This is a genomic window from Mycolicibacterium sp. 624 (genome assembly GCF_040548615.1).
In the GTDB taxonomy this organism is placed as follows: Bacteria; Actinomycetota; Actinomycetes; order Mycobacteriales; family Mycobacteriaceae; genus Mycobacterium.
On record NZ_JBEPRZ010000006.1, the window covers coordinates 229,117 to 455,223 of the forward strand.

At 66.6% G+C, this 226,107-nt stretch carries 227 protein-coding genes, 4 tRNA genes and 2 pseudogenes (2 of these 233 cut by a window edge); 114 read left to right on the forward strand and 119 right to left on the reverse strand.

Features of this window, described 5'->3' with window-relative positions; all coding sequences use genetic code 11:
* Positions 1-476, reverse strand: partial view of a DUF3558 domain-containing protein gene (locus ABIA65_RS23445; protein ID WP_241399638.1) — the 5' portion only. It extends 109 nt beyond the left edge of the window; the window shows 476 of its 585 coding nt (coding positions 1-476); it begins with the start codon at positions 474-476; its stop codon lies beyond the left edge, outside the window.
* Positions 477-606: 130 nt separating this feature from the next.
* On the opposite strand from ABIA65_RS23445, the gene pptH reads away from it, so the two are divergent.
* Genes pptH through truB form a run of 3 tightly spaced genes read left to right on the forward strand, consistent with a single transcriptional unit; the run spans position 607 to position 3,118 of the window.
* On the forward strand, positions 607-1,572 hold the full coding sequence (gene pptH / locus ABIA65_RS23450) for an ACP phosphodiesterase PptH (RefSeq protein ID WP_354525055.1): 966 nt from the start codon (positions 607-609) through the stop codon (positions 1,570-1,572).
* On the forward strand, positions 1,569-2,234 hold the full coding sequence (pptT, locus tag ABIA65_RS23455; RefSeq protein ID WP_354525056.1) for a 4'-phosphopantetheinyl transferase PptT: 666 nt from the start codon (positions 1,569-1,571) through the stop codon (positions 2,232-2,234). The genes pptH and pptT overlap by 4 nt, the downstream gene beginning before the upstream one ends.
* The gene (gene truB / locus ABIA65_RS23460) at positions 2,231-3,118 is read left to right on the forward strand and encodes a tRNA pseudouridine(55) synthase TruB (RefSeq protein WP_354525057.1); all 888 of its coding nucleotides are present in this window, start codon (positions 2,231-2,233) and stop codon (positions 3,116-3,118) included. Before pptT ends, truB begins: the two co-directional genes overlap by 4 nt.
* A gap of 24 nt (positions 3,119-3,142) precedes the next feature.
* On the opposite strand, the gene ABIA65_RS23465 is transcribed toward truB, so the two are convergent.
* Together ABIA65_RS23465 and mntR are read right to left on the reverse strand one after the other, a co-directional pair.
* On the reverse strand, positions 3,143-3,574 hold the full coding sequence (locus ABIA65_RS23465) for a type II toxin-antitoxin system Rv0910 family toxin (RefSeq protein ID WP_241399635.1): 432 nt from the start codon (positions 3,572-3,574) through the stop codon (positions 3,143-3,145).
* A 155-nt stretch (positions 3,575-3,729) separates the two neighbouring features.
* Positions 3,730-4,425, reverse strand: coding sequence for a manganese-binding transcriptional regulator MntR (gene mntR, locus ABIA65_RS23470; RefSeq protein ID WP_241399634.1), 696 nt, complete (start codon positions 4,423-4,425; stop codon positions 3,730-3,732).
* Positions 4,426-4,507: 82 nt separating this feature from the next.
* On the opposite strand from mntR, the gene ABIA65_RS23475 reads away from it, so the two are divergent.
* The 6 genes from ABIA65_RS23475 to bla all read left to right on the forward strand — a co-directional run bounded on the left by ABIA65_RS23475 (position 4,508) and on the right by bla (position 11,134).
* Positions 4,508-5,485 carry a bifunctional riboflavin kinase/FAD synthetase gene (locus tag ABIA65_RS23475; RefSeq protein ID WP_241399633.1) on the forward strand — a complete coding sequence of 326 codons (978 nt, stop codon included), beginning with the start codon at positions 4,508-4,510 and terminating at the stop codon, positions 5,483-5,485.
* 106 nt (positions 5,486-5,591) lie between these two features.
* Entirely contained in the window at positions 5,592-5,861 is a 270-nt protein-coding gene (gene rpsO / locus ABIA65_RS23480; protein ID WP_241399632.1) for a 30S ribosomal protein S15, read from the forward strand.
* Between the two features lie 20 nt (positions 5,862-5,881).
* Positions 5,882-6,370, forward strand: a complete 489-nt coding sequence (gene lppU, locus ABIA65_RS23485) for an LppU family putative lipoprotein (RefSeq protein ID WP_371747121.1) — start codon at positions 5,882-5,884, stop codon at positions 6,368-6,370.
* Between the two features lie 285 nt (positions 6,371-6,655).
* Positions 6,656-8,944, forward strand: a complete 2,289-nt coding sequence (locus ABIA65_RS23490) for a polyribonucleotide nucleotidyltransferase (RefSeq protein WP_241399630.1) — start codon at positions 6,656-6,658, stop codon at positions 8,942-8,944.
* Positions 8,922-10,223: a M16 family metallopeptidase gene (locus ABIA65_RS23495; protein WP_241399629.1), complete on the forward strand. Its 1,302-nt coding sequence runs from the start codon at positions 8,922-8,924 to the stop codon at positions 10,221-10,223. Before ABIA65_RS23490 ends, ABIA65_RS23495 begins: the two co-directional genes overlap by 23 nt.
* On the forward strand, positions 10,220-11,134 hold the full coding sequence (bla, locus tag ABIA65_RS23500; protein ID WP_354525212.1) for a class A beta-lactamase: 915 nt from the start codon (positions 10,220-10,222) through the stop codon (positions 11,132-11,134). Before ABIA65_RS23495 ends, bla begins: the two co-directional genes overlap by 4 nt.
* A 15-nt stretch (positions 11,135-11,149) precedes the next feature.
* Here bla and ABIA65_RS23505 read toward each other — a convergent pair whose 3' ends face one another.
* Together ABIA65_RS23505 and ald are read right to left on the reverse strand one after the other, a co-directional pair.
* Positions 11,150-11,716, reverse strand: a complete 567-nt coding sequence (locus ABIA65_RS23505) for a DUF4334 domain-containing protein (RefSeq protein WP_354525058.1) — start codon at positions 11,714-11,716, stop codon at positions 11,150-11,152.
* Positions 11,717-11,802: 86 nt separating this feature from the next.
* Entirely contained in the window at positions 11,803-12,918 is a 1,116-nt protein-coding gene (ald, locus tag ABIA65_RS23510) for an alanine dehydrogenase (protein WP_241399627.1), read from the reverse strand.
* Positions 12,919-13,013: 95 nt separating this feature from the next.
* Here ald and aldR point away from each other — a divergent pair, with 95 nt between their 5' ends.
* Together aldR and ABIA65_RS23520 are read left to right on the forward strand one after the other, a co-directional pair.
* Entirely contained in the window at positions 13,014-13,529 is a 516-nt protein-coding gene (aldR, locus tag ABIA65_RS23515; protein WP_241399626.1) for an HTH-type transcriptional regulator AldR, read from the forward strand.
* Between the two features lie 44 nt (positions 13,530-13,573).
* Entirely contained in the window at positions 13,574-14,446 is an 873-nt protein-coding gene (locus ABIA65_RS23520) for a hypothetical protein (RefSeq protein WP_354525059.1), read from the forward strand.
* Positions 14,447-14,462: 16 nt separating this feature from the next.
* Here the strand turns inward: ABIA65_RS23520 and ABIA65_RS23525 are convergent, their stop codons facing one another.
* Positions 14,463-15,365, reverse strand: coding sequence for an NAD-dependent epimerase/dehydratase family protein (locus tag ABIA65_RS23525; protein ID WP_241399624.1), 903 nt, complete (start codon positions 15,363-15,365; stop codon positions 14,463-14,465).
* A gap of 107 nt (positions 15,366-15,472) precedes the next feature.
* Between ABIA65_RS23525 and dapB the strand changes: the two genes are divergently transcribed.
* The 6 genes from dapB (at position 15,473) to ABIA65_RS23555 (ending at position 19,155) form a co-directional block, all read left to right on the forward strand.
* On the forward strand, positions 15,473-16,210 hold the full coding sequence (gene dapB / locus ABIA65_RS23530; RefSeq protein ID WP_354525060.1) for a 4-hydroxy-tetrahydrodipicolinate reductase: 738 nt from the start codon (positions 15,473-15,475) through the stop codon (positions 16,208-16,210).
* A gap of 47 nt (positions 16,211-16,257) precedes the next feature.
* Positions 16,258-16,677, forward strand: a complete 420-nt coding sequence (locus ABIA65_RS23535; RefSeq protein WP_241405723.1) for a tetratricopeptide repeat protein — start codon at positions 16,258-16,260, stop codon at positions 16,675-16,677.
* A complete protein-coding gene (locus ABIA65_RS23540; RefSeq protein WP_354525061.1) occupies positions 16,674-17,126 on the forward strand; it encodes a flavodoxin family protein in 453 nt (150 codons plus the stop codon). The genes ABIA65_RS23535 and ABIA65_RS23540 overlap by 4 nt, the downstream gene beginning before the upstream one ends.
* Before the next feature lie 24 nt (positions 17,127-17,150).
* A complete protein-coding gene (locus ABIA65_RS23545) occupies positions 17,151-17,555 on the forward strand; it encodes an ArsR/SmtB family transcription factor (protein WP_241399613.1) in 405 nt (134 codons plus the stop codon).
* Positions 17,552-18,592 carry a cation diffusion facilitator family transporter gene (locus tag ABIA65_RS23550; protein ID WP_241399612.1) on the forward strand — a complete coding sequence of 347 codons (1,041 nt, stop codon included), beginning with the start codon at positions 17,552-17,554 and terminating at the stop codon, positions 18,590-18,592. Before ABIA65_RS23545 ends, ABIA65_RS23550 begins: the two co-directional genes overlap by 4 nt.
* A 107-nt stretch (positions 18,593-18,699) precedes the next feature.
* Positions 18,700-19,155: a hypothetical protein gene (locus tag ABIA65_RS23555; protein ID WP_241399611.1), complete on the forward strand. Its 456-nt coding sequence runs from the start codon at positions 18,700-18,702 to the stop codon at positions 19,153-19,155.
* Here the strand turns inward: ABIA65_RS23555 and ABIA65_RS23560 are convergent.
* Together ABIA65_RS23560 and ABIA65_RS23565 are read right to left on the reverse strand one after the other, a co-directional pair.
* Positions 19,149-20,063, reverse strand: coding sequence for an HpcH/HpaI aldolase/citrate lyase family protein (locus ABIA65_RS23560; protein ID WP_241399610.1), 915 nt, complete (start codon positions 20,061-20,063; stop codon positions 19,149-19,151). The genes ABIA65_RS23555 and ABIA65_RS23560 overlap by 7 nt on opposite strands.
* A 55-nt stretch (positions 20,064-20,118) precedes the next feature.
* Positions 20,119-20,856, reverse strand: a complete 738-nt coding sequence (locus ABIA65_RS23565; RefSeq protein ID WP_354525062.1) for a dienelactone hydrolase family protein — start codon at positions 20,854-20,856, stop codon at positions 20,119-20,121.
* 88 nt (positions 20,857-20,944) lie between these two features.
* Here ABIA65_RS23565 and ABIA65_RS23570 point away from each other — a divergent pair, with 88 nt between their 5' ends.
* Genes ABIA65_RS23570 through ABIA65_RS23585 form a run of 4 tightly spaced genes read left to right on the forward strand, consistent with a single transcriptional unit; the run spans position 20,945 to position 24,547 of the window.
* The gene (locus ABIA65_RS23570; RefSeq protein WP_241399608.1) at positions 20,945-21,745 is read left to right on the forward strand and encodes a thymidylate synthase; all 801 of its coding nucleotides are present in this window, start codon (positions 20,945-20,947) and stop codon (positions 21,743-21,745) included.
* Positions 21,742-22,224: a dihydrofolate reductase gene (locus ABIA65_RS23575; RefSeq protein ID WP_241399607.1), complete on the forward strand. Its 483-nt coding sequence runs from the start codon at positions 21,742-21,744 to the stop codon at positions 22,222-22,224. The genes ABIA65_RS23570 and ABIA65_RS23575 overlap by 4 nt, the downstream gene beginning before the upstream one ends.
* Positions 22,221-23,450, forward strand: coding sequence for a winged helix-turn-helix domain-containing protein (locus ABIA65_RS23580; RefSeq protein ID WP_241399606.1), 1,230 nt, complete (start codon positions 22,221-22,223; stop codon positions 23,448-23,450). Before ABIA65_RS23575 ends, ABIA65_RS23580 begins: the two co-directional genes overlap by 4 nt.
* Positions 23,447-24,547, forward strand: coding sequence for a GGDEF domain-containing protein (locus ABIA65_RS23585; RefSeq protein ID WP_354525063.1), 1,101 nt, complete (start codon positions 23,447-23,449; stop codon positions 24,545-24,547). The genes ABIA65_RS23580 and ABIA65_RS23585 overlap by 4 nt, the downstream gene beginning before the upstream one ends.
* A gap of 9 nt (positions 24,548-24,556) precedes the next feature.
* Here the strand turns inward: ABIA65_RS23585 and ABIA65_RS23590 are convergent, their stop codons facing one another.
* A complete protein-coding gene (locus ABIA65_RS23590; RefSeq protein WP_354525064.1) occupies positions 24,557-25,093 on the reverse strand; it encodes a hypothetical protein in 537 nt (178 codons plus the stop codon).
* 62 nt (positions 25,094-25,155) lie between these two features.
* Positions 25,156-25,755, reverse strand: coding sequence for a nucleoside deaminase (locus ABIA65_RS23595; protein WP_241399602.1), 600 nt, complete (start codon positions 25,753-25,755; stop codon positions 25,156-25,158).
* 118 nt (positions 25,756-25,873) lie between these two features.
* On the opposite strand from ABIA65_RS23595, the gene ABIA65_RS23600 reads away from it, so the two are divergent.
* Positions 25,874-26,494, forward strand: a complete 621-nt coding sequence (locus tag ABIA65_RS23600) for a TetR/AcrR family transcriptional regulator (protein ID WP_241399601.1) — start codon at positions 25,874-25,876, stop codon at positions 26,492-26,494.
* A 33-nt stretch (positions 26,495-26,527) separates the two neighbouring features.
* On the opposite strand, the gene ABIA65_RS23605 is transcribed toward ABIA65_RS23600, so the two are convergent.
* The 8 genes from ABIA65_RS23605 to ABIA65_RS23640 form a co-directional block, all read right to left on the reverse strand.
* Complete coding sequence (locus ABIA65_RS23605) at positions 26,528-27,934, reverse strand: acyl-CoA synthetase (protein WP_354525065.1); 1,407 nt, start codon at positions 27,932-27,934, stop codon at positions 26,528-26,530.
* 52 nt (positions 27,935-27,986) lie between these two features.
* Positions 27,987-29,336: an SLC13 family permease gene (locus ABIA65_RS23610; protein ID WP_241399599.1), complete on the reverse strand. Its 1,350-nt coding sequence runs from the start codon at positions 29,334-29,336 to the stop codon at positions 27,987-27,989.
* A gap of 60 nt (positions 29,337-29,396) precedes the next feature.
* On the reverse strand, positions 29,397-30,194 hold the full coding sequence (locus tag ABIA65_RS23615; RefSeq protein ID WP_241399598.1) for an enoyl-CoA hydratase-related protein: 798 nt from the start codon (positions 30,192-30,194) through the stop codon (positions 29,397-29,399).
* Positions 30,187-31,413: a CaiB/BaiF CoA transferase family protein gene (locus ABIA65_RS23620; RefSeq protein WP_241399597.1), complete on the reverse strand. Its 1,227-nt coding sequence runs from the start codon at positions 31,411-31,413 to the stop codon at positions 30,187-30,189. Before ABIA65_RS23620 ends, ABIA65_RS23615 begins: the two co-directional genes overlap by 8 nt.
* A 62-nt stretch (positions 31,414-31,475) precedes the next feature.
* Positions 31,476-32,693 carry an acetyl-CoA C-acetyltransferase gene (locus tag ABIA65_RS23625; RefSeq protein ID WP_241405722.1) on the reverse strand — a complete coding sequence of 406 codons (1,218 nt, stop codon included), beginning with the start codon at positions 32,691-32,693 and terminating at the stop codon, positions 31,476-31,478.
* Positions 32,694-32,737: 44 nt separating this feature from the next.
* Complete coding sequence (locus ABIA65_RS23630) at positions 32,738-33,496, reverse strand: SDR family oxidoreductase (RefSeq protein ID WP_241399596.1); 759 nt, start codon at positions 33,494-33,496, stop codon at positions 32,738-32,740.
* The gene (locus ABIA65_RS23635; RefSeq protein WP_241399595.1) at positions 33,493-33,939 is read right to left on the reverse strand and encodes a MaoC family dehydratase; all 447 of its coding nucleotides are present in this window, start codon (positions 33,937-33,939) and stop codon (positions 33,493-33,495) included. Before ABIA65_RS23635 ends, ABIA65_RS23630 begins: the two co-directional genes overlap by 4 nt.
* Before the next feature lie 79 nt (positions 33,940-34,018).
* Positions 34,019-34,408 carry an acyl-CoA thioesterase gene (locus ABIA65_RS23640; RefSeq protein ID WP_354525066.1) on the reverse strand — a complete coding sequence of 130 codons (390 nt, stop codon included), beginning with the start codon at positions 34,406-34,408 and terminating at the stop codon, positions 34,019-34,021.
* Between the two features lie 319 nt (positions 34,409-34,727).
* On the opposite strand from ABIA65_RS23640, the gene dapA reads away from it, so the two are divergent.
* The 4 genes from dapA (at position 34,728) to ABIA65_RS23660 (ending at position 38,624) form a co-directional block, all read left to right on the forward strand.
* Complete coding sequence (gene dapA, locus ABIA65_RS23645) at positions 34,728-35,576, forward strand: 4-hydroxy-tetrahydrodipicolinate synthase (RefSeq protein ID WP_354525213.1); 849 nt, start codon at positions 34,728-34,730, stop codon at positions 35,574-35,576.
* Positions 35,573-37,261 carry a ribonuclease J gene (locus ABIA65_RS23650; protein ID WP_354525067.1) on the forward strand — a complete coding sequence of 563 codons (1,689 nt, stop codon included), beginning with the start codon at positions 35,573-35,575 and terminating at the stop codon, positions 37,259-37,261. Before dapA ends, ABIA65_RS23650 begins: the two co-directional genes overlap by 4 nt.
* A gap of 104 nt (positions 37,262-37,365) precedes the next feature.
* Entirely contained in the window at positions 37,366-38,157 is a 792-nt protein-coding gene (locus tag ABIA65_RS23655) for a GntR family transcriptional regulator (protein ID WP_354525068.1), read from the forward strand.
* Positions 38,154-38,624, forward strand: a complete 471-nt coding sequence (locus ABIA65_RS23660; protein ID WP_241399592.1) for a RidA family protein — start codon at positions 38,154-38,156, stop codon at positions 38,622-38,624. The genes ABIA65_RS23655 and ABIA65_RS23660 overlap by 4 nt, the downstream gene beginning before the upstream one ends.
* Here the strand turns inward: ABIA65_RS23660 and ABIA65_RS23665 are convergent.
* The gene (locus ABIA65_RS23665) at positions 38,599-39,225 is read right to left on the reverse strand and encodes an SRPBCC family protein (protein WP_354525069.1); all 627 of its coding nucleotides are present in this window, start codon (positions 39,223-39,225) and stop codon (positions 38,599-38,601) included. The genes ABIA65_RS23660 and ABIA65_RS23665 overlap by 26 nt on opposite strands.
* A 98-nt stretch (positions 39,226-39,323) precedes the next feature.
* Here ABIA65_RS23665 and ABIA65_RS23670 point away from each other — a divergent pair, with 98 nt between their 5' ends.
* The 13 genes from ABIA65_RS23670 (at position 39,324) to ABIA65_RS23730 (ending at position 53,645) form a co-directional block, all read left to right on the forward strand.
* Positions 39,324-40,322 (forward strand): LLM class flavin-dependent oxidoreductase, encoded by a 999-nt coding sequence (locus tag ABIA65_RS23670; RefSeq protein ID WP_354525070.1) that lies wholly within the window; start codon positions 39,324-39,326, stop codon positions 40,320-40,322.
* Positions 40,319-40,612 (forward strand): hypothetical protein, encoded by a 294-nt coding sequence (locus ABIA65_RS23675; RefSeq protein WP_354525071.1) that lies wholly within the window; start codon positions 40,319-40,321, stop codon positions 40,610-40,612. The genes ABIA65_RS23670 and ABIA65_RS23675 overlap by 4 nt, the downstream gene beginning before the upstream one ends.
* Positions 40,613-40,680: 68 nt before the next feature.
* A complete protein-coding gene (locus ABIA65_RS23680; RefSeq protein ID WP_241399588.1) occupies positions 40,681-41,676 on the forward strand; it encodes an ABC transporter substrate-binding protein in 996 nt (331 codons plus the stop codon).
* Positions 41,677-41,707: 31 nt separating this feature from the next.
* The gene (locus ABIA65_RS23685; RefSeq protein WP_241399587.1) at positions 41,708-42,511 is read left to right on the forward strand and encodes an ABC transporter ATP-binding protein; all 804 of its coding nucleotides are present in this window, start codon (positions 41,708-41,710) and stop codon (positions 42,509-42,511) included.
* Positions 42,508-43,359: an ABC transporter permease gene (locus tag ABIA65_RS23690; RefSeq protein ID WP_241399586.1), complete on the forward strand. Its 852-nt coding sequence runs from the start codon at positions 42,508-42,510 to the stop codon at positions 43,357-43,359. Before ABIA65_RS23685 ends, ABIA65_RS23690 begins: the two co-directional genes overlap by 4 nt.
* A complete protein-coding gene (locus ABIA65_RS23695; protein WP_241399585.1) occupies positions 43,356-44,147 on the forward strand; it encodes an ABC transporter permease in 792 nt (263 codons plus the stop codon). Before ABIA65_RS23690 ends, ABIA65_RS23695 begins: the two co-directional genes overlap by 4 nt.
* Before the next feature lie 74 nt (positions 44,148-44,221).
* Entirely contained in the window at positions 44,222-46,480 is a 2,259-nt protein-coding gene (locus tag ABIA65_RS23700; protein WP_354525072.1) for a xanthine dehydrogenase family protein molybdopterin-binding subunit, read from the forward strand.
* Positions 46,477-47,358, forward strand: coding sequence for an FAD binding domain-containing protein (locus tag ABIA65_RS23705; protein WP_354525073.1), 882 nt, complete (start codon positions 46,477-46,479; stop codon positions 47,356-47,358). Before ABIA65_RS23700 ends, ABIA65_RS23705 begins: the two co-directional genes overlap by 4 nt.
* The gene (locus tag ABIA65_RS23710) at positions 47,348-47,863 is read left to right on the forward strand and encodes a (2Fe-2S)-binding protein (protein WP_354525074.1); all 516 of its coding nucleotides are present in this window, start codon (positions 47,348-47,350) and stop codon (positions 47,861-47,863) included. Before ABIA65_RS23705 ends, ABIA65_RS23710 begins: the two co-directional genes overlap by 11 nt.
* Positions 47,850-48,986 (forward strand): FUSC family protein, encoded by a 1,137-nt coding sequence (locus tag ABIA65_RS23715; protein ID WP_354525075.1) that lies wholly within the window; start codon positions 47,850-47,852, stop codon positions 48,984-48,986. Before ABIA65_RS23710 ends, ABIA65_RS23715 begins: the two co-directional genes overlap by 14 nt.
* Positions 48,987-50,222, forward strand: coding sequence for an amidohydrolase family protein (locus tag ABIA65_RS23720; RefSeq protein ID WP_354525076.1), 1,236 nt, complete (start codon positions 48,987-48,989; stop codon positions 50,220-50,222).
* A 32-nt stretch (positions 50,223-50,254) separates the two neighbouring features.
* Entirely contained in the window at positions 50,255-51,448 is a 1,194-nt protein-coding gene (locus tag ABIA65_RS23725; RefSeq protein WP_354525077.1) for an acyl-CoA dehydrogenase family protein, read from the forward strand.
* A 28-nt stretch (positions 51,449-51,476) separates the two neighbouring features.
* Positions 51,477-53,645: a thiamine pyrophosphate-dependent enzyme gene (locus ABIA65_RS23730; protein WP_354525078.1), complete on the forward strand. Its 2,169-nt coding sequence runs from the start codon at positions 51,477-51,479 to the stop codon at positions 53,643-53,645.
* A 19-nt stretch (positions 53,646-53,664) separates the two neighbouring features.
* On the opposite strand, the gene ABIA65_RS23735 is transcribed toward ABIA65_RS23730, so the two are convergent.
* From ABIA65_RS23735 to ABIA65_RS23745, 3 genes are read right to left on the reverse strand one after another with little or no spacing between them, the layout of a single operon-like run.
* A complete protein-coding gene (locus tag ABIA65_RS23735; protein ID WP_241399577.1) occupies positions 53,665-54,540 on the reverse strand; it encodes an SAM-dependent methyltransferase in 876 nt (291 codons plus the stop codon).
* A 2-nt stretch (positions 54,541-54,542) separates the two neighbouring features.
* Positions 54,543-55,361 carry a mycofactocin-coupled SDR family oxidoreductase gene (locus ABIA65_RS23740; RefSeq protein WP_241399576.1) on the reverse strand — a complete coding sequence of 273 codons (819 nt, stop codon included), beginning with the start codon at positions 55,359-55,361 and terminating at the stop codon, positions 54,543-54,545.
* Positions 55,362-55,372: 11 nt separating this feature from the next.
* On the reverse strand, positions 55,373-55,687 hold the full coding sequence (locus ABIA65_RS23745) for a putative quinol monooxygenase (RefSeq protein WP_241399575.1): 315 nt from the start codon (positions 55,685-55,687) through the stop codon (positions 55,373-55,375).
* 261 nt (positions 55,688-55,948) lie between these two features.
* Here ABIA65_RS23745 and ABIA65_RS23750 point away from each other — a divergent pair, with 261 nt between their 5' ends.
* Positions 55,949-58,504, forward strand: a complete 2,556-nt coding sequence (locus ABIA65_RS23750) for an FtsK/SpoIIIE family DNA translocase (protein WP_354525079.1) — start codon at positions 55,949-55,951, stop codon at positions 58,502-58,504.
* A gap of 115 nt (positions 58,505-58,619) precedes the next feature.
* Entirely contained in the window at positions 58,620-59,462 is an 843-nt protein-coding gene (locus tag ABIA65_RS23755) for a type IV toxin-antitoxin system AbiEi family antitoxin (protein ID WP_354525080.1), read from the forward strand.
* Here ABIA65_RS23755 and ABIA65_RS23760 read toward each other — a convergent pair.
* Positions 59,459-59,947 (reverse strand): amino-acid N-acetyltransferase, encoded by a 489-nt coding sequence (locus tag ABIA65_RS23760; RefSeq protein ID WP_241405719.1) that lies wholly within the window; start codon positions 59,945-59,947, stop codon positions 59,459-59,461. The two genes, ABIA65_RS23755 and ABIA65_RS23760, sit on opposite strands and share 4 nt — an antisense overlap.
* 68 nt (positions 59,948-60,015) lie before the next feature.
* Between ABIA65_RS23760 and pgsA the strand changes: the two genes are divergently transcribed.
* The 4 genes from pgsA (at position 60,016) to pspM (ending at position 62,828) form a co-directional block, all read left to right on the forward strand.
* Complete coding sequence (gene pgsA / locus ABIA65_RS23765) at positions 60,016-60,612, forward strand: CDP-diacylglycerol--glycerol-3-phosphate 3-phosphatidyltransferase (RefSeq protein WP_241399572.1); 597 nt, start codon at positions 60,016-60,018, stop codon at positions 60,610-60,612.
* Positions 60,613-60,697: 85 nt separating this feature from the next.
* Positions 60,698-61,021: a transcriptional regulator ClgR gene (gene clgR / locus ABIA65_RS23770; RefSeq protein WP_241399571.1), complete on the forward strand. Its 324-nt coding sequence runs from the start codon at positions 60,698-60,700 to the stop codon at positions 61,019-61,021.
* Between the two features lie 167 nt (positions 61,022-61,188).
* Positions 61,189-61,998 carry a phage shock protein PspA gene (gene pspA, locus ABIA65_RS23775; RefSeq protein ID WP_241399570.1) on the forward strand — a complete coding sequence of 270 codons (810 nt, stop codon included), beginning with the start codon at positions 61,189-61,191 and terminating at the stop codon, positions 61,996-61,998.
* Between the two features lie 11 nt (positions 61,999-62,009).
* Positions 62,010-62,828 (forward strand): phage shock envelope stress response protein PspM, encoded by an 819-nt coding sequence (pspM, locus tag ABIA65_RS23780; RefSeq protein ID WP_354525081.1) that lies wholly within the window; start codon positions 62,010-62,012, stop codon positions 62,826-62,828.
* A gap of 13 nt (positions 62,829-62,841) precedes the next feature.
* Here pspM and ABIA65_RS23785 read toward each other — a convergent pair whose 3' ends face one another.
* Positions 62,842-63,279: a limonene-1,2-epoxide hydrolase family protein gene (locus ABIA65_RS23785; RefSeq protein ID WP_354525082.1), complete on the reverse strand. Its 438-nt coding sequence runs from the start codon at positions 63,277-63,279 to the stop codon at positions 62,842-62,844.
* A 41-nt stretch (positions 63,280-63,320) separates the two neighbouring features.
* Here ABIA65_RS23785 and ABIA65_RS23790 point away from each other — a divergent pair, with 41 nt between their 5' ends.
* Positions 63,321-64,493, forward strand: coding sequence for a glycosyltransferase (locus ABIA65_RS23790; protein ID WP_354525083.1), 1,173 nt, complete (start codon positions 63,321-63,323; stop codon positions 64,491-64,493).
* A 9-nt stretch (positions 64,494-64,502) separates the two neighbouring features.
* Complete coding sequence (locus tag ABIA65_RS23795) at positions 64,503-64,697, forward strand: DUF3046 domain-containing protein (protein ID WP_241399566.1); 195 nt, start codon at positions 64,503-64,505, stop codon at positions 64,695-64,697.
* A 6-nt stretch (positions 64,698-64,703) separates the two neighbouring features.
* Here the strand turns inward: ABIA65_RS23795 and ABIA65_RS23800 are convergent, their stop codons facing one another.
* The 16 genes from ABIA65_RS23800 to ABIA65_RS23870 all read right to left on the reverse strand — a co-directional run bounded on the left by ABIA65_RS23800 (position 64,704) and on the right by ABIA65_RS23870 (position 78,904).
* Positions 64,704-65,432 (reverse strand): DUF6390 family protein, encoded by a 729-nt coding sequence (locus tag ABIA65_RS23800; RefSeq protein WP_241399565.1) that lies wholly within the window; start codon positions 65,430-65,432, stop codon positions 64,704-64,706.
* A 5-nt stretch (positions 65,433-65,437) separates the two neighbouring features.
* On the reverse strand, positions 65,438-66,517 hold the full coding sequence (gene hypE, locus ABIA65_RS23805) for a hydrogenase expression/formation protein HypE (protein ID WP_354525084.1): 1,080 nt from the start codon (positions 66,515-66,517) through the stop codon (positions 65,438-65,440).
* Positions 66,510-67,610, reverse strand: coding sequence for a hydrogenase formation protein HypD (gene hypD / locus ABIA65_RS23810; RefSeq protein WP_241399563.1), 1,101 nt, complete (start codon positions 67,608-67,610; stop codon positions 66,510-66,512). Before hypD ends, hypE begins: the two co-directional genes overlap by 8 nt.
* Positions 67,607-67,912, reverse strand: coding sequence for a HypC/HybG/HupF family hydrogenase formation chaperone (locus tag ABIA65_RS23815; protein WP_241399562.1), 306 nt, complete (start codon positions 67,910-67,912; stop codon positions 67,607-67,609). The genes hypD and ABIA65_RS23815 overlap by 4 nt, the downstream gene beginning before the upstream one ends.
* 14 nt (positions 67,913-67,926) lie before the next feature.
* Positions 67,927-70,233, reverse strand: coding sequence for a carbamoyltransferase HypF (gene hypF, locus ABIA65_RS23820; protein ID WP_354525085.1), 2,307 nt, complete (start codon positions 70,231-70,233; stop codon positions 67,927-67,929).
* Positions 70,230-70,484, reverse strand: coding sequence for a HypC/HybG/HupF family hydrogenase formation chaperone (locus ABIA65_RS23825; RefSeq protein WP_241399560.1), 255 nt, complete (start codon positions 70,482-70,484; stop codon positions 70,230-70,232). The genes hypF and ABIA65_RS23825 overlap by 4 nt, the downstream gene beginning before the upstream one ends.
* A gap of 6 nt (positions 70,485-70,490) precedes the next feature.
* Positions 70,491-70,994, reverse strand: a complete 504-nt coding sequence (locus tag ABIA65_RS23830) for a hydrogenase maturation protease (protein WP_354525086.1) — start codon at positions 70,992-70,994, stop codon at positions 70,491-70,493.
* 12 nt (positions 70,995-71,006) lie between these two features.
* On the reverse strand, positions 71,007-71,129 hold the full coding sequence (locus ABIA65_RS33525; RefSeq protein WP_502919607.1) for a DUF6893 family small protein: 123 nt from the start codon (positions 71,127-71,129) through the stop codon (positions 71,007-71,009).
* Positions 71,126-72,457: a hypothetical protein gene (locus ABIA65_RS23835; RefSeq protein ID WP_354525087.1), complete on the reverse strand. Its 1,332-nt coding sequence runs from the start codon at positions 72,455-72,457 to the stop codon at positions 71,126-71,128. Before ABIA65_RS23835 ends, ABIA65_RS33525 begins: the two co-directional genes overlap by 4 nt.
* Positions 72,454-73,152 carry a DUF6084 family protein gene (locus ABIA65_RS23840; protein ID WP_354525088.1) on the reverse strand — a complete coding sequence of 233 codons (699 nt, stop codon included), beginning with the start codon at positions 73,150-73,152 and terminating at the stop codon, positions 72,454-72,456. The genes ABIA65_RS23835 and ABIA65_RS23840 overlap by 4 nt, the downstream gene beginning before the upstream one ends.
* Complete coding sequence (locus tag ABIA65_RS23845) at positions 73,149-73,805, reverse strand: DUF5947 family protein (protein WP_354525089.1); 657 nt, start codon at positions 73,803-73,805, stop codon at positions 73,149-73,151. The genes ABIA65_RS23840 and ABIA65_RS23845 overlap by 4 nt, the downstream gene beginning before the upstream one ends.
* Entirely contained in the window at positions 73,805-74,776 is a 972-nt protein-coding gene (locus ABIA65_RS23850; RefSeq protein ID WP_354525090.1) for a NifU family protein, read from the reverse strand. Before ABIA65_RS23850 ends, ABIA65_RS23845 begins: the two co-directional genes overlap by 1 nt.
* A gap of 3 nt (positions 74,777-74,779) precedes the next feature.
* Positions 74,780-76,579 carry a nickel-dependent hydrogenase large subunit gene (locus ABIA65_RS23855; protein WP_241399554.1) on the reverse strand — a complete coding sequence of 600 codons (1,800 nt, stop codon included), beginning with the start codon at positions 76,577-76,579 and terminating at the stop codon, positions 74,780-74,782.
* A 29-nt stretch (positions 76,580-76,608) separates the two neighbouring features.
* Positions 76,609-77,664, reverse strand: a complete 1,056-nt coding sequence (locus ABIA65_RS23860) for an NADH-quinone oxidoreductase subunit B family protein (protein WP_241399553.1) — start codon at positions 77,662-77,664, stop codon at positions 76,609-76,611.
* 132 nt (positions 77,665-77,796) lie between these two features.
* A complete protein-coding gene (gene hypB, locus ABIA65_RS23865; protein ID WP_354525091.1) occupies positions 77,797-78,573 on the reverse strand; it encodes a hydrogenase nickel incorporation protein HypB in 777 nt (258 codons plus the stop codon).
* A 1-nt stretch (position 78,574) separates the two neighbouring features.
* Entirely contained in the window at positions 78,575-78,904 is a 330-nt protein-coding gene (locus tag ABIA65_RS23870) for a hydrogenase maturation nickel metallochaperone HypA/HybF (RefSeq protein WP_241399551.1), read from the reverse strand.
* 235 nt (positions 78,905-79,139) lie between these two features.
* On the opposite strand from ABIA65_RS23870, the gene recA reads away from it, so the two are divergent.
* Both recA and recX read left to right on the forward strand, forming a co-directional pair.
* Positions 79,140-80,192, forward strand: coding sequence for a recombinase RecA (gene recA / locus ABIA65_RS23875; RefSeq protein ID WP_241399550.1), 1,053 nt, complete (start codon positions 79,140-79,142; stop codon positions 80,190-80,192).
* Complete coding sequence (gene recX, locus ABIA65_RS23880; RefSeq protein WP_241405718.1) at positions 80,161-80,754, forward strand: recombination regulator RecX; 594 nt, start codon at positions 80,161-80,163, stop codon at positions 80,752-80,754. Before recA ends, recX begins: the two co-directional genes overlap by 32 nt.
* A 12-nt stretch (positions 80,755-80,766) precedes the next feature.
* Here the strand turns inward: recX and ABIA65_RS23885 are convergent, their stop codons facing one another.
* Complete coding sequence (locus tag ABIA65_RS23885; RefSeq protein WP_241399549.1) at positions 80,767-81,666, reverse strand: RNA polymerase sigma-70 factor; 900 nt, start codon at positions 81,664-81,666, stop codon at positions 80,767-80,769.
* 183 nt (positions 81,667-81,849) lie between these two features.
* On the opposite strand from ABIA65_RS23885, the gene ABIA65_RS23890 reads away from it, so the two are divergent.
* Positions 81,850-82,332, forward strand: a complete 483-nt coding sequence (locus tag ABIA65_RS23890) for a carboxymuconolactone decarboxylase family protein (protein ID WP_354525092.1) — start codon at positions 81,850-81,852, stop codon at positions 82,330-82,332.
* Between the two features lie 52 nt (positions 82,333-82,384).
* Here the strand turns inward: ABIA65_RS23890 and ABIA65_RS23895 are convergent, their stop codons facing one another.
* The 4 genes from ABIA65_RS23895 to ABIA65_RS23910 are packed head-to-tail and all read right to left on the reverse strand — an operon-like array spanning position 82,385 to position 85,586.
* On the reverse strand, positions 82,385-83,263 hold the full coding sequence (locus ABIA65_RS23895) for an amino acid ABC transporter permease (RefSeq protein WP_241399547.1): 879 nt from the start codon (positions 83,261-83,263) through the stop codon (positions 82,385-82,387).
* On the reverse strand, positions 83,263-83,943 hold the full coding sequence (locus ABIA65_RS23900; protein WP_354525093.1) for an amino acid ABC transporter permease: 681 nt from the start codon (positions 83,941-83,943) through the stop codon (positions 83,263-83,265). Before ABIA65_RS23900 ends, ABIA65_RS23895 begins: the two co-directional genes overlap by 1 nt.
* 40 nt (positions 83,944-83,983) lie before the next feature.
* The gene (locus ABIA65_RS23905) at positions 83,984-84,820 is read right to left on the reverse strand and encodes a glutamate ABC transporter substrate-binding protein (RefSeq protein ID WP_241399545.1); all 837 of its coding nucleotides are present in this window, start codon (positions 84,818-84,820) and stop codon (positions 83,984-83,986) included.
* Between the two features lie 37 nt (positions 84,821-84,857).
* A complete protein-coding gene (locus tag ABIA65_RS23910; protein ID WP_354525214.1) occupies positions 84,858-85,586 on the reverse strand; it encodes an amino acid ABC transporter ATP-binding protein in 729 nt (242 codons plus the stop codon).
* Positions 85,587-85,746: 160 nt separating this feature from the next.
* On the opposite strand from ABIA65_RS23910, the gene miaB reads away from it, so the two are divergent.
* Positions 85,747-87,342, forward strand: coding sequence for a tRNA (N6-isopentenyl adenosine(37)-C2)-methylthiotransferase MiaB (gene miaB / locus ABIA65_RS23915; protein ID WP_241399544.1), 1,596 nt, complete (start codon positions 85,747-85,749; stop codon positions 87,340-87,342).
* A complete protein-coding gene (locus ABIA65_RS23920) occupies positions 87,330-87,932 on the forward strand; it encodes an Rv2732c family membrane protein (protein WP_241399543.1) in 603 nt (200 codons plus the stop codon). Before miaB ends, ABIA65_RS23920 begins: the two co-directional genes overlap by 13 nt.
* 14 nt (positions 87,933-87,946) lie before the next feature.
* Here the strand turns inward: ABIA65_RS23920 and ABIA65_RS23925 are convergent, their stop codons facing one another.
* Positions 87,947-89,266 carry a DUF349 domain-containing protein gene (locus tag ABIA65_RS23925; protein WP_354525094.1) on the reverse strand — a complete coding sequence of 440 codons (1,320 nt, stop codon included), beginning with the start codon at positions 89,264-89,266 and terminating at the stop codon, positions 87,947-87,949.
* A gap of 208 nt (positions 89,267-89,474) precedes the next feature.
* Here ABIA65_RS23925 and ABIA65_RS23930 point away from each other — a divergent pair, with 208 nt between their 5' ends.
* The 5 genes from ABIA65_RS23930 to hflX are packed head-to-tail and all read left to right on the forward strand — an operon-like array spanning position 89,475 to position 94,392.
* Positions 89,475-90,371, forward strand: coding sequence for a DMT family transporter (locus tag ABIA65_RS23930; protein WP_354525095.1), 897 nt, complete (start codon positions 89,475-89,477; stop codon positions 90,369-90,371).
* 9 nt (positions 90,372-90,380) lie between these two features.
* Complete coding sequence (locus tag ABIA65_RS23935; protein ID WP_354525096.1) at positions 90,381-91,079, forward strand: class III extradiol ring-cleavage dioxygenase family protein; 699 nt, start codon at positions 90,381-90,383, stop codon at positions 91,077-91,079.
* Positions 91,076-92,026 (forward strand): tRNA (adenosine(37)-N6)-dimethylallyltransferase MiaA, encoded by a 951-nt coding sequence (gene miaA, locus ABIA65_RS23940; protein ID WP_241399539.1) that lies wholly within the window; start codon positions 91,076-91,078, stop codon positions 92,024-92,026. Before ABIA65_RS23935 ends, miaA begins: the two co-directional genes overlap by 4 nt.
* 50 nt (positions 92,027-92,076) lie before the next feature.
* A complete protein-coding gene (gene dapF / locus ABIA65_RS23945; RefSeq protein ID WP_354525097.1) occupies positions 92,077-92,943 on the forward strand; it encodes a diaminopimelate epimerase in 867 nt (288 codons plus the stop codon).
* A gap of 51 nt (positions 92,944-92,994) precedes the next feature.
* Positions 92,995-94,392 carry a GTPase HflX gene (hflX, locus tag ABIA65_RS23950; RefSeq protein ID WP_241399537.1) on the forward strand — a complete coding sequence of 466 codons (1,398 nt, stop codon included), beginning with the start codon at positions 92,995-92,997 and terminating at the stop codon, positions 94,390-94,392.
* A 17-nt stretch (positions 94,393-94,409) separates the two neighbouring features.
* Here the strand turns inward: hflX and ABIA65_RS23955 are convergent, their stop codons facing one another.
* Both ABIA65_RS23955 and ABIA65_RS23960 read right to left on the reverse strand, forming a co-directional pair.
* On the reverse strand, positions 94,410-94,913 hold the full coding sequence (locus ABIA65_RS23955) for a hypothetical protein (RefSeq protein ID WP_354525098.1): 504 nt from the start codon (positions 94,911-94,913) through the stop codon (positions 94,410-94,412).
* Positions 94,906-97,206: a molybdopterin guanine dinucleotide-containing S/N-oxide reductase gene (locus ABIA65_RS23960; RefSeq protein WP_354525099.1), complete on the reverse strand. Its 2,301-nt coding sequence runs from the start codon at positions 97,204-97,206 to the stop codon at positions 94,906-94,908. Before ABIA65_RS23960 ends, ABIA65_RS23955 begins: the two co-directional genes overlap by 8 nt.
* A 106-nt stretch (positions 97,207-97,312) precedes the next feature.
* On the opposite strand from ABIA65_RS23960, the gene ABIA65_RS23965 reads away from it, so the two are divergent.
* Together ABIA65_RS23965 and ABIA65_RS23970 are read left to right on the forward strand one after the other, a co-directional pair.
* A complete protein-coding gene (locus ABIA65_RS23965; RefSeq protein ID WP_354525100.1) occupies positions 97,313-98,485 on the forward strand; it encodes an acyl-CoA dehydrogenase family protein in 1,173 nt (390 codons plus the stop codon).
* Between the two features lie 159 nt (positions 98,486-98,644).
* Positions 98,645-100,747, forward strand: coding sequence for an LGFP repeat-containing protein (locus ABIA65_RS23970; protein WP_354525101.1), 2,103 nt, complete (start codon positions 98,645-98,647; stop codon positions 100,745-100,747).
* 15 nt (positions 100,748-100,762) lie between these two features.
* On the opposite strand, the gene lexA is transcribed toward ABIA65_RS23970, so the two are convergent.
* On the reverse strand, positions 100,763-101,461 hold the full coding sequence (gene lexA / locus ABIA65_RS23975) for a transcriptional repressor LexA (protein WP_241399532.1): 699 nt from the start codon (positions 101,459-101,461) through the stop codon (positions 100,763-100,765).
* Between the two features lie 208 nt (positions 101,462-101,669).
* On the opposite strand from lexA, the gene ABIA65_RS23980 reads away from it, so the two are divergent.
* A complete protein-coding gene (locus ABIA65_RS23980; RefSeq protein ID WP_354525102.1) occupies positions 101,670-102,116 on the forward strand; it encodes a LysM peptidoglycan-binding domain-containing protein in 447 nt (148 codons plus the stop codon).
* A 95-nt stretch (positions 102,117-102,211) separates the two neighbouring features.
* Positions 102,212-102,676: a transcriptional regulator NrdR gene (gene nrdR, locus ABIA65_RS23985; protein ID WP_241399530.1), complete on the forward strand. Its 465-nt coding sequence runs from the start codon at positions 102,212-102,214 to the stop codon at positions 102,674-102,676.
* A 13-nt stretch (positions 102,677-102,689) separates the two neighbouring features.
* Here nrdR and ABIA65_RS23990 read toward each other — a convergent pair whose 3' ends face one another.
* Genes ABIA65_RS23990 through ABIA65_RS24000 form a run of 3 tightly spaced genes read right to left on the reverse strand, consistent with a single transcriptional unit; the run spans position 102,690 to position 105,464 of the window.
* A complete protein-coding gene (locus tag ABIA65_RS23990) occupies positions 102,690-103,388 on the reverse strand; it encodes a PhzF family protein (RefSeq protein ID WP_241399529.1) in 699 nt (232 codons plus the stop codon).
* A 48-nt stretch (positions 103,389-103,436) separates the two neighbouring features.
* Complete coding sequence (locus ABIA65_RS23995; protein WP_354525103.1) at positions 103,437-104,462, reverse strand: alpha/beta fold hydrolase; 1,026 nt, start codon at positions 104,460-104,462, stop codon at positions 103,437-103,439.
* Between the two features lie 24 nt (positions 104,463-104,486).
* Positions 104,487-105,464, reverse strand: coding sequence for a proteasome assembly chaperone family protein (locus ABIA65_RS24000; RefSeq protein WP_241399527.1), 978 nt, complete (start codon positions 105,462-105,464; stop codon positions 104,487-104,489).
* A 161-nt stretch (positions 105,465-105,625) separates the two neighbouring features.
* Here ABIA65_RS24000 and ABIA65_RS24005 point away from each other — a divergent pair, with 161 nt between their 5' ends.
* Positions 105,626-106,420, forward strand: coding sequence for a trypsin-like serine peptidase (locus ABIA65_RS24005; protein WP_354525104.1), 795 nt, complete (start codon positions 105,626-105,628; stop codon positions 106,418-106,420).
* On the opposite strand, the gene sthA is transcribed toward ABIA65_RS24005, so the two are convergent.
* From sthA to ABIA65_RS24045, 8 genes are all read right to left on the reverse strand, one after another.
* Entirely contained in the window at positions 106,417-107,832 is a 1,416-nt protein-coding gene (sthA, locus tag ABIA65_RS24010) for a Si-specific NAD(P)(+) transhydrogenase (protein ID WP_354525105.1), read from the reverse strand. The genes ABIA65_RS24005 and sthA overlap by 4 nt on opposite strands.
* Positions 107,833-107,936: 104 nt before the next feature.
* A complete protein-coding gene (gene deoC, locus ABIA65_RS24015) occupies positions 107,937-108,635 on the reverse strand; it encodes a deoxyribose-phosphate aldolase (protein ID WP_354525106.1) in 699 nt (232 codons plus the stop codon).
* 33 nt (positions 108,636-108,668) lie between these two features.
* Entirely contained in the window at positions 108,669-109,676 is a 1,008-nt protein-coding gene (locus ABIA65_RS24020) for an ABC transporter permease (protein WP_354525107.1), read from the reverse strand.
* Entirely contained in the window at positions 109,669-111,216 is a 1,548-nt protein-coding gene (locus ABIA65_RS24025) for a sugar ABC transporter ATP-binding protein (protein WP_354525108.1), read from the reverse strand. The genes ABIA65_RS24020 and ABIA65_RS24025 overlap by 8 nt, the downstream gene beginning before the upstream one ends.
* Positions 111,206-112,168, reverse strand: coding sequence for a sugar-binding transcriptional regulator (locus tag ABIA65_RS24030; RefSeq protein ID WP_354525109.1), 963 nt, complete (start codon positions 112,166-112,168; stop codon positions 111,206-111,208). The genes ABIA65_RS24025 and ABIA65_RS24030 overlap by 11 nt, the downstream gene beginning before the upstream one ends.
* Entirely contained in the window at positions 112,168-113,730 is a 1,563-nt protein-coding gene (locus ABIA65_RS24035; RefSeq protein WP_354525110.1) for an FGGY-family carbohydrate kinase, read from the reverse strand. The genes ABIA65_RS24030 and ABIA65_RS24035 overlap by 1 nt, the downstream gene beginning before the upstream one ends.
* A gap of 3 nt (positions 113,731-113,733) precedes the next feature.
* Positions 113,734-114,825 (reverse strand): galactitol-1-phosphate 5-dehydrogenase, encoded by a 1,092-nt coding sequence (locus ABIA65_RS24040; protein ID WP_241399519.1) that lies wholly within the window; start codon positions 114,823-114,825, stop codon positions 113,734-113,736.
* 49 nt (positions 114,826-114,874) lie between these two features.
* Complete coding sequence (locus ABIA65_RS24045; protein ID WP_241399518.1) at positions 114,875-115,855, reverse strand: substrate-binding domain-containing protein; 981 nt, start codon at positions 115,853-115,855, stop codon at positions 114,875-114,877.
* 210 nt (positions 115,856-116,065) lie between these two features.
* Here ABIA65_RS24045 and ABIA65_RS24050 point away from each other — a divergent pair, with 210 nt between their 5' ends.
* On the forward strand, positions 116,066-117,133 hold the full coding sequence (locus ABIA65_RS24050; RefSeq protein WP_354525111.1) for a DUF4192 domain-containing protein: 1,068 nt from the start codon (positions 116,066-116,068) through the stop codon (positions 117,131-117,133).
* Here the strand turns inward: ABIA65_RS24050 and ABIA65_RS24055 are convergent.
* The 3 genes from ABIA65_RS24055 to ABIA65_RS24065 form a co-directional block, all read right to left on the reverse strand.
* Positions 117,114-117,803, reverse strand: coding sequence for an iron-dependent transcriptional repressor DtxR (locus ABIA65_RS24055; RefSeq protein WP_241399516.1), 690 nt, complete (start codon positions 117,801-117,803; stop codon positions 117,114-117,116). The two genes, ABIA65_RS24050 and ABIA65_RS24055, sit on opposite strands and share 20 nt — an antisense overlap.
* Positions 117,804-117,923: 120 nt before the next feature.
* Positions 117,924-118,883, reverse strand: a complete 960-nt coding sequence (locus tag ABIA65_RS24060) for a sigma-70 family RNA polymerase sigma factor (protein WP_241399515.1) — start codon at positions 118,881-118,883, stop codon at positions 117,924-117,926.
* A 147-nt stretch (positions 118,884-119,030) separates the two neighbouring features.
* Entirely contained in the window at positions 119,031-119,432 is a 402-nt protein-coding gene (locus ABIA65_RS24065) for a DUF3099 domain-containing protein (RefSeq protein ID WP_241399514.1), read from the reverse strand.
* Positions 119,433-119,508: 76 nt separating this feature from the next.
* Between ABIA65_RS24065 and ABIA65_RS24070 the strand changes: the two genes are divergently transcribed.
* Positions 119,509-119,745, forward strand: a complete 237-nt coding sequence (locus ABIA65_RS24070; RefSeq protein ID WP_241399513.1) for a DUF3039 domain-containing protein — start codon at positions 119,509-119,511, stop codon at positions 119,743-119,745.
* Here the strand turns inward: ABIA65_RS24070 and ABIA65_RS24075 are convergent.
* The gene (locus tag ABIA65_RS24075) at positions 119,735-120,745 is read right to left on the reverse strand and encodes a YihY/virulence factor BrkB family protein (RefSeq protein WP_354525112.1); all 1,011 of its coding nucleotides are present in this window, start codon (positions 120,743-120,745) and stop codon (positions 119,735-119,737) included. The genes ABIA65_RS24070 and ABIA65_RS24075 overlap by 11 nt on opposite strands.
* A 63-nt stretch (positions 120,746-120,808) precedes the next feature.
* Complete coding sequence (locus ABIA65_RS24080) at positions 120,809-121,000, reverse strand: DUF7455 domain-containing protein (protein WP_241399511.1); 192 nt, start codon at positions 120,998-121,000, stop codon at positions 120,809-120,811.
* Between the two features lie 129 nt (positions 121,001-121,129).
* Between ABIA65_RS24080 and ABIA65_RS24085 the strand changes: the two genes are divergently transcribed.
* Positions 121,130-121,498 carry a DUF952 domain-containing protein gene (locus tag ABIA65_RS24085; RefSeq protein ID WP_354525113.1) on the forward strand — a complete coding sequence of 123 codons (369 nt, stop codon included), beginning with the start codon at positions 121,130-121,132 and terminating at the stop codon, positions 121,496-121,498.
* Here ABIA65_RS24085 and ABIA65_RS24090 read toward each other — a convergent pair.
* Together ABIA65_RS24090 and ABIA65_RS24095 are read right to left on the reverse strand one after the other, a co-directional pair.
* Positions 121,483-121,851, reverse strand: coding sequence for a RidA family protein (locus ABIA65_RS24090; RefSeq protein WP_354525114.1), 369 nt, complete (start codon positions 121,849-121,851; stop codon positions 121,483-121,485). The two genes, ABIA65_RS24085 and ABIA65_RS24090, sit on opposite strands and share 16 nt — an antisense overlap.
* Before the next feature lie 10 nt (positions 121,852-121,861).
* Complete coding sequence (locus ABIA65_RS24095) at positions 121,862-122,953, reverse strand: methyltransferase (RefSeq protein ID WP_354525115.1); 1,092 nt, start codon at positions 122,951-122,953, stop codon at positions 121,862-121,864.
* A 57-nt stretch (positions 122,954-123,010) separates the two neighbouring features.
* On the opposite strand from ABIA65_RS24095, the gene ABIA65_RS24100 reads away from it, so the two are divergent.
* Both ABIA65_RS24100 and ABIA65_RS24105 read left to right on the forward strand, forming a co-directional pair.
* Positions 123,011-123,793: a hypothetical protein gene (locus ABIA65_RS24100; RefSeq protein WP_241399507.1), complete on the forward strand. Its 783-nt coding sequence runs from the start codon at positions 123,011-123,013 to the stop codon at positions 123,791-123,793.
* A gap of 60 nt (positions 123,794-123,853) precedes the next feature.
* Positions 123,854-123,955: pseudogene (locus tag ABIA65_RS24105) on the forward strand (excalibur calcium-binding domain-containing protein); the annotation flags it as partial.
* Positions 123,956-124,017: 62 nt separating this feature from the next.
* Here ABIA65_RS24105 and ABIA65_RS24110 read toward each other — a convergent pair.
* Complete coding sequence (locus ABIA65_RS24110) at positions 124,018-125,388, reverse strand: RNA polymerase sigma factor (RefSeq protein WP_305853297.1); 1,371 nt, start codon at positions 125,386-125,388, stop codon at positions 124,018-124,020.
* A 412-nt stretch (positions 125,389-125,800) separates the two neighbouring features.
* Here ABIA65_RS24110 and ABIA65_RS24115 point away from each other — a divergent pair, with 412 nt between their 5' ends.
* Positions 125,801-128,560 (forward strand): helix-turn-helix transcriptional regulator, encoded by a 2,760-nt coding sequence (locus tag ABIA65_RS24115; protein ID WP_354525116.1) that lies wholly within the window; start codon positions 125,801-125,803, stop codon positions 128,558-128,560.
* Positions 128,561-128,626: 66 nt separating this feature from the next.
* Here the strand turns inward: ABIA65_RS24115 and ppgK are convergent, their stop codons facing one another.
* Positions 128,627-129,424 (reverse strand): polyphosphate--glucose phosphotransferase, encoded by a 798-nt coding sequence (gene ppgK / locus ABIA65_RS24120; protein WP_241399504.1) that lies wholly within the window; start codon positions 129,422-129,424, stop codon positions 128,627-128,629.
* 148 nt (positions 129,425-129,572) lie between these two features.
* Between ppgK and ABIA65_RS24125 the strand changes: the two genes are divergently transcribed.
* The gene (locus tag ABIA65_RS24125; protein ID WP_354525117.1) at positions 129,573-130,421 is read left to right on the forward strand and encodes an inositol monophosphatase family protein; all 849 of its coding nucleotides are present in this window, start codon (positions 129,573-129,575) and stop codon (positions 130,419-130,421) included.
* 7 nt (positions 130,422-130,428) lie between these two features.
* Here the strand turns inward: ABIA65_RS24125 and cei are convergent, their stop codons facing one another.
* The gene (gene cei / locus ABIA65_RS24130) at positions 130,429-131,079 is read right to left on the reverse strand and encodes an envelope integrity protein Cei (RefSeq protein WP_241399502.1); all 651 of its coding nucleotides are present in this window, start codon (positions 131,077-131,079) and stop codon (positions 130,429-130,431) included.
* Between the two features lie 176 nt (positions 131,080-131,255).
* Here cei and ABIA65_RS24135 point away from each other — a divergent pair, with 176 nt between their 5' ends.
* Entirely contained in the window at positions 131,256-131,558 is a 303-nt protein-coding gene (locus ABIA65_RS24135) for a DUF4193 domain-containing protein (RefSeq protein WP_241399501.1), read from the forward strand.
* A 14-nt stretch (positions 131,559-131,572) separates the two neighbouring features.
* On the opposite strand, the gene ABIA65_RS24140 is transcribed toward ABIA65_RS24135, so the two are convergent.
* The gene (locus ABIA65_RS24140) at positions 131,573-132,052 is read right to left on the reverse strand and encodes a DUF3093 domain-containing protein (RefSeq protein ID WP_241399500.1); all 480 of its coding nucleotides are present in this window, start codon (positions 132,050-132,052) and stop codon (positions 131,573-131,575) included.
* Between the two features lie 25 nt (positions 132,053-132,077).
* Here ABIA65_RS24140 and dut point away from each other — a divergent pair, with 25 nt between their 5' ends.
* Positions 132,078-132,542 carry a dUTP diphosphatase gene (gene dut, locus ABIA65_RS24145; protein ID WP_241399499.1) on the forward strand — a complete coding sequence of 155 codons (465 nt, stop codon included), beginning with the start codon at positions 132,078-132,080 and terminating at the stop codon, positions 132,540-132,542.
* Complete coding sequence (locus tag ABIA65_RS24150; protein ID WP_241399498.1) at positions 132,542-133,339, forward strand: DUF3710 domain-containing protein; 798 nt, start codon at positions 132,542-132,544, stop codon at positions 133,337-133,339. The genes dut and ABIA65_RS24150 overlap by 1 nt, the downstream gene beginning before the upstream one ends.
* A gap of 19 nt (positions 133,340-133,358) precedes the next feature.
* On the opposite strand, the gene ABIA65_RS24155 is transcribed toward ABIA65_RS24150, so the two are convergent.
* Positions 133,359-134,057, reverse strand: coding sequence for an alpha/beta hydrolase (locus tag ABIA65_RS24155; protein WP_354525118.1), 699 nt, complete (start codon positions 134,055-134,057; stop codon positions 133,359-133,361).
* A 133-nt stretch (positions 134,058-134,190) separates the two neighbouring features.
* Here ABIA65_RS24155 and ABIA65_RS24160 point away from each other — a divergent pair, with 133 nt between their 5' ends.
* The 3 genes from ABIA65_RS24160 to ABIA65_RS24170 are packed head-to-tail and all read left to right on the forward strand — an operon-like array spanning position 134,191 to position 136,776.
* Positions 134,191-134,562, forward strand: coding sequence for an OB-fold nucleic acid binding domain-containing protein (locus tag ABIA65_RS24160; protein WP_241399496.1), 372 nt, complete (start codon positions 134,191-134,193; stop codon positions 134,560-134,562).
* Positions 134,559-135,314 carry a DUF3159 domain-containing protein gene (locus tag ABIA65_RS24165; RefSeq protein ID WP_502919608.1) on the forward strand — a complete coding sequence of 252 codons (756 nt, stop codon included), beginning with the start codon at positions 134,559-134,561 and terminating at the stop codon, positions 135,312-135,314. The genes ABIA65_RS24160 and ABIA65_RS24165 overlap by 4 nt, the downstream gene beginning before the upstream one ends.
* 10 nt (positions 135,315-135,324) lie before the next feature.
* Entirely contained in the window at positions 135,325-136,776 is a 1,452-nt protein-coding gene (locus ABIA65_RS24170) for an MFS transporter (protein ID WP_354525119.1), read from the forward strand.
* A gap of 21 nt (positions 136,777-136,797) precedes the next feature.
* On the opposite strand, the gene ABIA65_RS24175 is transcribed toward ABIA65_RS24170, so the two are convergent.
* On the reverse strand, positions 136,798-137,457 hold the full coding sequence (locus ABIA65_RS24175; RefSeq protein WP_241399494.1) for a potassium channel family protein: 660 nt from the start codon (positions 137,455-137,457) through the stop codon (positions 136,798-136,800).
* 36 nt (positions 137,458-137,493) lie between these two features.
* Positions 137,494-138,168 (reverse strand): potassium channel family protein, encoded by a 675-nt coding sequence (locus tag ABIA65_RS24180; protein ID WP_241399493.1) that lies wholly within the window; start codon positions 138,166-138,168, stop codon positions 137,494-137,496.
* A 100-nt stretch (positions 138,169-138,268) separates the two neighbouring features.
* On the opposite strand from ABIA65_RS24180, the gene ABIA65_RS24185 reads away from it, so the two are divergent.
* Positions 138,269-140,269: an APC family permease gene (locus ABIA65_RS24185; RefSeq protein WP_241405714.1), complete on the forward strand. Its 2,001-nt coding sequence runs from the start codon at positions 138,269-138,271 to the stop codon at positions 140,267-140,269.
* The gene (locus tag ABIA65_RS24190) at positions 140,266-141,456 is read left to right on the forward strand and encodes a class I SAM-dependent RNA methyltransferase (RefSeq protein ID WP_354525120.1); all 1,191 of its coding nucleotides are present in this window, start codon (positions 140,266-140,268) and stop codon (positions 141,454-141,456) included. The genes ABIA65_RS24185 and ABIA65_RS24190 overlap by 4 nt, the downstream gene beginning before the upstream one ends.
* 25 nt (positions 141,457-141,481) lie before the next feature.
* Here the strand turns inward: ABIA65_RS24190 and nhaA are convergent, their stop codons facing one another.
* Positions 141,482-142,825 (reverse strand): Na+/H+ antiporter NhaA, encoded by a 1,344-nt coding sequence (gene nhaA, locus ABIA65_RS24195; protein WP_354525121.1) that lies wholly within the window; start codon positions 142,823-142,825, stop codon positions 141,482-141,484.
* Between the two features lie 313 nt (positions 142,826-143,138).
* Between nhaA and dxs the strand changes: the two genes are divergently transcribed.
* Both dxs and ABIA65_RS24205 read left to right on the forward strand, forming a co-directional pair.
* The gene (gene dxs, locus ABIA65_RS24200; protein ID WP_354525122.1) at positions 143,139-145,052 is read left to right on the forward strand and encodes a 1-deoxy-D-xylulose-5-phosphate synthase; all 1,914 of its coding nucleotides are present in this window, start codon (positions 143,139-143,141) and stop codon (positions 145,050-145,052) included.
* Positions 145,053-145,074: 22 nt separating this feature from the next.
* Positions 145,075-145,989 carry an alpha/beta fold hydrolase gene (locus tag ABIA65_RS24205; protein WP_354525123.1) on the forward strand — a complete coding sequence of 305 codons (915 nt, stop codon included), beginning with the start codon at positions 145,075-145,077 and terminating at the stop codon, positions 145,987-145,989.
* Positions 145,990-146,013: 24 nt separating this feature from the next.
* Here the strand turns inward: ABIA65_RS24205 and ABIA65_RS24210 are convergent, their stop codons facing one another.
* Both ABIA65_RS24210 and ABIA65_RS24215 read right to left on the reverse strand, forming a co-directional pair.
* Positions 146,014-147,297 (reverse strand): HRDC domain-containing protein, encoded by a 1,284-nt coding sequence (locus ABIA65_RS24210; RefSeq protein WP_354525124.1) that lies wholly within the window; start codon positions 147,295-147,297, stop codon positions 146,014-146,016.
* Position 147,298: 1 nt separating this feature from the next.
* Positions 147,299-147,880 (reverse strand): DUF3000 domain-containing protein, encoded by a 582-nt coding sequence (locus tag ABIA65_RS24215; protein WP_241399487.1) that lies wholly within the window; start codon positions 147,878-147,880, stop codon positions 147,299-147,301.
* Between the two features lie 78 nt (positions 147,881-147,958).
* Here ABIA65_RS24215 and hemE point away from each other — a divergent pair, with 78 nt between their 5' ends.
* The 3 genes from hemE to hemQ are packed head-to-tail and all read left to right on the forward strand — an operon-like array spanning position 147,959 to position 151,108.
* Positions 147,959-149,008, forward strand: a complete 1,050-nt coding sequence (hemE, locus tag ABIA65_RS24220; RefSeq protein WP_354525125.1) for a uroporphyrinogen decarboxylase — start codon at positions 147,959-147,961, stop codon at positions 149,006-149,008.
* A complete protein-coding gene (locus ABIA65_RS24225; protein ID WP_354525126.1) occupies positions 149,005-150,387 on the forward strand; it encodes a protoporphyrinogen oxidase in 1,383 nt (460 codons plus the stop codon). Before hemE ends, ABIA65_RS24225 begins: the two co-directional genes overlap by 4 nt.
* A gap of 28 nt (positions 150,388-150,415) precedes the next feature.
* Positions 150,416-151,108: a hydrogen peroxide-dependent heme synthase gene (hemQ, locus tag ABIA65_RS24230; protein WP_354525127.1), complete on the forward strand. Its 693-nt coding sequence runs from the start codon at positions 150,416-150,418 to the stop codon at positions 151,106-151,108.
* Positions 151,109-151,112: 4 nt separating this feature from the next.
* Here hemQ and msrB read toward each other — a convergent pair whose 3' ends face one another.
* The 4 genes from msrB to ABIA65_RS24250 are packed head-to-tail and all read right to left on the reverse strand — an operon-like array spanning position 151,113 to position 155,207.
* Complete coding sequence (gene msrB / locus ABIA65_RS24235) at positions 151,113-151,520, reverse strand: peptide-methionine (R)-S-oxide reductase MsrB (protein WP_354525128.1); 408 nt, start codon at positions 151,518-151,520, stop codon at positions 151,113-151,115.
* Positions 151,517-152,788, reverse strand: a complete 1,272-nt coding sequence (aftC, locus tag ABIA65_RS24240) for an arabinofuranan 3-O-arabinosyltransferase (protein WP_354525129.1) — start codon at positions 152,786-152,788, stop codon at positions 151,517-151,519. Before aftC ends, msrB begins: the two co-directional genes overlap by 4 nt.
* Positions 152,789-152,823: 35 nt before the next feature.
* On the reverse strand, positions 152,824-154,392 hold the full coding sequence (locus tag ABIA65_RS24245) for an alpha/beta hydrolase (RefSeq protein ID WP_354525130.1): 1,569 nt from the start codon (positions 154,390-154,392) through the stop codon (positions 152,824-152,826).
* Between the two features lie 23 nt (positions 154,393-154,415).
* Positions 154,416-155,207: a pyrimidine reductase family protein gene (locus ABIA65_RS24250; RefSeq protein ID WP_502919609.1), complete on the reverse strand. Its 792-nt coding sequence runs from the start codon at positions 155,205-155,207 to the stop codon at positions 154,416-154,418.
* A 34-nt stretch (positions 155,208-155,241) separates the two neighbouring features.
* On the opposite strand from ABIA65_RS24250, the gene zapE reads away from it, so the two are divergent.
* The gene (gene zapE / locus ABIA65_RS24255; RefSeq protein WP_354525131.1) at positions 155,242-156,276 is read left to right on the forward strand and encodes a cell division protein ZapE; all 1,035 of its coding nucleotides are present in this window, start codon (positions 155,242-155,244) and stop codon (positions 156,274-156,276) included.
* Between the two features lie 10 nt (positions 156,277-156,286).
* Here zapE and ABIA65_RS24260 read toward each other — a convergent pair whose 3' ends face one another.
* The 8 genes from ABIA65_RS24260 to ABIA65_RS24295 all read right to left on the reverse strand — a co-directional run bounded on the left by ABIA65_RS24260 (position 156,287) and on the right by ABIA65_RS24295 (position 160,960).
* Positions 156,287-156,826 (reverse strand): GNAT family N-acetyltransferase, encoded by a 540-nt coding sequence (locus ABIA65_RS24260; RefSeq protein ID WP_502919612.1) that lies wholly within the window; start codon positions 156,824-156,826, stop codon positions 156,287-156,289.
* Positions 156,823-157,371, reverse strand: a complete 549-nt coding sequence (locus ABIA65_RS24265) for a hypothetical protein (RefSeq protein WP_241399479.1) — start codon at positions 157,369-157,371, stop codon at positions 156,823-156,825. The genes ABIA65_RS24260 and ABIA65_RS24265 overlap by 4 nt, the downstream gene beginning before the upstream one ends.
* Before the next feature lie 86 nt (positions 157,372-157,457).
* Positions 157,458-157,880, reverse strand: a complete 423-nt coding sequence (locus ABIA65_RS24270; RefSeq protein WP_241399478.1) for a PPOX class F420-dependent oxidoreductase — start codon at positions 157,878-157,880, stop codon at positions 157,458-157,460.
* A 28-nt stretch (positions 157,881-157,908) separates the two neighbouring features.
* The gene (locus ABIA65_RS24275) at positions 157,909-158,643 is read right to left on the reverse strand and encodes a Clp protease N-terminal domain-containing protein (protein WP_241399477.1); all 735 of its coding nucleotides are present in this window, start codon (positions 158,641-158,643) and stop codon (positions 157,909-157,911) included.
* 37 nt (positions 158,644-158,680) lie between these two features.
* Entirely contained in the window at positions 158,681-159,181 is a 501-nt protein-coding gene (locus tag ABIA65_RS24280; RefSeq protein WP_354525132.1) for an SRPBCC family protein, read from the reverse strand.
* Between the two features lie 39 nt (positions 159,182-159,220).
* Positions 159,221-159,562 (reverse strand): hypothetical protein, encoded by a 342-nt coding sequence (locus ABIA65_RS24285; protein ID WP_354525133.1) that lies wholly within the window; start codon positions 159,560-159,562, stop codon positions 159,221-159,223.
* Between the two features lie 110 nt (positions 159,563-159,672).
* Positions 159,673-160,101, reverse strand: a complete 429-nt coding sequence (locus ABIA65_RS24290) for a hypothetical protein (protein ID WP_354525134.1) — start codon at positions 160,099-160,101, stop codon at positions 159,673-159,675.
* A gap of 193 nt (positions 160,102-160,294) precedes the next feature.
* Complete coding sequence (locus ABIA65_RS24295) at positions 160,295-160,960, reverse strand: TetR/AcrR family transcriptional regulator (protein WP_354525135.1); 666 nt, start codon at positions 160,958-160,960, stop codon at positions 160,295-160,297.
* 121 nt (positions 160,961-161,081) lie between these two features.
* Between ABIA65_RS24295 and ABIA65_RS24300 the strand changes: the two genes are divergently transcribed.
* Complete coding sequence (locus tag ABIA65_RS24300) at positions 161,082-162,386, forward strand: cytochrome P450 (RefSeq protein WP_354525136.1); 1,305 nt, start codon at positions 161,082-161,084, stop codon at positions 162,384-162,386.
* Positions 162,387-162,421: 35 nt separating this feature from the next.
* Entirely contained in the window at positions 162,422-162,673 is a 252-nt protein-coding gene (locus tag ABIA65_RS24305; RefSeq protein WP_354525137.1) for a hypothetical protein, read from the forward strand.
* Between the two features lie 330 nt (positions 162,674-163,003).
* On the opposite strand, the gene ABIA65_RS24310 is transcribed toward ABIA65_RS24305, so the two are convergent.
* The 8 genes from ABIA65_RS24310 to ABIA65_RS24345 form a co-directional block, all read right to left on the reverse strand.
* Positions 163,004-164,029, reverse strand: a complete 1,026-nt coding sequence (locus tag ABIA65_RS24310; protein WP_354525138.1) for an HNH endonuclease — start codon at positions 164,027-164,029, stop codon at positions 163,004-163,006.
* Positions 164,030-164,263: 234 nt separating this feature from the next.
* Positions 164,264-166,321, reverse strand: a complete 2,058-nt coding sequence (locus ABIA65_RS24315) for an ADP-ribosylglycohydrolase family protein (protein ID WP_354525139.1) — start codon at positions 166,319-166,321, stop codon at positions 164,264-164,266.
* Positions 166,318-167,022 carry a DarT ssDNA thymidine ADP-ribosyltransferase family protein gene (locus ABIA65_RS24320; RefSeq protein ID WP_354525140.1) on the reverse strand — a complete coding sequence of 235 codons (705 nt, stop codon included), beginning with the start codon at positions 167,020-167,022 and terminating at the stop codon, positions 166,318-166,320. The genes ABIA65_RS24315 and ABIA65_RS24320 overlap by 4 nt, the downstream gene beginning before the upstream one ends.
* Positions 167,019-168,422 (reverse strand): 3'-5' exonuclease, encoded by a 1,404-nt coding sequence (locus ABIA65_RS24325; protein ID WP_354525141.1) that lies wholly within the window; start codon positions 168,420-168,422, stop codon positions 167,019-167,021. Before ABIA65_RS24325 ends, ABIA65_RS24320 begins: the two co-directional genes overlap by 4 nt.
* 413 nt (positions 168,423-168,835) lie before the next feature.
* Positions 168,836-168,910, reverse strand: a tRNA-Val gene (locus ABIA65_RS24330).
* Between the two features lie 14 nt (positions 168,911-168,924).
* Positions 168,925-168,998: transfer RNA gene (locus ABIA65_RS24335), tRNA-Cys, on the reverse strand.
* Positions 168,999-169,026: 28 nt separating this feature from the next.
* A tRNA-Gly gene (locus tag ABIA65_RS24340) sits at positions 169,027-169,099 on the reverse strand.
* A gap of 109 nt (positions 169,100-169,208) precedes the next feature.
* Positions 169,209-169,721, reverse strand: a complete 513-nt coding sequence (locus ABIA65_RS24345; RefSeq protein ID WP_354525142.1) for a DUF6636 domain-containing protein — start codon at positions 169,719-169,721, stop codon at positions 169,209-169,211.
* Positions 169,722-169,859: 138 nt separating this feature from the next.
* Here ABIA65_RS24345 and ABIA65_RS24350 point away from each other — a divergent pair.
* Positions 169,860-169,934, forward strand: a tRNA-Val gene (locus tag ABIA65_RS24350).
* Positions 169,935-170,226: 292 nt separating this feature from the next.
* Positions 170,227-171,084: an SDR family oxidoreductase gene (locus tag ABIA65_RS24355; RefSeq protein ID WP_502919613.1), complete on the forward strand. Its 858-nt coding sequence runs from the start codon at positions 170,227-170,229 to the stop codon at positions 171,082-171,084.
* A gap of 149 nt (positions 171,085-171,233) precedes the next feature.
* Here ABIA65_RS24355 and ABIA65_RS24360 read toward each other — a convergent pair.
* The 6 genes and pseudogenes from ABIA65_RS24360 to ABIA65_RS24385 form a co-directional block, all read right to left on the reverse strand.
* Positions 171,234-171,569 (reverse strand): annotated as a pseudogene (locus ABIA65_RS24360) (DUF6319 family protein); the annotation flags it as partial.
* A gap of 298 nt (positions 171,570-171,867) precedes the next feature.
* Positions 171,868-172,599: a polysaccharide deacetylase family protein gene (locus tag ABIA65_RS24365; protein WP_241399451.1), complete on the reverse strand. Its 732-nt coding sequence runs from the start codon at positions 172,597-172,599 to the stop codon at positions 171,868-171,870.
* A gap of 167 nt (positions 172,600-172,766) precedes the next feature.
* Positions 172,767-173,537 carry a sulfite exporter TauE/SafE family protein gene (locus ABIA65_RS24370; protein WP_354525144.1) on the reverse strand — a complete coding sequence of 257 codons (771 nt, stop codon included), beginning with the start codon at positions 173,535-173,537 and terminating at the stop codon, positions 172,767-172,769.
* Positions 173,538-173,624: 87 nt separating this feature from the next.
* Positions 173,625-174,038, reverse strand: a complete 414-nt coding sequence (locus ABIA65_RS24375) for a DUF302 domain-containing protein (RefSeq protein WP_354525145.1) — start codon at positions 174,036-174,038, stop codon at positions 173,625-173,627.
* Positions 174,039-174,070: 32 nt separating this feature from the next.
* Positions 174,071-174,340: a metal-sensitive transcriptional regulator gene (locus ABIA65_RS24380; protein ID WP_011891882.1), complete on the reverse strand. Its 270-nt coding sequence runs from the start codon at positions 174,338-174,340 to the stop codon at positions 174,071-174,073.
* Positions 174,341-174,424: 84 nt separating this feature from the next.
* A complete protein-coding gene (locus ABIA65_RS24385) occupies positions 174,425-175,018 on the reverse strand; it encodes a rhodanese-like domain-containing protein (protein ID WP_354525146.1) in 594 nt (197 codons plus the stop codon).
* 200 nt (positions 175,019-175,218) lie between these two features.
* Between ABIA65_RS24385 and ABIA65_RS24390 the strand changes: the two genes are divergently transcribed.
* Both ABIA65_RS24390 and ABIA65_RS24395 read left to right on the forward strand, forming a co-directional pair.
* Positions 175,219-176,598, forward strand: a complete 1,380-nt coding sequence (locus tag ABIA65_RS24390) for an MBL fold metallo-hydrolase (protein ID WP_241399447.1) — start codon at positions 175,219-175,221, stop codon at positions 176,596-176,598.
* Positions 176,599-176,628: 30 nt separating this feature from the next.
* Positions 176,629-177,828, forward strand: coding sequence for an NAD(P)/FAD-dependent oxidoreductase (locus tag ABIA65_RS24395; protein WP_354525147.1), 1,200 nt, complete (start codon positions 176,629-176,631; stop codon positions 177,826-177,828).
* A gap of 36 nt (positions 177,829-177,864) precedes the next feature.
* On the opposite strand, the gene ABIA65_RS24400 is transcribed toward ABIA65_RS24395, so the two are convergent.
* From ABIA65_RS24400 to ABIA65_RS24420, 5 genes are all read right to left on the reverse strand, one after another.
* A complete protein-coding gene (locus ABIA65_RS24400; RefSeq protein ID WP_241399445.1) occupies positions 177,865-178,215 on the reverse strand; it encodes a cupin domain-containing protein in 351 nt (116 codons plus the stop codon).
* Between the two features lie 111 nt (positions 178,216-178,326).
* The gene (locus ABIA65_RS24405; RefSeq protein WP_502919614.1) at positions 178,327-179,334 is read right to left on the reverse strand and encodes a zinc-binding alcohol dehydrogenase family protein; all 1,008 of its coding nucleotides are present in this window, start codon (positions 179,332-179,334) and stop codon (positions 178,327-178,329) included.
* Between the two features lie 112 nt (positions 179,335-179,446).
* A complete protein-coding gene (locus ABIA65_RS24410; protein ID WP_354525150.1) occupies positions 179,447-180,466 on the reverse strand; it encodes an Acg family FMN-binding oxidoreductase in 1,020 nt (339 codons plus the stop codon).
* A 34-nt stretch (positions 180,467-180,500) separates the two neighbouring features.
* A complete protein-coding gene (fdxA, locus tag ABIA65_RS24415; RefSeq protein WP_354525151.1) occupies positions 180,501-180,854 on the reverse strand; it encodes a ferredoxin in 354 nt (117 codons plus the stop codon).
* Positions 180,855-180,950: 96 nt separating this feature from the next.
* Positions 180,951-181,388, reverse strand: a complete 438-nt coding sequence (locus ABIA65_RS24420) for a pyridoxamine 5'-phosphate oxidase family protein (protein ID WP_354525152.1) — start codon at positions 181,386-181,388, stop codon at positions 180,951-180,953.
* 220 nt (positions 181,389-181,608) lie between these two features.
* Between ABIA65_RS24420 and ABIA65_RS24425 the strand changes: the two genes are divergently transcribed.
* Together ABIA65_RS24425 and ABIA65_RS24430 are read left to right on the forward strand one after the other, a co-directional pair.
* Positions 181,609-182,601: an Acg family FMN-binding oxidoreductase gene (locus ABIA65_RS24425; RefSeq protein WP_241405710.1), complete on the forward strand. Its 993-nt coding sequence runs from the start codon at positions 181,609-181,611 to the stop codon at positions 182,599-182,601.
* A gap of 39 nt (positions 182,602-182,640) precedes the next feature.
* A complete protein-coding gene (locus ABIA65_RS24430; RefSeq protein ID WP_354525153.1) occupies positions 182,641-183,522 on the forward strand; it encodes a universal stress protein in 882 nt (293 codons plus the stop codon).
* Between the two features lie 10 nt (positions 183,523-183,532).
* On the opposite strand, the gene ABIA65_RS24435 is transcribed toward ABIA65_RS24430, so the two are convergent.
* The 3 genes from ABIA65_RS24435 to ABIA65_RS24445 all read right to left on the reverse strand — a co-directional run bounded on the left by ABIA65_RS24435 (position 183,533) and on the right by ABIA65_RS24445 (position 186,883).
* Positions 183,533-185,191: a GAF domain-containing sensor histidine kinase gene (locus tag ABIA65_RS24435; protein ID WP_354525154.1), complete on the reverse strand. Its 1,659-nt coding sequence runs from the start codon at positions 185,189-185,191 to the stop codon at positions 183,533-183,535.
* A gap of 53 nt (positions 185,192-185,244) precedes the next feature.
* On the reverse strand, positions 185,245-185,892 hold the full coding sequence (dosR, locus tag ABIA65_RS24440) for a hypoxia response regulator transcription factor DosR/DevR (RefSeq protein WP_241399434.1): 648 nt from the start codon (positions 185,890-185,892) through the stop codon (positions 185,245-185,247).
* 94 nt (positions 185,893-185,986) lie between these two features.
* On the reverse strand, positions 185,987-186,883 hold the full coding sequence (locus ABIA65_RS24445) for a universal stress protein (RefSeq protein ID WP_241399433.1): 897 nt from the start codon (positions 186,881-186,883) through the stop codon (positions 185,987-185,989).
* A 138-nt stretch (positions 186,884-187,021) separates the two neighbouring features.
* Between ABIA65_RS24445 and ABIA65_RS24450 the strand changes: the two genes are divergently transcribed.
* The 4 genes from ABIA65_RS24450 to ABIA65_RS24465 all read left to right on the forward strand — a co-directional run bounded on the left by ABIA65_RS24450 (position 187,022) and on the right by ABIA65_RS24465 (position 195,279).
* Positions 187,022-189,061: an MFS transporter gene (locus tag ABIA65_RS24450; protein WP_354525155.1), complete on the forward strand. Its 2,040-nt coding sequence runs from the start codon at positions 187,022-187,024 to the stop codon at positions 189,059-189,061.
* Positions 189,062-189,212: 151 nt separating this feature from the next.
* On the forward strand, positions 189,213-189,488 hold the full coding sequence (locus tag ABIA65_RS24455; RefSeq protein WP_354525156.1) for a hypothetical protein: 276 nt from the start codon (positions 189,213-189,215) through the stop codon (positions 189,486-189,488).
* A 318-nt stretch (positions 189,489-189,806) separates the two neighbouring features.
* Positions 189,807-193,340 (forward strand): carboxylic acid reductase, encoded by a 3,534-nt coding sequence (gene car / locus ABIA65_RS24460; protein WP_354525157.1) that lies wholly within the window; start codon positions 189,807-189,809, stop codon positions 193,338-193,340.
* 352 nt (positions 193,341-193,692) lie between these two features.
* Positions 193,693-195,279 carry a GAF domain-containing sensor histidine kinase gene (locus tag ABIA65_RS24465; protein WP_354525158.1) on the forward strand — a complete coding sequence of 529 codons (1,587 nt, stop codon included), beginning with the start codon at positions 193,693-193,695 and terminating at the stop codon, positions 195,277-195,279.
* A gap of 115 nt (positions 195,280-195,394) precedes the next feature.
* On the opposite strand, the gene ABIA65_RS24475 is transcribed toward ABIA65_RS24465, so the two are convergent.
* On the reverse strand, positions 195,395-195,637 hold the full coding sequence (locus tag ABIA65_RS24475; RefSeq protein ID WP_354525159.1) for a hypothetical protein: 243 nt from the start codon (positions 195,635-195,637) through the stop codon (positions 195,395-195,397).
* Complete coding sequence (locus ABIA65_RS24480; protein WP_354525160.1) at positions 195,634-196,356, reverse strand: glycosyltransferase; 723 nt, start codon at positions 196,354-196,356, stop codon at positions 195,634-195,636. Before ABIA65_RS24480 ends, ABIA65_RS24475 begins: the two co-directional genes overlap by 4 nt.
* Before the next feature lie 372 nt (positions 196,357-196,728).
* On the opposite strand from ABIA65_RS24480, the gene ABIA65_RS24485 reads away from it, so the two are divergent.
* Positions 196,729-197,022: a hypothetical protein gene (locus tag ABIA65_RS24485; protein WP_354525161.1), complete on the forward strand. Its 294-nt coding sequence runs from the start codon at positions 196,729-196,731 to the stop codon at positions 197,020-197,022.
* Positions 197,023-197,031: 9 nt separating this feature from the next.
* Here ABIA65_RS24485 and ABIA65_RS24490 read toward each other — a convergent pair whose 3' ends face one another.
* Positions 197,032-198,009 (reverse strand): FAD-dependent oxidoreductase, encoded by a 978-nt coding sequence (locus tag ABIA65_RS24490; RefSeq protein ID WP_354525162.1) that lies wholly within the window; start codon positions 198,007-198,009, stop codon positions 197,032-197,034.
* A gap of 229 nt (positions 198,010-198,238) precedes the next feature.
* Between ABIA65_RS24490 and ABIA65_RS24495 the strand changes: the two genes are divergently transcribed.
* From ABIA65_RS24495 to ABIA65_RS24510, 4 genes are read left to right on the forward strand one after another with little or no spacing between them, the layout of a single operon-like run.
* Positions 198,239-199,240 carry a methionine ABC transporter ATP-binding protein gene (locus ABIA65_RS24495; RefSeq protein ID WP_354525163.1) on the forward strand — a complete coding sequence of 334 codons (1,002 nt, stop codon included), beginning with the start codon at positions 198,239-198,241 and terminating at the stop codon, positions 199,238-199,240.
* Positions 199,237-199,920 (forward strand): methionine ABC transporter permease, encoded by a 684-nt coding sequence (locus ABIA65_RS24500; protein WP_241399422.1) that lies wholly within the window; start codon positions 199,237-199,239, stop codon positions 199,918-199,920. Before ABIA65_RS24495 ends, ABIA65_RS24500 begins: the two co-directional genes overlap by 4 nt.
* A gap of 58 nt (positions 199,921-199,978) precedes the next feature.
* The gene (locus ABIA65_RS24505; protein WP_354525164.1) at positions 199,979-200,878 is read left to right on the forward strand and encodes a MetQ/NlpA family ABC transporter substrate-binding protein; all 900 of its coding nucleotides are present in this window, start codon (positions 199,979-199,981) and stop codon (positions 200,876-200,878) included.
* A 26-nt stretch (positions 200,879-200,904) separates the two neighbouring features.
* A complete protein-coding gene (locus tag ABIA65_RS24510) occupies positions 200,905-202,314 on the forward strand; it encodes an NtaA/DmoA family FMN-dependent monooxygenase (RefSeq protein WP_354525165.1) in 1,410 nt (469 codons plus the stop codon).
* A gap of 22 nt (positions 202,315-202,336) precedes the next feature.
* Here the strand turns inward: ABIA65_RS24510 and ABIA65_RS24515 are convergent, their stop codons facing one another.
* The 3 genes from ABIA65_RS24515 to ABIA65_RS24525 all read right to left on the reverse strand — a co-directional run bounded on the left by ABIA65_RS24515 (position 202,337) and on the right by ABIA65_RS24525 (position 205,756).
* Positions 202,337-203,254 (reverse strand): NmrA family NAD(P)-binding protein, encoded by a 918-nt coding sequence (locus ABIA65_RS24515; RefSeq protein ID WP_354525166.1) that lies wholly within the window; start codon positions 203,252-203,254, stop codon positions 202,337-202,339.
* A gap of 14 nt (positions 203,255-203,268) precedes the next feature.
* On the reverse strand, positions 203,269-204,546 hold the full coding sequence (locus ABIA65_RS24520; RefSeq protein ID WP_241399418.1) for a TetR/AcrR family transcriptional regulator: 1,278 nt from the start codon (positions 204,544-204,546) through the stop codon (positions 203,269-203,271).
* 238 nt (positions 204,547-204,784) lie between these two features.
* Complete coding sequence (locus ABIA65_RS24525) at positions 204,785-205,756, reverse strand: SDR family NAD(P)-dependent oxidoreductase (protein WP_354525167.1); 972 nt, start codon at positions 205,754-205,756, stop codon at positions 204,785-204,787.
* A gap of 134 nt (positions 205,757-205,890) precedes the next feature.
* Between ABIA65_RS24525 and ABIA65_RS24530 the strand changes: the two genes are divergently transcribed.
* The 8 genes from ABIA65_RS24530 to ABIA65_RS24565 all read left to right on the forward strand — a co-directional run bounded on the left by ABIA65_RS24530 (position 205,891) and on the right by ABIA65_RS24565 (position 215,939).
* Complete coding sequence (locus ABIA65_RS24530; RefSeq protein ID WP_354525168.1) at positions 205,891-207,564, forward strand: nitric oxide reductase activation protein NorD; 1,674 nt, start codon at positions 205,891-205,893, stop codon at positions 207,562-207,564.
* Positions 207,565-207,726: 162 nt separating this feature from the next.
* Positions 207,727-208,590: a CbbQ/NirQ/NorQ/GpvN family protein gene (locus tag ABIA65_RS24535; protein ID WP_241399415.1), complete on the forward strand. Its 864-nt coding sequence runs from the start codon at positions 207,727-207,729 to the stop codon at positions 208,588-208,590.
* A gap of 44 nt (positions 208,591-208,634) precedes the next feature.
* Complete coding sequence (locus tag ABIA65_RS24540; RefSeq protein WP_354525169.1) at positions 208,635-209,750, forward strand: ABC transporter substrate-binding protein; 1,116 nt, start codon at positions 208,635-208,637, stop codon at positions 209,748-209,750.
* 1 nt (position 209,751) lies between these two features.
* Positions 209,752-210,897, forward strand: a complete 1,146-nt coding sequence (locus ABIA65_RS24545) for a spirocyclase AveC family protein (RefSeq protein ID WP_354525170.1) — start codon at positions 209,752-209,754, stop codon at positions 210,895-210,897.
* Positions 210,898-210,905: 8 nt separating this feature from the next.
* On the forward strand, positions 210,906-211,931 hold the full coding sequence (locus ABIA65_RS24550) for an SDR family oxidoreductase (RefSeq protein ID WP_354525171.1): 1,026 nt from the start codon (positions 210,906-210,908) through the stop codon (positions 211,929-211,931).
* The gene (locus ABIA65_RS24555) at positions 211,924-213,402 is read left to right on the forward strand and encodes an aldehyde dehydrogenase family protein (protein ID WP_354525172.1); all 1,479 of its coding nucleotides are present in this window, start codon (positions 211,924-211,926) and stop codon (positions 213,400-213,402) included. Before ABIA65_RS24550 ends, ABIA65_RS24555 begins: the two co-directional genes overlap by 8 nt.
* A 24-nt stretch (positions 213,403-213,426) precedes the next feature.
* Positions 213,427-214,650: a cytochrome P450 gene (locus ABIA65_RS24560; protein ID WP_241399410.1), complete on the forward strand. Its 1,224-nt coding sequence runs from the start codon at positions 213,427-213,429 to the stop codon at positions 214,648-214,650.
* Positions 214,647-215,939 carry a cytochrome P450 gene (locus tag ABIA65_RS24565; RefSeq protein ID WP_354525173.1) on the forward strand — a complete coding sequence of 431 codons (1,293 nt, stop codon included), beginning with the start codon at positions 214,647-214,649 and terminating at the stop codon, positions 215,937-215,939. Before ABIA65_RS24560 ends, ABIA65_RS24565 begins: the two co-directional genes overlap by 4 nt.
* 20 nt (positions 215,940-215,959) lie before the next feature.
* Here the strand turns inward: ABIA65_RS24565 and ABIA65_RS24570 are convergent, their stop codons facing one another.
* On the reverse strand, positions 215,960-216,613 hold the full coding sequence (locus ABIA65_RS24570; protein WP_241399408.1) for a TetR/AcrR family transcriptional regulator: 654 nt from the start codon (positions 216,611-216,613) through the stop codon (positions 215,960-215,962).
* A gap of 152 nt (positions 216,614-216,765) precedes the next feature.
* Here ABIA65_RS24570 and ABIA65_RS24575 point away from each other — a divergent pair, with 152 nt between their 5' ends.
* On the forward strand, positions 216,766-217,182 hold the full coding sequence (locus ABIA65_RS24575; RefSeq protein ID WP_241405709.1) for an MmpS family transport accessory protein: 417 nt from the start codon (positions 216,766-216,768) through the stop codon (positions 217,180-217,182).
* The gene (locus ABIA65_RS24580; protein ID WP_305853295.1) at positions 217,179-220,076 is read left to right on the forward strand and encodes an MMPL/RND family transporter; all 2,898 of its coding nucleotides are present in this window, start codon (positions 217,179-217,181) and stop codon (positions 220,074-220,076) included. The genes ABIA65_RS24575 and ABIA65_RS24580 overlap by 4 nt, the downstream gene beginning before the upstream one ends.
* On the opposite strand, the gene ABIA65_RS24585 is transcribed toward ABIA65_RS24580, so the two are convergent.
* Positions 220,063-221,478 (reverse strand): short-chain fatty acyl-CoA regulator family protein, encoded by a 1,416-nt coding sequence (locus ABIA65_RS24585; protein ID WP_354525174.1) that lies wholly within the window; start codon positions 221,476-221,478, stop codon positions 220,063-220,065. The genes ABIA65_RS24580 and ABIA65_RS24585 overlap by 14 nt on opposite strands.
* 118 nt (positions 221,479-221,596) lie before the next feature.
* Here ABIA65_RS24585 and prpD point away from each other — a divergent pair, with 118 nt between their 5' ends.
* The 4 genes in view from prpD to ABIA65_RS24605 are tightly spaced (at most 4 nt apart) and all read left to right on the forward strand, a layout consistent with a single transcriptional unit that may run on beyond the window.
* Positions 221,597-223,102, forward strand: a complete 1,506-nt coding sequence (gene prpD, locus ABIA65_RS24590) for a 2-methylcitrate dehydratase PrpD (protein WP_241399406.1) — start codon at positions 221,597-221,599, stop codon at positions 223,100-223,102.
* Positions 223,099-224,016, forward strand: a complete 918-nt coding sequence (gene prpB / locus ABIA65_RS24595; RefSeq protein WP_241399405.1) for a methylisocitrate lyase — start codon at positions 223,099-223,101, stop codon at positions 224,014-224,016. Before prpD ends, prpB begins: the two co-directional genes overlap by 4 nt.
* A complete protein-coding gene (locus ABIA65_RS24600; RefSeq protein WP_241399404.1) occupies positions 224,013-225,113 on the forward strand; it encodes a bifunctional 2-methylcitrate synthase/citrate synthase in 1,101 nt (366 codons plus the stop codon). The genes prpB and ABIA65_RS24600 overlap by 4 nt, the downstream gene beginning before the upstream one ends.
* Before the next feature lie 4 nt (positions 225,114-225,117).
* On the forward strand, positions 225,118-226,107 hold the 5' portion of the coding sequence (locus ABIA65_RS24605; RefSeq protein WP_354525175.1) for a pyruvate carboxylase. It continues 2,394 nt past the right edge of the window; only the first 990 of its 3,384 coding nucleotides appear in the window; the start codon lies at positions 225,118-225,120; the stop codon falls past the right edge of the window.

A 226,107-nucleotide genomic window follows, 5' to 3' on the forward strand; every position in this document is an offset into this window, starting at 1 on the left:
ACGCCGTAGCTGGTCTTGAAGGCGATCATGCAGGTCACCCAGAAGCGGTCATTCCAGTCAGTCGGCTTCATGATCCAGAACTGGGCGGCGCGGTGGCCCTGGATGTCGAGCTGAACCGCGTCAGGGGGCAGTGTCTGCTCGAAGGTTCGCCAGACGAACGCCTCGACCGCCATCTGGTAGTTGCCCGCGTCGTAGTGGCACCGCAGCCCGTCCTCGGGGATCGGCGGCGTGAAGCCCAGGCCGATGCGCCCGATCACGTCGAGCGGGATCTCCTTGCAGGGATCGAACGGTTTGGGGTCCACCGTCTCGATGACCGGCCACTTGATGGTCGCAGAAGCGCCGGTCAGGGGTATGGACGTGGAACGCAGATCGACCCCGTCGGCGCTGTTCGCGGCGGTCGGCTCGGTCTGCCAGACCACGGCCACCGCCGCGATCAGCGCACACATCGCTGACAGCAGACGCAGTTTGGTGGTCATTGGACTCCCTCGCGCTGGTCGGTCACTGCGGGGAGTCTACAAGTCTGTAGGCGCCGCAAGGTGAGTAAATCAGAACATGTTCTAGTTGCCCGGTGAACACGGCCGGCGAGCGCAAGTAGGCTGGGCAGTTGTGTCTGCGACGTCACGGGAACACCGTCACCCGACTCTATGGGCGATCAGCGACCTTCACATCGGGCACACGGGCAACAAACCCGTCACCGAGTCGCTGTTTCCGGCCACCCCCGACGACTGGCTGATTGTTGCCGGTGACGTCGCCGAACGCACCGATGACATCAGGTGGTCGCTGGACCTGCTGCGCAAGCGGTTCGCGAAGGTGATCTGGGTGCCGGGCAACCACGAGCTGTGGACCACCAACAAGGATCCGATGCAGATATTCGGCCGGTCCCGCTACGACTACCTGGTCAATATGTGCGACGAGATGGGCATCGTCACTCCCGAGCACCCGTTCCCGGTGTGGAACGAGGAGGGTGGACCGGCCACCATCGTGCCGATGTTCCTGCTCTACGACTACACGTTCCTGCCCGAGGGCACGGCGACGAAGGCCGAGGGGCTGGCCGTGGCCCGTGAGCGCAACATCGTCGGCACCGACGAGTTCCTGCTGTCATCCGAGCCCTATGCCACCCGTGACGCCTGGTGCCGCGACAGGGTCGCGTCCACCCGCAAGAAGCTCGAAGAGCTGGACTGGATGACCCCGACGGTCCTGGTGAACCACTTCCCGATGGTCCGCGAACCGTGTGACGCGATGTTCTACCCGGAGTTCGCGCTGTGGTGCGGCACCACCGCCACCGCCGACTGGCACACCCGATACAACGCGATCTGCTCGGTCTACGGCCATCTGCATATCCCGCGCACCACCTTTTACGACGGTGTGCGGTTCGAAGAGGTCTCGGTGGGTTACCCGCGAGAGTGGCGGCGTCGCAAGCCCTATCGGTGGATGCGTCAGATCCTGCCCGACCCGAAGTACCCGCCGGGCTACCTCAACGACTTCGGCGGGCACTTCGAGATCACGCCGGAGATGCGCGAGAACGCGCAGCGCATGCAGCAGCGCATCTCGAACCGGAGGTTCGGCCAGTGACGAGCAGGCTGCTGTCCGGTGTGCTACCCGATGCGGTCGTTGCGGCCGAGTTGTACTCCGACCCTGAGGGTCTGGTGCCACTGCCCGAGGAGGAGCCGCTCGTCGCGCGCTCGGTCGCCAAGCGGCGCAACGAGTTCGTCACCGTGCGCCACTGCGCGCGGCAGGCGCTCGCTGAGCTCGGCGTGCCGCCGGTGCCGATCCTCAAGGGGGACAAGGGTGAACCGTGCTGGCCCGACGGCATCGTCGGCAGCCTGACGCACTGTGATGGCTTCCGGGGCGCGGTGGTCGGCCGTGCGGGTGACATCCGTTCGGTCGGCATCGACGCCGAACCGCATGGCGAGCTGCCCAAGGGGGTCCTCGACGCCGTGAGCCTGCCAGTCGAACGCCATGAGCTGGCCGCGCTGCCCGCCGATCTGCATTGGGATCGAATCCTGTTCTGCGCCAAGGAGGCAACCTACAAGGCCTGGTTCCCGCTGACGCATCGCTGGCTTGGCTTCGAGGACGCCCACATCGGCTTCGACGTGGACGGCTCGGGTGCGGCGGGAACGTTTCAGTCCCGTGTCCTCATCGATCCGTCCGCGGAGTCCGGACCCCCGCTGAACACGCTGCGTGGACGCTGGTCGGTGCGTGACGGTCTGGTGCTGACGGCGATAGTGCTGTGAGCGCACCCGAACCCGGTCTGGTGATCGTCGACAAACCCGGTGGCATGACCAGCCACGACGTTGTCGGGCGGTGCAGGCGCATCTTCGGCACCCGCAAGGTCGGGCACGCGGGCACGCTGGATCCCATGGCGACAGGTGTTCTCGTCGTGGGCATCGAGCGCGCCACCAAGATCCTCGGCCTGCTCACCGCGACCGACAAGTCGTATGCGGCAACGATCAGGCTCGGTCAGACGACCTCGACGGAGGACGCCGAAGGCGAAGTGCTGCAGACGGTTCCGGCGGGTCACGTCACCGATGCGGCGATCGGTGCTGCGGTCGCCGCACTGCGCGGCGACATCGCGCAGATCCCCTCGGCGGTGAGCGCGATCAAGGTCGACGGTGAGCGGGCCTACAAGCTGGCACGCGAGGGCAGGACCGTCGAGCTGGCGGCGCGCCCCGTCCGCATTGACCGGTTCGATGTGACCGCCGTTCGACGCGCGGGTGATTTCGTCGACGTCGACGTGGACGTGGACTGCTCCTCGGGCACCTACATTCGGGCGCTGGCGCGTGACGTCGGCACGGCGGTGGGCGTCGGTGGCCACCTGACGGCACTGCGGCGCACCCGCGTCGGCCGTTTTGGCTTGGGGGAGTCACGCACGCTCGATGACCTCGCCGACGGCCCGCGGTTGAGCTACCCGCTCGACGCGGCCTGCCTGCTGGCCTTCCCACGCCGCGACCTCACCGCGCACGAGGCGGAGTCGGCGCGACACGGCAGAGCCATGGCCCCGGCGGGTATCGACGGCATCTACGCGGCGACGGCACCCGACGGTGACGTCATCGCGCTGCTGCGCGACGACGGCGCGCGCACCAAGTCGGTCGTCGTGATCCGTCCCGCCACGCTGTAGCGCGCGGGGGGGTCGCACGGGGAGTTAGACGTACAGCTCCTCGAACCTCTTGATCGAGCGCTCGATGTCACCCTTGACCGCGCGGGCGGCGGCCATGCCGATGGGCCCGAACAGCGGTGCACCGCCGAGGTCGATCTTCACGCTGAAGGTGGAACCCTCCTTGCTGGGAGTCACCTTCAGCGTCAACGCGTACTTCGTGCCGCCGACGCCGTCACCCGTGATCTCCAGCAGCGCTGGGGGATCGAACTTCTTGATGGTCCACGTGACGCGGTTGCGCATCCCCTTGGCGCCCGCCACCCCGACGATCGTCGTGCCGACCTCAAGCTCGGTGGGTAGCTCCGAGCGCCACCCCTGGTGCATGCACAGCCAGTCGCCCAACTCGGCCAGATCCGAGGCGTGGGCCCACGCCTGTTCGGGGGAGAGTGCGAGCTTGCGGGACAACTCGAGTTTCGCCATCCACGGATCGTAGGGGGTTAGGCATATGCCCAGGCGCCGACTTCTGCATCAGTGTCGTGTCCTGCCGGTGAGCGCGACGCTGATGCAGATCTCGCGGATCTGTCGTCGAAATCTGCATGAGGGTCGTCGCGCCGCTGACCTGTCAGCGTAGGGGGTTAGGCGATCACCCAGATGGCCTCGGCGGCGGGATTGCCCAGATCGACTGTGGTGGCATCCGCCCCGTCGGCGGGCTCGATGGCGACCGAGATCATTCCGGCGAAGTCGCGGCGGGCCACCACCCGCAGCCGGGAGTCCAGGCTGATACCGACGCTGTCGAAGTAGCGCAGCATCTCCGGATCGGAGTCGGATATCCGCGCGACGGTCCCCGCGTCGCCGTCGCGGCACACCGACAGCTGGCGGGCGTCGGGGGTGGGCACGCGGCCGTCCGCGGCGGGGATCGGGTCGCCGTGCGGGTCGCGGGTGGGGTGACCCAGCTTGGCGTCGATGCGCGTCAACATCAGATCGGACACCGCGTGCTCGAGGATCTCGGCCTCGTCGTGGACCTCGTCCCAGCTGTAGCCGAGTTCGTTGACCAGGAAGGTCTCCATCAGACGGTGGCGGCGGACCATCGCCAGCGCGGCCTGCCGGCCGGCATCGGTGAGCGTGACGGCACCGTACTTCTCGTGATCGACAAGGCCCTGATCGGCGAGCTTTCGGATGGACTCGGACGCCGTGCTGGCCGACACCCCGAGACGCTCGGCCAGCATCTTCGTGCTGACCTTCTCGCGGGACCACTCCTGGGCTGTCCAGATGACTTTCAGGTAGTCCTGTGCGACCGACGACAGATCGCGGGGGTTGCTTTCAGGACTCACGATTACTGAGTTTAGGCAATCATCACCTCAACGGGGGGATCCAGCGCGCCCACCGACACCATTGAGCCGTACCCTTGTCGATGTGCAGCGCTGGCGGGGGCAGGACGAGATCCCCACGGACTGGGGCAGATGCGTCGTCACCATCGGTGTGTTCGACGGAGTTCACCGTGGACACGCAGAACTCATCAACCATGCCGTGAAGGCAGGCCGAACGCGGGGTGTCCCGGCCGTGTTGATGACGTTCGATCCGCATCCGATGGAAGTGGTCTTCCCCGGAAGCCATCCCGCCCAGCTCACCACTTTGACCCGGCGTGCGGAGCTGGTCGAGGAACTGGGCGTTGATGTCTTCCTCGTCATGCCCTTCACCACCGACTTCATGAAGTTGACGCCGGAGCGCTACATCCACGAGCTGCTCGTCGAGCGACTGCACGTCGTCGAGGTCGTGGTGGGGGAGAACTTCACCTTCGGCAAGAAGGCGGCGGGTGACGTTGCGATGCTTCGCAGGGCCGGTGAGCGGTTCGGCTTCGCCGTCGAGGGCATCTCGCTGGTATCCGAGCATCACCGCGACGAGACGGTGACGTTCTCGTCGACCTACATCCGCTCGTGCGTGGACGCAGGCGACATGGCGGCGGCCACCGAGGCGCTGGGCCGCCCGCACCGGGTGGAGGGCGTCGTCGTCCGCGGCGACGGTCGCGGCCGAGTGCTCGGATTCCCCACCGCCAACGTCGCACCGCCGATGTACTCGGCGATCCCCGCTGACGGCGTGTACGCCGCCTGGTTCACCGTGCTGGGGCACGGTCCCGTGATGGGCACCGTGACGCCGGGTGAGCGCTACCAGGCCGCGGTGTCGGTCGGCACCAACCCGACGTTCTCCGGCCGCACCCGCACCGTGGAGGCGTTCGTTCTGGACGCCGAGGCCGACCTGTACGGCCAGCACGTCGCCGTGGACTTCGTGGCCAGGATCCGCGGGCAGGAGAAGTTCGATTCGGCCAAGGATCTGATCACCGCGATGGACGCCGATACCGCCAGGGCCAGGTCGATCCTGCGCGATTCCTTCTAATCGCCAGGTCGCTGTTAGACTTTCCGGCGACCCGGCACGTGCTGCAGTTCGCGGTGGCCGTGCCCTTTTCACCATCCCCTCGCGGACCGATAGATGGAGTAGTTTCGTGGCGCTCACAACCGAGCAGAAGAAGGAAATCCTGGCCTCGTACGGTCTGCATGAGACCGACACCGGTTCGCCTGAGGCGCAGGTGGCGATGCTGACCAAGCGGATCTCCGACCTGACCGAGCACCTCAAGATGCACAAGCACGACCACCACTCGCGTCGTGGGCTGCTGCTCCTCGTGGGTCGCCGTCGCCGCCTGCTCAAGTACGTGGCAAAGGTCGACGTCGCGCGCTACCGCTCGCTGATCGAGCGCCTGGGCCTGCGTCGCTGACGCAGTTGGCTCCACGACACCTGCGCACAGTCGCAGCGGCGCTCGCCGCCGCAGTGGCCGTCGCCGTTCTGCCCGGTTGTTCATCGGCTGCGGCGGCGGACATGGCTGTGGGTGATTGCCTCAAGGTCGGTGGACCCCCTGACCGGCCAGAGACCAGCAAGGTCGACTGCGGCAGCCCGGCATCGAACTTCAAGGTGGTGGCCACCGTCGACAACACCGACGGGTGTCCCGCCGACGTCGACTCCTACTACTCGACGCGCAGTTCGTTCAGCGGCTCCGGGCCCACGATCTGCATGGACATCGACTGGGTGGTCGGTGGCTGCATGAGCATCGACCCGGAGAACGCCACCGACCCGGTGCGCGTCGACTGCGATGACGCGTCGGCTTCGAATCGCCAGCGCGCCACACAGATCCTGCACGACGTGGCCAGCGCCGACCAGTGCACCAGCGGCCTGGGCTATCCGTACGACGAACGCCAGTTCACGGTGTGTGTCGAGGATGTGGCCTGAGGCGGTCGGTCTTCGACCGACACCGCGGGTCGGGCAATTGCCGCGGTGTAACATAGACGTGTTTTGGGGCGCAATGCGGCTCGAACATAGAGGTGCGACTCGCGCATGATCGCGCGACCGCTCCAGTGCGTCACGACGAGCGCCCGCTCGCATGGGCGGTCTTCGGTAGTGGCTGCCGGTGCCTGTAACCGGCCGCTTCGATCGACGGCCGTCAGGATTCCCGGGTTCTCGTACGTGATGACGCGAAACAGATGAACACGAGAATCAAAGAGGTCTGACACACGTATGTCTGCAACTGAAATCGAAGACGGCGTCTTCGAAACCACCGCCGTCATCGACAACGGGAGCTTCGGCACCCGCACCATTCGCTTCGAAACCGGACGCCTCGCCAAGCAGGCCGCCGGCTCCGTCGTCGCCTACCTGGACGACGAGACCATGCTGCTGTCGGCGACGACGGCCAGCAAGCAGCCGAAGGATCACTTCGACTTCTTCCCGCTGACGATCGACGTCGAAGAGCGCATGTACGCCGCGGGTCGCATCCCCGGCTCGTTCTTCCGTCGCGAGGGCCGCCCCTCCACCGACGCCATCCTGACCTGCCGCCTGATCGACAGGCCGCTGCGCCCCACCTTCATCTCCGGGCTGCGCAACGAGATCCAGGTCGTCGTCACCATCTTGAGCCTGGATCCCAAGGACCTGTACGACGTGCTGGCGATCAACGCCGCGTCCGCGTCGACCCAGATCTCGGGGATTCCGTTCTCCGGCCCCGTCGGCGGCGTGCGCGTCGCCCTGATCGACGGCCAGTGGGTCGCGTTCCCGACCGTCGAGCAGCTTGAGGGTGCGGTGTTCGACATGGTCGTCGCGGGCCGCAAGACCGCCGACGACGTCGCGATCATGATGGTCGAGGCCGAGGCCACCGATAACGTCATCGACCTCATCGCGGGCGGTGCCGGTGCGCCCACCGAGAGCGTCGTGGCCGAGGGCCTCGAGGCTGCCAAGCCTTTCATCGCCGCGCTGTGCGCAGCCCAGCAGGAGCTGGCCGACGCCGTCGCCAAGCCGACCGCCGACTACCCGGTCTTCCCCGAGTACCAGGACGACGTGTTCTACGCGGTGTCCTCGGTGGCCACCGACGAGCTGTCCAAGGCACTGGCGATCGCCGGTAAGGCTGACCGCGACGCTCGCACCGACGAGATCAAGGTCGAGGTGCTCGAGCGCCTGGGCGAGACCTACGCCGGGCGTGAGAAGGAGATCGGCGCGGCCTACCGCTCGCTGACCAAGAAGCTGGTTCGCCAGCGAATCCTGACCGACCACTTCCGCATCGACGGCCGTGGCGTTACCGACATCCGTGCGCTGTCGGCCGAGGTCGCCGTCATCCCGCGGGCACACGGCAGTGCGCTGTTCGAGCGCGGCGAGACCCAGATCATGGGTGTCACCACGCTGGACATGGTCAAGATGGCCCAGCAGATCGACTCGCTGGGGCCGGAGACGTCCAAGCGCTACATGCATCACTACAACTTCCCGCCGTTCTCCACCGGTGAGACGGGCCGCGTCGGCTCGCCCAAGCGGCGCGAGATCGGCCACGGCGCGCTCGCCGAGCGTGCGCTCATGCCGGTGCTGCCGAGCATCGAGGAGTTCCCGTACGCCATCCGTCAGGTCTCGGAGGCACTCAGCTCCAACGGCTCGACCTCGATGGGCTCGGTCTGCGCCTCGACGCTGTCGCTGCTCAACGCCGGTGTGCCGTTGAAGGCACCCGTCGCGGGTATCGCGATGGGCCTGGTGTCCGATGACGTCGAGCTCGAGGGCGGCGGCACCGAGCGTCGCTTCGTCACCCTGACCGACATCCTCGGAGCCGAGGACGCGTTCGGTGATATGGACTTCAAGTGCGCAGGCACCAAGGAGTTCGTCACCGCGCTGCAGCTCGACACCAAGCTCGACGGCATCCCGTCGCAGGTGCTGGCCGCCGCGCTGGCTCAGGCCAAGGACGCCCGCATCACGATTCTCGAGGTCATGGCCGAGGCCATCGACGAGCCCGACGAGATGAGCCCGTTCGCACCGCGGATCACCACGATCAAGGTGCCGATCGACAAGATCGGCGAGGTCATCGGGCCCAAGGGCAAGATGATCAACTCGATCACCGAGCAGACCGGCGCCTCGATCTCCATCGAGGACGACGGCACGGTGTTCGTCGGCGCGTCCAACGGCGAGTCGGCGCAGGCAGCGATCGATCTGATCAACGCCATCGCCAACCCGCAGCTGCCCAAGATCGGTGAGCGGTTCCTCGGAACCGTGGTCAAGACAACCGATTTCGGTGCATTCGTCTCGCTGCTGCCGGGTCGCGACGGGCTGGTGCACATCTCCAAGCTCGGCCGCGGCAAGCGCATCAACAAGGTCGAGGATGTCGTGAAGGTCGGTGACAAGCTCCGCGTGGAGATCGCCGACATCGACAACCGCGGCAAGATCTCGCTGGTCCTGGTCGCTGAAGACGAAGCTGCCGCCACCCCCACGGATGGTGCAGGCGAGGTTGAATCCTCGGATTCGGCTGCAGCGCCCGCAGATGCCGCGACCGCAACCAACTGATTCGGTACGGCGCACAACCCTCCCCGGAGGGTTGCGCGTCGTCACCGAGTTTCTCCCGTCGGTGCACTCGGCATCAGTCGGGCTGTGGGTGGGCGTCGGGTCACGCGATGAGGGACCAAGCGTGGCCGGCGCCGCCCACTTTCTCGAACACCTGCTGTTCAAGTCGACGCCGACACGTTCTGCCGTCGACATAGCGCAGTCGGTCGACGCCGTTGGCGGCGAACTGAACGCGTTCACTGCGCGCGAGCACACCTGCTACTACGCACACGTGCTCGACACCGACATCGAACTCGCGGTCGATCTGGTCGCCGACGTCGTGTTGCGCGGTCGTTGTGCGGCCGACGACGTCGAGGTCGAGCGCGACGTCGTGCTCGAGGAGATCGCCATGCGCGACGACGACCCCGAGGACACCCTGGGGGATGTCTTCCTGTCGGCGATGTTCGGCGATCATCCCGTGGGCCGGCCCGTCATCGGCAGTATCGAGTCGGTCTCGGACATGTCCCGCGCGCAGCTGCACTCGTTTCACGTGCGGCGCTACACCCCGGAACGGATGGTTCTGGCAGTGGCGGGCAATGTCGACCACGGCCACGTTGTCAGGTTGGCGCGCAAGCACTTCGGTGAGCGACTGGCCGATCACCGGGAGCCAGTGGCGCCCCGTAAGGGTGCCGGTCGCGTGCCGGGCACACCCAGCCTGCACATGGTCGGTAGGGACACCGAGCAGACCCACATGTTCCTCGGTGTCCGCACCCCCGGCAGGCACTGGAAGCACCGCTGGGCGCTGTCAGTGCTCAACGGTGCCCTCGGAGGCGGCCTGAGTTCGCGCCTGTTCCAACAGATCCGGGAGACGCGTGGCTTGGCGTACTCGGTGTACTCGACTATCGACACGTTCTCCGACGCCGGCGCACTCTCGGTCTACTCGGGCTGTCTGCCCGAACGGTTCGACGAGGTGGTGCGGGTGACCACCGACGTGCTCGAAGAGGTTGCGCGCGATGGCATCACCGAGGATGAATGCCGGATTGCCAAGGGCTCGCTGCGCGGTGGGCTGGTGCTCGGATTGGAGGACTCGGGTTCACGGATGCATCGACTGGGCCGTCTCGAGTTGAACTACGGTAGCCACCGCAGCATCCCGGAGGCTTTGGCGCAGATCGAGGCCGTCACGCTGGATGAGGTCAATCTCATTGCGCGCCAACTGCTCACCCGCCCCTACGGTGCGGCTGTCCTGGGACCGCACCGCGGTAAGCGTTCCCTTCCCCGGCAGCTGCGCACCCTGGCAAGCTGATGCAGGCGTCGCGTCGCAGCCTGCTGATCGGCGGTGGTGCGCTGGTCGCGCTCGCCGCCTGCTCGACGGAGCCGACGCCGGCGCCGACCAAGCCCACTGCGCCGCTACCTGGAATCGAGGAGCGGATCGGCGCGCTGGAGGACAAGTACGACGCCTACGCGGGGGTTTTCGCCACCGATCTGGGCTCGGGTCGCTCGGTGGCGCACCGCGCCGATGACCCCTTCGCGATGTGCTCGACGTTCAAGGCCTACGCCTCTGCGCGAGTTCTGCAGAAGGCTCAGCACGGTGAACTCAAACTCACCGATGAGGTGACGATCGAGGCTTCCGACATCCTGCCTAACTCGCCGATCACCCAGGCCCGGGTCGGCGCGAACATGACGATCGCGCAACTGTGCCAGGCGGCGCTGCAGCGTAGTGACAATGCGGCGGCTAACTGGCTGTTGCGCATCATCGGAGGCCCTTCGCGCATAACCGATTTCGCGCGCACCATTGGTGATGACGCCGCCCGGCTGGACCGCTGGGAGATCGAGTTGAACTCCGCGATCCCGGGCGATCTGCGCGACACCAGCACGCCGCGCGGACTCGGTACCGGATTTAGCAACCTACTCACCGGTGACGCGCTCGCACTGCCGCAGCGCGACCAACTCGAAGCCTGGATGCGCGCCAACGAGACCTCGAGCATGCGCGCCGGGTTGCCCCAGGGGTGGACGACCGCGGACAAGACCGGCAGCGGTGACTACGCCAGCAGCAACGACGTCGGCATCGCCTATGGGCCCGACGGCCAGCGCCTACTGCTGGCGATCATGACGCGAACCCGTACCGATGATCCCGACGCGGAGACGTTGCGGCCGATGATCGGTGAACTGGCAGCACTGCTGGTGCCCCATCTGACCCAGTCGGGTGCGAGCTAAACCCCGCGCACCGGGCTAACGCAGGCGAAGCGAGTCGTCTCGCCGCAGCACGAAGAAGTACGGACGGGTCAGGCCGCGCAGGTCCATCGCGCCGATGACCGCATCGGCCCCGGCCACACCGTCGAGTCTGCGGAAGACGTCGTTGATCGGCAGTTGGTCGTAGATCATCGTCGCCGTGTCGACGTCGCGGTAGCGCGTCGTCCGCAGCCGGGCCTTCGCCGTACGCGTCCTGAGGACAGGGGAGAGGGCGTTGACCGCCCCTCGGAGGTTCTGGTTCTTCACCGCCGGGATTCGGGTCGCCAGTCCCAGGCCACTGAACGCCAGCACGGGGTTGACTGCCCACAGTGCCCCGCGGTCCCTCGTCGGAAACAACAGTGGGTGAACGTTTTCCCCGTCGACGAACTGCTTGCCCCACCAGCCGCTGGCGGCAAGCATCCCGTCCAACGGATGATCGGTGGGCATTTCGTCACCGTGCCAGGTGCCGAGCATGAACTCCGTGCTGACGGCTGGCGACGCATCGAAGAGGTCAAGGGCGTCCGCGGTGGTGGTCGGCGCATCGGGAAGCACGTCTGCGAGGGTCATGCCCACACCGTACTTGACAGGTGTCAAAAAGGTCATCGCCCGGCCGGTGTCACGTGGACACCGACCGGGCGAGTCGGAGAGAAGACTCAGGCCAGCAGGCTCGCCGGGTCGGTGAACGGCATGTCGAGGTCGGCGGCGACCTGCTCGGACAGCAGCGCACCCTCGTGCGTCGAGAGTCCCCTTGCCAGCGCGGCGTCAGCGGCGCAGGCGGCCTTCCAGCCCTTGTCGGCGAGTTTGAGGACATACGGCAGCGTCGAGTTGGTCAGCGCATAGGTCGACGTCCGCGGCACCGCGCCCGGCATGTTGGCCACGCAGTAGAACACGGTGTCGTGCACGGCGAACGTCGGGTCGTCGTGCGTGGTGGGACGGGAGTCCTCGAAGCAGCCACCCTGGTCGATGGCGATGTCGACGAGCACGGCACCCGGCTTCATGTGCGAGACAGTCGAATTAGTGACGAGCTTGGGCGCCTTCGCGCCGGGCACCAGGACCGCGCCGATCACCAGATCGGCTTCCTTGACCGCGTCCTCCAAGTCGAGGCGCGATGAGTAGCGCGTCTCGATGCTGCCGCCGTACTCGGCGTCGATCTTGCGCAGCGTGTTGATGTTGAGGTCGAAGACGGTGACGCGGGCACCCATGCCCTTGGCGACGGCAGCGGCGTTGTCGCCGGCCATGCCGCCGCCGATCACCACGACGTTGGCGGGCGCGACGCCGGGAACGCCGCCCATGAGGACGCCGCGGCCGCCGTGCGTGCGCATCAGGTGGTAGGCGCCAACCTGTGCCGCGAGCCGACCCGCGACCTCGCTCATCGGTGCCAGCAGGGGAAGCGCGCCGTCGGCGGTCTGAACCGTCTCGTAGGCGATGGACGTGGTGCCGGACGCAATCAGGGCGTCGGTGCACGGCTTCGAGGCTGCAAGGTGAAGGTAGGTGAAGAGCGTCTGGCCCCCGCGCAGGCGGCTGTACTCGGCCTCGATGGGCTCCTTGACCTTCAGCAGCAGATCCGCCTCGGCCCACACCTCGTCGGCGCTGTTGATCAGCTGCGCACCGACACGCTTGAAGTCAGCGTCCGAGATCGCCGAACCCTCGCCCGCGCCGGACTGGATGAGTACCTCGTGACCACGGTGGGTCAGTTCGGCGACACCGGCGGGGGTGATGGCGACGCGGTACTCGTTGTTCTTGATCTCGGTCGGGATTCCGACGCGCATGATCGCTCCTTGGATTTGATGTTGAACTTCCTAAATTGTGAAGAAACATCGACCGTGTAGCAATAGGGATGATGAAACTTCGATAAACTTGTGTGATGAGTGAACAATCATCGGATCCTGTCGGCGGCGAGTCGCGTGCATCGAAGGATGTTCGACCGGCTGACCTCGATGACACCGACCGTCGCATCCTGACCGCGCTGCACTTCGACGCCCGCATGTCGAACAGCGCACTGGCCGAGGCCGTCGGCATCGCCGCCTCGACGTGTCACGGGCGGGTGCGACGGCTTCAGGACCTCGGCGTCATTCGCGGCTTCTATGCCGACATCGATCCCGCCGCGATCGGATTGTCGCTGCAGGCGATGATCTCGGTCAGCCTGCAGGCCAACGCGCGCGGCAAGATTCGCAGCTTCATCGAGAACGTGCGGCGGCGTCCGCAGGTGATGGACGTCTACTTCCTGGCCGGCGCCGAGGACTTCCTCATCCACGTGGCGGCCAGCGATACCGACGATCTGCGCGCATTCGTGGTGGAGAACCTCAACTCCGACGCCGACGTGGCGGGCACCCAAACATCCCTCATCTTCGAGCATCTGCGCGGTGCGTCACCGGTGTGACGGGGGGTTGCGGAACACTAGGCTGCGGCCATGCGAGTCGTGCGGTGAACGTCGAGAAGGACCTCGACGAAGACCTCGACACCCTCTACGGCGTGCGGCCAGAGGAGTTCACGGCGCTGCGCAAGGAGTTGGCCGCGGCGGCGCGCAAGCGTGGGGACGCCGAGGCCGCCAAGGTCATCGCCGCCGCGCGTCGGCCCACGGTGGCGGCCTGGGTGGTGAACCACTTCATCCGTTGCGACCCTGCCGCGCAACACCGGATGGCTGAGGTGGGCGATGCACTTCGGACCGCGCACGCCGAGATGAACGGCGCGCAGATCCGCGAACTGAGCAGTGGGCACAGGAGACTCGTTCACGAACTGGTGGACGGCGCGTTCGCGTCGGCTGACATCGCGGTCGTATCCGCCGCGCTCCGCGACGATGTCACCGCGACACTGCAAGCAGCAATCGCCGATGCGGAGGTGGCGGGCCGGCTGGGTCGACTCGCCAAGGCCGAGCAGTGGTCGGGTTTCGGGGATTTCGGGGTGTCCGAGTCCGTCTCGTCATCACCGCGAAATGCGCCAGCCCCCTCGCGAAAGCCGCGGCCGCAAGAACCCGACGCCGACGGGAGCAGCGAGGCGGACCTCGAGGCCGCCAGAGCGCGGTGCGACGCCGCAGCCGCCGAGGTCGAGGTGGCCAGGGCGGCCCAAGAAGGTGTGCGCCTCACCGTCACCGACAGCGAGAGGAAGGTCGCCACCGCCCGCCGTCACTACGAGGAACTGCTGGAGAAGCTGAACGCGGCCGAGCACGAGGTGAACGCGGCCGAGCACGCACTCGACGCCGCCAACCGCGCCGCGCGAACGACTGCCGACCGGGTCGAGGCGGCGACGGCCGAACTGGGCGAGGCGCAGGCGGCCGTCGTCGAACTCGGCGGGCAGTAGTCGCGGGGCAGCGGCGTCAGTCAGCCACCAGCTCGGGGTGAAACTTCGCCACCATCCGCCGGATGCCGTCACGCCAGTCGACGGTGCTCGGCCCGGCGAGGTCACGCAACAAGGTGGTGTCGGTGGGTCCGCCCCGCAGCGCCTGGTCACTGACTTCGAATATGGGTTCCCGACCGACGAGCGATCCGATGTAGTCGCACCACTCCTGCAGGCTGACGGTCTGCTCGCCGCACCAGTTGACGGTGGTCGCCGGTACCGACGCGGCCTCGAGCAGCCTCGGCAGCATCGCGATGATGTCGTCCTGGTGGATCGGGTTGTACCGGGCCGGACCACCCGGCGGCACCGGGATCGGGACGCCGGCGAGCATCATCTCCATCTGGTAGAACGGCCACCCGCCGTTGTCGCCGTACGGGACATTGAGCCGCGCGATGATCGTGGGCACGCCGAGCGCACGTGCCATCGTCCGCGCCACCACCTCACCGGCGATCTTCGAGATCGAGTACGTCGGGAACAGCGCCTTGTGGTTGTCGCCGAGCGCCGCGTTCTCGGCTCGCGGCTCGTCGTCCGGCGGGTCGTAGACGGCCGCCGAGGAGCAGTGCAGGAACGCCGTCGCGTCGGCGCAGTGCGCCATGAGCAGCCCCACCGACTCCGCATTCGCGGCCAGGTCCTTGTCCCACCTTCCGCTCTTGGCCACGGCGAGGTTGAGCACATAGTCGAAGTCGGACGGGATGCCGGAGAAGTCGCCCGCGGCCAGATTGACCGTTTCGCACCGAATTCCGGCCCGTTCCAGTTCGGCGCGCGCCGCGGAGTCGGTGAAACGGGCGATGCCCCACACCTCGTTGTCCGCGGCCAGCGCCGTGGCGAGGGGAGCAGCGACCTGCCCGGTGGGGCCTGTGATGAGGATCTTGGAGCCACGCATTCGGCTGATGCTAGGGCGGACGGCCGCGGCTCCGCGGGCAATCGGTGCGACGGGCTGGTGGGAAGGTGTGCCGAACTCCGCCCCCGCCGCCGACTAGGCTCGCAGTCATGCGAGTGGGTGTGCTGGGTGCAAAGGGCAAGGTCGGATCCACGATCGTGGACGGCGTGGAGGCCGCGGAGGAACTGACGTTCTCGGTGGGTGTCGACGCCGGTGATCCGCTGAGCAGATTCACCGAGAACAAGACGGACGTCGTCGTGGACTTCACCCACCCCAGCGTCGTCATGGACAACCTGAAGTTCCTCATCGACAACGGGATTCACGCGGTCGTGGGCACCACCGGGTTCACCGACGAGCGCATCGCCCAGATCGAGCAGTGGCTGGCGGCCAAGCCCGGGACATCGGTCCTCATCGCCCCGAACTTCGCCATCGGAGCGGTGCTGTCCATGCAGTTCGCCAGGCAGGCGGCCCGCTTCTTCGAGTCGGTCGAGGTCATCGAGCTGCATCATCCGCACAAGGCCGATGCGCCGTCGGGTACGGCGACCCGGACCGCGCGGCTGATCGCGGAGGCCCGAAAGGGGATGGCGCCCAACCCCGATGCCACCAGCACGGGACTCGAGGGCGCTCGCGGCGCGGACGTCGACGGGATTCCGGTGCACTCGGTGCGCGTGGCCGGCCTCGTCGCGCATCAGGAGGTCATCTTCGGCACGCAGGGCGAGACGTTGACGATCCGGCACGACAGCCTGGATCGCACGTCATTCGTGCCCGGCGTGCTGCTCGCGGTGCGCAACGTCGCCAAGCGGCCGGGTCTGACCATCGGCATAGAACCGCTCCTCGACCTGTCGTGAACTCCGACGGCGCGCGGGCCCTGCGCATCCAGATCCTGATCGGCTTCATGTGTCTGGCGCTCGTCGTCTACTTCGGGCTCCTCGGACGCACGGGTGTGCTCCTGATCGCCTCGGGGGAACCCGCCGCGATCGGACTCGGTGCCGCGATATTCCTCATGCCCATCGTCGGGCTGTGGGCCATGGTTGCGACCCTGCGCGCAGGGTTCACCCACCAGCGGCTCGCGCGCGAGATGCGCGATGAGGGAATGGAACTCGATGTCAGTGACTTGCCACGACGTCCGTCGGGACGGATCGAGCGACAGGCCGCCGACGCGTTGTTCGACTCGGTGCGGGCCGAACTCGAGAGCGACCCCGACAACTGGCGACGGTGGTATCGGCTGGCGCGCGCCTACGACTACGCCGGCGATCGGGGCCGGGCGCGCGAGACGATGAAGAGGGCGGTCGAGATGGAGCGCGACCGGCCGTGAAGACGCTGCTGATCGTGCACCACACGCCATCCCCGCACTGCCAGGAGATGTTCGAGGCAGTGCTGGCCGGTGCCACCGACCCCGATATCGAGGGTGTCGATGTCGTGCGGCGTCCCGCGCTCACGGTGTCACCCGTCGAGATGCTGGAGGCGGATGGCTACCTGCTTGGTTCGCCGGCCAATCTGGGGTACATGAGCGGCGCACTCAAGCATGCGTTCGACGTCTGTTACTACCCGTGCCTCGACTCGACGCGGGGACGTCCGTTCGGCCTGTACCTGCACGGTAACGAGGGCACCGAGGGGGCAGAGCGCGCGTTGGCGGGCATCACCGGCGCGCTGGGCTGGGAACAGGCTGCCCAGACGGTCGTCGTGTCGGGTAAACCCTCGAAGGCCGACCTCGAGGCGTGCTGGAATCTGGGAGCCACCGTCGCGGCGACGTTGATGGGCTGAGCCGAGCAGCGCTATTATCTGCGTATGAATGCAGATACGGGTGCTTGCACCCGGCGGCTGCCCGATGATCAAGTCGATCTGGTGGTCGAGGTGTTTCGGATGCTGGCCGATGCGACCCGCGTGCAGGTGCTGTGGGCATTGACCAGTCGGGAGCTGTCGGTCAATGACCTGGCCGCGCATATCGGCAAGCCCGCGCCGTCGGTGTCGCAGCATCTCGCGAAGCTGCGGATGGCCCGATTGGTCCGCACCCGCCGCGAGGGCACGACCATCTACTACAGCCTCGACAACGACCACATCGGGCAACTGGTCACCGATGCGGTCTTCAATGCCGAGCACGCCGGCCCTGGTGTGCCGGGTCATCACCGCAACGCCGCCGAACTCGCGGCACTGCACCCCGACACGATGAACGGCGACGGGCGCCAGTCATGACCCATGAGGCCCGGGTGGCTGCCGCAGGTCACGGGCACGACCACGACGGGGGCCATGCTGATGGCCACTCACACACTCACCGCGGTGGTTTGAGTGGCGTGGTCAAGGAGATCTTCGCGCCGCACTCCCACGACAGTGCCGACAGCGTGGACAGCGCCCTCGAGTCGTCGGCAGCCGGCATTCGCGCCGTCAAGATCAGCCTGGTGGTGCTCGGCACCACCGCCATCGCTCAGATCATCGTCGTCGTGATCTCGGGGTCGGTGGCACTGGCCGCCGACACCATTCACAACTTCTCCGACGCACTCACGGCAGTGCCGCTGTGGATCGCATTCGCCTTGGGCACGAGGGCCGCGACCCGTCGCTACACCTACGGGTTCGGTCGCGCCGAGGATCTCGCCGGACTCTTCGTCGTCGCGATGATCGCCCTGTCCGCGATCGTCGCGGGCTATGAGGCCGTCATGCGGCTGATCCATCCGCAACCGATAGCCCACCTCGGGTGGGTTGCCCTGGCAGGGCTCGTCGGCTTCATCGGCAACGAATGGGTCGCGCTCTACCGGATCCGCGTTGGGCGTCGCATCGGCTCGGCCGCCCTGGTCGCCGACGGCCTGCACGCCCGTACCGATGGTTTCACGTCGCTGGCTGTTCTTCTGAGCGCCGGAGGCGTTGCCCTGGGATTCCCTCTGGCCGACCCCATCATCGGCTTGCTGATCACCGTGGCGATCCTCGCAGTGCTGCGCAGTGCTGTGCGTGATGTGTTCCGCCGCTTGCTCGATGGTGTGGATCCGCGACTGGTCGAGATCGCCGAGGAAACGCTGGCCACCCGCCCTGGTGTCCGGTCAGTCCGCAGTGTGCGGATGCGCTGGATCGGCCATCGACTGCACGCCGATGTCGAGCTGGACGTGGACCCCGAGGTCAACTTGGCAGAGGCGCATCGCATCGCTCACGATGCCGAGCACGAGCTGACCCACGCGGTTCCCAAGCTGGCCACTGCCCTGATCCACGCGTACCCGGCACACCACGGGTCGCCGCTTCGCTGACAGGCATTGCTAGACGGGACGGCAGGGCTCGCCGCGGCCGACTGGGCGAAATGGCCGCGCTTCTTCGATACGGTCGAGTTCCGCTGGTGTACTGACGGAGGAGATTCATGCCCGGTATCGCAGAACTCGCCATGGCCGGCGCGCCGATAGCCGGGGGAGCCCTGCTCGGCATCGCCGCGGGGAACCTACGTCCACCGGACGTGCGCGGCATGATCAAGAAGGACATGGATCTGCTGGAGGGTCTGCCACCGGACCAGGTGGAACGACGTGCGGAACTCCAACGCGTGATCGACCTGCGGGTCGACGACATCATCGCGAGTGTCGACAAGAGCCGGTCGATTCGCGAGGTGGCGATGTCCTATCAGGGCAACTGGCGCGACATCGTGGTGTTCGTCTGCGGCGTCCTGTTCACGATCGTCTGGTGGAACGTTCCGCACAGTCGCTCCAACTGGCTGCTGATGTTCATCGTGATGATCATCGCGTCGGTCCTGGCCGGGCTGTACGCCAGTCGGGGAATTGCGCGGGCGCTGCGGTCACTCAAACGCCAGCGCGACGATCAGTAGTGGTAGGTGTCCGAGGGGGCGGGCACGTGATCGGGGTCGTCGCCGAACTCGGACTCGTGAATGCCGTATGCGGTCGCCAGATCCAGGATCTTGTTGGCGCGGGCGATCCGCGGCAGGTCTGACCCGTTGCGGATCTCGCCGCCGTCGCGCTGGAACTCGGCGAAGAACTCCTTGGCCCAGGTGATCTCATCCTGTGAGGGGGAGAGGCCCTCGTTGACGGTGGAGCACTGGTCGGGTGTGAGGCAGATCTTGCCTGTCATGCCGAACTCGGCGGACACCGCGGTGGCCTCGCTGAGCTTGAGCGCGCTGGACCCGACCGTCGGCCCGTCGATGGCGCTGGGCAGATGCGCGGCCTTGGCGGCGATGGTGAACCGTGACCGTGCGTAAGCCAGCGTCGCGGGGTTGTCGCCGAACCCGGTGTCCCGTCGGAAGTCGCCGATACCGAAGGCGAGCCGGAAGGTGCCCTTTGCCGACGCGATCTCGGTGATGCGCTCCAGTCCTCTTGCCGTCTCGACGAGCGCGACGATCAGCACGCCCGGCAGCCGCTTGGCGGTCTCGGTGACGTGGTCGACGGACTCGACCATCGCCAGCATGACGCCACCGACCGAGGAGCCGGCAAGCATCGCCAGGTCGTCTGCCCACCAGGGCGTGCCGAAACCGTTGACGCGGACCCAGTCGGAGTGGCCGTCGCCCAACCAGCGCGTGACGTTGTCGCGGGCGGCGGTCTTGTCCTTGGGTGCGACGGCATCCTCAATGTCGAGGACGACGATGTCGGCGCGGGAGTGCGCGGCCGGAGCGAACCGGTCGTACTGCGCGCCGTTGACCAGCAGCCAGCTACGGGCCAACACCGGGTCGATGCGGGAACCGGCTTCGCCGGGTTCGGGCGGGGTAAAGGTCTGGTCGTACACGTGCCAATGGTCGCCTACTGCGCACTAGCGAGGCAAAGCGGCGGGTCGACGCCGGCTAGCCAAGACTCGCACCGAACACCCTCTGCATCGCCTGCCAATGCCGCTCGGCGGCGGCCTCGTCGAAGGGCCCGTTGTCGGGTACGGCGAAGCCGTGTCCCGCGTCGTAGATCTCGATGGTGTGCTCGACGCCGGCGGCGGTCAGCGCCTTGTCCAACGTCTCGGCCTGCTCGGGGGTGAATGACGCGTCATCCTTGGCGCCGCCGACGTAGACCGTCGCACGGATGACGTCGGCGAGCAGGTGCGGGCTGCCTGCGTCGTCGGAGGCCAGGCCGCCGCCGTGGAACGACATCGCGGCGGCCACCCGCGCGGGTACCCGGCCCGCCACCACGAGAGACGTGCGCCCGCCCATGCAGTAACCGGTTGTGCCGAACGCGGTGCCGCTGACATCGGGTCTGCTCTGCAGGTAGTCGAAGAACGCCGCCGCGTCCGCGGCCATGATCTCGGGTGTGACCTTGGAGATCATCCCGAACAGGCGCGCGCGCTCACCGGCGTCGCTGAACACCGTCGTCATCTCGAAGGGTGCCCAACCCGGGTCGCGGTAGTAGACGTCGGGCACCAGCACCACGTAGCCGAGGTCGGCGAGTCGCTGCGCCATCTCGGTGAATGTCTGGCGCGCCCCACCGGCGTCGGGGTACATCACCACGCCCGGCCACGGGCCGTCGCCCTCGGGGGTGGCCACCGTGACGGGGCAGGATCCATCGGTTGTCGTGATGGTGTCGGTCATCGTCGGCATGGCATCCGTTCTACTCCCATGCCCTGAGGCGCGATGCGCGGACGGTGTCTGGCGACGATTCGACGGACCCTCGACGTAAGCTGATCCGGTGCCCATCCTCACGCCCTACGAGGACCTGTTACGGCTGGTACTCGAGACCGGGACGCCGAAGGCGGATCGCACCGGCACCGGTACCCGCAGTCTGTTCGGTCACCAGATCCGCTACGACCTCACCGCCGGCTTCCCGTTGCTCACCACCAAGAAGGTGCACACCAAGTCGGTGGTCTATGAACTGCTGTGGTTCCTGCGCGGTGACTCCAACATCGCCTGGCTGCATGAGCACGGCGTCACAATCTGGGACGAATGGGCCAGTGCGACAGGCGATCTCGGCCCCGTCTACGGTGTGCAGTGGCGATCCTGGCCGACACCGTCGGGCGAGCACATCGATCAGATCAGCGCATCACTGGAGCTGCTGCAGCGCGACCCCGATTCGCGGCGCAACATCGTCTCGGCGTGGAACGTCGGCGAGATCCCGCAGATGGCGCTGCCGCCGTGCCATGCGTTGTTCCAGTTCTACGTCGCCGACGGCAAGCTCTCCTGCCAGCTGTATCAGCGCAGCGCCGACCTCTTCCTCGGCGTGCCCTTCAACATCGCCAGCTATGCGCTGCTGACCCACATGATGGCTGCGCAGGCGGGGCTGGAGGTGGGCGAGTTCGTCTGGACCGGCGGCGACTGCCACATCTATGACAACCACGTGGAGCAGGTCACGCTCCAGCTCAGCCGGGATCCGCGTCCATACCCGGAACTTGTTCTCGCACCGCGTGATTCGATCTTCGACTACGTCTACGAGGACGTGGCGATCGTCAACTATGACCCGCATCCGGGGATCAAGGCTCCGGTGGCGGTGTGAGCCTTGGACTGATCTGGGCGCAGTCCACCTCCGGCATCATCGGTCGCGACAACGGCATCCCCTGGCGGCTGCCCGAGGATCAGGCGCGCTTCAAGGAACTCACCTTGGGCCACACCGTCGTCATGGGTCGGCTCACGTGGGAGTCGCTGCCGGCGAAGGTGCGGCCCCTGCCGGGACGCAGAAATGTCGTAGTGACTCGGCAAGCTGACTACGTGGCCGATGGAGCGACGGTGGTAGCCGACCTTGACGATGCACTGACCGATGAGCAGACGTGGGTGATAGGTGGCGCACAGATCTATGCGCTGGCCCTGCCCCTGGCGGCGCGATGCGATGTCACCGAGGTGGACGCAGACCTCCCACGCGAGGACGGCGACGCCATGGCTCCGGTCCTCGACGAGCAATGGGTCGGCACCCAGGGCGACTGGCTGACCAGCGCGTCGGGGGTTCGATACCGGTTCTGCAGCTACTCGCGCCGGTGAGGCTGTCGGCCGACGCGGCGCGCCGCACCGCGATCGCTGCGCAGGGTTTCGGCGATGCCAAGCCCGCCGGGGCGATCACGCGAACCCACCTGCGCAGGCTCGTCTCGCGCATCCAGGTGCTCCAGCTCGACTCGGTGTCGGTGGCGGTGCGCGCCCACTACGCGCCGATATTCAGCAGGCTCGGCCCCTATGACCGCGACGTTCTCGACCGGGCGGCATGGAGCCACAGCGCGCGCTCACCGAGGCTGCTCGTCGAGTACTGGGCCCACGAAGCGGCGCTGATGTCGGTGGACGACTGGCCGCTGCTGCGGTGGCGCATGCGGGAGTACGAGCACGGCCGGTGGGGCACTGAGATCGTCAAGAAGAACGCGAGACTGGCCGAGGACATCGTCACCGCCGTCGCCGAACTCGGCCCCGCGACCGCGGGTCAGATCGAGGCACACCTCGAGACGGAGCCGCGCGGCAGGAAGGGCCCCTGGTGGGACCGCAGCGACACCAAGTGGGTGGCTGAGGCGCTGTGGTCATCGGGCGTGCTGACCACGGCGACGCGGGTGGGTTTCGCCCGCCACTACGACCTCACCGAACGTGTGCTGCCCGCCGAAGTGGTGAACCGTGAGGTCGACGACCACGAGGCGGTCCGTGAGCTCGCGCTGCGGGCGGCGACCGCACTGGGCGTGGCCACCGAAGCCGATATCCGCGACTACTTCCGCCTGGCGGCCAAGCAGGTGAAACCCGCTATCGCGGCGCTGGTGGCGGCGGGCGAACTGGAGCCCGTCGAGGTTGACGGGTGGGGTGCTCAGGCCTACCTGCGCGCCGGTCAGGCCGTCGCGCGGCGGGACCGTGGCACCGCGCTGCTGTGCCCGTTCGACCCGCTGATCTTCTTCCGGCCGAGGGTCGAGCGGCTCTTCGACTTCCACTACCGCATCGAGATCTACACACCTGCCGCGAAGCGACGGTTCGGCTACTACGTGTGGCCGTTCCTGCTCGACGGTCGGCTGGTCGGGCGCGTCGACCTCAAGACCGAGCGCACCCGCGGCGCGCTGCACGTCGTGGGGGCCTTCACCGAACCGGGTCAGGACAGCGCTCACGTGGCGGGGGCATTGGCCGCTGAACTGCGCTCGATGGCGTCGTGGCTGGGTTGCGACGACGTCACGGTGGGCGAGCGCGGCGACCTGGCGGCCGCGCTGCGCGCGGCGCTGCGGCTCGGTAGGGTGCCAGTCTCGTGAGACGCAGTGCGGTGATGGGCTGGTGGCGGCAGGCGGATCAGTTCGACTGGTTCAGCGTTTATCTGCACGACCGCGGGCTGCAGTTGCAGTGGCGGCTGGCCACATTCGCGTTCACGGCATTGTTAGGCGCGTTGCCGCTGATGATGCTCGGCAGCCCCCTGGGACCGGACAACACCATGACAAGGAGCATCGCGATCGTCGCCGCGGTGTGTGTGTTCGGCGCCGCGTTGCTGTGGTTGATCCGGTGGCCGACTCGTCGACAGTCCTTGGTCTACAACGTCGTTTGTTCGGCGAGTACGGCCGCGACCTGTCTGGTTGTGTCCAGCCCCTATGCCGGCCTGATGGGATGCACGATATTCGCGGCGATCGGCGGGTTCCTCGCCTATTTCCACGTGATCGCCCACGTCATCGGGAACTTCGTCTTGGCGTTGGTCTGCGCCACGATCACCGCGAGCGAGCTGATCATCGACACCGGCGATGCCGCGCTGACCATCGCATCGGTCCTCACCGTCGTCGCGATCAATTTTGGAGTGCCGTTCGGAATCCACACGCTGGTGCACACTTTGCGCATCGACCTGCGGAACTCCGATCGTGATCCGCTCACCGGTCTGCTCAACCGGCGCTCGGTGTACAACGCGGTCCACGAGATCGCGGTGGCCCAGCAAGGCTCGGCGAGCGTCCGGCTCAACATCACGATGATCGACCTCGACGAGTTCAAGAAGCTCAACGACACCCGCGGGCACGCTGTCGGTGATGAGGCGCTGGCAGACGTCGGCGCCGTCCTACGGGAGAACTGCAGTGGCGATGCGGTCATGGGCCGACTCGGCGGCGAGGAGTTCGTCATCGCCGACAGTGAGCCCGCGCCCGAGCACGCCAAGACCGTCGAACGCATCCGCGCGGGGATTGCCGCGACACCATTCCAGATCACCGCCAGCCTCGGCACGTGCAGCGTGAACGTCGAACCCGGCACCGCGATGAAGCATCCGGAGTTCGTCGACCGGCTTCTCCATGTGGCGGACGCGGCGATGTACAGGTCCAAGCGGGCAGGCGGCGATCGCATCCAGTACGCGCATCTCGATCAGGTTTCCGCGGAGTGATGCGATCACTCACGCGGCCGCGTTCGCTGCACTGATCGAGCCGCCGGTCGCACCTTGGCGAAGCCGCCGCGTCAGCACCGCCGTGAGAGTCCAATGCGCGATCCATGCCACGATCGCGAGCGCCCCGCCGATGAGCCCGACGGCGCCGGGCAGCAGCGACACGATCTGCGCCGCGGCCCAACTGATTCCCAACCGCCACCACCACGTCACCGTCAGCCGCGAGGTGCGGCCGTCGGCACGCAGTGAGGCCGCGATGTCGGTCACGATCTCGAAGTCCTCGACGAAGTTGAACGGGATCGCACACATCAGCCAAATCGACCTCGGGGTGCGCGCGCGGGCCGACGCGGGTATCGCCCCAAGCAACCGCTGCAGGCTCATGACGAACAACGCGACCAGACCGAAGAAGACGGCGATGGCCGCGGACCCCCAGACGATCCCCAAACCGGCGAACTCGCCGAGGACGCCCGCGCCCCATTGAGGCGCCCACAAGGGCTGGGTGAGGAGCGCGGTAACCGGAACTGTCAGAACGATCGTCCGACCACGCACGTCTTCCTCCTCGGCATGGATCTGTCGGTGGGGTGGACCTCAAGGCTGAACGGTCGGCGCGCTCAGCTCAGCGGAATGTCGTGCTCGCCCTTGGACTCCTGGTACCGATCCGACAGCGCCTGGTAGCGCTCCCGGATGTGCTGCGCGTGCGCGCGCAACTGGCCGCGTAGCGGCTCGGGTTCGGCGTCGGCGAGCGCGGTGATCGAGTACGCCGTCCAGAACGCGTTGACTCTGCGATAGCCGCCCGGGTCGAGCCCGAACAGTTCCTTGAGGATGACCAGATCGTGCGGGATGGCGAAGGCGTCCCGAGAGTCCTCGTGGCTGTAGAAGTAGTAGAAGTTGTCGAACCCGGCCCAGGTGATGGCGGACATGCACAACGTGCAGGGCTCGTGGGTGGTGACGAACAGCAGTTCCGTGGTCGGCGGCCGGTCCGGCAGTAGGTAGAACTGGTTGAGCGTGTTGACCTCTCCGTGCAGCAGCGGGTTCACGGTCTCGTCGTTAGTGCCCGCGAGCACCAGCGACAGATCGGACTTGCGCAGGATCGCCGCGCCGAACACCTTGTTTCCCTCGGAGACTCCGCGCTCTGTGAGCGGCAGGATGTCCTGATCGATCACGTCGAGCAGGCGCGAGGCGATGGCCGGAGTCGCCATCGAAGAAGTCATGCGCAACCCTACCGCCGCCCGTGCGCCGTCCTCTGGCAGCCATCGGGCGTGGTGATGATAGACCAAGTGCCCGTTGTATGCTGACTGGACGACATAAAACAACTGTCCGGGGGTTGCCATGCCGAAGATCGTCGACCACGAACAGCGCCGCGCCGACCTCGCCGACGCGGTTCTGCGCGTGATCGCGACGCGGGGTGACACCGCGGCGGTCACCAATAAGGACGTCGCGAAGGAAGCGGGTTGTTCGACAGGCCTTCTGGCGCACTACTTCAGCAACCAGCACGACCTGTTGATCGCCGCGCTGCGGCGGGCGGCCCATTTGCAGGGGAAGATCCTGAAGAGACTCGAATCTGAGCCTGCCGCAGACGAACTGCAACGCCTGCAGCGAGTTCTGGAGAGCGTCCTACCGCTCGATGACGAACGGCTGGCGTTGAATCGCATCTTTCTCTACTTCTATGCCGAGGCGGTCGCGGACGACGTGACACGACGCGAGGTCGCCGGCTATCTCGCGAATTGGCGCCGCACGGTCCGCAGGATGGTGGTGGACGCGCAAGCGACGGGCTCCCTCCCCGAGATCGATCCCGATCAACTGGCCGTGCACCTGGTCGGACTCTCGGATGGCGTTGCGCTGCATGCCATGCTGGATCCGGAGGTGTTGGCTCTGGTCAGCATCGACCCCGGATTGGTGCCCAGATGGCTCGCGGCGACCTGGCAGCTGAACCGAACCGCCACGGCGTAACCTGGGCCGCCGGTCCGCCGTTCGTGAAGGACGCTACAGCAAGCCCTCGAGCAACACCTTCTTCTGCACCTTGCCCATCGCATTGCGCGGCAGCGCGTCTACGACGCGGATCTCCCGCGGGCGCTTGTGAACCGAAAGTACCTGTGCGACATGGTCACTGATCGCGTCGCCTGCCCTGACGTCACCGACGAGATAGGCGACGATGCGCTGGCCGAGGTCGTCATCGGGCACACCCACCACCGCTGCCTCCCTAATTCCGGGGAACGACAAGAGGGCATGCTCGACCTCGCCGGCACCGATTCGGTAGCCCCCGGACTTGATCATGTCGACGGATGCGCGCCCCACGATGCGGTGGTAGCCCGCGGGATCGACGACCGCGATGTCGCCGGTACGGAACCAACCGTCCTCGGTCATCACTGATTCGGTCTTGAGCGGAGCATTCAGGTACTCGTCGAATAGGGTCGGACCCGAGACCTCCAACTCACCCAACGTCATACCATCCGATGGCACCAACTCGCCCGACTCCGCCCGCAGCCTCGTCTGTACGCCGCGAAGCGGTTCACCGACCCAGCCTGGCCGGCGGTCACCGTCGTGGCGGGTACTCACAGTGATGATGGTCTCGGTCATGCCGTAACGCTCGATCGGCGCGGATCCGGTGAGTGCCGTGAGTTCGGTGAAGGTCGGAACGGGCAGCGGTGCGCTACCGGAGATCAGCAACCGAGCGTTGCGGAGCTGGCGCGCTGTGGACGGATCGGCGCACACACGCGACCAGACCGTGGGAACACCAAAATACAGTGACCCGTTCGCGGCGGCGTATGACTGTGGTTTGGGCCGGACCGTATGAATGAGCGGTGAACCGATACGCAGTGCTCCGATCACGCCGAGGACCAAGCCGTGCACGTGAAAGAGCGGAAGGCCATGGACCAGGGTGTCGTCTTCGCTCCACTGCCAGGCGTCAGCCAGACCGTCCAGGCTCGACGCCAAGGCACTGCGGGACAGCACAGCGCCTTTCGGTGCACCGGTGGTCCCGGATGTGTAGATGATCAGCGCCGTCCGCGACGGATCGGCCTCGGGATAGGTGGTCGATGCGCGCGCGCCGACGTCCACCGACAGCGCCGGGATCGAGACGGCGGGCGTCTCATCGCCGATCCACAGCCGTGCCCCGGAATCGGACACGATGTGGTCCAGTTCGTGGTGGCCGGCATCCGGGGGGACCGGTACCGCCACGACATCGGCGAGTAGGCAGGCGACAACGGCGACAATGGTCGACAGGTTGGGCTTGGCGTCGATCGCGGCCACCTCAGCGCCCGCGATCCGGTCCGCGAACGCCGTCGCGGATCCGATCAGATCCTCGCGGGACAGTCCGACACCGCCGACTGTCACTGCGGCAGTGTCGGAGTCGGTCGCTCCAGTGAGCGAACGAAGCAGGGGAGAGGTCACTCTGTGTGCGCTTTCTATCGTGGCCAGTTGACACTGGCGGAGGCCGGGCGTTTCAGAAGTATCCGGGGACCAGCAGCAAGCCGCACGTGACAAGCGGCCCGATGACGGCCATCGACAGCCCCCAGCGCAGCAGCATCTTGAACACCCGGGTGTGCTCCTCGGGCGGGCTGCTGGCGACCATGATCGCGCCAGACGTCGAGAACGGCGAGGCATCCACGAGTGTCGCAGAGGCCCCAATCGCGATGATCAGACCGGCTGCGGAGAGATTGCCGGTGGCCACCATCGGCAGCGCGAGCGGAATCAGCGCTGGGAACAGGGCGGTAGTCGAGGCGAACGCCGATATCACTGCGGCGATCACGCATACGGCGAATGCGGCCACCAGCGCCGAGGGGATGCTCACCGCGACGTTGCCGAGGCTGTCGACCGCGCCCATTCGCTGAAGGATGCCGACATAGGTGACGACCCCTCCGACGAGCAGAATCGTGGACCAGTCGATATCGCCGATGGCCGGACGCGTCTCCTTGGGAAAGAGGAGAGCGATGACGATCCCGAGGGATAGTGCGACGGCGCCGATGTTCACCGCGTACCCGAGGGCCGGGGCGAGGACCACCACCACGATGAGAAGCGAGAGGGCCCCCATGGTGACGCGCTGGACCGCGGTGGAAGCGGATACCGTCCCCGGGGCCGTGTCCAGCCTGGTTTGAACAGCCACCGGGGCACTGCCGGATCCGCCGATGGAATGGGTGCTGGCGTCCGTCGGTCCTGGAACCGGAGGGGTTGACGCCGGCGCGTCGCCGGGTTCAATCGTGCGGTGGCGGCGGAACAAGAACTGTGCGCCTACCTGAAGTCCCACCACGACGGCCAACACGAAGGCGAACTGGGCAAAGGGATTGAGTTCAACGCCCGCCATCTCGCCGATGTTGACCGAGAGAACGCCGTAGAGGCTGGTCGGAGCGAAACAGCCGGCAAGAGACCCGTTGATCGCCCCTAGGCCCATGACGACTGGATCCCGCCCGTTCTGCTCGGCGAGCAGCATTGCGATGGGAATGACGATCATTGCGGCAAGGGGATTGCCCAGCGCAGCGATGGCCAACGCAAGGGCGAACATGACCCATGGCAGCAGGACCTTTCTGGTTCCAGTTCGGCGAACGGCCCAGTCCACCAGCCGATCGAGCGTTCCGTTGACACGTGCGATCGCTACGAGATAGGTGATTCCCAGCAGCAGGAGCATGAGATCCACGGGAAAGCCGGCCATGACCTCCTTGGTCGACTCCGCGCCAAGGGTCAAACCGACGCCGAGTGCCACCGCCAAGGCCAGCGCGCCGATGTGCACGCCTCGGAGTGTCGCCACCGCCAGCGTGACGAGCAATATCCCAATAGAGACTAATTGGACGGTGGTCATGACGGTGCCTCTCGGTCGCGCTGGGGATTCGAGTTGTGGGTCACAGTGATCGGGATGCTTCTATCGGCCGAGCCACTGGGCGGGACGCTTCTCGAGGAACGCTGCCGCGGCTTCGCCGGCATCGCGGGACAGGTAGCTCTGCACCACGAGGTCGTCATTCGTGGCGCCGGGTTCGCGCATCCGGGCCAAGGACAGTTTTGTGTAAGAAAGGGTTAGCGGTGCCAGGCCGGCCATTTCCTCCGCGACTGTGCGGGCCATTTCCCGAAGAGCCGCATGGGAATCGGCGATTGCGCTGAGGGCACCGGTCTGTGCCAGCTCGGCAGAGTTGAACAGCTTGGCGCGCATGATCATTGTCTTCGTCGCGGGAATGCCGACGAGATCGGTCATCCGCGAGAGGTTCCGAATCCCGAGGCAGTTTCCCACCGTTCGCGCGATGGGGAAGCCGAATAGGACATCGGGCCCGGCCAGCAGGACATCGCAGCAGGAGGCGATGAGGGCACCCTGGCCGATAACCGGCCCATCGAGTATCGCCACCGCTGGGACCCGCAGCCCCTCGATCGCGGCGAGGGTATGCTCGGCGTGTTCCTCGATCTCCTGCACGGATTCCGCAGAGTCGACACCCGAGAACGTCGAGAGGTCGGCGCCAGCCATGAACGACGCTCGTGAACCGGTGGCGCCCGAGAATGTGACGATGCGGATCGTCTCGTCGGAATTCGCGACGTCACATGCGCGGACGATGGCGGCCTCCATCTCCGGTGTCGCGGCATTGAGCCGTTCCGGCCGGTTGAAGGTCACATTGAGTATCGCGCCCTCTCGCGCGGTGAGGACCGGTTGCTGAGTCGATGGGGTGTCAGTCATTTCGCATGCTGCCAGAAACCGCGATGACACCGTTGGCGGACAGTTCGGCAATGTCGGCTGGGCTGTAGCCCAGTTCGTCCAAAGCCTCGGCAGTGTTCTGTCCCAATACAGGGCCTGCGCTGTGGCGCACCGCGGGTGTCTTCGACAGCCGCATAGGCGAACCGACTTGAAGGACCTTCCCGCCACTGGAATGCTCGGACTCCCAGAAGAAGTCCCGCGCCAGCAGGTGCTCGTCGGAGAAGACCTGGCTGTAGTCGTTGATAGGCGCAGCGGGGACGCCGGCCGCATCCAGGATCTGCAGCCAATGGGCCCGTGTGTTGCCCAGTGTCCGCGCCTCGATCAACTCGATCAACTCGACGCGGTTGTCCATCCGGGCGGTGTTGGTCGCGAACCGTTCATCATCAAGCATCCACTCGAACTCGAATGCCGCGCAGAACGCCAACCAGGTCTTCGGGGTGGCCGCGCCCAGGGTGAACCAGCCATCGGCGGCCCTGATCGCCTGATAGGGGGCAGCGGTCTGATGGGCGGATCCGCGTCGCATCGGGATTTCTCCAGATGCGTTGTACCGGGCGAACTCCCAGATCGCGTACGACACTCCAGACTCGAACAGTGAGACATCGATACGCTGGCCCTCGCCAGTCTGGTGCCTATGATTGACGGCGGCTAGTACCGCGATCGCGCCGTACATCGCACACCCGATGTCGCAGACCGGCACACCCACCTTGACCGGGTCGCCGTCGGGGGTGCCAGTGACGCTCATGAGTCCCGAGCGAGCCTGCGCCATGATGTCGAGTCCGGCATTCGCAGAGAGCGGTCCGTCCTGGCCCCAGCCAGATGCGGAGAGGTAGATCAAGCCGGCATTGTGCTCTGACAGAGTCTCGTAGTCGAGTCCGAGCCGCTTCATCGCTCCGGGACGGATGTTCTCGATGACGATGTCCGCGTGCCGCGCGAGCGTCATGAAGATCTCTCGCCCGCGTTCGGATTTGAGGTCGAGCGCGATCGAGCGCTTGTTGCGGTTGAGTGTGACGAACGCCGAACTCTCGCTGACGGCTTCGTTCATTGGTGCGAACCCCCGCACCACGTCTCCGTCGTGCGGGTCTTCGATCTTGGTGACCGTTGCGCCGAGGTCGGCCAACAGGGTGCCGCAGTACGGGCCGGCGATGTAATTACCGACTTCAAGGACCTTCAGTCCCTGCAGTGCGCTTGCGTTGGGCTGCATGTTCATCTCCAATAGGTCTTCTGTGTTCTGTTGCTCAGGCGTTTTCGCCTATCGCGCTGCGGTCAGCTGAGTCGCTCGATGATCATTGCCATGCCCTGTCCGCCGCCGACGCACATCGTCTCGACTCCGAATTGCCCGTCGTGGGTTTGCAGATTGTTGATGAGCGTTGCCGTGATTCGCGCGCCTGTCATGCCGAACGGATGCCCGAGCGCGATAGCGCCGCCGGAGACGTTCAGCTTGTCCTCGTCGATCGTGAGCTCCCGAGCGGATGCCAAAACCTGAACGGCGAAGGCCTCATTAATCTCGAACAGGTCGATGTCAGCCACCGTCATCCCGGCGCGCGTCAATGCCCGCCTAGTGGACTCGATCGGGCCGAGCCCCATAATCTCCGGAGACAGTCCAGAGACGCCGGTGGCCACGATGCGCGCCAGCGGCGTGAGTCCGAGTTCCCTGGCCTTGGCGTCGGACATCACGACCAGGGCCGCGGCGCCATCGTTGAGCGGGCAGGCATTCCCGGCGGTCACGGTGCCGTCGGGTCTGAACACTGGTTTGAGGCGACTGACCGCCTCGTAGGTGGTGCCGTGACGTGGGGAGTCGTCAGTGCGGACAAGGGTTCCGTCCGGAAGTGTCACCGGGCTGATTTCGCGATCGAAAAAGCCTTGCGCTGTGGCTGATTCAGCAAGATTCTGGGAGCGAACCGCCCACTGGTCCTGGTCCTCACGTGTGATCCCGGTGATCTGAGCGACGTTCTCGGCAGTCTGCCCCATGTCGATGTAGGGGTCGGGAAGGCGGCCAGCCTCTCGGGGGTCGGTCCAGCGTTCGCCGCCTTCCGCAAGTCTCCTGCTCCGCTCCTGCGCGGTGTCGAATAGTGGATTCTGGGTGTCTGGCAGCGAGTCCGATTCACCTTTGAAGTACCGCGATATCGTCTCGACGCCGGCAGAGATGAACACCTCGCCGTCTCCCGCCACGATGGCGTTCATTGCCATTCGCGTCGTCTGGAGTGACGATGCGCAATAGCGGGTAATCGTGGTGCCGGGCAGGAAGTCGTATCCCAGTTGAATCGCCACGTTGCGACCGATATTGAACCCCTGTTCTCCACCGGGGTTCCCGCAGCCCAGCATCAGGTCGTCGATGTCGCGCGGGTCGAGCGCGGGGATTCTGTCGAGGGCGGCCTTCACGATCTGTGCGGTGAGATCGTCGGGCCGGATGTCTCTCAGCGACCCTTTCACTGCACGGCCGATCGGTGAACGGGTAGCGGAAACTATGACCGCATCAGGCATATGGGAATCCTCGTCTCGTAATCGGATAGTCATTCGGGGGACCGTTAGAGATGCTGTTCGCCGCCAGTCACGTCGAGAAGCGCGGCGGTGACGTAGGAGGCCGCGTCGGACAGTAGGAATGTGATCGCCGATGCGATCTCTGACGGTTCGCCCAGGCGTCCAAGCGCGATGGATTCCATCCATCGCGCTTTGACGTGCTCAGGTACATCACCGATCATCGGGGTGTTGATCGCACCAGGAGCGACTGCGTTGCAACGGATTCCGTACTTTGCTTGCTCGACGGCGACTGCGTTGGTCAGCCCGACGACTCCGGCCTTCGCAGCGGAGTAGTTCGTTTGGCCGAAGGCCCCGTGCCGGTTCGACGACGAGATGTTGACGATGCTTCCGCCGCCACCGGTGCGCATGGCCGGAACCACCGACTTGCACCCGAGCCAGGATCCCCTGAGGTGGACGTCGATGACAGCGCTGAATTGGTCTTCCGCCATCGACAGCATCGATTTGTCGCGGGTGATGCCCGCATTGTTGACCAGCCCGTAGATCGTTCCGAATTCGGCTACCTGCTGGCACAGAGCCGACCAGGAGTCCGCGCGGGTTACGTCGTGTTCCACGGCGCAGGCCGAGGCGCCGCGCGAATCATTGAGGTCGGCGGCCAGTGCTTTGATACTCGCGTAATCGGTGTCGGCCAGGACCACGCGCCTGCCCTCGCTGTGTAGCAGTTGGACGGTGGCCCTGCCGATGCCGGATCCGGCCCCGGTCACGACGTAGACCCTGTCGTTCTCGGACGTTGCCACGGCGGCGTTCACGCTTGCCCTCTTCCCACGAGATAGATGTCTGTTCCCTGCTGCACCGTCATGCCGTCCTGATTGGTGACCGCAACGTCGAATGTGGCGATTCCCGACCGGGGGCGAGATGAGCTGCAACGCAGGTCGGCGACGGTCTGAATGACCTTCACGGTGTCTCCGGGGTAGGTCGGCGCCGCCATTTTGCGTGTCGTTTCCAAATAGGCGTGGATCTCGAGTTCGTCCAGCTCGGGCGTGGCCAGGCCGCTCGAGACCGACAGGATGAGGAGACCGTGCGCGATACGCCCGGAGAATCCGGTGTTCTCGCGAACCCACATCTCGTCGGTGTGAAGCGGGTTGAAATCACCTGAGATACCGGCGAAGGCGACGATGTCGCTCTCCGTGATCGTTCGGCCTCGAGACACATACTTGGTGCCGATCTCGAGATCGTCAAAGAACAGCGGCATGGATTGCTTTCTGATCGAAACGTCTCCGAATGTCTGGATTCGAAGACAGGCATGGGCGATGTCGGTGAGAACGTGGCGGTCAGCTCTGCGGGTCGTGCGACCGTTCAATGCGCTGTCGCTCGTCTGACGTCAATGGACGCGGCGTGCGGGTGACGCGATCCCACAGAACGATGGTGGTCATCGCTTCGGCGATGAGTGCACCACTGGCACGGGACTTGACCGACTCGGCGAGAGTCAGGCTGGTGTTGCCCACGCGATGTACGCAGAAGGTCACTACGACGGCGTCGTCGTCTTTGCGGAGTTCCGAACGGTAATCCAACTCGACCCTAGCGATGACATACGAGTCGGGCACTTCAGGCCGTAGTGCTTCCGAAATCCATTGTGTCCGTGCCTCATCCAGCAATGTCAGCATCGCAGCGTGATACACGTGCCCTTGGTGGTCCAGATCCCTCCAGCGGAGCGGGACCACGCACTCGGATCGGGGGTCCGTCTGGTCGGTGTTGATTTCAGATCATCCTTCAGTATTTTGACTGGCCAATATGCAAAAAAATAGCGGACCGTTTCGTGCGTGTCAACCGTCACAGTCCGGCCAGGTTGTGGTCACGCCGCGAGACGCTGGTCGCACTGGACATACGTGGGAGGCGGGCCCGGTCGGCTGTCGCGTCCCACCGAACTCGATTGAGCACCGCCCGCCCTGCCAAACGTGATGGACCGAGCGGGTAACCTTGACACCCGTGACCGCCAGTGGATTCGACGTCAGCGCACGTCTGGGCACCGTGCTGACTGCCATGGTGACCCCGTTCGGCCCGGACGGCTCCCTTGATCTGGCCGTGGCCAAAAAGGTAGCCACACACCTGGTGGACGCCGGGTGTGACGGCCTGGTGGTCTCCGGCACCACAGGTGAGTCGCCCACCACCTCAGACGACGAGAAGATCGCCCTGCTCGGCACGGTGTTGGAGGCCGTCGGCGACCGCGCCCGCATCATTGCCGGGGCCGGCTCCTACGACACCGCGCACAGCGTGCACCTGGCCAAGCGGTGCGAGGCCGAGGGCGCGCACGGCCTGCTCGTGGTGACGCCCTACTACTCACGGCCGCCGCAGGCGGGCCTGATGGCGCACTTCACCGCGGTTGCCGATGCGACCGCCCTGCCCAACGTGCTCTACGACATCCCGCCGCGCTCGGCGATCCCGATCGAGTGGGACACCATTCGATCGCTGGCAGCGCACCCGAACATCGCCGCCATCAAGGACGCCAAGGGTGATCTGCACGGCAGCGCGATGATCATGGCGGAGACCGGAATCGCGTACTACTCGGGCGATGACTCGCTGAACCTGCCATGGCTGGCGATGGGTGCGACGGGCTTCATCAGCGTGTGGGGTCACTTCGCGGCGAGCCAGTTGCGGGACATGTACTCCGCCTTCAACTCCGGTGACATCGCCACCGCACGCAAGATCCACGTCACGCTTGGCCCGCTCAACAACGCCCAGCACAGACTCGGGGGCGTCACGATGAGCAAGGCGGGGCTGCGATTGCTGGGCGTCGAGGTGGGGGACCCCCGCCTGCCGCAGGTCCCGGCCACCGCGCAGCAGCTCGAGGAGTTGGCCGCCGACATGCGCGCGGCCACGGTACTCACGTGAGCAGCCCCGGCGCACCGCTGATTCCGCCGAAGCCACTGGCGCCGGGTGGCCTCCGTATCACCGCGCTCGGTGGAATCGGCGAAATCGGCCGTAACATGACCGTTTTCGAACATCTCGGCAGGCTGCTCATCATCGACTGCGGGGTGTTGTTCCCCAATCACGATGAGCCCGGCGTCGACCTGATCCTGCCCGATATCCGGCACGTGGAGGACCGGCTCGACGAGATCGAGGCCGTCGTCATCACGCATGCCCACGAGGACCACATCGGGGCCATCCCACATCTGCTCAAGCTGCGGCGCGACATCCCGATCGTCGGCTCCAAGTTCACCCTGGCGCTCATCGCCGAGAAGTGTCGCGAGCATCGGATCAAACCGGTGATGGTCGAGGTCGCCGAGGGTCAGCGCAGCACGCACGGCGTCTTCGAGTGCCAGTACTTCGCGGTGAACCACTCGATCCCCGGCTGTCTGGCGGTTGCCCTTCGCACCGGGGCGGGGACGGTCCTGGCCACCGGTGACATCAAGCTCGACCAGATGCCCCTCGACGGCAGGCCCACCGACCTGCCCGGCATGTCCCGCCTCGGCGACGACGGCGTCGACCTGTTCCTCTGCGACTCGACCAACGCCGAGCATCCGGGCGTGAGCCCGTCCGAAAGTGAGATCGGGCCCACCCTGCACCGGCTGATCCGCGGCGCCGACGGTCGGGTGATCGTGGCGTGCTTCGCGTCCAATGTCGACCGGGTGCAGCAGATCATCGACGCCGGCGTGGCGCTGGGCCGGAAGGTCTCATTCGTGGGGCGTTCGATGGTGCGCAACATGGGCATCGCGCGAGAACTCGGGTTCCTCACCGTGTCCGATGATGACGTGATCGACATCGGTGCAGCCGAGGAGATGCCGGCCGATCGGGTCGTGCTGATCACCACCGGTACCCAGGGTGAGCCGATGGCGGCCCTGTCACGCATGTCGCGCGGCGAGCACCGCAGCATCACGTTGACCGCGGGCGACCTGATCATCCTGTCGTCGTCGCTGATCCCCGGCAACGAGGAGGCCGTGTACGGGGTCATCGACTCCCTGGCCAAGATCGGCGCGCGTGTGGTCACCAATGCTCAAGCGCGCGTGCACGTCACGGGCCATGCGTACGCGGGTGAACTGATGTTCCTCTACAACGGCGTGCGGCCGAGCAGCGTCATGCCGGTGCACGGCACCTGGCGCCACCTGCGGGCCAACGCCAAGCTGGCCGTACTCAGCGGGGTGCCTGAGAAGAACGTCATGCTGGCCGAGAACGGCGTCAGCGTCGACCTTGTCAACGGCGCCGTCTCGATCGCGGGCGCGGTGCCGGTGGGCAAGATGTTCGTCGACGGTCTGGTCACCGGGGACGTCGGGGAGTCCACGCTGGGTGAACGGCTCACGCTGTCATCGGGTTTCATCGCCATCACCCTCGCCCTGCGCCGGGGTACCGGCAAGCCCGCGGGCCCGCCGCACCTGCACTCACGCGGTTTCTCCGAGGACCCCAAGGCGCTCGAACCCGCCGTGCGCAAGGTGGAGGAGGCCCTCGAGAGTCTGGCAGCCGAGAAGGTCACCGACCCGACCCGCATCGCTCAGGCCGTTCGCCGCGCCGTCGGCAAGTGGGTGGGGGAGACCTATCGCAGGCAGCCGATGATCGTGCCGACGATCCTCGAGGTCGACTGACCCCACTCCTGACCTCGCCACGGCCACGAAACGCCGAGCGAGGGGTTGACCCATCGCCATGCTGATCGCATAGAGTATCCAATATCAGCTGAAAGCGAGGGCCGATGCCACCGCGCACCGACACCAAGCGCTCGAACGCCAAGAGCGCAGCCAAGGGCACACACTCCGGTGACGCCGTCCGTGGTCAGCGATCGGACTTTGTCCGGCCAAAGACCGCGCAACAGGCCGTCGCCGAGGCGCTTCGCCATGACATCACCACGGGAAAGCTCGCGCCCGGCAGCTGGATCGTCCAGGAGAGCCTCGCCGAGCAGTTCGGCATGTCGCGCATCCCCGTGCGCGAGGCGCTCAAGACGCTGGAGGCCGAGGAGTACATCACCTACGTGCCGCACAGCGGCTACCGGGTGGCCAAGTTGAGCCTCGACGATCTGGTCGAGGTGTTCAAGCTGCGGGCGATCCTGGAGGAGGCCCTGATTCGCGATGCGATGCCGGGTGTCACCGACGCGATCGTCGACGAGATGCGCAGCTGCAATGCCGGTATGGAGGCGTCGACCGCGGCGGGTGACCTGATCGCCGTCGGTGTCGCCAACCGGCGGTTCCACTTCCTGACGTTCCAGGAGAGCGGAATGGCGCGCACCAAGCGCATCGTCACGCAACTGTGGAACACGGCCGACGCGTACCGTCCGCTCTACGCGCCGCTGCTCGACATGTCGAAGGTCGCGAGCGAGCACGTCGTGATGATCGACGCGATGGCCGACCGCGACGTCGAGCGCATGGTGGCCCTCAACCACGAACACCGTTCGCATGCCATCGAACCCATCCATCGCATCCTCGGCGCGGAAGCCGCGGAAGCCGCGGAAGCCGCGGAGGCCGCGGAGGCCGCGGAAGCGCAGCAGTGACGGCCACCGTCCGGCTCCAGGAGCTGGGCCTGGTGATCCCCGCTCCCGCGCCGCCGAAGGGCGCGTACTACCCGAGCCGCCGGTGCGGCGATCAGCTGTGGGTGTCAGGTGCCACGGCACGACGCGACGGGATGCCTGCACTGCGCGGCGTCGTCGGCGCCGACGTGACCGTAGACGTGGCTCGCGAGCAGGCGCGACTGGCCGCACTCAATCTGCTCGGTGCCATCGACGCCGCGATCGGCATCGACTCGGTGGGCGCCGTCGTCGCGTTGCGCGGGTACGTCCGTGCGGTGCCGGACTTCGACACCCACCCGGCTGTGATTGACGGAGCGTCACGTCTGTTTCTCGACGTGTTCGGCGAGGACGTCGGCGCGCATGCCCGCACGGCCATCGGGGTGGCCTCGCTGCCAGGTGGGGCGTGTGTGGAACTGGACCTGGTGGTCAGCCTCGCCGAGGCGGGCAGCTGAGACGATCCACCGACCGCCCTATCGCCAAGCCGAGCGCAACGCCGGCAAGTGCGGTGAGCGCCAACGTCATCCGGTCGGATATGGGGTAGTCCGATGCCGACGTGACCGACGCCGGGGCCACGGGTTTTCCGGTCCTGCCCGCGGGCACGGGTGTTTCGTCACCGGCGATCACGGCGTTGAGACGCGCGACGAACTGCCCGATGATCCGGTTGCTCACCTGGGTGATGACGCCCGTCCCGAACTGTGCGATGCGGCCGCTGAGTTCCAGATCGGTGGTCACGGTGACGATCGAGCGGCCCGCGTCGTCACGTGCGACCATGCGCACCGTGGCCTCGGTCGATCCGTTGCCCTTTCGGTCGCGCGCATTGCCGCGGACGACCATCTGCCTGGCCTCGTCGTCGCGACTGAGCAGAGTCGCCATGCCCGCCAACGTCATTCCCACGGGGCCGACCTTGATGGCGACGTGAGCGTGATAGTCGTTGCCGTCGACGCGGTCGAGTTCGGCACCGGGGATGCACTCGACGACCTTGGGGATGTCGGTCAGGACCGACCAGGCGACGTCCAGCGGTGCATCGACCGAGAACTCGTTGACGAGTCGCATTGTCTGCCTCCCGTTTTGTGGCTAGCGGTTGTGGAACCCGAACCCATCCACCTACGATTGGATACGATATACAACGTTAGCCTACGGAGGTTCCTCGCATGCTGAGCAAGGGTGTCGGATTGTTTCCCACCGAGCCGACGGGCGTGATGTGTGATTACGTCCGGCTGTGCGAGGACCTGGGGTACGACAATGTGTGGTTCGGTGACTCGCAGAACATCTGGCGCGAGTCCTCGACGGTGATGGGCGCTGCCGCCGTCGGCACCGAGCGGATCGTCTTCGGCACGGGCGTGACGAATGCGGTCACCCGGCATCCGTCGCTGCTGGCGTCGACGTGGGCGACGCTGGCCGAGTTCACCGGTGGTCGGGTTGCCCTCGGCATCGGGACGGGCGACTCCTCGCTGCGGACGATGGGCCTCAAGCCCCAAAAGCTGGCCGAACTGGAACAGTCGATCAACGACCTGCGCACGCTGTTCCGCGGCGAGAAGGTCGCCGAGGCCACCAGCGGCGCCGAGTATCACCTGAACTACCTGAGTGCCCCCACGGACATCCCGATCTACATCGCGGCCTCCGCGCCCAAGATCCTGGAGATGTCCGGGCGGATCGCCGACGGCGTGATCGTGTTGGTCGGTACCGCGCCCCGGTTCATCGAGGCGGCGCTGCAGACCATCGAGAAGGGCGCGGCGCAGAGCGGTCGCACGCTGGACGACCTGCACATCGTGCTGTGGACGCCGACGGCGATCGGAGATGACAGCACCGAGGCGCGCGATCTAGTCCGGGCGCACGTCTCACGCGTCGCCATCCGGCCCCTGCCGGCACGTGTGGATCCCGCGTTGGAGAAGGTCATTGACCGCATTCGCGACGAGTACAACTACTACGAGCACATGAACACCGAGGCCGCGCACGCCGATCTGGTTCCGGACGAACTCGTCGATCTGTTCGCACTGGCGGGGACCCGGGATGAGTGCGCGCAACGTCTGAAGGAGATCGAGGCGCTGGGCGTCGATCAGGTGTCGATCGTCCCGTTCGTGCGCCCCGGGCAGAGTCGCGAGGGAACGATCCGGGCCTTCGCCGAAATTGTCGATGGTTCTCGGGCATGACGGCTCCGGGCGCGGCTGATCTGGGCGGGTATCCCGCCCCGGGTAGTGCCACGCCTGGAGCTCCGCCACCATTGAAGCGCGCCTTGACGCCGGCTGACGGTGTGCCGGCGGCGTCCGTCAGTGGGGAGGCGGTCATCGAGCCGTCGGTGCCGCGAGCGCACTCGGGCGCCGCATCTGTCAGGGCGGTACCGTCGCGAGCTGGGTCGCGCCTCGTCGCGGCGGCGGCGATGTTCGGCGTGGCGGCCGGGCTGGAGATTGCCGGCGTGTTGTCGCAGTCACGGCACCGCTAAATGTTGACGTAGATCACAGCGGTTCGTATAGTGTATCCAATATTCAACGACCTGCGGAGGCTTCCCTGATGTCACGGTTCCCCAAGTTCTTCGGTGCGGTCGTCGCTGCATCGGCCCTGCTCGTCGGCGGTACGGCATGCGCCGACGAATCCGCGGGCCCGGCCGGAGGCGGCACCGACACTGACACGCTGAGCATCTCGGCGACGGGTGTGGACAGCCTGCCTTTCATGGCGATCCTGCAGGTCGGAATCGACAAGAAGTGGTTCGAGGAGGAGGGTCTGAAGGTCGACCTGTTCTCCGGTGGGGGCGGCGGCAACACGCTGCGCGTGGTCACCAGCGGTGACGCCGATATGGCCATCGCGGGGAACAGCTCAGTGCTTCTGGCTGCGCAGCAGGACAATTCGAACCTGAAGGTCATCGCGCCGTGGTTCCAGATGAACGACTTCTCCTGGATCAGTCCCCCCGGGCGCAGCATCGACGGGGCGACGCTGGGCTTCAGCTCGGCGGGATCGTCAACCGAGCTGCTGGTCAAGGGCCTCGAACGTGAACTCGGCGATGGGATCAAGTCTCAGGCCGTCGGTCAGATGGGGGACAACTGGACGGCCGCCAAGGCGAACCAGATCACCGCGGGCTGGGCGATGCAGCCGTTCATCGCCGAGAAGCAGGCGTCCGAGAACGCCGAGGTCCTGGTCGACTCACGCGAGGTTCTCGGTGACCTTCCTGCCGACCTGGTGGCCGTCAACACTTCCTACGCCGACGCGAACCCCGAGAACCTCAAGAAGTTCTTCAAGGTCGCGGACCGGCTGAACGAGTGGGTGGTGGCGAACCCCGACGAGGCCGCCACCGAAATCGCACCCCTGGTGGGGGTTTCGCCCGACGTGATGAAGGCGGCCTTCAAGAGCACCCCGGACCTCGCCAAGGGCTACTCACTGAAGGTCGACGCCGATGGGCTGAAGAACCTCTCGGAGCTGATGGTGGGCGCCGGGCAGATCGAGGCACCCGTCGACTGGGCCGCGGTGCTCGATCAGCAGTACCTGCCCGAGGACGCCCAGACGTCATTTTGATCCCACAACCACCGATCGGAGAGGTATCGCTGTGAACTCACAGGGCATCGAGATGACAGGCGTGTCAGTCGTTTTCGACACACCGGCACGCAAGGTCACCGCGGTCACCGGCATCGATCAGACCGTCCCGCATTCGAGTTTCGTGTCCATCGTCGGACCGAGCGGATGCGGTAAGTCGACGCTGCTCGCGGTGGTGTCGGGTCTGCAGAAGGCCTCCACGGGCACTGTGAGTGTGGCGGGCAGGCCCGTCACCGGCCCCGACCCCAAGATCGGGGTGGTGTTCCAGGAGGATTCGACGCTGCCGTGGCGCACCGTCGAGGAGAACGTCAGCTTCGCCATGGAGATGATCGGGGGTGTCCCCAAGGCGACTCGGCACCAACGTGCCTTGGAGACCATCCAACTCGTCGGCCTCGGTGGTTTCGAGAAGTCCTACCCCTCGATGCTCTCGGGTGGCATGCGCCAGCGCGTCGCCTTGGCCCGGACGCTTGCGGTGCAGCCCGAGGTTGTCTTGATGGACGAGCCGTTCGCCGCGCTCGATCAGCAGACGCGGCTGTTCCTCGGCGCCGAGGTGCGACAGATCTGGGCCAGCACTCAGCAGACCATCATGTTCGTCACGCACGACATCTCGGAGGCAATCCTGCTGTCCCAGCAGGTTTGGGTGATGTCCTACCGGCCCGGCACCATCATCGACGTCGTTGACATCGATCTGCCCGATGAGCGAGACGCGAGCGTTGTGTCGACTCCGCGCTTCAACGAACTGCACAACCGAATCTGGGGTTCGTTGCAGGCCGAGTCGATGCGCGGTTTCAAGCAGCAGGAGGTTGCGGCCACGTGACCACCTCCCTCTCGGAAGCCGACGTACCACCCATGGAGGCCAAGCCACCCAACAGCGCGGCGCCCGAATCGTCGGCGAAGAAGCCTCGGATCGGCAGCACGGCCTACAGCGTTATCGCCACAGTGGTGCTGGTCGGGCTGTTCGTCGTGTTCGCCGAGATCGGTTCGCGCGCAGGGTGGTGGAGCGATCACGTGATGCCCGCGCCGTCGGTGATCTTCGGCGCACTGGGCCGCCTTCTGACCGAACCCCAGTTCTGGCTCGATGCGCAGCGCACGGGTGTCGAGGTAGCGGCGTCGATAGTGCTCGGCTGTCTGTTGGGATTCGCTGCCGGCCTGCTGTTCTGGAAGGTTCCCCTGATCGGCCGGGTCTTCGAACCGTATCTGGTGTCGTTCTATGCCGTGCCGCTGGTGCTGTTCTATCCGGTGATGATCGTGCTGGTCGGTATCAACGCCATGTCGGTGATCATCCTGGCCACGATCATGGCGGCCATTCCGATGGCGCTCAACACCGCAGTCGGTCTCAACCAGATGCCGCCGGTCTACCTGAAACTCGCTCGCTCGCTGCGGGCGTCGCCGCGGCAGACGCTGTTCGCGATCGCGATCCCCGCCGCCGGTCCCTTCATCGTCGCGGGCCTGCGACTGGCCGTCGTCTACGCGCTCATCGGCACCATCGCGATGGAGTTCACCACGGCCCAGGCTGGCCTGGGCTACCGGATCCGGTATCTGTACGAGATCTTCGACAACACAGAGATGTTCGCCTACATCGTGGTCGTGCTCCTGTTGTCGTGTCTGCTCACCGTCGTTCTCGCAAGCGTCGAGCGGCTGCTGTTGCGAGGGAGGAACACATGACCGCCACAGTGCCGCAGACCACCGAGAGCCCGAAGCGTTCACCGCGGAAGTTCTCCGCACGCGCGCTGCTGAGCAACCAGTTGTTCGGCGCAACCCTGGTCGCGGTGCTCATCGTCATCGGATGGCAGGTGATGTCCGGCCTGACGTTCGTCATCCCGTCACCGCTGCAGACACTCACCGTGCTGTTCCAGAATCTGTCCGATCCGGCCTATCTGTTCGATCTGCAGGTCACCGCGCAGTCGGTGGGAATGGCGTTCGTCATCGGGACCGCCATCGGCGGGGGAACCGGCTTGCTCCTGGGGCTGTCCCGCCACCTGCGAATGATCTTCGAGCCGCTCATCATCATGCTCAACGGCATCCCGAAGATCGTGCTGTACCCGGTGCTTCTGCCGATCTTCAGCCTGTCCGGTTCCAAGGTCGTGATGGGCGTTCTGTTCGCGCTCTTCCCGGTGCTCATCAACGTCTCGACAGGTGTTCAGGAGATCCCCAAGGTCTACTGGAAGCTGGCCCGTTCGGTGCGCGCCAACGCGTGGCAGACGCTGGTGCACATCATCTTTCCGGCCATCCGCAGGCCACTGCTGACCGGAATCAGACTCGCCGTCAGCCTGGCGGTGGTCGGGGTTGTGCTGTCCGAGTTCTTCGCCACCCGAAGGGGTCTGGGACGCGTCGTGCTGCAGGCGTACAGCCACGGTGACTACCCGTCGATGGTCGCCACCATCATGCTGCTGATCACGATCTCGTTCGGTATCTCGATCGCTCTGTGGCAGTGGGAGAAACGACTCCATTGACCCGGCAGGAACGTGAGCCTGACTCCGGCCGAGGATGGATCGGGAGTTCGGTGCGGCGTCGGGAGGACGACCGCATGCTCGGCGGGAACGGACGATTCCTCGCCGATCACGCCGCGGGCGCTCACCACGTCGTCTTCGTGCGGTCCAGCCAGGCGCACGCGAGGATCACCGGGGTCGACACCACAGCGGCCGAACGCATGCCCGGTGTGCACGGTGTGTACGTCGCCGACGACCTCGGGCTGGCCGGGGCGCCGATCCCATCGCTGACCACGCCCGATCCCGACTTCACCGCGGCGACGTCGCTGGTTCTCGCCGACCAGCGCCTACCGATTCTCGCCTCCGATCTCGTGCACTACGTCGGACAGCCGATAGCGGTCGTCGTCGCGGACGACCGCTATCTGGCCGAGGATGCCGCCGAGAACGTCGAGGTGTCCTACGAAGTGCTGCCACCGGTTGTCGACGCCGAGGCGGCGCTGGAGCCGACGAGTCCCGTCCTGTTCGATCACCTGACGGGCAACGAGGCGGCCAGCCTGGAGTACTCGTTCGGAGATCCCGACGCCGCGTTCGCGACGGCGCACCACGTCGTCGAGGGCACCTATCGGATGGAGCGCCACGGCGCCGTCCCGCTCGAGTGTCGCGGAGTGCTGGCACATTTCGACATCGCCAGGCAACGGGTCGAGGTCATGACATCGACCCAGGTGCCGCACATGGTGCGCAACGCCGTGTGCGGTGTGACCGGCTGGCCGCGCGAGGACGTGAAGGTCTCGGTGCCCGACGTCGGTGGCGGCTTCGGCACGAAGGCCAACGTCTACGGCGAGGAGATCGTGCTCGCCGCGCTGGCCCGGCACACCGGTCGGCGAGTGATCTGGGTTGAGGACCGGCAGGAACATCTGGTCGCCAGCGCGCAGGCGAGGGATCAGCTACACCGAGCGCGGCTGGCGGTCGACGCCGACGGTCGAATCGTGGCCTGGGCGGACGCCTTCCTCGTCGACATCGGCGCAGGAAGCCTCTGGGTCGCGGGCATCATCGCGAACACCGCGATCCACCTGATGGGTCCATACCGGATTCCCGCCGTCCACATCAGCGGCCGCGCCGTGCTGACCAACAAGACACTCGTCGCGCAGTACCGTGGCGCCGGACGCCCCGAGGCCACGTTCGCCCTGGAGCGCAGCCTGGACGCGGCCGCGGCTGCGCTGGGGATATCCGTCGACGAGATTCGCAGGCGCAACCTGCTGACCGCCGCCGACATGCCGTATGCCCGACCGATCCCGTACCGGGACGGTGTCCCCATCGCGTATGACGGCGGTGACTACCTGGCGTGCCTCGAGTCGGTCACCCGTGCGCTACCCGCCTCGGAGGTGAACGCCTGTGCCGCTGAGCATCCCGATCACCGAATCGGGTACGGGCTGTCCTCGTACCTCGAGGCCACCGGCCGCGGCCCGCACGAGACCGCCCGGGTGCGCCTGCTGCCCAATGGCCAGTTCGAGGTGACCGCGGGCGCGGCGTCGGCGGGTCAGGGCCACGAGACGGTGTTCGCCCAGGTGGCCGCCGAGGCACTGGGAGTGTCGATCGCGCAGGTGCGTTACGTCGTCTCCGATACCGAGCGGCTGCCCGAGGGTGTCGGGACGTTCGCGAGCCGTTCGGCAATTCTCGCCGGCTCCGCCGTGCACCAGGCGTGCGGCGAGCTGATCGAACTCGCGTCGCATCGGGCCGCCGAGCTGCTGGAGGTCGCCGAAACCGACTACGCGGACGGGCGGTTCACCGCGGACGCCGATGTGATCGGCTGGGACGAGCTCGCAGCGGCCGGGCGCGTTGGCGGTGCGGACGAGGGCGGAGCCGCGCTCGACGTCACGACGGTGTACCGCGTGGAGACCGTCACCTGGACCATGGGTGTGCACGCGGTGGTCCTCGGCGTGCACCGTCGGACGGGCATAGTGAAGGTGTTGCGCTATGCGGTGTCGCATGAGGGCGGGCGCGAGATCAACCCCCGCATCGTCGAGGGACAGATCGTCGGCGGGGTGGCGCAGGGGATTGGCGGCGCGTTGTTCGAGGCGTGGCGCTACTCGGCATCCGGGGAGCCGACGTCGACCAGCTTCGCCGCCTATCACCTTCCACTGACCACCGATGTCCCCAGCGTGATCGTCCACCATCTCGAGGTCGACACCCCGGCCAACCCGATCGGTGTCCGGGGCGCGGGGGAGAGTGGCACCATCGCGGTGTACTCCGCCATCGCCAGTGCCGTCGATGACGCACTGGGCGGCGGCTATCACGTCACCACGACACCGATCGAGACCGGGAATCTCTGCCGGGCGTTGGCCGGAGCGGCCTCGTGAAACCCGCCGAGTTCACCTATCACCGACCGGATTCCGTCGGCGAAGCCCTGCGGTTGTTGGCCGATAACCCCGACGCCAAACTGCTCGCGGGCGGCCAGTCACTGCTGACACTCATGAACCTGCGGCTTGCGCGACCCACCGCGGTCATCGACATCGGCCGGCTGACCGAACTGGGCAGGATCTTCGATGACACCGAGGATCTGGTGCTCGGCGCAATGGTCACCCACCGCACCGTCGAGGTCGACCCGCTGATCGCCGCCCGCGCTCCATTGCTCGCCGATGCGGCCCGCTACATCGGGCACATCGGCATCCGTAATCGGGGCACCATCGGCGGTTCAGTCGCACATGCCGACCCCGCCGCCGAGATGCCATTGGCCACATTGGTTCTCGACGCCACCTTCCACGTCGAGTCGGCGACCAGGGGTAAGCGCCAGGTGGCCGCCGAGGAGATGTTCGTGTCGTTCTACACCAGCGCCCTGGAGCCCGACGAGATGATCACCTGGATCTCGGTGCCTGCCATCCGGCCGGATCAGGGCTGGGGGTTCGTCGAATACGCCCACCAACATGGCGATTACGGACTCGCCGGAGCGGGTTGTCTGCTGACCGTGGGACCCGACGGCACGGTGGCGGAGGTTCGCGCCGCCGTCCTCAGCGTGGCCGACCGCCCGCTGCTGTTCGTCGGTGCTGAGGCGGTGGGGCGCGAGCCGTCCGACCAGCTCTGGGAGAACCTCGCCGCGGATTGGGCGGCCCGCACGGAACCGGCCGCCGACGATGCCGACTACGCCCGCCGGTTGTGTGCGGCCGCGCTGACTGAGGCGCTGACCGATGCCACGCGACGGGTGGCCGCACGACGAGGGGAGGCCGAGGTTGTCCGCTGACACACCACCGCCGGTGACCGTCTCGGTGACGGTGAACGGAAGACTCATCAGGCGATCCGTTCCGCCGCGCCTCACGCTCGCCGACTTCCTGCGCGACGAACTCGGCCTGACCGGTACCCACTTGGGCTGCGAGCACGGGGTGTGCGGTGCGTGCTCGGTACTCGTCGAGGGACGGTCGGGGCGTGCATGCCTGACGTTGGCCGTTCAGGTCGACGGCCTGCGCGTCGACACCGTCGAGGGTCTCGACCAGTTCGAGGAGGCCGCGCGTCTTCGGCGAACCTTCTCCGAACGCGGGGGACTCCAGTGCGGATTCTGCACGCCGGGCTTCCTGGTGACCGCGACTGAATTACTACGCGACCCCGACGCCGAGAAGCCGCTGACCGCCGATTCTGTGCGTGAGGCGTTGTCCGGCAACATCTGTCGGTGCACCGGTTATCAGGCGATCGTCGCTGCCGTGCTGGATGCGGCGGCGCCGCTGGACAGTGCGGACAGTGAAGAGACCTGACGGTGTCGCGCCGGTGACGCCGCCACGGCGGCGCGCCGCCGATCTCCTCCGCCCGGTGGGCAGGAGCCGATGGGGGATGGCGGCCTGGCTCGCGCTGGGGCTTGGTGCGATTCTCGGCGTGTCCGCAGCGCTGGGACGTGCCGAATTCGGTTCGGCGGTGGCACTGGGATTCGTGTTGACCGCGGTGCCGTCCCTGCCGACGACACTGCGGTCAGCCCTGGCGATCATCGGGATTCGTGGTGTCACCGTGCTGGCCGGCGCGACCGTGGCGGTGCTCACCGCCGGCGATCCGCTCACCCTCGGCATGGCGACTGTCGCCGCCGCGGTGTGCGGCGGCCTGCTCGAGCGCGTCGGGCCGACCGCGGGACTCGCGGTCGTTCTGGTCGGCGTCGACGTGCATCGCGCAGGCCACGGTGACGCGTCGGCGGCGACGGTGCTGTGGCCGTATGCGATTGGGGTCTTGGTCGTCGCCATCGCGTGGGCGGCATGGTTCGCATGCGCTGAGGCGATTCGCGCGACCCGGCGCGAACCCCGTGCCGAGCCAACCGCAGCCGCCCGCACGTCGTGGCAGGCGCGGTGCTCCCACGCCGCCCGGGTGGGTGTCGCCGTCGGTGCCGCGGCGGTGATCGCGGCGATGCTGCCCTCCGATCTGGTCGGCGGGCACTGGCTGATCACCAGCGTGTTGCTGACGGTGCAACCCGCGGCCGTCGACACCGGAATGCGTCTGGCGCAACGGCTCTCCGGCAACGCCGTGGGGGCGTTGATCGCGGCGGTGCTACTGGGCACGCATCCCGCCGTTCCCGTCGTCGCGGTGGTCACGGTGGTGTTGTTCACCCTGGCCATGGCGCTGCGACCGGTCAACTACACGTGGTGGGCGGTGACCGGGCCGCCTGTGCTGCTGGTGATCAGCGAGTACCCGCAGCTGTTCCCGTGGTACGAGGGCGGGGTGCGGCTCGCGATGAACCTCGCGGGCGCGGTGATCGTGCTGGCGGTGGTCTTCGGGTTTCCCATGCTGGGCCGTCTTCCCGCGTTGGGCCGCATCGGATCTCGCAGAAGACCCGACGACTTCCCCGATGACGAGAATTCGGATAGTGTATACAAAATCCAAACAAGGAGTGTGTAGATGACGACCCTGCTCGTGGAGGACATCGGCCTCCTTGTGCACGGCGACCGGGCCATCGCGCCGCTCCGTGACACCACACTGGTCGTGCAGGACGGGGTGATCACCGGCATCGGGACCGACGTCGATACCCCAGACCAGGTGCTGTCCGCAGGCGGGCTGACCGTGATGCCCGGCCTGATCGACGGCCACGTCCATCCGACCTTCGGCGAATGGACACCCGCGCAGGACGCCATCGGATGGATTCACAACTATCTGCACGGCGGCACGACGTCCATGGTGTCCGCGGGTGAACTCCACATCCCTGGCTTGGCGTTCGACGCACTGACACCCGAACTCGTGCTCAGCATCGCGATCACCTCCAAGCACACCACCGGGCGGATGCGCCCCTCCGGGGTGAAGGTCAACGCGGGCACCGTCCTCCTCGTGCCCGGTATGACCGAGGAGCACTTCGACCGCGCGCACCGCGAGGGCATCGACCAGCTCAAGTTCATCTTCTACGACTGGAATCGGCTGGGGGACGGTGAGGCCCAGCGATACATGCAGTGGGCTCACGACCGCGGTATGACGGTCAAGATGCACTCCGGCGGAGTGTCCCGGTCCGGGTCGAGCCGCGTCGCGGGCGCCGACGTGGTGCTGGCTGTCAGCCCCGACATCGTCGGGCACATCTCGGGCGGCCCCATCCCGCCGCCGGACGCCGACATCGTGGCGATCATCGCGGGTCTGCCCGACACGCATGTGGAGGTGTGCAGCTCCAACAACTATCGGGCGACCACGCTGGTCGTCGACGAACTCACCCGGCGCGACGGCCTCGGCCGGCTCACGCTCGGCACCGACACCCCCGGCGGCACAGGGGTGATTCCCCGCGGAATGCTGCGCAATATCTGCTATCTGGCGTCGGTGTGCGGCGTCGACCCCGTGTCGGCCGTTGCCGCGGCCACCGGGCAGACCGCGCGGGCGCACGGCTTGAACACCGGCGTCATCGCCGAGGGGATGCCCGCCGATCTCCTGGTGCTCGGCCCCATCACCGGCTCGACCGCGACCAACGCACTCGAGTCGTTCGCCCTCGGCGACCTGCCCGGTATCGCGACCGTCCTGGTCGACGGTGTCCCGCTGGTCGCAACCCGCAGTGAGCAGACGCCACCGCCGAGCCGGTCGGTCACATGGCGCGGCGCCGAAGTGCGTCAACAGGCTGCGTGCCCGGTCCCGGTGGGGGCCCATTCGTCCGGTTGCTGCTGAGCTGTCAACATCCAACGATATTAGGAGTCAACGTGTCTCGATCTTCAGCGCAGAAGCCCGGTCCGACCAGCCCGGACGTCCTGCTACGCGTCGACAGTCTGCTCGACGACGAGGAGCGTCAGATTCGCGACGCCGTGCGGACCGTCGTGAAGAGTCGCATCGCCCCGGAGATCGCGACGTGGTACGAGAGCGGCGAACTGCCCGTCCGTGAACTTGCCGTCGAACTCGGCGAGCTCGGCGTCCTTGGCATGCACCTGCAGGGTTACGGCTGCGCGGGCACGTCGGCAGTGGCGTACGGACTGGCCTGCCTGGAACTCGAGGCCGGTGACTCCGGAATCCGGTCGCTGGTCAGCGTGCAGGGGTCGCTGGCGATGTTCGCGTTGCACGCCTTCGGCAGCGAGGAGCAGAAGCAGCAGTGGTTGCCCGAGATGGCCGCCGGGCGCAAGATCGGGTGCTTCGGGCTGACGGAGCCCGACTTCGGCTCGGACCCGGCCGGAATGCGCACGCGCGCCACCCGGTCCGGCGATGACTGGATCCTCAACGGTGCCAAGATGTGGATCACCAATGGCTCGGTGGCCGACGTCGCGATCGTGTGGGCCCGCACCGACGAGGGGATCCGCGGGTTCGCCGTCCCCACCGACACGCCCGGCTTCACCGCACACACCATCAAGTCGAAGATGTCGCTGCGCGCATCGGTGACCAGTGAACTGGTCCTCGAGGACGTCCGACTCCCCGAGAGTGCCCGGCTGCCGGGCGCCACCAGCCTGCGCGCGCCGTTGAGCTGCCTCAACGAGGCGCGCTTCGGCATCGTGTTCGGCTCGGTCGGTGCAGCCCGGGACTGCCTCGAGACCGCGCTCACCTACGCCCAGACCCGAGTCCAGTTCGACCGTCCCATCGGTGGTTTCCAGCTCACCCAGCAGAAGATCGCCGATATGACGCTCGAGTACGGCAAGGCGTTCCTGTTGGCGATGCACCTCGGCCGGGCCAAGGACACCGACGGGTTGCGCCCCGAACAGGTCAGCCTCGGCAAGCTCAACAACGTGCGGGAGGCCATCGCGATCGCCCGCACTGCTCGCACCATTCTGGGTGCCAGTGGCATCACGGGGGAGTACCCGGTGATGCGGCACGCCAACAACCTGGAGTCGGTGTTGACCTATGAGGGCACCAGCGAAATGCATACTCTGGTAATCGGGCAGGCCCTCACCGGCACCGCCGCGTTCCGCTGACCGAGTCGGGAAGGGTCAGAGAAGTAAAGTGGCCGAATCAATCGATGAGTACTTCACCGCGACGATCTCCGAGCTGACAAGCCCCGAGACCGCGGATCCCTCCGTGCTGCAAGGGCTGTCACCGCAGCGCTGCCTGGACGTGTTCGACGCGCAGCTGGGTAGCAGGCATCTGGACCTGGCGGCGCGCTGGTTGCGGTCACACGGCAAGGGCTTCTACACCATCGGCTCGTCGGGCCACGAGAGCAACGCGGCGGTCGCCGCCGCGCTGCGGCCCACCGATCCAGCGCTGTTGCACTACCGTTCAGGCGGCTTCTTCCTGGCCCGCGCGAGCCAGGTGCATGGCAGCGATCCCCTGCGCGACGTCCTGCTGGGGTTGGTTGCCGCCACCGAGGAGCCGATCTCCGGCGGCAGGCACAAGGTGTTCGGCCGCCACGACCTCAACGTCATCCCGCAGACGTCGACGATCGCCTCCCACCTACCGCGGGCGCTGGGCGTCGCGTTCTCGATCGCTCGGGCGCGCAAGTTGCGTGTCGAATGCCCCTGGCCCGCCGATGCACTCGCGGTGTGCAGCTTCGGTGACGCGTCGGCGAACCACTCCACGGCGGTCGGCGCCATCAACGCAGCGATGCACACCGCGTATCAGGGTGTGCCCGTGCCACTGCTCTTCGTCTGCGAGGACAACGGCATCGGCATCAGCGTGCGGACCCCGCAGGGTTGGATCGCGCGCACCTATGGAAACCGAGACGATCTGCGGTACTTCACCGCCGACGGCACCGATCTGCCGTCAGTCCTCGCGACCGCGGAGCTTGCCGCGGAATACGTACGGACACAACGTCGTCCCGCGTTCCTACACCTGCGCACCGTCCGGTTGATGGGACATGCCGGCTCGGACTACGAACCGGCCTACCGCAAACCCGACGAGATCACCGGTGATTTCGACCGCGACCCGGTGCTGTGCACCGCGCGGTTGCTCATCGACGCGGGAGTGCTCGACCCGCAAGAGGTGATCGAGGCCTACGAGGCCAAGCGGACCGAGATCCTGGAGATGGCCACCGAGGTCGCCGAACTCGACCAACTCGACGGCCCGCGCGCGGTGATGACTCCACTGCGCGATGCACTCGATGAGGCCGTCGGTGCCACCGAGGCCGCCGCGAAACCGGCACCCACAAAAACCCCGTCGGCGCCGATCACGGTCGCCCAGGCGATCAACCGCGCGCTGCAGGATGTGCTGGCCACCGACCCAGGGGCCGTCGTGTTCGGCGAGGACGTCGGCCGCAAGGGTGGCGTCTACGGGGTGACACGCGGGCTGCAGGCCAGGGCGGGAACGGCGCGCGTCTTCGACACACTTCTCGACGAGCAGTCCATCCTGGGGCTCGCGTTGGGCGCGGGAGTGTCAGGGCTGCTGCCCATTCCGGAGATTCAGTACCTGGCCTACCTGCACAACGCCGCCGATCAGATCCGCGGCGAGGGCGCCACGCTCCAGTTCTTCTCCAACCGGCAGTACCGCAATCCGATGGTCGTCCGAATCGCCGGCTACGGCTACCAGAAGGGATTCGGTGGGCACTTCCACAACGACAACTCCATCACCGCGATCCGGGATCTCCCAGGTGTCGTGATCGCTTCCCCCGCCCGGCCCGACGATGCCGCGGCGATGATGAGGTCGTGCGCCACCGCGGCCCGGTCGGCGGGTGTGGTCTGCCTGTTCCTCGAGCCGATCGCGCTGTACCACACCCGTGACCTGTACGACGACGGCGACGATCTCTGGCTCGCCGACGACGCCGGTGGCGTCGTGCCGATCGGCCGCGCCCGCACCTACGGGGACGGCCGTGATCTCACCATCCTCACGTTCGGCAACGGCCTGCGTATGAGTCTGCGTGTGGCGCGCAGGCTGGCGTTGCTCGACATCGCCGTGCGGGTGGTCGATCTACGGTGGCTCGCCCCACTTCCGGTGGACGACATCCTCGCCGAGGCCACGGCAACGGGCCGGGTGCTGGTGGTCGACGAGACGCGCGCCAGTGGTGGTGTCAGCGAGGGCGTGCTGACAGCGTTGATCGACCACGGATACACCGGCGGCATGGCCCGGGTCGCGAGCGATGACAGCTTCATCCCGCTCGGTGACGCCGCCCTGGCGGTGATGCTGTCCGAGGACACCATCCTCGAGGCCGCGGTCAAACTGGCACGCACCGCCGCGGTCTGATTGGCGGCACCGCCGCGAGCTAATCGACCTTCTCGGCGTACGCCGACCACTCGATCTGCGACGCCGTGAGGTGGCGGCCGGCGGGGCGTATGTAGCGGTCACGGATCTCGTCGGGGCCCAGTTGCTCCCGCAGCCGCCAGCCGTAACCGCCGAGGAACGCCGCGACGTCCTCGGGTTGCATGCCGAACTTCCAGATCTCGCGCTTGCGAACGAACTTGCGGTGGAGCGTGTCCGCGCCGTAGAGCTCGGCACCCGAGAGGAAGTCGGCTCGGACGTAGGTGAAGTCGATCCGGCTGCCCGCCGCGACTGACGACAGTTGGTCGAACGTCGCGCGCACCGCCGACTCGGTCAGGTACTGCGTGACACCCTCCCAGACGAAGAACGTGCGGCTCTCGGCGCGGTAGCCACTGCCGGCCAGTGCGCCGAGCAGATCGTCGCGTTCGAAGTCGACCGGCACCAGGTGTACCGACGGGGGTGGGGCGCCGAGAACCTTCGCCACGATGTTGTGCTTGCGCGCGATGTTGATCGGCAGGTCGACCTCGAAGACGGGGACGTCGCTGCGGCGGGCCAGCCGGTAGGCCCGGCTGTCGAGCCCGGCGCCGAGGACCACCACGGCGTCGACGTCCCCGAGTGCAGCCGTGAGATTGTCGTCGATGTAGCGCTTGCGGCAGGCGATATTGGCCCACAGTCCCGGGCCGTACCGCTCCGATGTGCCGATCACCGCTCGGCGCACGGGCGCCCAGCGTGTCGCGGCGACGACCGCCTGCAACGGTAACGGGAGGAAGGGTGCCGCCAGATCGTCGTCGACCAGCCGTCGCCGGGGTGACTCGTTCTGCTCCACCGCGGACAGGACCATCGGCCCGAAGGCTGTGCCCGCGGCGGGGTTTCGCGGCATCGCTACCTCTTGTTGACGTAGCCCGCGTCGAGCGGCAGCGTGATTCCGGTGACGTAGCGAGCGGCATCGGACACCAGCCACAGCACCGCATTGGCGATGTCCTCGGTTTCGAGGGTCTGCACCGGCAACGCGTTCCGCATATCCGGTCCCCCCTTGCTCTTCTGGGCCATGCCCTGGAGCCAACTGCGGGTGAAGTCGTTGTCGATCATCGGTGTGTCGACGCCGGCCGGGTGAATCGAGTTGACCCGGATGCTGAATGACGCAAGGTGATTGGCGTACACCCGCATCAGTCCCACGATCCCGTGCTTGGCCGCGGCGTAGGCGACCGAACCCGCCACCGGTGACGCCAGGCCAACCAGGCCCGCCACCGAGCTGGTCAGGACGATCGCTCCGCCGTTGCCCGCCTTGATCATTGGTCGCATCGCCACGTCGACGGTGTGGTAGACGCCGGTGAGATTGACGTCGAGCACGTCACCCCACGCGTCTTCGCCGTCCATCGGGGCGATGCCCGCGTTGGCGATCACGATGTCGAGGCGCCCGCCGAGTTCCTCGACGCCGGCCTTCAAAGCCTCCTTGAGCCCCGCACGGTCCCGAACATCAGCCTGCGACGCGACGATACGCGCGCCGGTCTCCTCGACGAGCTTGACTGTGGCGGCCATGTCATCCGGTGTGGCCAGGGGATAGGGCACCGAGGCGATCTGGTCACAGAGGTCGACGGCGATGATGTCGGCGCCCTCGGACGCCAGTTTGACTGCGTGCGCGCGACCCTGGCCACGGGCGGCGCCGGTGATGAAGGCGACTTTTCCGGTGAGCGATCCCATATCGGTTTCCGCTAGCTCCGCAGCTGACCCTTGGCCGGGTCCCCGGCGACCACCGGCGACAGCATCTTGATGTCCGGAGCGCCGTCGAGGTGCTCGCCGACCGCGCCGAAGAGTGCGCCAATCGCAGGTGCGGTGCTGTGCGCCTTCAGTGCCTCCTCGTCGGCCCACTGCTCCACGAAGACGAATGTCCCGTTGGCCTCGTGCAGCGAGTACAGCTCACAGCCGGGCTCGGCGTGCACCGCCTCGATGGCGTTCTTACATGCCTCCCGCACCGTGTCGACGGACTCGGGTTTGGCGGTCATGGTGGCGACAACGACGACGGGCATAGTGCTCCTCGGACTGCTCGATGAGTGATTCAGGTCACGACATTACTGCGCACACTTGCCGGTCACCTGGCCACCTCCTGGCGATTTGGGCGCGCTTTCATTCGTCCAGCGAACAAAACCGCGCCCAAACTGCCCATTCGCGGTGTCTGCGCAGGTGAGGCGCACGCTGTCTACCTGCAGCTTTCGTTGTCGGATGGTTAGCGAACTGTTACCTGTGTGGCTGATGGTGCAAATGGGTCTACTGCGACTAGGCTTACCCGCATGGCAAGTAAGACCGTCAGCCGATCTGGCACGCGAAATACCAGGTCAGGGGCGGCGTCGCGAAGCGCCAGCGCCCCGAAGCGTCCTGCGTCCCCGCGTAAGAAGGCGCCCGCTCGCAAGGCGCCCGCTCGCAAGTCGAGCGCATCGGGAGCGGGTTCCGCGGGCGCGGCCGTCGGGCGCGGTGCGCGCGCCGGTTGGTTGATGCTGGCCAAGGGGGCGGGCAGCACCGCACGATCGATCGGTCGTGCGCGTGACCTCGAACCCGGCCATCGCCGCGACGGTATCGCCCTGGCACTGCTCGGTATCGCCGTCGTCATCGCGGCCAGCTCGTGGTTCGACGCGGCCCGGCCGGTCGGCGGCTGGATCGACGTCGCCGTGCGCACTGTGATCGGCTCCGCGGTGATCCTCGTCCCGTTGCTGCTCATCGGCAGCGCGGTTGTGCTCATGCGCACCGAACCCCAGCCCGAGTCGCGCCCGAGGCTGATCCTCGGTTCCACCATGATTGCGCTCCCGGCCCTCGGGCTCTGGCATCTGTGGGCCGGCTCGCCCGCCGACCCGATTGCACGCCGCAGCGCCGCGGGCTTCACCGGCTTCGCGATCGGTGGCCCGCTGTCCGACGGTCTCACGCCGTGGATCGCCGCACCCCTGTTGTTCATGGGAGTCCTGTTCGGAGTTCTGTTGGTCACGGGCACCACGATCCGTGAGGTTCCAGAGACCGTGCGGGCGCTGTTCGCCACCGGATACCGCGACGACGATGACTACTACGAGGACGACAACGACGACGACGAGTACGACGACCGTCCGGGCGAGCAGGCCGAGGACTTCTCGGACGGCTACTACGACGAGCCCGCCGGCTACAGCGAGGATCCGGCCCCGGCGTGGACTGCCGCCGAGTCGCCCGAGCCCGCCGGAACCCCGTACGACAACTACCCACTGGCCGATGAGACCCCGACGGTCCCCGAGCCGGTTCGTCCTGCGCGACGTAAGAAGGAGCCGAAGAAGCCCGAGGCCGCGATGACCGCGGTGCTCGACCGCGTCGTCGAGGGGCCCTACGCGCTGCCGCCACTGGACCTGCTCGTCGCCGGCGACCCGCCGAAGCTGCGCACGGCCGCCAACGACAAGATGATGGACTCGATCAACTCGGTCCTGCAGCAGTTCAAGGTCGACGCCGCCGTCACGGGATGCACCCGCGGACCGACCGTCACGCGCTACGAGGTCGAACTCGGCCCCGGCGTGAAGGTTGAGAAGATCACCGCGCTGCAGCGCAACATCGCCTATGCCGTGGCCACCGAGAGCGTGCGCATGCTCGCGCCCATCCCCGGCAAGTCGGCCGTCGGCATCGAGGTGCCCAACATCGACCGCGAGATGGTTCGCCTGGCTGACGTCCTCACCGACCCGGTCACCCGCAGCGACCACCATCCGTTGGTCATCGGTCTCGGCAAGGACATCGAGGGTGATTTCATCTCGGCCAACCTGGCCAAGATGCCGCACCTGCTGGTGGCGGGTTCGACGGGCTCGGGCAAGTCGAGCTTCGTCAACTCCATGCTGGTGTCGCTGCTGACCCGGGCCACGCCGGACGAGGTCCGGATGATCCTGATCGACCCCAAGATGGTCGAGCTGACGCCGTACGAGGGCATCCCACACCTGATCACGCCGATCATCACGCAGCCGAAGAAGGCGGCGGCCGCGCTGACGTGGCTGGTCGAGGAGATGGAGCAGCGCTACCAGGACATGCAGGCGTCCCGGGTGCGGCACATCGACGTGTTCAACGAGAAGGTCCGCTCGGGTGAGATCACCACGCCGCTGGGCAGCGAGCGGGTCTACAAGCCGTACCCCTACATCCTGGCTATCGTCGACGAGCTCGCCGACCTGATGATGACCGCTCCCCGCGATGTCGAGGAGGCGATCGTCCGGATCACGCAGAAGGCGCGCGCCGCGGGTATCCACCTGGTGCTGGCCACCCAGCGCCCGTCCGTCGACGTCGTCACCGGCCTGATCAAGACCAACGTGCCCTCGCGGTTGTCCTTCGCGACGTCATCGCTGACCGACAGCCGGGTCATCCTCGACCAGCCGGGCGCCGAGAAGCTGATCGGCATGGGCGACGGGCTCTTCCTGCCGATGGGGGCCAACAAGCCGATCCGTCTGCAGGGCGCCTACATCAGCGACGAGGAGATCCACGCCGTCGTCGAGGCCACCAAGGCACAGGCCGAGCCGGAGTTCGTGGAGGGTGTCACCGCCGCCAAGCCGGCCAGTGAGCGTTCCGACGTCGATCCCGACATCGGCGACGACATGGACGTGTTCCTGCAGGCCGTCGAACTCGTCGTGTCCTCGCAGTTCGGTTCGACCTCGATGCTGCAGCGCAAGCTGCGGGTCGGGTTCGCGAAGGCCGGCCGGTTGATGGACCTGATGGAGACGCGCAACATCGTCGGGCCGTCTGAGGGGTCGAAGGCACGCGAGGTGTTGGTCAAGGCCGACGAGCTGGCGGGCACGCTGATGCTGATCCGCGGGGGTTCTGACGCTGCCGGTGGCGACGCCGACGACGAACCCGACTTCTAGCGAGTCCTCTTCTAGCTAGTCCCGCCGAACGTGACACCACTGCGAAGAATCGGTCGGATTCTCGCAGTGGCGGCACGCTCGGCGATCTGTCGGCGGTCGTAGGCACACTCCCCATATGGGGGAGCCATTCATCGGCACGGAGGCGGTCGCGGCGGGCAGGCTGACGCCCTACGCGTTGCGAAGCCGCTTCGTCGCCGTACACCGCGACGTCTACATCTCGCGTGGGGCCGAGCTGTCGGCGATATCGCGCGCCAAGGCGGCGTGGCTCTGGTCCGGCCGTGCGGGTGTCGTGGCCGGTCAGTCGGCGGCCGCGCTGCATGGTGCGAAGTGGGTCGACGCAGCGGCACCAGCCGAACTCCTGCACCCTAACCGCCGCCCGCCGCCTGGCATTCGGACGTGGTCGGACCGCGTCGAAGACGACGAAGTCCATGTCATCGGCGGTATCGCGGTGACCAACCCCGCTCGGACCGCCTTGGACATCGCCCGGCGGTACGAGGTCGATCGCGCCGTCACAGCGCTCGATGCTCTTGCCAGAGCAACGAGACTCAAATCGGCTGACGTTGAGTTGCTGGCGGAGCGGTATTGCGGCAGGCGCGGTATCCGCGCAGCCGCCACTGCTATCGATTTGATGGACCCCGGCGCAGAGTCGCCCCAGGAAACCCGGATTCGGCTACTCCTCATTCGCGCTGGCTTCCCGCGTCCGGAGACACAGATCCCGGTGTACGACGAATGGGGACAACGCGTCGCCGTGCTCGACATGGGCTGGCGCGACGCGATGGTCGGCGTGGATTACGAGGGCAGACACCACTGGAGTACCCGTCGCGATTTCGGCCGTGGGATCAGGCGCCACGACACGGTCACCGGACTGGGATGGATCGACGTCAGGGTCACGGCGGAGGACACCGACGCCAGCATCGTCGATTGGGTGCGGCAGGCGCGCGCACGCCGAAATCGCTAGAGCAGCAACAGCATCCGGGTGTTGCCCAGAATGTTGGGCTTGACGTAGGACAGGTCCAGGAACTCCGCGATGCCGATGTCGTAGGACCGGCACATCTCCTCGTAGACCTCGGCGGTGACCGGCGTTCCGGCGATCTCCTCGAAGCCGTGCCGTCCGAAGAACTCCGTCTCGAACGTCAACACGAAGATCCGCTCGAGCCGTAGCTCGCGGGCCACATCCAGAAGCGCCGCGACCACCGCGTGCCCGACACCCCTGCCGCGGACCTTGGGGTGGGCGGCGACTGTGCGCACCTCGCCGAGATCCGACCACAGCACGTGCAGCGCGCCGCAGCCCACCACCTCGTTGTCGATCTCGACCACCCAGAACTCCTGCACGGCCTCGTACAGGGTGACGAGGTTCTTCTCCAGCAGGATCTTTCCGGCATAGATGTCCACCAATTCCTTGATGGCGGGGACGTCGGAGGTCCGGGCGCGCCGAACCGACATGGGCTCGTTAAGAGGCGCTGGGCTCACAGGTGGAGAGTATCGGTAGGTGCAACGGATATTCTGTGTCGGTGCCAGGACCACCAGATACCGATCCCGTGGTTCCGCGCGTCCATGTGCTGAACGCCGCCAACGCGTTGACGGCCTTGCGAATCGTCCTCGTCCCGGTGTTCCTGGTCGCCCTGTTCGTCGGTGACGGCCATGAAACGTTCTGGCGAGTAGCGGCATTCGTCGTGTTTGCGACGGCCGTGATCACCGACAGGCTCGACGGCGAGATCGCGCGCAGCTACGGGCTGGTGACCGAGTTCGGCAAGCTGGCCGATCCGATCGCGGACAAGGCCCTCATCGGTGCCGCGTTGATCGGTCTGTCGGTGCTCGAGGTCCTGCCATGGTGGGTGACGGTGGTGATCCTCGTGCGTGAGGTCGGCGTCACGGTGCTGCGCTTCGCGGTGCTGCGTCGCGGTGTCATCCCCGCCAGTCGCGGGGGGAAACTGAAGACCCTGGTGCAGGCGGTGGCGATCGGGCTGTTCGTGCTTCCGCTCTCGGGTGCATGGCTGGCGTTGGCGTGGGTTCTGATGGGAGCTGCGATCATCCTCACCGTCGTGACGGGCGCGGACTACGTGATCTCGGCCGTCAGGCAGTCGCGCCGCCGACCCGCCATCGGGTGATCTGTCGGGTTTCGGGAACCAAATCGAGGCGCGTCTGCGTTCTTCGTGAAGTGACCGCCGAGTGACCCAGAGCAAGGAGCCCACCATGACGGCATTGCTGCGCGAAGTGATCGGTGACGTGCTGCGTCAAGCCAGGACCTCGCAGGGTCGGACCCTGCGCGAGGTGTCCGATGACGCCCGCGTCAGCCTCGGCTACCTCTCGGAGGTGGAGCGGGGACGCAAGGAGGCCTCCAGCGAGCTGCTTGGTGCGATCTGCACCGCGCTCGACGTGCCCCTGTCCCGTGTTCTGACCGACGCGGGCGAGGAGATGGAGCGCAGGGAGGGCGGACGGCTCGCGAGCGCGATCGGCAATATCGACGTCGCCACGAAGGTCGTCATCCCGCAGGCCGTCACGATGGCGGTCGCATAGGCCCTTCGGTCGCGCCACGGACCGAGAAATCGCCTGCAGGGGTGTGGTGGTCTGCGCGAAACCGATAGGTTGGCAGCTAGCGCAAACACAGGCAGGTAGCCGGCCCCCAGCGGGTGGGTACCGAAACGACACAGAGCATCGAATAGACACGAAGGCGGAACGAACTCATGGCCAATCCGTTCGTCAAGGCGTGGAAGTACCTCATGGCGCTCTTCAGCTCCAAGGTTGACGAGTACGCCGACCCCAAGGTGCAGATCCAGCAGGCGATCGAGGACGCGCAGCGCCAGCACCAGGCTCTGACCCAGCAGGCCGCACAGGTGATCGGCAACCAGCGGCAGCTGGAGATGCGACTGAACCGCCAGCTCGCCGACATCGAGAAGCTCCAGGTCAACGTGCGTCAGGCACTGACGCTGGCTGATCAGGCCACCGCTGCCGGCGACGCGACCAAGACCACCGAGTACACCAACGCCGCCGAGGCGTTCGCTGCGCAGCTGGTGACCGCCGAGCAGAGCGTCGAGGATCTCAAGAGCCTCCACGACCAGGCGCTGCAGGCCGCGGGCCAGGCGAAGAAGGCCGTCGAGCAGAACGCCATGATGCTGCAGCAGAAGATCGCCGAGCGCAGCAAGCTGCTCAGCCAGCTCGAGCAGGCCAAGATGCAGGAGCAGGTCAGCGCCTCGCTGCAGTCGATGAGCGAGTTGGCCGCCCCCGGCACCACGCCCAGCCTCGACGAGGTGCGCCAGAAGATCGAGCGACGCTACGCCAACGCGATGGGCGCTGCCGAACTCGCACAGAACTCCGTGCAGGGCCGGATGATGGAAGTGCAGCAGGCCAGCGTGCAGATGGCCGGGCACTCTCGGCTCGAGCAGATCCGCGCGTCCATGCGCGGTGAGTCGTTGTCCGCAGGCGGCACCGCCGCCCCGGCCACGCCTGCGGTGAACCCGCCCGCGGCTGCGCCGGAAAACCCACTGTCGCAGTAACTCTGAAGATCATGGCAGCGGATTACCGAAGCGGACGACACGAGGCCTGGCGCACGCTCGCGCAGCGTGGCGTCGACACCGCGGCTGAGATGTCCGATGTGCTGGCGCAGAAGTTGGGTGCTGCGGCCGACCCGAGGGCCAAGTTGCTGCGCAAGCGCAAGTGGGCGCTTCGGACGGGGCTGTTCCTCGCGTTCTCGTCCGGCTTCTGGATCGTGGTGACGGCCGTGCTGGCGTCCTGGGATACCCCGGCGTGGGCGCTTCTCATTCCGGCCCCCATCGCCGTGGGGGCGGCGTTCCTGTCGACCCTGGCGTTCCTGCGCTACCGCTGGCTCAAGCGGGCGCCGCTGCCTGCTGAGCGAAATCTGCGGCGGCTGCCGCCATGGGGGTCGGCGGCCCGTCAGCCGATGGCCGCACTGGCGTCGTCCGAACGTGGGCTGTTCTCACTGCTCGGCATCATGGAACGGGGGCACATGCTGCCCTCAGACGAGCTGAACGAGGTGGTGACGGCCGCGAACCGGACAGCCGCCACCATGACGGCCACAGCCAATGAGATCGTCTCGATGGAGAGGGCCGCGCACGCCGCGCCGCAATCACGCGCCCATCTGACGCCGACCATCGCGAGCTTCGCCGCACAGCTCGATGCCGGTAGCCGCCAGTACGGCGATATGGTGACCGCCGCGGCGCAGCTGGTGTCCGCGGCGAACTCCGGATCGATGTCGAGTTCTCCGATGTCGGCTCAACGCCAACGGTACGAACTCAGTGCCGCGACCGACCGCCTGGCCGGGTGGGCGCAGGCGTTCGACGAACTCGGACACCTGCGCGGCGCCTAGGGTCGCCGGTCCCTCACATGGACTTGCGCAGGGCGGGGACCGCGATGCCGAGGACACCCCGGACGGTCGCCTTCAGCATGTCGAGGAAGTCGAAGTAGTCCCGCCACAGCGTGATGCGGCCGTCTTCGACCTCGAACACGCCGCACACCCAGAACTGGACCCGCAGTGGGCCGAGCACAATGGCGTCGGTCCGCTCGTTCAGCACGGTGGAGCCCTCGGCGACGTTGCGATGGAACTTCACCTCGAAGCCCATCTTGCCCTCCATGCCGCGCAGCAGCTTGACCACGCGGGAGCGGCCGCGGATCGTCGGCAGTCCCACGTTCTGGTAGACCACATCATCGGCCAGGAGCGAGTCCAGGGTCTCGAAGTCCTGGGTCTGCAACGCGTACAGGAAGGTCTCGACGGTGCTCGCGTTGATCGCGCCCGTGACATCGGGTGGTTGCTGAGTCATGGCGTCAGGGTAGTGGCGCGGCCTGTGGCAGGGTAGTGCCGATGCGCATCGCGGTGGTGGCCGGGCCCGACCCCGGACATGCGTTTCCGGCGATCGCACTGTGCCTTCGCTTTCTGTCCGCCGGTGACCATCCGACGCTGTTGACCGGTAGGCAATGGCTCGACACGGCCCAATCCGCCGGCGTCGACGCGATCGAACTCGACGGCCTGGACCCAGCAGACGGTGACGATGACACCGACTCCGGTGCCAAGCTTCACCAGCGCGCCGCCCGGATGGCGGTTCTCAACGTGCCGCACATCCGCGACCTGGCACCTGACCTGGTGGTATCCGATGTCATCACAGCGTGCGGCGGTATGGCGGCCGAACTCCTCGGTCTTCCGTGGGTCGAACTGACCCCGCACCCGCTGTACCGGCCGTCGCGGGGGCTTCCGCCGCTGGGTAGCGGCCTGGCGCCAGGCGTCGGACTCAAGGGCCGTCTGCGCGACACCGTGATGCGCGCGTTGACCGCGCGGTCAATCCGGCGCGGCACGGTGGAACGGGAGGCGGCACGCGCCGGAATCGGGCTGCCCGCCGACGATCCCGGCCCCCTTCGCAGCCTCATCGCAACACTGCCCGCCTTGGAGGTGCCGCGACCCGACTGGCCGGATGAGGCCGTGGTCGTCGGTCCACTGCACTTCGAGCCGACGTCGTCGGTGCTCGAGGTCCCACCCGGCGATGGTCCGCTGGTAGTCGTCGCGCCCTCGACGGCGACCACCGGCGCCGAGGGGCTCGCGGAGGTCGCGCTCGCCGCGCTGATACCGGGGGAGACGTTGCCGACCGGCACGCGGGTCGCGGTGTCGCGGCTGGGTGGGCCTGACACCACGGTGCCCCCCTGGGCGGTCGTCGGCCTGGGCAGACAAGACGAACTGCTGACGCGCGCGGATCTGATGATCTGCGGGTCTGGCCACGGCATCGTCAGCAAGACACTGCTGGCGGGCGTGCCGCTGGTGGCCGTACCGGGTGGTGGCGACCAGTGGGAGATCGCGAATCGAGTTGTCCGACAAGGAAGTGGCCGACTGATCCGACCGTTGACCGCCGACGCCGTGGCGGCCGCTGCGGCCGACGTGCTGTCATCGCCGGGCTACCGCGAGCGCGCGCTCGCGGCCCGTGCCGGTGCCGACACGGTCGCAGATCCGGTACGGGTGTGCCATGAAGCGCTCGGCGCCTCCGCGTAGGTTGGTCGGATGCGGCTGACGGAATTCGCCGAACTGGTCAACGGACGGTTCGGTTCGGTGCGGGGGTCATCGTTGTTGGTCGACCACGTGCTGACCGCTTTGGGCGGTCGCACCGCTGCGCAGGCCATTGAGGACGGCGTCGAGCCGAGAGATGTCTGGCGGGCGCTGTGCGCGGACTTCGACGTCCCGAAGGACCAGTGGTGACCCCACTCATGTCCTCGCCACGTTGACGATGTCGAGGGCCATCTGTGTCGCGGAGGCCAGCGCCGCGGCCTGATCATCGGTTAGCGTGCCGCACACCCAGTCCCAGTGCGCCGACACCGTCGCGCCCCGCGCCGGTCTCGGCGTGAGCGACACGCCGTCCCTGCGCCATCGCACCCGGTCCTCGACGGGGTCACCGAGTGCCAGGGTGCCGTCGACGAGTGTCAGCGGCCGTGCTGCGAGCACAACGTGGTCACCCAGAACTGACTCCACGACGCCCCAGCGGATCCGGCAGTCACCCATGACCTGCACCGGTTTGACGGGGTCGCGGTCCAGGAAGCGGATCCAGGGGTAGACGGCGAGAACGTGAAAGTTGTGGTGGGCCAGGGCCTGCCCGGCCGCCAGGTCGTCGAGTATCCCGGTGACTTGCCCGGTGAAGGCGGCCCGCAACCTGCTCAGCAGAACGTCGGGGTTCACCGCGCCAAGAAGTGGACCGCCGATCCAGTACGTGCGCACCACCTCGGGATCCAGCGGGTCGGTGATAAGCGCCGCGTCGGCGATGGCGTCCAGGTAGGGCCACGCGCCGTCGAACTCCCTGGCGTGAGCGGCCAGTTCGGCGGAACTTCGGCGCAACGGATCGCCGGCGTCAGCTGGACCGCAGTAGCCGAGTTCGTTGGGCGGGAAGGCGTACCGGGCGAACTCCTCGTGGCCCACCCGCAGGCGCGCGGTCGACGTCATGGATGTCAACAGATTCGCGGAAGCTGTTCACCGATGGGCAGATCGACCACTCGGGTGCCGCCCAGGGCGGTCCGTGCGACCACGATGCCGGGGTGCTCCGCGACGCAGGTGCCGATCACCGTCGCCCTGGCGCCCAGCGGGTGCGCGTGCATGGCGGCCAGCACCCGATCGGTGTCCCCGGCCGGGACGAAGGCCAGCAGCTTGCCCTCGTTGGCGACCTGCAGCGGATCGAGTCCCAGCAGGCCGCACGCGTCGCGCACATCGGCGGGGATGGGGAATGACCGTTCGTCCAGCGCGATGCCGAGCCCGGCCGCCCTGGCGAGTTCGTTCAACGTCGCCGCCACGCCACCGCGGGTGGGGTCACGCAACACGTGGACGTCAGCGCCCGTGTCGATCATGGCGGCCACCAGCCCGTTCAGCGGTGCAGTGTCACTGGCGACCGTGGTGGCGAACTCGAGCCCCTCGCGGCAGCTCATCACGGCGACACCGTGCACACCGATGTCACCGCTGACGATCACGGCATCACCGACCGCGGCGCGCTGCGGCCGGATGTCCGCGCGGGGGTCGACCAGGCCGATACCCGCCGTGTTGACGTAGATGCCGTCGCCGTGGCCCGCGTCGACGACCTTGGTGTCACCCGTCACCAGCTTCACCCCGGCCGCGAGTGCGGCGGTGCCCAGAGCCTGTGCGACACGGGCTATGTCGTCCAGCGCCGTGCCCTCCTCCAGGATGAACGCCGTCGACAGGGCGATGGGCTGGGCACCCGCCATCGCCAGGTCGTTGACTGTCCCGTTGACGGCCAGGTCGCCGATCGTGCCGCCGGGGAACACCAGCGGCTTGACGACGAACGAGTCGGTCGAGAACGCCAGCCGCTGCGACCCGAACGTCAGCACCGCCGAGTCGCCCATGCCTGCGTCGGCGGCCGGCCCGAACGCGGGCAGGAACAGATGCTCGATCAGCTCGCCCGACATCGCGCCGCCACCACCGTGACCCATCACGATGTTCGGCGACCCGCGCAACGGTATCGGGCACACCCACTGCTCCATGTCGATGGTGGCGGGCCGGCTCGTCGTCGAGTCAGGCATGACTCACCTCGAGACGCCGGTAAAGGTAGTAGGCCGCGCACGCGCCCTCTGAGGACACCATGGTCGCCCCCAGGGGATTACGCGGTGTGCAGACGGTGCCGAACGCCGCGCACTCATGGGGTTTGATCAGGCCCTGCAGCACCTCTCCCGACCGGCAGACGGTGGACTCGGCGGTGTGGATGTCGGTGACGGCGAACCGGTGCTCGGCGTCGTAGTCGCGGTAGGCGGGCGAGAGTCGCCATCCGCTGGCCGGGATGACGCCGATACCGCGCCAGGCGCGGTCGGTCACCTCGAACACGTCGGCCAGCATGGCCTTGGCCGGGCTGTTGCCCTCCGCGCGAACGGCGCGGGGGTAGGCGTTCTCGAGCTCATGTCTGCCCGACTCGAGTTGCAACACCGTCCGTCGAATGCCCTCGAGGATGTCCAACGGCTCGAACCCGGTGACGACGATCGGCACCGAGTACTTCTCGCACAGTTCCGGATACTCGTCGGTGCCCATCACCGCGCACACGTGGCCAGCCGCGAGGAAGGCCTGCACCCGGCATGTCGGTGACTCCATGATCGCCGAGATCGCGGGCGGCACCAGGACATGTGACACCAGGAGCGAGAAGTTCTCGATGCCAAGCCGTTTGGCCTGATACACGGTCATGGCGTTCGCGGGTGCGGTGGTCTCGAAGCCGATGCCGAAGAACACCACCTGCCTGGTCGGATTGTCCCTGGCGATGGTCAGGGCATCCAGCGGGGAGTACACCACGCGGACGTCACCGCCCTCGCTCTTGATGCGAAACAGGTCCTTGTCACTGCCGGGCACACGCAGCATGTCGCCGAACGAGCAGAAGATCACATCGGGCCGCGCCGCGATCTCCATCGCCTTGTCGATCATCTCCAGCGGCGTCACGCACACCGGACACCCGGGGCCGTGGATCATCTCGATCTCGTCGGGCAGCAGTTGGTCGATGCCGTGCCGAATAATCGAATGCGTCTGTCCGCCACACACTTCCATGATCGACCAGCGGCGGGTGGTGACGGCCTTGATCTGCTCGATGAGCTTGCCCGCCAGGTCGGGATCGCTGAACTCGTCCAGGTACTTCATGATGACCTCGCTTCGTTGGGGTTCTGCACACCGGCCTGTCGTGCGGCCAGTTCGAACCCGTCGCCGAACTCCTCCTTGAGCACCCCGAGATGCTCGAACTCCGCCAGCGTTGCGATGGCTGATTCCTCGTCCAGTCGCTGGATCGCGAAACCGACGTGGACGACCACGTACTCACCGACGGCAGCGTCGGGGATGTACTGCAGGCAGACGTCCTTGCGGAGACCTCCGAAGTCCACCGTGGACATCAGCGTGCCGTCACGGTCGGCGATGCTGACGATCTTTCCCGGGACCGCTAAACACATGGTGTCCTCCGTTCCTATCCCGATGTCCCGACCAGGATCTGACCGAGCGCGATACCGCCGTCGTTTGGCGGGACGTGTCGGTGGGTCAGTACGTCGATTCCGTTGGTGCGCAGTTCGTCGACCGCCATCCGCAGCAGCAGCGCGTTCTGGAAGACCCCACCCGTCAGAGCCACGGTCGGCTTCTCGAACGCGATGGCGAGGTCGACGATCAGACGGGCGACGGCGCGGTGCAGCCGGGCACCGATGAGACCGGGCGGTGCGCCGTCGCGAACGTCGACGACGACGGCCCGGCACAGCGGTGTGGGGTCGATGATGGTGGTCGGCCCCTCGGCGTCGATACCGAAGGCGTAGCCGGTGGCACCGCAGTCGACGCCGCGGGCAAGGCCCTCGAGTTCGATGGCCGCCTGAGCCTCGTACGCGATCACCTGCCGGACACCGGCCAGCGCCGAGACCGCGTCGAAGAGGCGCCCCATGCTGGATGTCGGGGCGCAGGCCAGGCCGGTCTCCAACTGGTGGGCCAGGACGCCCCGCTCGGTCGGCGGACACGCCCGGACCGGGGCGAGGTCGGTGTCCCACGGCAGGCCCGCCGCCCAGAGGTGGGCCAGCGCCATCCGGTAGGGACGCAGGACGCTGGTGTCCCCACCGGCCAGCGGGACGTACTTGAGATGGGCCAGCCTGCGGTACTCCTTGTAGTCGGCGAGCATCACCTCACCGCCCCACACCGCACCGTCGGGGCCATATCCCGTGCCGTCGAACGCGAATCCCAGCAGCTGCCGGGTGCCGTCCAACCCGTGTTCGGCCATCACCGCGGCGATGTGGGCGTGGTGATGCTGAACGGAGCGCACCGGTCGGGCACCGGCGTTGCGGTGCGCCCACGCGGTCGAGCGGTAGCGCGGATGCGCGTCAGCGGCGAGAACAGTGGGCGCCACGCCGGTCAGGGCGCAGAGGTGGCGGGTGGCGGCGTCGAAGGCGGACAGCGTGGCGAGATCGTCCATATCGCCGATGTGCTGGCTGAGCCATGCGTATCTGCCGTCGGCGACGGCCATAGTGTTCTTCAGATCGGCGCCCACGGCGAGTGTCGGAGGCACCGACACAGGCAGCGAGACCGGCATCGGCGCATAGCCGCGAGACCGCCGGATCGGCAACTGTTGGACGTCTCGATGCTCGGCTCCGCCGAGGCGCACGACACGGACGACCGAGTCGTCACATGGCACCAGGATCGGCCTGTCGTGCAGCAGCCAACCGTCGGCGAGCGGGGCAAGGCGGCTCAGCGCGTCATCGTCGATGAAGCAGATCGGCTCGCCGCCAAGGTTTCCCGACGTCATGACCAGCGTGGCCGGCCCCGGTTCGTCATCGGGCAGCCCGAACAGCAGGATGTGCAGCGGGGCGTAGGCGAGCAGGACACCGAGGTCGGGATTGCCGGGGGCGACCGATGCGGCGATCGATGCGCCGGAACGCCGTTCGACGAGCACGATCGGGCGCTGCGGACCGGACAACACGCGTGCCGTCGCGTCGTCCAGCAAGGTGATGGTGTGCGCGGCGGCCAGGTCCGGCACCATCACCGCGAACGGCTTGTCGCCGCGGCGCTTTCGTCGCCGCAGTTCGGCGACCGCGGTCTCGTTGGTGGCGTCGCAGGCCAGGTGGTAGCCGCCGATGCCCTTGACTGCGAGGATTCCGCCGTCGCGCAGCAGGCGCCGGGCGCTGGCGAGTGCCTGCTCCCTGCGCTCGGTGTGGCCGTTGTGGTCGCGGTAGGTCAGCGTTGGTCCGCAGGCGGGGCAGCAGACCGGTTGGGCGTGGAATCGGCGGTCACCCGGGTCGGCGTACTCGCGTGCGCAGTCGGGGCACATCGGGAAGTCGGCCATCGTCGTGGTGGCGCGGTCGTAGGGCACCGAGGCGATGATCGTGAACCGGGGACCGCAGTTGGTGCAGTTGATGAACGCGTGCCGGTGGCGTCGGTCGGCCGGATCGCGTTGTTCGGCAGCGCAGTCCGCGCACATCGCGACGTCGGGGGAGACCAGGGTCCGGCCACCACCGGAACGCGACGTGTCGGCGATCTCGAATCCGGTGCCCCCCATGAGTGGGATGTCATGACACTCGACGGCCCCGATGACGGCCAGCGGCGGGGGGTGCTCGCGCAGATGCCGGGTGAACTCGTCGACGGCACGTCCGTCGCCCTCGGCTTCGATGATCGCACCGGAGCTGTCGTTGCGCACCGAGCCGGACAACCCCAGTGCCGCCGCGGTGGTGTAGACGAACGGCCGGAAGCCGACGCCTTGGACGACGCCGTGCACGCAGATCCGGGTCCGGCGGCGGGTGGTCATGGCGAATCGTCCTCCGTGGGGCCCGAACCCATCAGTTCCAGGCCCGCCATCGCGGCGTCCGCGCCCGCCTCGTCGGTCTTCTCGACGACGAAGCCCATGTGGATGATCACCCAGTCGCCGGGATTGAACGTCTCCTCGGGCAGCATGCCGATGTTGACCTTCCTGGCCTGCCCGACGACGTCGACGAGCACGAGTTGATCGCCATACCCCTCGACCATGGCGATCACCCGACCAGGAATTCCCAGACACATGGCTGTTCAGCCCTCCCTCGCGGTCACCGGTGCGCGCAGTCTCGACAACACGTCCTCGATGGCCGTGACGGCGTCGGTCACGGATGCGGCCACGGGTTCGGACAGCGCCATGCCCTCGCCGATGTCGGCCACCTCACAGCCGACGACGATCGTCCTGGGCGGCGTGCCGCCCAGCGCTCTCAGCGTGCCGATCACCGCCGCCGGATCGATGCTGTGTGCTTCGAGACCAGCTGTGGGTGTCAGGGTTTCGTGATCGGCCTCGAAGACGTGCAGCAGGCCAGGTGCACCGCGATCGGGCAGCGCGTCCACGAGCACCAACGCGTCCCAGTCCTCGAGGAGGTCATAGGCCAGGTGCATGCCCCGAATGCCGTAGTCGACCACCGTGACGGTCGCACCCGGGAAGTCAGGGTTGCACAGCGCCGACGACGCACGCCTGATCACCTCGGAGCCAAATCCGTCGTCTCCGAGGAATATGTTGCCGATGCCGGCGACCAGGATCCGTATCGTCATCCCGGGACCGGACTACATGTTCCGCATCTTCATGTATCGCTGCATGTCGGGGATCGACCGAATTCCGATCAAAACCCCTCCCACTATGGCGGCGGCGATGACACCCGTTGCGACCCAACCAACTACATCCATCATGAACTCCTATCTGGGCTGACCACTCTCGGTTCGAGCGGCTCGACTTCCTCGGGGGCGAAGTACAGGTAGCGGCCGTAGGAATCCGGCATCTCGATCTCCGGATCGTCCTCAACGATCACACCGACGTACCTCTGGCCGTCCACGTCCTCGTGCACCGACGTGACCCGGGCCGATCTCCCGGCGAAGAAGATGTCCTGGGCGTCGGCGCGCCTACTCGGCCGCAGCCGTACCCGACTACCCGCGGCAACCCGTACGCCGTCGATCAGTACGGCGTCGATGTCAGGGCGTACGGCTTTGTCGGCCAGCGGGTCCCACCAGTCCACGCCCTCTGGAATCTCGGGGATGAGTCCGGCCGGCGGGTTGCGCAGGATGCCGTGCAGTTGCTGCATATCCTGCGGCGACATCGAGTCGCAGCGATCGATGAGGGCGGCCGCCAGCGGGTCGGTGGCGCGGGCCTGCGCCTTCTCCTCGGCGGTCATCGTCATCACCCGCAGGGTCAGGATCTCGTCGATCTCGGTCGAGTCGTAGAGTGCGCCCTCGCTCTGTTCAGCGATCTCGGGATGGTCGTAGAGGATTATCGGGGAGATCAACAGCAGGTCTTTATCGCCGGGGCGCCCGGCCAGGACGGGGAAGCATCGGTGCTGAACGCACCGGGACACCGGACCCATCGCGGTCTCGGGTGGTTCGAGCAGTGAGACGAACTCGCCGCCCTCGACGTGCGCGATGATGTGCGTCCCGATAAGGGATGTGGCGACCGCGGTGTCCTTGTCGGTTGCCGCGGGTCCCGTGTTGCGGATCGTCGTCGTCACACGGAGCAGGCCCTCGTCGTGCTCGCCGGTGACACGCAGTTCGGCCCGGATCGCATGCCTCGTGCGGGTGAGGCGGCCGCCGTCGACGAGTTCGGTATCGGTGCCCGCGTTCACCGTGACGGGCAGAGTTTGCGACCGCGTGCAGTCCGCGGCGTCGAGCGGTCCGAAGGTGAGTTCGCACTCCACCGCCTCGTCCCAGGTGACCCAGGACTGCAGGCCGCTGGTCAGTTTGTCGACGGGTTCGAATCGCCCGCCGCCGGCATCACGCTCGGCGCGTCGGTGCTGAAGCTGGAGGAAGCGCACGACGAGGGTCAGCACCCCGTCCCCGTCGATCAGGAACTGCGCGGACAGGGTGTCGTCCTCGCCGAACCCCGCATCGGACGCGCCAGGTGGCCCCACCACGCCGAACTGCCAACGGGACTGGTTCTTGCTGGAGGTGGCCCGATAGGGGTAGAGCAGGTAGCCCTCGTAGAGCACCGCGTCGGCGATGGCGCGGGCCCGGTCCCAGGTGGTGCTCATCGGACCTCCTCGGCCCGCGGTGACGAGGCGCGCTGTGACAAATCCCGGGTCGCTCCGCTCCTGCCCTCCGAGGCCTCGGCCAGCAGGGCGCTCACAGCATCCTCGGAGTCCAGCATTCCGTGCGCTGACCGGTAGGCGGCGAGCGCGGTGACGGTGTCGTGTCCGAGGCGTATCCAGCCGGCGTTCGGATAGTGCAGCCGCATCAGGTCCTGCCACACCGACACCGGCATGTCGTATTTCGCCTCGCACTCCCACGGCACTCGTTGCACCGAGAAGCCGCGCTCACCCGGGGTGAAAACCGTTCCGCTGAACAGGAACAGGAGCGGGATCGTGCCGTCCCGCAGGGCGTGCAGGTACTTGGCGGCCGTCACCTCGAAGTCGTAGGTGCACTCCAGCGGCATCGACGTCTCGGTGGTGCCGGTGAAGCCCTGAACCATCGCCGTGCAGTGTTGCCACAGGAATGTGCGTTGGGTGTCCGCCCACCGCTCCCGCGGCCCGAACAGGTCGGCCAGACCGACGGCCTCGACGTCCGAGTAGCGGCGACGCAATGGCTCGATGCGCACCTGACACTGCAGCGCTATCGCCTGGATCGGTTCGGTCGAACCCGTCGCGATGCCGATGCGCGCCGTCAGCCGCGGCGTCACCGAGAACTGCTCCGCGGCAACGTCCCGCACGACGAACGTCAGATCGATCATGGCGCGGCCACCGTGCTACGAGCCCTGACGCGATCGAAGAAGTCGTCGACGAATGCGCGTACCTCCTGGCCGCCGTCGAATCCCCGCCACAGCATTCGCAGCCTGCCCACGAACTCGTAGCAGGCATCGATCGGCACGAGGTAGCACTCGGCGGCGACGTTGAGCTCGGGGTCCGCGTGTTGTCGGTCGGGGACGCGGACCAGCAGCGCCTCGACGTCGTCGGCAAGCATGGTTAGTGCGCGAGCAGCACCGCCGATGGTGCTCCAGGCGCCGAGATCCAACTCGGATTCGGTGGCGCCGGCCGGACCGGGATAGAACGCCACGGTCTTGTCCATCTCGGAGTTGTGGAAGAAGAACGCCAGCCCGACGGGTATCTGCAGCGCATCCCATGCGCGCTGGTCCAAGGTGAAGTCCGGGAACGTGAGGTATCGATTCGGTACCGCTCGATATCGCAGTTTGGCGTTCGGGTCGACGAACAACAGGTAGCAGCCGCGGCACGTGCACATCAGTTGGCGTGCCGCAACATTCACCACGTGCTGGTGCTCTTCGGCGATCGGCTCGGCGCACATCTCACACCGCTCGCCGACCGGCGGCGCGGGTCGCTTGTTGGCCCGGATCCGCGTCAGTACGTCGTACGCACCTGCCCCGGCCATCACATCACCCCGGATGCCTCGGCGTGTACCGCGACCGACAGCACGCCGTCGCGAGGCAGCAGCGGGATGGGATCGAGATGCGGTGGGAGCCCGGGGCCGCCGTCCAGGCCGGCACCGGCGTGCACGACGTCGAAGTGGGCACCGCAGCGCGGGCAGCGGATCACGGCCTCGCCGATCGGTGCGCCCATCGGGCGATGCAGCGCTGCGCCCGCCATCGACTCGTCACAGCGCCCGCATCGATCGTGGTAGGCGAAGAGATCGTCACCGACGCGGCAGGCCAGGATGGGCACGCCTGCGACCAGGAAACCGCCGACCTCACCGGGGCCGAGGTTCCCGAAGTCGGGTACCGGGTGCCAGGCGGCACCGGTGGCCTCCCTGGTGTGGACACGGCTCATCAGCGTGTCCGCAGAGATCAGACCCGACGATGCTGCCGGATCCGGTTCTGCGGTCACCACTTCGATCGTGGTGACCTCGGGCGCGGCTGCGCGGACGGCATCCTCGACGGCGAACTGCAGGGTGACCGCCGAGGACGGACAGGCCTTGCAGCTGCCCGCGAACTGCAGGCGCACCACAAGGCCGTCAGGGTCCGCGGGATCGTCGGTGACATCGCGCAGGGTGACGTCGCCGCCGTGGGAGCCCAGGTAGGGCCGCACCTTTTCCAGCGCGTCCTCGATCCGGTGTCGCACGCCGTGCGGATGCAGGCCATGCACCAGAAGGAGGCTGGCGACGAGGTCGTCGGAGGCCAACTGGCTCACCAGATCCGGGTCCGAACGGCCCGCGATCAACACGATCCGCTCGAGGGCCGCGCCGTAGAGATCGGTCAATTCGCCGGCCAGCTGCTCGGCGCGTTCACGCGCCACCGTCCCGCCGCCCGAGCTGGCGTCCAGCAGGATCTGGATGCGATCACCTGCTGTCCGCCATCGCGTGTCGTCGTCGGGTGCCTCCGGGCCTTGTCGTCCTGTCGAGGCCATGTATTACTCCCCAGTGACGGACTGGGTCGGAGAGTGCAGTTTCTCCAGCGTCTTGCCCGCACCGAGGTACATGTGCACCCCGCAGGGAAGGCACGGATCGAAGCTGCGAACCGTCCGCATGATATCGATGCCCTTGAAGTTGTCCCGATCGTTCTCCTCGAAGATCGGTTGACCCTGGACGGCGTCCTCATACGGTCCAGGGGTTCCGTAGCTGTCGCGTGGGCTCGCGTTCCACGGGGTGGGGGGATAGGGATGGTAGTTCGCGATCTTGCCGTCCCGGATCACCATGTGGTGACTGAGCACGCCGCGCACGGCCTCGGTGAAACCACATCCGATGGCCCTTTCCGGCACCGTGAACTTCTCCCACGTCTTGGTGCGGCCTGCCCTGATCTCGATCAGCGCCTGCTCGGCGAAGTGCAATGCGCACGCCGCGGCGTAGGCCTGGAAGTAGGTACGTGCCCGGTTTCGCTCGATGGTGTTGCTGCCGTGCTGCGGGATCTTCCACTCGAGCTCGACGGGACCCTTGAGCGCGGTCTTGGGCAGGTTGATCTGCACGCTGTGCCCGGTGGACACGACGTATCCATCGGCGTTGACGAGTCCGGCGAGTGCTGTGCTCCACAACCGCGCCAGCGGACCGCCACCGGTATCGAGCGCCAGATGGTCCTTGCCGTCGAACCAGCGCGGTGACATCACCCAGCTGTACTTGTCGTCGAGATCGCGCTTCTGCGGTTTGGGGTTGGTGTGCTGATTCCACGGATGGCGCCGATCGACCGGGTTGCCCAGCGGATCGGTCGTGACGAACATCTCCTGGTCGGTCCAGTCGTCGTAGTAGCTGCTGCCCAACATAATTCGGAGTCCGAGGTTGATGTCCACCAGGGAGTGGGTGACCAGCTTGCCGTCCACCACCACACCCGGCGTGACGAACATCTTGTTACCCCACATCTCCATGTCCTTGTAGGAGAAGTTGCAGTACTCCGGATCCTGGAAGGAACCCCAGCAACCGAGAAGTGTGCGTCGCAGGCCGACCTTCTCGTAACCGGGTAGCGCCTCGTAGAAGAAGTCGAAGAGATCGTCGTGCATCGGGACGACCTTCTTCATGAACTCGACGTAGCGCATCAGCCGGGTGATGTAGTCGGTCATCAGCTGAATGGTCGCCACGGTGCCCACACCGCCCGGATACAGCGTCGAGGGGTGAACGTGCCTGCCCTCCATCAGGCAGAACATCTCGCGCGTCCACCGGCTGACGACCAGTGCCTCGCGGTAGAACTCGCCGGTGAACGGGTTCAGCGCCCGCATGATGTCGGCGATGGTGCGGTAGCCGTGTGCATCGGAGTGCGGGGCCAGCGTGTTCTCGGCCTTGGCCAGCACCCCCGGGTTGGTCTCGGAGACCATCTTCTCGCAGTAGTCCACGCCGACCAGATTCTCTTGAAAGATGTTGTGGTCGAACATGTACTCGGCGGCCTCGCCCAGGTTGACGATCCACTCGCCCAGGTTGGGCGGCTTGACTCCGTAGGCCATGTTCTGCGTGTAGCACGAGCAGGTGGCGTGGTTGTCACCGCAGATCCCGCAGATCCGACTGGTGATGAAGTGCGCGTCGCGGGGATCCTTGCCCTTCATGAAGATCGAGTAGCCGCGGAAGATGGACGATGTGCTGTGGCACTCCGCCACCTCACGGTTCTCGAAGTCGATCTTGGTGTAGATGCCAAGGCTGCCAACGATGCGGGTGATCGGATCCCAGGACATGTCGACCAGCGTGCTCGGATCCTTCTTGGTGTGCTGGGGTCCCGGAACTGTGGTTGTCATGGGGTTTTGCCTTTCTGTGCGCCGCACGCCTACCAGGTGCGCTTCGCTCCGGTGGTCAGTTCCTTGCCCGGATGGCGCCACCTCGGCTCTTTGTCGAGAGTGCGCCTGGTGATCCTGCGCAGCGGACGGATCACCGATCCGTACATACCCGACGCGGTCGACGAGATCATGCCGCCGGGCGGCTCATCCATGAAGGGCATGAACTTGTCGGGGAAGCCGGGCATGGTGCACCCGATGCAGATTCCGCCGACGTTCGGGCAGCCGCCGACGCCGTTGATCCAACCCCGCTTCGGCACGTTGCACTTGACGACCGGACCCCAGCAGCCAAGCTTCACAATGCATTTCGGCGATCCGTACTCGGTCGCGAAATCGCCTTGTTCGTAGTAGCCAGCCCGGTCGCACCCCTCGTGCACGGTCATGCCGAACAGCCACTGCGGTCGCAGCGCGTCGTCGAGCGGGATCATCGGCGCCTGACCGGTGGCCATGTAGAGCAGGTAGGTCAGTGTCTCGGACAGGTTGTCGCCCTGGATGGGGCAGCCGGGCACGCAGACGATCGGGATGTCGGCCTTGCTCTTCCAGTCCCAGCCGAGGTAGTCCGGCACGCCCATCGCGCCGGTCGGGTTGCCCGCCATCGCGTGGATACCGCCGTACGTCGCGCACGTGCCGACGGCGACGATGGCGGTGGCCTTCGGCGCTAGCCGGTCAAGCCACTCACTGGTGGTGATCGGCTGATTGGTCGCGGGGTCGTTGCCGAACCCGCACCAGTACCCCTCCCTGTGCAGGTTCTCGTTGGGGATGGACCCCTCGACCACCAGTACGAACGGCTCCAACTCGCCGCGATCGGCTTTGAAGAACCATTCGAGGAAGTCGTCCGCACCGCCCGCCGGTCCGCACTCGAAATCGATGAGCGGCCAGTGCACCGCGACTTGAGGCAAGCCGGGTAGCGCTCCGAGCGCGATCTCCTCGATGCTTGGTTGGGTGGCGCCTGTCAATGCCACGGAATCGCCGTCACAGCTCAGGCCGGCGTTGATCCACAGAACGTGGATCAGTGTCTGTTCCGCTTTCTTGGCAGCTTCTGTAGGCATGCTGCAACCCCTCCGGGACCGGGCTGAGGTCCCTGCGGCGTAGGAGTCGCCCTTCGGCTCACTTACGCGTCGCTGCTTCTGGGTTTACTCGCCGCTGTTTGCCTTGTCAACGGATCCTTGTCGGATCAACCATCAGATACGCGTCGTGGCTGAGTGGGCGATCCACTGCAGCCAGGGTTCGATGCCCTGTCCCGTCGTGGCGGATACCGGCATGGTTTGCACATGGGGGTTGACAGACCTCGCGTTGGCCGCGCAGATGTCGAGGTCGAAGTGGACGTAGGGCAGCAGGTCGATCTTGTTGATCACGACCAGCGAGGCCGCCGCGAACATGTGCGGATACTTCAGCGGCTTGTCCGCACCCTCGGTGACTGAGATGACGACCACCATGGCGCGTTCGCCGAGGTCGAAAAGTGCTGGGCATACCAGGTTTCCGACGTTCTCGATGAACAGCAGTGTGCCGGGTTCGGGATCGAGTGCGTCGAGTGCGCGTCCGACCATGTCCGCGTCAAGGTGACATCCCGCGCCGGTGTTGACCTGGACGGCCCGGCATCCGGTGGCCCGGATCCGTTCGGCGTCGAGCAGCGTCTGTTGGTCACCCTCGATGACGGCCACGGGTCGTCGGTTGTCCCACTCGGCGATGGTGCGTTCCAGCAGTGTGGTCTTACCGGCACCCGGCGAACTCGTCAGGTTGAGGGCCAGGATGTCACGTTCGGCGAGCCACTGACGGTTGTGCTCCGCGAGGTGATCGTTCTTTGCCAGAACCCTGTGTTCGAGAGTGATGGTCTGTCGCTCCGCCTGGTGCGAGTGCGAGTGTGGGTGTTCGTGGGTGTGGGAATGGGGGTGCGTGTGGGTCTCGCCGGCGAGCGTGACGGTCGCCGCGTCCTCACCGCAGCCGCAGGTTGCGCACATGTCAGCTCACTTCCATCGAGAGAATTCGCAGATCCCGTCCGGTCAGCACCTCGAGATCGGCGCTGCCGCAGGGGCACAACAGAATCAGATCGGTCAGTTCGAGGTCGCCGCCGCAGCCGCGGCAGTGGGCGGTCCCGGGGCAGATGTCGAGGTCGAGGCGGGCACCGTCGGCGACGGTGCCCTCGACGGCGAGTTCGAAGCAGAACGTCATGGCATCCGGTACGACGGCGCACAGCGCCCCGACCTCCAGCTTCACGCTGTGGACGCGGCGACCGGCGGCGTGCTCGCACACCGCTTCGACAAGACTCTGCGTTAGCGCCATCTCGTGCATGTTCGCCCCAAGCTTCGAGAGCCTGATGTCCCCACGATAGGTCGACTCGCGCCGCAAGGGTTCGGAGCCGCGATATCGACAGTGGGCCATCACCGGCGTGTCCACTTGAATCGAACAGGTGTTCGTCTACTGTGGGGATCGTTCGACCGCGGGACTTGTCGGTGGCCTGATCTAGCGTCACGGCCAACTGATCGACACCGATCAACCGAACACACACAAGGACGGAGACACCACCATGGCGCAAGCCCCCGACCGCGAGAAGGCTCTCGAGCTGGCTCTCGCACAGATTGAGAAGAGTCACGGCAAGGGTTCGGTGATGCGGCTTGGTGAAGAGGTTCGCCAGCCGATCTCGGTTATCCCGACCGGGTCGATCGCCCTCGACGTGGCGCTGGGTATCGGGGGGCTGCCGCGTGGCCGAGTCGTCGAGATCTACGGACCGGAGTCCTCGGGCAAGACCACCGTCGCACTGCACGCGGTCGCCAATGCGCAGGCCGCCGGCGGCATCGCAGCGTTCATCGACGCCGAGCACGCACTGGATCCCGACTACGCCAAGAAGCTCGGCGTGGACACCGATGCGCTGCTGGTCTCACAGCCGGACACCGGTGAGCAGGCGCTTGAGATCGCCGACATGCTGATCCGTTCGGGCGCGCTGGACATCCTGGTCATCGATTCGGTGGCCGCGTTGGTTCCGCGGGCGGAGATCGAGGGCGAGATGGGCGACAGCCACGTCGGTCTGCAGGCGCGGTTGATGAGCCAGGCGCTGCGCAAGATCACCGGTGCCCTGAGCAACTCGAATACCACCGCGATCTTCATCAACCAGCTCCGCGAGAAGATCGGCGTCATGTTCGGCTCGCCCGAAACGACAACGGGTGGAAAGGCATTGAAGTTCTACGCCTCCATTCGCCTTGACGTGCGTCGTATCGAGACGCTCAAGGACGGCACCGACGCGGTGGGCAACCGCACCCGTTGCAAGATCGTCAAGAACAAGATGGCCCCGCCGTTCAAGCAGGCCGAGTTCGACATCCTCTACGGCAAGGGCATCTCCAAGGAGGGCTCGCTCATCGACATGGGTGTCGAGCATGGCTTCGTCCGCAAGTCCGGCTCCTGGTTCACCTACGAGGGTGAGCAGCTGGGACAGGGCAAGGAGAACGCCAGGAACTTCCTGCTCCAGAACCCCGACACCGCCGTCGAGATCGAGAAGAAGATCAAGGAGAAGCTCGGCATCGGAGCCGTGGTCACCGACGATGTCAGTGCTGATGAAGTCCTTCCCGCCCCCGTCGACTTCTGAGTCCAACAGGACTTCTGAGTCGAACAGGACTTCTGAGTCCAACGACCAAGGGGTCGCCCCCGTTTCGGCGGCCTCACGCGAGGAGCAGGCGCGGGCGGTCTGCCTGCGCCTGCTCACCGCGCGGGCACGCACCAGGGCCGAGTTGGCCGGACAGCTCACCAAGCGGGGTTACCCCGACGACGTGAGTGATCGGGTGCTGGGCCGGTTGGCCGTTGTCGGACTCATCGATGACGAGGACTTCGCCGAGCAGTGGGTCCGTTCTCGGCGGATGAACGCGGGAAAGGGCAAGCGCGCCTTGGCTGCCGAATTGCGCACCAAGGGTGTCGATGACGAGGTCATCGCCGCGGCGCTGGCCGATATCGATGCGGGTGCCGAGCGTCAGCGGGCCGAGGAGCTGGTCACCGACAAGTTGCGCCGGGAACGGCTCACCGACGAGGCCGACGACGTGAAGGTGATGCGGCGTCTGGTCGGGATGCTGGCCCGTCGTGGCTACGGTCAGTCGATGGCCTTCGACGTGGTCAAGGTGGCATTGGCGGCCGAGCGGGAGCGTCGGCGCGTCTAACCGGTGTCAGGCTCAACGGCGCAGAGCGGTCTCGCTGTGCAGGTAGGTGAGCTTGTGCGGGTTGCGCACGATGTAGAGCCCCGTGATGAGGCCGTCGTCGATCCGCACGGCCACGATGTCGTCGATCTCTCCGTCGAGCCGGATGAGCAGTGCCGGACCGCCGTTGATCTGCACCGGCTCGAGTGACATCTGGCCGGCGATCCTCGGGATGCCGGCAGTCAGCAGGCGCGCCACCTTGTCGGACCCCACGATGGGACGCAGCACGGCCTGCTTCACACCGCCTCCGTCGCTGAGTAGCACGACATCGGGCGCGAGGATGTCGACCAGGCCCTGCAGATCGCCTGTCTCGATGGCCCGTTGGAACGCCCCGAGTGCATCCCGGGACTCGGCCGCCGACACGATGCCGCGGGGTCGGCGGGACGCGACGTGTGATCGTGCCCGGTGGGCGATCTGACGGACCGCAGCCGGAGTCTTGTCGACGGCGTCGGCGATCTCGTCGTACTCCAGCGCGAACACGTCGCGCAGCAGGAACACCGCTCGCTCGGTCGGGGTCAGCGTCTCGAGCACCAGCAGCATCGCCATCGAGACGCTGTCGGCCAGCTCGACGTCCTCGGCCACGTCGGGTGTGGTCAGCAGCGGCTCGGGCAGCCAGGACCCGACGTAGGACTCCCTGCGACGGCTCAGCGTCCGCAACCTGCCCAGAGCCTGACGGGTGGCGATCTGGACAAGATAGGCGCGCTGATTGCGCACCTGGTCCAGATCGACGTCGACCCACCGCAGCCAGGTCTCCTGCAGGACGTCCTCGGCGTCCGACGCCGAGCCGAGCAGCTCGTAGGCGGCGGTGAAGAGCAGGTTTCGGTGAGTGAGGAACACCTCGGTGGCTGGGTCTGCGGGCGGTGGCGTGTCCGGCATGAGCGACTCCTCACTGTCCACTTCTCGTTAGTGCCGACCACATGACACCAGTCACCGTCATGTTGTGACATCAGGGTCCCCGCCGAGTGATGTGGCGCGCGTCACATTGCACGGGTGTCACGGACATCGGCTCATCGGCGTCTCATGTCCGGCACTGCAAACACGACGAGTGAGGACGACCCCATGGAACCCCGGATCAACCTGTTCACCAACGAGCTCGGCATCAAGTTCGTCAAGCGATTCGCCAACCTCGGGCAGGTGATCGAACAGTCGCCGCTGCCCAAGGCCACCCAGGAGCTGGTGAGTCTGCGCGCCAGCCAGATCAACGGCTGCGGCTGGTGCATCGACATGCACACCAAGGAGGCCGCGGCCGCCGGTGAGTCCGCGACCCGGCTCAACCTGGTCGCCGCCTGGCGCGAGTCCACTGTGTTCACCGAGGCCGAGGCGGCCGCGTTGGCGCTAGCCGAGGAGGGCACCCGGCTGGCCGACACCGGCACCGGCGTGTCCGACGAGACGTGGACCCAGGTGAACAAGCACTACGACGATGACCAGATCGTTGCCCTGGTCGCCCTGGTGGCGATGATCAATGCGGCGAACCGGCTCGCCGTGATCGTGCACCAGAAGGGTGGCTCGTACGAGGCCGGAATGCTGGCGGCGTCGCGCTAGTCGCCCAGGGAAGCCGCGCCCGGCCCAGGGGGTTTCGAGCCGAACCGCACGGCTAAACCGCCTTGGCGCCGGGCGCGCCCTCCTGTTCGACGGCCTCGATCTCGAGTGGGGCAGGCCCACGCCGGGACCGGCGCATCCGGCGTTCCAGCCGTGTCGCCAGTGCCGACAGCGCGAAGTTGAGGCTGATCATCAACAGCGCGATGACGATCAGGGCAGGGACGTAATTGCCGTACGCGGCCCCGACGACCGTGCCCTGTCGGACCATCTCGACGAACGTGATCTGGTAGCCGATGGCGGTGTCCTTGAGGACCACGACCATCTGCGATACCAGCACCGGCAGCATCGATGTGATGGCCTGCGGCAGCATGATCGACCGCATCGTCTGGCCCCAGCGCAGACCAAGGGCCGACGCGGCCTCGGACTGGCCGCGCGGCAGCGCGTTGATACCGGCGCGGACGATCTCGGCGATCACCGCGGCGTTGTACAGCGTCAGACCGGTGATGACGCCGGCCAGTGCGAGGTACTTGGACGGGAAGACGTCATACAGCGCGAACAGGAAGTACGCGAAGATCATCATGATCAGCACCGGCACCGCGCGGAAGAACTCCACGAAAATCGCGCACGCCCAACTCAGTGGTCTGTGCGTGGACAGCCGGCCGACACCGAGCAGAAGCCCAAGGATCAGCGCTAGCACGATCGACACGGCAGCGGCCGTCAGCGTGCCCTGCACACCCGGCAGCACGTAGGTGGTCCACAGGTTCGACGTGAGGAACGGCTCCCACTTGGCGCTGGTGAGTTGGCCCTTGCTCTCCAGTCGCCCGTAGACCACCCAGGCAACCAGCGCCGCGAGCACGACCGTGACCACGGTGATGAGCCGGTTGCGCACCCTGGCGCGCGGGCCGGGCGCATCGAAGAGGACTGATCCGCTCATTACCGCACCACCGCGAGTCGCTTGCCCAGCCAACCGAAGAACAAGCCGAGCGGCAGCGTCAGCACCACGAAGCCCAGCGCGAATATGGTGCCGATCGCCAGCAGCGCAGCGGTGTTCTCAATCATCTCCTTCATGAGCAGCGCGGCCTCGGCCACGCCAATCGCCGAGGCGATGGTGGTGTTCTTCGTCAACGCGATGAGGACCGATCCCAATGGGATGAGCACCGCGCGAAAGGCCTGCGGCAGCAGGATCATTCGCAGGTTCTGGCCGAACGTCAGGCCCAGCGACCTGGCGGCCTCGGCTTGACCCAGCGGCACCGTGTTCACCCCGGACCGCACCGTCTCGCACACGAACGCCGCCGTGTAGACCGTCAAGCCCAGCACCGCGAGCCGGAAGTTGCTGTCCTCGATCGAGGTCATCGACTGCGCGTCCACCAGCGTCAGGCCGAGCGTCTGGGACAGGCCGAACGAGCAGAACAGGATGATGAGGGTCAGCGGAGTGTTCCGCACCACGTTGACGTAGGCGGTGCCGAGCCACTTGAGCACCGGCACCGGTGACAGCCGCATGGCGGCCAGCACGGTACCGAGGATCAACGCACCCACGGCCGAATACACCGTCAACTGAATCGTGGTCCAGAACGCCTCGAAAATCTGGCCGCGATACTCGGAGAAGACCTCCACGTGGACTCCGCTGGCTCCCGTCAGCTCTCGTCGATGACCGTCAGTTCTTGTCGACAGTCGGGGGAGTGGGCACCGGGATTCCGGCGGGCCCGAGGTTCTTCTCGAACGCGGCCTTCCACGCGCCGTCGGCCTCCATCTTCGTGATGGCGTCGTTGATCTTGGTCTGCAGTTCGGTGTCGCCCTTCTTCAGGCCGATGCCGTAGTTCTCCTCGGAGAACGGCTCGCCGACGATCTTGAACGTGCCCGGGCTCTGGGCTGCGTAGCCGGCGAGGATGACCTCATCGGTGGTCACCGCGTCGACGGCACCGTTCTTCAGGGCCTCGACGCACGCCGAGTAGGTGTCGTACTGCTGCAGCTGCACGCCGGGGTACTCGTCCTTGATCCGCTGTGCCGGAGTAGATCCGGACACCGAGCACAGCTTCTTGTTGTTCTGCAGCGAGTCCTTGCCGGTGATGTCGGTGTTGTCCGCACGCACCAGCAGGCTCTGGCCGGTGACCAGGTACGGCCCGGCGAAGGACACCTTCTCCTTACGCGCGTCGGTGATGGAGTAGGTGGCGGCGATGAACTTGACCTGATCGTTCTGGATCAGCGTCTCCCGCTGGCTCGAGGGCGATTCCTTCCACTCGATCTGCTCCGGTGTGTAGCCCAGTTCCTTGGCCACGTAGGTGGCGACATCGACGTCGAACCCGGTCACGGTGCCATCGGGGTTCTTCAGGCCCAGACCGGGCTGGTCGAACTTGGTGCCGATGACGATCTTGCCCTCGTCGGATCCGCCTCCGCCGCCACACGCGGTGAGCGACAGGGGGAGGGCGATGGCGATCGCGACGGCGGCGGCGACCCGGAATCGCAGAGTTCGGGTGGAGGTCTTGAGTGGCACAGTCAGTTCCTTTCGGCGGGCAATGGGGTGCAGGGCGTCAGTGGTTGAGAATCTTGCCGAGGAAGTCCTTGGCGCGATCGGATTTGGGGTTGGAGAAGAACTCCTCGGGCTTGGCGTCCTCGACAATCGCGCCGTCGGCCATGAAGACGACACGGTGTGACGCCCGCCGCGCGAAGCCCATCTCGTGGGTGACCACGAGCATCGTCATGCCCTCCTCGGCCAGTGACGTCATCACCGAGAGGACCTCATTGATCATCTCTGGGTCGAGCGCGCTGGTGGGCTCGTCGAACAGCATGACCTTGGGATTCATCGCCAGGGACCGGGCGATGGCCACGCGCTGCTGCTGGCCGCCCGAGAGCTGCGCCGGGTACTTGTCCTTCTGGTTGGCGATACCGACGCGATCGAGCAACTCCATCGCCTTGGCCCGCGCCTGCTCCTTGGAGGCCTTGCGGACCTTCATCGGGGCGAGCGTGACGTTCTCGAGAATCGTCTTGTGCGCGAACAGATTGAACGACTGGAACACCATGCCGACGTCGCTGCGTAGGTCGGCGAGTTTGCGACCCTCCGACGGCAGCTGTTGACCGTCGATCGAGATGGTGCCGGAGTCGATTGGTTCCAGCCGATTGATCGTCCGGCACAACGTCGACTTGCCCGAACCGGACGGCCCGAGCACCACCACGACCTGGCCGCGATCGACCTCGAAGTCAATATCCTTGAGCACGTGCAGGTCGCCGAAATGCTTGTTGACCCCCCGCATTGAGATCATCGGGTGGCTGATCGAAGCCGGTTCCCTCACTGCGGACGCCGACCCGTCGCTCTCCATGCGGACAGACCTTACCCAGGGAACGCCCTGCTCGCCGGGCTCTCGGAATTCCGGCGAGTTTGACCGAATTGGGCCTCCGGACCGGCCGCCGTACCATTGGGCCGTGACTTCGACGGTGACCGACGGCGCCCCGATGGGCGTCGGAGGGCGCCCAGCGGGAGTCATCGACCCAGCATCCGAGCGCACGACAGAAGTCGTCGGCTCCTCGCACGAGCGCTCGTCGGCCCGTACCTATCAGGTCCGTACCTACGGCTGCCAGATGAACGTGCACGACTCCGAGCGGCTCTCCGGCCTGCTGGACGCCGCCGGCTACGAGCGTGCGGCCGACGGTTCCGATGCCGACATCGTGGTGTTCAACACCTGCGCGGTGCGGGAGAACGCCGACAACAAGCTGTACGGAAACCTCAGCCACCTGGCACCGCGGCGGGCGTCCGATCCCGATATGCAGATCGCCGTCGGCGGCTGCCTGGCGCAGAAGGACCGCGAGGCGGTGCTGTCCAAGGCGCCGTGGGTGGACGTGGTCTTCGGCACCCACAACATCGGGTCGCTGCCAGCCCTGCTCGAACGCGCCCGGCACAACCGGGTCGCGCAGGTCGAGATCGCCGACGCGCTAGTGGAGTTTCCGTCCGCTCTGCCCGCCACTCGCGAATCCGCATACGCCGCATGGGTTTCCATTTCGGTCGGCTGCAACAACACCTGCACGTTCTGCATCGTTCCGGCACTGCGCGGCAAGGAGGTCGACCGCCATCCCGCCGACGTCCTCGCCGAGGTGCAGGCGCTGGCCGACCAGGGCGTCCTCGAGGTCACGCTGTTGGGTCAGAACGTCAATGCCTACGGCATTTCGTTCGCCGATCCGGATGTCGAGCGCGATCGGGGCGCATTCGCGAAGTTGTTGCGTGAGTGTGGGCGCATCGAGGGGCTGGAACGGGTTCGCTTCACCTCGCCGCACCCCGCGGAATTCACCGACGACGTGATCGAGGCCATGGCCGTCACCCCCAATGTCTGTCCGACCCTGCACATGCCGCTGCAATCCGGGTCGGACCGCATTCTGCGGGCCATGCGCCGGTCCTACCGTGCCGAGCGCTACCTGGGCATCATCGACAGGGTTCGCGCGGCCATACCGCACGCCGCCATCACCACCGACATCATCGTGGGCTTCCCCGGCGAGACCGAGGAGGACTTCGCCGCGACGCTCGACGTGGTGGCCCGCGCGCGCTTCGCAACGGCATTCACGTTCCAGTACTCGAAGCGTCCCGGCACGCCGGCCGCCGAGTTGGCCGACCAACTCCCCAAGGCGGTTGTGCAGGAGCGGTATGAACGTCTGATCGAGCTGCAGGAGCGAATCTCCCTGGAGGAGAATGCCGCACAGGTCGGGACGGTCGTCGAACTCCTGGTCGCCACCGGTGAGGGACGCAAGGACTCGAGCACGGCAAGGATGTCAGGTCGGGCGCGGGACGGCCGTCTGGTGCACTTCGCGCCCGGTGGCCGCGACGTCCGCCCGGGCGATGTGATCGTCACGACGGTGACCGGCGCCGCGCCCCACCACCTGATCGCCGACGCAGATGTAATCGACCATCGGCGCACCAGGGCCGGAGACGCACACGAGGAGGGTCGCAAGGTGACCACCAATGTCGGGCTCGGCATGCCAAGTATCGGCATGCCGCGCCCGCAGCCCGCGGTATCGGGATGCTCCAAGTGACCGGCAACGGGGAGTTCGACGACTTCAAGGGCGATATCGAGGACGCGGAACGTCGCGTCGCACGTGAGATCGACCCGGGGGCAAGGGCTCTGGTCGTGGCGGGCCTGGTGTTCGTGATCCTGCTGTCGTTCGTGCTGCCGCACACCGGCGGCGCCAAGGGGCTCGACGCCCTGCTGGGCACCGACGCCGCCGGAGAGGCGGCCGTGGCGTTGCCATCGCGCGTGTTCCTCTGGCTGATCCTGGTGTTCAGCGTCGGCTTCTCGATCCTGGCGCTGCTGACCCGCAGATGGGCGCTGGCCTGGATCGCGCTGGCCGGCTCAGCGGTGGCGTGCCCGATCGGCATGCTCGCGGTGTGGTCGCGCCAGACCGTCGCGGCGCCTCTTCCCGGCCCCGGGTTGGGGCTCGTCGTGGCCTGGATCGCCGTGATCCTGTTGACGTTCCACTGGATCCGCGTGGTCTGGTCGCGAACCGCCCTGCAGTTGGCCGCCGAGGAGGCGCGCCGCCAGCAGATGGCGGAGAACCAGCGCAAGGGTCTGTTGGATGGGCCGGGCGACCACCCGGCCGCAGGTCCCAACCGTCCCGACGCCTAGCGCTTCTTGCCCGCCTAGCGCTTCTTGCCCAGAGCCTCCACCGCGGCCTCGGCCCACTCCCGCCACTGCGTTGCGCTGGCGCGTGCCTGCTCGGCGTCCTTGGTGCGTCCCGCGGCCTCGGCCTTCTCGGCCTGGTGCTCGAACTGCTCTGCGCGAATCCGGAACTGGTCTGCCCGGGCCTGAGCCTCCGGATCCGACCACCCTGACGACGCCGCGTCACGAACTCGCTTCTCGACGGCACGCATGCGTCGTTCGAGTTCGGCGCTGCGCTCGCGCGGTGCCTTGCCGAGGGCGTCCCACTTGTCGCCGACCGTGCGCAGAGCGGCACGCGCCGCGTCCGGGTCGGAGATGTCGATGGCCTCTGCCTCGATCAGCAGGGCCTCCTTGGCGGTGGCGTTGGCCTCGAACTCGGCGTCGCGCTCGGCGTTGACGGCGTTGCGGGCGGAGAAGAACTTGTCCTGGGCGGCCTTGAACCGGCGCCACAGTGCGTCGTCGAGGTCCTTGGACGCCCGTCCCGCGGCCTTCCACTGGGTGAGCAGGTCGCGGAACGTCGAACTCGTCGGGCCCCAGTCGGTGGAGTCCGACAGCGCCTCGGCGCGCTCGCACAGCGCCTCCTTGGCCTGCTTGACCCCGACGCGTTCCCGGTCGAGTTCGGCGAAGTGCGATCCGCGGCGACGGTTGAACGTCTCCCGCGCCGCCGAGTAGCGCTTCCACAGCGCGTCGTCGGTCTTGCGGTCCAGTCCGGTGATGGTGCGCCACTCGTCGAGGATCTCGCGCAGCCGGTCGCCCGCCGCCTTCCACTGCGTCGAGGAGTTGGCGATCTCCTCGGCCTCGACGGCCAGTGTCTCCTTGCGGGTGGTCTGGGCGGCGCGGTGCTCGTCGCGGCGCTGACGCTCGTCGGCGGCACTGCTGTCGGCCTGCCCGATGATGGCCGTCAGCCGCGCTGCCAGCGCATCGACGTCGCCGAGGACCGCCGCGGTCGGCAGCCCCTCGGCCAGCGTGGTGGCCGCGGACTTGATCTTCCGGGCGTCACCGGTGCCCGACGCGAGCCGTCGCTCCATCAGCGCGACCTCGGTGTGCAAATCGTCGTACCGGCGCCCGAAGTGCGCGAACGCGGCCTCGTTGTCGCCGGCCTGCCACGAACCGATCTGCCGTTCGCCTGCCGACGTGATCAACCAGACGGTGCCGTCGGGGTCGACGCGTCCGAACTGGTGCGGGTCGGCAGCGGGGGCGGTGACCACTGTCGGAGCAGAACCCCCGGGCCGGGGAACCGGGCGCGGTGGTCCGGGTCGGGGTGCGGGCTTTGGGGTGCTGCCTGACTCGCTGGTCGTCATGTCCGTCATCCTCGTGCACTCTGCGTGGGGGCCCACGCTCCTGCCGCGCAACGCGGCGCCATTTGGCTCTTCGCACGCTATTAAACAGGGTGGCGTCCGGCGTGCCCACGTCTTTGCGCGAGTCGTTGCCTAAGCTCGGGTCCCGGCGGGCACATGCGACGCCGTCCCAGAGCTGCCGGAGGTGAACGGTTGGAGGTTGCCGAGCGCCGTGGATAAGACCGATATCGCCGCCCTCCTGGCGCTGGGTGCGGCCCTGTTCATCGCCATCGGCGATGTCATCCATCAGCGGTCCGCGCACGAGGTCACCGATGAACCGGTCAGTCATCTCGGGCTGTTCACGCGCCTGCTGCGGGACCGTCAGTGGTGGCTGGGCAGCGGGGTGTCGGCGGTGGGATTCGGGCTGCAGGCGGCCGCGCTCGGTTTGGGCTCGGTGCTCCTGGTGCAGGCCATCCTGGTCACGTCGCTGCTGTTCGCACTGCCGATCAACGCCAGGATCACCGGACAACGCGTGTCGCGGTTCCAGTGGACGTGGGCGACGCTGCTCGCGGCGGCCGTTGTCGTCATCGTGACGGTCGGCAACCCGACCGAGGGGGTCTCGCGGGCGTCGTTCGAGACGTGGTCGCTGGTCATCGCGGTGCTTGGCCCGGCGCTGGTGGTGTGCGTTGTCGGTGCGCGGATCTTCCCCGGGCCCACAGGTGCGGTGCTGCTCGCGATGGTCTCCGGCGCGCTGTGGGGCGTGTTCGCGGTGTTGACCAAGGGTGTGGTGGACCGCCTCGGCGACGGAGTCACAGAACTGCTGCGCACCCCCGAGCTCTACGCGTGGGCGCTCGTCGCCATCGCAGGCACCGCGTGGCAGCAGTCGTCGTTCCGTGCGGGTGCGCTCACGGCGTCGCTGCCGACCATGACCGTCACCGAACCCGTCGTGGGCTCGGTGCTGGGCGTGGTGATCCTGGGCGAGACGCTGCGACCCGGCGATGCGGGCTGGTTCACCCTCGTCATCGCCTTCGCGGTGATGGTTTTCGCGACCGTCGCGCTGGCCCGCGGCGAGGCGGCCACGGCCGAGAGCGCGAGTGCCGCCGGGTCGGCCCACGCCGATGCTGGATAGCGTGGTCTCGTGCTGAGCGCGATTGCCGTCGTACCGTCCGCGCCCGTCATGGTGCCCGAACTCGCGTCCGGCGCCGCACCCGAGTGCGACGAGCTGCGGGCCGCCGTGCTTCGTGCGGCGGGGGAGTTGCCGGACCGCTGGGTGGCGATCGGGGTCGCGGCAGCCGACCGGGTGATAGCACCCGGGTCGGCCGGCACATTCGCGGGTTACGGCGTCGACGTCCCCGTCACGCTCGGCCCTGAAACGCCTGGTACCGAGGCGGAGGCTGTGCGCCCGCTGCCCCTGTGTGCGCTCATCACCGGCTGGGTGCGCGGGCAGTGCAACCCCCGGGGCAGCGCGCAGGTGCGGGCATACGCCGCCGGCCATGACGCGTCCGCTGCGGTGTACATCGGCCGGGCGCTGCGCGCGGAGATCGACGCCACCGCCGACCCGATCGGCGTTCTGGTGGTCGCCGACGGCGCCAACACCCTCAACCCGTCCGCACCGGGTGGGTACGACGCCGCATCGGTGCCGGTGCAGGAGGCCCTCGACGACGCGCTGGCCACCGGCGACGTGGCCGCACTGGCCAGTGTGGGCGGCGGCATCGTCGGGGCGGTTGCCTTCGCGGTCCTCGCCGGACTCGCCGAACCGACGTCGTGGTCGGCGCGCGAGTACTACCGCGGTGCGCCCTACGGTGTGGGGTACTTCGCGGGCGTCTGGTTGCCATGAGGCCCATTGCGATCGTCGGACCCACCGGCACCGGCAAGTCCGCGCTGGCGTTGGCCGTTGCTCAGGAGTTGAGCGGCGCGGCTGTCGAGATCGTCAACGCCGATGCCATGCAGCTCTACCGCGGAATGGACATCGGTACCGCGAAGCTGAGCGTGGCCGAGCGTCAAGGCATCCCGCATCACCAGCTCGACGTTCTCGACGTGACACAGACCGCGACGGTCGCCCGATACCAGCAGGCCGCGGCCGCCGACGTCGAGGCCATCGCCGCTCGGGGTGCGGTGCCGGTCATCGTCGGTGGATCGATGCTCTACGTGCAGTCGCTGCTCGACGAGTGGACGTTCCCGGCCACCGATCCCGATGTGCGGGGGCGGTGGGAGGGTCGGCTCGCCGAGGTGGGCGTCGCCGCGCTGCACGCCGAACTCGCCCGCGTCGATGCCGAAGCCGCATCCTCGATCCTGCCCACCGACGGCCGCCGCATCGTGCGCGCGCTGGAGGTGGTCGAGCTGACGGGGCAGCCGTTCGCCGCGAGCGCGCCCACCATCGGACATCCGCGCTGGGACACCCTCATCATCGGATTGGACTGGGAGACCGAGCGTCTCGACGAGCGACTCCAGACGCGCACCGACCTGATGTTCACCGGTGGTCTCGTCGCCGAGGTGGCCGAACTGTGCGACCGCGGGCTGCGCGACGGGGTCACCGCGTCCCGGGCCCTCGGATACGCGCAGGTGCTCGAGGCCCTCGATGCAGGAGGGACGGAGGAGGCGCTGGCCCACGCCGCCGAACGCACCTTCATCGGCACGCGACGGTACGTGCGCCGTCAGCGATCGTGGTTCCGCCGCGATCACCGCATCCACTGGCTGGACGGTGCGGCGGACGGCAACGTTGCGGCGACGCTCCGTGCGTGGCGAGGACGGCGGGCAGGAGCGGAGCGACCGGGGGATCCGTAGCGGCGGGCAGGAGCGAAGCGACCCGGGAATCCGGAACGTATCCTGATCAGGTGAAGTTCGCCAAGGGACACGGCACACAGAACGACTTCGTGGTGCTTCCCGACCTCGAAGCCCGCCTGGGCCTGACGCCGCAGTCGGTGGCCGCACTGTGCGACCGGCGGCGCGGCCTGGGCGCCGACGGGGTGTTGCGGGTGACGACGGCGGGTGCCGCACTGAACGCGGGCGTTTTCGATCGCCTGCCCGAGGGCGTCGACGCCGGCGACTGGTTCATGGACTACCGCAACGCCGACGGCTCCGTGGCGCAGATGTGCGGCAACGGGGTGCGGGTCTTCGCGCACTACCTGAGGGCCAGCGGCCTGGAGGAGAGAGACGAGTTCGTGGTCGGTTCGCTGGCCGGGCCGCGACCCGTCGTCCTGCACTCCCATGACGCGCTGACCGCCGACATCACCGTCGAGATGGGCAAGGCCAACCAGGTGGGCGCCGGATCCGCCGTCGTTGGTGGCCGACGCTTCACCGGGCTGGCCGTTGACGTCGGCAACCCCCACCTGGCCTGCGTTGACCCGACCCTCACCGAGGATGATCTGCGCGCGCTGGACGTGGCGGCCCCCGTCGAGTTCGATGCCGCGCTGTTCCCCGACGGCGTCAACGTGGAGGTGCTCACCGCCCCGGCTGACGGCGCGGTGTCGATGCGCGTCCACGAGCGGGGTGTCGGCGAAACCCGGTCATGCGGCACCGGAACCGTGGCAGCGGTCGTCGCAGCGCTGCGTCATGGCAACACGGAAACCGGAACCCTGCGCGTGCGCATCCCCGGCGGTGAGGTCGAGGTCAGCATCACCGACGCCTCCAGCTTCCTGCGCGGACCCTCGGTGCTGGTGGCTCACGGCGAGGTCTCCGAGCAGTGGTGGCGGGCGCAGTAGCGGAAAATCGGATGCACGAGGCAACCCCGAAAGGGCACCATCAGTAATTACATGACTCATCCAAAGATCCCGAGCACGGGCGAACTCGACCTCGAAGACCGCGTCGCACTGCGCCGCGTGGCGGGTCTGTCCACCGAACTCGAAGATGTCTCCGAAGTCGAGTACCGCCAGTTGCGGCTCGAAAGGGTCGTCCTGGTCGGCGTCTGGACCGACGGCAGCGCCGCCGATGCCGATGCCAGCATGGCCGAACTCGCCGCACTTGCCGAAACCGCGGGCTCCGAGGTCCTCGAGGGCCTGGTCCAGCGGCGCGACAAACCCGATCCGTCGACGTACATCGGCTCCGGTAAGGCGGCCGAACTGCGCGAGATCGTGGAGGCCACCGGCGCGGACACCGTCATCTGCGACGGCGAGCTGAGCCCTGCCCAGCTCAACGCGCTGGAGAAGGCCGTCAAGGTCAAGGTCATCGACCGCACGGCCCTGATCCTCGACATCTTCGCCCAGCACGCAACCAGTCGAGAGGGCAAGGCGCAGGTCGCCTTTGCGCAAATGGAGTACATGCTGCCCAGGCTTCGCGGCTGGGGCGAGTCGATGTCCCGTCAGGGCGGCGGCGCGGGCGGCAGCGGCGGCGGTGTGGGCACGCGTGGACCCGGTGAGACCAAGATCGAGACCGATCGTCGCCGGATTCGTGAGCGGATGTCGAAGCTGCGCCGCGAGATCAAGGACATGAAGAAGATCCGCGACACCCAGCGCGGCCGTCGGGTGCAGAGCGATGTCGCAGCGATTGCGATCGTCGGCTACACCAACGCGGGCAAGTCGAGCCTGCTCAATGCGCTCACCGGTGCAGGTGTCCTGGTCGAGAACGCACTGTTCGCAACGCTCGAACCCACCACGCGCCGTGGACAGTTCGACGACGGTCGACCGTTCGTGCTGACCGACACCGTCGGCTTCGTCCGGCACCTGCCCACCCAGCTGGTGGAGGCGTTCCGCTCGACGCTGGAGGAGGTCGTCCACGCCGACCTGCTGGTCCACGTCGTCGACGGTTCCGATGCCAACCCACTGGCGCAGATCAGCGCGGTGCGCGCGGTCGTCAGCGATGTGGCCACGGAGTATGACGAGGCACCGGCCGCAGAGCTGTTGGTGGTCAACAAGACCGACGCTGCAAGCGATCTCACGTTGGCCCACCTGCGGCGAGCGTTGCCCGACGCGGTGTTCGTCTCGGCGCACACCGGCGACGGGCTGGACCGGCTGCGCACGCGGATGGCCGAAATGGTCACGCCCACCGATGAGTCCGTCGACGTCACGATTCCTTATGACCGGGGTGACCTCGTCGCGCGGGTCCACGCCGACGGACGCATCGACGCCACCGAACACACTGATGACGGCACGCGGATCAAGGCGCGGGTGCCCAAGTCGTTGGCCGCCGGACTGCGCGAGTTCGCGACGTACTAGTTGCCAGGCCTGATCTGTTAGCTGACGTCGAACAGTTCATCGGCGGGAGTGGTCATAACCCTTTGGGCCAGTCGGGATTTCAGTTCGTCGAGCCGCCGCTCCTGCTGGTCGGTTCGCTCCTGCGTGCGGGCCAGGTCGATGAACTCGTCGTCGACGAACCCATCGCGCAACAGCAGCGTCACCGTGGCATCGCCGAGGCCCACCTCGAACACGAAGTCCTCGACCAGGCTGCCGCGGTCAGGGCGAATCAGCGTGCGGTCGACCGTGAATCGCTCGTCGGTGACGGCGCGGGTCACGGCTTCGAAGCAGTCGCGGGCACCGGGACCCCGGAACGCGGTCGCGATGGTGACTGCACGCCGTTGCGGTGGTGCGTCGGGGGAGAGTGCCGCGAAGGCGACGCGCAGTGACTGGAACGCGATCGCGACGCCGGCGGGTGAGTGCGGTCCGGCGTAGCGCAGTGCATCGTCGAACGTGAACTCCAGCGTCTCGCCTCGCTCCTGGACGGAGACCGACTCAGTCACTGTGCCTTCCCGTTTCGACAACGTGAGGTGGCATGTGCGCCCGCACCGGGGGTAGCGGATCGGTGAACGGCTCGATCTCGACCAGCACGTGCGCGCCGGTGCATCCCTTGGCCAGCGATGACGTGCCGATGTCGGCCGTCAGCACGTTGGGGTTGCCATGAACACACATCGCACCCGGGTCGGTGGGGTCCTGAGGGTCGTACCAGGCGCCGGTGGACAGTTGCACCACATGGGGCCGCAGGGCCTCGTCCACCACGACGCCGGCCAGGCACGCGCCCCGGTCATTGAAGACGCGGACCACGTCACCGTCGGACAGGTTCCGCGCAGCCGCATCGGCGGGGTTCATCCGGATCGGTTCGCGGCCCTGCACTTTGGAGTGCTGACTGGTGGCGCCGCCGTCGAGCTGCCCGTGCAACCGGGTCGCGGGCTGATTGGCCAGCAGGTGCAGGGGATAGCTCGCGGCCCGTTCGCCACCCAGCCATTCCGATGGCTCATACCAGGTGGGGTGACCGGCGCAGTCGTCGTAGCCGAATCCGTCGATATCGGACGAGAAGATCTCGATGCGGCCGCTCGGTGTCCCCAGTCGGTGGTCGACGGGGTCGGCGCGGAAGTCGGCGAGCAGGGTCAGACCGTCCTCGGTGGGCAGGCGCAGTGAGCCCGCAGCCCAGAAGTCATCGAAGCTGGGCACCGTGAAATCCAGTTCCGCCGACCACTTGTCGTAGAGGTGCACCAGCCACTGTTGGGCGGTGCGGCCCTCGGTGAACTGCTCACCGAAACCGAGTCGCTCCGCGAGGGCAGCGAACGTCGTGTAGTCGTCGCGCGAGTCGGCGTGGGGCGCTGCGAGGGCGGGCATGGCCACCAGGAGGGGGTCGTTGCGTGAACCCGAGTAGTCGTCGCGTTCGAACGCGGTGGTTGAGGGCACCACGATGTCGGCGTGCTTGGCCATCGCCGTCCAGTAGGGGTCGTGCACAACCACGGTTTCGGGGCGCGCCAGCGCACGCCGCAGTCGCGGGATGTTCTGGTGGTGGTGAAACGGGTTGCCGCCGGCCCAGTACACCAGTCGGATGTCGGGGTAGGTCAAACGACGGCCGTTGAAGTCGAATGTCTCGCCCGGGTGCAGCAGCATATCGCTGACCGCGGCCACCGGGATGAACGTCCGCACCGGGTTCATACCTTGCGGCAGGGTGGGCAACCGGCACCGAAGCGGCGGTAGTCCCGGCTCGTTCATCGATCCGTAGCCGTGCCCGAAACCACCTCCGGCAAGCCCGATCTGGCCGAGCATCGCCGCGAGGACCAGGCCCATCCACGGTGCCTGCTCGCCGTGCCGGACGCGTTGCAGAGACCAGCTCACGGTGACGATCGTCCGGCTCGACGCCATGCGCCTGGCGAGCGCGATCAGGTCGTCGGCGCGCAGACCGCTGATGTCCGCTGCCCACTGCGGCGACTTGGGCACCCCGTCGCCGACGCCGAGCAGGTAGCGCTCGAAGCGCTCGTATCCGGTGCAGTAGCGATCGAGAAACTCACGGTCGGCCAGGGACTCGGTGGCAAGCACGTGCGCGAGCGCGAGCATGATCGCCACGTCGGTGCCGGGTCTCGGCGCCAGCCATTCGCAGTCACCCTCGACGTCGTCGCGCAGGGGTGAGATCGACACGATCTGGCCGCCGCGATCACGCAGGCGGCGCAGGGCATCCCGGGTCGGGTGGGCGGTGGTGCCGCCGTGGTTGATGCCGGTGTTCTTCAGGGCGATGCCTCCGAAGCACACCATCAGATCGGTGTGTTCGGCGATGACGTTCCAGTCCGTGGACCGCTTGAACAGGTCGTCATGGGTGCCGACGACGCGCGGCATGATCACCCCGGTGGCACCGAGGCTGTAGGAGTGTCGCGAGAAGCTGTAGCCGCCCAGCAGATTCAGGAAGCGGTGAACCTGGCTCTGTGCGTGATGGAACCGCCCTGCACTGGCCCAGCCGTACGAGCCGCCATAGATGGCCTCGTTGCCGTGCGCGCCGACCACGCGGCGCAGTTCGTCGGCCAGCAGCTCGGTCAGCTCGTCCCACGAGACGGCGACGAACTCCTCGGTGCCGCGTAGATCGGTGGGCCCGGGTCCGTTCTCCAGCCAGCCGCGGCGCACGGCGGGCCCAGTCACCCGCGAGCGGTGCCGCAGGGACCCAGGCAGGTTCCCCAACAGGGGAGAGGGATCGGCATCGCCTGCCATCGGCCGAACCGAGGTGATCTCGCCGTCGGTGACGTCGGCGGTGAACGCGCCCCAGTGCGTGAGACTCGAACCGGAGACCATGCCGATGATCTTAGGGGCCGCGACAACGGTACCGCGGGTATCAACCATCCGGTTGGGTGGGATAGGGTTGTGGGCAAAATCCAGCCCGTCGATCCGGAGGTCCTTCATGGCCGCGTCCAGCCAGGTGATCAAGTTCGAGCGCACTCTCTTCGAGCCCGAGCACGAACTGTTCCGTGACGCATTTCGTGCCTTCCTGGAGCGCCACGTCGCCCCGTTCCACGAACAGTGGGAGAAGGACAAGATCGTCGACCGCGGTATCTGGCTCGAGGCGGGCAAGCAGGGCTTCCTCGGCATGTCCGTGCCCGAGGAGTACGGCGGCGGCGGAAACCCGGACTTCCGCTACAACGTCGTCATCACCGAGGAGACCACCGTCGGCCGTTACAGCGGTCTGGGCTTCGCGCTGCACAACGACGTCGTCGCGCCGTACCTGCTGCGGCTGGCCACCGAGGAGCAGAAGCAGCGTTGGCTGCCAGGCTTCTGCTCGGGTGAGCTGATCACCGCGATCGCGATGACCGAACCGGGCACCGGAAGCGACCTGCAGGGCATCAAGTCCCGTGCGGTCAAGCAGGAGGACGGCAGCTGGATCCTGAACGGTGCCAAGACGTTCATCACCAACGGTGTCCACGCCGACCTGGTCATCGTCGTGGCCTGCACTGACCCCGACAAGGGCGCGCTGGGCTTCTCGCTGCTGGTCGTCGAACGCGGCATGGAGGGCTTCGAGCGCGGCCGCCACCTCGACAAGATCGGCCTGGACGCCCAGGACACCGCCGAGCTGTCGTTCGTCGATGTGAGGGTGCCCGCCGAGAACCTGCTGGGCGAAGAGGGATCGGGCTTCGTCTACCTGATGCAGAACCTGCCCCAGGAGCGCATCAGCATCGCCGTGGTGGCCGCCGCGGGCATGGCGGAGGTGCTCGAGCAGACGCTGCGGTACACCAAGGAACGCAAGGCGTTCGGCAAGCCGATCGGCAGCTTCCAGAACACCCGTTTCACGCTCGCCGAGCTGTCCACCGAGGCCACCGTCGTCCGGATGATGGTCGACCAGTTCATTGAGCTGCACCTCGAGGAGAAGCTGACCGTCGAACAGGCCGCGATGGCCAAGTGGTTCTCCACCGAGGCTCAGGTCCGCCTCAACGACCGCTGCCTGCAACTGCACGGTGGGTACGGCTACATGCGCGAGTATCCGGTGGCACGGGCCTTCCTGGACTCCCGGATCCAGACGATCTACGGCGGCACGACCGAGATCATGAAGGAGATCATCGGCCGTAGCCTCGGCGTCTGATGGCCCGAAATCGACGCGCGAGGGGCCCGCAGTCGCCGTGTGGGTGACGCGACACTTACACGCCACGGCCTGGATATCCCTCAAGATTGACGTCGCCTGACGCAAGGTTGACGGACGCGACACTTGCAGAGAACCCTCAGTGTGTCGCGGGGAGGAACGATGACTGGGCTGCAAAACCTGCTGGGCAGGTTCGTGGGGCGCTCGAGTGTGGCGCTCGTATTGGTTGCTGCTGTCGTGGCGTTTGCCCCGATGGCGCCGATCGCGTGGGCGACGCCCGAGGGTGACGCCGACGCCGCGATCACACAGGTCTGGGATGCCAACGGTGGTGACACCGGCACCTTGGGTCCCAAGGACGGTGGCGTCTATGCCGTCGGGGCTGGCTTCGGACAGAACTTTGCCGGCGGGCGGATCTTCTTCACCCCGGAGACCGGTGCGCGCATCATGCAGGGCGCGATTCTGGACAAGTATCTGGCGCTCGGCGGGCCCGCTGAGAGTGATCTGGGCTTCCCGAACATCGATGAGGGTGCGGGCCGGGCGCCCGACAGCCGCAACACGACGTTCAGCGCGGTCGACAAGCCGGTCATCTTCTTCACCCCCGACACCGGTGCCAGGGTGGTCCGTGGCGCCATCAACGCGGCGTGGGACGCGCTTGGTGGATCAGCAGGTGTTCTCGGTGTGCCGACGGAGGACGAGGTCTACCGGGGTGAGGTGGTGTCTCAGAAGTTCACCGGTGGCGAGCTGTCGTGGAACCGGAGCACCAAGACCTTCACGACCACCCCGCCGGAGCTGGCCGATCAGCTCAAGGGTCTCGAGATCCCGGGTGATGCGACGTCGGAGATCAATGCGGCGCGGCGCGCCGCGGGTGGGCCGCTTGGCCCACTCGGCGCTCCCGACGGACCGCCGCAACCGGTAGGCGACGGCAATCTGGTGCAGGCGTTCAGCGGCGGCAAGATCTTCTACAGCCCCGCCCACGGCGCCGATGTGATCACTGGCCAGCTGCTGGAGAAGTACGAGAGCGTGGGCGGGCCGACGGGTGACCTCGGCTTCCCGATCGCCTCCGAGGCCGATGGTGGTCTCGCCCCCGCCAGCCGGATCGCGAAGTTCGCCGCCCCCGACGAACCGGTGATCTTCTGGACGCCGGACTTCGGCGCGGTGATCGTGCGCGGCGCGATGAACGCGGCCTGGGCCAAACTCGGCGGCGCGACCGGCGATCTCGGTGCGCCGACCGCCGATCAGGCCGAGAACGGCGATGTGATCACCCAGAAGTTCGCCAACGGGGCGATCACGTTCGACCGTGCGAGCAACGAGTTCTCCACCGAGCCGCCGAATCTGGCCAACGCGCTCGCGGGTCTCGCGGTGCCCGGTCAGGACGCCCCGAGGGCACCCCAGGCCACCGGGCCGGTAGGCGATGACGGCGGGAAGCCGTGGTATCAGAAGTGGTGGTGGGCGCTCGCCCTCATACCCGTTCTCGTACTGGTGGGTGCCGTGGTCGTCGCGGTGATCTTGAACCGGCGGCGCGGTGAGGACCGCGCACCGATGGACCGCTTCGACGAGTACGACGACTATGACGACGACGATCGTGACGTTCATGATCACGATGACGACGACGAGGGCAATGACTTCGCGTCCGGCCCGATGCCGTCGGCGGGCCCGACACCGGCCAGCCAGCAGCAGCCCTATGTTCCGTTGAGCGCGTGGGCGATGCCGAAGGACGACGAGGGCGGTGACGCCGCGACGCCTGCCGCGTCCGTGCCGCCGGAGGTTCCCGCCGCACGTTCGTTGGACGGTGGATTCTCCCTCGATCAGGACGCGATCGACACGAAGCCCAACCTCATTGTGAGCGTCGTCGAGGAGCGCGACTCCACCGACGAGGCGGCCATGGAGGACTCGGAGGCGTCGGAGGTCTGGGCGGACACCGAGGCCGTCGACGATGACGTCGAGGCCGCGGACGCCGCTGAGGCCGTCGATCCCGCAGCGGTGGATCATCCAGAGGAGGCTCGCCCAGAGGAGGTCGAGGCCGTTAGCGGCCCGCCTAGCGGTCGCCACGCGGCCATACAGCTCGATGAGCCCGCGCCGGCTCAGACGTCGTTGCGGCTGGCCTCCGATGAGGGTGATGGTGCCCCTGCCGGATATCCGATCAAGGCCGACACCAAGACGGGTCTGTACTGGCTACCCGGTTCGGAGCAGTACGACCGGGTGAAGGCCGAGGTCTGGTTCGCCAGTGAGGAATTCGCTCTGACGAACGGCTTCGTCAGAGGCTGACGCGGCCGGCCGCCGTCACACCTTGCGGAGAACGGTGACGACCTTGCCCAGGATGGCCGCGTCGTTACCGGGGATCGGGTCGAACACCGGGTTGTGCGGCATCAGCCAGACCTGTCCCCGGGTGCGCTTGAACGTCTTGACCGTCGCCTCGCCGTCGATCATGGCGGCCACGATGTCGCCGTTGTCGGCCACATTCTGCTGACGCACGACCACCCAGTCGCCGTCGCAGATCGCGGCGTCGATCATCGACTCGCCGACGACCTTGAGAAGGAACAGCGATCCCTCGCCGACGAGTTCGCGCGGCAGCGGGAAGACGTCCTCCACCGCCTCTTCGGCGAGGATCGGACCACCCGCGGCGATCCGGCCGAGGACGGGTACGAAGGTGGGCTCGGGCAGCGTGTCCGACCCGGCGACGTCGGTGGTCACGATCGGAGTCACCATGTCGTCGGAACCGCGCACGTCCACCGCGCGGGGCCGGTTGGCGTCGCGCCGCAGGAAGCCCTTGCGCTCCAACGTGCGCAGTTGGTGTGCGACCGATGACGTCGAGGTCAGGCCGACGGCATCACCGATCTCTCGGATGCTCGGTGGATATCCCCTTGTGGTGACCGAATTGCGGATGACCTCGAGGATGGTGCGCTGACGTTCGGTCAGCGCGGCGTCACGGCGCACAGGTGTGTCGTCGCTTCCGTCTCGTGTGTCGCTGCTGTCACTCATGGTGGCGAATCTAGTCCTGTCAATCCCGATAATCAAACATGTGTTCGACGCGTGTCGGGAGCGGCGCGTGACGGCCGGAACTTGTCGGTGGGCGCCGATATCGTTTGCAACAGTTCGATCACATGTTCTATTCATCGAACACCTGATCGATTATATTTCGAACACACAAGCGAACACACGCTCCGGCGCTTCACCGAAAGGCTCGAAGATGACCATCATCACCAGGGAGAACCCGACCGATCCCATCGCTCGCCCGGTGCGGCGACGCCCCGACGCGTCGCGGGGTCCGCAACGCCGTCGGCCGGCCGCGGAGCCGCTGCGGTACCGCGGCACCGGCGTTCTGATGTCGCGGGCTTCGCACCGCCGCAAGCCCATCACACCGGTCACGACAGTGCTGCTGGCGCTGATGGCAGCCGGCATCACACTGTGGCTCGGACTCGTGGCCCAGTTCGGCGCCCCGACCGAGGTGCCCCAGCCCGTGCCGGGCCAACTGGCCGTCGTCCAGGTGCAAATGGGGGAGTCGCTGCAGCAGCTTGCTCGTCGCGTGGCCCCCGATGCGCCCACCGGTACGGTCGTTGATCAGATCCGTGAGCTCAACGAATTGGATTCCGCCGCGGTCGATGCCGGGCAGACGCTCATCGCCCCCGTGGGCTGACGTGCGCCGTGCGCCGTGAACCCTGCGTCCGTGCGACGGTACGCTCGTATGCGACCGGGTTGCCCGGACTGGCCATAGGCGGCGAAGGAGCGGTGATGCACTGTCCGTTCTGCCGTCACCCTGACTCCAGAGTGGTCGACTCCCGTGAGGCCGATGAGGGGCAGGCCATCCGCCGCCGCCGCTCGTGCCCGGAGTGCGGCAAGCGTTTCACCACCGTCGAGACCGCCGTGTTGGCGGTCGTCAAGCGCAGCGGGGTCACCGAACCGTTCAGTCGGGAGAAGGTGATCAAGGGCGTCCGCCGGGCCTGCCAGGGCCGACAGGTCGACGACGATGCGCTGAACCTGCTGGCTCAGCAGGTCGAGGACGCCGTCCGCGCCGCCGGATCACCCGAGGTTGCCAGTAACGAGGTCGGGCTGGCGATTCTGGGCCCACTACGAGACCTCGACGAGGTGGCCTATCTGCGGTTCGCCTCGGTGTACCGGTCGTTCTCCTCGGCCGATGACTTCGAACGCGAGATCGAGGCGCTGCGCGCGCACCGCAAGGTCGCCCCTTCCAGCTGACCGGGCGAGCGGGTCAGTCGATCTGCCTGGTGCCGTCGTCGACGACCCGGCCTGCGACCTTCACCCAGCCCTGTGCGTCCCACGACGTGCGAATGTGTGAACCCTTGCCCTGCGTGATGGAGAGATCGCGACTCAGGTAGTCCGTCATGCGCACGGCCGCCGAACCGGTGGCCTCGTCCTCGGGAATGCCGAAGTGGCTGGCGAACATCCGCGACCGGATGGCGCCGGCGGCCCGATCGCTCCACGACCACACGTAGTGCTCGACGTCCTCGGCGTAGTCATCTGGATCGGCGGCCAGTACCTCGTCGATCGATGACATTTCGTAGATAAGGAACTCCGGTGCCCACTCCGCGCGCGCGGTGATCGTGGTGAACTCGCCGTCGGGCGCAGACTGGTGCTCGACCTGCACCACCCCGGCGGGCACCTGCAGCGTTTTGACCGGCGTCCCGCGGTTGCGCAGCCACCAGCCCGCTCCCACGGTCGGATGCCCCGCGAACGGAAGCTCGGTCGTCGGGGTGAAGATGTGCGCTATGGCGGTGGTGGCTCCTGGGGCCGGCAGTCCGACGAAAATGGTTTCGCTGTAACCCAATTGCGCGGCCACGCGCTGGCGGTCGGAGGGGGGGACTTGGTCGGCGTCAACCACGCCAAGGGGATTGCCGTGATTGCCGTCGGAGTCGGTGAAGACGCGCAACACGGTCACGTCGATAGCCATCTGCCGATGCTACGTCGTCGGGCGGCCCAACTGGGCGGCTCTGCGACCTCAGGTGGCGCTGCGCTCGTCGGTGTCCATCGCGTCCAGCACCGCGGCCCGGGTGCCGGTGGGACCGGTCAAGTCGGCCTCGGTGACACCGGTGCGCAGCAGGTTCCGAAGTGCTTCCTGGTCGTGTGTCGCGGGGGCTGTCGAGTCGATGAACGTCTCCACGAGCGCAACGAAGCGGTCCGGATCGTCGTGGAACGGGAAGTGGCCTGAGCCCTCGAAGATCTCGAGTTGTGAGCCCGGCATCGCCGCGTGCGCCATGCGGCCGTGACTCACTGGGATCACCGAGTCCTTTGATCCCCAGATCAGTTGAACGGGAACGGATTCGGTCAAATAACATCGGTCGAGCATGGTGACCACCTGGCCCCGCCAGTCCACCACCGCACGCAGCGTGCGGGCAAAGGCGGATGACGCCGTCGGCTCGGGCAGGTCGGCCAGGATGCGCAGCATGTTGGGGATGTCGCGGCCGACACCGGTCTTGCCGAACAGGGCGCCGCCCACTCGGCCGACCAGCTGCACAGCGGGCAGCACCATGGGCAGGCGCAGCGCCGCTAGGGCCTCGCTGCCCATCGGGAGGGACGCGATGCGCAGTGCGACGTTGACGTCCTTGGTCACGCCGCCCGCGCCAACGAGGATGAGTCGGTCCACCAATTGTGGGAACTGATAGGCGAATTGCATGGCGACCCCGCCGCCCAACGAGTGACCGACCACTGTCACTCGCTCGATGTCGAGGACACTGAGCAGGTCGCGCATGCCGTTGGCGTAGGCGGCGACCGAGTAGTCGGCGCGCGGTTTGTCCGACTTCCCGTGACCCAGCAGGTCGGGCGCGATGACGGTGAACCGCTGCGCGAGCTTGGTCTGGACCGTGGTCCATGTCGTGGAGTTGTCGCCGATGCCGTGAATCAGCAGGATCGGGGGGCCTGACCCGGCCACTCGGAAGGCGCGGCGGTACCCGTGGATGGTGCGGTACTCCAACGTCGGGACGATTTCACGCACGGGTCGTAGGTTGGGCTTCTGGTCCGTCGTCATCCGCCAACTCCGTCGTCGGGCCCGTCAGGGCGATGCAGGTCCGCCGTGCCCGTCGGTGGGCTCGTCACCGGCCTGCTCGGCGAGGAAGCGTTCGAATTCCGCGCCCAGTTCATCGCCGCTGGGCAGATCTTCGTCCCGGGCCAGCAATGACCGGTTCTCCTGAGCAGCGACGAAAGCATCGTACTGGTGCTCCAGGGCAGAAACCACTTGAGCGACCTCGGTGCTGGCCTCGACCTGCTCGGCGATCTTGGTGTGCACCTCCGCGCTCGCCTGTCCGAGTGCCGCGAGCGGTATTTGCAGCGCAGCCGCCCTACTGACCTCGGCCAACAGTGCCTCGGCCGCGGGCGGGTAGTCCGTTTGCGCCAGGTAGTGCGGTACGTGCACGGTGAAACCCAGGGCTTCGTGCCCGTGCTGCGACATCCGGTACTCGAGCAGATTCGACACGCTCGCGGGAACCTGAACCTCACCGACCCACGGCTGGTGCTCGGCGATCAGTTCCTTGTCGGTGGCGTGCGCGGTCATGGTGACCGGGCGGGTGTGCGGCACGGCCATCGGGATGGTGCCCAGCCCGATGACCTTGCGGACGCCGAGACGTTCTGCCAGCAGCCGAACCGCCGCGATGAACCGTTCCCATTTCAGATCGGGCTCCATGCCCGCCAACAGCAGAAACGGCGTGCCCACGCTGTCGTGCAGGGCGTAGAGATTCAGCACGGGATCTTCGTAGTGGGTGAAGTGATCGGTCTTGAACGTCATCAGTGGTCGCCGCGACCGGTAGTCCAGCAGGTCGTCGATGGCGAACGACGCGACGAGCTCGGTGTCGAGAGTGTCCGTCAGGTGGGCGGCGGCCAACCGGATGGCGTGACCTGCGTCCGAGAAGCCCTCGAGGGCGTGAATCATCACAGGCCCCCGGCCGTCGGGCAGTGACAATTGTGGTGCGGGGAACTCCAGCTCGTACATCCCGTTCTGTTCGGGCTGATACTGCTGTTCCGGGTTGTCGGCCATCGCCTTGCCTCCTCACCACGGGTCATCGACGGTCGGACCGCCACACTCCGTGATCTCTAGTGTCCCGCACGTTGGGGTGCCTGCCATCGCAGGCCCACCCTTCGTTATGAACGCGACAGTGTGCTGGGCGAATTCCTAGGTACTTCGGGCAGGATCGTCAGATGAGGATTCGGATGCTTGCGCTGGCCGCCCTGGTGGCGCTGGCGCCGGGGTGCTCGGACCGGGCGGCCCCGCGACCAGTCGGAGTCGCCGCGGCCGAGGCGGGCGCGGCCCAGGCGGCCGTGACCGAGGCCAGCGCGACGTCCGTCGAACCGGACCGGCGCATCGGTGCCGTGTTCCTCGGCAACCAGACGCTGCACACGTGCTCGGGTTCGGTGCTCGACTCCAAGGACGGTGATCTGATCATCACCGCGGCGCACTGCATATCCGACGGGATCGACGCCTACTTCGTGCCTGGTTTCTCCGATGACGCAGACCCGGAGGACTTCTGGCACATTGACGCGGTCTACCTCGACCCTCGCTGGGTGTCCGATCAGGACCCGGTGGCGGACTTTGCCATCGCCCGAGTGAGCAGGGACAGCGGTGATTCGGTCGAGTCGGCAGCAGGTGGAGGTTTCGTGCTCGGTTCTGCACCTCACCAGGGTGTGGCGATCACGCTGACCGGCTACGCGCTGGGCATCGGGGGAGGACCCGTCGGGTGCAGTACCACCACCACGGCGACCGAACGGGGATTCCCCGCGCTGCCCTGCACGGGGCTGTCCGACGGCACGAGTGGCTCGCCCTGGGTGTCGGGCGCGACGATCGCGGGTCTGACCGGCGGGTTGGACGGTGGTGGCTGCGACGAGGCGGTGTCCTACTCGGCACCCTTCGGACCTGCTGTGGTGCACCTGTTGGAACGCGCCGAGGCGGGTGGGGAGGGTGACGACGCCCCGACGATGCTCGACGACGGCTGCTAGGTGCGGAACTGACTCAGTGCCCTGAGCTTGTTCATCACGTCCAGTGCGGCGACCTTGTAGGCCTCTGAGAACGTCGGATAGTTGATGACGGCGTCGACCAGGTACTCGACGGTGCCGCCGCAGCCCATCACGGCCTGGCCGATGTGCACCAGTTCGGTGGCTGCCGTACCGAAGATGTGCACGCCCAGGATGCGCAGGTCCTCGGTCGAGACGAGCAGTTTGAGCATGCCGTAGGAGTCACCGGCGATCTGGCCGCGGGCGAGTTCGCGGTAGCGCGACACCCCCACCTCATAGGGGATGGAGTCCTTGGTCAGTTCCACCTCGGTGGCGCCGACGTAGGAGACCTCCGGAATGGAGTAGATGCCGATCGGCTGCAGCTCGGTCATGCCCTTACACGGCTCGCCGAACGCGTGATACGCCGCGAGACGGCCCTGATCCATTGAGGTGGCGGCCAGCGCGGGGAAGCCGATGACGTCGCCGACGGCGTAGATGTGGTCGACCTTGGTCTGGTAGTTCTCGTCCACGAAGATGCGCCCGCGATCGTCGGCCTCTAGCCCCGCCGCGTCGAGGTCGAGGTGATCGGTCTGCCCCTGCCGTCCAGCCGAGTACATGACGGTGTCCGCCGGTATCTGCTTACCGCTGGCCAGGGTCGTGACGGTGCCGGCGGAGCCGACATCGACGGCGGTCACCTCCTCGCCGAACCGGAACGTGACCGCCAGATCCCGCAGATGGAAGCGCAGCGACTCCACGATCTCCGGGTCGCAGAACTCCAGCATTGCCGCGCGCTTCTCCACGACCGTGACCTTGGTGCCCAGCGCGGCGAACATCGAGGCGTACTCGATGCCGATGACCCCGGCGCCGACGACGACCATCGACGTCGGGATGGTTTTGAGGTCCAGGATCCCGTCGGAGTCCAGGACGCGATCCTCGTCGAACTCGACGCCGGGGGGCCGGGCCGGTTTGGTGCCGGTGGCGATGACGATGTGGCGGCCCGAGACGGTGATTCGCTCGGCGCGCGACGGGTCCTCGATCAGGACGGAGTGCTCGTCGACGAAGCGGGCGTGCCCGACGTACAGCTCGACGCGGTTGCGCATCAGCTGAGCGCGCACGACGTCGACCTCCTTGCCGATCACGTGCTGTGTGCGGGCCAGCAGGTCGGCGGGGGTGATCTTGTCCTTGACGCGATAGCTGTCGCCGTACAGCTCGCGCTGGCTCATGCCGGTGAGGTAGACGACGGCCTCGCGCAACGTCTTCGACGGGATCGTGCCGGTGTTCACGCAGACGCCGCCCAGCATCCGGCCTCGCTCGATCACCGCGACCGACTTGCCGAGCTTGGCCGCCGCGATCGCCGCCTTCTGGCCGCCGGGACCGGATCCGATGACGACGAGGTCGTACTCCTGCGAGGAACCCATGGGTGTAGTCCTACGCCGCTTGCCTCAACCCCGCATGCCGACGGCGTCAATAGCGGGTGAACACCGTCCTCACGGGCCACAGTTTCATCCCGATGGGGAGTCTGTCAGTAGTCGGATGCCACCTCGGGCCCAGCCGCGCCGAGCAGCGCGCGCGATCCCGACACACCTAGCCGAGTAGCGCCCGCCGCGATCATGGCCTGCGCCTGCTCGAGAGTGCGCACACCGCCTGATGCCTTCACCGCGAGACCTTCGCTGTGCACCGTGCGGTACATCAGCTCGACCGCGTGCGCGGTGGCACCGCCGGTCGGATGGAAACCCGTCGAGGTCTTGACGAAGTCGGCGCGTGCTGCCGTAGCCGCGCGACACACCCCGACGATCTCGTCATCGGTCAACGCGGCCGACTCGATGATCACCTTCAGTACCGTCGGCGCGGGCGCGGCGGCGCGCACCGCTGCGATATCGGCCTCGACGCGGTCGAACGAGCCCTCCTTCGCCGCCCCGATGTCGATCACCATGTCGATCTCGTCCGCGCCGTGGCGCACTGCCTCGGCGGCCTCGGCGGCCTTGACCGTCGAGCTGTGCTTCCCGCTTGGAAAGCCGCACACCACTGCGATTTTCAGGTCCGAGTCGGACGGGACGCTGATCGGCAGCATCGATGGTGAGACGCACACCGAGTAGGTGCCCAGCGCCACTGCCTCGGCGATCAATGCCTCGACGTCGGCCGCGGTCGCCTCCGGCTTGAGCAGGGTGTGGTCGATCATTGCGGCGACCTCAGTGGTGGTCGGCTGTGTGTCGATAGTCATCGGATTCGAAGCCCTTCTGTTGTTGCCTGGGTTTCAGGCGGTCTTGTTCTGACGGTCCAGGACGTAGTTCATGATCAGCGCCGCGATCAGGATGAGTCCGGTCACGAGCATCTGGAAGAACGAACTCAACCCCAGCAGGTTGAAGAGATTGCGCAGCACCGACAGCAGCAGCACGGCGATGAATGTGCCCATCACACCGCCCTTTCCGCCGAACAGGCTGGTCCCTCCCAGCACCACCGCGGCGATGGCGTCCAGTTCCAGTCCGGTGTTGGCCGTGGGTTGACCGATGGTGAGCCGCGCGGTGAGCAGCACCCCGACCAGCGCGGCCAATCCGCCGCAGATCACATACGCCGCTGTGGTTATGCGCTGCACTGGCAGCCCGGATAGCCGTGCCGCCTTGGCGTTGCTGCCGACCGCGTAGATGTGTTCACCGAAGGTCGTGCGGCGCAGCACCAGACCCACGATCACGGTGGTGATGACGAAGATCAGCCCGACGACCGGAATGCCGGCGATGGTTCCGGCGCCCAAGAACCGCAGGCCGATCGGAATCTCCGCGGTTGTGGGTGTGCCGTTGGTGGTCAGGAAGGTGAGACCGCGGATGCTCTGCATCCCGGCCAGCGTGATCATGAACGCCGGTAGGGCTAGGTAGGCAGTCAATCCGCCCATGATCCCGCCGAGCACCAGCCCGCTCATGATGGCCAGCACCATGGCGATGGGCCAGGCGATTCCCAGGCCGATGAGGATCGCGACCACCATTCCCGACAGTGCCGCAACGCTTCCCACCGACAGGTCGATGCCAGAGGTCAGGATCACGACGGTCATGCCGATCGCGACGATCCCGGTGAGGCTGGATTGCTGCAGCAGGTTCGCCATGTTCTGCGAGGTGAGGAACTGCGGGGCCGTGACCGATGCGACGACGAACAGCGCAACGAAGATGAACAGCAGATTGAACCGCACGATGATGTTCTGGCGACGTGTACGCACATTGACCGCCGGGGCGGACGGCGCGTGCGGTGTGGGGCCCTGAATGAGGTCAGTCAATGTCGTGTCCTCCTGTGACAACGCAGCGGGCGATATCCGCCGGTGATGTGGTGCTCGGGTCGTATGCCGCGATGTTCCTGCCCTCGTGCATGACCCAGATCAGATCGCAGTTCTCGGTGAGTTCGCTCAGCTCGCTGGAGGCCATCAACACGCCAACGCCGGCCTCGGCCAGCGCCTGAACCTGTTCGAACAGATCGGCTTTCGCACCGATATCCAACCCGCGGGTGGGTTCATCGAGCAGTAGCAGGTCGATTCCGCGGGCCATCCACTTGGCCAGCACAACCTTCTGCTGATTGCCGCCGGAGAGCTCACCGACCGGCTGATCAATGCTGGAGAACTTGACACCCAGACGCTGCAGTGGCGGCATGCACAGCGCTCGGGCGGCTTTCATCGGGTTCAGGGCGAATGGCGCCAACGCCGCGATGCCTGCGTTACGCAGGATCGACTGCTCCAGGAACAGTCCCTGGCTCTTGCGGTCCTCGGGGACCAGGCCGATCCCGGCCTGAACGGCGCCCCGGGGGGTCTGCCGGGTGATGCGGGAGCCACTCAGCGTCAGGTCGAGCGTGGCACGCCTGTCGCCGAACAGGGTCGCCAGCAGTGTGGAACGGCCCGCGCCGCCCAACCCCGCCAGCCCGACTATCTCGCCGCGCCGGACGGTGATACCCGACACGTCGATCACGCCCGGGATGGCGGCGCGTCGAATCTCGAGCAATTCGGCGCCCTCGCCGTCCGGGCGGGGTTGGCGCGGCGTGTGGGGCTGCAGGCCACGGCCGATCATTGCCTCGACCAGTTCGTCCTTGGTCACGGCGGCGACGTCGAAGACGCCGACGGTGGCGCCGTCGCGCATCACGGTCGCGCGGTCGCCGATCTCCTTCACCTCGTCGAGGCGGTGGGAAATGTAGATCACCGACTTGCCCGCGGCGGTGAGTTCGCGGATGACGCGGAACACCTCGGCGAGATCGTGATCGGTAAGCGTGGCGCTGGGCTCGTCCATGATGATGACGCGGGCATCGGTGGTGAGTGCCTTCGCGATTGCCGTGAGCTGCTGATCGGACACAGACAGATTGGCCACGACATCCGACGGTGCGAAGCCGCCGCCGACTCGGGTGATCGCCTCGGCCGCCAGGCGATCTCGTTCCCGGCGTGCGACGAAGGGGCCGCGCAGCGGTTCATGGCCCAGGAAGAGGTTCTGCGCCACGGTCATATCCGGGATGAGGTCTAGTTCCTGGTAGATCGTGTTGATCCCGGCCCGGACGCCGTCGATGGGGGAGCCGAACGTGACGTCCTCGCCGCCGAGGGTGATCGTTCCAGAGTCCGGCGTATAGGAGCCCGACAGAATCTTCATGAGAGTGCTTTTGCCCGCGCCGTTCTCGCCGAGGAGGCAGTGCACTTCGCCCCTGGCGACCTCGAGGCTGGCGCCATCACATGCCTTGGTCCCGGGGAACGCCTTCACAATGTCGTGCATCCGCAGTGCGGTGGCCCGTTCGGCTTCGAGAGGCTGGCTCGGCGGTGTCGAACTGATGGTGCGGCTATTTGTCATGTCGGTGCTCCAGCACGGCCAGTGCCGTGGGTTCGTCGGTGATGAGGACTGAGCACAGCCCGCTGGCCAGAGCGCCGTTGATGACGGGGACCTTGTGTGTGCCCGCAGCCACTGCGATGGCGCAGTTGGCGGTCTTGACGTCGTCGAGGCTGAGACCCACTGTCCGCCTGTCGATATCGTCGTAGGCGATCTCACCGGTCGTGGTGATGTAGTGGGCGAGGATATCTCCGCAGGCGCCGGCCGAGTCGAGTTGGGCGAGTTCGGCAGGGGTGACGGCACCGGACTCGACCAGGACTGACGTCGGGCCGAGCGCCCCCAGGGAGAACAGGAGGGCGTCCGCCTTGCGGGCGCGGGACAGCACGTCCACGACGAAGCCCTCGGTGTAGAGCGCATCACGCGTTTCGATTCGCTCGACGATTGCCGGTACCGGCAGCAGCGTGGCCCGGCCATTTCCGCTATGGGCGATGCTCGTCACGATGTTGGCCGCCCTCGTGGGATGCACGGATCGGCTGACCCCGCCGTTGGCCTGAATGACCTCGATACCGCGTGTCCATCCGTCGGGCAGCACTGCGGCCACTTGCTGCAGAGTGTTGCCCCAGGAGACACCAAGGGTGGTGATCCACGACGAGTTCGTCTTCAGGTAGTTGGCCGCGGCCGCGGCGATGTGCTCGCCATCCGGTCCGCGGTTCTCCGGGCCCGGCACGACCACGCATTCACGCAGTCCGAAGCGGCTGCGCATCGCCACTTCGAGGTCGGTGCGCCGCGCCTGCGGATGCACGATCTTGATCTGGACGAGGCCAACCCCGCGGGCCTCGTCGAGCAGTCGTCCGACCTTCCATCGAGTCAGGTGGAGCTCGGACCCGATGTCCTCCTGGGTGCGGCCCTGCTCGTAGTAGCACTGCGCAACATAGAGCAGCAGGTCAGTGCGGCTCTCGTCTGCGGCCGCGCTCATTACCGCACCACCCGGAACGGGCCGCGGGTGCCCACGTCGGGGCCAGGACCGCCGTTGTCGGCGGCGTCGCACATGATCGGTCGCAGCGCCTCGGTCAGTCGCTGGTATTCGCCAAACGTCTGCTCGTAGACCGCTATTCGCTTCGGGTCGGGTTCCAGCATCCGGACCCGCGGGGCGAACAGTTGGGAGCCGGCGCCCAAGCTCGGAACGATCCCGGCGGCGGTCGCCGCGATCACCGCGCAGGCCCGCAGGGTGAGGTTCTCACCGATCACCAGTTCGGCGGGCCTGCCGAGTACGTCTATTGTCACCTGCTGCCACAACGAGTTTCGCTCGATGCCACCGGAGAAGACGAGGCGCGTACAGGGCACCCCGGAGCGTTCGAACGAGTCGATCACACTGCGGGTCCCGCAGGCGACGGCCTCGACCATCGCTCGGTAGAGTTCCGCCTTCGTGGTACCCAGCGTGAGCCCGATCACGGCCCCGCGCAGGCGGGCCTCGCGGTGCGGGGTGCGGTTGCCCATGAAGTAATCGAGGGCTCGCAGACCATGCGCACCCGGGTCAACCGCGGTCGCCTGATCAATGAGCGCAGGAAGATCCTCGCGGCGCACACCCATGATGGACTCACCTGTCCACTTGAGCACCGAACCACTGGTGACCTGACCGCCCTCGACCAGCCACTTACCGTGATTCAACGCGTCGGGGTAGGGGCCCCACACCTCGTTGGAGGTGGTCGGTTCGTCCACTTCGGTGACGATGGCCGACGACGTACCGGACACGACCGAGACCAGCCCGTCCACCTTGCCGCCACAGGCCAGCAGCGACACGTGTGCATCGATACCGCCCACGGCGACAATCGCTTTGTCGGCGATGCCCAAATCTGCCGCCGCGCTCTCGATGAGGGTGCCCGCGACACCGCCGACCTCGACGATCTCATCGGGCAGCTTGCCGACGAGGTCCTCCATGCCCAGCGCGGCATAGAGTTCCGCGGGGAAACGCCCGGCGAGGGCGTCGTAGTTGTACTTACAGACGGCGTTCATCTGCGAACCGACCCATCGGCCGGTCAGCCGGAACGTGATGTAGTCGACGGCCTCCACGATGCGCGCGGCTGATCGGTACGCGTCGGGATCGTGCTTCTTGAGCCACATCGCCTTGGGCAGTAGCCATTCGGCGGCATCGGATCCGCCGGACCATTCGAGGATCGGATGCTGCCTGCTCAGTTGTGCGGTGCGCTCCGATTCCGCCGCACCGCGCGCATCCATCCAGAGAATGGCCGGGCGTAGCGGCGTTCCGGCCGTGTCGACAACCGCCACCGTCGAGGCGGTTGTCGACGCGGCGATGGCGATGACCTGCCCGGCTGCCCGACACGGGTCACTGCCCAGCAGTTCACGGGTCGCGGCGGTGATCGCGGCCCACCAGTCCCGCGGATCCTGCTCGGCCCACCCCGGCCTGGGGTGGTGGGTCGAGTAGGGGCGGTGGGCCGTGCCCAACGGGGTGCCGTCCTCGGTGAACGCACCGATGCGTGCGCCCTCGGTGCCGAGGTCGATCGACAGAAGAATTCCCATGACTCAGTCCTCGTTGGGCATGAACAGAACTTTTGACGAGAAGATCGAGCGGTCACCGAGCTGCTGCATCATGTCCGGCAGTGCCGACAACGGCAGTTCATGAGTGATCATGAACTCCCACTTCAGCTTTCCTTCGGCCATCATCTGAGCGGAGGTGCGCCACTCGTCGCCGGGGAACGGTGCGGAGAACGAGTTCCACGAGCCGTGCAGGCTGGTCTCCAGCCGCATGAACTGGTTGAAGGTCTCCTTCTCCAGGGTGACCGGCGCGTGCGGGATACCGACGAAGACCGCGTGTCCGTGCGGGCCGGTCAGGTTCGCCGCCATGTCGGCTGTCGCGGGCACGCCCGCGGACTCGAGCACCACGTCGTATCCGCGGCCGCCCAGGGCGCGGGCCTCCTCGGCGCTCTGCACCGCGTGGGTGGCACCGGCCTCGCGGGCCATGGCCGCCTTCTCCTCACTCAGGTCGACTGCCACAATCTGGCTGGCGCCGTGCAGCTTTGCCCATTGCACTGCGAAGAGTCCAATCGGACCCGCGCCGATCACCAGGACGCGGTGTCCGGCCCGCAGGTTCGTCTTCCACAGTCCGTGCAGTGCGATGGCTGCCGGGTCCAGCATCGCGGCTGCGCGAGGATCGATACCCGCGGGCAGTTTCAGCAGATTGCCGACCGGGGACACGACGTACTGCGCGTAGGCACCGTCGGATCTGCTGCCGAAGTAGTCGTAGTTCTCGCAGAGCCCGAACGCGCCGTCAGAGCAGAAGTCACAGCGCCGGCACGGGATCAGCGGTGGGACCGATACGAGTTCGCCGACCTCGAATCCGTCGACGCCTGCGCCGAGTTCGACGACCCAGCCGGAGAACTCGTGCCCGCAGATGATCGGCATGACGTAGCCACCGTTGCGCAGCATCCGGGGGATGTCGGAGCCGCACACGCCGCAGGCGGCGACCTTGAGCAGCACCTCACCGGGTGCGGGTCTGGGCACCGGCGCCTGCTCGACCCGGATGTCGCCGGGCGCGTACATCACCGCCGCAGTCATGCTCTGGGGCAGATCCTGTGGGGCCGACACGGTTGCCGGGGCGGGGGCCTCGGTTGTCATCAGAAGTTTCTCCTCGTGCGTTGTCTTTGGCTGACTCAAACTCGGCTCGCTATGCGGCGGCGAACGTTGATTCGCCCTGAAGCGATGGTGCGTTGGACTTGTTGACCAAATCGGTTCCGGCGTCGACGAACTCCGGCACAGTCTCACCGCGGGCGACCTTCACCGCAGTCTCGATCGCCAGTTTTCCCTCGGCGTTGGGATCGTTGAGCGCGGTGGCGATGTACTGGTCACCGCTGGCGATGGCGCGCACGGCCTCCATCAGACCGTCCACCCCGAAGACCTTGACGTCGGTGCGGTTGTTCTCGGTCAAGACCTGCAGAGCACCCAGCGCCATATCGTCGTTCTGGGCGTAGACGGCTTTGAGGTCGGGATGGGCCTGCAGGAGATCCTGCATCGCAGTCACGGCCTTGGACCTGGTGTAGTCGCAGTAGGGCCCGTCGATGACGGTGATATTCGGCTGGGCGGCCACGGCAGCCTGGAATCCGTCGTGGCGATCCCGCGCCACCGCGCCACCCGCGTCGCCCTGGATCTCGATGATCTTGCCCCCGGCAGGCCCGAGCGTGCTCACGGCCGCCTCACCAACGAGCTGGCCCATGGCCTTGTTGTCGCGGCCGACGAACGCCGCCGCGCCTGATTCGACCGGGCGGTCGACGGTGACGACTTTGATGCCCGCAGCCTTGGCGGCCGCCAGGGAGGGGGTGATGCCCTTCGGGTCGACCGGGTTGATCACCAGCACGTTGATACCCCGGGTGATCAAGTCCTGGACGTCGTTGTTCTGCTTGGTCACGTCGCCGTTGGCATCGGCGTAGAAGAACTCATTACCCTGGGCCTGCGCCTCGGCCTTGGCCGCGTCGGTGAGTGCGACGTAGAACGGGCTCTGCTGAGTGGCCTGGCTGAAGCCGATCTTGAGCGGTCCGTCGACGACGGTGCTGCTCTGGGCGGCGTCGTCACCTGGTACTGAGCACCCGGAGAACGCCATGGCCATTGCGGCTCCGAGCGCGATTCCCGAGAGGGCTTTTGCGAGTCTCACGTTTCCTCCTAGCTGTGCGCGCCGGTGGTTGGGCCGCGCATGACGACCATCACGTTAGGGACGAGCATGTGACACCGTCAACGGATGAGCAGAACTTTGCTCATATGCGCATAGATGCGGCCATCCCCAGAGCCGACTTCATCCACAGCGTCGCGCCCGATGCCGCCATCGTCTGGTCGACCCGACGGCGGCTGATGTCACGTTCGGCGCATGACCACATCCAATACTGGTGACTTCCACGACAACCGGCCCGGTGCACTGATCGCCGCGCTGCCTGCGGTTCTGGGGTTCACGCCCGAGAGTTCGCTGGTCCTCGCGACCCTTCAGGACGGTGCGATGGGGTGCGTGATGCGCGCTGACCTGTCCGAGGAGCTGATCGTCACGGTCGAGGAGATCGCCGATCTCGCGGCCGGCAGCGGTTCTGACACTGCGATGGCGGTGATCGTGGACGCCGACGGCGCGGCATGCCGCATGTGCGACGACGAGCACCGCCGCCTCGCCGATGCCCTTGCGTCGGCCCTGGAGAACCGCGGGATTGACCTGGCGGAGGCGTACGTCGTGGACCGCGTCTGCGCCGGCGGGCGATGGCACTGCGCGGACGGGTGCGGTCGCAGCGGCACCGTGGACGACCCGTGCGCGTCACCGGTGGCCGCCGAGGCCGTGCTCGGCGGGCGTCGTCTCTACGGCAAGCGCGCCGAACTGCTGGAGGTCATCACCGTCACCGATCCCGCTCGCGTACGTGCATTGCGGGCAGCCATCGCCAATGCGCCGTCCTTCCGCGGCGCCGAGCGGGAGGACGCCGACACTCGCGCCGACGTCGAGCACGCCATCGCCACCGCGGCGGCCACGGGACGTGGGCGTTGGCCGTCGGATGCCGATCTCACCCGGATTGCGGGCGCTCTGAGTGATCCGCGAGTCCGGGACATGCTCTACGCGTTGGCGGTGGGATGTGATGCCGCACAGGCGGAGTCGCTGTGGGCGCTACTGGCCCGCACACTTCCGGACCGGTGGCGCGTCGATGCGCTGGCTCTGCTGGCGTTCTCCGCCTACGCGCGAGGTGACGGTCCGCTGGCCGGTATCGCGCTGGAGGCGGCGCTACGGGTGGATAGCGGCCATCGGATGGCCAGGATGCTGGATCAGGCACTGCGGACCGGCATGCGGCCCGAACAGATCCGGGAACTGGCGCGCAGTGGTTACCGGCTGGCGCAGCAGCTGGGTGTCACGCTGCCGCCGCGAAGCCTGTTCGGCACACGCGGGGCTAGACCTTCTCGACCTTGACCGCGTGGGCCATGTCGTGGGCCAACTCCACCTGCTCGTGGCCCGGGATGATGATCATGACGCTGCCGTGGTCGCTGACCTGAACGGTGACCCGCGCATTGGGCACCACGCCGGCGTCCTTGAGTCGGGTGATCAGGTCGGCATCGCCCTGGACGTGCTCGGAGAGCAGACGCACCCGCACGGCGATCGGGAAACCGCTGGGCAGCTCGGTGAGCCGCACCAGGTTGCCATCGTCGGGGTTGGGCAGCTCGACACCCAGTTCGGCGAGGCCGGGGATCGGGTTGCCAAAGGGCGAGGTCGTCGGGTTGTCGAGCACCCGCACCAGGCGTCGCTCGACGTCCTCGCTCATCACGTGCTCCCAGCGGCATGCCTCCGCGTGCACTTCCTCCCAGGGCAGCCCGATGACGTCGATCAGCAGACGCTCGGCGAGCCGGTGCTTGCGCATGACCGAGATCGCCAGGGCCCGTCCCTTGTCGGTGAGTTCCAGGTGGCGGTCACCGGCGACGTGCAGGAGGCCGTCGCGCTCCATCCTCGACACGGTCTGGCTGACGGTGGGGCCACTCTGCTCGAGACGCTCCGCGATGCGCGCGCGCAGTGGCACCACACCCTCTTCCTCGAGGTCGTAGATGGTCCGTAGATACATCTCGGTGGTGTCGATGAGATCGTTCATGTTGCCGCCCTCCGTCGGGAAGAGTCTACCGTTGTCGGGGCGCGAAGCGGGCCGCACCACGGCCGCGTCACGCAGTGATGCCCGCCGCGGATCGCGACGGGCATCACAGGATGAGAAGGGTCAGCTTGCGTAGGAACGCAGGCGCTCCGCGCGGTCGCCGTGGCGCAGCTTGGACATCACCTCGCGCTCGATCTGACGGACGCGCTCGCGAGACAGTCCGAAGAGCTTGCCGATCTGGTCCAGAGTGCGGGGCTGGCCGTCATCCAGACCGAACCGCAGCCGGATCACCTGCTGCTCGCGCTCGTCGAGCGTGGCCAGCACGTGGCGGATGTCGGTGTGCAGCAGTTCGGAGATCACCGCGTTCTCGGCGGACATGGCGTTCTCGTCCTCGATGAAGTCGCCCAGCGGGGCTTCCTCGTCGCTGCCGACCGGCATGTCCAGGCTCACCGGGTCACGGCTGTGCTCGAGGAGATCGGCGATCTTCTCGGCGGGGATACCCGACTCCTCGGCCAGTTCCTCGTCGGTGGCCTCACGGCCCAGGTTCTGGTGCATCTCGCGCTTGATCCGGGCCAACTTGTTGACCTGCTCGACGAGGTGGACGGGGAGCCGGATGGTGCGGCTCTGGTCGGCCATACCGCGAGTGATCGCCTGGCGGATCCACCACGTGGCGTAGGTGGAGAACTTGAAGCCCTTGGCGTAGTCGAACTTCTCCATCGCGCGGATCAGTCCGAGGTTGCCCTCCTGGATCAGGTCCAGAAGCGGCATGCCGCGACCGGTGTAGCGCTTGGCCAGTGACACCACGAGACGGAGGTTGGCCTCCAGCAGGTGACGGCGGGCCGCCTCGCCGTCCCGGACGATCGCCGCGAGATCGCGCTTGCGGGTATCGCCGAGGCGTTTCTTGGTGGCCAGGACGTGTCGGGCATATAGGCCGGCTTCGATGCGCTTCGCGAGTTCGACCTCATCGGCGGCCGTGAGCAAGGCAGTCTTGCCGATGCCGTTCAGGTACACGCGCACCAAGTCAGCGGCTGGGCTCTGGCTGTCGAGATCGGACTCGATGCGGCTTGCGGTAGCACTCGCCATTACTGCCTCCTGCTCGGCTGGAACTGTCATGAACTTCAACGTCGGGACAGTCCAAAGAGTTCCCACTGGCCGCCAGTTACACACCTGCTGAGCTGCAGTTTCTCGCCGACGACCTGAGAATGTCCTGAGAAGTGAGCCAGATTTCGCTCAGTGCGGAACGTCGCGCGGTGTCTCAGCCGAATCGGGCGGCGGCACAGCATGGGGTGCCTCTTCGAGCGCGGGCCGCTCGGCGGTGGGGAAGAGCGGAATCTTGCGCCGCGACGCGTAGCGCCGTGGCTCCTCACGCTGTCGCGGCGGTCGGTCATTGGCGATCAGCACGGCGATCCAGGGCAGCGGGATGGACGCCACCAGGATGGCCAAGGAGATCAGTCCGTTGTGCCATATGCCGTAGGCGACCGCTGCGAGAATCAGAGCCGGAATGCGAAACGACATGATCGTGAGGTACTTGCGCACACGCTCGCGGTGCTGCTCCTCATAGGGCACCGCCGCACGGGTGATGAGAACCGGCTTACCGTCGTCGTCGAAACTCAGCTCTTGGCCGTGTTTCATGCCTCCATCGTTCCACACCCGGGGCCGGTGTAAACCGCCGGTTCATTACCGAAGCCTTGCGATGCACAATGTAGGCATGGAAACCCAGACGATCGAGCGGACCGACGTTGACGAACGCGCCGACGACGGCACGGACGACGATGCTCCCAAGGTCTTCCACTACGTGAAGAAGAACAAGATCGCCGAGAGCGCGGTCATGGGAACCCACGTCGTCGCCCTGTGCGGCGAGGTGTTCCCGGTGACGAAGTCGGCCAAGCCGGGCTCGCCGGTGTGCCCGGACTGCAAGCGGATCTACGAGGGATTCAAGAAGTAGTCGAGGTTCCCTCGCGCGGTGTTGGCGCGGCGGGTTTCTCGTCATCGACTGAGGCAGTGCTCGCGCCGCCGTCACTGTTGAGTGACTCGGCCTTCTCCTCGAGCCAGCCACGCAACCTCTTGGCGTGGGTCTCGGGCGCCGGCCACTCCTCTTCGATCGCCGCGTTGAGTTCGGCGCCGATCATGATCGCGAAGCCCAGGAAGAACGCGAACAGCAGGAACGCGATAGGTGTGGCGAGCGCTCCGTAGGTGTAGCCCGTCGCGGTGATCCAGGTCAGATACACGCGCAGCCCCACCGTCGCGATGATGAACACCGTGGCGGCCAATAGGGCGCCGAACACCAGTCGGTGCGATGGCAGCGGTTTGGGCAGTGCCACCCGGTAGAGCACGCCCACCGCGACGGCCAGGCCGAGGAACAGCACGGGGTAGTAGCCGTACTGAAGGACGTGATCCCAGCTGTCAGGGATGTACTCGCGGACCTTGCTCGGCCCGAGCGCGACAAACGGCGCCGTGACGATGACGCCCAGCAGCATGATCATGTACAGGCCCAGCGCGTAGAACCGTTGACGCACTGGATGCCTCAGCGGGGTCTGGTCGTGCGCCTCCACGATCGAGTCGACGAACGCCGAGATCGCCGACGACCCGGCCCACAGCGATATCACGAAACCCAGCGACACCACCTCGCCGCGGGCACCCGCCACGATGTCGGAGATGGTGGGCTCGATGATCTCGTTGACGACGTTGCCCGAGAACAGGTTCGCGGCCGTCGAGATCAACTGATTCTCGATCGTCTGCAGTGTGTTGGGCCCGAACAGCGGCGCCACCCATGCCAGGCTGCCCAGCATCCCCAGCAGTAGGGGAGGCAGGGACAGTGCACACCAGAAGGCGGCTTGCGCGGCCTCCGAGAAGATCGAGTCGTCCCAGCTCTTCGAGAGAGTGCGCTTGCTAACCCGCCAAATGTGGTGCTTGGACGGTCTGACTGGCTGTGGCTGGTCGCTCATGACCAGACCAGCATTACCGACGCGGACCGATTGCGCCCGCATGGGTGCCGCTCGGCGGGTCTGTCAGGCGTCGACCGGGCTAACCTCGATGACGGCCGCCAGCTCAACCAGCTTCGCCTCGTGCTCATTGGCGTGGTGCTGGCAGAAAAGCAGTTCAGCTCCCGACGGCAGCTTCGCTCGGACGCGAGCGGCGGCGCCGCAACGGTCACAGCGATCAGCCCGGGTCAATTCGGGGCTGGTCAGAGTTGCGTTCATGGCTCCTCCTCCGGTCTCGCGTGTCTCTACTCTGTCAGACGTTTGGGCGTCCGGGGTTGTTCCCCAAGCGTTCACCGGTGTGTCGTGTCTCACCCGATACCCGAGTTGCCGTTCCGCCACACTGGACCGATGCCCGCGGAATCGCATCAGCTGGTGCACCTTTGCACCGAACAGGAGTGGGAACGGGCTCGCGCCTTGGGGGAGCGTCGGCCGCCGTCGCTGGAGGATAGCGGATTCGTCCATCTGTCCAGCCCGGAGCAGGTGCACCTGCCCGCGAACCGACTCTTCGCCGGGCGCACGGACATGCTGTTGCTGACGCTGGACCCGTCGCTACTGACCGCACCCGTGCGGTGGGAGCCCGGCGTTCCGGGCGATCCCGAGGCGATGACGTTCCCGCATCTGTACGGCCCGCTGCCGGCCCACGCTGTGACAAGTGTCACGGCGTACCTCCCCGGTGAGGACGGGCGCTTCGCTGCGATCGGTCACTCGGGGACGTAGGCGTCGGCCTCGATCTCGACCAGAAGATCCGGTGCGATAAGGGCTGAAACCTCGACCATTGTCGTCACGGGCCGGATGTCGCCGAACGTCTCAGCGTGCACGGCCGCGATGTCCGGCCACTGCGTGATGTCGGTGACGAACGTCCGGGTCCGAACGACATCGGTCATCGATGCGCCGCAGTCGAGCAATGCAGACTCTATGCGGCGCAATGCCTCCCGCGCTTGAGCCGCGGCGTCGTCGCCCGGCGCGGTGGTGCCCGCGACGACGACGAGCGGCCCAATGCGCACCGCCCGCGAGTAGCCCACCTGGTCCTCGAACGGGGAACCCGACGAGACGTTCAACCGGTCGGGCATCACCGCGTCCTCACGCCGGCACCGCTTCGACAATCGACATCGGCCCCGCCGTCCCGATGACACGAGTCATCCGGAACCCGGCGCGCGCCAAAAGATCCCGGTATTCGCTCGGGGTGCGCTCGCATCCGCCGGGATGCACCAGCATCTCGAGGTCGAGCAGCATTCCGGGATGCGACGGTGCGCCCTCGGGAAGTACCAACTCGAACAGCAGAAGTTTGCCGTTCGGCGCGATCGCGGTGCGGATGTTGCGGAGGATCGTCAGCGACTTCTCGTCGTCCCAGTCGTGAATGATCGTCTTCATCAGGTAGACATCGCCGCCTTCGGGCACCGCCTCGAAGAACGAGCCGCCCGTCTTGGTGCACCGGTCCGACACCCCGGCCCGGTCGAGTTCGGGACCCGCGCCTGCGATCACCGACGGCAGGTCGAACAGCACGCCGCGGGCATCGGGTGCCGTCGCCAGTGCTGCGGCTAGAAGCGCCCCGTGGCCGCCGCCGACATCGACGATGAGCTTGTGGCCGGAGAAGGTGTAGGCCGGAACGGCGGCCTCGATTGCCATCGCGGACACGCCCGTCATGGCGTCGTTGAAGACCTTCGCGTACTCAGGATCGGTCTCGAGATAGTCGAACACCGGCATACCGCGTAGCTTCTCCGCCGCCGAGTCGCCCGTCTTGACCGAGTACAGCAGGTTGCCCCAGTGCTCCCAGTGCGACGGGTGGCCGACCAACTTGATCATCGGGGCCATGGACCCGTCGTAGTCCGAGCGCAGCGCTTGGCCAACGCGGGTCAGCGAGAATCGTCCGTCGCGGTGCAGCTTGAGCAACCCGTTGGCAGCCAGTGCCCGCATCAGGCGGTAGGTGGCGCCGGGGTCGGCGCCGACGGCGGATGCGATGTCGGCGCTCGAGCGTGGACGGTCACGAAGCTCGTCGGCGATGCCGAGTTGGGCGGCGGCGTACAGGGCCTGGGTCAACCACGCGCCCTGGGTGATCTCCAACAGTGCGATGTTGGCGGGCACGGCCGATCGGCTGGCCGTGCCGAGGGCATTACGGATGCGGCCAATTGTGTTAATCAGCCAGGTGGGCGGGGTCTTCGCGGTTGCAGGCACGAAGGCAAAGGATATACCTGCGTGCGTCCCTGGTCGTCTTGCCTAGACTCAGCCATCATGGGAATCCTGTCGGGCTTCGCGCCGTGGGTCGTCTATTGGATACTCGTGGGGAACGTCCCCCTTGCCGCCGCGGTGTTGGTGGCGCTCGCGGTGGCGGTGTTGGCGCTGATCGTGAGCCGGGCTCGCCGTTCGACGGTCAGCTCGCTCGAAATCGGGGCGATCGGGACGTTTTCGGTGCTCGCGATCCTGACGTTCACGCTGAGTCAGACGTTCATGGAGCGCTGGATCCTGACGTTGAGCGGTGCGGGCATCCTGCTCGTGGCCCTGGTCGGCGTTCTGGCCGGCAAACCCTTCGTGCGGGAGTTCGCCGAGGCCGACCAGCCCGCCGAGGTCGTCAAGAGCGATCCGTTCGAACCGGTCACCGCGTTGGTGACATGGATCTGGGTGGCCGCCTTCGCGGTCATGACGGTGTCGTCGGCCATCCCCCCGATCGTGGCGCGCGACGCCAGCCTCCTGGACACGACCCCGCTGTCGGTCGTCTGCTACTGGGTGGTCCCGGTCGTCGCGCTGGGGCTCGCAGTGCTGGCCGGCCGTGTCCTCATCGACCGGATGGTGGCTGCGGCGCTGAGCCCGGACGTCGTCCGCAAGACCACGTTCGTGGCGTTCCGCGAACTCGCGATCGACGAACTGCTGTATATGGCCAAGGAGAAGGCCGATCGCGAGGTGGGCGCCGGTAAGGAGGCCTACGCCGTTCAGGTCCTCGGAAAGGGGACTCCACTCACCGGAGACGAGTCCCGCGAGTCGTGGCCGGCCTCGTACAAGGTGCGCGAGCGGCGCTGAGCACGCCCGCTCTCAGCTCGACCATGATTCGCGCACGCCGAGCCGTATTACAAGAATTGCAGTGCCGCGCGCGACGCCGGCGCCGCGCCCGTCATGGAGGGCGACCCGGGTTACGGGCCGCACCTCGACCGGGACGGTGACGGCGTCGGATGTGAGAGCTAGGCCCGAAAACGACGAAATGGTCGCTACCAGCACGCTGGTAGCGACCATTTCGTCGTTTTCGACTAGTCCAGGTAGTCGCGCAGCACCTGGGAACGGCTGGGGTGGCGCAGCTTGCTCATCGTCTTGGACTCGATCTGACGGATGCGCTCGCGGGTGACCCCGTACACCTGGCCGATCTCGTCGAGCGTGCGCGGCTGGCCGTCGGTGAGGCCGAAGCGCAGCCGGACCACGCCGGCCTCACGCTCGGACAGCGTCTCCAGCACGCTCTGCAGCTGATCCTGCAGCAGGGTGAACGACACGGCGTCCACCGCGACGACGGCTTCGCTGTCCTCGATGAAGTCGCCGAGTTGGCTGTCGCCCTCGTCGCCGATCGTCTGGTCCAGCGAGATGGGCTCACGCGCGTACTGCTGGATTTCCAGCACCTTCTCCGGCGTGATGTCCATTTCCTTGGCGAGCTCCTCCGGCGTGGGCTCGCGGCCCAGGTCCTGGAGCAGCTCGCGCTGGATGCGGCCGAGCTTGTTGATGACCTCGACCATGTGCACCGGGATACGGATGGTGCGGGCCTGGTCGGCCATGGCGCGGGTGATGGCCTGGCGGATCCACCACGTGGCGTAGGTGGAGAACTTGTAACCCTTGGTGTAGTCGAACTTCTCGACCGCGCGGATCAGACCGAGGTTGCCCTCCTGGATCAGGTCCAGGAACGCCATGCCACGGCCGGTGTAGCGCTTGGCCAGCGACACGACCAGGCGGAGGTTGGCCTCCAGCAGGTGGTTCTTCGCGCGGTCACCGTCACGGCAGATCCACTGCATGTCGCGGCGGTACTGCGTGGTGAGCTTCTCACCCTTCTCGGCCTTCTCCGCGAGCTGCTGAGTGCCGTAGAGCCCGGCCTCGATGCGCTTGGCGAGTTCGACCTCCTCCTCGGCGTTGAGCAGCGCGACCTTGCCGATCTGCTTGAGGTAGGCGCGGACCGAGTCCGCCGAGGCGGTGAGTTCGGCGTCCTTGCGGGCCTGTCGCAGCGCCTCGGATTCCTCTTCGTCCCACACGAAGTCACCGGAGGCCTTGTCCTTGTCGGACGGCTCGGCGATGTCGTCGGACTCCTCGTCGGTGGCCTTGCCCGCTGTCTTGACGGCAGGGGTGGCGGCGTCGGCCGAGTCCTCGGTGTCGTCGTCCTCGGTGTCGATGTCCTCGAGTTCGATATCGGCCTCGTCGACGTCGATGTCCTCATCAGACACATCGACGTTGTCGGCGGTCGTCACATCGTCGTCGACGCTCGTGGCCTTCTTGGCGCGGGTGCCCTTCGCGGGCCCCTTGGGGCCGGTCTTGGCGGCGGCCTTGGTGGCACGCTTGGCAGGAGCGGCCTTCTTGGCGGGCGCCTTGGTGACGGCCTGCTTCACCGGCTCGTCTGTCGCCGACTTTGCCTTCGTCGCGGTCACGGGACACCCCTTACGGTCTTGCTGGATCGGGGGCGTGGGCATGCGCCACCGAAAAATTGTCGGCTCTCGAATGTTGGCGTCGATCGCAGTTCGGATACTGCCGCTATTCGTTGTGCGGCCGCCGTTGACCATTGTAACGACAGAGTGGGCGACCGCCCGCCTCGAGCGCAAAAACTCGATGTCGGCGAGCCGCGCGCGCGCTCGAGCGGGGCGGATGAGGCCGCAGTGAGCGCCACTCCGGGAAACGGGACCGTCTCGGCCAGTTCATAGCCAGAACCGACATCGGCCGCTCGAGAATCTCCCAGATCGCCTGCCGATCTGATCATGAAGGGCTGAGTATGTCGTCCCGCGGCGAATCTTCGGAGCGGGATTGGGGGTGCCTTCTGCTTTGCTAGCTGCGATGATTGTCGGCGTGTCGTTCGCAGCGGTCAGTAGGACTGTGGAGCTGCAGGCGGTCGATATCCTCTTGATGACGGCTGCGGCACGCCCGTCTGCGTTGGTCATCGCGGGGGAGTCCGGCATCGGCAAGACCACGTTGTGGAACGAGGCGGTCGAGCATGCGCGACGTGCGGGGTACCGGATCCTGTCGGCCCGCGCCGGTGAAGCGGAGTCGGTACTGACCTACGCGGCCGTGGCAGACCTGTTGGCGGACATCGAGCCAGACATCCTCGACCAGCTGCCCGATCTGCAGCGCATCGCCGTTGACCGGGTCCTTCTGCGCGCCAGCGCCGACGGCCCGCCCACCGATCAACGCGTGACCGCGGCCGCCCTGGTATCGGTCATCACCGCGCTGACGGTGCGCTCGCCGGTTCTCATCGCCATCGACGACGCACAGTGGCTGGATTCGTCGAGTCAGCCCGTGCTGCAGTTCGCCGCCCGCCGGCTCGCGGGCCGAGTCGGCATGGTGCTCACCGAGCGCACCGATTCAGACGGCGTGACGGCATCGCCCTGGCTGAGGCTGGGAGATCCCGATGCGGTCAAGCGGTTGCGGGTGGGACCCATGACGCTGGGGGCACTGGACACCATCATCTGTGGGCGGTTCGGTCGTGCCCTTCCTCGGCCGACGATGGTCCGGATCGCCGAGGCCTCAGGTGGGAATCCGTTCTACGCCCTGGAATTGGCGCGCGCGGTGGACGGACAGTCGGTCAGCGCAGACGCCGTACTGCCCAGCACCCTGGCCGATCTGATGCAGCTGCGCACCGGACACTTCAGCCCGGCTGTCGCCGACATGCTGCTCGCTGCCGGATGTGTGGCGGAGCCGACCGTGAAGCTGCTGGCTGAGGCCACCGGGGTGGGCGTGGACCGGGTCGAGGAACTGCTCGCGGGACCCGAACGTGAGGGCATCGTCGTCATCAACGGTGATCAGGTGCGGTTCAGCCATCCACTGCTGGCTCGCGGGATCTACACCCAGGCCGGTCCGGGGCGCCGTCGTCGCATGCACCGTGCGCTGGCGAGCGTCGAGACGCAGCCCGAACTCAAGGCCCGCCACATGGCTCTCGGCAGTGCCAGCGCCGATCCCGCGACTCTGAATGCACTCGACACGGCCGCCGATGCGGCGAGTGCACGCGGCGCGGCGGCTGCGGCGGCCGAGCTGACCGAGTTGGCGATCGAGTTGGGCGGCGACACTCCCGCCCGCCGGCGGCGCGCTGCCAGACACCTCCTGCGGGCCCACGAGACCCGTCGGGCCCGCAAGCTCCTCAAGCCCGTCGTCGAATCGCTACCTCCCGGACCGCAGCGGGCGGCGGCGACCATCCTGCTGGCCGGTACATGGATCTACGACAACGACTTCGCTCCTGCCAAGGAACTTCTGTCCGCGGCGTTCGAGGACGCCGAGGGCAGTCCACTGCTGTTGGTCCGGGCACACTTGGGGCTGGCGCTGGCGCAGGGTTGGACCGGAGAGTATGCGGACGCGTTGCAGCACACGGCGTCGGCCGTCGAGCAGGCCGAACTTCTCGGCGCCCCTGCGGTGATCAGCCAGGCGCTGGCCATGCACGTGGCTCTGGAGTGCGGGCAGGGCAGGGGCCGCGACGAGGAGGCGTTGCGCCGGGCCCTGGAACTCGAGGACCCCGACGCCGACGTGCCGGTACCCGCGCGGGCCGGCACAGCCGATGCCATGACGCAGGCGTGGCTCGGTCGGCTCGACGAGGCCCGGACGGCCATGATGATGGTTCGTCGCCGCTGCATCGAGCGCGGGTCCGACGCGGACATGATGCAGGTGTCGCGGCACCTGTCGATGATCAACGTCTGGATGGCGCGGTTTGGAGCCGCCGAGGTGGTCGCCGACGACATGATGCAGCGCGCAGAACACCTCGGTGGGGAGTACTCACTGGTGATCGCTCGGATTCAGCGAGCGCTGGTGTGGGCCTACCAGGGGCGTGAGCAGCACGCGCGAAACGAGATTCACGCCGCGATCGTCGGCGCGCACCGGTGTGATGCGCCGCAGATGGCCGCGTGGCCGATGATGATCCTCGGCTTTCTCGAGGTCTCGCGTGGCAACCACGCCGACGCACTGGAGGCGCTCGCGCCGATCCTGGCCGGTTTCGACCCCGACGGGGGGACCGAGATCATCGCTGCGTCCTACATCCCCGACGCGGTTGAGGCGATGGTCGCGCTCGGCCGCCTCGACGACGCCGAGCCGTTGATCGCTGCGCTGGAGCGTAACGGCGCCGCACTCGACCGGCCGTGGATGCTGGCCGTCGGTGCGCGGTGTCGGGCCATGATGCTGGCCGCGCGCGGCGATGTGGTGGGCGCAGAGAAGATGGCAGACAAGGCGATGGCCGAACACGACCGGCTGCCGATGCCATTCGAGCGGGCCCGTACGCAACTGTTCGTCGGTCAGCTCGCCCGCCGGCAACGCCGCAAGCAGGTTGCGGCCCAGGCCCTCACCGAGGTGGTGACGGAGTTTCGACAGTTGGGAGCCAGGCTGTGGGTCGATCGGGCCCGCGCCGAACTGGCCCGGGTTAACGTGGCGCGCAACAGGGACTCCGATCTCACACCGTCGGAGATCAGCGTCGCCAGGCACGCGGCGGCCGGGATGACCAATCGGGACATCGCCGCTGCGCTGTTCATCAGTCCGAAGACGGTCGAGCACAACCTCAGCCGCATCTACCGCAAGCTCGGTGTGCGCACCCGCGCGGAGCTGGCCAGCCACGCCGAACTCATCGAGGGCTGACGGTCGGCGGAGGTCGCCGAATGACAGCGAAAATCGTTGTGCTGTATCGGGTTCTCCCCAGCGAGATCAGGTGGTGGTGTCCTTGTCGGCGGCCATCGCGGCGCCGACGATGCCCGCCGTGTTGAGCAGCGTCGCGGCGACGACGGGCGTGCGGTTCTTCAGCAGCGGAATCCACTTGTCGGCCTTGCGACTGATGCCGCCACCGGCGATGAAGAGGTCCGGCCAGATCGCGTTCTCGATGGTCACCAGGACCTTGGTCACCTCCTCGGTCCAGCGCTCGTAGCTCCAGTCCTTGCGCTCCTTGACGGACGAGGCCGCACGGTGCTCGGCCTCCTTCCCGCCGACCTCGAGGTGTCCGAATTCGGTGTTGGGCAGCAGGATTCCATTGTGGATGACCGCGGAGCCGATGCCGGTGCCGAAGGTCAGAAGTACGATGACACCGGTGTTGTCGCGGCCCGCGCCGAACCGCTCCTCGGCCAGTCCGGCGGCGTCGGCGTCATTGAGCACGGTCACCGCCTGACCGTTGAGTTCGGCTGAGATGGCGTCACGCGCGCTGGTGCCGATCCACGCCTTGTCGACATTGGCGGCGGTCCGCACGATGCCGTCGGTGACGACGCCCGGGTACGTGACGCCGAGGCTGCCCGTCCAGCCGAATTCGCGGACGACGGCGGCGACGGTCTTGGCGACGGCGTCCGGGGTGGCGGGTTGGGGGGTGGGCAGTTTGAACCGCTCGCCGATCAGCTGACCGGTGGCGAGGTCGACGACGCCGCCCTTGGTCCCGCTGCCGCCGACGTCGACTCCGAATCCGCGGTGTTGTGTGCCTTCGGTGCCCGAGTCTGCTGCAGACGTTTCGGTGGCGGTCATGAGCACTCCTGTTCCAGAGGCCGGCAGGTGCGACGCGATCCACACACTAGTGGGTCGGCAATGGTCTTGTGGGGCAGCCGCGCAACCGGATCGGCTTGTCCTGTGATCGGCTTTGGTCTTGCGATGGCTTCTGTGCTGCGATGAGCCGGTGACTGACATCGACTCTGAGCCCACGACGCTGCGGACGGTTGCCGAGGACCTTGCCGCACAAGCCGCCGACTTCGTCCGACGTCGTCGTGCCGAGGTGTTCGGCGCAGGCAGCGCGGAGAGGGCGTCGGCGGTGCGGAGCAAGGCCTCGCCGACCGATCCGGTGACGATCGTCGACACCGAGACCGAGCGGCTGCTGAGGGACCGGCTGGCGGTGCTGCGTCCTGGCGAGCCGGTGCTCGGCGAGGAGGAGGGCGGGTCCGTGCACGCGGAGCCGGGGCAGCCGCTGTGGGTGCTCGACCCGATCGACGGCACAGTCAACTTCGTCTACGGGGTCGAGGCGTACGCGGTGTCGGTGGGTGTTCAGGTGGACGGCCGGTCGGTGGCGGGCGCGGTCGCCAATGTCGCGACCGGTGAGGTGTTCTCCGCCGCACTGGGCCATGGCGCATGGCTGCGGCGGGGTACCGAACTCACGCGACTGGCGTGCACGCCGATCACGGATCTGTCAATGGCGTTGGTGGGCACCGGTTTCGCCTACGCGCGCGACGGCCGGATACGCCAGGCCGAGGTGTTGGCGCAGATCCTGCCCGAGATCCGCGACGTGCGGCGCATCGGGTCGTGTGCGCTGGACCTGTGCATGGTCGGTGCCGGCCGGCTGGACGCCTACTTCGAGGACGGCGTGCACGTGTGGGATTGGGCGGCGGGTGCACTGGTGGCGTCCGAGGCGGGCGCCGTCATGGATCTGCCGCCCGTCGACGGAAGCGGCGGTGAGCTGATCGTGGCTGCGGCGCCGGGCATTGCGGGTGATCTCGATGCCGCGCTGCGTCGTGCGGGCGCGCCAATGCGCTAGCGGCGAGTCAGCAGGTGACGGACTGGATCTTGGTCAGCAGTGATGAGTCCGGCGGCTGCGTCGCCTCCGGTCGCAGGGCGGTCAGCACCGCTTCGATGTCGTCGTTGTGGCTGAGTTCGGTGTACTCGGTGCCGATCGCCAGGTCGACGGTGTCATCGCCGCGCTCGTCCTGGAACAGTTCGGTGCACGGGGCCACCAGCCACAGCGATGCAGCGGCGGCGCGTCCCGCCGGGCCGAACCGGATTTGGCCCTGGCACTGCAGTCGCTCGCCGGCGTACACCGCGTCGTTGGCGGCGGTGGGCTGGGCGAAGCCGAGGTCGCGCAGGGCGCCCGCGACCTCAGCCGCCTGTCCGCCCTGACCGCTGGCGTTGAGCACGCGGATCTTGGTGTCAGCGAGCTTGGCCGGAACCACCTCGGACATTGTCGAGGCCGTGACCCGGTCGCCGAGAGTGGGTTGGTTCGGCTCCGTCGGCGCAGGCGGAGCGTTGCAGTCCGCGACTTCCTGGACGTCGGTGGGCTGGTTGAACGCGATCACCCAGACCATCAACGACACGACGGCGAGAGCGGCCAGCATCGCGAGACCGGGGACGTAATTGCGTCGACGGAAGGGACGGCCGTGTTTGTCGAATGCCGTACCGGAGGTGATTTGCGCGACCACCACTGCACCTTAAGGGCAGGCAGTGCCGTCCTCTTCCACCTGCGTCCCCACCCGAGGAATCGACATGTGATATAAATCACATCCATTCCGGCGGTGATCGGGGCACGAATCATTTGGCGGATGCGTTCTGCGCTGGTACAAAGCTCTGTCGCAAGGTTACGGAGGGGAAGAGGTAAATGGCTACCGACTACGACGCCCCGCGGCGTACCGAGACCGATGACGTTTCCGAGGACTCCCTCGAGGAACTGAAGGCTCGCCGCAACGAGGCACAATCCGCCGTCGTCGACGTCGATGAGACCGAAACGGCTGAGTCGTTCGAACTACCCGGCGCAGATTTGTCGGGCGAGGAACTGTCTGTCCGCGTTGTTCCCAAGCAGGCCGACGAGTTCACGTGTTCGAGCTGTTTTCTGGTGCATCACCGCAGTCGTCTCGCCAGCGAGAAGAACGGCGCGATGATCTGCACCGATTGCGCGGCCTGACGCAGGCGCCAGCCTCAGTCGCCGCGTAGCGCCGCCAGCAGGCGGTCGGGGTGACGGCTGCTGATCAGCCAGTACGGTGTCGGGTCGTCGGGGTCATCGAGGACGATGAGCACCAAAGAGGGGATCCACGCCCGGTGCACGACGTAGGCGGCGGGGTCCAGTTGGCGACCCAGCGCTGCCGACTTGGCCGAGCGAGGTACCTCTGCCATGCGCGCGATGACGCTCACGGGAAGGTGCGCGGGGCCCACCCAGAGTTCGGTGTCGTCCCCACTGGCGACGACACGCACGTCGACGCGGCCCAACCACGTCAGCGCCGCGGCGGCCACCAGCGTCAGGACGACGAACGGCACCCACATCGGGATGGCCGCGATGCCGAGGTTGACCTCGAACGCGATCAGTGCCGCCAAGCCGATGCCGGGCAGCCACCACCACCACGGCACGCGCAGGCGCTCGCGGTAGCGCAACGATTCGGTGGCTGCACGCGTCTCGGACACGCGCCCAAGAGTAATCTCGTGCAACGTGCCCACCTCACTGGCGGTAGTGCGACTTGATCGCGAACTGCCCATGCCCACTCGAGCGCACGACGGCGATGCCGGCGTCGACCTGTACAGCGCCGTCGACGTCGACTTGGCACCGGGACACCGGTCCCTGGTGCCAACGGGAATCGCCGTCGCGATCCCGCACGGCATGGTCGGCCTCGTGCATCCACGGTCCGGTTTGGCCACCCGCGTGGGGCTTTCGATCGTCAACAGCCCGGGCACGGTCGATGCTGGCTACCGCGGCGAGATCAAGGTGACGCTGATCAACACCGATCCCGAGCAGCCCATTGCGGTGCGCCGCGGCGACCGCATCGCGCAGTTACTGGTACAACGGGTCGAACTTCCCGAGTTGGTCGAAGTCACATCGTTCGACGAGGCAGGTTTGGCTGATACCAGCCGTGGCATTGGCGGCCACGGTTCCTCTGGCGGACACGAGAGTTTGTGATGGCACTGGGTAGGCGCAAGAACACCGGCAGCGACGAGGCCACCGGCCCGGCTCCGGAGGACACGGATGTTGCGAACATGAACGCTGCGAACACTGACGCTGCGAACGGCGCTGACGACGATCTCGACGGTCCGTTCGACATCGGCGACTTCGACGATGCGAGCCACGCCACGGTTGGTCGGCATGACCTCGGCTCGGTCCTGATCCCCGAGGACGAGACCGCAGAGCTGGTCTTCGAGGTCAATCAGCAGGGCGTGCCGACCGCTGTGTGGATGGTGACGCCCAACGGGCGCTACAACCTCACCGCGTGGGCCGCCCCGAAGACCGGGGGACTCTGGCGTGAGGTGGTCACCGAGATCGCCGACTCGCTGCGCAAGGACAACGCGCAGGTGTCCATAGAGGACGGCCCCTGGGGCCGCGAGGTCGTCGGTGTCGTGACCAACGGCCCCGAACCCGTCGTCATGCGGTTCATCGGTGTCGACGGCTATCGGTGGATGGTCCGTGGTGCGGCCATCGGCCCGCCGCAGTTGGCCGACAAGATCGCGGACGAGGCACGGAAAGCGTTGGCTGACACGGTCATCCGCCGCGGTGACACGCCGCAGCCGGTGCGTGCCATGTTGCCGCTGCAGTTGTCCGAGACGCTGGTGGAGCGGTTGCGCGTTCGCGCCGAGCAGATGGTGGCCGCGCAGGCTCAGCAGCTGCAACAGCAGCAGCAGCCCGAGCCACCCGCGCCGGCGGCGCGCCGCAGTGAGCAGGGCTCGGCCATGCAGCAGCTGCGGACCATCACGGGCGGCTAGGACCGCCGACCTCTAGAGGTCAGGCATCCAGCAGGGCGGCGAGGCATGCGCGGCCCAGCGCTGCCGGGTCGGCGCCCATCTCATCGAGTGTGACGGTGCGCAACGCCGCGTGCGGAGCCGCGCTGACCCACTCCAACGCCACCTCGATGGGATGCACCGCGTCATCAGTGGCGGCCGCGACCCCCATCGGGACTGCGAGCGACTCCATCTCATCGCTCGTCGGTGCGACGACACCCGCCGCCTCCTCCATGGCATCGGGCAGCGCGGGCCACTGACTCACCCACGACCTGGTCAACTCCTCGCCCAGCCACTGCGGGCTCGACGCGCGCATCTGCGCGACCGCTGAGGCCAGCCCATCCCTGCGCAGCACATGTGCGGTGTGACGCGCGGCGTGTGCGGCGGGCGCGTCGGCCGGGGACCCCGTCCACGCCGGCAGCGCGGCCAGGACGCCGAGTGCCAGGGACGGATGATCCAGTGCCCACCGCAGGGCCGCGGCCGCGCCGATCGACACCCCGCCGACCATGATGGGGCCCGAGCGCGCTGCGTCATCCAACTCGTCGCGATACCCGTCGACGAGGCGATTCGGGTTCGGCGGCGGTGTCACCACGGTGGCACCCACGTCGTGCAGGGCGGGGGCGAACACGCGGTAGATGTAGTCGTCATCGGAGCCCGTTCCGGGCAGCAGAACGACCGTCGCCCCGCTCAGATTCAGCGCCATCAGACGATCGTGCCGTGTGCGTCAAATCACCCGCGCGCAACGCCAGGAGCGACGTGGCGAATCCCCACCAAGAGGTCTACGGTGGCGAGGGGTCAGGATCCAAGGTGGATTCGCCACAGCGGTCAGGAGAGACATGGCCACGGCCGAAGGCTATCTGCGTCGGCTCACCCGTCGTCTGACGGAAGATCCAGAACAACACGACGTAGCGGCGCTCAGCGACGAGGCGGCCCAGACCGGCGCGCAAAAGGCGATTGACTGCCAGCGCGGCCAGGAGGTCACCATGGTCGGCACCTTGCGTTGCGTGGAGACCGCCGCGAAGGGGTGCGCCGGTGGTGTGCGCGCCGAACTCTTCGACGGCACCGACTCGGTGATGCTGGTCTGGCTGGGCCAGCGCCGCATCCCGGGCATCGAGTCAGGTCGAACGCTGCGCGTCCACGGCAGGATGGGCAAGCTGGAGAACGGAAGCAAGGCCATCTACAACCCGCACTACGAGATCCAGAAGTGACCAGTCCCGACAACGGGGCTGCAGACGAGACCGCATCGGACGGGCAGGACCGGCCGGAGAGCAAGCTCAACGCGCAGGCGATCCTCGAGCAGATGGGCGGCATCAGCGGCCTGATCTACTCATCGCTGCCGGTGGTGGTCTTCGTGCCGGTGTCGTCGTTCGCCGGCCTGATGCCCGCCATCTACGCCGCCCTCGGTGTGGCCACACTCATCCTGGTGTGGCGGTTGATCCGCCGGGAGTCGTTGCAGCCAGCCGTCTCCGGGTTCTTCGCCGTCGGCGTCAGCGCGCTGATCGCCTACATCGTCGGCGAGTCCAAGGGCTTCTTCCTGCTGGGTATCTGGTCCTCACTGATCTACGCGGGTGTGTTCGCCCTGTCAGTGCTGATCCGGCGGCCAATCGTCGGCTACGTGTGGGGATGGGCCAACGGACGCGACCGGGGCTGGCGCGAGGTGCGTCGGGCGGTCAGGGCGTTCGACCTTGCGACGCTCACCTGGGTGCTGGTGTTCGGCGCGCGCTTCGTGGTGCAGAACCACCTCTATGACGAGAACCAGACGGGTCTGCTCGGCGTGGCCCGTATCGCCATGGGATGGCCGCTGACAGCCATTGCGGCACTGGTCACCTACCTCGCTATCCGGGCCGCCCAGCGCGCGGTGCACGCGGACGAGGACGAGAAGGCACGTGCCGTCGAGGGCGGGGCGTCGACGCAGACGTCCGAGACGTCGAACGCGTCGGGACCGACGCCCACCGACTGACGGGCATGTGATGCCGCGGACCGCTGACCGGCTGGTGCTCGCCGTCGCGGTGCTCGCGTCGTTCGTGGCCTTCCTGGACGGTTCGGTGGTCAATCTGGCGCTGCCCGCGATGTCCGCCGACCTCGGTGGCGGCCTCGCCCTGCAGCAATGGGTCATCGACGGCTACCTGCTGACGCTGGGTGCCCTGATCCTCGTCGCCGGTGCGGTGTCGGATCAGTACGGCAGGCTCAGGGTCCTGCGGCTGGGGGTGGTGGTCTTCGCCGTCGCATCGGTGCTGTGCGCGCTGGCACCCAGCGGATGGATCCTGGTCGCCGCGCGGTGTCTGCAGGGTGTTGGTGCTGCGTTCCTGGTACCCAGTTCGCTGGCGATGCTCAACGCCCGGTTCACCGGCGCGGCACAGGCCAGGGCCATCGGCACCTGGACGGCGTGGACCGGTACGGCATTCGTTATCGGACCACCCCTGGGCGGGCTGCTCGTTGATGCGCTGAACTGGCGGTGGGTCTTCGGCATCAACGTGATCCCCCTGGCCGTCACGCTGTACCTCATCACCCGGTTGCCCGCCGACGAACCTCGCCGCACCGCAGGACGGATCGACGTCGTCGGCGCCGTCCTGGGCGCGCTCGGGCTGGCGGCCGTCGTCATCGCGCTCATCGAGCAGCAGCGCCTTGGGTGGACCCATCCGGCCGTGCTGGTCAGTCTGGCGGTGGGTGTCTGCCTCCTCGTCGCCTTTCCGGTGTGGGAACACCGGGTGCCGAATCCGGTGATGCCGCTTGGGCTGTTCACCGCCCGTAACTTCGCGGTCGGCAACCTGGCGACGGTGTTCCTCTACGCCGGGGTGTCACTCGGCACGCTCGTGGTGGCGCTGTTCCTGCAGGAGGGTGCCGGTATGTCGGCGTCGATGGCAGGCCTGGCCACGCTGCCGATCGCGGTGCTGTCATTCGTTCTCGCGCCGCGCTTCGGGGCCCTGGCGGGCGCACACGGCCCCCGCGTCTACATGGCGGTGGGCCCGCTGGTGGCCGCCGCCGGCTTCCTGTTGCTCACCACGGTGCGCGAGCCGTTCGACTTCTGGACGCAGATACTGCCGGGTCTGGTGGTCTTCGGGCTGGGTCTGTCGATCACCGTGTCACCGCTCACCTCGGCGGTCCTGGCGGCGGTCGATCCCGCGCAGAGTGGCATCGGCTCAGCGGTGAACAACGCGGTGTCGCGGATCGCGGGCCTGGTGGCGATCGCCTTCGCGGGCGTGATCATCGGTGCGGGTGGCGATTCCGGGTTTCCGCCGGGGGAGTTCGAGGGCTTCCGTCAGGCGGCCGTCGTGATCGCGGTGCTGTTCGCGGTCGCCGGGGTGATCTCGGCGATCGGCATCAGCAACAGCCAGTGTGACTACCGTCGCGTGGCACCCGAGGCGTCCGCCCGATGCTTCGATCGGTGGCCACCACCGCCAGCGCTCGCGCGGACGGACTGACCGCTCGGCTCGGGTGCGGAATCAGCCTGCGTTCAGGATCAGTGCGCGCAACTGCTCCTCGACTTCGGCGACCGCGACGAAGAGCAGCTCGTCGCCTCCCTCGAGGGGTTCGTCGTCCTGAGGCACGATGACCCGCGACCCGCGCAGGATCGTCACGAGGGACGCGTCGCGCGGAAGCTCCAGCCGCTTGACGGCCTTGCCGCCCCACGGTGTGTCATCGGGCAGCGTGATCTCGACGAGGTTGGCCTGGCCCTTGCGGAAACTCATCAGCCGGACCAGATCGCCGACGGACACCGCCTCCTCGACCAGCGACGCGAGCATGCGCGGCGTGGACACGGCGACGTCGACGCCCCAGTTCTCGTCGAACAGCCACTCGTTGCGGGGGTCGTTGACGCGGGCCACCACGCGGTCCACCGCGAACTCCGTCTTGGCCAGCAGGCTGAGCACGACGTTGGCCTTGTCGTCGCCCGTCGCGGCGATCACCACGTCGAAGTCCTCGAGCTTGACCGACTCCAGCAGGCTCAGCTCGCACGCGTCTCCGAGTCGCCACTGCGCGGCGGGAATGGCATCGACGTCGAGGTGATCGGGATTGCGCTCGAGCAGTGTCACGTCGTGGCTCTCGACGAGCTCGCGGGCTATGGACCGGCCGACGGCGCCGGCTCCTGCGATGGCGACCTTCACTGGGGCCTCACCTGGTTCTTCACTGGTTGTCGTTGTTCACTGGTCGTCGATGTCCTCGGCGGGAGGCAGAGCGGAGATCGCCATCGCCTCGGCGATGTGACCGGACACCGCGGCCAGATACACCTGGTCACCCGCCTGGATCACGGTCTTCTGGTCGGGCAGCACGCCGCTGCCGAAGCGGATCAGGAACGCGACCCGGCCGCCGGTCGCACCCTCCAACACGGTGACGCGATGGCCGGCCCACTCCTCGTGCAGCGGCAGCTCGGCGACACCGACATTGCCCGACGGGTCGCGCCATTTGGTGGTCTCGGTCTCACGGGTCAGCACGTTGAGCAGCCGGTCGGTGGTCCACGGCACGGTGGCCACCGTCGGGATGCCAAGGCGTTCGTACACCGCGGCGCGTTTGGCGTCGTAGATCCGGGCGACCACACGCTCGACGCCGAACGTCTCGCGGGCCACCCGTGCGGAGATGATGTTGGAGTTGTCGCCGGAGGAGACCGCGGCGAATGCGCCCGCATCCTCGATTCCGGCCCGCAGCAGGACGTCCCGGTCGAAGCCCATGCCCAGCACGCGCTCACCGGGGAACTCGGGTGACAGCCGGTGAAATGCCGTGCCGTCACGGTCGATGACGGCCACCTCATGGCCGATGCGGGCCAAACCGTCCGCCAGTGACGCGCCCACTCGGCCGCATCCCATCACCACTACCCGCACGCGTCGGTCCTCCCAGCGCTATCCAGAGATCGTTGTGCCCAACATGCGCACTGAAGAACGCTACAGCTATTGGGACGGTACGCGACGCATAGGCATACCCTTGGCTCTCGTGTCCAAGCTCTCGACCGTCGCGCGCCGACTGGTCCTAGGAACGCCGTTCCGCAGCGACAAGCTCGCCCACACGCTTTTACCCAAGCGCATCGCGCTGCCGGTGTTCGCATCCGACGCACTGTCGTCGGTGGCGTACGCGCCGGAGGAGATCTTCCTGGTGCTGTCGATCGCCGGGTTGAGCGCCTACGCGCTGACGCCGTGGATCGGCCTCGCCGTCTGCGCGGTCATGCTCATCGTGATCGCCAGCTACCGGCAGAACGTGCACGCCTATCCGTCCGGTGGCGGCGACTACGAGGTGGTCACCACCAACCTCGGGCCCACGGCTGGACTGACGGTGGCCAGCGCGCTCATGGTGGACTACGTGCTGACGGTGGCGGTGTCGATGTCGTCGGCGATGGCCAACATCGGCTCGGCGGTGCCGTTCATCGCACAGCACAAGGTGTTGTTCGCCGTCGCCGCAATCCTGATCATCGCGGCGTTGAACCTTCGCGGAATCCGTGAGTCCGGCACGGCGTTCGCAATTCCCACCTACGCGTTCATGATTGGCATGTTCCTCATGTTGGGCTGGGGCTTCTTCCAGATCCTCGTCCTCGATCAGCCGCTGCGGGCCGAGTCCGCAGGCTTCGAGATGCACTCGGAGCACGGTGACGTGCTCGGGTTCGCCCTGGTGTTCCTGGTCGCGCGCGCATTCTCCTCCGGATCGGCCGCCCTGACCGGTGTCGAGGCCATCAGCAACGGTGTGCCTGCGTTCCGGAAACCGAAGTCGCGCAACGCCGCCACGACTCTGTTGATGCTGGGTGGGATCTCGGTATCGCTGCTGATGGGCATCATCCTGCTGGCCAAGGAGACCGGCGTACAGATCGCCGAACGGCCGCACGAGCAGTTGATCGGTGCGCCGGCCGACTATCACCAGAAGACGCTGATCGCGCAGTTGGCCGATGCGGTGTTCCACGATTTCCCACTCGGGCTCTTCCTCATCGCTCTCGTCACCGCGTTGATCCTGATGCTCGCCGCGAACACCGCGTTCAACGGCTTTCCGGTGCTGGGATCGATTCTCGCTCAGGACAGTTACCTGCCCCATCAGCTCCGCACCCGTGGTGACCGGCTGGCGTTCTCGAATGGCATCCTGTTCCTGGCGTTCGCGGCCGTCGGCTTCGTCGTCGCGTTCCAGGCTGAGGTCACCGCGCTGATCCAGCTGTACATCGTCGGGGTCTTCGTGTCGTTCACGCTGAGCCAGATCGGCATGGTGCGGCACTGGACCCGGCTGTTGCGCATCGAAACCGACGACGCCGCGCGCAGCAAGATGCAGCGCTCCCGGGCGATCAACACCATCGGTTGCATCTGCACCGGATCGGTCCTGTTGGTGGTCGTCGTCACCAAGTTCGCGGCCGGGGCGTGGATCGCGATCCTGGCGATGGGCGTGCTCTTCGCAATCATGAAGATGATCCACAAGCACTACGCCTCGGTTCGGCAGGAGTTGCTCGAGGCCGATGAGGGCGGTGACATGGTCCTGCCCAGTCGCAACCACGCGATCGTGCTGGTGTCCAGCGTGACGCTGCCGACCAAGCGTGCGCTGGCGTATGCGCGGGCGACGCGACCCGACGAACTCGAGGCGATCCACGTCAGCATCGACGACGCCGAGGCGCGTGCGCTGAAGGGCGCATGGGAGGAGAGTGACTTCCCCCTGCCGCTCAAAGTGATTGCCTCGCCGTACCGCGATATCACGCGTCCGGTGCTCGAGTACGTCAAGCGGATCACCAAGGACTCGCCGCGTACGGTGGTCACAATCTTCATACCCGAGTACGTCGTCGGACACTGGTGGGAACAGGTCCTGCACAACCAGAGTGCCCTGCGGCTCAAGGGCCGTCTGCTGTTCGAGCCGCAGGTCATGGTGACCTCGGTGCCTTACCAACTGAGTTCGTCGGAGCGGTTGAAGAATCTCAAACCGCAGTCCGCTCCCGGCGATGCTCGAAGGGGTTACCTGGAATGAGTTCCACACTGGAGTTGACCGTCGGGCCCGCGGCCAACGGCGGCAGCTGCATCGCCCGTCACGACGGACGGGTGGTGTTCGTGCGCTACGCGCTGCCCGGCGAACGGGTTCTGGCGCGGGTGACCGACGAGCGCGCCAAGCACTGGCACGCGGTCGCCGTCGAGATCCTCGAGCCGTCGCAGGACCGGGTGGACTCGCTGTGTCAGATCGCCGGTGTCGACGGCTCGGGGTGCTGTGACCTGGCGTTCGTGAAGCCCTCGGCCGCAAGGAATCTCAAGGGTGAGGTGGTCGCCAATCAGTTGGGACGCCTCGGCGGCTTCTCGTGGACGGGCGAGGCCGAGGAGGTCGACGACGACGGTGCGATGGGGTGGCGCACCCGGGTGCGGCTGGCCACGACGGGAGACGGCCAGGCGGGTTTTCACCGCTATCACAGCCCCGAACTGGTGACCGACCTCAACTGTGCGCAACTGCCCGCCGGGATGCTCGACGGACTCGACGGGTCGCGCTGGCCACCGGGCGCCGAGATCCACGTCGCACTCGATGACGACGGTTCGCGCCACGTGGTCCAGACCGGACCGCGCACCGCACGAAAGTCAGCTCAGACACAGGTGATCGAGGGCGAGTACGAGGCCACCCAGCGTGTTGGCGACCGGGTGTGGCGTGTGCCGGTGACGGCGTTCTGGCAGGCGCATCGCGGGGCGGCCCAGCTCTACAGCGATCTGGTCGCGCAGTACGCCAGGCTGCAACCCGGCCAGACGGCATGGGACTTGTATGGCGGCGCAGGCGTTTTCGCGGCAGTCCTGGCCGAAGGGGTGGGGGAGTCGGGCCGGGTGCTGACGGTGGACACCTCGCGTGGCTCGGCACGGGCGGCGCGCTCAGCGCTGGCCGACCTCAGCTGCGTCTCGGTGGTGACGGACTCGGTGCGGCGCGCGCTCACCGGCGAGAAGCGCCGCGCCGACGTCGCGGTCCTCGATCCGCCACGGACCGGTGCCGGACGCGAGGTGATCGATCTGCTCGCCGCCGCCGACGTCCCGCGGATCGTCCACATCGGTTGTGAGGCGGCGTCGTTCGCGCGTGACGTGGGGCTCTACACGGGCCACGGCTACGCCGTCGAGGAGCTACGGGTGTTCGACTCGTTCCCGCTGACCCACCACGTGGAGTGCATCGCGGTGCTCACGCGGGGGTGACCCACCGCGTGGCACCCGTGCCGAGTCACGGAGCGCGAGGGGTCTCGGCCTCCTCGTAGACGTCGGGTATCCCGTCGTGGTCGTCGTCGCGCGTCTCCTCGAGGTACACGGCGCGGTAGTGCCGGTTGCGCAGCCGCAGCAGGATCGCGGCTAGAGCGGCGGCGAGCAGTGACCCCGTCAGCACCGCGATCTTGACGTGCTCGCTCTGCTCGGAGCCCGGGCCGTAGGCCAACTCGCCGATCAGCAGAGACACCGTGAAGCCGATACCGGCAAGCATCGACATGCCGAAAACGTCGATCCAGCGCAGTGCGCTGTCGAGCGATGCCCGGGTGACCGCGGCCAGAATCCGAGTGGTGCCGAAGACGCCGATCGCCTTGCCCACCACCAGACCGAACACGATGCCCAGCGCGATGGGGTCGCTCAGGGCCGAGGCGAGCCCGTCCAGACCGCCGATCGTCACGCCGGCGGCGAAGAACGCGAAGACCGGCACGGCCACTCCGGCCGAGACCGGGCGGATGATGTGCTCGAGGTGTTCGGCCAGCCCCGGCCCGGCGTCCGGGCCGCCGGCAGCCTGACTGCGCAGCACCGGCACCGTGAAGCCGAGCAGCACCCCCGCCACCGTCGCGTGCACGCCTGACTCGTGCACCAGGGCCCACGTCGCCAGCGCCAGCGGTATCAGCAGCCATGGTGACCGGATGCGGCGCTGCACGCACAGCGCGAACAGCAATAGCGGCACGACCGCCAGGCCGAGCGCGACAAGGTTGATGTCGTCGGTGTAGAACACCGCGATCACCGTGATCGCCAAGAGGTCATCGACCACAGCCAGGGTGAGCAGGAAGGTCCGCAGCGCGCCAGGAAGGTGTGTGGAGATGACCGCGAGCACCGCGACGGCGAACGCGATGTCGGTGGCGGTGGGGATGGCCCATCCCTGCATGGCCTCGCCGCCGACCTGAGCCGTGAACGCCACGAAGATCAGCGCCGGCACCACCATGCCGCCGACCGCGGCGGCGATGGGCAGAGCCGCACGGCTGGGGTCGCGCAGGTCGCCGGCGACGAACTCGCGCTTGAGTTCGAGGCCGACCACGAAGAAGAAGATGGCCAGCAGCCCGTCGGCGGCCCAGGTGCCCAGGCTCAGGTTGAGGTGCAGGCCCAACTGGTCGGTGCCCACGCGCAGGTCGCCGAGCGCCTCATAGGAGGCCGCCCACGGTGAGTTGGCCCATCCGATGGCCACGACGGCCGCGACGAGCAGCAGGGCGCCGCCGACGGTCTCCTTGCGCAGGATGTTGGACACCCGCGATGTCTCGGCCCAAGAGCCGCGACTCAGCAGGGCTCGGGTGACCGAGCGGCGGGGTTGTTGATCGTCGGGCAACACGAGCACCTCGTTTGGTGGTGGGTCTGGGCATGGGGCGTCCATTCGCCGACCAGACTTCCCGGCACACCTGAACGGGGAGTTTAGCGCGGCGAGCACGACCGACGTGCCATGTCACGGGTGTGACGCGCGTCGATGCCGCGGACACGCCGGAACCCGGAAAGACGGTGCTGGCGGCCGTGGCTGCGGGCGGATGCGGGGGAGCTGACCTGCGTCGTCGCGGATTCCGCCGATCGTGGCCGACCCCCTGGTGTGGCCCATGTCTAACCGCCTTGAGAGGACTGCACGAGGTTCGCGTGCGTAAACTGACGAGATGCTTGAACAGGTCCGCGGACCCGCTGATCTGCAGCACCTAACGCAGTCGCAGCTGGACGAACTCGCCATCGAGATCCGGCAGTTCCTGATCCACAAAGTCGCCGCGACGGGCGGACACCTCGGCCCCAACCTCGGTGTCGTCGAACTGACGTTGGCGCTGCACAGGGTGTTCGACTCCCCACACGACCCGATCGTCTTCGACACCGGGCACCAGTCCTACGTGCACAAGATGCTGACTGGCCGCTGCGCGGACTTCGACAACCTCCGGATGAGGGGCGGCCTGTCGGGCTACCCGTCGCGCACCGAGAGTGAGCACGACTGGGTCGAGTCCAGCCACGCCAGCAGCGCGCTGTCCTACGCGGACGGTCTGGCCAAGGCCTTCGAGCTGAGCGGACATCGCAACCGTCACGTCGTCGCCGTTGTGGGTGACGGTGCGCTGACCGGCGGCATGTGCTGGGAGGCGCTCAACAACATCGCCGGCTCCAAGCGGCCCGTGGTGATCGTGGTCAACGACAACGGCCGCAGCTACGCCCCGACCATCGGTGGTTTCGCCGATCATCTCGCGGGCCTGCGCCTGCAGCCGGGATACGAGCGGCTGCTCGAGAAGGGCCGCGACACGGTTCGCGGCGTGCCGTTGATCGGTGAGTTCTGCTACCAGTGCATGCACAGCGTCAAGGCCGGCGTGAAGGATGCGCTGTCGCCCCAGGTGATGTTCACCGATCTCGGGCTGAAGTACGTCGGCCCCATCGACGGGCACGACGAGCACGCGGTTGAGACGGCGCTGCGCAGCGCTCGCGGCTTCAACGCACCGGTGATCGTGCACGTCGTCACCCGCAAGGGCAAGGGGTTCGGCCCGGCCGAGGCCGACGAGGAAGAGCAGATGCACGCCACCGGCGTGATCGATCCCTACACCGGGTTGTCCGCGTCGGTGGCGGCCCCGGGTTGGACGTCGGTGTTCTCCGACGAGCTGATCAAGCGGGCGAGCAAGCGCCGCGACATCGTGGCGATCACCGCGGCGATGCCCGGCCCCACCGGGCTCAGCGCCTTCCGCGACCGCTTCCCCGACCGGTTCTTCGACGTCGGCATCGCCGAGCAGCACGCGATGACCTCTGCCGCCGGTCTGGCGATGGGCGGCATGCACCCGGTCGTGGCCATCTATTCGACCTTCATCAACCGGGCTTTCGACCAGCTGATGATGGACGTTGCCCTGCACCGGCTTCCGGTCACGATCGTGCTCGACCGCGCCGGTGTCACCGGACCCGACGGGGCGAGCCACAACGGCGTCTGGGACCTCTCGATCCTCGGTGTCGTCCCCGGCATCCGGGTCGCCGCCCCACGGGACGCGGCGCGGCTACGCGAGGAACTCGGCGAGGCCCTCGAGGTCAACGACGGTCCCACCGCGGTGCGCTTCCCGAAGGGTGCGGTGGGCGAGGACATTCCCGCGCTCGAGCGGCGCTCCGGCGTCGACGTGCTCGCGGTCCCCGCGGACGGCCTCTCCGATGACGTGCTGCTGGTCGCGGTCGGGGCGTTCGCCTCGATGGCGCTTTCGGTGGCCGAGCGTCTGCGCAAGCAGGGCATCGGCGTGACCGTGGTCGACCCACGTTGGGTGCTGCCGGTGTCCGACGTTGTGGTGTCGATGGCGAGGACGCGCAAGCTCGTCGTGACGCTGGAGGACAACGGCGTTCACGGTGGTATCGGGTCGGCGGTGTCGTCGGCGCTGCGCCGGGCCGAGGTCGATGTGCCCTGCCGCGACGTGGGTATGCCGCAGGAGTTCTCCGACCACGCCTCGCGCGGCGAGGTGCTGGCCGCGGCCGGCCTGACCGACCAGAACATCGCTCGCCAGATCACCGGCTGGGTGGCCGCACTGGCCAGCACCGTCGGCGAGGCGAGCGTCACCGGCCGGGTCGACTGACGCCGCGGCCTAGGCTGCGAGCATGGACGCCGATCTCGAGCGCTGGAAGGCCGACGGTCAGTACTTCGACTACCTGGGCTTCGACATCTTCTTCTCTGTTGCGGGCCTGCCCCTGGGTGAGGGCCCGACGCTGCTGCTGATCCACGGCTATCCGTTCAGTTCGTGGGACTGGTCGCTGATCTGGCCGACGCTGCTCGAACGGTTCACCGTCATCGCACCGGACATGATCGGCATGGGATTCTCGGACAAGCCGGTGGCCTACCAGTACTCGGTGCACGACCACGCCGACATGCACGAGGCGCTGCTGGAGCACCTCGGCGTCGCGCAGTGCCATGTGCTCGCGCACGATCTCGGCGACTCGGTCGGTCAGGAACTGTTGGCGCGGCACGAGTTCGGCGACTGGTCCTACCGGCCGCTGCGCTTCGAGTCCATCACGTGGCTCAACGGCGGCATGTTCAACGAGGCCTACACCCCGCGCGTGATGCAGAAGCTGATGTCGCGAACACCGCTGGGCGACATCATGAGTCACGTTCAGGGCAGTGCGTTGTCACGAAAGTTATTGGAGCCGACCCTCAACGAGATGTTCGGACCCAACACCAAGCCGACACCGCACATGTTCGAGCAGTTTCACCAGATCCTGGAATTCAATGACGGTAAGCGCGTCATGCATCAGGTCGGCAGATTCCTCAACGACCGGTACACGCACCGCAATCGCTGGGTGCGCGCGATGCGGCAGACCAGCGTGCCGATGCGTTTGATCGACGGGCCGATCGACCCGAACTCGGGCCGCCACATGGCCGACCGGTACCGCGAGGTGATCCCCGACGCCGACGTCGTGATGCTGGCCGACGATATCGCGCACTGGCCGCAGATCGAGGCACCCGAGGCCGTGCTGACTCACTTCCTCGAGCACGTGGACCGCGTGCTGGGGCGCTGAGCGCTCCGGCTACGCAGTCGAGCGTCAGTCCTGCGACGCCTCGGCGCTTGCCGCGGTCTCCAACGCCTGAGCGAGCACGGGAACGGTCAACTCGCGCTGCCACGCCCGCGCACCGGCCTCGGCCAGGAACGCCTCGACGACCGCCGCGGTGTCCGGCACCGGCTGCCAGTCCCAGCACAGCCGTCGCACGGTGTCGGGGGTCAGGAGGTTCTCGCTGGGCACGTTCACCCGCTGCGACAGGTCGGCCAGGCCGGCCCGTACCGCCTCCAGACGCGCGGCGGCCTCCGGCTTGCGGCGGGCCCACCGTGCGGCAGGCGGCGGACCGGTCTGCGGGTCGGACGATGTGGGCAGATCCTCGGTGGTGCGTGCCCGGGCCAGCGCGTCCAGCCACACCTGCGCGCTGCGGCGTTGCCTGTTGCCACCGAAGATCGGCAGGGCAATCAGCTTCTCGATGGTGTCGGGGTCCGCGGTGGCGGCGTTCACGATCGCCGAGTCCGGCAGGATCCGTCCCGGTGCGATATCGCGCCGGGAGGCGATGGAGTCGCGAGCGGTCCACAGTTCCCGCACCGCAGCCAGGGCGCGCGGGTTGCGCACCTTGTGGATGCCCGAGGTACGACGCCAGCGGTCACGCCGGGTGGGTGCGGCGATGTAGGTCCGGAGGTACTCGAATTCCTGGGCGGCCCACTCGGTCTTGCCCTGCTCCTCGAGAACCGCCGCGACGGCCGCGCGCAGTTCGACGAGTACCTCGACGTCCAACGCGGCGTAGTTCAGCCAGTCTGCGGGCAGTGGGCGCTTGGACCAGTCCGCGGCGCCGTGGCCCTTTACCAGGTGCAGGCCCAGCAGGCGCTGCACCATCGCGGCCAGGTTCACCCGGTCGAAGCCCGCGAGTCGTCCGGCCAGCTCGGTGTCGTACAGGCTCGGCGGGGTCATGCCGAGTTCGGCCAGACACGGCAGATCCTGGTCGGCGGCGTGCAGGATCCACTCGTCTGATGCCAAAACCTCGGCCACCGGCGCCATCGTGGCCAGCGGATCGGCACCGTGGTTGACCGGGTCGATCAGGACGGTGCCCGCGCCTTCGCGACGGATCTGCACCAGGTAGGCGCGGTTGGAGTAGCGGAAGCCCGACGCCCGCTCGGCGTCGATGGCGAACGGCCCGGTGCCCGATGCGAGAAGCGTTGCCGCCCTCTCGATGTCACTGGGATAGATGGCCAGCGGGGGCACGCCGTCGGCCGGGGCCAGCAGTGGTGTGGCCTCGGGCTCGGTGTCTTCCCCGGGCGTCTGCGTCTCGGGTGAGGGGGTATCCGGCATCTCAGGCGCGCGGGCGGGAGGTCAGGTCGGTCACGCCCGCCGGCGGCAGACCCGCGGCGTGCTCGAGCACCTCGCAGAATGCCTGGACGTGCGGACCCAACTCGAGGTTCGTCGCGGTCCACGACGCCCGCAGTTCGAGTTGGTGGGCACGCGGCGGACCGGAGATGTCGCCGTAGCGGACCGATGTCGTCGCCGTCACCGTGCCTCCGAGGGCGGTCACGTGTTCGGCGTTGGACTCGAGGGCGTCGACCAGCCAGCTCCACGCCACCTCGGGCAGTAGCGGGTCGACGGCTTCCATGGAGTCGAGGTCGGCCTGGATGTAGGCGACCAGCCGCATGGTGCCATCCCAGGCCTCGGCCCCCTCGGGGTCGTGCAGAAGGATGAGCCGACCGAAGGCGTCGCCCTCGGAGCGCTCGGGCACGATCGCGGTCTCGGGGTGGCGGACCTCGGCGCCCAGCGCGTAGCTGAACGGTGCGAGTCGCTGCGGCGGCCGGATCGGGCCGAGCTCGATCTCCGGCCGTACGATCGCCGCACTCATCGCCGCGACGGCTTCGCGGAATGGAGCCGGTTCGGCGGAGGTCACGACGTTTGACGCTAGCCGATCACGCCTGGTGACGGCGCAGGCGCGCCGAAGTCATCCGACATGGCAGCATGGACCCCGATGAATACCCGTCGTGACCTGCCCAAGTCTCCCTATCTCGCCGCTGCGTCCGGGCGCGAGCCAAGCCACGTGCCTGTGTGGTTCATGCGTCAGGCTGGGCGTTCGCTGCCGGAGTATCGCGCCCTGCGGGCGAAGAACACCATGATGCAGGCCTGCTTCGACGCAGAACTGATTTGCGAGATCACGTTGCAGCCCGTGCGGCGGCACGGTGTGGACGCGGCGATTCTGTTCTCCGACATCGTCGTCCCACTGCGCGCTGCCGGCATTGACCTGGACATCGTGCCCGATGTGGGGCCGGTCATCGCGCACCCGATCCGCACCGCGGGCGACGTCGCCGCGGTCCATCCGCTGGACGCCGGGCAGGTTTCGCCGGTCGTCGACGCCATTGGCCTGCTGACCGGCGCGCTGGGCGACGTGCCGTTGATCGGGTTTGCCGGCGCACCGTTCACGCTGGCGTCCTACCTGGTGGAGGGCGGTCCGAGCCGCAACCACGAGAAGACCAAGGCGATGATGTTGGGCGAACCCGACACCTGGCACGCGCTCATGACGAAGCTGACCGACGTCACGATCGCGTTCCTGCGCGCGCAGCTGGACGCGGGGGTTGACGCCATTCAGCTGTTCGACTCCTGGGCGGGCACGCTGTCGCTGGCCGACTACCGCAGCTTCGTCCTGCCGCACAGCACCCGGGTGTTCGAGGCGCTCGTCGACGACGGCGTGCCGATGACGCACTTCGGGGTCGGCACCGCCGAACTGCTCGGTGCGATGGGGGAGGCCGGCGCCAACGTCGTCGGGGTGGACTGGCGGACCTCGCTGGCGGACGCTGCGCCCCGGGTGGGTCCGGGCAAGGCGCTGCAGGGCAACCTCGACCCGGTGGTGCTGATGGCGGGCTGGCCGGCGGTCGAGCGTTCGGTGCGCGCCGTGGTCGCCGACGGCAGGCGCGCGATCGCCGCGGGTGCCACCGGCCACGTGTTCAACCTGGGGCACGGTGTGCTGCCCGCCACCGATCCGGGCATCATCTCCGATGCCGTGGCGCTGGTCCACTCGTTGTGACTGTCCGGTCGCGCCCACCGTCCTATTGTGTTGTCGGGGGCGGTATCTCGGGGTTGGTCGCGGCCTACCGATTGAGGATGACCGCGGGCCCCGATGCATTGATAGCCCTGTTCGACCCCGCCGACCGGCTCGGCGGTGTGCTGCGCACCGAACAGGTCGGCGGCCAGACCGTGGACGTCGGCGCGGAGGCGTTCATCGCGCGCCGCCCGGAGGTCCCGGCGCTGCTGGCCGAACTCGGACTGGCGGGTCGGCAGGTCGGCACGACCGGCGTGCGACCGCTGATCTTCGCGGGCGGGCGACTGCATCCCATGCCGCAGGGCACGTTGCAGGGCATTCCGGCGAACGCCGCATCGATGACCGGGCTGGTCGACGCCTCAACCGTTGCGCGAATCGCCGACGAACGGGCGCGCCCCCTGCCGTGGCGTCGCGGGGCGGACCCGGCGGTTGCCGAGTTGGTCGGGGACCGGTTCGGGAGTCAGGTCGTGGCCCGTTCGGTCGACCCGCTGCTGGCGGGGGTGTACGCGGGGTCGGCGGCGACCATTGGCCTGCGGTCGTCGGTGCCGACGTTGGCTGCGGCGCTCGACCGTGGCGCGCGCAGCCTGACCGATGCGGTGCGGGAGGCCACCTCGGGACTGGGGCCACCGCCGGGCGCCGGCTCGGTGTTCGGCGCTGTCGACGGCGGCTACCGCGTACTGGTCGACGAGTTGATCCGGCGGGCCGGGTTCGGCTGGGCGCAGGTGGGGGTGCGGCGCATCGAGGGGGCTGGTCGCGGCTGGACCCTGATCGACGACGACGGCGGGCACAGCCACGCTGATGCCGTCGTGATCGCCGTCCCTGCGCCGCTGCTACCGGGAATCGTGGAACCGTTCGCGCCGAGCACCGCGGCGGCGGCCAGGCGCATCGCGGTGGCGTCCACGGCGCTGGTGGTGTTGGCGCTCCCCGGCGGGACGCCGCTGCCCGAGCAGTCGGGTGTGCTGGTGGCCAGCGCGGAACGGTTGCACGCCAAGGCGATAACGCTGACCTCACGTAAATGGGGCCGTCGCGGCAACGTCGAGCTGCTGCGGTTGTCGTTCGGGAGGTTCGGCGACAGCCTGGCCCGCAACACCAGCGACGAGGAGCTGTTGTCGTGGGCGGCCGACGACTTGGCCGATCTGTTCGGGATTCGGCCCGATCCGGAGGACTGCCTCGTGCAGCGGTGGATCGATGCGATGCCGCAGTACGGTCCTGGCCACGCAGATCTGGTCGCGCAGTTGCGTGCCGGTCTGCCGCCGACGGTCGCGGTGGCGGGCGGCTACCTCGACGGTATCGGCGTGCCCGCCTGCGTGGCGTCGGGCACCAGGGCGGCGGCGTCTGTGGCGGTCGCCACCGCCGCCGAGTAGCCCATATCGGACGTGGCACGATGGAGCCATGGCCAAGCTCGACTACGACGCGCTCAACTCGATGACCCGGTACATGATGCTGTCGGTGTTCTCCGTGCAACCGGAGGCGTTGGGGGATGACCGTTCTGCGGTCATCGAAGAGGCGGCGACCTTCCTCAAACAACAGGAGGCCGACGGCGTCGTCGTGCGGGGCCTGTATGACGTTGCGGGGTTCCGCGCGGACGCCGACTTCATGATCTGGACGCACGCCGAACGAGTGGAGTCTCTGCAGGCGACCTACCGGGCGTTCCGTCGCACCGGACTCGGTCTGGTCAGCGACCCGGTGTGGAGTGCCGTGGCTCTGCACCGGCCCGCCGAGTTCAACAAGAGCCACGTTCCCGCGTTCATCGCGGGTGAGGATCCCGGCGACTACATCTGCGTGTACCCGTTCGTGCGATCACTGGAGTGGTACCTGCTGCCCGATGACGAGCGCCGCAAGATGCTCGTCGAGCACGGCATGGCCGGCCGCGAGTACCCGGATGTCCGGGCCAACACCGTGCCCGCCTTCGCGCTCGGCGACTACGAGTGGATCCTGGCTTTCGAGGGCCCGGATCTGGGTCGGATCGTCGAGCTGATGTGGAAGCTGCGCTACACCGATGCGCGCCGCCACGTCCGCGAGGAGACGCCGTTCTTCACCGGCCCGCGCGTCGCAGTCGAGGACCTGGTCACCCGACTGCCCTGACGCGTCAGGATTGCGCGGGCACCAGCTTCAGCGAGATGGAGTTGATGCAGTACCGCTGGTTAGTCGGGGTCGGGTAGCCCTCACCCTCGAAGACGTGCCCGAGGTGGCTGTGGCAGTTCGCGCAGATCACCTCGACGCGACGCATGCCCATCGAGTCGTCGGTCTTGAGGATGACCGCGTCGGAGTCGGCCGGGTCGAAGAACGACGGCCAGCCGCAGTGGGATTCGAACTTCTCGGTGCTGCGGAAGAGTTCGGTGCCGCAGGCGCGGCACTGATAGACGCCCTCGGTCTTGGTGTCGGTGTACTCGCCGGTGAAGGGCCGCTCGGTGCCCGCCTGGCGAAGTACCGCGTACTCGTCGGGGGTGAGCTTCGCGCGCCACTCATCGTCGGTCAGTTCAACTTTGGGGCTCATGCCTTAACGCTAGCGCGCTCTCCATCGTCCGTCATCCACGGCGGATCGATACCGTCCTCGAGGCGGCCGTCGGCCTTGGCGTCGAGATAACGGAAGTAGAGCACGCAGAACACCACGATCAGCATCAGCGACCAGCCGTAGGTGATCTTCATGTACTCCAGGAAGCGGCCGGTGGTGGGCCAGTGCGCGAGCAGGTAGCGGTCCATCGTCATGAACCCGTATATCGCCAGCCACGCAGGCCAATTGCGGATCACCGAGTTCTTCAGCACCACCGTCATCAGGAACGGGAACAGCATCATCGAGTAGTAGCCCTGGCCCAGCGACGTCACCAGGTAGGACGCGATGAGCAGCACACCGGAGGACGTCAGCAACCAGAACAGCGGGTCGCGGGTGCGGTAGTAGCGGTACAGCAGTACCAGACTGCCGAGGGCCAGCAGCGCGAACAGAATGCGCATGGCCAGGATCAGCCACATCGGCAGGCCGTAGTAGATGCCGTTGCCGAGGATGGATGAGTTGAAGTAGTCGCGGGTGCTCAGGATGTAGGGCACGGTGCGGTGGATGAAGTTCATCGGGTCGCTGACCATCGGCCACGCCACGGCGTTGAAGACCAGCGGCACGCCGAACGCGCCGACCAGTGGTCGCCACTGACGATTCAGCACAGGCAGGAGCAGTAGCGGCGCCAAGGACGGTTTGACCACCAGGGTCAGGCCGATGGCGATACCGGCCAGCCACTCGCGGTTGCGTCGGCCGTCGAGCAGCCACATCAGGAACAGCACCTCGCCCAGCAGGATGCAGCCGTTGATGTTGGTGTAAACGAGTGTGCTGGTGACGGATTCGGTGACGAACATCGCCAGGATCAACGCCGGAGCCGCCACCGAGGCCATCGAGTACTTGAACAGTCGCAGCAGGAAGTACGCGGCCAGCAGGATCGCCACGGTGTTGAAGAAGATGAACCAGTACCGGGACGCGTCGACGGGCAGGTAGCCGAACGGTGCCAGCAGCAACGTGCCACCCGGCGGGTACAGGTAGTGCGGGTCGACGTGCTGGAAGTTCTCGTTGTAGATGTCCCAGCCGAGCTTGAAGTTGATGACGGCGCGGTAGACGGGACCGAAGTCGTCGGTGATGTAGCCGTTGGTCGCCAGCACGTAGCTGCGGTGGAAGATCGACAGGATCGCGATGGGCCACAACACCGAACGCAGCACCGTCGCAACGCTGGGTGGGGAGGTGCGGGGCCGGAAGGCGCTCAGGAGGGATTCGGGTACCGCCACCCGCGAACCCTATAACGAAGCCGGTGGGGGTCCTGCTAGGCGGGGCAGTACGTGTCGGTGCCCGGCAGGGTGCCGCTGGCCAGGTAGGCCTGCACCGGTGACAGGGCGCACTGCGAGTAGATCGACGCGCCGTGGCCGATGCCCTGCCAGATCACCCGTCGGTTGGATGCCCCCGCGTTGATGGCGGTGGCGGCGACGGCGGCCACGCCCTCATTGCCGACAATCGGATCGTTCTGCACGCCGAGCAGCAGGACCGGGATCTCCAGGCCCTTGGGCTCCTTGGGCGGCGTGCTGCTGGGCCAGTTCAGGCAGTCGACCAGGTTGAGCGCGCCCACGCTGCCGAACTGCGGGTAGAGCTTGCCCCACGCCACCACCAGTTCGCGGACCCGGTCGGGCGTCGGCCGGTTCAGCGCGTCGCTGCACGAGTTCACGAACTGTCCGTCGGACTGGCGCATCGACTCGGCCTGCGAGATCAGTGCGTTGAGCCCGCCGGTGTCCCCGCCGCGGGCGGCGGCCAGCGTGCCGGCCAGTGCGTTGGTGGAGGCGACGCGGTCACCCCTGGGGAAGCCAAGCGCGGTGACGATGGCGTCGGTGAGGGTCGCCACCGAGGCGCTCGCGGGCCCACGTCCGTCCCGGGCGGCGGCCAGCATGGCGTCGACGGCGCCCTTGGGGTCGGGGCCCAGCGCGCACGCGGTGGCCGCGCACTGGGAGGCGAATGCCTCCAGCGCGGCCTGCTGTCCCTTCACCCGCTGTTCGGCGGCGGACTCGGCGCCCACAGCCAGGGGCAGCGGTGAGTCCAGGACGAGGCGCGAGAGCTTGTTGGGGTGTGACCCGGCGTAGGCCAGCGCCACCTGGGCGCCGTTGCCGATGCCGAGAACCGCCAGCGTCGGGACGTCCCAGGTGCTGCGGAGCCGTTCGAGGTCCTCGGCGGCGTGCGCGTTGTCGTAGGCGGAGTCGCCGGGGGCGATGGTGTCGGTGCAGCTGGTGGTGGCGGTCTGCACGATGGAACCCAGGTTGGCGACGGGGTCATCACCCGATTCGAACTGCGCCTGGTCGAGCATCTCCTGGCGGTCGTACAGGTCGCGGCAGTCGATTTCGCCGGACACTCCCATGCCGCGGCGATCGACGGCCACGACCGGGTTGGTCTTGAGCACGTCGGTTCCATTGCGTGACAACCACACCGGCAGCTGCACGGACGACGGGATGTCGGTGCCGGTTGTCATCACCAGGGGGCCCGCGTCGGACGGGGTACCCACGGACTTGGCCCGCACCACCCCGATGCTCAGCGTTCCGGAGGCGCCGTTGATGGAGTCCAGGGGGGAGTCGTACTCGGCGCAATCCAGGCTCACCCCGGGCGGCGGTGCCACGCTGGCGACACTGAACATCCGCGACGTGCAGTCGCGCCAGGACAGCTCGTTCTTGGGGACCTCGATGGGAGGCGGTCCCTTGGGGGTCTCTGTGGTCTCCGGTGCGCCCTGCGGGCGCGCACCGGAGTCGGTGGCGTAGCGGGGGTTGGCGGCCAGGATCGGCGCACATCCGGCCAGAACGGTCACCGTGACGGTCGCAAGGCACAGAGCCCGGAGAGGGTGACGACGCCGATACATGCTGACCACAGTAGCGATCGGGCTCAACGGTCCTCGTTGGCCTTGACGTAGCGGGTGTACAGGTAACCCTCGGGGTCGGTGAGCAGGTGGCTGCGACGCATGCGGGTGTGCACCTCACCCGAACCGGTGGCGATGCGCCGGGCCTGCCCGCCGACCAGGATCGGCGCGATCGTCACGCACAGTTCGTCGATCAGGTCGTGCTCGATGAACAGGCTCAACAGTTGGGGGCCGCCCTCGGTGAGCACGCGGCGCAGTCCTCGATCGGCCAGGATCTCCAACACCGATGCCGGGTCGACACGGTCGGTGTGGCGGCCTGAGGCGTCGAGCACCTCGGCCAGCCCGCCGAGGCGGCGACGGGCCTCCGCGACGGTCTCGCGGCAGGTCAGGATGAGCGGCGGCACCTCGGAGCGGGTGAACAGCTTCGCGTCGTGGTCGAAGTCGGCGGTGTGGGTGACGACGGCGATGGGCGGCACCTCGGCCTGCCCGCGGTGGTGGCGCGCCAATCGCTGGGCGGCCGACACCTGTGCCCCCGAGTAGTTCTCGATGCGCACCGTGGCCGCCCCGACCAGGATCACGTCGGACTCCTGCCGCATCCTCGCGAACAGCGCGCGGTCACCGACCCCGGCCAGGCCACCCACGGTGCCGTCGTCGGTGGCGCCGCCGTCGAGGCTGGCGATCATATTGGCCCGCACCCAGCATCTGCCCAGGTCGTCGGGGTAGGAGTAGTAGCTGGCGAGGCGGTCGTCGTCGGCCTCGAACGACGCGCCGATCGCCTTCAGCTCTGTGAGCTCCGTCGCAGCGTGGGCATCGGACACGGGATTAATTGCAACACGTCGATAGGGTGCCTGCATGAACGGGGCCACGGGCATTACTCATCTCACCGATCGGCAGCCCAAGGTGACACCTGAGCGGCTGGTCGCGCAGTTGGTTCCGCCGCCGACCTTCGCCGACGTCGCCTTCGACACCTACCGGCCCGATCCGGGTGAGCCGTCACAGGCCGCCGCCGTGAAGTTGTGCCAGCAGTTCTGCGATGAGGCCGTGCTGCGTCGGGCGGGCAAGAAGAAGATGTTCGGCAAGCGTGAGGTGCTTCCGGGTGTCGGGGTGTACCTCGACGGTGGGTTCGGTGTCGGCAAGACCCACCTGCTGGCATCGACGTACTACCGGTTGTCGGCAGCGGATACCGGGCCGGCGGCGTTCGCGACGTTCGGTGAATTGACCCAGCTGGCAGGGGTTTTCGGCTTCGTCGAGTGCATCGACCTGTTGGCCGATTACGTGGTGGTGTGCATCGACGAGTTCGAACTCGATGATCCGGGGAACACGACGCTCATCTCGCGGCTGCTGTCGGCGCTGGTGGAGCGCGGTGTGTCGATCGCGGCGACGTCCAACACCCTGCCCGAGCAACTGGGGGAGGGGCGGTTCGCCGCCCAGGACTTCATGCGGGAGATCGCCGCGTTGTCGCAGATCTTCACGACCGTGCGTATCGAGGGTCCGGACTACCGGCATCGCGACCTGCCGCCGGCGCCGCAGCTGCCGAGCGATGAGGAGGTGCGGGCGCGCGCGGCCGGGGTGGCGGGCGCGACCCTGGATGACTTCGACGCGCTGTGTGCGCATCTGGCAACCATGCACCCGTCGCGCTATCAGGCGCTGATCGAGGGCGTGACGGGGGTGTTCATCACCGGGGTCCACCCGCTGGATGACCAGAGCGTGGCACTGCGGCTGGTGTCGCTGACCGACCGGCTCTATGACGCGGGGATCCCGGTGACGGCCTCGGGCTCCAAGATCGACACCGTGTTCAGCGAGGAGATGCTGGCGGGCGGCTACCGCAAGAAGTACCTGCGGGCCACGTCGCGTCTGCTCGCGCTGACCCACGCAGGCCGGGAGTAGCCGCGCTCGTTCAGAGCGTGCGCACCATCACGTAGTCGTTCTCGAGGCCCTCGCCGAGCCGGAAGGTCTTGGTGCCGGCGACGCTGAACCCGTGCTTGGCGTAGAACCGTTGCGCGCGTTGATTGTTCTGGTTGACGCCGAGCCAGACGGCGGCGGCACCGAGTTCGCGGGCCCGGCCCAGTGCGGCGGTCATGAGGGCCGCGGACGCGCCTGCCCCGTGCGCGTCGGGCAGCACATACATCTTGGACAGTTCCACCGCCGGTTCGGTGGTCACCGCGCGTTGGACGTCGGCGTCGCTGCCGACGCCTCGAATCAGGATGGCATAGCCCACGATTCGGTCGCCGTCGCGACCGACGAGCACCGCGCGATCGGGGTCGGTGAGGTACTCGCCGAAGCGATCCCTGGACAGGTTCTCGGCGATGAATGCCGCGATGTTGTCGGCCGTCGCCGACGCGGGGCAGGCCAGCGGGAAGGTGCGCGCCGCGACGTCGGCGAGTTCCGCCAGATCCGCGTCGCCGGGAGTGGAGACCTCGACGGGCACGGTGGTCAGGGGAGCGGTGTGCCCGGCTGCCAGATGTTCCACTGGGCCAGTTGCATGCCCGACTGCGGGTTGATCAGGACGACGTTGGTGACGAGGTCCCGGTAGACCTGCCAGTACACGCCTCCGCTGACCGTCGCGCCGGCCGGAGCGTTCTGCAGCGCCGTGGTCAGCGCGTCGGGGGCGTCGGTGTTCTTGGGCCCGTACGAGTCCCCGTAGGGGGTGTTTCCGTTGAACGCGAACATCAGTGACGCGGCGAACGGGCTGGGCGTCTGGATGATATGCACGGTCACGGCCGCCCGCCACGGGCCACCCTGGTCGCGCCAGCGCGGCGATCCGGTGGGGATGTAGCCCGGTGGTGGTGGGGTGGGAAGCACGTCGTGCACCGTGACGTCGGCGACGAGGCCCTTGTACTCGACGCGCAGCGTCTGGTTCAGGTTCCCGATGGGAATCAGGTCCGCGGCCGCCGGAGGTGCGACGGCGAGACCGAGGGCGGCCATCGTGGCGATGAGGAGGACGAACATGCGTCGACCGATGTGCTTCGCCTGAACACCCATTGAATTCCCACTCCTCATCGCCCACCGCTTCCGTTGCTGCCTCGCATGATGGCACATCGGTGCAGCGGCGACGACGGATTCAGTGGTCAGGATGCCCAGGGGCCCACGCCGCCGACCCTGTCGATGCGCACCCGGGTCAGCAGACCCGCCGGCGAATTGGGTGGCGGGAAGTGCTCGCTGGAGCCGAGCATCGTCTGCGCCAGGTCGGTGAGAAGTTCGGGCGCGCCGCCCTCGACGATGCGTGCGGTACCGCGTATTGCCAGGTACGGGGTCTGCTGACCGGGTTGGGTCGGAGCCGCGATGGTGAGGGCGACGCGCGGGTCGCGGCGGATGTTGCGGGTCTTCTGGTACTCGGCCAGGTGCGCGCTGACCAGTTCGTCACCGTCATCGGTCGACTGCAGTGCCACCCACACCATCGACACCTGCGGGCTGCCGTCGGCGTTGATGGTGACCAGCGTGGCATCGGCGCCGGAACCGATGAGCGTGCGGGCGGAGTCGTCGAGTCTCATACCGTGTCCTACGGTCGCGGCGCGCGTTTCATTCCCCGTCGGCTCCCGTGATCGACCGCAGCGCGTCGACGAGTTCGGTCTCGACACGCTGCTTGTCGACGCCGAGATCGTGCAGCGGTCCCTGATCGCCCTCGCTCTCCAACAGGGCGAGCAGGATGTGCTCGGTGCCGATGTAGTTGTGTCCCAGGCGAAGTGCTTCGCGGAACGTCAATTCGAGCACCTTCTTGGCGGGTCCGCTGAAGGGGATGAGGGCGGGCATGTCGTCGACCCGCGGGGGCAGGGTCACCACGGTCGCGACCGCGGCGGCGTCGACGCCCTGTCCGCGCAGCAGTGTCACCGCGAGCGACTCGGAGTCGGCGAACAGCGCGAGCAGGATGTGCTCCGGTCCTATCTGGTTGTTACCAGCGGCGTGGGCGGTGTTCTGGGATTCGACGACGACATTGCGGGCGCGTGGGGTGAACCTGTTGAAGCCCTCGTTCGGGTCGAGCGGGGATGCCTCGGCCTTGGGGACGAATCGCTTCTGGGCGGCCTGCTTGGTGACGCCCATGCACTTGCCGATCTCGGTCCACGACGCGCCCGATCGGCGGGCCTGGTCGACGAAGTGGCCGATGAGGTGATCGGCCACCTCGCCGAGGGCCTCGCCGGCCAGGACGGCGTCGGTCAGTTGTTCGAGCGGCTGGTCGTGGACTCTCTTGATGGCGGTGATGAGCTCATCGAGGCTGACGGGGTTGGTGATGCGCGTGGCGTCGGCTGGTTCGGTCATGCGTCAACCGTAGGTTGACGATCGGAAATCGTCAACCCTAAGTTGACGCTCTCTCGCCGCGGGGGTAGCCGCGCCGGACGGTGCGATCGAGGATGCCCAGGGTGCCGCGCAGCGCCGCCTCGGAGATGACGGGGAAGATCGCGGCGTCGCGCCAGTGCTGGTCGATGCCGGACCAGTCGTAGAACGAGGTGACCAGCGTGCCGCCGGGGTTGGCGTTGTCGGGTTCGAGTCGGTAGCCGTACACGTGGCCGATCTGCGGCTTAATGTTCCCGACGATGGTCCAGGCGATCAAACGGTCCCTCTCGTACTCGGTGATCTGGACGGTCACGTCGTACTTGCCGAGCGGAAAGTCGTTGAGCGACTCGCGATCCATGTGGATGACGAAGCTGTCGCCGGCCGCGGACACCGCGTCGCCGTCGGCGTCCTGAAGCATCCCGGTGGCGTCGATGGCGACGTGTCCGTGGGGATCGCACAGTACGGCGAAGACGTCGGCCGGGGGAGCGGGAATGGCGCGCTGGACTTCGATTCGGTCGGTCATTCCCCGATGCTGTCAGGCTGCCTGGGTCGGCGGTAGTGCCTACGGCGCGCCGTCGAACACTTCCTGCGCTGCGAAGGTGAACGCGCCCGGCTCGGTTCGCCACTGCACGTCGGATCCGTCGGCGGTGACCTCAACGGGGACGTCGCGCTCGGTGCCCTTAGGTGTGCGGACGGTGGCGACGCCCTTGTACTCGGCGCCGTCAGGCTGCTCCAGTGTCACCTTGACGACGCTCATGTCGTAGTCGGAGAAGTTCGGATCGTTGGTGAGCGTCTCCTGCATGGAGTCGCGCACCTTGTTGCTCAGTTCGGCGGGGTCGGGTGACCCGCTGCATCCCGCCAGCAGCAGTACCGCCGCGGCGATGGCGATAAGTGCGGCTTTCATGCTGTGCAGTCTAGTGACGCATTACCCGCGCAGCCGTTGTATGTCGGCGCGCAGCGCGCTCAGGAGGCACAGCCCTGAATCGATCGACTCGACGTCCCAACGATCGACATTCAACCGGCGGTCTTCGGTGCCGGCATCTTCATCTTCGTGCCGCAGTCCTGGCATGCTGCCGTGGCGACCCTCGGTGACACCATCTGCACGGTGTCGCAGTTGAAGCACCGCACCTTGCGGGTCTTCTCGGCGGGTGGCACGTAGTTCTGGAATCCTGGGGCGGCAATCGTCGTGTGGCATTGCCAGCATTCGTAATGAGGTTGGCCGGCGGGAATATTCTGATTTGCGTTGCACCGCAGGCACTGAACGGCGATCAACCCGGCAGGTGGCTTCGGCAACTCCTTGGACAGGCATGCGGCGATGAGGACGCCGATGATGCCGAGCAACAACCCGAGGACTAGACCAACTCCCACACCGCGATTCTTCGAGTTGGTTATCGCGGCGCCGACGCCCCCGCACACGATCCAGAGGAGAAGTAGGACTTCCATCAGGCGTGGATGTGAAGTTGTGGTTGGCCTAGCGGGACCCGTGATGTAGTCGGAACATGTCCGGCCGCGCGGAGCATGCTGGCGGCGATGATCGGCCTCATGGCCATGCTGGTTCCCCCCATGCGCAGGGAGTGTAATCAGGGCGGCGACAAGTTCGCAGCCAACTGCCAGACGATCTTTGGCGACCCGGCGCTCAGCCGGACGTGGTGACCATCGGCAGGAGGTAGGTGCGCACGTAGGCCCGTGTGTCACCGATGGTGGTGAGTTTGATGCCCGTGTGCGGGGTGACGATGAACGACAACGTGAGTCGGGTGTGGAGCTCGGCGACGGTGCGCAGGTGGCGCTCCTGGGCGGGTGTCGTCGTGCTCGTCCCGTAGAGGTCGGTTCGAAGCAGCGCGGCGGAGTGGGCGGTGGCGAAATCGAGGATCGCCCCGGCGTCGATGGTCAGGCTGGGAAGGATCGTCTCCGGTTCCGTGCGCAGCAGCTTCTTGAGCAGCGTGTGTTCGCGAAGGAAGGTCACCGTGAACACCGTGCCGTAGACCAGACGGTCCTCGAGGGTGTCGGCCCGTGAGCGGGCCTGCGCGCTGCCGTCGAGGTAGCGACGGGCTTCGGCGAGCACCAGGGCGTCGATGAGGGCGTCCTTGGTGGGGAAGCGTCGGTAGAGGGTGGCCCGACCGACGCCGCTGCGGCGGGCGACGTCCTCGATGGTCATGCGCCGGATTCCGACGAGTTCGGCCTGCTCGAGCGTCGCGTCGAGGATGCGAGTGGTGATCGCGTCCGGCTGGCTGACCCTGGCCAGGGCGGCGGGGTCGGGTTCGGCGAGGCGTCGCACGAACTCCGTTGTCCGGGTGGATGCCACGGGATTCCTCCTTGCCTGCTCGCGCGGATCGACGTAGCGTGGCGACGGAACGTGCGAGACAGTGAGAGTATCAATGTCTCACACATCTCATCAACGATTTCATGCCTGATCGGGGAGTCGCATGGGCATCGGGTTACGCGCACGGTGGACGGCGCTGCACGGAGTGCCGCGGGCATTCATGGCGATCCGGGCACGTCGCGGAGACCCGTTCGCGCGGCTGATCGCCAATCACGGACAGGGCGAGGACCCCTACCCGGTGATGGAGCAGCTCAGGGCGCGGGGGCCGTTGGGGCGGAGCCCGTTCGTCTGGGTCAGCATCGACCACGGTGTGTGTCGAGAGATTCTGCGCGACAGAAGATTCGGTGTCACCGCGCCGACGGATATGGAGCTTCCGTGGCCGTTGGGGGCGGTGCTGGCCAGAACCGACCCGAAGGTGGCCAACCCGGTGGAGCCGCCGGCCATGGTCGTCATGAACCCGCCCGACCACACCCGGTATCGGCAGTTGGTGGCGCAGAGCTTCACGCCGCGCGCGATCGAGGCGCTCGAAACTCGCGTCGACGAGGTGACCGCGGAGCTGATCGATCGACTCGACGCGATCGCTCGGCCCGACCTGATCGCGGACTACGCTGCGCAACTGCCGGTGGCGATGATCGCTGAGATCCTGGGCCTACCCGCGGGCGCGCACGCGCAGCTGCTGGAGTGGGGTCGTTGTGGCGCGCCACTGCTGGACATCGGCATCGGGTGGAAGTCCTACCGCCAAGCCATCGACGGATTGCGCGGCATGGACGGATTTCTCGGCGAGCATTTCGACCGCATGCGCGCCGACAAGGCAGGTGACAATCCGTTCAGCCGGTTGTCCGGGGATGCCACGCTGACCGACCGTGAACTCACCGCGAACGCGGCACTGCTCGTCGGGGCGGGCTTCGAGACCACCGTGAACCTCATTGGCAACGGCATCGCTCTGTTGTTGCGCCATCCCCAGCAACTGGCACTCCTGCGCGACGACCCCGGGCTGTGGCCGGGTGCCGTCGAGGAGATCCTGCGCTTCGAGAGCCCCGTGCAGATGACCGCGCGCACGCCGAATTGCGATGTCGAGATCGCCGGCCAGCACGTTCGGGCCGGGGAGACGGTGGTGTTGCTTCTCGGTGGCGCCAATCGCGACCCGCGGGTGTTCACCGACCCCGCCGCCTTCGACATCACCCGAGCCAATGCGCGCGAGCACCTGGCGTTCGCGTCCGGTGTGCACGCCTGCGTGGGGGCGGCGCTGGCCCGCATCGAGGGTGCCACCGCGCTGCGGGCGCTGTTCCAGGCGTATCCGGAGCTGGACCTGACCGAGACCCCGCGACGACGCGGGCTGGTCAACCTGTTCGGTTACACGCGGCTGCCGGCACGGCTGCGCAGTCGACGGGCCGCGCCCGCCCAATGACCGTCTGAGGTTCGTGAGCCGGGGGGAGGGCAGCGATGGCGGGGGTGCCGATGCCGAATGGTGTCGCCGATCGGATCGCGATTGTGGCGGAGCGGATCTCGGCGCCCACCACGTTGTTCATCGAGGGGCAACCGCCCGGACCGCCCGTGCCCGGCTTCAGCGGCCGAGACATGTTCACCGGGAGTCCGCTGCCCTGTGGCATGGCTACCCCTGGTGGTCAGTATCGCGCCGGCGTGCCCAATACGTGCCCAATCAAGCTACATCAGGTTCCGCCCGGTTCCGCGTAGTGCAACGATACTGTTTCGAATGGTGCCTGATCAGAGGCACTTTTCGCAGGTCAGGCGCATGATGCCTAAAACGCGCCTGACCAACTTCAATCCCAGTATCGCGCACCACAGCTTTACCTGCTCAGGCCCGGACTCGTTCCGGGCCTTCGCTGTCTTCACGCAAGCGCCCCGCTAATTACCAAGGGCTGCAACGAAAGTCGGACATATGTCGTGACCAGTGCAAATGTCGAGAGTCACGCATATGTGCGAATTGGCGCGAATTAGCCCGTCGGGCGTCGGCTGGCAGTACCCATGCAGGTGCCCTCCCCGGCCGCCCCCCGGTCGCCAGGTTTAACCGCTTGCCTTTGCCTTTGCGATGAGATCTCGCAGTTGGTCGGGATTGAGCCATGGTTGGGCGTGATGGATCATTCGATGACAGTTCGCGCAGATAAGAATTAGGTCTTTGAGTCGAGTTGATTTTGGGCCAGTTTCATGGAGCGGAACGACGTGGTGACACTCGATGATGCCGTCGCCCTTCTCCCCGTACGTCGCCCTGAAGTTGAATCCGCATGTCTCGCACGCGAGATTGCCGTGCTGTGCAAGATGTTTGGCGATCTTCTTCTTCCGAAGGCTTCGGCTGCGTTCCCGGACGATGTGGCGCCGCTCGAGTAAGCGTCCCTCTGTCGCCTCGCCGTCCATTTCGTCGATATCGATCAGCTCTACATAGTCGGCAGTCAGCACGCCGGAAGCAACTCCGTCGCGGATGAGTTGAGCCGTCTGAATCATCGCGGGTTCGTTGTCTAGGAAATCCTGCAACACAACACCGTCGAGCCTGTTGCCATGGTCCAGCTTGTTGCCCCTTCCTGGAAGATGTGCCGCGATGTTGGTGGTCTTCATCGATACGCCGTCGGGGTTTCGGAATCGGGGGCCACGGATATTGAGCGCGTGAATCGGCAGTCGTTGCAATAGCGCTGAAAGTTCAAGCGTCTGTTGTTCGTTCGTGCCTAGGATTTTCCAGCTGTTTAGTCTCAGAGCGTCGCATGCCAGGATCAACTCGTCGCGAGTCCAGTTCGGTTCGGTTGTTGGTACCGCGAAGCCCAACTTCTTGAGCCACTTGGCAGCGTCAGCCTTGCCGCCGGAGAGCTGCTTCACGTTGAGTGGTTCGAGCCCTTCATGAAATCCGTGAGCTGCTGCAAAGATGGCTTTTGAGTCGTAATACTCGCCCTTGTGAATCAGGAAGTAATCAGTGGCTTCCCCGAAGCCGTACTTCTGAAGGAACGGGCCCCGCGTTAGCTCATCGAATTGGTCGATTGCCATCAGGACGTCTGCCTCGTCTACCAGTTCCTTTGCGACGACGGACGCCGGAGGGTTTGCCATAGCGGCAGAGCTTACTGAGCGGCAATTAACTTTCTGTAGGCAACGGGACGCCTAAATGGTCGCGGGGCCGGCGGAGCCCACGCCAGCCCCGCGGCATAGGCGTTGTGCGCGCGCCGCGGAAACCACCGCTACAAGCTCGGTGCGACCCCTTGAGCTGTAGTCAGATCAAGCCGCGAACGACTGCACGGCCAATTATTCTGCCGCGGACTTCCGAGGTATGGAGGCTTGGAACAGTTAGTCGCTACCTGGAGGTTTGATTCCAGACCAAATTCGCTGCTCATCTGAACGATCTTGTCGCAGATGCCACCTAATCTCCACGGCATCGCCCACGCCGAAAGCATCGAGCCCCATGAATCCGATCCCACTCCTACCGTCGATTCGCGGGGCTGACGCGTTCCGAAGGACCCCTTCGCCGGAGACCTCTACGTGGAACTTCGGCGTGTCGGTCACATTCGAGAGTTCGTACGTCATGCCTCGCCGGTGTGTTATACGCCACGGCGCATTTTCAGCGGGGTCTACTAGACCGTCAGCCCGACTATCCGGTGTTTCCCCATCTGCCGCGGCCTGCACGATTCGGATCTGATTGCCGTCAGGGTCGGTCAGCGACAACGCGTCCAGGCCAGGAGTCCAGGTCATATCTAGACCGGAGGCCTGCCTGAAGATTGCGACCGCGTCAGCAATTTTCTCGACGGCGAGTGAGAGGGTGAAGCCAGATGGTTTTGCGTCCTCCGTTCGATGCGAGGAGATCGATAGAGAATCGCTGAGGGTCAGCCGGTCACCCTCGATTTTGCAGTCCAGGCGCAACACGTTTCGGTAAAAATCATAGGATTCCTGCAAGTGCGCGCCAGGTAGCTCCAGCCCAATTATCCGAAACGTTGGTGGCGCCATAGTGATAGAAGGGGCCAAGGAGCCGCGGCGGAACGCCTCCGTCGGGTTCCGCGTGACCTGATCAATAACGATCGTCTGTCCGTCACCTGCGCGACCGAAGATTCGGGCCACGTAGTTGTCTGTCTTTGTTGGCAATTGCTGAACGGACAACACTTCGAAGGCGCGTCCGTCCGGCAGCGAGTCAACTTCGACATCGTTGAACAGATGAGTGGACCAATCCTTTAATAGCTTCTCGGTGATCGGCGTGAAGACCGCGCTTCGCTCAGCATCACCATGCAAGACGGCGGCCTGAAGAGACACGGAGATGTGCTTGATGTACTCACTGTCCTGTACCGAAGTTCCCAGGCTGTTCAGCCAGTCCGTTCCATGAATCGCGCCAAGTATGCAGCCCGTCATCGAAGCAATCGTGTCGGTATCTGCATTGCGCAGGAAACCCGTTCGTAGCAAGCCGCTTATCGGGCGGGTGGCTGTTCGCGATGCCACGTAGGCTGCCGCTACCGCGGCGACAATCCCCGAACCGCCATCGCGGTCGAAACAGCCGATCTTCTGTAGCGTTTCAAGGTCGTTCGCGAGGGCGCCGTGTGCCATGCCCTCGCGTGCCGCGCGCAGTTTGACATCAACTTCATTCACAGTTTCCTGCCATACGTCAGCCGGGCTGTAACCTCTGCCCGCGTATGCCGCAGTCTCATAGGATTTGAGCCACTCGGGAGAGATGACTTCCAGAATCAACTGTGGATTCCGCCAGGACTGCTCCGCTAGTAAATAGTCAAGCAGCGCACCGTATTCCAGCGTTGATTCAACTGAAAGCGCGAATCGGATCGACAGTGCGTGAATACACGCTCCAACTAGCGCGCGCGGGTGTCCGTGCGTCGAAAGTCCATCCAAAAGAACGCGGACCAAGAGTTCGTCGACGTCATAGGCTGCGGTGACTATCGCATGAGGCGCAATGCGCATGGCAACGCCGTTGGCGCCAGCGTCGAAGTATTTGACCGCAGTGCTCCGGTCTTGCTTCGTGGCAGTCGACCACGGATCCCTTCCCCTCGCCCAACACCCAGCTGCTCGGAGGACCGATCCTCCTCCACCCCGCTGATAGAGAGGCCACTGGGGCAATTCGACTGCTCGAAACATCTCGATCCAGTCCGCGCCGCGGAGGCAAGACCGAGCCACTGCGAGCATCAACTGGGTGTCATCGCTGTACTCGCCGGCGGCAACAGGTTCGACATAGCGCGCAAATCTGGTTCCAGCGTTGCGTTCCCATCGTCGGAACTGGGGTCGAGGTTCTACATCTCGCGCAGCTTTTCCTCCGACGATGTTGCTTCGGTCTTCTTGCGGCCACCCAAGCGCATCGCCAACTGCCGCGCCGAGTATTACGCCGATTGCTTTGTCGCTACGATTCGCGCTCATATCGGATCCTTGGGAGTGTGCCAGATAGTCTCGGGAATTTCACGTCCGTTCTGAAGAGACGAGGGCAGTATCCTGATGTCGAAAAGTGCTGGCGAGTAACGCCATTGGACTCGTTCGGGTTTCAATCCAGAGCTAGACAAGAACCCGAAGATGGTCTGAACTTGTTCTGCTGTCGGAGCGATGATTGCCGTCACCTCCGCCAGGTCGATCGATCCTGGGATGAGCACCTCGGTCTGCAGATCGGTTGGGACGCCCACATGATGGGTAGGCGACCTGCGGTAGCCCTCGGGTATCGAAGGGTCAGACCAGCAGTCAAGCAATGCTTGCCCCCCTTCTGCTAGGTACGCACCCGATGCCCTTGCTGCGTTGCAACCTGCGAAAAGCGTCCCAGGTCGTTCTGCCAGCCCGCGATTCAATACGAGGCCGACCCAGTCCGGGTAATTCAGAAGGGCTGTCTTTGATTTCGCCTTCCGTAAGTAATAGAGGTTCGGGTATTCGAACGAACAGCAGGTATGTGAGCGGCGGTCATCGATACGGACTGTGTCCGTCGGAGAGTACGAATCAGCGTTTGCGGCAAGGTCCTCTGCCGTTCTGATCATCCCGTCGGTGAAGATGCCCCATAGATTGCTCGCTGGTGTGAAGTGAATCAACCGCGTGAACGGAAGTATTGCAAGTGCATCCGCGACGGACGGTGTACTCACCGTGTCTCCTCTAACCACAGGTTGTCGTTTGGTGGAAGTAAAGGTGTGAGTCTGCCGGTGTACGACATCACCAGCGACGATCGCGCGCGCGTGATGCTGACGTATAGGAGTCGTGCCTCTCGCGAGTAGGCCTCATCTTCTGGATAGTCTTGCAGGACAAAATAATGAGGAATTGAGTCGTCGGTCAGAAAGGGCAAGAAGACCGCGTCGAATTCCAGGCCTTTGGCGGAGTGATACGTGCCGACGTACAGACCTGGTTCGTCGTCCCATGTCGCCATATCTTTTCGAAGTTCGATATGAGGCAACTGACCTACCGCCGAACTCGCTTGGCTCCATGTTCGTGCGAGGATCGCGACCTTCTGGTCCTCGCTTGCTGCGCGGGCGAAGTTCCGGACCATTTTGATCTCCACGTCCGCCGACTGACACTTCACCATCGTGGGCATTGGGCCGTCGGCGGCAGGCTGGCGCGGTTCTACTAGGTCGTCGTCATCTGCCTTCATGAAGTCGGACGCGGCCATCGCAATCGCGACTCGGGCGATCTGCGCCGTGTTGCGGTAGTTGTCCCGGAATTTCTCGACAGGTCGATTGCCGAGCTGGATACCCGTCCAACGCCAGGACAGTCCCTGACCATATATCGACTGGTGATAGTCGCCGAAGAAGGTAAGCGAACCGCCAGGTTGGACCGCGTGAACGAGGGACCGGATGTCTGTCGGCCATAGATCTTGGCCCTCATCGATGATTATGTGACGGTACCGACGGGGCCGGTCGTCGCTCTGGAGTGCTTTGGCCAGCGCACCGCCCAGATCATCCCAGTCGTAGGTGAAGCCGGCGTCGGCGCGAACCCTGCGGTACTCGTCGTGTACGGCCCAGGCAATCGAACGTGGCGCGCCGCCTGCAAGTGGCGTTCGGCGGCCCAATCGCGGCCTCTCCTGGTATTCGTCCTCGCTAGCGACACCCATACCGCTAATCCAGTGGATTTCGTCTACGAACCAGCTGACGGGCTGACCGAATAGGGCGTGTTCGCCGACTGCGCTCTTCACAGACGCTATCGCTGTGCGAACGAGCGCTTCCACGCGATCCGAGTCCGGAACGATTGACCCATAGGACATCAGGCCGAGCCAGTTCAGGTACCCGCGGGCGAACAAGTGATAACTCTCGACCGTTACCTGAGCGTTTGTTTCCGAAACCAGATATTTCAGGTGCGTCACCAGCGTGTTGTTGAAGGTGACAACGAGGACGGGCCCATTGTTCGTGGTCGTCGGACGGGCTAGGTGAAGTGCACGCAGCATCGCCATTGTCGATTTGCCCGTGCCTGCAGTTCCGAGAACGACGTTGTGTCCGGTCGCAGCAAGGAACACAACCTTCGGTTGTTGACCCCTCGGCGTGGGTAGCGGACTCATGTGAATCGGCCTCGCGTTGGCGCTCTCCTCGCGGCCAAGAACACAGACCGATCCGCGTCCGGGAAAACGGGCGGCGAATAGTCACGTAGATAGGACGCTGCGACACGCGACCTGGTTCCGATCATTCCCCAACTTTCCGGCCGAGCTGCCAAGTGGCTCGCGGCGCAGCGGAAGCGCCATCACAGGTGAGTTGATCGCCTGCCCTGCAACTTGCTCTCGGAGAAACTTTAGATGTGTTCCTTCTGCTCCGAGAGGAGGCACGGCCGGGCCGCACACCTCGGCGCGGGCCAGCCCGCGACTGCAGTCACTGAAGCGATGTCATCGGGTAGGACCTCGCCAGGACTATTGGGCACGTATTGGGCACAGAGACACGAAAGGCCCGGAACGAGTCCGGGCCCGAGCAGGTAAAACTGTGGTGCGCGATACTGGGATTGAACCAGTGACCTCTTCCGTGTCAGGGAAGCGCTCTCCCGCTGAGCTAATCGCGCCGGGGTCGAAACATTGGAGGTGGAGACGGGAATCGAACCCGTGTGCACGGCTTTGCAGGCCGTTGCCTCACCACTCGGCCACTCCACCGCTGGGGTTGATGCTTTCTGCACCTTCGAGCGGATGACGGGATTCGAACCCGCGACCCCAACCTTGGCAAGGTTGTGCGCTACCAACTGCGCTACATCCGCACGCTACGGCCGAGATCGTCGGCCGTTGCGAAAATGAACAATAGTCGACGCGAGTCGCGGCGCACAAATCCCCTAGCCGGGACGGGTGTTGCGGGTGTGACAACGACCCTCAGAAGATCTCGTAACCCTCCCGCGAGAGGGCGAAGCCGCGCCCGGATTCGGTGTCGCGACACGTGATACCCGACTCCGCGCTGTCGCACCCCAGGGCGCCGGCCGAGATCGACTCGCCATAGGGCAGGGGCTGGCCGGTGCCGAGCGCGGTATCGCCCGCGCAGACGAACTCCGCGTCTCCGCCGGCCGACATCGTGATGCCCTGTCCGTAGCCGAACTGGCAGTCGGCAGGCCGGGGTGGGGGAGTCCAGTTCCGGTCCAGGATGTCGCACCGGACGGCGGTCGCACCGAGTTGGCAGGCGACGTTGCCGCTGGGGGACGTGAAGCTGACCACCTCGGCGATCGCGTCGTCGCTGTCGGCCGTCGGCGTCGCCTTCTGGCCCGTCATGGGCGACGCAGGGCGCTCAGAGGCGTGGGGCATGCCCGCGCGCGACAACGTGGGCGACGACGTGGTGTTCGCCGCGTCCTGACCGCTGCATCCCGACAGCACGCAAGCGGCGAGGATCGCCACTAAAACCCCAGCTCGTAGCCTCATTGCGGTGACCCTACCGGCGGTCGAGGGCGTCGGTAGGGCGGTCGGAGTTCTGGAACGCGGCCACCCCCGTGTTAATCTTCTGCGTCCGTCAGTCGTATGGTTGACGGTATCCCCGGTCTCGTAGCTCAGGGGGAGAGCGTCCGCCTCACACGCGGAAGGTCGCTGGTTCGAAACCAGCCGGGACCACCACCAAAACCCAGTGCAGGCGGGGTTTTTTGGGAAGTAGCCGCGAAGTTCGGCAAAACGATCCAGCCAATGTCGGGCCAAACTGGCGGATCATCCTGATGGATGGTTGCAGAGGCTCTGCGTTGCTCCGTCGAGAGCGCACGGACTGGCTCGTTCGTCTCCCATATCCCGACATGCTCTTCGCGCCGTGCGCACGGTAAGGGGTCGCGCTGCCCACACTCCAGCCATATAGCTGAACCTTGAAACCGCGCCAGCGATACTGCGGACAGGGGCGATCGTAGTGACCGGGGGAAGCGTGCTTCGTGGAAAAGTCGTCATGATCACAGGGGCTGCGCGGGGGATCGGCGCCAGCATGGCGCGACTGCTGCACCAGCGCGGGGCCCGGCTCTTGCTCATTGATGCCGACGGATCAAGCCTCCAGACCCTTGCGGAGGAGCTGGGGGACGCGGTGGTCGCGTGTGCCGGCTGCGATGTCAACGATTTCGATGGGAGGCAAGCTGCGGTCGACGCCGCGATGGGGCGTTTTGGTCGGATTGATGTTGTCATGGCTAATGCCGGTGTCGAGCACTGGGCGCCCGTCTGCACCGTCGACCCGCAAGAGTTCCGGCAGGTGATTGAGACCAACGTGATCGGCGTGTTCAACACCGTCCGTGCCGCTTTGCCGTCCCTCCTCGACCGGCAGGGCTACATCTTGGTTGTGGCCTCGGTGTCGTCATACACCGCGATGCCCGGCATGGCTTCCTACGGCGCAAGTAAGGCCGGCGCGGAGCAGTTCGCGAACGTGCTTAGAGTCGAGCTTGCCGGCCACGGTGTGGCCGTCGGTACGGCACACATGTCATTGGTTGATACGCCGATGCTGCGCGAAACTCAATCTAAGTCAACGCAATTCACTGAACTGGTTTCGACGCTCCCGACTTTGATGAGTCGGACCGTCACCGCTGATCATTGCGCTTCACGCCTTGTAGATGCGATTGAGCACCGTAGACGGCATGTGGACGTGCCGCGATGGGTCGCTGTGACACGCTGGCTCAAGCCGCTTCTGGTCACAAGTTTGGCGCAACGACCGACGGCACAACAGTTTCGCCGTATAGAAGCACGTAGCAAGCCGGACACTCATGGAGATGGATGGGCAGGCTTCGGCTCTCGTCGGTGATACCTAAGAGGTGTACCAGCGCCACCAGGCGGACCGGTGCCGCGGCAGGGTGGCCATCACTGCGAGGGGATCGGAGGCCGTTGCAACACGAAACGTGTTGAAACGGATTACATCCCGTGAGAAGCCGACGAGCGGCTTGGCTCGCTATCTCACTCCAGATCGGCGAGGGCCTTGCGGGCGGCCTCGAGTTCGGCTTCGAGGGCGGCGACCCTGGCGGCCTGCTGGGAGCGTGCCGCTTCGATGATCTCGTCGATCGGGGTGGAGAGGTCCGTGTGCAGTTCCTTGGCTGCGCGGGAGACGGCTGCGGCCGCGACCGCGATGTCGCGGGCGAGGTATGTGGTGCCCTGCTTGAGCTCGGCGTGCCATTCGCCGTCAGCGGTACCGGTGACGGTCAGCGTCAGCTCGATGGTCTTGGCCTTCTTGCCGGCTGCCCTCTTGGCCGGGGCCTTCTTGGGTGACTCCTCGGCGGACGGCTCAGCGACTGAGGGTGCCGCCTCGGCAACTGACTCAGGGGCGGGCGCTGACGCACTCTCAGGCGAGGCGCTCTCGACCGAAGGGGTCAAGGCGTCGGGGGTGCCGAAGTCGGCGGAGGGTGATTCTGGGGCCAGAGTGTCTACAGTCATCGTTGCGGCGTACTCCTTTTCGAATTTCGCCCGCAGTGGGCGGGATGGCACTGAGAGCCCATTAGAACACATGTTCGACGCGTGGCGGGCTTGCGACTCGCGCCCACAAGGCGAAGTCCCGACACCAAGCGACGGCTGGCCGGGCAGCGCCGCACAGCAGTCAGGAGAACACGTCGTTGAGCGTGACGGCCTGCAGACCCCTTCCGGCGATGATGCCGGAGAGCTGTGGCAGCACGCGGCTGATCGGAGGCAGGTTCGCGTGAGCGAGCACGATCTGCTGAGCCTGGAATTGGTTCTGGGCGTTGGCGATCATCGCTGCCTCGTTGATCGGTAACGAGTCGCCGATGTCGGCGCTCCACAGCGTGATGGTGCTGTAGCCGTGGTCGGCGGCTATGCGGTCTGTGTCGGGGTTGTGGTCGCCGAAGGGCGGTCGGAAGTACGGAGTCCCGTCGACACCGTAGGTGTTGCGTAGGAACGTGGCGTTTCGAGCGATCTCGTCGGCGACCGCGGCGGGGCTGATGTGCGTGATGTTCGGATGGGACCAGGTGTGGTTGCCCATCTGGATCTGCCCGGAGGCGACCATCGGTTGCAGGAGGGGAGCGTTGACGGTCCAGGAGGGGTTGTCCCCATTGACGAAGAAGGTCAACCGCATCCCGGTGGCGGCGCAGAACTGCCCGATGGCGGCGACGTCGGCGGTGCTGCACCCGTCATCGACAGTGAGAGCCAGTTGAGTTCCCTCACCGGGGAGGCGGGTGAGTACGCCGACGGGTGGCGCCACCCGGGCCCCGGGAACCGGCCACGGCGATGCGCCGGCTCTGAAGACGGGGGTGCTCGCCACCACGGCGCCGAGCGCGCAGGCCTGGAAGAACGTCCGGCGATTCAATTGAGCCATCGTGCGCCAGCTTTCACGTGGTGCCGGGTCGCCGAAGGCGCCACCGCCCCTTCCGCGCCGGAGTGCCAACCATCAAGTGCCCCATGCCAGTGACTCAGAATATTGGGCAGGCCTGTCGGCACTCGGCGAACGTCCTGTGAAACCGCTGGGGTCTGTGGATGTGAGAGTTAGCGCAGGAAGACGGTGTCGATGATGACGAACGCTGCGATGGTGAAGACCAGGTAGGCGAACCAGTGTTGCAGGCGAGCGGTGTTCATGCGTGTGCCCAAGTGGCCGGCGACTAACGAGGCGGTCGTCGCGGTGACGGCGAACGCCGCCGCGACCGTCCAGTTGATGTCCAGACCGGGTAGATGCGAGATGACACCGGCGGCCGAGTTCGCCACGATGATCAGCAGTGAGGTTCCCACCGCGATCGGCATGGTCACGCCCAACATCAGCACCAGGGCTGGGATGATCAGGAAGCCGCCCCCTACGCCGAACAGTCCGGTCAGGAGCCCGACGGCGAACCCTGCGGGTATCGAGCGTGGGATGCACCGTCGCCAGTTGATGCCCTCGCTGGATTTGCAGGCCGTGCCGGTGCGTTCACTGCCGCTGAGCATCCGGATGCCGGCGATCACCATCATTGCGGCAAAGCCGAGCAGCAGTGCCGATTGTGGAAGGTGTGATCCGATCGCAGCACCGGCGAAGGTCGCGGGAATGCCGGCCGCGGCGAAGATCCCGGCCAGGCGCCATTCCACCTGACGGGCACGGATCTTGGGTAGCGCCCCAACGGCGGATGCCAAGCCAATCACGATCAGCGACACGGGAATTGCCTGCTCCATGTCGAGCCCAACCGCGTATACCAGTGCCGGCACTGCCAGGATCGAACCGCCACCGCCCAGGAGGCCCAGCAGCACTCCGATGAATCCACCGAAAACCAAGGCGAGAGTGATGGTCATCGTCGATGAACCGTGTGATGGCGCGAGGGGGTCGGTGGCGACTCGTCGTGGCGCAGAGTCAGGTGGTACGTCATTCGGCCGGTACTGCTATTGGCTATCGGTGGACTCGAGGGAGTCGAGTGCGGCCCGCAGTCTGGCCGCGGCCTCGTCGGCGACCTCTCGAACCCCAGGCTGATCGGAGAGTTGAACCATCACCTGCGGATCCATCGCGTCGACGATCACCGTATCGCCACCTGCCGTGGTGTCGGCGCGCACGGCCACGTTGCACGGCAACAGCAATCCGATCTGGCGGTCGGCGGTGATCGCGCGGTGCGCCAGCGGCGGATTACAGGCCCCGAGGATCAGGTAGTCCTCCATGCCCTGGTCCAGCTTGGCTTTCAGTGTGGCCTTCATGTCGATCTCGGTCAGGACACCGAAACCCTGATCTGCCAGTGCCTTACGGGTTCGGGCCACCGCATCCTCGAATGTGGTGTGCAGTGTTGTGGACAATGCGTAACTCATAATTCCTCCATCCCTCGTCGATGTTGAGCGGATCAGGCCAACGCCAGGAACAGCTTCTCCAGCTCGGCCTCTGTCATGGGCTGTTGGCCATCTGCGGCCTCTCCGGTGAGGCACTCCCGCAGTCCGGTCGCGACGATCTTGAAACCGGCCTTGTCCAGGGCGCGCGACACCGCGGCGAGCTGCGTCACGACGTCCTTGCAGTCGCGGCCCTGTTCGATCATCGAGATCACCCCGGCGAGTTGCCCTTGCGCCCTGCGAAGTCGATTAAGTACTGCAGCGATTGCATCCTCGTCACCAACCATGGTGTTGCTCCTCATCTACGGACAGTAGAGCCATGGTACCCGTGGGGGTATTCCTCCGGCCTCACGCCGCGGGCGGCTGATCGTCTAGTTCGCCCGCCCGGCAGGGCAGTTGGCGCCGATGAGCGCAGACACCACGGACTGTGCGTCACAGCTGGCGCCACGGTTGTAGGGCAGCTTGGACAGCGCCATGCCCATGGCGCAGGTGTTGGTCAGTGACGCGAAGGTCAGTCCGCCGCCGATCGCGGCGGCCACCCACTTGAGCTTGGGGACGGCGATGCTGGCCAGAACGCTGGACAGCACGATCGAGCCGGCGACGAGGCGCACCTGGCGCTCGAGTTCCCAGCGTTGTGCGCCTCGGCTGACCGTGAAGCCGTTGGCCTCCCAGGCGGTGATGCCGCCGTCGAGGACGTGCACGTTGGCCAGGCCGGCGTTGCGCAGCGTCTCATCGGCCTGGGCAGCGCGCTGGCCCGAGCGGCACACCAGGACGACGTCCTCGTCGAGATGCTTGATGATCTCGTCGCGGTGCTCCCGCAGCAGATCCAACGGCACGTTGTAGGCGCCGGCGATATGCGCTGTCTCGAACTCGCCGGGAGTGCGCACGTCCAGGACCCGGGGTGGCTTGGCCGACCCGAGTCGGGCGCTGAGATTGTGCGAGTCGATGGTGGCGGGTGCGGTCATGTGGATGTCCTCCTGGTTGCGCTGCAGGGATGCTTTCGTATACCGCCTGGGGTATAGTGACAGCCATAGTACATATACCCCCGGGGGTACGTCCAAGCGGGAATGCGCGCGGCGGGTATAGTCCTTAGTATACCCATGGGGGGTATACGCGCAGGATGTGTAGCGGCGATGCCCGCCCCCGAAACGAGAGGATTCGAAAGATGAAGTTCATTCAGTACTACCTGGACTGTCTGTCCCACGCGTCGTATCTGATTGCAGACGAAAACACCGGGCGCGCAGTTGTTGTCGACCCGCAACGCGATGTGGCCGAATACCTGGCCGACGCCAAGGATCTCGGGTTGACGATCGAACTCGTCATCGAGACGCACTTTCATGCCGACTTCCTGTCCGGTCACCTCGAGCTCGCCAAGGCCACCGGCGCCAAGATCGTGTACTCCTCGGTCGCCGAGACGGAGTTCGAGTCGATGGGCGTCGCCGACGGCGAGCGCTACTCGCTGGGCGACGTGACGTTGGAGTTCCGTCACACCCCGGGCCACACCCCCGAGTCGATGAGCATCGTGGTCTACGAGCACGCCGGGGACGAGGTTCCCTACGGTGTGCTGACCGGTGACGCGCTGTTCATCGGCGACGTCGGCCGCCCCGACCTGCTGGCCTCGATCGGGTTCACCCGCGAGGAGTTGGCTGACAAGCTCTACGACTCGCTGCACAACAAGCTCATGACGCTGCCGGATGCGACGCGGGTGTACCCGGCGCACGGCGCAGGCTCGGCGTGTGGCAAGAATCTCTCCACCGACCTGTGGTCGACGATGGGGGAGCAGAAGGAGACGAACTACGCCCTGCGTGCGCCCGACAAGGCCACGTTCATGGAGTTGGTCACCGAGGGACAGCCGCCCGCACCGAGCTACTTCGTCTACGACGCGATCCTCAACCGCAAGGACCGTGAGCTGCTGGACGAGACCAAGATGCCGACGCCGATGACCTACGAGCAAGTTGTCGAGGCGGTCCGCGGAGGTGCCGTCCTGGTCGACGGGCGCAATCCCGAGGACTTCGCCCTTGGTCACCTGCGTCACGCCATCAACATCGGCCTCGAGGGACGCTATGCCGAGTTCGCCGGGTCGGTCCTTCCTCATGATGTCGATGTCGTGCTGTTCACCGAGCCGGGCCAGGAACTGGAGGGCAAGAACCGGCTCGCGCGCATCGGTTTCGACCGGGTGATCGGCTTTCTTGACCAGCCGTTTGCGGTGATGCTCGAACACCGCGACGACGTGCAGGTCGCCTCCAGGCTGACCGCCAAGGCCTTCGACCAGCGTGTTTCCGAGCTGGCGAACCTGCAGATTGTCGACGTGCGCAACCCGGGCGAGGTTGAGGCTGGCACCATCCCGAACGCGATCACCATCCCGGTCGGCCAATTGCCCAGCCGGCTGAACGAGCTCGACGCTGCCAAACCGACCGTCGTCTACTGCGCCGGCGGGTATCGATCCTCAGTGGCCGCCAGCGTCCTGCGGCAGAGAGGGTTCGCCGACGTCAGCGATATCCTGGGCGGATACGGCGCCTGGAACGACTCCCACCAGAGCGTCTAGGCGCCAAAAGAGAATGAGGAAAAGGAATTCATGACCACCGCGAAACATCAGATCCTGATCGTCGGCGGAGGCTCCGCCGGTATCTCGGTCGCGGCCCGTCTGCTGCGCAACGGACAGTCCGACGTCGCCGTCATCGAGCCTTCCGACAAGCACTACTACCAGCCGCTGTGGACCCTCGTCGGGGGCGGGCAGGCGAAGGCGTCGACGACTGAGCGGTCCGAGGCGTCGGTGATGCCCAAGGGAGCGACGTGGATCAGGAACGCCGCGGCCACCGTCGACCCCGACAGCAACACGGTGATCTGCAGTGATGGCGCGACATACGAGTACGACGTGCTCGTGGTCTGCCCCGGCATCCAGCTGGACTGGAATCGCACCGAGGGATTGCAGGACGCGATCGGCAAGGGCGGGGTGTCGTCGAACTACGAGTACGACCTGGCACCGCGCACGTGGGAGTTCATCCGCGACTTACGTTCGGGCAGTGCGGTGTTCATGATGCCGTCGGGTCCGATCAAGTGTGCGGGTGCACCGCAGAAGATCGCCTACCTGGCCGCCGACTACTGGCGCCGCCAAGGCGTTCTCAAGGACATCGATGTCCACCTGGTGGTGCCGACACCGCGGCTGTTCGGCATCCCGGCGATCGCCGACAGCCTCGATGTGGTGGCTGCCGACTACGGCATCACCGTGCACACCAGCGCCGAGGTGACCCAAATCGACGCGACGGGACGCAAGGTGACGGTGAGCGGTGTCGGGGAGAACGGGTCCGACAGCATGCTGGCGTTCGACGTGCTGCACGCCGTGCCACGCCAATCCGCGCCGGACTGGATCAAGTCGAGCCCGCTGTCGACCGGTGACGCGAACGGGTACGTGGACATCGACAAGCACACCATGCAGCACGTGCGCTATCCCAACGTGTTCAGCCTCGGCGACGCCGGATCCTCACCCAACTCCAAGACCGGTGCCGCGATCCGCAAGCAGGCACCCGTCGTGGCCGACAACATCGCCGCATTCCTCGCGAGCCGACCCCTGGGTGCTAGCTACAACGGGTACGCGTCGTGCCCGATCGTCACGTCCTCGCACGCGATGCTTCTGGCGGAGTTCAACTACGACATGAAGGTCACGCCGTCGTTCCCGGTGATCGACGCGACCAAGCCGCACCGTGGCTACTGGTACCTCAAGAAGTACGGACTGCCGTTCATGTACTGGAACCTGATGCTCAAGGGCCTCGCCTAGTAACGCAGCTGACCGCACGGGACGATTGAACGCCCACTACGAGCCGTCGTCCTGTGCGGGCAGTTTGGCGACGGTGAGCAGAATTACCGAGTCCTCGACGGCCTCGAGTGAGTGCCGCGCATCGGGTACCACGATCAGATCAGCCGCCGAGCCCTCCCAGGTGTTGTCGCCCGCGATGAGCCGCACCCGTCCGAGAAGGACATGGACGGTTGCCTCACCTGGATTCGAGTGCTCGTCGAGCCTCTGACCCGCCACCAGCGCGATCATCGTTTGACGGAGCACGTGTTCGTGGCCGCCGTACACGGTGTGGGCACTGCGCCCGCTGCTGGCACGTCCCGCTGCCGCGAGCTGTTCGCGGGCCTTCGCCGTCAATGAGAACTTGTTCACCCGTCCTCCTCGTGTCGCTCGGTGTCTCGCCAATCGATGGTCGGCTCTCACCGTAATCGGCCATCGCGCGGCGCGTGGCCGGTCAGCTGAACCGTTTCTGGACTACCGATCTCACGACTGTGCGTTGCACAGGACCGCAGCGCCATCGAAACGGCCGGCCTCCAAGTCGATGAGGGCCTGCTGAGCCTCAGCCAACGCATATCGGTGAGTCGTCACCTGCAGCCGATGCTCGGCAGCGAAGGCCAGGAACGCCTCGCCGTCCGCGCGGGTGTTGGCGGTGACACTGCGGATCTCGCGTTCGTAGAACAGTTCTCGCTCGTAGTTCAGCATGGGTATGTCGCTGAGATGGATGCCGGCGATCGACAGGACACCGCCGCGATCCAGAGTCCGCAATGCGACCGGTACGAGGTCACCGACCGGCGCGAACAATATGGCGCTGTCCAACGGCTCCGGAGGAGCGTCGTAGGCTCCGGTCGCCGACGCGGCACCGAGGGCGAGCGCCAACTGTTGCGCCTGTGCGCCCCGCGTCATCACGTGGACGGTAGCCCCCTGCGCCAGGGCGATCTGGGCCGTGAGATGGGCGCTGCCACCGAAGCCGTAGATACCGAGCCGGCCGCCTCGGGGAAGGCTGGCCCGCTGCAGTGCGCGGAACCCGATGATGCCTGCGCACAGCAGGGGCGCAAGCTCGACATCGTCATAGCCGTCGGGCAGGTGATAGGCGAAGGGTGCTGGGACGGTGCAGTATTCGGCGTAGCCGCCGTCCTCATCCCATCCGGTGTACGCCGAGTTGGGGCAGAGGTTCTCGGCGCCGCGAAGGCAGTAGGCGCATGCGCCACAGGTCCTGCGCAGCCACGCGACACCAACCCTGTCGCCAACCGAGTGGCCCGTCACGTCGCGCCCGAGTTCGGTCACCGTGCCCACGATCTCGTGACCGGGGGTGACTCGCGCACGGTGCACGGGCAGGTCACCCTCGCTGACGTGCAGATCGGTGCGGCACACTCCGCACGCGTCCACCCGCACCAGCAATTCGCCCGCACTCGGCCGGGGGATCGGTTTGCGTTCGTAGCTCAACGGGTTTGTCGCCATCGGGCCGGGCGCGCGAACCACCCACGCGTTCATCGAGTTCCCCGGGGTGCTCGTCATCGAATGCCTCCACTCGACCGCTAATCGTCGCACCCCACGCTAGACGTTGCCGCCGTGGCAGGGCCGAGATCGGTGGTTGGCCGGGCCGTCAGCGGTGCAGTCCGGCGACCCCGGGCTTCCAGGAGAGCACAGCGGACAGCGGCCGCCGCGGAGTCGGGGGCGGTGTCTCGTCCAGCACGGGCACCGTACCCACTCTGATCAGGACCTGGGCTAGTGGCCGTCCGGTCAACTCGGTGACGATGTCGCGGCTCGCTTTGACCTCGGTGAGGTGGGTCAGTGGGCAGGTGGCCAGACCCGCCATGGTGGCCTCCAGAAGCGTCATGGACAGGGCCTCGCCGCAGGTGAGCATGTCGCGGCGAGTGTCCCCGAGCGCCGAGAGCACGAGCACCCTCGATCGGTCCTCGGTCACCTGCGCGCGCCGCTCCCGGTAGAGGTGCGTGACCGGGAAGTTGCGGCCGATGTCGACGCGGTCACTCTCGGGCGCCGACACCAGTGAACTCGGTGGGATTCCGTCAAATGAATCGAAAGGCGCGGTCCACCAGTCCAGTTCGGCGTGGTAGGAGGAGTCGTACATCCGCAGCGCCTCGGTCAGTTCGGCCGCCTCGGCAAGCAGCGGACGGGAGCCCTCGGAGAGCACGTCCAGCGCTGCGAGATCGGAGTCGACGGCATGACGCAGCTGCGGTTCGAAGGTTCCCCAGTCAGCCGGCGCGGCAAACGGCAGGCGATCGGTGTGCCGGGACAGGATGGCGTCGGCGCGCTGCCGATGTGCCTCCGTCACGAACGGCATCGCAGAGAAGTCGAGGGACGCCAGGTGCGTGTGATCATTGGGATTCGGGTAATAGTCGACATTCGTCGCCCATCCGGCTGCGGCCATCGCGACCCGCAAGTGGTCAAGTACCGCACCGCAACTGATGACCGCCTGCCTTCCTGAGGCATCGGTGTCGACGAGGCGGTCGCGGTCCAGGTACAGATGGAGGATTCCGCCGCCTTCCCCGACGAATCGCCAGGGCTGGCTGTTGTGAACCGAGGGGGCCCGGCAGGCGAGCTGCACGGCGCTGGCAATGACATCGCCGGTCACCACATGATTGGTCGCCACTTGATACGCCATGGTGCTTGCTCCTCTTGTCAGTGGTCGTGCGCTGTCAGTGGCCGGAGTGCTCGCGCGGGGGCATCGCCGCGACCAGTGGAGTGTCGACGCCGACCCGCCCGAGCTGTGCCGCACCGCCCGGCGAACCCAGCGGTGCGTCACGGCCCGGCAGAGTCAGGGTGAAGAATGCGGCGTTGTCCTCGAGGTGGTGCCGTTCCCCGTCGGGCAGATCGGTCTCGTACTCGATGGCCTCGACGCGGCAGATCAGCTTGCACGCGCCGCAGTCGACGCACTCATCGGGATTGATGTACAGCGAGCGGTCACCTTCGTAGATGCAGTCGACAGGACACTCCTGCACACATGACTTGTCCATCACGTCGACGCAGCCGCTTCCAATCACGTAGGTCATGTCTAGAACACTAGGAGTCGGTCGTGGCACGGACGAGGGTAGAAGGACCGGCGTCGCAGGGACGAAAGTCCTTCGGCGCGTTGCCGGCGGTGACAGCTAGTCGACATCGAAGATCAGCTCCGGCTCGCCACCGAAGACGAAGCGTCGTCCGGTGATCTCGGTCGGAAGGATGCGTAGGTAGCGCCGCTTCGGCGTGGCGATCCAAGGCAGGACTTGTCCACGTTCGGCGTCCTCGATCTCGGCGGTGCCCTCCACGATGTGCGCCAGGCCCTTGACGACGACGCTCCAGCCCTGTGCCACATCGTGGGCATCGGCCTCGAAGGCGACGTGACGGTTGACGGCCGCGGCTGACAGTTTGGTGCCCTCCGCGGTGCGGATGAGCACCGTCCTGCGCTGCACCACGAAGTTGACCGGGAAGATGTCGGGGATGTCTCCGACGCTCGTTGCCAGCCGGCCGAGCGTGACACCGGATAACAGGTCCCAACTCTCGTCCTCGGTCAGGTCGGTTACCGGCTGTGTCTCGGAACTGGTCATGTGCGGACCTCGCTTGAGTCTGGTCGGGGTGCGGCGGTGGCCGCATCTCGACGCTATTACCGGGTGACCCGCGGCTCACCGGTCCTTGGTCACCGCTGTTCGGGCACAAAGTCACTCGGTGTCTGTCCGCTTGGAAAGAAGTGACTTCCTACCCTCGTCGGCGCCGCGGCCAAGGGGGAGTGTGGAGGGCATGACCAGCGACGCGGAGGTAGGCCGTCCGATGAGCACGCATTTCCCCGACGCCTCGCAGCTACGCGCCGCGTTGTCGATGGCCACACGCGCACCGTCGGTCCACAACGTCCAACCGTGGGTGTGGCGGGTCGGTGCCGACAGTCTGCACCTGTACGCAGACCCGACACGGCACCTCGTCCATACCGACCCCGACGGGCGCGACATGATGATGAGCTGCGGTGCAGCGCTGAATCACTGTGTGGTCGCGCTCACGGCGTTGGGCTGGCACGCCACGGTTCACCGGTTTCCGAGTGCGGCCGAGCCCCTGCACCTGGCCTCGATCGAGGTTAAGCCCGCCGAGCCCGTCGAAGTCGATGTCGCCCTCGCCGCGGCGATACCGCGGCGCCGCACCGATCGTCGGCACTTCAGTGCGTGGCCCGTCGCGCTCGGTGACATCTCGCTCATGGGGGCCAGGGCAGCTCGGATGGGTGTCTCCATGCGGCGGATCGAGCCCTCGGCACAGCTTCGCGCCGCCTTGGCGCAGGCGGTGTGGACGCACGCCACCGACCGGGAGTACCTCGACGAGCTGACGGTCTGGAGTGGCCGATACTCCTCAACGGCCGGGGTGCCGGCGCGCAGTGCCCCGGAGTCCGACCCCCGCTCGCCGGTGCCGGGACGGCTCTTCGCCGGTACTGCATTGGCGCAACCGCCTGGCGCGGCACCCGCAGACGATCACGGCGTGCTGCTGGCCCTTGGCACCAGAACCGATGACGCCCTCTCCCGGCTGCGGGCGGGGGAGGCCACCAGCATGGTGTTGCTGACGGCTACCGCCCTGGGGTTGGCGAGCTGTCCCGTCACCGAACCGCTGGAGGTGCGTGAGACGCGCGATGCGATTCGCGCGGATGCCTTTGGCGACGACGGCTTCCCGCAGATGCTCGTGCGCATAGGCTGGGCTCCCGTCAATGCCGATCCGCTGCCGCCGACACCGCGACGCCCGCTGGATGAAGTGGTGAGCCGCATGGACGGCACCCGGTTAGCGTGATCCCTCAGCGGAACCCCACAGGAGAAGTAGCGTGGCAGCATGACAAGTGAAGCGACGTCAGGTCGAGTGGTCATCGCGGTGGACGGCTCCGCTGCGTCGGATGCCGCGGTCCAGTGGGGTGCCGCAGAGGCCGCCCTGCGCAAAGTGGCGATTTCGCTAGTGCATGTGAATTCGACGGGCCTGGCCCGGCTGTTGCCGAAGTCGTCGAAGCCGTACGCGGCGGTGACACAACAGTTGGAGAATGAGGCGCAGGAGATTCTGGACTCGGCTGCAGTACTCATCGCCGACGCCGGCGGCGCGAACACCCCGCCGGTTGAACGGCATGTGCACACCGGGCACCCGGTCGCCGTTCTAGTCGAGCAGTCGACGCACGCCGACATGATCGTGGTCGGCTTTCGGGGGCACGCCAGGTTCGGCACCAATCTGCTGGGGCCGGTGAGCGAAGGTGTGATTCGGCACGCACACTGTCCGGTCGCCGTCGTGCGCGCACGCCCGCAGCGCGACGTTGCGCACAATGCACCCGTCGTCGTTGGCGTGGATGGCTCTGCGCCGTCGGCGAGGGCAGCTGCCGTGGCATTTGAAGAGGCCCAGTTGCGGGGCGTTCCGCTGGTGGCCGTGCACGCGTGGAGCGATCAACCGGTCTCGTGGCTGGGTGGAGTCGACCAGCCCGACATCGACTCGGAAGGCATGAAGACCCTCGAGGAGGTGCTATCACCCTGGCGCACGCAACATCCCGATGTCGAGGTGAGGCCTGTGGCGGTGGTCGACCGGCCCTCGGCGGAGCTGCTTGCCCAATCCGAGCATGCGCAACTCGTCGTCGTCGGGAGTCATGGTCGAGGCGGATTCGCCGGGATGATGCTCGGCTCGGTGAGTTCGAGCGTCGTTCAGAGCGTGGATATTCCGGTCATCGTCGCGCGATAGCCGCACCGGTTCACGGCAACGGCGCCGACCAGTTCAGCACCGTTCCGCCACCTGCACCGGGTGCGACGGTGAACGTGCCGCCGCTCTCCTCGGCCCGGCGGCGCAGGTTGTCCAATCCGCTGGGGCTGATATCGGCGGGGATGCCGCTGCCGTTATCGGATACCTCGACGCTGAGGTTGTCATCGACTCGGACCAGGACTGTGACTTCTGTTGCGCGGCCGTGGCGTACCGCGTTGCTGACGGCTTCGCGCACCACCGCCTCGGCGTGATCGGCGAGGGGGGCTTCGATGACCGAGAGCGGACCGCTGAACTGTGACTTGGTCCGCACGCCGGCCCCGGCGAACTGCGCGGCGGCCTCGTCGAGCCGTTGGCGCAGCCGGGTCGGCCCCGCGGAACCGCCGTGGAGGTCGAAGATGGCAGTGCGAATCTCCTGTATGACGCCCTGCAGGTCGTCCACGGACTCAGACAACCGCTGCGCAATCTCGGGCGATTCGATGCGAGCGATAGTGCCCTGCATACCCAGCCCGATGGCGAACAGTCGCTGGATGACGTGGTCGTGCAGATCTCGCGCGATCCGGTCACGGTCGGTCAGGATGTCCAGTTCGCGCATGTGCCGCTGGGTGGTGGCGAGCTGCCAGGCCAGGGCCGCCTGAGCGGCGAAGGACGCCAGCGCGTCAAGCTGTTCGTCGGCGAACGGTGGCGAGCCGGTTCGCCGTGCTGCGATCACCACACCGGCGACGGTGTCGGTGGCCCGCAGCGGAACCACGAGCACCGGCCCGGCGTCCTCCAGGGCGTCGCCGAGCATCTCGGAGTGCTGGCCTCCGAAGGGAGTTCGGTCTCGGATGACGTCACCAACGGTGGTACCCGCCAATGGGATTGATACGCACCCGCGCGAGATATCTGGAGCACCAGCTGTTTCCACGACGATGAGTTCGCTCACCTCGCTCATCGGGCTGTCACCGTCGGCCGGAACAGCCACGAGGGCCACGTCGGCGCCCGTCAGTTTGTGTGCTTCGTCGGCGATGAGGCGAAAGACCCGGGCGGGATCGGTTCCTGACAGCAGGTCGGTGGCGATATCGCGGGTGGCCTTCATCCATGACTGCCGGATCTGGGCCTGCTCATACAGCCTGGCGTTGTCGATGGCGATACCAGCGGCCGCGGCGAGTGCCTGAGCGAGTACCTCGTCGTCGTCGTTGAAGGGCTTTCCGGAGGACTTCTCCGTGAGGTAGAGGTTGCCGTAGACCTCGTCGCGGATGCGTACCGGAACGCCGAGGAAGCTGCGCATCGGCGGATGGTTGGGTGGAAAGCCCACGGATGCCGGGTGATCGGTGATGTTGTCGAGCCGGATCGGGATGGGCTCGTCGATGAGCAGACCGAGTACACCGCGCCCCTGGGGTAGGTGGCCGATCTTCTGGCGTGTGGCCTCGTCGATCCCCTCGTAGATGAACTCGACCAGCTCGTGACCGTGACCGCGGACCCCGAGTGCCCCGTAGCGGGCGTCAATGAGCTCGATCGCGGTGTGCACAATCGTGCGCAGCGTGGTGTCCAGGTCCAGGCCGGCGGTCACGGTCAGCATCGCCTCGACGAGGCCGTCGAGACGATCTCGAGCCTCGATGTCCCGCAATGGGCGAGGGCCGCTGTCCGCTCCCGGCGCGGCACCTTCGGTCATCGGGTCATTGTCCCACCCATCCGGGGCGGCGACGCACCTGTTGGCGTCCGAGCTCACGATTCGCTCTGGCGTGCCCGATCGAGTTTGGTCGCGAAGACCGCGGCCTGCGTGCGCCGCTGCATCCCGAGTTTGGCGAGCAGCCGCGACACGTAGTTCTTCACCGTCTTCTCGGCCAGGAACATGCGGTCGGCGATCTGTTTGTTGGTCAACCCCTCACCGAGCAGACCCAGCAGCACGCGCTCCTGGTCGGTGAGTGCGGACAGGGGGTCGGACCGTTCCGCGGCGCCGCGGAGCTTGGCCATCAGCGCGGCCGCGGCGCGATTGTCGAGCAGCGATCTGCCCGCGCCGACGTCCTTGATCGCCTGGGCGAGTTCCATACCCTTGATGTCCTTGACGACGTATCCGCTGGCACCGGCCAGGATGGCGTCGAGCATTGCCTCATCGGAGGTGTACGACGTCAGCATCAGGCAGCGCAGGTCAGGCAGTCGGGACAGCAGATCCCGGCAGAGCTCGATGCCATTGCCGTCGGGAAGACGCACGTCGAGGACCGCCACGTCGGGCCGCAGGGCGGGGATCTGGGCGATGGCATGTGCCACTGAGCCCGCCTCACCGATGACGTCCAGTTCCGGGTCCGCGCTGAGCAGGTCGATCAGTCCGCGACGGACGACCTCGTGGTCGTCGACGAGGAATACCGTCACCATCGCCTGACCTCCTCGGTTGGCCGTGACGAGACATGAGGACGCTTCCTCGGTCTGAGGTAACGATAGGGGATTGGCCCGGGCACAGAAGCGGGTGTCACAGCGGATGGTGTGCGTTGCAGACGAGTACCGAGCAGACGCTGTCGTGCAGAGCGCAGTGGATGGGCGGTCCGACCATCTCGGAGACTCCGTGTGGTCGTCGACGTCCGACGACGACCAGTTGGATCGACTGGGCGTGCCTGGCCAGGTGGCCGAGTAGGTCGCCGCGGACCGCCACGGGTCGCGCGTCGAGTTCGGGGTACCTTCGCGTCCAGCGCTCGAGGCGTTTACTCAGCTCGGCCTCGACTCGGCGATTCTGTTCTCCGAGGCGGTCGTCGTCGTAGAAGTCGCTGAGATGGTTGTGACGGGTGGCGGCGACGACGAGCGGCGCATGGCGCAGCAGGGCCTCGCGCACACCATGTTCGAGCACGAGGTCAGCATCGGGTGAGTGATCGACCTCCACCAGGATCGCGCCGCGGTTGGTCTCTGACGGGTCGTGGCTGCGAATGACCGCTACCGGACAGGTGGCCGAGTTGGTCAGGGTGGCGGCGGTGGATCCGACGCCGCCCAGGGTCGCGCGCCTGCTTCCGAGGACCCCGATGCACAGCATCACCGCAGAGCGGCCGAACTCCCGCAGAATGTCTGCCGGGGGGCCCTGCAGGATCTCGAGTTCGATCTTGGCGGGCTTGCCAGTCGATTCGATGGCGGCGACGACTCGCCGGAGGGCGACGTCCGCGTTGGCGAGGGCGTGCGCCTCGTCCCGCGGATTCATGGCGGTGTCGCCGGGTTCGATCGCGTAGACCAGGCGTAGCGGGATATCCCGCTCGACGGCTTCGTCCACTGCCCATAGCGCTGCGGTCAACGCGTTTGGTGAACCGTCGATACCGACGACCACCGCGGGTGACAGCAAGTGTTCTGCTCGCATCTCGACCTCGTATCGCCTTCGCCTACTCATGACGGTATGAGATGAGGCGGCGATGCATCAGAGGCGAAGGTCACTTGTCTGACGGCCGAATGGCTTTCGGTGCGATGACGTCGAACGAGCTGATCCGCCCATTTGCATAGCTCATCTAATCATTCTAATGTACTTCGCATGGCTAATCAATTGGTGGAGCGCGCAGCGCCGCCCCGGGGCGGCGGATTGTTGATCGCGGCGCTCGCTGGGGCGGGTATATCCGTCTCCCTGATGCAGACGTTGGTCATCCCGCTCATCCCACAGCTCCCGGATCTGCTCAACACCAGTTCAGCGAATGCGTCGTGGGTGGTCACAGCCACGCTGTTGACGGGCGCCATCGCGACACCGGTGTTCGGCCGCCTCGGCGACATGTTCGGCGCGAAACGCGTCCTCATCGCATGCGCGGTCCTGCTCACCGCGGGTTCCCTCGTCGCCGCACTGACCACGTCGCTGGTCCCGCTGATCATTGGCCGCGCTCTGCAGGGCTTCGGTGCACCTGTCATTCCGCTTGGCATCAGCGTGCTCCGTGCCTCACTCCCCGCGGAGCGGGTAGGGGGTGCGATGGCGATGGTGAGTGCATCGCTGGGCGTCGGTGGCGCCTTGGGCCTCCCGCTGTCGGCGATCATCGCCGAGAACCTCAACTGGCATGCGCTGTTCTGGTGCGCCGCGGCCCTCGGCCTTGGATCCGGTCTGCTCTTCGCGACGTTGGTACCCGATATCCTCCCCTCGGAGGGCGCGGGGCGTTTCGACTTCCTCGGCGCGATCGGCCTCGCGGCCGGCCTCGTGATGCTGCTGCTGCCCATCTCCAAGGGCGCGAGTTGGGGATGGACCAGCCCCGGCACACTCGGACTGCTGGCCGCGTCGATCGGCGTGTTCATCGTGTTCGGGTGGTGGCAGAACCGGGCGCCAGCGCCTCTGGTCGATATCCGGACCACGCTCAAGAAGCCGGTGCTGCTGACGAACCTGGCGTCGATCGCGGTCGGTTTCGGGATGTTCGCCACATCCCTGATCGGGCCCCAGCTTCTCCAAATGCCCAGCACCACCGGGTACGGACTGGGTCAGACCATGGTGGCGGCCGGTTTGTGGATGGCACCCGGCGGCCTCGCCATGATGGCCGCGTCACCCGTCGCCGGCAGGGTCATCGCCGCACGCGGGCCGCGATTCACGCTTGTCCTCGGCTCCGTCATCATCGCCGTCGGGTATCTGGCCGGCACCCAGATGCTTGGCAGCCCGGTCGGAGTGCTGACCTTCAGCGTCATCGGGAGCATTGGCGTGGGCTTCGCGTTTGCCGCGCTGCCGACCTTGATCAACGCCGCCGTCCCCGTGTCCGAAACCGCCGCTGCGAACGGAATCAACTCCCTGGCACGGTCATTGGGAACCTCAACCTCAAGCGCCGTCATGAGCGCGGTCCTGGTGCAGACGGGAGTCCTGGTCGCTGGTCACACGATCCCGTCGCTCACCGGATTTCGCACCGCGCTACTGATCGCGGGCGGCTCCGCGGCACTCGCAGCCGTGATCGCACTACTCATTCCCACCTCGACTCCCGTGCCGGCTGGCGCTGAACAGGCGGTGGCTCCGGCCCCGGCACGCCGCCGCGCTCAGCATCTCGAGAACGTGATGACAACTCTCGGACGGCAGGCGGCGGTGCGCCTACAGATTCCCTCGGTGCCCTACCGTCTCGATCAAGGTGACTACGTGACTGCTGTGTTCCTGGGCGGTGCCTACCCACTGACTTTGACAGAGCTGGCAAGCGCGCTCGACAGCCCCACCCAGGCGGTCGAGGAACGTCTCGTCACGCTCATTCGCGACGGGATCGTCAGCCGGGTGCCGACTGCCGACCACGCTGCGCCGCCGCGCTTCTCGCTCACCCAGCGGGGGCGCACGATCTTCGAGAATCAGAGGGCAGCGAACATCACCGGTCTTGAGGCAGTCCTGGCTCGCTGGGACGACGGTGACGTTGCCGCGCTCATCGGATATCTTGGTCGCCTGTCTGACGGGATCGACCAGGAGCATCATCGACTCAGGACGGCAAATGGCTCGTCGCAATGGGTTTCGCCGCATGCACACACCGAGCCGCTACGCGTGTCACGTCCACCTGGACAACGTCCACGGACGGCGCACCCAGCCGTGACGTCGCGGGATCGCTGGCGCTCGAGTGGACCGGTCCCGCGCCAGTAGGCGGGAGCGGTGACCAAACATGGCGGCTGGCGGTACTTCCCCATTCCAGCCTGGAGGGGTTCGCAGATGGGTGTCAGCAGTGACGACGCGGTGTCACTCGACGGCCACCCTGGACAAGGTAAGGACGGGGGCATTGAAAGGGAGTGTCACCATGCGAATCGGACTGAAGCACATGACAGCGGCGGTGGCGGCGGGCGTCACGGCGCTGGCCATCGCCGCCGCACCAGCGGCAATGGCTGACCCGGCTGCGCTTCGGCCGGCTGCGAGTACCGCCGAAATGACGGCGTCGGCCGCCCAATTCGTTCCCGCCGGTCACGGTGGCGGCTTCCACGGTGGTGGCTGGCACGGGGACCGGGGCTGGGGCGGCGGTTGGCATGGCGACCGCGGCTGGCACGGTCAGTGGTGGCCATGGGGCTGGTATCGGTAGAGGTTCCCAGCGCATTCGCGACAACCAGGCCCGCCCGCGTCAGCTACCCCCGCTGGCGCGGGCCTTCCAGCCGTAGTACCGGGGATTGCCGGACGGGTATCTCGCGGCAGGCGACCCGCGTCGCTGGAGAGTTGGCCTCGGTGCTGGCCGCCACCCGAGCATTACCGCCAGCGGGAAACTTCGCATGCCCGGCAGCTGCAAATGCGCACCATGCGCGTGCGGCGCGTCACGACCGTCCGTCCGGGCCGTCCCACCCGGCCTACCTTGGAGTTGTTGGTACACAGACTAATTGCGGCCCCGAGAAGGAACAGTGATCCTATGTCAACAGATCCCCGCGAGGTGCGACTCACGCGCCGAGTCGCCGACTTGTATGTCAACGACACCCAGTTCGCCGATGCCCAGCCCATCGCGGCGCTGACCGCGGCGATCGAACAACCCGGACTGCGGCTTGCGCGCATCGCGAGCACCGTGATGGGTGCCTATGCCGAGCGCCCCGCCGTCGGCGAACGCGCCGTGCGCCTCGTCACGGACCCCGAGACCGGTCGCACCTCCCTCGAACTGCTGTCCTGGTTCGACACCGTCACATACGGCGAGTTGTGGCAGCGCGTGCGCGCCGTCGCGAGCGGCCTGGCCGACGGCCCGGGGACACTTGTGCAGCCTGGCGATCGCGTCTGTGTACTGGGCTTCACCAGCGTGGATTATGCGACGATCGACATGGCGTTGGGTCAGTTGGGCGCAGTATCCGTTCCGCTGCAGACCAGCGCGCCGGTCACTCAACTGCGGCCCATCGTGACCGAGACCGAACCCGCCGTATTCGCATCCAGTGTCAGTGATCTCGGCGACGCCGTCGAGTTGGTGCTGACGGGTTTCGCCCCGGCGCGGCTGGTGGTGTTCGACTATCACCAGGAGGTCGACGAGCAGCGTGAGGCGTTCGATGCCGCACGGGCTCGGCTGGCGAACGCGGGCAGTCCCGTGGTGGTGGAGACTCTGGCCGCGGTTCTCTCGCGCGGCGAGTCACAGCCGGCCCCAGCGGATTTCATTGCCGACGACGATGACGACCCGCTGAGGCTGCTGATCTACACCTCGGGGAGCACCGGCGCGCCGAAGGGTGCGATGTACACGGAGCGACTCGTCACGAACTTTTGGCGCAGGTCACGGTGGACCTGGGCCGAGTCGAGCGTCGAGCCGTCGATCACGCTGAGCTTCATGCCGATGAGCCACGTGATGGGCCGGGGCATCCTCTACGGAACGCTCGGACACGGCGGAACCGCGTATTTCACCGCCAGGAGCGACCTCTCGACGCTTTTCGAGGATCTGGCGCTGGTACGGCCCACCGAGCTGAACTTCGTGCCGCGCATCTGGGAGATGCTGTTCACCCAGTTCCAGAGCGAGGTCGACCGCCGTTCCCTGGACGGCGCCGACCGCGCCGCACTGGAGGCCGATGTGATGGAGGACCTGGCGCAGAACCTGCTCGGCGGGCGCTTCGTCTCGGCGATGACGGGCTCCGCACCGATCTCAGCCGAGAACAAGGAATTCGTCGAAGCCCTGCTAGACCTTCATCTCGTCGAGGGCTACGGCTCGACGGAGGCCGGGATCGTCTACATCGACAATGAGGTGCGTCGCCCGTCGGTGATCGACTACAAGCTGGTCGACGTCCCCGATCTGGGCTACTTCCACACCGACCAGCCGCACCCGCGTGGTGAGCTCCTGGTCAAGACACAGGACCTGTTCCCGGGCTACTACAAGCGACCCGAGGTCACGGCCGACGTGTTCGATCCCGACGGCTACTACCGAACCGGCGACGTCGTGGTCGAGATCGCGCCCGACCGGCTTGTCTACCTGGACCGACGAAACAACGTGCTCAAACTCTCGCAGGGCGAGTTCGTCACCGTGTCGAGGCTCGAGGCCGTGTTCGGCGACAGCCCGCTGGTCCGCCAGATCTACGTCTACGGCAATAGCGCACGCGCCTATCTGCTCGCCGTCGTCGTGCCCACCGAGGACGCGTTGACCCGAAGCGACGGCGACATCGAGGCTCTCAAGGCGACGATCAGCGAGTCGCTGCAGGACATCGCGCGAGACGTCGGCCTGCAGTCCTACGAGATCCCGCGCGACTTCATCATTGAGACAGAGCCGTTCACCCTCGAGAATGGGCTGTTGACCGGCATCCGCAAGCTGGCCCGGCCAAACCTGAAGGCGCACTACAGCGATAGGCTGGAGGAGCGCTATCTCGAACTGGCCGAGAGTCAGGCCAACGAGCTGCGCCTCCTGCGCCAGGGCGGAGCAGACCGGCCGGTGCTCGAGACGATCAGCAGAGCTGCCGGCGTGCTGCTGGGCGCCGGGGCAGGCGACCTGGCACCCGACGCGCGGTTCGCCGACCTGGGTGGAGATTCCTTGTCGGCGTTGACATTCGGCAACCTGTTGCGCGAGATCTTCGATCTCGACGTTCCGGTGGGCGTGATCCTCAGCCCGGCCAGCGACCTGCAGTCGATTGCCGACTACATCGAGACAGAGCGGGCGTCCGCCGCCACACGCCCGACGTTCGCCACGGTGCACGGCCAGGGTGCCACCGAGGTGCACGCGCGCGATCTCACGCTGGACAAGTTCATCGACGCGACGACGCTGGCCGGCGCTCCGGCCCTGCCCCCGTCCACCGCCGAAGTGCGTACCGTGCTGCTCACCGGCGCAACCGGATTCCTCGGCCGTTACCTGGCGCTGGACTGGCTGGAGCGGATGGACCTCGTCGGCGGCACGGTCATCTGCCTGGTGAGGGCCAAGGACAATGAGTCTGCTCGCGCGCGCCTGGATACCACGTTCGACAGCGGGGATCCCGAATTGCTGCGCCACTACCGGGAATTGGCGGAGCGCCACCTGGTGGTGATCGCTGGCGACAAGGGGGAGGAGAACCTCGGCCTCGACCAACCGACGTGGCAGCGCCTGGCGGACACCGTCGATCTGATCGTCGACCCCGCCGCGCTTGTCAACCATGTGCTCCCGTACGACCAGCTGTTCGGCCCCAATGTCATGGGCACCGCCGAGCTGATCCGCATCGCGTTGACGACGAAGCAGAAGCCGATCACCTATGTCTCGACCATCGGCGTCGGCGACCAGATCGAACCGTCGAAGTTCACTGAGACTGACGACATCCGGGTGAGCAGCCCGAACCGCAGCCTCGACGACGGTTACGCCAACGGATACGGCAACAGCAAGTGGGCCGGTGAGGTCCTGCTGCGCGAGACCCACGACCTGTGCGGCCTACCGGTCTCGGTCTTCCGCTGTGACATGATCCTGGCCGACACCCAGTACGTGGGCCAGCTCAATGTGCCCGACATGTTCACCCGGTTGATGCTGAGCCTGGTCGCCACCGGAGTCGCGCCCGGCTCATTCTACGAGCGTGACGCGAACGGTGGCCGCCAGCGTGCGCATTTCGACGGGTTGCCCGTGGGCTTCATCGCCGACGCGATCTCCACCCTCGGTGTGCGGGGGATGGACGGATATGACACGTACCACGTGATGAACCCGTACGACGACGGCATCGGACTGGACGAGTACGTCGACTGGTTGATCGATGCCGGCTACCCGATCCAGCGCATCGCCGACTACGGCGAGTGGTTGCAGCGATTCGAGACCACTTTGCGGGCGCTGCCGGACAGGCAACGTCACGCCTCGCTGCTGCCGCTGCTGCACAGCTATCAGAAGCCCGCAACGCCTATCTGCGGCGCGATGGCGCCCACCGACAGGTTCCGCGCGGCCGTCCAGGACGCGAAGATTGGGCCGGACAAGGACATCCCACACGTGACCGCGCCCGTGATCATCAAGTACATCACCGACCTGGAGCTGCTCGGACTGTTGTGAGCAGCGCCGTCGGTGATCAACCCGAGTCCCGTGGTCATTGCAGCTGGCAGGTAGGCCCGCATTGCAGCTAGCTGCAGGTGAGTGGTGGGCGTCAGCATTGATGACACCTGATGGCGGTGGCGCGATTCTGGGAGTCATGGCCCAGAGCGGAAGCCATGCGCCCGCTCCTCGCGGCGGATTGGAGCAGCAAAATATGGCACAGCAGTGCGTATTCGGTTCACTGCCGTCGCGGTTGCTGCGCGGCGTATCGTTTGAACAGGCACTGGGGAGAGTCCGCACGATCGATGTGTGAGTTTGCGCGATGACGCAGAGGCGGCTACGAATGCCCGGTTGGATTCCGGGGTCCCCTTGGATGGGCGCCTCAGGGTCTGAGGATGAGTCGGCATCAGCGCCACAGCCGCTCTCCCGGCCACTACGTCCGACGTCCCCGCCCCTGCTGCTCGGCGTCGTTGTCGCGGCGTTGCTGATCGCAGCAGAGTGCGCTCTGGTGAGCCAGCTCGAACGTGTTGGCCCCGGAAACATCTTCGGTGTGGTCTTCCTGCTGGGCGTCCTGTTCATCGCGATACTGTGGGGTTTCGCCCTGGCGATGGCGATGGCTCTGGCCAGTGCCCTCATCTACGTGCACTTCCACCACATGACGACGGGCCGGACCGTCACGGCGATCTGGGAGCAGAACTGGGTTGCCATCACCGTCTTCCTCGTGGTCGCGGCGGCAGCGGCAGGCCTTGCGTCGCTGGCCCGGTCGCGTGCCGCCGAGGCCGTCCAACGCCGTAGGCAGGTCGAGGCGAGTCACGCCAAACTCAGCGAGCTCGCCGATGAACTGAGTGCGCTCGCCGAGCAACAGGCCGCCCTGCGGCGCATCGCGACACTGGTGGCCCGCGGAGTGTCCCCGACTGAGGTGTTCTCGGCGGTGGCACTGGAGTTGGCCGAAGCCCACGACGTGCCCAATGCGGCGGTGTGGCGCTACGAGCCTCACGGCGCCGCGACGTTGCTCGCGGCCTGGGACACACCCGGTGCGACGCCGATGCCGGTTGGCGAGCAGTTCCCTCTCGAGGGCGACAACGTCGCAGCAAGGGTGCGGCGCACCGGACGTCCGGCCCGGATGGACAACCATGACGGTGCTGCCGGCCCGGCCGCGGCGAAGATTCGTGAGCTGGGGCTCCGGGGCGGGGTGGGAGCGCCGATCGTCGTCGACGGTCGACTCTGGGGCGTGGCTGTCGTCGGTTCGCCGCGGTCAGAGCCACTGCCCCCCGATACCGAGGGGCGCGTCGGGGACTTTGCGGATCTCGTCGCGACGGCCATCGCGAATGCGCAGACCAACACCGAGCTCGCCGCATCTCGGGTTCGGATCGTCGCCGCCGCCGATGACGCGCGCCGCCGGATCGAGCGGGATCTGCACGACGGCGCTCAGCAGCGACTGGTCTCACTGGGGCTCGAGCTGCGTACCGCGGAGGCCTGTGTGCCGCCCGAACTGCAGTCGCTCAGGGAGCAGATCGCTCACCTCGTGACGATTGTGGCCGGGGTCTCGAAGGATCTGCAGGACCTCTCCCGTGGGATCCACCCGGCCATCCTGTCCAAGGGAGGACTGGGCCCTGCGCTCAAGACCCTCGCGCGTCGCTCCGCGGTCCCTGTCGAACTCGATCTCACGGTTAAGCGGCGATTGCCCGAATCCGCAGAGGTGACCGCGTACTACGTCGTGGCTGAGGCACTCACGAACGCGGCCAAGCACGCCCAGGCGTCGGTCGTGAAGGTCGGCGTGGACACCGGCCCTGTCAGCCTGCACCTCTCGATTCAAGACGACGGTGTGGGCGGGGCCGACACTGGCAAGGGGTCGGGACTCACCGGCCTCACAGACCGCGTCGAGGCCATCGGCGGCCAGATGACCATCCGCAGTCATCCAGGGAGCGGGACGTCATTACTCGTCGAGATCCCTTGCTAGCTATCAGATCTTGCGGTTCTCCGATTTGAGCATCCAGGCTGCCTTTTCCAAGTCATCGATGATGGCATGAAGCAGATCGGCGCTGGAAGGGTACTGCTGCTGAAGTCGTTGACTGTTAACGGTGTCCGCGGCCGAAGTGGCCGCCAAAGCCGAACAGGGCGAAGTCGGGATACTGCGGCGTGAAATCGGGTGACAGTGAGTCATTGATCTGAGTGTTGCCCGGTGACACGCACTCGGTGCCTGGCGAGCCACTGCTGCAAGCTGACTGCGGCACGCCGGACTCCGCTGCGGCCGACGGTGCCGCAGCGAGGGCGACCGCGATCGCTCCAGCCGCCAGAAGTGATGTTGCCGAACTCATTTTGATTCGCACGGTGGACCTTCTCCTCTTGGTGGGTAGTCCTTGACTGGACTACCTCCACGATCGGCCGCCATCGCACGGGTGTCGTCCCTGCTGCCGCCCGTCCTTGGTTCCTGCTGGCCGGAACTCGCCGCCGACCTCATGCTCTCCATGTGATGCCGACGCGCAACGTGCCTTGCGCGCACGCCCATTCCGCGGCGCAGCACCGGTGTGGTCAGGAGGCGCAGCAGCGCGCTCTCCAACCCGACGACATCGCCCGGCCGGTAGACGATTCCGGCGATGGCGGGTACGACCAGCGGCACGGTTTCCGCGTCAGCCGGGGCGACCACCGGCCGGCCTGCGGCCAGTACGTCCAGCAGCGTGGTGCTCCCCGATGAGCTGCCGAGAACGACGACATCTGCGGCGGCGATGAGATTTGTCCGTTGGTGGTCGCTACAGTCGCGCACCGAGCGCACGCTGTTCCCGAGGCCCTGCACAAAGATCCTACGTGTGACAGTCGTGCGTTGGGGGCCGGTTCCAACGAGGACGAGCTGCGCTGTGCAGCACTGCCGCACGGCGATGAACGCAGTCGCCAATCGTTGGGCGTCCAAGCGATCCTCGAACGGACCCATGGCGGCGATGGTCGGGACGTTGGCGAGGCCCACCATCGAGCGAGCCATCGCTGGATCGAGCAGCGTGAGCGCTCGCCGCGCGATCGGGGGGACCTGCGCTGTAGTCATACTCATACGATTGCGGTCCGCGGCGTCGGTGTCGTCAGCGCTGCCGGGCGTCCTGCCTACCGGCAGGCCCCACCTCAGACATACCAGCTAGCTGCAATCTCACAAACGGGTGCCTGACTGGTTCCGGGATTGATTGTTGCACAGAGCACTTCCGGGTCAGGCGATGTGTTCGCCGACCAACGGTGCCCTGGTGATCTCGTGTGGAAAGCCGGAGAACTTGGTGGGACTGGCCGTCAGTGCCCCTGCTAGCCGGAATGCGTTTAGACGTGCCAGCGCCACCGCTAATGGGGTGCCAGCGGGAGCGACTCCGGGGTGCCAAAGCGCGATGATTTGCCTGACCGGATACGGCGACCAAGCGAAGAGGAGAGTCTCATGACGACAAGGATCAAGAGCATCGCACCATGGCTGGCCGCGGCCGCGATCGGTGCCGCGATGGGTCTGGCACCTGTTGCAAGCGCCGATTCCGGTTCCGTGCCCGTCCCGCAAAGCAATATCGTCGCCGATCCGGGTGTTTCGGACACGGCTGCGCCAACGCAGGATGGGACCGGAACCGATCCGCTCGTGCCGTATGGCACCAATCCCGTTTCACCCTTCAGACTGGGGTACATCAACCCGAATCACGATGAGGGGAACACCACGAACGGCGAGATCGACGTGCCCTTCTGATGTGCCCGCCTAACCTCCGCCCGGCGGGGGAGGTTGGCCGACGAGAGCGGTGACCTCGCGGGCGCAGCCCCAGCACAACGTGATGCCCGAGCCGCCGTGCCCGTAGTTGTGCACCACTCTCGCACCGGATCTCAACCGCTCACCCTCCTCGAGGCGAACGGTCGGGCGGCCCGGTCGCAGCCCGACGACGTGCTCGAGAACCTCCGCACCGCGCAGTGCGGGAACCAGGTCGGTACACCGCGCCAGGATCGCCGCACCGACGGCAGGGTCGGGCGCGGTGTCCCATTGCCCCACGTCCAGAGTGCCGCCCAGGATGCAGTCCGCCGTGCGCGGATGCACATAGGCGCGGCCGCCGGGATGGAGTTCATCGCGAACCGACACGGTCAGGCCGGGATTGCGCACCCGCACGATCTGACCCCGCACCGGGTACATCGACGCGTCGCCGACGAGGTCGCTGGCACCCAGCCCGGCGCAGTTGACCACGACGTCGGCCCCGTGGCCCACGTCGTCCAGCGACTGCAGGTGTCGCTGGGTGAACTGCCCGCCGAGCGCGCGGACCCGGGCCACCAGCCACGGTAGGTACCGGGGCATCTCCGCCAACGGCACCGCGTACCGCAAGCCGTAGGCATAGCCGGGGGGAAGTTCGTCGGCCCGCGCATCGCGAACACCGCGCACTGCGCCCACCCACGTGGCTTCGCCCGGCTGTTCTCGATAAAGCCCCAGCGACTCGCGCATGATCACCCCCGGCACCTGTGCCGCCGCGTGTTCGGCCAGCACGCCGAAGGTGTCCTCGCCCCACCCCGACACCCGCTCCCACGGCGCGACATGGGTCGGGAACCAGACCGCCGCCGCCACCGCCGAGGTGGTGGACATGGCGGGTTCGGCGGCCACGATCCGGACCGAGTGGCCGGCCTCGAGCAGGGAGATGGCCGTGGTCAGCCCGCTGATCCCGGAGCCGACCACGACGGCCCGCAGCACCGTGGTCACGGGTCGAAGTTACGCGTTCGAACCGGTCGCGATCAGGTGTTCCGACGAACGATCTTGGCAGTGACTGACTTTCGTCATCAAATCCAATTCGGATCAACCCGATCCGTACCCTGTGCAGCCTCCTGCGGCCACCGTAGGTTTAGCGCCTGCCTGGCCATTCAGCGTTCTCTCGGGGTGGAGTCGATCGAGGACGCATTCGGCGCGAGGCAAATCCACCGAGAAGGATCACATGATCGAGATCGAGAACCTCACAAAGCGATTCGGCGACCGCACCGTCCTCGATGACGTGTCGCTGTCCGTCGCCAACGGCGAGATCCTCGCCGTCGTCGGTCCGAGTGGTGCGGGCAAGACCACGCTGTCGCGCTGCGTCAGCTTTTTGGAGCGTCCGACGAGCGGCGCCGTGCGAGTGGACGGCAAGGACTTCACCCGACTGGAGGGCGCCGAGCTTCTCGCGGCGCGCCGCAGTGTCGGTGTCATCTTCCAGACCGCACCGCTGCTGCGACGCCGCACCGTCGCCCAGAATGTCGGCCTGCCGTTGGAGTACCTGGGCGCCACGGACGGCTCCATCGACAAACGCGTCACCGCCCTGCTCGAGAAGGTCGGTCTCGGTGATCGCCGCGACGATCTGCCCGCGCAACTGTCGGGTGGCCAGAAGCAGCGGGTCGGGATCGCCCGGGCACTTGCCCTGGGGCCGTCCTACCTGCTGTCCGACGAGGCGACCTCCGGCCTGGACCCGGCGACGACGAAGTCGATCCTGGAGCTGCTCAGCCACCTGCGCGACGAGTTCGGTCTGTCCATCATCCTGATCACCCACGAGATGGAGGTCGTACGCGAGATCGCGGACTCCGTGGCGCGTATCGACGGTGGTCGCATCATCGAGAGCGGCTCCGTCGACGACGTGATCCTCGACCCCACTTCGGCTCTCGCCCGTGAACTGCTTCCGGACCGGCCCAGTGTGCCGTTTCGGGGCACCGGTGAGATCTGGGAGGTCTCCTACGCGTCGCGCGAGGTTCCACTCGACTGGCTCACCTCGATCCACGCTGCGCCCGGAATCTCGGGTGCGCAGGTGAACGTGCTGAGCGCGAGCGTCGAGGCGATCCGCGGCGTGGCGGTCGGGCGGGCATTGCTCGCCATCGCCCCGTCCGCACCCGCCGGTTTCGAGGCGTTCCTCCGCGAGCGCGGACTCCACGTGACGACAGTCGACGTCAGATCGAAGGAGACCGCCGCATGAACCTCGCTGTGGGGGAGGACTTCAACACGCCGTGGGACAGGGTGCCCGACCTGCTGCTGCCCGCCTACGGGGAGACCTGGCTGATGGTCGGTATCACCATGGCGCTGGTGCTGTTGATCGGTACCCCGCTGGGAATCACGCTGCACAACACCTCCGATTTCGGTCTGTATCCCAACCGAAGGGTGTTCGCGGCACTGAACACTCTGGTCAACGTGGGCCGGTCGCTGCCGTTCCTGATCCTGATGGCGGCCATCATCCCGGTGACACGGCTGCTGGTCGGAACCACGATCGGCATCCAGGCGGCGATCGTGCCGATGACGGTCGCGGGCGTGCCGTTCTTCGCGCGGCTGGTGCAGAACGCCCTGCGCGAGGTGCGATCCGACGTCACCGACATGGGTCTGGTCTCCGGCGGCACCCACCTGCAGGTGATCCGTTCGGTCCAGTTGTCCGAGGCGCTACCCGCCCTGGCCGGTGCGTTGACCGTCAACACCATCGCGATGATCGAGTACTCGGCCATCGCGGGGTCGATCGGCGCCGGCGGTGTCGGCAATCTCGCGATCACATACGGCTACAACCGATTCGACGACAACATCATGATCGCAACCGTGGTCGCCCTGATCGTCACGATCCAGATCGTTCAGTTCCTCGGCGATCGCCTCGTCAGGGCACTGACGCGCTGACTCCCGCATCACCCACTTCATCCACCAGCACTGCATCGACCCGCTAAGGAACCCTCCCGTGACCAATCTGACCAGTCCGCCCGTCGGCGATGACATCGAGATCAAGACCAAGAAGCGGTGGCCGTGGATCGCGGGCGCGATCGTGGCGGTGCTCGCGATCGCAGGTGGCGTCCTCTACGCGAACGGCTCCGACAAGAGCGCACCCTTCGGCACGACGCTCACGGTCGCGACATGGAGCACCGACATCGCCGCGGAGAACCTGCTGAAGTTCATCTCCGATGACATTGCGCCCGACCACGGCATCACCATCGAGCCGGTCAAGATCGACAACCTGATCGAGATCAACCGCGCCGTCGATGCGGGCGACGTGGCAGGCAACTTCTTCGAACACCAGCCGTTCCTCAACGACGCCATCGCGGCCAACGGGTTCGACCTGGTACTCGCCGCGCCGACCTTCACCTGGGATCAGGCCACCTACTCCGACAAGTACCGCAGCTGGGACGCCCTGCCGAACGGCGCCAAGATCGCGCTGCGCGACGACCCCGCCGGACAGGCGATCGCGCTGCTCGACCTGGCGCAGGCCGGTCAGATCACCCTGAAGCCAGGCAAGGACTCGATCACCGGTCTGCCGCAGCTGTCCGATATCGCGTCAAACCCCAAGGGCTACCAATTCGTTCAGGTTCCGATCGGTCAGCTGGCCCGCAGCCTCGCCGACGTCGACGCCATCGTCGTTCACATCTCCGACGTGTACGCCGCGGGCCTCACCGAGGACCAGATCCTGGCCCGCCATCCGGCACCCAAGGGCAGTGAGGGTGGGCTGGTGGTCAGCGAGAAGCACCTCGACGATCCCAACGTCCAGAAACTGATCGAGACGTTCAAGGACCCGAGGATCGCGGAGTTCCTACAGACCTCCGACAACCCGATCATCCGGGACACCCTCGGCCCCATCAACCCGTAATCGCGACCCGAGTACAGGAGACACCCGTGAGCAAGCGACCGCTGTTCTACTCCGCGTTCGTCATGAACACCGCATCCCACGTGCTGCACGGGCTGTGGCGTGCCCCCGAGGCCGAGAACCACAAGTTCAACTCGCTGCGGCACTGGACGTCGGTGGCCGCGGAGGTGGACAAGGCCGGCTACGACCTGTTGTTCTTCGCCGACGTCTTCGGGCTGCGGGCGCCGTGGAACGGCAACTGGCGCAAGGCCGTCGAGGGTGGCATTCAGGTGCCGGTCAATGACCCGTCGGTACTCGCATCGGCACTCGCGGCGGTGACCGACAACCTCGGCATAGTGTTCACCAGTTCGATCGTCCAGGACCATCCGTTCAACTTCGCCCGCCGGATGTCGTCGCTGGACCACTACACCGACGGCCGCCTCGGATGGAACATCGTCACCAGCTTCAACGAGAACGTGTTCCGCAGCTTCGGACACGACGGCACGCTGACACATGATGAGCGCTACGAGTGGGCGTATGAGTACGTCGACGTCGCCTACAAGCTGTGGGAGGGCTCCTGGGACGAGGGCGGCCTGGTGCAGGACAAGGAACGCGGAATCCACTCCGACCCTTCGAAGATCCACAAGATCAACCACGTCGGTCCGCGGTACTCGGTCGAGGGTCCGCACTTCGTCTCTCCGTCGCCGCAGCGCACACCGGTGCTCTTCCAGGCGGGTGCATCTTCCGCCGGCCAACTCTTCTCGGCCCGCAACGCCGAGGGCGTCTACATCAGCAGCCCGCACCCGGAGGCCGCGTATGCGCTGACGACCGAGACACGCGCGCTGGCAGCGCAGTACGGCCGCGATCCCGAGGACATCGCCTTCGCGCAGGGACTGTCGTTCGTGATCGGCGACACGCACCAGGAGGCGGTCCGCAGGAACGACGAACTCAAGCGCTACCTCGACTTGGAGGGCGTCGCGCTCCACGCACTGGGTGATGCCGGTGTCGACGCGGGCAGCCTGCCGCTGGACACGCCGATCAGTGAACTCGGCGAGTTCAAGGGTGTGCAGGGATTCGCCCGCTGGGCCGCGGAGTCCTCAGGCAATGCCGAGCCGACCATCCGCGACCTCGCCTTCGTGCTGGAGGGGGCCAACCGCGTCGTGGGCACCGCCGACGAGATCGCGGATCGCCTGGAGGAGTGGCGTGAGGCCGGTGTCAACGGCATCAACGTGTACCACGCCACCGTTCCGGGCTCCTTCCGAGAGGTGGCGGACCGGCTTTTCCCGACCCTGCGGGAGCGTGGCCTGATTGCCACGGACAAGTCGGGAACGTTGCGGCAGAAGCTACTTGGCCGCGGCGATCGGCTGCCCGACCGGCACCCGGCCGCTGCCTACCGCGGCGCGTTCGCCGACAACGACCTGCTCAATGGCGTGGAGGAACCGGTCGGCGCGCTCAGTTGAGGTGCGTGCCACCAGAAGTGAGTCAGCCGACGAACTTCTGCGGATTCTCGGTGATGTACTGCTCGACCGTCATCGGGGACTGGCCGGTGACTCGTTCGACGTCGTTGGTGAGGCGGTCGTAGCGGCCGTCCCGATGCAGCCGCGCCATCGTCGCGATGTGCTGCTCGACGTGTGGCGGAAGGCCCGCGCCGGCCAGTACGTCTTGCCGCCACTGATCGAGCGCGATGTCCTGCGCCGCCACCGGGTACTGCAGCGCGCGCGAGTAACTTTGGGCCAGGCCGTCGATGTCGAGGACCTCCGGTCCCGTCAACTCGTACACGTGGCTACGGTGGCGCTGCGGGTGCAGCAGCAGTTCGGTGACGACACGGGCGACGTCACTCGCGGCGATCGGTGAGGTCCGGCCGCGGCCGAACGGGAGGGCGAGCACGTGCCGCTCGTGGACTGACTCGGCGTTGAGGAACGTCAGTAGTGGATTGTCGATGAACACCGTGGGCCGGATGTGGGTGACCGGCAGCCCGGACCAGTCCATGACCTGTTCGGCCAGCCAGTGCAGTCGGTGCTGGTCCGATTCCTCGGTGCTGGTCAGCGTCATCTGAGACACCGTCATCTGCGACATGTTCACGATGGCGTCGATGTCACCGTTCTCACGGGCCGCGGCGCAGACGATGGCGGTCGCCGTCAGATACGACGGCGAGACGCTCATGTTGAAGAACATTCGCTTCACACCGCGCAGCGCGGCGACGATGCTGCCGGGGTCCGTGAGGTCACCCACCACCACTTGAGCACCAAGGGTTCGGAGCGCGTCGGCGCGCTCGTCCTCCCGATGCACCATCGCCCGAACCCGCGCGCCGTCGCCAATCAGTAGCTGCACCACGGAGCGGCTCACTCCGCCGATGCCGCCGCCCGCCCCGGTCACCAGATAGTCGACGTGCTCGCTCATGAGTGCGCCCTCTTTCAGTCCGTGCGCACAGCGACGCCGCGCAGCACGGTGTCGCGGGACAGAATGAGGCTGTCGCGGGTGCCGAGGTCCTGCAGGATGTTCTCGGGAATCCACTGGATGCCGATGACGCAGCGGGCCAGCGTTTCGGCCGTTGGACTCTCGATCCCAATGTCGCCGGACTTGATGCCCTCAGACAGAAGCGATTTCATCTGTCGAACGCGCATGCTGAACGACCACCCCGGATCGGCTGTGTCCGGCGGGGACTGGCGCATCCACGCCAGCTGGATGCGGAACTCGTCGGGAAAGCGATCCAGGGCATTGATGTTGAGCCACGACAGCGCGTCGAGTTTCTCCACCGGTGTCGAGTCGGACTGCAACACGTCGGTCCAGCCACCCCCGACCTTCTTGCCGAACGACAGCATGATGGACATCAGGAGTTCGTCCTTGGAGCCGATCACGCGGTACACCGTTCCGGTGCCAAGGCCCGCCGCCGAGGCGATGTCACGCACCGTGGTCATCTCGTAGCCGCGCCGACCGAACTCGGCACGCGCGACCGCACGCACGTGCGCCGCCTTGTCATCCGTGTCTGCGTCATCGCCCCAGGTGTCGATGACGCCCTGTGCCGCAATGAACGCCGCCGAGGTATCCAGCTCGGCATCGCTGCGCTCCCGCGCAGCGAGTCCGGCAAGCACGATCTTGGACATCATTGTCGCGACCTGATCACTGGAGGCCTTGTGGCGGATCATGTCCAGGCCCACGTGAAGCATGCTCTGGACCATGCGGTCGGCGACGACGGGGAGGTCGACGTCGGGCCGGATGTAGCCACTCCACCGGCCCGCCCGCAGCGCCTGCTGCATCGCCGCGAGCAGCTTCGCCGGGCGTAGTCGGGTCAGCTCCGCGAGTTCGGGGTCGGCACTCGGGCCCTCGTAGAACGACATCTGCAGGGCGGCACGGTGTTCGACCGCGCAGCGGGCGATCGCGCAGCACAGGCTGATGATCTGTTCCTCGGCGGGCCTGGCGTCGGGTTCGTCGAGACGCTGCAGCGCGATCTCGCCGATGCGGTCGAGTTCCGCGTGGTAGCGGCGGATCAACTCGACAAGGATGGCTTCCTTGGACTCGAAGTGGTGATAGAGGCTGCCCGCGAGGATGCCGGCGGCGTCAGCGATCTGTTGCAGCGATGTCCGCAGACCCGACGTGGCGATCACCGCATTGGCGGTCTCGAGGATCTCGGTGCGCCGAGTCGCGTCATTACCGCTGAAGCCTCCGTTGCCGGTCGACGGCGCACCGGCCACGACGGGACCCGACCGGGACTGCCGAGCCTTCGCGGGGCCACGTCCGCGCTGGCCCGTCGTCGATGAGGCGTCGATGTCGGCTCCTGTCAGAGGTCAGAACGGCAGTTCAGAACAGCGGTGAGGCGGTTTCGGGGTCGTCGAAGTTCCCGGGTGCGCCACGTGGCGATCCTACCGACCTGCGCCGATACGGTGCTGTACCGCGCCCGCCGCGTCGGATGTCGCCTCGATGATCCTCATGTCAGCGCGTGTGGTCGGGGAAGGCGATCGCGGCGTTATCGGGCATCGCGCTGATACCCAGGCGGTCACAGACATCGAGGACCTCGTCGACTATCGACTCGGGGACGATGAACGGCTCGGTCGCCGACACCTCGCCAAGATGGGTCGCGATGTCGTCGGCGGTGGGGGTGTCGTCGGCACCCGCCGACCAGCCTCGGCCCAGGCCGACGAAGACCCGCGCGTAGCGGCCCGCGCTCGCCGAGTAGTTCTGATGTGAGAGGGTGCACGCCCTGCTGGCGAGGAAGACGACCAGCGGCACGACCAGCTCGGCGCGAATCGCGCGCATGAAGCCCGACTCGGTCAGGAACTTCTCGTCACCCACCGTTTCGGTGACCATGCGTGAGAATCCGGTGGGCAGAACGGTGTTGGACAGTATCCCGTGCGCGGCCCCCTCGATGGCAATGACATTGGACAGGCCGACGAGACCGGTCTTGGCTGCGGCGTAATGCGCCTCCATGGGTTGCCCGAACATGCCCGCCGAGGATGAGATGAAGACGAACCGGCCGCCACCCTGGGACTTCATCACCCGGAAGGCCGGTTGGCTCAGATAGAACCCGCCGTCGAAGTGCACGCCGAGCATCCGGCGCCAGTCGTCAACGCTCAGGTCGTCGAACGCGATGCTGTTGAAGATGCCCGCGTTGCTGATGACGACGTCGAGGCGGCCGAACGCGTCGACCGCGGTGTCGACTATCGCCTGACCGCCCGCGGGGGTGTCCACCGACTCGTGGGAGGCGACTGCTCTGCCGCCTGCCGCGTGGATCTCGGCGACGACGTCGTCGGCCACCTTGGTGTTGGTACCCTCGCCGTGCATCGAACCGCCCACGTCGTTGACCACCACGGCCGCGCCGCGCCGGGCCAGATCAAGGGCGTACAGCCGACCGAGGCCACGACCCGATCCGGTGACCACCGCCACCTGTCCGGTGAACTCGATCATGATGCGGTTCCCGCCATTTCCCGTCCCGACGCCACGCCTCTGGACGCAGTGATCGATTGACTGGCGGGCGTCCCGGACTCTACGTTGGAACAGATATTTGGTCAACGTTCTCGGACCCGGCGCAAGGGAGCCCAGTGGCGAACGACACCGTGGTGGAACGGCTGGGGATGTTCGCCTCGGCGGTGGCCGGGCGCCCCCTGGTGGTGGCCGCCTTGGAGGCGGGCGAGCCAGCGTGGACAGACGGCAGGACCGTCTACGTCGACGCCGCATCCAGTCTGCGCTCGCAACTCGAATCGCTAACCGTGCAGGCAAGTCTGCTCGCGGCGGGTGGTCTGGAACCCGACATCGTCGCCAGGCTGGCGAAGCGGCAGGCGTTGGCGGACCGCTACCTGGCTGTCGAGGGCCGGCGCGCGCTCGACGCCAACGCTCCGTTCCTGCCGATGTCCATGCGGTCGTTGATCGACGGCTGTCCCGACGTTTCGAGCGGATCACCCTCCGCGTCTCTGGCGATGGCGGAAAGTCGTGCGGTCATCGGCCCGACGCCGGCGAGTTTCGGCACGATTCATGCGCGCAGGCTGCTAGCCGAACATCGCGCCGCGGAGAAGTCGAGGGCGGCCGCCGCGGCCCGACACCGCCCAGCCAAGAAGCCGCAGGGAGACCTGTCCGAACTGCTCGGAGAGGCCGACACCGAGGAGGACGTGCTTGATCTGTTCTCGAGCCCGGCCGGCGGGGGCGGCATCGGCAGGCTTCTGGCCAAGATGATGAGCAAGGTCAGACAGCTCGGCGGCGGTGGCCCACCCGGCGCGGACGCGGCCACCCATCAACGACGGTCGGCGACGCGTGGAGCGGGCGCCGTGGTGTCCTCGTTGACGCCGTCCCCCGATCGAGACACGGCCGACGACGCGATCAAGGGCATCACGTATCCGGAGTGGGACCTTCACCACAAGCGCTATCGCCAGGACTGGTGCACGGTGGTGGAGGCCGAGGCCACGGCTCTCGGAGAGGGCTGGTCGACCCCTGACGGTCATGCGCTGCGACGGTCATTGACCCGGCTCGGAATGGGCCTCAGTCGACACCACCGCCAAGCGCAGGGTGATGACATCGATGTGGATGCAGCCGTCGAGATGCAGGTGGAACTCGCGGCGGGATCGGCGCCTGACGACTCGGTATACGTCGACAATCTGCGGCGGCGCCGAGATCTGTCCGTGCTCATCCTGCTCGACGTGTCGGGGTCAGCAGCGGAGGCCGGAGGTGACGGGCGCACCGTGCACGAACAGCAACGGACCGCGGCCGCGGCGATGACCACGGCGCTACACGAACTGGGGGATCGGGTCGCGCTCTTCGCGTACAGCTCCCAGGGGCGCTCGGCGGTCAACATGACGCCGATCAAGCGCTTCGACGAGCGGTTCGACACCGCGGCGATGCGACGGCTCTATGGGCTGCGGCCTGGCGCGTACTCGCGGCTGGGCGCGGCCATCCGGCACGGCGCCACGGTGCTGCGCGAGCGGGCGGGCACCCCCCGCCGACTGCTCGTCGTCCTCTCCGATGGGCTGGCCTACGACCACGGCTATGAGCGCGTGTACGGCGCGGCCGACGCACGTCGCGCGTTGAGTGAGGTCACTCGGGAGGGCATCGGGTGCCTGTGTCTGACAGTTGGCGCGGGAACGGACGTCGAGGAGCTGCGACGGGTCTTCGGAACCGCGGCCCACGCGACGATCGCCGAGCCTGGTCAATTGAGCCGCGTCATCGGCCCCCTGTTCCGCGTGGCACTCAACCGCGCCGAGGCGCGGCGCCGGAAGGCGTCGTGAAAGTGCGAGTCCGACAAGAGTTTGCCTGCGGTAATTTACGCGCAGCACTTGTACCAAACATCTGTTCCGCGCTAGGCTCGCCACACCCGCACCGCGACGGTCTCCGTCACGGTTTCGCGGGTTGACGCGATCCGATGGACGGAGCGCCGAGAAGGGGATGCGATGCCAGGCAACGCCGCCGATCATGCGCTGGGAACTCTGGAGTTCGACAACTCCGCGGCGTCCGCCGGTGGCCGGGCCGAGCGCCCCTTCTACGTGCCCGTCGCGAACGAGGAGGCGGTCTTCAAAGCCGCGTATCGGCAGGGTCTTTCGATAGTCCTGAAGGGTCCCACCGGATGCGGCAAGACCAGGTTCGTCGAGGCGATGGCGCATGACCTGGATCGCCCACTGATCACCGTGTCCTGTCACGACGACCTCACGACCGCCGACCTGGTGGGGCGCTACCTACTGCGGGGCGGCGACACCGAGTGGGTGGACGGGCCGCTGACGCGGGCGGTGCGCGAGGGCGCCATCTGCTACCTCGACGAGGTCGTCGAGGCCAGGCAGGACACCACGGTGGTCCTGCATCCACTTGCCGACCACCGTCGTGAACTTCCCATCGACCGCCTCGGCGTCACCCTGAACGCGGCTCCCGGCTTCGGTCTGGTGGTGTCGTACAACCCCGGCTATCAGAGCGTGCTCAAGGACCTCAAGGACTCGACGCGTCAACGGATGGTGGCCATCGAGTTCACGTTCCCCGGCCCCGAGGTCGAGGAGGGGATCGTCGCCTTCGAGGCCGGTGTCGACTCCGATACCGCGGCAGCACTGGTCCGCTTCGCCGGCGCGATCCGCCGACTGGAGACCGGCGGGCTCCGCGAGGTGTCCTCGACGCGGGTCCTGATCGCCGCGGGGCGGTTGATCGCCGAGGGGCTCACCCCTCGGGACGCCGCACGAGCCGCGATCGCAGGCCCGCTGACCGACGACCCGAACGTCACCCGCGGTTTGGTCGAGATGATCGACGTCTACCTGGGGCCGGCTGGGGCCTGACCGTGTGTGACGCATTGTCCTGAACGAATTCCGAGGGAGGTCACGTGTCCTACGAGAGCACTGCCGAGCCGATCAAGGTCGGCTACCTGATGGACTTCAAGCTGCCCCCGGGGTTTCCCGAGGAGATGCTGGCCGACTTCACCCAGTGCTTCGACCTCGTCTTCGAGGAGGCCTATGAGCAAGGCCTGATGGACCGGCCGGTGCAGATGATCTATCGCGAGGTCGAGGGATTGCCGAAGGGTTCGGTCAAGGCGGTGATCGACGCCTTCGGCGAACTCGTCGACGAGGGTTGCCTGGCGGTGTTCGGCCCGAACATCACCGACAACTGCGTCCCGTTGCGGGAGGCCATCGAGGAACGCTTCCGCGTCCCTGCGCTCAGCGTCACCGGCACCGACGACTGGCTCGGCGAGTGGACCTTCGCCTTCCCGCAGGGCTCGATGACCGATGAGCCGATCTTCATCGCCGACCTGGTGGCCAAGCGTGGACTCAAGGAGATCGGCGTACTCGTCGAGCAGAGCCTCATCGGCGAGAGCTACGTGAAGAATCTCCGGAACGCTTGCCGACGCAAGGGTATTCGCATCGTCGCGGAGTCGGCCGTTGCGCAGACCGCGCAGGATGTCGATGAGGCGGTCCGTGCCCTGCACGAGGCGAAGGCCGAGGCCATCGTGCACCTTGGGTTCGGCTTCGGGATCGTCTTCGTCAATCCTGCGCTGGAGGCTCTGGAGTGGGACCCGCCGCGCTTCACGACCACGGCGTTTCAGAACGCCTGGGTCAACCCGATCATGTGGAACGCGTTCATGGGGTGGATAGGCGTCGACCAGTACGACGAGGGCAACCCGATCGGGCAGGACTTCCTGGACCGCTACGCCGAGAGGTACGGCGGTCGCCGCCCCGAGTACTGCGTACCCGTGGTCAATCGTGACGTGGCCACCACGTTGGTGCGCGCATTCACCGACTCGCATCCGCTGAGCCCACGTGGGGTGAAGGAGGCACTGGAGCGGGTGAAGATGGTGCCCGCCGCCTCGGGGGCGCCGGGAACCCGAGTGTCGCTTGGCAAGTGGACGCGCCGGGCGTGGATGGGAGCCGGATATCTGGTGGCGCGGACTCTCGACGCCGACGGGGTCACCTCGCACCTCGTCGACCGCTTCGGGCAGGAGTGACATGACAACCGAGGAATCGGCGCCGCTGCTTGAGGACAAATCGTCCCCGGCGCGTCCAGGTGCGAACGAGATCCGTTGGGGCCGTTGGATCAACGCCTCGGCGGTAGTCACGTTTGTCGCCCTTTTCGTCGTCGTCTCGCGTACTGCGCTGGACCCCCGGGTGGCAAATCCGAACACCGAGGGCAGACCCCGGCCGGTCGAGTACCTCTTCGGGGTCGACAACTGGATGTTGTGGGTCCAGCTCGGTACCGCGCTGCTGCTGGTGCAGTTGGTTGTCATCTTCGTCATCGGCTGGAGACGCAACCCGGGCAGTCCGATCATGCTCATGTTCCTCTGCACGACGTTGATCGTGTGGCAGGACCCGATCATGAACTGGGCGCCGTTCGCGGTCTACAACCCCGATCTGTTGCACTGGCCCGAATCGTGGCCCCTGATCATGATGTCGCCGACGGTCGAACCGTTCATCGTGTTCGGCTACGTGACGTTTTACTTCGGCCCCTACTTCGTCGCGGTATGGGTGCTGCGCAAACTCCAGGCGAAGCGGGATCCGGAGGCCTTCGTCTGGCGCCACCCGCTGATCAGCCTGGGTCTGCTGATCCTGGTGATCGGTTTCGTCTTCGACGCGGCCCTCGAGATCGGCTCGATACGCACAGGGATGTACATCTACTCGCAGGTGATCCCGTTCGGCTCGATCTTTGTCGGCACCCCGTTCCAGTTCCCGCTGATCTGGGAGTCCTTCGCCGTCACGTTCGTCATGGTGCCGGCCGGCATCCTCGTGTACCGCGACGACACCGGAAAGTCGGTGGCGGAGAAGCTCGCCGCCAAGGCGAGGCTGTTCCCGAGCAAACCCGTGCTCGGCACCTTCCTGGTGATGTTCGCGATCATCAACATCGCGTACTTCGCCTACGGCGCCTGGTTCGCGGCGATCAAGGCCAGCGGTCTGGCCACCTCGGTTGCATGTCCGTGGCCATATCCAGAGGCCAAAGTCTATGACCCGCAGGGATATTACGAGAAGGAGGGCGCGGTGGGTCCGTTCTCCGTCGGGAAGTGGGCCACGTGGCAGAGCGGGGTGCCGAGCGGACGGCCCGACGTCGAGGCCCCGCCAGCTGGCGAGGGTCGTTGTGCGCCTGAGAACGCGAATGGGTGACGAGAAACTTGAGTGAAGCGCGAAGTGTCGTCATCACGGGTGCGTCGCGGGGCCTCGGCTTCGCGTCGGCGAAGCATCTATACGGCCAGGGCTGGCGAGTGGTCGCAGCCATGCGGTCACCCGAGCGGGGCCTTGCGCTGCTGCGTGAGGCGACAGGAGCCGCCGCCGACGACGACCGGCTGATCGCCGTGCCGCTCGATCTCGCTGACACGGGGTCTATCGATGCCGCCGCCAAGGCCGTCGAAGCGGCCGTGGGTGCTCCGGACGCCGTGGTCCACAACGCGGGCATCTCGGCGGCAGGTGTGGTTGAGGAGTCGCCACTGGAACTGTGGGAGAGCATGTTTGCGACCCACGTGTTGGGTCCGGTGCGTCTCACACAAGCGCTGCTGCCGGGAATGCGGGCGGCGGGTAGGGGTCGCATCGTCATGGTGTCCAGCGCGGGTGGGGTGCGGGGTATGCCCTCGATCGCGGCGTACTCGGCGTCGAAGGGTGCAGTCGAGCGGTGGGCCGAATCGTTGGCGGGGGAGATCGCCCCGTTCGGGCTCGGTGTCACTGTCCTGGTGACCGGCACCTTCGACACCGACATCATCACCGACGCTGGCACGACCGACCTGCGTGACTTCGACGGCCCGTACGCACCGCTGCACAACAGGATCGACAAGCGCGGACGGTTGGCCATGCGGATCGCGAAGTCGCCGGACAAGTTCGCGCGTGCGCTGCGCGGGGCACTCGAGGACACGGCGCCCTACACCAGGCATCCGGTCGGATCTGACGCCCGAATGCTGCTGCTGGCCAGCAGGTTCCTGTCCCAGGGCGGGATGTACCAGATGAGCCGGCTCGCCATGGGTCTGCCCAGGCAGGGTGCGATACGCGACGGCACTGCGTCGTTGACGCTCGGCCAACGCGCGATGATCCGCGCTGCAACCACGCTGCCCGCACCGGTGATGCAACGAATCGCGGTGGTGGTCATGAAATTCGGTCCGAGGCCCAAACCGACTCGACCGACAGAACAGGGGAGCGGAACAGATGCCTGAGACTCCCACGTATGAGCGGCGGATGCTGATCGACGGAAAACTCGTCGACGGTGAGGCCGGCGCGTTCGCGAACATCAACCCAGCCACCGAGGACGTGCTCGGCGAGGTGTCCGACGGCTCGAAGGTCGATATGCACAGGGCCATCGACGCCGCGCGGCGGTCATTCGACGATACGGACTGGTCGACCAACCACGGATTTCGCAAACGCTGCCTTGAACAGCTGCACGACGCCATCGAGGGTGAGATCGAGGAGTTGCGAGAGGAACTCATCCGTGAGGTGGGCTGCCCGCGTGCCGTCACGCACGGACCACAACTGGATGCGCCCCTTACTGACGGTCTGAGATATCCGGCTCGGCTGATCGAGACCTTTCCATGGGAAACCGATCTCGGTGACACCGTGGTGTCCGTCACGGGGGTCAACACCACCCGAAAGGTGTGGCACGAGCCGGTGGGCGTGGTCGGCGCCATCACACCGTGGAACTTCCCATTCGAGGTCACGATCAACAAGCTCGGGCAAGCCCTGGCCACCGGCAACACCGTGATCCTCAAGCCCGCGCCCGACACCCCCTTCAACGCGACGCGACTCGGTCGGCTCATCACCGAGCAGACCGATATCCCCGCTGGCGTCGTCAATGTCGTGACCGCGTCGGACCATCTCGTCGGCGAGGAGCTGACGGTCTCGCCCAAGGTCGACATGATCTCCTTCACCGGCTCGACGGTGGTCGGCAAGCGGATCATGGAGAAGGGTGCCGCCACCATGAAGCGGCTCTTCCTGGAATTGGGCGGCAAGTCGGCGACCATCGTGCTCGAGGATGCCGACTTCAACACGGCGTGCCTGATCGGCATCGGACCGTTGTTACACGCCGGGCAGGGCTGTGCGGCACCGACCCGAATGCTGTTGCCGCGCTCGCGCTACGACGAGGGTGTCGCACTTCTGCAGGCCATCTACGAGAACATCGCCGCCGGCGATCCGCAGGATCCCGCCACCCTCTGCGGTCCGGTGATCTCAGCAAGGCAACAGTCGCGGATCCTCGGCTACATCCGCAAGGGGATCGATGAGGGGGCGACCATGCTGGTCGGAAGCGCCGAGCCGCCCGGGCAATTCGACCGGGGATTCTGGGTCAGCCCAACACTGTTCACCGATGTCGACAACCATATGACGATCGCGCAGGAGGAGATCTTCGGCCCCGTTCTGGCCGTCATCCCCTACGAGGACGAGGACGACGCGATTCGAATCGCCAACGACAGCCCATACGGGCTGGCTGGCAATGTCATGTCGAGCTCGTTGGACCGATCGCTGGCCGTGGCCCGCCGCTTACATGCCGGCTTCATCGGGCTCAATGGCACAGCTGGGTACGGCGCAGACACACCGTTCGGCGGCTACAAGGACAGCGGCGTCGGCCGCCAGAACGGACTCGCGGGCTTCAGCCAGTACACCGAGGTCAAGTCCGTGGCCTACCCAGCCCAATAACGCTCAGCCGCAAGGAGTTCAAACATGGAACAGCTTTTCGACGATCTCGAGGACTTCGGGGCGTTCGACGCCGCCGTGTCGGGTGACGTGCGGGACCCGTACCCGGAACTGGCCAGACTTCGACGAGAGGAGCCGGTCCAGCGGATCGACATGTCCGCGATGCCCGGCGAGGCGGGCAAACCCGTCTTCATTGTGTACCGCTACGAGGACGCCCAGCAGATGTTGCGCGACAACCTGACCTACTCCTCCTCGGGTGTCATCGCGGCGTTCGGGCCGGTGCTCGGGGAGCGGGTGATGCTCGGCATGGACGAGCCCGTGCACGGCAGGCTGCGTGGCCTGGTGTCGAAGGCGTTCTCGCAGAAGTCGCTGGCGCGCTGGCAGGACGACCTGGTCGGCCGTGTGGGCAACGAGTTGATCGACGGGTTCGCGGCGAACGGCCGGGCCGACCTCGTCAAGGAGTTCACCTTCGACTACCCGAGCCGCATCATCGCGGGCCTGTTGGGATTGCCGGAGGAGGACTACCCGCAGTTCCAGCGCTGGTCCATATCACTGCTGAGCTGGATCATGAACCCAGAGCGCGGCCTTGCGGCCGCTGCAGCCCTGTGTGAGTACTTCGCGCCGATCCTCGAGGCACGCCGCGCCGATCCGAAGGACGACCTGATCAGTCTGCTGGCCGAGGCGGAGATCGACGGTGAGAGACTCACCGATGAGGAGATCTTCTCGTTTCTGCGGTTGCTGCTGCCCGCGGGGGTGGAGACGACCTACAGGTCGTTGGGGAACCTGCTCTTCGGGTTGCTCTCGGACCCGGCGCAGCTCGATGCGATCCGCGCCGACCGCGCACTGCTACCGCAGGCAATCGAGGAGGCGGTGCGGTGGAATCCGCCCCTGCTGACCATCACCCGCACCACCACCTGCGACACCGAGCTCGGTGGGGTGTCCATCCCCGAGGGGTGCTCGGTGCTTCCGATGCTCGGTTCGACGAATCGGCAAGAGGATCGATGGGACGATCCGGATGAGTTCAACATCTTTCGCACGGCGAAGGGGAATCTGGGTTGGGGACACGGCGTCCACGTGTGCCTGGGCATGCACCTCGCGCGTCTCGAGATGCGCACTGCCATCAACCTTCTCCTGGACCGGCTGCCGAACCTGCGGTTGGATCCCGACGGGGATGACCCACACATTCGAGGTCAGGTGTTCCGCTCCCCGACGTCACTGCCGGTGTTGTTCGACCCGGTGATGTCACGATGACCAAGCACGCCGGCAATGACTTCGAGACGGCCGACTTCGAGACCGTCGACTACTTCTTCGACCCCGCACTCGTGCCCGATCCCTATCCGTACTACGACTATCTGCGCTCGGACTGTCCGGTCCGGCCGGCGAGCCCGCACGGCGTGGTCGCCATCACCGGGCACGCCGAGGCGCTCGCGGCCTACAAGGACCCTGCCTTCTCGTCCTGTGTGGCCGTGGCCGGACCATTCCCGCCGCTGCCCTTCACTCCGGAGGGCGACGATATCGGGGCCCTCATCGAGGAGCACCGCGCCACTATCCCGATGGCCGAGCACGTCGTGACCATGGACTCCGATCTCCACGCCAGGACGCGTGGTCTGCTGAGCAGGCTCATCACGCCCAAGCGGCTCAGCGAGAACGAGGAGTTCATGTGGCGCTTGGCCGATGAGCAACTCGACACGTTCATCGCCAAGGGCTCGTGCGAGTTCATGGAGGAGTACGCCAAGCCGTTCGCGATGCTGGTCATCGCCGACCTGCTGGGGGTGCCGATTGCGGACCACGCCGAGTTCCGCGCGGTACTGGGCAACGAGGTCATCGGCGAGGTCGGTGGCGGCGACACCGTCGCGCACAACCCACTGGTGTGGCTGGACGACAAGTTCAGGGAGTACATCACCGATCGGCGCGCAGAACCGCGCCAGGATGTCCTGACCGAACTGTCCGCGGCGACCTACCCCGACGGCACGGTGCCCGAGGTGGAGGCGGTGGTCAAGCTGGCGACCTTCCTGTTCGCCGCGGGTATGGAGACCACGACGAAGCTTCTCAGCACCGGCATGCGGGTGATCGCCGAACGCCCCGACATCGCACAGGCGCTACGCGATGACCGGGCGTTGATCCCGGCGTTCCTCGAAGAGGCATTGCGGATGGAGAGTCCGGTCAAGAGCCACTTCCGGCTGGCTCGCACGACGACGAACGTGGGCGGTGTCGAGATCCCGGCAGGCACGATCATCATGCTGCTGCCCGGGGCGAGCAACCGCGATCCACGCAAGTTCGACAACCCGCACGAGTTCCATCACGACCGCAGGAATGTGCGCGAACACGTTGCGTTCGGCCGCGGTGCGCACTCGTGTCCGGGTGCGCCACTGGCACGTTCGGAGGCCAGGATCTCGATGAACCGGGTGTTGGACCGGATGGCCAACATCAGGATCGCCGAGGCCTCGCACGGGCCCGCCGCCGACCGCCACTACGAATACGAGCCGACGTTCATCATGCGTGGGCTGACCTCACTGCACGTGGAGTTCGACCCGGTGTGATGCGAGGCGCCCAGGTCAAGTCATCCGGAGGGGCGCCAGCCGCGCATCGCCTCGTCCATCTGCTCGGATTTGAGCGCGTTGGTGCCGAGGCCGTCCTGGCCCTCGCGGTGACGCATGCCCTCGAGTAGCAGCGCGACGTATCGGCGCCATAGTTCGGGCTCGACGTGGCCGGCCCATTCACTCACCGTTCCCGCCAACAAGCCGATGATCGGCATGTCGGAGGGCTCGATGTCAGGCCGTAGGTGGCCGTCGTCCCGCGCCCGCTCGACGAGCTTGGTGATCGGGGGAGTCAGTCGATCGCGCGCGCATTCGCAGCGGTACCCGCCGTAGGCCGTGCTATAAACCATCTCGCGCAGGCCACGGTCAGTGGCGGTCAGTTCGCACAGCTGCTCGACGTACCAGACGAAGCCATCCCACGAATTCTTCTGTTGCAGAGCCGATTCCGCGATCGCCACCATCTGCTCGATACCGTCTTCGAATATCGCATCGACGAGTTCCTCCTTGGTGGCGAATCGTCGGTAGACCGTGCCAACGCCGACCTTCGCATGCTGCGCGACGTCGTTGAGTGTGGCCTCCATGCCCCTTTCCGCGAACAGTTCGCGCGCGGCGTCGAGCACGCGTTGCCGATTGCGTTCGGCGTCTTTGCGCAGCCCTCGACCCGGTTTGTCAATCACAACGCCCACTTTAGTGACGTGCGTAACGCGTGTCTATAACCGGATTGACTCTATCCACTTCCGCGCTTAGATTGCCTACCTAGATCTTCCGCGCCTGCTCGCGGTGTCGTTGTTAACTCCTCGAAAGGTCAACCGTGACCGCAGTCTTCGTGATGCTCAAACGCGTCTGGTTGCCCATTCTCATGGTGGTGGCCGTCACAATCGGTGTCTTCACGGTGGCCAATCTGCGGTCGGTGTTCGGCTCGGACGGGGCAGTGGTGACGCCGATCGGAACCGACACCGCAGAGAACTTCAACCCGAAGATCGTCAAGTACGAGGTCTTTGGCACCGGGGCCACCGCCGTCATCAACTACACCGACCTCGACGGTTTGCCGCAGAAGACAGGCGAGGTACCGCTGCCGTGGTCACTGACCCTGGAGACGACGATTCCGTCCGTCATGCCGAACCTGCTCGCCCAGAGCGACGGTCAATCAATCAGCTGCCGAGTCACAGTCGATGACGAGGTCAAGGACGAAAGGACGGCGCAGGGCGTGAATGCCGCGACGTACTGCTTGGTGAAAGCGGCATGAGCACGTTAATCGACGACACTCCAACGGATGCCATGCCGCCTGCTCGGCACGCGGCTCGCCCGTGGCTGCCGCGGTTCATCCGTGCCTTTGCCATCCCGATCGTCCTGGTGTGGATCGCCATCGTCGCGATCCTCAACACCACCGTCCCGCAGCTCGAGGTGGTCGGCAAGCTCCGCGCGGTGTCGATGAGCCCCAACGACGCACCGTCGTTGATCGCGGTCAAGCGCGTCGGCCAGGTGTTCCAGGAGTACGACACCAGCAGCTCGGTGATGATCGTGCTCGAGGGCGACGAACCGCTTGGCGCGGACGCGCACGCGTTCTACGACGAGATGGTGCGCGATCTGCGCGCCGACACCACCCACGTGCAGCACGTCCAGGACTTCTGGGGTGACACCCTGACGGCGGCCGGTGCTCAGAGCATCGATGGCAAGGCCGCCTACGTGCAGGTGTACATCGCCGGCGATCAGGGCGAGGCCCTGGCCAACGAGTCGGTGGAGTCGGTTCGAGAGATCGCCGAGGGCGCCGAGACCCCCGCTGGTGTGAAGGCCTACGTGGCAGGCCCGTCGGCGACCACGACGGATCAGAACGCCGTCGGCGATGCCAGCATGAAGACGATCGAGGCGCTGACATTCGGCGTCATCACCATCATGCTGCTGTTGATCTACCGTTCGGTCATCACGACGGTGATCACGCTGGGCATGGTCATGGTCGGCCTGTTGTCAGCCCGCGGGATCGTCGCCTTCCTGGGGTATCACAACGTGTTCGGGCTCACCACCTTCGCGACGAATATGGTTGTGACCCTGGCGATCGCCGCGGCGACCGACTACGCGATCTTCCTGATAGGGCGCTACCACGAAGCGCGAAGAAAGGGCATGGACCGAGAGTCGGCCTACTACGACATGTTCCACGGCACGGCTCACGTCGTGCTGGCTTCGGGCATGACCATCGCCGGTGCGACGCTGTGCCTGCACTTCACGCGACTGCCGTACTTCCAGACCATGGGCATTCCGTTGGCAGCCGGCATGACGATCGTGGTCGCCGCGGCACTGACGATGGGACCCGCGGTCATCTCGATCGTCACCCGGTTCGGCAAGATTCTCGAACCCAAGCGCACTAAGGGCGCCCGCGGCTGGCGCCGCGTCGGTGCGGCCACCGTGCGGTGGCCCGGCGCCGTCCTGGTGATGGCAATCGTGTTGTGCCTCGTCGGCCTGCTTGCGCTGCCCGGCTACCACACCACCTACAACGACCGCATCTACCTCCCCGCCGACATCCCCGCGAACGTCGGTCAGGCGGCCGCCGATCGGCACTTCTCCGAGGCCAAGATGAACCCCGAGCTGGTGATGGTGGAGGCCGACCACGACCTCCGCAATCCCGCCGATTTCCTCGTGATCGACAAGATCGCCAAGGCGATGGCCCGGGTGAACGGTATCGCGCAGGTGACAACGATCACCCGGCCCGACGGCAAACCGATCAAACACGCGTCGCTGGCCTACTCGATGAGTCAGAGCAGCACTGGCCAACTCATGAACAACGACTACCAGCAGATCGTGCTTGAGAACTCACTCAAGCAGGCCAACGAGATGCAGGTGACCATCGACTCGATGACGAAGATGCAGGGCATCACGCTGGAGTTGGCCGACGTCACACGCCGGATGGCCGACAAGATGAAGGACACGTCGATCACCATCAGTGAGGTGCGTGACCACCTCGCCGACTTTGACGACTTCTTCCGGCCGATGCGCAACTACTTCTACTGGGAGCCGCACTGCTACGACATCCCGGTGTGCTGGGCGATGCGGTCGATCTTCGACAGCCTCGATGGCATCGGTCAGATGTCCGACGACTTCCAGGCCATAGTGCCGGATCTCGAGCGCATGGCCGAGCTGACACCGCAGATGGCGGCGCTGATGCCGGCGATGATCCAGACGATGAAGAACCAGAAGCAAATGATGCTCAACCAGTATCAGGCGCAGAAGGCTCAGCAGGATCAGAACATGGCGACGCAGGATGACGCGACCGCGATGGGCCAGGCATTCGACGCAGCGCTCAACGACGACACGTTCTACCTTCCACCGGAGGCCTTCGGTACGGCCGATTTCCAACGCGGTATGAAGCTCTTCATGTCACCCGACGGTCATGCGGTGCGGTTCACGGTGAATCACCAGGGTGACCCGCTCAGCGAGGAGGGCACGTCGCACATCGAACCGCTGCGCACCGCCGCTGTGGACGCCATCAAGGGCACGCCGCTGGAAGGATCGACGGTCTTCGTCGGCGGCAGCGCCGCCATGAACAAGGACATGCAGCTGGGCGCAGACTACGACCTGCTGATCGCCGCAGTGGCCTCGCTGATCCTGATCTTCCTCATCATGGTGGTGCTGACGCGCGCCATCGGCGCCGCGGCGGTCATCGTGGGCACTGTGGTGCTGAGTCTTGGTACGTCCTTCGGCCTTTCGGTCCTGATATGGCAACACCTCATCGGCATCCCGCTGCACTGGATGGTGCTACCGATGACGGTGATCGTGCTGCTCGCCGTCGGCGCGGACTACAACCTGCTGCTGGTGTCCCGGATGAAGGAGGAGGTCCACGCCGGACTGCACACCGGCATCATCCGAGCGATGGCAGGCACGGGCTCCGTGGTCACCTCGGCAGGTCTGGTCTTCGCCTTCACCATGATCTCCATGGCGGTCAGCGACATGATCGTCATCGGTCAGGTCGGTACGACGATCGGACTGGGCCTGCTGTTCGACACGTTCGTCGTGCGGTCGCTCATGACACCATCCCTGGCGGCCCTGCTTGGTCGCTGGTTCTGGTGGCCACAACGTGTACGTCAGCGTCCGGTTCCGCGACCCTGGCCGCGCCAGGACGTGGCGGAGCCGACGGTCACGACGTCGTGATCGTCGGGTAGGGCAGGTCGCTGCTGGCGTGCGGGTCGACCTTCACCGCACGCCCGATGTAGGGGAAGGCTCGCTGCGGGCAGGCGGGTCGCTCGCAGATCTTGCAGCCCGCTCCGATGGGCACGGTGGTGTCGGCGTCCGTGACGTCGATACCCGCCGAGTAGATGAGCCGTTCGGCGTGCGCCAGATCGCATCCGAGACCGATGGCGAAGTTCTTGTGCGGCCCCAGGTATCGGCTGTGACTCGACGTGGTCGTCCTGGCGATCCAGAAGTAGGTGCGCCCATCGGGCATCTGCGCCACCTGGGTGATGAACTCGCCGGGTCGCGAGAACGCGTGATGGACAACCCAGAGGGGGCAGTTGCCACCGACGCGCGAGAAGTGAAAAGCCGTGGCGGACTGGCGTTTCGAGATGTTTCCCGCACTATCGGTCCGCACGAAGATGAACGGCACCCCGCGGGCGTCGGGCCGCTGCAACGTCGAAAGGCGGTGGCAGACGGTCTCGAATCCCACCTCGAAGCGGCGGGCGAGCTGGTCGATGTCATAGCGCAGGCTCTCGGCGGCCGACAGGAAGATCCGGTAGGGCAGCAGCAGCGCACCCGCGAAGTAGTTCGCAAGGCCGATGCGGGCCACCTCACGCGCCTCGGTGCTGAGCTGGTCGTCGGTCGCGACCAGCGCCGAGATCAGATCGGCATGGGTGAGCAGGGCGTACTGGGTGGCCATCTGGAACGCGCGTTGGCCGGGATGCAGCCAGCGCGCGATGTGGAGCGTCCGGGTGTCGGGCCGAAACAACCGTTTAGCGTTGGCGCCCAGCGTCTCACCATCGTCGATCACCACGGTGATGCCGAGGTCGGTGTCGAGCAGATCGGCCAGTTGCGTGTCCAGGCCGCCGATCCGCATCGACTGCCGGGTGAACAGCTCCTCGGCGGCCAGGTCGAGTTCGGCGATGTGGTTCTTCCGGTCATAGAAGAAGTCGCGAACCTCTTCGAACGGCATCGGCTGCTGAAGTGACGTTGGCGAGTCGGCACTCGCGCGCACCTGCATCGCCTCGAGTTCGGTGGTCGCGTCGAACAGTCTGCGGTGCAGGTTGATCAGTGTCTGGCCGACGGCAGGCATGCGGCCGACCAGCTCCTCGATCTGTGCCGGCGTCGCGGGCCCGTCGGCCAGAATCTCGCGCAGATCCGACACCAGCCGCGCGTCGGACTCCGGGGTGAAGTAGTGCGTCGGTAGATCGAAGCGCTCCGACAGTGACAGCAGCACCGGTACCGTCACCGGCCGCTGGTCATTCTCGAGCTGGTTCACATAGCTCGTCGACAGGTTGAGCGCACGCGCAAGGGCGACCTGCGTCAGGCCATGTTCCTCCCGCAGCCTGCGCAGGCGGGCTCCCACGAAGGTCTTCGCCACCGTCACAGCCTAACCACACGGCCTTACACAAAGTTCGCAGAATGCTCCGCCAAAGGACGCAAAATTACGCATTTACAGGGCCTTTTGCAGGTGGAGCGGGCTGCGTACCGTGCGGATCATGCACAGTCATGACATCCGTACCCGACGCAGCGCCGAAGAGTTCCCACGGTGTGAGCACCTGGCCGCCAAGATCGCGGAGGTCGCCGCCGACCCCGTCCCGGTCGACCCTGAGGTCGAGGAGATGGTGGTCAACCGGATCATCGACAACGCCGCGGTATCGGCGGCCTCGGTGATCCGCAGGCCGGTGACTGTGGCCCGCGCCCAGGCGCTGGCGCACAAGACCCGCCGGGGTGCCTGCGTGTTCGGCGTCGAGGGCACCGTGTCCGCGGAATGGGCGGCGTGGGCCAACGGTGTGGCGGTCCGTGAACTCGACTTTCACGACACATTCCTGGCAGCCGAGTACTCGCACCCCGGTGACAACATCCCGGCGCTCGTCGCCGTGGCGCAGCAACTCGGCGTACGGGGCTCCGACCTGATCCGGGGCATCGCCACCGCCTACGAGGTGCAGATCGATCTGGTGCGGGGAATCTGCCTGCACCAGCACAAGATCGACCATGTCGCACACCTGGGACCGTCGGTGGCTGCGGGCCTGGGCACCATGTTGCGCCTCGACCAGGAGACGATCTACGCCGCCATCGGGCAGGCGCTGCACCTCACCACCGCGACACGTCAGTCTCGCAAGGGCCTCATCTCCAGTTGGAAGGCGTTCGCACCCGCATGGGCGGGAAAGGTCGCGATCGAGGCCGTCGACCGAGCCATGCGCGGCGAGGGCTCGCCCGCGCCGATCTGGGAGGGCGAGGACGGCGTCATAGCGTGGCTGCTGGCAGGCCCGGAGCACACCTACCAGGTGCCACTGCCGGGCCCCGGCGAACCCAAGCGCGCGATCCTGGACAGCTACACCAAGGAGCACTCGGCCGAGTACCAGAGCCAGGCCCTTATCGACCTCGCTCGCCGGATGCGCGAGCGCATCGGCGATCTCGACCAGATCGCGTCGATAGTGCTGCACACCAGCAACCACACCCATGTGGTGATCGGAACCGGCTCGGGCGACCCGCAGAAGTTCGACCCGGGTGCGTCGCGCGAAACGCTGGACCACTCCGTGATGTACATCTTCGCGGTGGCACTGCAGGACGGCGAGTGGCATCACGAGAGGTCGTACGCACCCGAACGGGCGCACCGACCCGACACCGTCGACCTGTGGGGCAGGATCTCCACCGTCGAGGATCCCGAGTGGACCCGGCGCTATCACTCGAATGACCCCGCGGAGAAGGCCTTCGGTGCGCGAGCCGTCATCACGCTGAAGAACGGTGAGACCATCGTCGACGAACTCGCGGTCGCCGATGCCCACCCGCTGGGTGCCAGGCCCTTCGCACGTGAGCAGTACGTCGCCAAGTTCACCGAACTCGCCGCCGGTGTCGTCGAGGTCGACGAGCAGCAGCGATTCCTGACCGCGGTCGATGCGGTATCGGGTTTGCGGCCCGGAGCGTTGGGTGCGCTGAACGTGCGGGTTGACCCACGGGTGCTGGACAAGGCGCCGACTGTCCCGTCGGGGATCTTCCGGTGAGCGGTCTGCTCGGGTCCGCCACATCAGCCGCGGACAAGCGGTCGGGCTTTCGCGCCGCGCTGGAATCCGGTCGCCTGCTGCGCCTTCCCGGAGCATTCTCACCGCTGGTGGCCAAGATGGTCGCAGAACTCGAGTTCGACGGGGTCTACGTTTCCGGGGCGGTGCTGTCCGCGGATCTCGGGCTACCCGACATCGGGTTGACGACCCTGACCGAGGTGTCCGCTCGCGGCGGCCAGATCGCTGCCGCCACCGAGCTGCCGACCCTGATCGACGCCGACACCGGTTTCGGTGAGCCGATGAGTGCGGCCCGCACCGTCACGCTTCTCGAGGATGCGGGCCTGGCCGGGTGCCATCTCGAGGATCAGGTGAACCCGAAACGGTGTGGCCACCTTGACGGCAAGGCCGTGGTGGAGACCTCGGAGATGGTGAAGCGGCTACGGGCAGCGGTGTCCGCGCGGCGCGACCCGAACTTCATCGTGTGTGCGCGCACCGACGCCGCGGGGACAGAGGGGATCGACGCGGCCATCGACCGGGCCAAGGCCTATGCCGACGCGGGCGCCGATCTCATCTTCACCGAGGCCCTGACATCACCGGCCGACTTCGAGCGGTTCCGTGCGGCCGTCGACACACCGCTGCTGGCCAACATGACCGAGTTCGGCAAGTCCGAGCTCCTGACCACCGAGCAGCTCGCTGACATTGGCTACAACGTCGTCATCTACCCGGTCACCACACTGCGGCTGGCGATGTACGCGGTCGAGGCGGGACTGCGTGAGATCGCCACGGTGGGAACACAGTCCGGCCTGCTCGACAGCATGCAGCATCGCAGTCGGCTCTACGAGCTGCTGCGCTATGCCGACTACAACACATTCGACTCCGACGTGTACAACTTCGACGTTCAGCAGGTGACGCGGTGATCTACAAGGGATTGGCAGGCGTGGTGGTGGACACCACCGCGATATCCAAGGTCGTGCCGGAGACCAACACGTTGACCTACCGCGGCTACCCCGTGCAGGACCTCGCCGCCCGGTGCAGCTTCGAGGAGGTCGCCTACCTGCTCTGGCACGGCGAACTGGCAGGAGACCAGGAACTCGCATTGTTCTGCCAACGGGAGAGGGCGACACGTCGTCTCGACAACTCAATGCTCTCGCTGCTGGCGAAACTGCCCGACAACTGCCATCCGATGGACGTGGTGCGAACGGCGATCAGCTACCTCGGGGCCGAGGACCCGGCGGAGGACGACAGCAGCCGCAGCGCCAATCAGGCGAAGTCCCTGCGGATGTTCGCCGTGCTGCCAACCATCGTGGCCGCTGACATGCGGCGGCGACGCGGTCTGAACCCGATCGCCCCGCACAGCCATCTGGGTTACGTGCAGAACTTCCTGCACATGTGTTTCGGGGAGGTGCCCGAGCCGGTGATCGTCAAGGCCGTCGAGCAGTCGATGGTGCTGTACGCGGAACACAGTTTCAACGCGTCGACGTTCGCCGCACGTGTCGTGACCTCGACGCAGTCCGACATCTACAGCGCAGTGACCGCGGCAATCGGCGCGCTCAAGGGATCACTGCACGGCGGGGCCAACGAGGCGGTCATGCACGACATGCTCGAGATCGGCAGCGCCGAGCGAGCCCCGGAGTGGTTGGCCGACAAGCTGTCCCGGAAAGAGAAGGTTATGGGCTTCGGCCACCGGGTGTACCGCAACGGTGACTCACGGGTGCCCACAATGAGGGCGGCGTTGGAGCGCGTCGCCGCTGTCCGTGACGGGCGCCGCTGGCTGGACATCTACGAGGTCCTGGAGCGTGACATGGCGGCGGCGACCGGAATCAAGCCCAACCTCGACTTCCCGACCGGGCCGGCCTACTACCTGATGGGCTTCGACATCCCCATGTTCACACCGATGTTCGTGATGAGCCGCATCACCGGCTGGACCGCCCACATCATGGAGCAGTCCGCATCGAACGCCCTGATTCGCCCGCTGAGTGAGTACTCGGGCCAGCCGCAACGCGCACTGGTCTGAGCCTGTGATCACCAAGCTGCTGGTGGCCAACCGCGGAGAGATCGCGATCCGGGCGTTCCGCGCCGCCTTCGAACTCGGCATCACGACGGTCGCCGTCTACCCGTACGAGGACCGCAATTCCCTGCACAGGTCGAAGGCCGACGAGTCCTATCAGATCGGCGCCGTCGGGCATCCGGTGCGCGCATACCTGTCGGTCGACGAGATTGTCGACACGGCGCGACGGTGTGGCGCCGACGCCGTGTACCCCGGCTACGGCTTCCTGTCGGAGAACCCGGAGTTGGCGGCGGCGTGCGCGACGGCGGGACTGGTGTTCGTCGGACCGCCCGCGGATCTCCTTGAGCTGACGGGCCACAAGGGCCGCGCCATCGCAGCCGCGCGTGCGGCGGGCCTGCCCGTGCTGGTCTCCACTGAGCCGTCGGCGTCGGTGCCGGACCTTCTGGCCGCGTCCTCGACAATGACGTTTCCGGTGTTCGTCAAGGCGGTCGCCGGTGGTGGCGGGCGTGGGATGCGCCGCGTGGCGGAGCCATCTGATCTGCCGGAGGCGATCGAGGCGGCATCGCGAGAGGCCGAGGCGGCCTTCGGGGACCCGACGGTGTTTCTGGAACAGGCCGTCATCAACCCGCGGCACATCGAGGTACAGATCCTCGCCGATCGACATGGCGAGGTAATCCACCTGTTCGAGCGCGACTGCAGTGTGCAGCGTCGCCATCAGAAGGTCATTGAGGTCGCGCCAGCGCCGAACCTGCCCGAGGAGCTGCGACAGAGAATCTGCGGTGACGCCGTCGCGTTCGCCCGCCACATCGGTTACTCGGGGGCGGGCACGGTGGAGTTCCTGCTCGATGAGCGTGGACAGCACGTGTTCATCGAGTGCAATCCACGAATCCAGGTCGAGCACACCGTGACCGAGGAGATCACCGACGTCGACCTGGTGTCGGCGCAGCTGCGGATCGCATCCGGGGACTCATTGGCCGATCTCGGTCTGCGTCAGTCGTCG

Bases quoted from the DNA above. Each gene is read 5' to 3' on its own strand.
- ABIA65_RS24575 (WP_241405709.1), top strand. From the start codon at position 216,766: ATGCTCAAACGCGTCTGGTTGCCCATTCTCATGGTGGTGGCCGTCACA.
- lexA (WP_241399532.1), bottom strand. From the start codon at position 101,461: ATGAGTGACAGCAGCGACACACGAGACGGAAGCGACGACACACCTGTG.
- ABIA65_RS24065 (WP_241399514.1), bottom strand. From the start codon at position 119,432: ATGAAACACGGCCAAGAGCTGAGTTTCGACGACGACGGTAAGCCGGTT.
- ABIA65_RS23670 (WP_354525070.1), top strand. From the start codon at position 39,324: ATGCTGAGCAAGGGTGTCGGATTGTTTCCCACCGAGCCGACGGGCGTG.
- ABIA65_RS24375 (WP_354525145.1), bottom strand. From the start codon at position 174,038: ATGAGTTACGCATTGTCCACAACACTGCACACCACATTCGAGGATGCG.
- nrdR (WP_241399530.1), top strand. From the start codon at position 102,212: ATGCACTGTCCGTTCTGCCGTCACCCTGACTCCAGAGTGGTCGACTCC.
- hemQ (WP_354525127.1), top strand. From the start codon at position 150,416: ATGGCCAAGCTCGACTACGACGCGCTCAACTCGATGACCCGGTACATG.
- ABIA65_RS23745 (WP_241399575.1), bottom strand. From the start codon at position 55,687: ATGCCCGTCGTCGTTGTCGCCACCATGACCGCCAAACCCGAGTCCGTC.
- ABIA65_RS23925 (WP_354525094.1), bottom strand. From the start codon at position 89,266: ATGACGACCAGCGAGTCAGGCAGCACCCCAAAGCCCGCACCCCGACCC.
- ABIA65_RS24560 (WP_241399410.1), top strand. From the start codon at position 213,427: ATGGAACAGCTTTTCGACGATCTCGAGGACTTCGGGGCGTTCGACGCC.
- ABIA65_RS24300 (WP_354525136.1), top strand. From the start codon at position 161,082: ATGGGCATCGGGTTACGCGCACGGTGGACGGCGCTGCACGGAGTGCCG.
- ABIA65_RS23995 (WP_354525103.1), bottom strand. From the start codon at position 104,462: ATGACGACGGACCAGAAGCCCAACCTACGACCCGTGCGTGAAATCGTC.
- ABIA65_RS23595 (WP_241399602.1), bottom strand. From the start codon at position 25,755: ATGACTTCTTCGATGGCGACTCCGGCCATCGCCTCGCGCCTGCTCGAC.
- ABIA65_RS24190 (WP_354525120.1), top strand. From the start codon at position 140,266: ATGAGTTCCACACTGGAGTTGACCGTCGGGCCCGCGGCCAACGGCGGC.
- ABIA65_RS23535 (WP_241405723.1), top strand. From the start codon at position 16,258: ATGTGTCTGGCGCTCGTCGTCTACTTCGGGCTCCTCGGACGCACGGGT.
- ABIA65_RS23545 (WP_241399613.1), top strand. From the start codon at position 17,151: ATGAATGCAGATACGGGTGCTTGCACCCGGCGGCTGCCCGATGATCAA.
- ABIA65_RS24365 (WP_241399451.1), bottom strand. From the start codon at position 172,599: ATGGCTCAATTGAATCGCCGGACGTTCTTCCAGGCCTGCGCGCTCGGC.
- ABIA65_RS23840 (WP_354525088.1), bottom strand. From the start codon at position 73,152: ATGATCGATCTGACGTTCGTCGTGCGGGACGTTGCCGCGGAGCAGTTC.
- ABIA65_RS24555 (WP_354525172.1), top strand. From the start codon at position 211,924: ATGCCTGAGACTCCCACGTATGAGCGGCGGATGCTGATCGACGGAAAA.
- ABIA65_RS24430 (WP_354525153.1), top strand. From the start codon at position 182,641: ATGACAAGTGAAGCGACGTCAGGTCGAGTGGTCATCGCGGTGGACGGC.
- ABIA65_RS24450 (WP_354525155.1), top strand. From the start codon at position 187,022: ATGGCTAATCAATTGGTGGAGCGCGCAGCGCCGCCCCGGGGCGGCGGA.
- prpD (WP_241399406.1), top strand. From the start codon at position 221,597: ATGCACAGTCATGACATCCGTACCCGACGCAGCGCCGAAGAGTTCCCA.
- ABIA65_RS23490 (WP_241399630.1), top strand. From the start codon at position 6,656: ATGTCTGCAACTGAAATCGAAGACGGCGTCTTCGAAACCACCGCCGTC.
- ABIA65_RS23910 (WP_354525214.1), bottom strand. From the start codon at position 85,586: ATGATCTCAATGCGGGGGGTCAACAAGCATTTCGGCGACCTGCACGTG.
- ABIA65_RS23655 (WP_354525068.1), top strand. From the start codon at position 37,366: ATGCCACCGCGCACCGACACCAAGCGCTCGAACGCCAAGAGCGCAGCC.
- ABIA65_RS24325 (WP_354525141.1), bottom strand. From the start codon at position 168,422: ATGAGTCCGCTACCCACGCCGAGGGGTCAACAACCGAAGGTTGTGTTC.
- msrB (WP_354525128.1), bottom strand. From the start codon at position 151,520: ATGAGCCCCAAAGTTGAACTGACCGACGATGAGTGGCGCGCGAAGCTC.
- ABIA65_RS23835 (WP_354525087.1), bottom strand. From the start codon at position 72,457: ATGAGCACCACCTGGGACCGGGCCCGCGCCATCGCCGACGCGGTGCTC.
- ABIA65_RS24565 (WP_354525173.1), top strand. From the start codon at position 214,647: ATGACCAAGCACGCCGGCAATGACTTCGAGACGGCCGACTTCGAGACC.
- dapA (WP_354525213.1), top strand. From the start codon at position 34,728: ATGGTGACCCCGTTCGGCCCGGACGGCTCCCTTGATCTGGCCGTGGCC.
- ABIA65_RS24155 (WP_354525118.1), bottom strand. From the start codon at position 134,057: ATGGCGCTGAATCTGAGCGGGGCGACGGTCGTTCTGCTGCCCGGAACG.
- ABIA65_RS24030 (WP_354525109.1), bottom strand. From the start codon at position 112,168: ATGAGCGCGGCCGCAGACGAGAGCCGCACTGACCTGCTGCTCTATGTT.
- ABIA65_RS23960 (WP_354525099.1), bottom strand. From the start codon at position 97,206: ATGGTCTCCGGTTCGAGTCTCACGCACTGGGGCGCGTTCACCGCCGAC.
- car (WP_354525157.1), top strand. From the start codon at position 189,807: ATGTCAACAGATCCCCGCGAGGTGCGACTCACGCGCCGAGTCGCCGAC.
- ABIA65_RS24495 (WP_354525163.1), top strand. From the start codon at position 198,239: ATGATCGAGATCGAGAACCTCACAAAGCGATTCGGCGACCGCACCGTC.
- ABIA65_RS23965 (WP_354525100.1), top strand. From the start codon at position 97,313: ATGGCCGCGTCCAGCCAGGTGATCAAGTTCGAGCGCACTCTCTTCGAG.
- ABIA65_RS24455 (WP_354525156.1), top strand. From the start codon at position 189,213: ATGCGAATCGGACTGAAGCACATGACAGCGGCGGTGGCGGCGGGCGTC.
- dosR (WP_241399434.1), bottom strand. From the start codon at position 185,892: ATGGTGACGGTATTCCTCGTCGACGACCACGAGGTCGTCCGTCGCGGA.
- ABIA65_RS23980 (WP_354525102.1), top strand. From the start codon at position 101,670: ATGACCATCATCACCAGGGAGAACCCGACCGATCCCATCGCTCGCCCG.
- ABIA65_RS24160 (WP_241399496.1), top strand. From the start codon at position 134,191: ATGGCCACGGCCGAAGGCTATCTGCGTCGGCTCACCCGTCGTCTGACG.
- pspA (WP_241399570.1), top strand. From the start codon at position 61,189: ATGGCCAATCCGTTCGTCAAGGCGTGGAAGTACCTCATGGCGCTCTTC.
- ABIA65_RS23565 (WP_354525062.1), bottom strand. From the start codon at position 20,856: ATGCCGACGATGACCGACACCATCACGACAACCGATGGATCCTGCCCC.
- ABIA65_RS24535 (WP_241399415.1), top strand. From the start codon at position 207,727: ATGCCAGGCAACGCCGCCGATCATGCGCTGGGAACTCTGGAGTTCGAC.
- ABIA65_RS24005 (WP_354525104.1), top strand. From the start codon at position 105,626: ATGAGGATTCGGATGCTTGCGCTGGCCGCCCTGGTGGCGCTGGCGCCG.
- ABIA65_RS23740 (WP_241399576.1), bottom strand. From the start codon at position 55,361: ATGGGATCGCTCACCGGAAAAGTCGCCTTCATCACCGGCGCCGCCCGT.
- clgR (WP_241399571.1), top strand. From the start codon at position 60,698: ATGACGGCATTGCTGCGCGAAGTGATCGGTGACGTGCTGCGTCAAGCC.
- ABIA65_RS23675 (WP_354525071.1), top strand. From the start codon at position 40,319: ATGACGGCTCCGGGCGCGGCTGATCTGGGCGGGTATCCCGCCCCGGGT.
- ABIA65_RS24305 (WP_354525137.1), top strand. From the start codon at position 162,422: ATGGCGGGGGTGCCGATGCCGAATGGTGTCGCCGATCGGATCGCGATT.
- aldR (WP_241399626.1), top strand. From the start codon at position 13,014: ATGAGTGAACAATCATCGGATCCTGTCGGCGGCGAGTCGCGTGCATCG.
- ABIA65_RS24525 (WP_354525167.1), bottom strand. From the start codon at position 205,756: ATGATCGAGTTCACCGGACAGGTGGCGGTGGTCACCGGATCGGGTCGT.
- miaA (WP_241399539.1), top strand. From the start codon at position 91,076: ATGAGGCCCATTGCGATCGTCGGACCCACCGGCACCGGCAAGTCCGCG.
- dapB (WP_354525060.1), top strand. From the start codon at position 15,473: ATGCGAGTGGGTGTGCTGGGTGCAAAGGGCAAGGTCGGATCCACGATC.
- ABIA65_RS23845 (WP_354525089.1), bottom strand. From the start codon at position 73,805: ATGGCCGGGGCAGGTGCGTACGACGTACTGACGCGGATCCGGGCCAAC.
- ABIA65_RS23695 (WP_241399585.1), top strand. From the start codon at position 43,356: ATGACCGCCACAGTGCCGCAGACCACCGAGAGCCCGAAGCGTTCACCG.
- ABIA65_RS24070 (WP_241399513.1), top strand. From the start codon at position 119,509: ATGGAAACCCAGACGATCGAGCGGACCGACGTTGACGAACGCGCCGAC.
- ABIA65_RS24060 (WP_241399515.1), bottom strand. From the start codon at position 118,883: ATGGCGAGTGCTACCGCAAGCCGCATCGAGTCCGATCTCGACAGCCAG.
- hypB (WP_354525091.1), bottom strand. From the start codon at position 78,573: ATGTGCGCAACCTGCGGCTGCGGTGAGGACGCGGCGACCGTCACGCTC.
- ABIA65_RS23625 (WP_241405722.1), bottom strand. From the start codon at position 32,693: ATGCCTGATGCGGTCATAGTTTCCGCTACCCGTTCACCGATCGGCCGT.
- ABIA65_RS24055 (WP_241399516.1), bottom strand. From the start codon at position 117,803: ATGAACGATCTCATCGACACCACCGAGATGTATCTACGGACCATCTAC.
- ABIA65_RS24150 (WP_241399498.1), top strand. From the start codon at position 132,542: ATGGCACTGGGTAGGCGCAAGAACACCGGCAGCGACGAGGCCACCGGC.
- ABIA65_RS23610 (WP_241399599.1), bottom strand. From the start codon at position 29,336: ATGACCACCGTCCAATTAGTCTCTATTGGGATATTGCTCGTCACGCTG.
- ABIA65_RS23825 (WP_241399560.1), bottom strand. From the start codon at position 70,484: ATGTGTCTGGGAATTCCTGGTCGGGTGATCGCCATGGTCGAGGGGTAT.
- ABIA65_RS24100 (WP_241399507.1), top strand. From the start codon at position 123,011: ATGGGAATCCTGTCGGGCTTCGCGCCGTGGGTCGTCTATTGGATACTC.
- ABIA65_RS24435 (WP_354525154.1), bottom strand. From the start codon at position 185,191: ATGACCGAAGGTGCCGCGCCGGGAGCGGACAGCGGCCCTCGCCCATTG.
- ABIA65_RS24370 (WP_354525144.1), bottom strand. From the start codon at position 173,537: ATGACCATCACTCTCGCCTTGGTTTTCGGTGGATTCATCGGAGTGCTG.
- ABIA65_RS24485 (WP_354525161.1), top strand. From the start codon at position 196,729: ATGACGACAAGGATCAAGAGCATCGCACCATGGCTGGCCGCGGCCGCG.
- ABIA65_RS23970 (WP_354525101.1), top strand. From the start codon at position 98,645: ATGACTGGGCTGCAAAACCTGCTGGGCAGGTTCGTGGGGCGCTCGAGT.
- ABIA65_RS23550 (WP_241399612.1), top strand. From the start codon at position 17,552: ATGACCCATGAGGCCCGGGTGGCTGCCGCAGGTCACGGGCACGACCAC.
- dxs (WP_354525122.1), top strand. From the start codon at position 143,139: ATGCTTGAACAGGTCCGCGGACCCGCTGATCTGCAGCACCTAACGCAG.
- hypD (WP_241399563.1), bottom strand. From the start codon at position 67,610: ATGAAGTACCTGGACGAGTTCAGCGATCCCGACCTGGCGGGCAAGCTC.
- ABIA65_RS24035 (WP_354525110.1), bottom strand. From the start codon at position 113,730: ATGGGAATTCTTCTGTCGATCGACCTCGGCACCGAGGGCGCACGCATC.
- ABIA65_RS24085 (WP_354525113.1), top strand. From the start codon at position 121,130: ATGCCCGCGGAATCGCATCAGCTGGTGCACCTTTGCACCGAACAGGAG.
- ABIA65_RS24425 (WP_241405710.1), top strand. From the start codon at position 181,609: ATGAGCACGCATTTCCCCGACGCCTCGCAGCTACGCGCCGCGTTGTCG.
- ABIA65_RS24075 (WP_354525112.1), bottom strand. From the start codon at position 120,745: ATGAGCGACCAGCCACAGCCAGTCAGACCGTCCAAGCACCACATTTGG.
- ABIA65_RS23495 (WP_241399629.1), top strand. From the start codon at position 8,922: ATGCCGCGACCGCAACCAACTGATTCGGTACGGCGCACAACCCTCCCC.
- ABIA65_RS23680 (WP_241399588.1), top strand. From the start codon at position 40,681: ATGTCACGGTTCCCCAAGTTCTTCGGTGCGGTCGTCGCTGCATCGGCC.
- ABIA65_RS24000 (WP_241399527.1), bottom strand. From the start codon at position 105,464: ATGGCCGACAACCCGGAACAGCAGTATCAGCCCGAACAGAACGGGATG.
- zapE (WP_354525131.1), top strand. From the start codon at position 155,242: ATGAACGGGGCCACGGGCATTACTCATCTCACCGATCGGCAGCCCAAG.
- ABIA65_RS24205 (WP_354525123.1), top strand. From the start codon at position 145,075: ATGGACGCCGATCTCGAGCGCTGGAAGGCCGACGGTCAGTACTTCGAC.
- ABIA65_RS24275 (WP_241399477.1), bottom strand. From the start codon at position 158,643: ATGACCGAACCAGCCGACGCCACGCGCATCACCAACCCCGTCAGCCTC.
- hypF (WP_354525085.1), bottom strand. From the start codon at position 70,233: ATGACCACCCGCCGCCGGACCCGGATCTGCGTGCACGGCGTCGTCCAA.
- ABIA65_RS24380 (WP_011891882.1), bottom strand. From the start codon at position 174,340: ATGGTTGGTGACGAGGATGCAATCGCTGCAGTACTTAATCGACTTCGC.
- ABIA65_RS24210 (WP_354525124.1), bottom strand. From the start codon at position 147,297: ATGCCGGATACCCCCTCACCCGAGACGCAGACGCCCGGGGAAGACACC.
- ABIA65_RS23795 (WP_241399566.1), top strand. From the start codon at position 64,503: ATGCGGCTGACGGAATTCGCCGAACTGGTCAACGGACGGTTCGGTTCG.
- recA (WP_241399550.1), top strand. From the start codon at position 79,140: ATGGCGCAAGCCCCCGACCGCGAGAAGGCTCTCGAGCTGGCTCTCGCA.
- ABIA65_RS24040 (WP_241399519.1), bottom strand. From the start codon at position 114,825: ATGACAACCGAGGCCCCCGCCCCGGCAACCGTGTCGGCCCCACAGGAT.
- ABIA65_RS23895 (WP_241399547.1), bottom strand. From the start codon at position 83,263: ATGAGCGGATCAGTCCTCTTCGATGCGCCCGGCCCGCGCGCCAGGGTG.
- ABIA65_RS23790 (WP_354525083.1), top strand. From the start codon at position 63,321: ATGCGCATCGCGGTGGTGGCCGGGCCCGACCCCGGACATGCGTTTCCG.
- ABIA65_RS24135 (WP_241399501.1), top strand. From the start codon at position 131,256: ATGGCTACCGACTACGACGCCCCGCGGCGTACCGAGACCGATGACGTT.
- ABIA65_RS23600 (WP_241399601.1), top strand. From the start codon at position 25,874: ATGCCGAAGATCGTCGACCACGAACAGCGCCGCGCCGACCTCGCCGAC.
- ABIA65_RS24025 (WP_354525108.1), bottom strand. From the start codon at position 111,216: ATGACAAATAGCCGCACCATCAGTTCGACACCGCCGAGCCAGCCTCTC.
- ABIA65_RS24480 (WP_354525160.1), bottom strand. From the start codon at position 196,356: ATGACTACAGCGCAGGTCCCCCCGATCGCGCGGCGAGCGCTCACGCTG.
- ABIA65_RS24050 (WP_354525111.1), top strand. From the start codon at position 116,066: ATGACCACATCCAATACTGGTGACTTCCACGACAACCGGCCCGGTGCA.
- ABIA65_RS23885 (WP_241399549.1), bottom strand. From the start codon at position 81,666: ATGCCGGACACGCCACCGCCCGCAGACCCAGCCACCGAGGTGTTCCTC.
- ABIA65_RS23720 (WP_354525076.1), top strand. From the start codon at position 48,987: ATGACGACCCTGCTCGTGGAGGACATCGGCCTCCTTGTGCACGGCGAC.
- sthA (WP_354525105.1), bottom strand. From the start codon at position 107,832: ATGGGTTCCTCGCAGGAGTACGACCTCGTCGTCATCGGATCCGGTCCC.
- ABIA65_RS23615 (WP_241399598.1), bottom strand. From the start codon at position 30,194: ATGACTGACACCCCATCGACTCAGCAACCGGTCCTCACCGCGCGAGAG.
- ABIA65_RS24280 (WP_354525132.1), bottom strand. From the start codon at position 159,181: ATGACCGACCGAATCGAAGTCCAGCGCGCCATTCCCGCTCCCCCGGCC.
- fdxA (WP_354525151.1), bottom strand. From the start codon at position 180,854: ATGACCTACGTGATTGGAAGCGGCTGCGTCGACGTGATGGACAAGTCA.
- ABIA65_RS23505 (WP_354525058.1), bottom strand. From the start codon at position 11,716: ATGACCCTCGCAGACGTGCTTCCCGATGCGCCGACCACCACCGCGGAC.
- recX (WP_241405718.1), top strand. From the start codon at position 80,161: ATGAAGTCCTTCCCGCCCCCGTCGACTTCTGAGTCCAACAGGACTTCT.
- ABIA65_RS24515 (WP_354525166.1), bottom strand. From the start codon at position 203,254: ATGAGCGAGCACGTCGACTATCTGGTGACCGGGGCGGGCGGCGGCATC.
- ABIA65_RS23890 (WP_354525092.1), top strand. From the start codon at position 81,850: ATGGAACCCCGGATCAACCTGTTCACCAACGAGCTCGGCATCAAGTTC.
- ABIA65_RS24090 (WP_354525114.1), bottom strand. From the start codon at position 121,851: ATGCCCGACCGGTTGAACGTCTCGTCGGGTTCCCCGTTCGAGGACCAG.
- ald (WP_241399627.1), bottom strand. From the start codon at position 12,918: ATGCGCGTCGGAATCCCGACCGAGATCAAGAACAACGAGTACCGCGTC.
- ppgK (WP_241399504.1), bottom strand. From the start codon at position 129,424: ATGACCGCCACCGAAACGTCTGCAGCAGACTCGGGCACCGAAGGCACA.
- ABIA65_RS24405 (WP_502919614.1), bottom strand. From the start codon at position 179,334: ATGAACGCGTGGGTGGTTCGCGCGCCCGGCCCGATGGCGACAAACCCG.
- hflX (WP_241399537.1), top strand. From the start codon at position 92,995: ATGACTCATCCAAAGATCCCGAGCACGGGCGAACTCGACCTCGAAGAC.
- ABIA65_RS24475 (WP_354525159.1), bottom strand. From the start codon at position 195,637: ATGAGTTCGGCAACATCACTTCTGGCGGCTGGAGCGATCGCGGTCGCC.
- ABIA65_RS24080 (WP_241399511.1), bottom strand. From the start codon at position 121,000: ATGAACGCAACTCTGACCAGCCCCGAATTGACCCGGGCTGATCGCTGT.
- hypE (WP_354525084.1), bottom strand. From the start codon at position 66,517: ATGCCTGACTCGACGACGAGCCGGCCCGCCACCATCGACATGGAGCAG.
- ABIA65_RS24310 (WP_354525138.1), bottom strand. From the start codon at position 164,029: ATGGCAAACCCTCCGGCGTCCGTCGTCGCAAAGGAACTGGTAGACGAG.
- ABIA65_RS24500 (WP_241399422.1), top strand. From the start codon at position 199,237: ATGAACCTCGCTGTGGGGGAGGACTTCAACACGCCGTGGGACAGGGTG.
- ABIA65_RS23555 (WP_241399611.1), top strand. From the start codon at position 18,700: ATGCCCGGTATCGCAGAACTCGCCATGGCCGGCGCGCCGATAGCCGGG.
- ABIA65_RS23855 (WP_241399554.1), bottom strand. From the start codon at position 76,579: ATGACAACCACAGTTCCGGGACCCCAGCACACCAAGAAGGATCCGAGC.
- ABIA65_RS24265 (WP_241399479.1), bottom strand. From the start codon at position 157,371: ATGGGTGTTCAGGCGAAGCACATCGGTCGACGCATGTTCGTCCTCCTC.
- ABIA65_RS24385 (WP_354525146.1), bottom strand. From the start codon at position 175,018: ATGACCGCACCCGCCACCATCGACTCGCACAATCTCAGCGCCCGACTC.
- ABIA65_RS23465 (WP_241399635.1), bottom strand. From the start codon at position 3,574: ATGGCGAAACTCGAGTTGTCCCGCAAGCTCGCACTCTCCCCCGAACAG.
- ABIA65_RS23665 (WP_354525069.1), bottom strand. From the start codon at position 39,225: ATGCGACTCGTCAACGAGTTCTCGGTCGATGCACCGCTGGACGTCGCC.
- ABIA65_RS24545 (WP_354525170.1), top strand. From the start codon at position 209,752: ATGACAACCGAGGAATCGGCGCCGCTGCTTGAGGACAAATCGTCCCCG.
- ABIA65_RS23920 (WP_241399543.1), top strand. From the start codon at position 87,330: ATGCTCCAAGTGACCGGCAACGGGGAGTTCGACGACTTCAAGGGCGAT.
- ABIA65_RS24285 (WP_354525133.1), bottom strand. From the start codon at position 159,562: ATGAAAGCCGCACTTATCGCCATCGCCGCGGCGGTACTGCTGCTGGCG.
- ABIA65_RS23850 (WP_354525090.1), bottom strand. From the start codon at position 74,776: ATGGCCTCGACAGGACGACAAGGCCCGGAGGCACCCGACGACGACACG.
- ABIA65_RS23735 (WP_241399577.1), bottom strand. From the start codon at position 54,540: ATGCCGCGAAACCCCGCCGCGGGCACAGCCTTCGGGCCGATGGTCCTG.
- ABIA65_RS23860 (WP_241399553.1), bottom strand. From the start codon at position 77,664: ATGCCTACAGAAGCTGCCAAGAAAGCGGAACAGACACTGATCCACGTT.
- ABIA65_RS24170 (WP_354525119.1), top strand. From the start codon at position 135,325: ATGCCGCGGACCGCTGACCGGCTGGTGCTCGCCGTCGCGGTGCTCGCG.
- ABIA65_RS24315 (WP_354525139.1), bottom strand. From the start codon at position 166,321: ATGAGCGCGAATCGTAGCGACAAAGCAATCGGCGTAATACTCGGCGCG.
- hemE (WP_354525125.1), top strand. From the start codon at position 147,959: ATGAATACCCGTCGTGACCTGCCCAAGTCTCCCTATCTCGCCGCTGCG.
- ABIA65_RS23620 (WP_241399597.1), bottom strand. From the start codon at position 31,413: ATGCAGCCCAACGCAAGCGCACTGCAGGGACTGAAGGTCCTTGAAGTC.
- pspM (WP_354525081.1), top strand. From the start codon at position 62,010: ATGGCAGCGGATTACCGAAGCGGACGACACGAGGCCTGGCGCACGCTC.
- ABIA65_RS23815 (WP_241399562.1), bottom strand. From the start codon at position 67,912: ATGTGTTTAGCGGTCCCGGGAAAGATCGTCAGCATCGCCGACCGTGAC.
- ABIA65_RS24290 (WP_354525134.1), bottom strand. From the start codon at position 160,101: ATGGAAGTCCTACTTCTCCTCTGGATCGTGTGCGGGGGCGTCGGCGCC.
- ABIA65_RS23750 (WP_354525079.1), top strand. From the start codon at position 55,949: ATGGCAAGTAAGACCGTCAGCCGATCTGGCACGCGAAATACCAGGTCA.
- ABIA65_RS23700 (WP_354525072.1), top strand. From the start codon at position 44,222: ATGCTCGGCGGGAACGGACGATTCCTCGCCGATCACGCCGCGGGCGCT.
- ABIA65_RS23800 (WP_241399565.1), bottom strand. From the start codon at position 65,432: ATGACGTCGACCGCGCGCCTGCGGGTGGGCCACGAGGAGTTCGCCCGG.
- ABIA65_RS24395 (WP_354525147.1), top strand. From the start codon at position 176,629: ATGACCACCGCGAAACATCAGATCCTGATCGTCGGCGGAGGCTCCGCC.
- ABIA65_RS23990 (WP_241399529.1), bottom strand. From the start codon at position 103,388: ATGGCTATCGACGTGACCGTGTTGCGCGTCTTCACCGACTCCGACGGC.
- ABIA65_RS24420 (WP_354525152.1), bottom strand. From the start codon at position 181,388: ATGACCAGTTCCGAGACACAGCCGGTAACCGACCTGACCGAGGACGAG.
- ABIA65_RS24390 (WP_241399447.1), top strand. From the start codon at position 175,219: ATGAAGTTCATTCAGTACTACCTGGACTGTCTGTCCCACGCGTCGTAT.
- ABIA65_RS23525 (WP_241399624.1), bottom strand. From the start codon at position 15,365: ATGCGTGGCTCCAAGATCCTCATCACAGGCCCCACCGGGCAGGTCGCT.
- ABIA65_RS23635 (WP_241399595.1), bottom strand. From the start codon at position 33,939: ATGCCGCTGTTCTTTGACGATCTCGAGATCGGCACCAAGTATGTGTCT.
- ABIA65_RS24580 (WP_305853295.1), top strand. From the start codon at position 217,179: ATGAGCACGTTAATCGACGACACTCCAACGGATGCCATGCCGCCTGCT.
- deoC (WP_354525106.1), bottom strand. From the start codon at position 108,635: ATGACTATCGACACACAGCCGACCACCACTGAGGTCGCCGCAATGATC.
- ABIA65_RS24445 (WP_241399433.1), bottom strand. From the start codon at position 186,883: ATGAGTAGGCGAAGGCGATACGAGGTCGAGATGCGAGCAGAACACTTG.
- ABIA65_RS23785 (WP_354525082.1), bottom strand. From the start codon at position 63,279: ATGACTCAGCAACCACCCGATGTCACGGGCGCGATCAACGCGAGCACC.
- ABIA65_RS24410 (WP_354525150.1), bottom strand. From the start codon at position 180,466: ATGGCGTATCAAGTGGCGACCAATCATGTGGTGACCGGCGATGTCATT.
- ABIA65_RS24270 (WP_241399478.1), bottom strand. From the start codon at position 157,880: ATGAGACTCGACGACTCCGCCCGCACGCTCATCGGTTCCGGCGCCGAT.
- ABIA65_RS23760 (WP_241405719.1), bottom strand. From the start codon at position 59,947: ATGTCGGTTCGGCGCGCCCGGACCTCCGACGTCCCCGCCATCAAGGAA.
- ABIA65_RS33525 (WP_502919607.1), bottom strand. From the start codon at position 71,129: ATGATGGATGTAGTTGGTTGGGTCGCAACGGGTGTCATCGCCGCCGCC.
- ABIA65_RS23870 (WP_241399551.1), bottom strand. From the start codon at position 78,904: ATGCACGAGATGGCGCTAACGCAGAGTCTTGTCGAAGCGGTGTGCGAG.
- ABIA65_RS23830 (WP_354525086.1), bottom strand. From the start codon at position 70,994: ATGACGATACGGATCCTGGTCGCCGGCATCGGCAACATATTCCTCGGA.
- ABIA65_RS24465 (WP_354525158.1), top strand. From the start codon at position 193,693: ATGGGCGCCTCAGGGTCTGAGGATGAGTCGGCATCAGCGCCACAGCCG.
- ABIA65_RS24245 (WP_354525130.1), bottom strand. From the start codon at position 154,392: ATGTATCGGCGTCGTCACCCTCTCCGGGCTCTGTGCCTTGCGACCGTC.
- ABIA65_RS23755 (WP_354525080.1), top strand. From the start codon at position 58,620: ATGGGGGAGCCATTCATCGGCACGGAGGCGGTCGCGGCGGGCAGGCTG.